Raw genomic sequence first — 230,686 nt, 5'->3', positions numbered from 1 at the left:
CGTTGCGGAAGCCGCCGAGGGTGTTGAGCGACACCTTGAGTCGCGGCGGCGGGGCCTCGCCGGTGACGCCGCTGATCAGGACCCGATCCGGGCCCTGCGGGCGCAGCCGGATGCTGTCCAGCCGGGTGGTGACGTCCGGGCCCGCGTAGCGCGCGCCCTGGATCTCGTACATCAGCTGGGCGGCAACGGTATCGACGGTGACCACACCGCCGGTGCCGGGATGTTTGGTGATCACGGAGCTGCCGTCGGGGTACAGCTCCGCGATCGGGAATCCGGGGCGGCCGAGATCGGCGATCTCGGTGAAGAACGCGAAATTGCCGCCGGTGGCCTGGGTTCCGCACTCGATCACGTGCCCGGCCACCACCGCACCCGCGAGCGCGTCGAAATCCGCACGCCCCCAGCCGAAGTGGGCGGCGGCGGGCCCGACCACCAGTGAGGCGTCGGTGACCCGGCCGGTGACCACGACATCGGCTCCGGCGGTGAGACATTCGGCGATACCCCAGGCGCCGAGGTAGGCGTTGGCGGTGAGCGGGGCGCCGAGGCCGAGTTCCGCGGCCCGCGGCAGCAGATCGTCGCCCTCGACGTGCGCGACCCGCACGTCCAGACCGGCCGCCGCGGCGACCTCGCGGATCCGCTGCGCCAGCCCGGCCGGATTCAGGCCGCCGGCATTGGTCACGATCCGCACGCCGCGCTCGAGCGCCAGCGCCAGGCACTGCTCCAACTGCCGGACGAAGGTCTTCGCGTAGCCGAGCGAGGCGTCCTTCATCCGGTCGCGGCCCAGGATCAGCATGGTCAACTCGGCGAGATAGTCGCCGGTGAGGACGTCCAGCGGGCCGTCGGTGAGCATCTCCCGCATCGCGGCGAAGCGATCGCCGTAGAACCCGGAACAGTTGCCGATCCGGAGCACCTCCCCCGCCGGGGCCGGTACCGCTGCCGGGGGCGATGCCCCTTCGACGGCCGCATCGCTCATCAGCACGCCTCCCTGTCCTGCCCGCACGGCCTGGCCGCCGCACCCGATCAGCCTCACATTCTCCCCCTAAAAAAGCAAGCCTGCGTGATTTTTATTTCGGGAAATGCCTGATCACGGGCCCGAGCGCGGGGCCTGTGCAGCCGGATCCCGGCGCACCGGCACAATGGCCGGGTGTCCCACTCCGTGATCGCCCTGCTGCTCATCGCCCTGGCCGGATTCCTGCTCGGCGGCGCCTACACGCTGTGGAAGACCACCCGCCCGCTCGCCGTCGCCCTCGCGGTCTGCGCGGTACTCGCCGCGGCCGGCGGGATCATCTGGCTGACGTCGTGACGGCGGCGGGCCGCGGCCCGGCGCTACCATCGCGGAGCGGGCCGCGGGCGCCCGCCACCAGCGACGAGCACACGGGCGACGGGATGACTGTGGATCCGGCAACACCACTTCCGGCGGCGACCTCGCAGACGACCCATCAGGGTCTGGTCGAGGCCATCCGCGAGTCGATCCTGCACGGGGAGTTCGTGGCCGATCAGCGGCTGGTCGAGGCGGATCTGTCCGAGCGGTTCGACGCCGGCCGCGCCGCGGTGCGGGCCGCGCTGCTGGAACTCACCAACGAGGGCCTGGTGGAACGCGTCGCCAACCGCGGCGCCCGGGTCCGGGCGGTGTCGCTGGAGGAGGCCGTCGAGATCTACGAGGTGCGGATGGCGCTGGAGTCGCTGTGCGCCGCGAAGGCCGCCGCGCGGATCACCCCGGAACAGGCCGCCGAGCTGCGGGAACTCGGGGAGTCGATGCGGACGGCCGTCGCCGAGGGCGATCTCACCGGGTATTCCGAACTCAACCAGCGGTTGCACCGCCGGATCCGCGAGATCAGCGGGCAGGGCACCGCCGCTCGCGTGCTGGAGCGGCTGCGCGCGCAACTGGTCCGGCACCAGTTCCGGCTCGCCCTGCAACCGGGGCGGCCGTCGGTGTCGCTGCCGGAGCATCTGGCGATCATCGATGCCGTCTGCGGGCACGATCCCGAGGGCGCGCGGCGTGCGGCCTCGGCGCATCTGGTGAGTGTGATCGACGCGCTGCACCGGGTGCAGCGCGGCTGACTACCGATGTCCTTGCCGTACAACGCCTTCCGGGCCGGGCGCAGCTAACGGTCCGCGCGCGGGGCCCCGTCCAGCCGGTAGATGCGCAGATCCTCCGGGACGCCGGACAGCGGGGCCGCGAAAATGCTTCGGCGATAAGGCTTCACGGTGAGGCCCAGCCGTTCCAGGGTGTCCGGTTGCAACTCCTCCAGCGTCGCCGACGACAGCATGGTGTTGCCGTTGCCGCCGGCCTCCATGACCCGGGCCGCGACCGTCACATCGACACCGAGCCAGTCGCCGCCGATCTCGCGGGGGGTGCCGGTGTGCAGGCCCGCCCGCATCTGCGGGCGATAGCCCTGCACGCGCACCTGCGCCAGATTCCGCCGGGCCGCCACGACCGCGTCGACGGCCCGGTCCGGCGAGGCGAACACCGCCATCACACCGTCGCCCATCCGCTTCACCACCTGGCCGCCGCGCTCCACGATGGGCGGTTCGATGGCCTTCGCCACCTCGCGCAGCAGCGTCAGGGTGGTTTCGTCACCGGCGGTCAGCGACCAGCGGGAGAAGGCGACCAGATCGGTGAACAACACGGTGACCCGGCGGCCGCCACGGCCGCGGCCGGTCCGTTCGAGCATGGCCTGCCAGACCTGGAGGGCGCCGAGGCCGATCTCGCGGGCCGCGCTCGGGGTGTCACCGGTGAGCCGATCGGCCGCGCGGGCCACCGCACGCGGGCCGCCGGGGCCGGATACCGACAGCGGATCGCCGAAGGCCGGATCGCCGGGCAGGCTCTCCCGCGCCTTGCGGATGGCGCCGATCACAGTGGGGCGCTGATTGGCCGCGGACAGCTGGGTGGCCGCCGACATCAGCGCGGACAGTTGGCCCGCACCCAGGCGGACCGGGCGTTTCGGGCGGCCGGTGGGTGCTTCCGGGTTGTCGGTGGTCGTTTCCTCGGTCGCCACCGGCTCCTCGCCGACAGTCGCCACCGGCTCCGCGGGGCCCGAAACGTCCTCGGGTAGTTCGGCTTCCGCCTCGGGCTCGGCCGGCGTGAGCGGTATCACGACGTCCGAGGGCGCAGTGTCGTCGGCGGGTGTCTCGCTCACGCCTCGAGGGTAACCCAGCGGTGCGGGCGTAGTCGCCCGGTCGATGGTCGTCATGCCACCACCTCTCTATCGGCCGGAGCGGGCACAGCAGTGGGTCCGCCGATGGACGAGTGTTGGTACCTGTCGACGTTACCGGCGGGCCGATGCCGGATCGAGGCGCGCGGCCAGAGTTAACCGGGAGGTTTCCGCTTCGAGATCACCGCCGTGTCATGCGTCACGCCGCCGGACCACGTACATCGCGGCGGCCCAGACGATTGCGACGAATGCGGCGAAATACAGTAGGCAGCACCACTGATTCCAGTGCCACGGCAGGTCGCCGCCGGTGAAACCGAGGAATCGCAGCGCATTCTCGAACGGCATGAAAACCTCGATCTCGCGGCCCCAGCTGCCGAAGGCCTGAATGATCGGCTCGACCAGCAGCGGCCACACGATCAGCAGCGACAGGGCGCCCGCCGACTGGCGCAGCAGGGTGCCCACGGCGACCGACAGGAATACCACCAGGGCCACGAAGATCGGGACGCCGTAGAAGACCCGCTGGTCGTGGCCGAGTCCGAGGAAGCGCGCGGGCTCGGGGTCCACGATCGCGACCAGGATGCCGAAACTCACGAAGGTCAGTACCGCGGACAGCACCGCGGCGCCGATCGCCACGACGGCTGCCTTCGCGGTCAGCACCAGTGCGCGGTTCGGGGTGGCCAGGAAGGTGGCCTTGATGGTGCCGAAGCGGTATTCGCTGGTCACGGCCAGTGCGGCGACGATCATCACCAGGATGTAGCCGAAGCCCGGGATGATCGGCGGGGCGCCCATGATGCCCAGTGCGGCCGCGTCGTTGTGCAGATACGGCGGATCGGCGTTGATGTGGCCGTGGGTCGCGTTGGTCGTGTAGGTGCGGAAGGCGAAATTCGCCAGCAGGCCGAACAGGGCGGTCAGGGCCAGTGCGGTCACCACCATCAGGACCGCGCACCACAGTGGGGAGCGGGTGGAGGTGAGTTTGATGCGCTCGGAGGTCAGAATGCTTGTCACAGTGCGCCTCCCATGACCTCGGGGAAGCCCGCGGCATGGTATTGGACGGCGCCGCCGGTCATTCGCATGAACGCTTCCTCCAGCGAAGCTCGTTGTGGGGCAAGCTCGTACAGGGTGATGCTGTGTTCGGCGGCGAGTTCGCCGATCGCCTCGCCGGTGGCTCCGGTGACCAGTAGGGCGTTGGATTCCTCGCGCAGTTTGTATTTCGGGGTGAGGAGGTCGCGCAGTTTGTCCAGTTGCGGGCTGCGTACTCGCACAGTGGCTTCCGACGAACGTTCGATGAATTCGGTGGTGCTGGTGTCGGCTATCAGTTTGCCGAGGCCGATGACTATCAGGCGTTCGGCGGTGTGTTCCATCTCCGAGAGGAGGTGGCTGGATACCAGGACCGTGCGGCCTTCCGCGGCCAGGGCCTGCATGAAGCGGCGCATCCAGTGGATACCCTCGGGGTCGAGGCCGTTGAGGGGTTCGTCGAAGAGTAGGACGGGGGGGTTGCCGAGGAGGGCGCCTGCCAGGCCTAGGCGTTGGGACATGCCGAGGGAGAAGCCGCCTGCCGGTTTTCCGGCTACTTCGGTGAGGCCTACGGTGCGGAGGACCTCGTCCACTCGGGTTGCGGGGATGTTGTTGGAGGCTGCCAGCCAGCGGAGGTGGGAGCGGGCGGATCTGTTGGGGTGGACCCATTTCGCGTCCAGGAGGGCGCCTACCGTGGTGAGGGGGTGGGGGAGGTCTTTGTAGGGTTTTCCTTGGATCAGGGCTGTGCCTGCGGTGGGGGTGTCCAGGTCCAGGAGCATGCGCATGGTGGTGGTTTTGCCAGCGCCGTTCGGGCCCAGGAAGCCGGTAACCTGGCCGGGGCGGACGGTGAATGACAGGTTGTCTACCGCGAGTGTCGCGCCGAATCTTTTTGTCAGTCCTGCGACTTCGATCAATGTGATCTCGCCTCCCCTTCGCTCTGGATCTGGTGTCGAGGTTTATCGTTTTGGCGGGAATGTATTTTTGGCCTCCGCTTCGCTCCGGCGGGTTCTCGGCCCTTCGGGCCTCGATTCTTCCCTCCTCCGCTCAGTCGCTGCGCTCCCTCGCTCCGTCAGTCCAGAATCGAGGCGGGCCGAGAACACCTCGGGCATACCCTTTCGCTGCACAGGGATTGCGGGGTTCGCTGGTTGAGCGTTGTTCGGTTCGGGCTGGTCGGTCAGTAGCCTAGGGCTTGCGGGGGTGGGGCGCAGCACACCTTTGAAAAGTTTTGAGGCTGTACATCACTCGTGTTCTCGGGGTCAGCGGGTTGGGGAGCTTGCTTGGGCCCAGAAGCGTTTGGGGATGCGGCCGGCGTGGCGGGCCAGGTGGCCGGCTTCCACTGCTGCGGCCATGGCGGCTGCCATGCGGCGGGGGTCTCGGGCTCTGGTCACCGCTGTTGCCAGTAGGACTGCGGAGCAACCCAATTCCATCGCCAGGGCGGCGTCGCTGGCCGTACCTATGCCGGCGTCCAGAATTACCGGGACGGTGGCGGTGGCCACGATCATTTCGATGTTGTGGGGGTTGCTTATGCCCAGGCCGGTACCTATGGGGGAGCCCAGGGGCATTACTGCGGCGCAGCCTATGTCTTCCAGGCGGCGGGCCAAGGCCGGGTCGTCGGTGGTGTAGGGGAGGACTGTGAAGCCTTCGTCCACCAGTTGTTCTGCGGCGCTTACCAATTCGATGGCGTCGGGGAGGAGGGTGCGGTCGTCCGCTACCACCTCCAGCTTCACCCAGTCGGTTTCGAGGGCCTCTCGGGCCAGTTGCGCGGTCAGGACGGCCTCTTCGGCGGTGCGGCAGCCTGCGGTGTTGGGGAGGGGGGCTATGTGCAGGCGGCGCAGGAGGTCCAGGACGCCGGTGCCGCCTGCGGCGTCCACTCGGCGCATCGCCACCGTGGTCAGTTCGGTGCCGGAGGCCACCAATGCTTCCTCCAGGACGGCCAGGTTCTCCGCGCCGCCGGTGCCCATGATCAGGCGGGAGCCGAAGGTGCGGTCGGCGATGCGCAGGGGTTCGGTCGCCTGTTCGGTACTAACCACCCTGCACCGCCGTGAGCACCTCGATCTCCCAGCCGCGGCCGAGCGGCTCGTCCCAGCGGGACTTCGGGAAGACCGCGCCGTCGACGGCGATCGCGATACCGCGGTCGGGCAGGCCGAGTCGCTCGACCAGTTCACGCACGGTGATCGGCTCGGCGAACATGTGGTCCTCGCCGTTCACGGTCACGCCGACGGGTGTCGGGGTCGCCGTCATCGGGTACCTCCTGATATCTGCGGAAAACGGTGGGGGTCTGCGGCTTTCGCCTCGGGCAGGGTGTCGCCGGCCAGTAGGGCCAGCACGGCGTCGGCGGTGATCGGCATGCCCAGGATGCCGTTGCGGCCGTGGCCTGCGGCGACGATCACGCGGTCGGTGAGTGCGCCGATCAGGGGCAGGTTGTCGGGGGTGCAGGGGCGGGATCCGGCGGCGGCCTCGGCCAATTCGTATTCGCCGATGCCGGGGAGGACCGCTTCGGCGTCGGCGATCAGGTCGCGGACGCCGGCGACGGTGACCGTGGTGTCGAAACCGGCCTCGTATTGGGTTGCGCCGACCACCAGGCCATTTGCGCGGGGGACCAGGTAGAGGCTGCGGCCGTGTACTCGGGCGCGCACCACGTGGCGTGGTGGCGGGGGGGTGCCGGGGCGGTGGTGCAGGCGGAGGATCTCGCCCTTCACCGGGCGGATCGGGAGTTGTGGCCACAATCGGGCTGCGGCGGCACCAGGGGCGAGGACCACTCGATCGTGGTCGAGGTCGTCGAGGGTGGTCACGGTCTCGGGGCGCAGGTGTACGCCTGCTGCTGTGCCTGCTCGGGACAGGGCCTGCAGGAGTAGGCGGTTGTCCGCGGCGGGTTCGGGGGCCAGTAGGCCCGCTCGGACGGTGCGGGCGAGGGTCGATTCCGTGGCCCGCACGCCGGCGCGATCCAGGAGTTGCATGTGGTGGCCCTGGGTGCCGACGAAATCGGCGATCGTGCGCAGGTCGGCGGCGTCGGCGGCGTCCAGGGCGACGGTGAGGGTGGCGGCGGCCACCAGGACATCTATGCCGGTGGCCTGCCGGAGCTCGGCGGCCAGATCGGGCCAGCGGGACAGGGCGGCGGCGCCGAATCGCAGCGCCTCGGTTTCACCGGGCCAGCCCTCCGACAGCGGGGCCAGCATGCCGCCGGCCACCCAGGACGCCCCGGTTCCGGCCGCCGGATCGAAGAGGGTGACCGACCAGCCGGCCGCGGCGGCCCGCCAGGCCACCGCCGAGCCGATGACACCCCCACCCACGACGGCCAGAGTTCGCATAACCTTCCACACCTCGCCTCGGTCCCGCGCCGGTCCACGCGGGCACGATGGCTCTCGCCACCGGCCACGCCGGATTCACGGACAGGGACGTCGGGTACCACCGCGCGGCCGCCATCGCAGCGGGGATACCCACCAAGTTTCGACTCCTTACGGTAGCGCGGTTACGGTCGAGGGCGTGCAGCCGTCCCTCCCCAACCGCGTCCCCACCCCTCGCGAGCGCCTGGCCACGGCCCGGCTCTACCTGTGCACGGATGCCCGTCGCGATACCGGCGACCTGGCCGATTTCGTCGAGGCGGCGCTCGCCGGTGGGGTGGACATCATCCAGCTCCGCGACAAGGGTTCGCGCGGCGAGGCCGAATTCGGACCGCTCGAGGCCCGCGCGGAACTCGGCGCGCTGGCCGAACTGAAGGCGGCCGCCCGCCGGCACGGCGCCCTGTTCGCGGTCAACGATCGTGCCGATATCGCGCTGGCCGCGGGCGCCGATGTGCTGCACCTGGGCCAGGACGATCTGCCGCCCTGGTACGCCCGGCGGATCCTCGGGCCCGAGGTGGTGCTCGGCCGGTCCACCCACGACGGCGAGCAGGCCCGGCTGGCCGCGCGCGAGGAACATATCGACTATTTCTGCACCGGGCCGGTGTGGGCCACGCCCACCAAACCCGGCCGCGCCGCCGCGGGCCTGGATCTGGTCCGGGCCACGGCCGAGACCGGACCCGCCCGGCCGTGGTTCGCCATCGGCGGTATCGACGCCGACAACCTTCCGGAGATCCTCGACGCCGGGGCCACCCGGATCGTCGTGGTTCGCGCGATCACGGCCGCGGCCGATCCGGAGGCCGCCGCCCGCAGCCTGAAGGACCGTCTGCTGGCGCATTCGGGGGGCGAGCGCTGATCGTTCGCGGTCAGTTCGGCGGGGGTGCCAGGAGTTGGTCCAGCGTCAGCAGTAGCTCGTCCGGCGCGGCCGGGCCGGCGGCGGCGATGCGCGCCTGGCGGGCGTCGTCGCCGTCGGTGTGCAACCAGAGGAAACCGCGGTCGGCGAGGTCGATCGTGCGCGGCAGAGCGGCGGCGACCGCGTCGGGATCGGGGAGGCCGGTGAGGTTCAGCCGGGCCGATTCGGCGCGCAGGGACGGCCACGCGGCCGCGAAGCCGGGGTGCAGGGGGCGGTCGGCGACCTCCTCCTCGGGCACCCAGGCCATCTCGGCGCTCTCCATGTTGATAATGGTTGGCAATTGTTCAGCTACATCGGCGACGACGGTGGTGTAGGTCCAGCCGGAGCCTGCGGTCGCGGTCACCCGACTGCCTCGCACCCGAACCGCCGCCGGTGCGATACCTGCCTCCTCTTCAGCCTCGCGAACAGCAGCGTGCACACTGGACTCATGGCTGTCACGGGCTCCACCGGGCAGTGCCCAGGTGCCACCCTGGTGACTCCAGGGCGCGCGATGCTGCAGCAATACCATGGCGCCGCCGCCCATCCGGGGCGCTCGCGGCGCTCTCAGCAACAGCCCAGCAGCCCCGTAGCGGCCCCATTGCCGGCTGCCGTCCGGACTGATCAGGAAACCGTCCCCGTCACCACGCATGCTCGCCTCGTCCCATCCTTGCCACCGGTACCGGCACCCCGCGCGTACCGGCCGGCACCGGTCGGCCGGGCCGTCCGCGGACGATGTCGATACGACCACAATAAGCTGAGCGGCCGCCCGAATTCGGGTCCGCGCGCGATCTTGCGCGCTCGCGGACCCGGTCCGGGGGCCGACCGGTGATGCCGGGGCGCCGGGGCGAGGACCGGTCCGGCCCGGGTGGTCAGCTGCCGGGGTCCGGTTCGTTCCTGGAGGAGGCCGCCGGGGTCCGGCAGCAGTTCGGCGCGATCGACGTGCGCGACCTGCTGCGCTCCTCGCCGGCCAAGTTGATCGCGGCCGGGCTGGTGCTGCTGATGATGTGCCTGACCACCGGGGTCGTGATCGCCACGGCCGTCGACAACCGGCAGCACAGCCTCCAGGACGTGCTCGCCAGCACCGAACCCGACGCCAACTCCGCACAACACCTGTACTCGGCGTTGTCGGTGGCCGACGCCGCAGCCGGCAGCGATTTCATCGCCGGCGGGCTGGAATCCCCGGTGATGCGGGATCGGTACAACCAGTCGATCGGGGAGGCCGCGCTCGAACTGGTGGTGCAGTCCAGCCGGACCCTCGACGCCGGTACCGACGATCCGGATGCCCAGTTGCTCATCGGGATCGCGACCGCGCTGCCGGTGTACACCGGACTCATCGCGACCGCGCGGGCCGACAACCGGCAGGGGCATCCGGTCGGCGCGGCCTATCTGAGCGAGGCCTCGAATCTGATGCAGTCCACGCTGCTGCCGATGGCACAGCAGTTGCAGGAACATCGGTCGGCCGCGATCGCCGAGGCCGACCGGCGGCAGGTGCGGCTGCCGTGGGCGGCGATCGCGCTGCCCGTACTCACCCTCGCGGCGCTGATCGCAGCCCAGGTGTTCCTGGCCCAGCGCACCCGGCGGATCCTCAATCCGGGTCTGCTGCCGGCCTCGATCGTGGTGGTGATCCTGCTGGTGTGGATCGTGGTGGCGGGCACGATCTCGGCGACGACCGCCACCCGGGCCCGCGACGAGGGGGCCGGGCCGACCGAAACCCTCACGATCGGCCACATCCTCGGCCAGCAGGCCCGTTCGGCGGAGACGCTGAAGTTGCTGCGCCGCGACGCCAGCGGCGACTACGACCGGACCTTCGACGAGACGACCACCCGCCTGAGCACCCTGCTGAGCGAATATCCGGACGACGCGCCCGCCGACGCCGAGGTCGCCGCCGCGCGCACGCATCTGCAGCAGTGGCTGGAATCGCATCAACGGATGACCGACGCGCTGGCCCGCGGCGATTTCCCGGGCGCCAGCGCGGTCGCGATCGGCCCGGGACCGGATGAGGCCGCCGCCGAGGTGGACGGGCTGAACGACGCTCTGACCAGCGCCATCGTCGAAACCCGGCATACCCTGCGCTCCGGCATCGCGGGATCCGCGCGCGCGCTGAACCTGTTGTCGGCAGGCGCGGCGGCGCTGACCACCCTGGCCGCGGTGCTGATCGTGCTCGGGCTGTGGCCGCGATTGCGGGAGTACCGGTGAGCCGCCGCCGCGCCGCGCTGCCCGTGCTGCTGGTCGTGGCGGCGCTGGCCGGCGGCTGCCGCGAGGAGGCCGGGGTCATGCCGCCGGGCCGCACCGACAGTTACACCGAACCGCCGCTGCCCGCGCGCGCCCGATCGGAGCAGAGTCACGCACCGGCCCCGCCTCCGGTGCGGTGCGATGACGTCACCGCGAGCCTGCGGCCCAGCTCCGACGCCGCCGGACCGGCACTGACCGCCATCCGCACCCGGGGACGGGTGGTGGTGGGCCTGGACATCGGCAGCAATCTGTTCAGTTTCCGGGATCCGCTCACCGGCACCCTAGCGGGTTTCGACGTCGATATCGCGCGCGAGATCGCCCGCGACCTGTTCGGCAGCCCGGACCGGATCGAGTTCCGGGTGCTCGGGGCCGCCGACCGGGAGAACGCACTGGAACAGCACACCGTGGACATCGTGGTGAAGACGATGACCATCACCTGTGAGCGCCGGCGCAACGTCACCTTCTCGACCACCTATCTGCTGGCCCACCAGCGGATCCTGGCGCTGAAGTCGTCCCGCATCCGCGGTCTGGCCGAGCTGGCGGGTAAGCGGGTCTGCGCGGTGGCGGGCACCACCTCGCTGGACCGGATCCACCGCGACCAGCCCGCCGCCTCGATACTGAGCGTGCCCAGCTGGTCCGACTGCCTCGTGGTGCTGCAACAGGGCCAGGTCGACGCGGTGTCCTCCGACGATGTGCTGCTGGCCGGGCTGGCGGTGCAGGACCCGCACACCCGGACGGTCGGCCCCGCCCTCAGCGATGAACCGTACGGCGTCGGAATCCCCTTGGGTGCGGACGATCTGGTGCGATTCGTGAACCACACCCTGGAACGGATCCGCATCGACGGCACCTGGGAGCGCCTCTACCAGCGCTGGCTCACCTCCCTCGGCCCCTCCCCCGGCCCGCCGATACCGAGCTACCGGGACTGACGCGGATGCCCGAGCAGCAGCCGGCGAACCGGCCCGACCCCGAACCCGACCTGCCCCCCACGCAGGCCGGATACCGCGACCGGGAATCCGCCTCGCCCCCAGCAGAATCCGCCGCTGCGGCACCGGAACCTGCGGCGGACCGATCCGACACCGAACCCGACGTGGCTCCTACTCAGGCCGGATACCGCGAACCGGAATCCGCTTCACCCCCGGCAGAACCCGCCGGGGCGGCACCGGAACCCACACCGCCGAACCGGTCCGACGCCGAACCCGACCTACCTCCCACCCAGGCCGGGCACCGTGAACAGGAATCCATCTCGCCCCCAGCGGAATCCGCCGGGGCGGCACCGGAACCTGCGGCGGCCGCGGCCGGCGATCGGCCCGGCGCCGAGCCGGAGGCCACTCGCGCCGGGTATCGCGAAAGGGAGGAGGACGCGTCCGGACCGGAACCGACGGCGGCCGCGCTGCCGCCGAGCGGGATCGCTGTCCGGCCGGAGCCCGGGGCGGACAGTGCCGGATTGCCCGCGACGCGGGCCGGGTACGGCGAAAGTGGCCGCGGCTCCGGGCATTTCGGTACCGGGCCCGATACTTCGCCGGATCATTCTGCGGCACAGGTCGATTCGGGTGGGCTCGGGTCGGGGCGCAGTTGGGCGACGCGGTCGCGGCCGACGTTGTTGCGGCTGGGTGCGGGGCTGGTGGAGATCCCCGTCGTACCGCCGGTCGATCCACCCAGCGCCGTCCTGACCGAACCGAGCGTGGCCGAGCACCGCCGGTTCTGCTGGCGCTGCGGCAAACCCGTCGGGCGGGGTGCGGACGGTACCGTCGGTGTCTGCGGAACCTGCGGCGCGCCTTACGATTTCCGGCCCTATCTGCGGCCCGGGGATATGGTCGTGAATCAGTACGAGGTGCAGGGCTGCATCGCGCACGGCGGGCTGGGCTGGATCTACCTCGCGATCGACCGCAACGTCGACAACCGGTGGGTGGTGCTGAAGGGCCTGCTGCACAGCGGTGACGCGGCTGCGCAGGCGGTGGCCGCCTCCGAACGCCGGTACCTGGCCGAGCTGGCTCATCCCAGCATCGTCAAGATCTACAACTTCGTCGAGCACCCGAATCCCGAGGGCGCGGTGATCGGCTATCTGGTGATGGAATACGTCGGCGGCCGCTCGCTGCGCGAACTGCTCGACAACTATCGGAAACCGGAGCGGATGCCGGTGGCCCAGGCGATCGCCTATCTGCTGGAGATCATGCCCGCGCTGGAGTACCTGCATTCGCTGGGGCTGGCGTACAACGACCTCAAGCCCGACAACATCATGGTCACCGAGGACCAGGTGAAACTGATCGACCTGGGCGCCACCTCACCGTTCGAATCCTACGGAAATCTGTACGGCACCAGAGGTTTCCAGGCGCCGGAGATCTCGCGGACCGGACCGACGGTGGCGACCGACATCTACACCGCGGGCCGCACGCTGGCGGCGCTGACGGTGAACCTGCCCACCGACAGGGGCCGCTACCTCGAGGGACTGCCCGACCCGGCCGACGAGCCGACGCTGGCCCGGTACGAGTTCTTCCACCGCCTGTTGCTGCGGGCCACCGATCCGGATCCGAAACGCCGTTTCCCCTCCGCGCTCGCGATGGCCGGACAGCTCGAGGGGGTGCTGCGCGAGGTGCTGGCCGCCGACACTGGCATCGAACATCCCCAGTTGTCCACCGTGTTCAGTCCGATGCGCAGCAGTTTCGGCACCCTGGAACTGGTCGGGCAGACCGACTCCTACCGGGACGGTATCGCGCGCGACACCACGCTGGGCCGGCACGAGGTGGCCGCGGCCCTGCCGGTGCCGCTGCTCGACGGTTCGGATCCGTCGGCGGCGCTGTTGTCGGGCACCGCGCATCCGGAGCCGGAACAGGCACTGGACGCGGTGCGGATCGCGCGGCGCCGGGCGGCGGATCTGCCCGGCGGGGTGCCGAGCACCTTCGCCACCGAGAGCACCCTCGCCGAATCCCGCATCGAACTGACCCTGGACCGGCCTATGCTGGCCCGGGAGTTGTTGAGCCGCTTGGATTCCGGCGACTGGCGGGTCGCCTGGTATCTCGGGGTCGCGGAACTGCTGGAACAGAACTACGAGGGGGCCTATGCCCGCTTCGACGAGGTCCTCGGCGCCCTGCCCGGCGAGATCGCCCCGCGTCTCGCGCTCGCCGCGACCGCGGAACTCGTCCTGCGGCACGGGGATCCGGCCGACCCGCAGCGGTGGAGCGCGGCCGCCGAGAAGTACTACGCCACCGTCCGGCGCACCGACCGGGGCATCATCAGCGCGGCCTTCGGCCTGGCCCGGCGGCTGGCCGCGGCCAATCGGGTCGCCGAGGGGGTGGCCGCGCTCGACGAGGTTCCGCTGGCCTCCCGGCACTACACCGAGGCGCGGATGACCGGCGTGCTGATGATGCTCGCCGGGGCGGCCCCGGCCGACCTCGACGAGTACACCCTGCGGGTGGCCGCCGCCCGGATCCGCGCGCTGCCCACCGGCGAACCACGCGCGGGCCAGATGCGGCTGCTGGTGCTCGGCACGGCCCTGGCCTGGCTGCAGGCGGGCCGAACCCCGCGCGAGACCGGCGCCACCCTGTTCGGGGCCCCCTTCACCGAGCGCGGCATCCGGCAGAGCACCGAATCTGGCCTGCGCGAGCTGGCTCGATCCGCACCGATCCGCGCGCACCGCTACGCGCTGGTCGACCTGGCGAATCTGACGCGCGCCAAGTCGTGGTTCTGATTCAGCCCACCAGCGCGGCCGCCGCGCGAGCGATCGCCAGCTCCTCGTCGGTCGGGACCACGAGTACCGCCACGGACCCACCCTCCGGCGAAATAAGCCGGGCCGCACGGCTTTTCGCGGTATTGCGGAGGGAATCCACGGCGATGCCGAAGGTTTCGAGTCCGCGCAGGGCATCCGCGCGCACGGCCGGGCTGTTCTCGCCGACGCCGGCGGTGAAGGTGATGGCGTCCGCGCCGCCCAGTTCGATCAGATAGGCGCCGATATAGCGGCGCAGCCGATGCACGTAGACGTCGTAGGCCAGCCGGGCCCGCCGGTCGCCGGATTCGATCGCGGCCTGCAACGCCCGGAAGTCGTTCATGCCGGACAGTCCCGCCAGGCCCGAATTCCGGTTCAGCATCGTATAACTGGCCTCGACGTCCATATCGGCGGTACGGGCCAGATGGGCGATGATCCCGGGATCGATATCGCCGGACCGGGTGCCCATCACCAGGCCCTCCAGCGGGGTCAGCCCCATGCTGGTGTCCACCGCGCGGCCGCCGCGGATCGCCGAGGCGGAGGCGCCGTTGCCCAGGTGCAGCACGATCTGGCGCAGCGACGCCGGATCCCGGCCGAGCACCTCGGCGACCCGGCCGGAGACGTACTCGTGCGAGGTGCCGTGGAAGCCGTAGCGCCGGATCCCGTGTGCCGCGGCGATATCCGCGTCGATGGCATAGGTCTTGGCGGCGTCCGGCAGGCCGTGGAAGAACGCGGTGTCGAACACCGCCACCTGCGGGACGTCCGGCAGCAGTGCGCGGGCGTACCGGATCCCCGCGACATTCGGCGGATTGTGCAGCGGCGCCAGGGTGGACAGCTCGTCGATGGCCGCGACCACCGCGTCGGTGATCACGGTCGGCCGATAGAAGATCTCCCCGCCGTGCACGACGCGATGGCCGACGGCGCGCAGTCCGGCGGTCGCGAGATCGGTTCCGTCGCGGGCGAACAGCTCGAACGCCAGCCGGAGTCCGGTGCCGTGGTCCGGGATCGGGCCGCGATGTTCCAGAGTGCCTCGCGCGCCGTGGTGTTCGATGGTGACGGCGTCGCCGCCGACCGGCTCGCCGATCCGCGACACCTGACCGGACGCACGCACCTCGGCCGAATCCGGCTCCAGCAGTTGATATTTGATCGAGGACGACCCGGTGTTGAGCACCAGGACACAGTGCGTGGCACTCACCGGGTCACCGTGCGCCGCACTCATACCGGCTGCTCCGATCCGGCCTGGATGGCCGTGATGGCGATGGTGTTCACGATATCGGTGACCAGTGCGCCCCGGGAGAGATCGTTGACAGGTTTGCGCAGCCCCTGCAGTACCGGCCCGACCGCCACCGCCCCGGCGCTGCGCTGCACCGCCTTGTAGGTGTTGTTGCCGGTGTTCAGATCCGGGAAGACGAAGACCGTGGCGTGCCCGGCCACCGCCGAGGCCGGCAGTTTCTGCCGGGCGACGATCGGGTCGATCGCGGCGTCGTACTGGATCGGGCCCTCCACCAGCAGTTCCGGGGCCCGGTCGTGGACCAGCCGGGTCGCGCTGCGCACCCGGTCGACATCGGCGCCGCTGCCGGAATCACCGGTGGAGTAGGACAGCATCGCCACCCGCGGCTCGATCCCGAACCGGGCGGCGGTGTGCGCGGAGGAGATCGCGATATCGGCGAGCTGGGTATCGGTGGGATCCGGCACCACCGCGCAGTCGCCGTAGGCGAGCACCCGATCGGCGAGGCACATGAGGAAGACGCTGGACACCGTCGACACCCCCGGCTGCGTCTTGATGATCTGCAACGCGGGCCGGATGGTGTGCGCCGTGGTGTGCGCGGCCCCGGACACCATGCCGTCGGCCAGGCCGTCCTGCACCATCATGGTGCCGAAGAAGGAGATGTCGGCGACGATCTCGCGCGCCCGGTCCGGGGTCATCCCCTTGTGCTCACGCAGTTTCGTGTACTCCTCGGCGAATCGCTCGCGCAGCTCGGAGGTGCGCGGATCCAGTACCGAGGCGGCCGCGATGTCGACGCCGAGTTCGGCGGCCCGGCTGCGGACGGTGGCCTCGTCGCCGAGGATCAGCAGATCGGCGATGCCGCGCTGCAACACCCGACCGGCCGCGCGCAGGATCCGATCGTCGTCGCCCTCGGGCAGCACGATCCGGCGCCGATCCGCGCGCGCCCACTCGACCAGGCGGTATTCGAACATCTGCGGGGTGGTCACCGCGGACTGCGCGGGAACGGCGATGAGCTCCACCAACTTCCGGCCGTCCACCCGCTGTTCCATCAGCGCCAGCGCGGTGTCGACCTTGCGGACGCTGGACAGCGACACCCGGCCGCGGGTGCGGGCGGCCGCCGCCGCGGTGTCGTAGGTGCCGAGTTCGGTCTCCAGGATCGGCAGCTTCGGTTTCAGGCCCTGGATCAGCCGGGCGATCGCGGGGTCCGGCGCCAGCCCGCCGTTCATGATGATGCCGGACAGCGACGGGAATCCTTCCGCCTCATGGGCGTTCACCAGGGCCAGCAGCGCGTCGGAACGGTCGCCGGGCACGATGACGGCCACCGAATCGGTCAGCCGTTCCAGGATGTGCTCGGCGGTCATGCCGCCGACCATGACGCTCAGCGCCTCCCGTTGCAGCAGTTCGGGATCGCCGGAGTAGAGGGTGCCGTCGATCGCGCGGCACAGCTCGGCCATGGTGGGCGCGGTCAGCAGCGGCACCTCGGGCAGGGTCCAGACCGGGACGCCGAGCGGGGCCACCGCCGCGGCCACCTCGTCGAGCCGCTTCGGATCGCACCGGTTGACCACGATCGCCGACAGCCCGGCGTGCTCGGCGGCGAGTTCGCCCCGGCACAGCTCGGCGACCTGTTCGATCTCCGCCGGATCGCGGCCGGAACCGCGCAGTACCAGCAGTACCGGCGCCCCGAGATTCACCGCGATCCGCGCGTTGTAGCGCAGTTCGCTGGGGGCGGCGACGTCGGTGTAGTCGGTGCCCACCACGACCACCGCGTCGCACTGATCGGCCACCGCGTGGAACCGGGCCACGATCTCGCCGATCGCGGCGTCGGGATCGGCGTGCATCTGCTCGTAGGAGACCCCGACGGCCTGCTCGTATCCGATATCGGCGGTGCAGTACTCGAGCAGCAGTTCGACGATGTAGTCCGGTTCGCGCGCGGAGCGCGTGATGGGCCGGAAAACCCCGACCCGGGGCGTGGTGGCGGACAGCAGCTGCAGAACGCCCAGCGCCACCGTGGATTTGCCGGTGTCGCCCTCGAGTGAGGCGATGTACACAGTGGACGGTGCGCGGTCGGCCATGCGCCCGAGCTTAATGATCATCGCGGGCGGGGCGCAGGATTGCCATCTCGCTTGCACGAACATATTATTCGTACGCATATAAATCGTAGGCAACGAAACCATCTGCGACAGGATTGCAATGGCACCCCTCTCCGGCACTCCGGAAATCGGCACCTTCCTGCCCACCTCGACTCCCGATCCGGACCGGCCCGTCCTGGGCGATATTCCCGCCGCCGCGCGGTACGCCGAGACCGTGGGGCTCGATTCGATCTGGGCCGCGGATCACCTGCTCCCCACCGCTCCGATCCTGGACAGCACCGTGGCGCTGGCCGCGGCCGCCGCGGTCACCGAGCGGATCGGCATCGGGTACGGCGTGCTGCTCGCGGCGCTGCGCCCGGTGGCCTGGGCCGCCAAGCAGGCCGCCGGCCTGCAGCACGTGTCCGGCGACCGGCTGCGACTGGGCGTCGGCACCGGCAATCCCGCGCACGGTGACATCGGCTGGCGGGCCGCGGGAGTCTCCTTCGCCGACCGCGGCGCCCGCACCGACGAGGCGCTGCGACTACTGCCGGACCTGATCGCGGGCCGGACCGCCACCCTGCTCGACGGTACCGCCGCGGCCCTGTCCCCCGGCGCCACCGTGCCGCCGATCCTGATCGCGGGCAACGGAACTCGCGCGCTCCGGCGCACCGCGGCCTACGGCGACGGCTGGATCTCCCTCGGCAACTCCGACGCCGAGCTGGCCACCGCCCGGAACCGGCTGACCGAACTCGCCGCGGAACACGGCCGCCCGGCGCCCGGCCTGACCGTGATGCAGGCACCGCCGGATACCGTCACCGCGCTCGCCGATCGGCTCGCCGCGCTGGCCGAACTCGGCGCCGAGCGCGTCCTGGTTCTGCCTCCGAACGGAAATTGGCGCGCCGCATACGAATTCATCGCCGAGGCGAAGGCCGCCGCCGGACGGTGATGTGAGCCGGGTCCGGACGTCACGCTAGGATCGGCACACATGGCAGGACAATTTCCCGACCGGACCTGGGGCTCGCGAACGAATGTGCTGGCCCGGCTGGCGAGTCCGATCGCGGCGACCAAGGCCGGGTCCGCGGTCGTCAAGGTCCTCACCCCACTCGACCGGAAAGTGTTGGAGCGCAGCGCCGGACGTTACACCCTGCTGGGCCCGATCGGCGCGCCGATCCTGCTGCTCACCACCACCGGCCGGCACTCGGGACAGCAGCACACCACCCCGCTGCTGTTCGTGCACGACGGCGACGTGCTCTACGTGGTCGGCAGCAATTTCGGCGGTGACCGGCATCCGGACTGGACGGCCAATCTGCTGTCCTATCCGATCGCGACCGTCACCATCTCCGGGAACTACCTGGCGGTGCACGCCGATCCCGTCACCGATGTGACCGAGCGCGAGGAGGTCTTCGACCGGTTCATCGAGATCAGCGACGCGTACGACGCCTATCGCGACCGCACCGACCGCACCATGCGGATGTTCGCGCTGCGCCAGTTGTGAATCCGGTGGCCCGGCCGTGCCGGACCACCGGAATCCGCTACAGCGCGCGCAACCGCGGCGCGAGATCGCGGGCGAACAGATCGAGAAAGCGCCGCTGATCCTGACCGGGGGCGTGGAACACCAGGTGATTCAGGCCCGCGTCCACATACGGCTTGATCAACTCGACCGTCCGGTCCGGATCGCTGGCGACGATCCAGCGCTTGGCGATCTGCTCGATCGGCAGCGCGTCGGCGGCGGCCTCCATCTCGATCGGGTCGGTGATGCTGTGCTTCTGCTCGGCGGTCAGCGACAGCGGCGCCCAGAACCGCGTGTTCTCCAGCGCCAGATCGGGATCGGTGTCGTAGGAGATCTTGATCTCGATCATCCGGTCGATATCGGCGAGGGTCCGGCCGGCCTTCGCCGCACCCTCCTCGACGCCGGGCATCAGCTTCTCGGTGTACAGGTCCATACCCTTGCCCGAGGTGCAGATGAATCCGTCGCCGGCCCGACCGGCGTACTTGGCCACCAGCGGACCGCCGGCGGCGACGTAGATCGGGATGCCGTCCTTCGGCACGTCGTAGATGGAGGCGCCGACGGTGTGGTAGTACTCGCCGTCGAAGTCGACCCGGTCGCCGGTCCACAGCGCCCGCATCAGATCCACGGATTCGCGCAGCCGGGCGAACCGCTCCTTGAACTCCGGCCAGTCGCCCTTGTAGCCGGTCGCGATCTCGTTGAGCGCCTCACCGGTGCCCACGCCCAGCATGATGCGCTCCGGGTACAGGCAGCCCATGGTCGCGAACGCCTGCGCGATCACGGCCGGGTTGTACCGGAAGGTCGGGGTGAGCACCGAGGTGCCCAGCTGGATCCGCTGCGTCCGCTCGCCCACCGCCGTCATCCAGGACAGCGAGAAGGGTGCGTGCCCGCCGTTGTGCCGCCACGGCTGGAAGTGATCGCTGACCGTGGCACTGTCCAGACCGTGCTCCTCGGCGGCCACGCCGAGCTCGACGAGCTCGCGGGGGCCGAATTGTTCCGCCGACGCCTTGTAGCCGAGCTTGAGATCAGTCACGCGGGGACTCCTGTCCACTTCGATGTCGTTGCCGCAACCCACCCGTGTGCAGCGTCGCGGTGTCACACCGCATTCCGCCGCGCACGGGATTCACCCTCGACCATAACCAGCGACCTGTCCGTTATGTGCGGATGGTCGGTCGAGGCCACCGACGCTGCGCGTCCGAGACCATCGACGCTGCGCGTCCGAGACCATCCACCCCCGCCCGCGCGCGCTCGCGGCGGCGGGCAGAGAATCGAACGGTGACGGCAGACGACGAACCGATCCTGTCCTACCTGACCGACATGGACGGCGTGCTGGTGCACGAGGACCATCCGATTCCCGGCGCCGACAAGTTCCTGGCGGAACTGCAGGCCAACGGCGTCCCGTTCCTGGTCCTCACCAACAACTCGATTCGCACGCCGCGCGATCTGCAGGCCCGGCTGCGGCACTCCGGCCTCGACATTCCCCAGGAGGCGATCTGGACCTCCGCGCTGGCGACGGCCACCTTCCTCGACGATCAGCGGCCCGGCGGCACCGCATATGTGGTCGGCGAGTCCGGCCTCACCACCGCGCTGCACGAGATCGGCTACGTACTCACCGACAGCGATCCGGACTATGTGGTGCTCGGCGAGACCCGCACGTATTCCTTCGAGGCCATCACCACCGCGATCCGCCTGGTCGACCGCGGCGCCCGCTTCATCGCGACCAATCCGGACGCGACCGGACCGTCGCGCGAGGGCCTGCTGCCCGCGACCGGTTCGGTGGCGGCGCTGATCACCCGGGCCACCGGGCGCGAACCGTACTACGTCGGCAAGCCGAATCCGCTGATGATGCGATCGGCGTTGCGCCGCATCGGCGCTCATTCGCAGTCCACGGTGATGATCGGCGACCGGATGGACACCGATGTGATCGCCGGGCTGGAGGCGGGGATGCGGACGATCCTGGTGATGTCGGGCATCTCCACCCGCGCCTCGTTCGAACAGTTCCCCTACCGCCCCACGGTGGTGCTGGATTCGGTGGCCGATCTGGTCGGCCGCACCTCGAATCCGTTCGCCGGCTGAGGGATTCGGTGGCGTCCGCCGGACGCGAACGCCACCGGTACCGGCTCAGCCCAGCGCGTGATCCAGATCGCCGAGCAGATCGTCGATATCCTCCAGGCCCACCGAGATCCGCAGCACGCCGTCCGTGATCCCCACGGCCGCACGGCCTTCCGCACCCATCGCGCGATGCGTGGTGGTCGCCGGATGGGTGATGAGGGTCTTGGAATCACCGAGGTTGTTCGAGATGTCCACGATGCGAAGGCGATTGAGCACCTCGAAGGCGCGCTTCTTGCCCTCGTCCGGATTGGCCGCCAGTTCGAAGGTGACGACCGTACCGCCGCCGCTCATCTGACTGCGCGCCAGATCGTACTGCGGATGTGACTGCAGGAACGGGTATTTCGTCCAGGACACGGCCGGATGCTGTTCCAGGAACTCCGCGATCCGCAGCGCCGAGGTGGCCGACTGCATCACGCGCAGCGGCATCGTCTCCAGGCCCTTGAGCAGCGTCCACGCGTTGAAGGGGCTCAGCGCCGGACCGGTGTGCCGCATGAGGTTCTTGACCGGGCCGTCGATGTAGTCCTTCGCACCGAGGATGGCCCCGCCGAGCACCCGGCCCTGACCGTCGATGTGCTTGGTGCCGGAGTACACCACCACATCCGCACCCAGCGGCAGGCTGCGCTGCAACAGCGGGGTCGCGAAGACGTTGTCCAGCACCACCTTCGCGCCCGCGGCGTGCGACAGTTCGGTGACCCGGCGCACATCGACCAGGGTCTGCATCGGATTGGACGGGGTCTCGAAGAACACCGCGGTGGTCGGCACCGACAGCGCCTGCTCCCACTGGTCCAGATCCTCACCGTCGACGAAGACGGTCTCCACACCCCAGCGCGGCAGGATCTCGTTGCACACCACGAAACAGGAGCCGAACAGGCTGCGCGCGGCCACCAGCCGATCGCCCGCGGCGAGCAGCGCGGCCAGTGCGGTGAACACCGCCGACATGCCGCTGGCGGTGGCGAAACAGGCCTCGGCGCCCTCGAGCAGGCGCAGCCGCTCCTCGAACATCGCGACCGTCGGATTGCCGTAGCGGGAGTAGACGAAGTGCTCGACGTCGCCGGTGAACGCGGCCTCGGCCGCCTCGGCGCTCTCGTAGACGAATCCGGACGACAGATACAGCGCCTCGGAGGTCTCCTCGAAACCGGAGCGCCGCAGTCCACCCCGGACTCCCAGCGTCGCCGGGCCGACACCCGAGGGCAACGGCTTCTCGAACGCTCCACCCGTGATCATGCCTGTCTCCCTTCGGTTTCCGCCGCGATCACGACTGCCGCCACGGCAGTCCATGCGCCCGCCAGCCGGCGGCGCCACGATGGGCCTGCTCGTCCAGCGCGCCCTCGAAACCCTCGAGCACGTTGTAGGACGGGGCGAAGCCGGCCGCGGTGGCCGCCGTCGCCGCGCCGATCGACCGCTGACCGGAACGGCAGAGGAAGACGACCGGGGCATCGCTGCCCTCGGCGCGCCCGGCGAGCGCCTGCTTCAGCTGATCGACGAAGGCCTCGTTGCGCGCGCCACCGAGATCGACCCATTCGATCAGCGCCGTCGGCCGGTCGATCGAGGCGGTGTCGGGCACCCCGACGAACCGCCACTCGGCCTCGGTGCGCACATCCACCAGCACCGCATCCGGGTTGTCCCGCAACAATTCCCACGCCTGCAGTGGGGTGATATCGCCTGCGTAGCTCATCTGTCGAACCTCCTCGAGAATCCGCACTTGCCGCACCGGGAGCCGGTGCGCGGCCAGGTCGTCACCCGGAGCACCCCGCCGCGAAAGAGGGTTGCCGACCAGCGAGCCGGGGCTTGACGCTGGTACTCATGACCTGCAAAGAGATTGCCCGGTGATCGGGTTGCCTGTCAAACTCCGACGGCCTCAATCGCACACGCGCCAGACCCCGCCGGAGCGGGTCAGCGACCAGGTGCCCGACGACTCCTTCCCGTCCACCGAACCGGTCACGGTCACCTTGCCGTGATCGCCGTCGATACTCGGATCGGCGAGCCGGACGAGATCGACCTTCTTCCCCGCGGCGGCGGCGAGCGGCGAACGCGCCGGATCGAATCCGGCACAGGCCGCCGCGGTCAGCTTCGCGGGATCGGCGGCGTTCCAGGCGTCGGCGTAATCGCGCACCGCGGTGGCCATCTTGTCGGAATCTGTGAGGTTTCTCTCGGCGGGCCGGGTCGCCTCGAGGACCACCACGGCCACGAGCACCACCAGGGCGATCGCGAAGGCCGCCAGGAAAGGCAGGGCGGACCGGGTCTTTTCCCGCTGATCGATGACGACGGGTTCCTCGTCGGGCGTGGTCATGGCATTGATCATCCCTGGTCGCCCGGTGTGTCGGGAGTCACGCCCGGCATTTCCCGCCGGGGGCGGGGGAACGGAGGCGATAGCCGTCACCGATAGAATCTTCGGGAACTGGCGGCCGCCGCGGCGCCAACCGGATCCTTGCAGCAACGATGCAGCATCGATGGGATGTCGGGGACGCCGGGGGGAGCCCGTCCGAGCGTCAACTTAGCCTAAGCTAAGAAAGACGGCTGAGACCAGAGTTTCCAACCAGAGGGTGCGCCTGAGAATGACCGAACACAGCGCCGATCGACAGAGTGCGGATCGCCCGTTGCGCATCGCCATCGTGGGTGCCGGACCGGCGGGCATCTATGCCGCCGACGCCTTGATGAAGTCCGATGCCGAGGTGAGCATCGATCTGTACGAGCGGATGCCCGCACCGTTCGGCCTGATCCGCTACGGCGTCGCGCCGGACCATCCGCGGATCAAGGGCATCGTCACCGCGCTGCACAAGGTTCTCGACAAGCCGCAGGTCCGCCTGCTCGGCAACATCGACTACGGCAGCGACATCACCCTCGAGGATCTGCGCAGGTTCTACGACGCGGTCATCTTCTCCACCGGCGCCAACGCCGACCGCGCCCTCCCGATCCAGGGCATCGATCTGGAGGGCTCCTTCGGCGCCGCGGATTTCGTCTCCTGGTACGACGGCCACCCCGACGTCCCCCGCAGCTGGCCCCTGGAGGCCGAGAAGGTCGCCGTCCTCGGCGTCGGCAACGTCGCCCTCGACGTCGCGCGCGTCCTCGCCAAGACCGGTGACGAACTGCTCCCGACGGAGATCCCGCCGAACGTCTACGCGGGCCTGCGCGCCAACAAGGCCCTCGAGGTCCACGTATTCGGCCGCCGCGGTCCCGCGCAGGCCAAGTTCACCCCGCTCGAGCTGCGGGAACTGGACCACTCTCCCAATATCGAGGTCATCGTCGACCCGGAGGACATCGACTACGACGAGGGTTCGGAAGCCGCGCGCCGGCATTCGAAGCAGGCCGATATGGTCTGCAACACCCTCGAGCAGTGGGCCATCCGCGACGTCGGCGCTCGCCCGCACAAGTTGTTCCTGCACTTCTTCGAGAGCCCCGCGGAGATCCTCGGCGACGAGCACGGCAAGGTCGCGGGCCTGCGCACCGAACGCACCGCGCTCGACGGCACCGGCAACGTGAAGGGCACCGGCGAGTTCAACACCTGGGACGTGCAGGCGGTCTACCGCGCCGTCGGCTACCTGTCGCAGAACATCGCCCAGCTGCCGTTCGACGACCAGGCGGGCACCGTCCCGAACGAGGCCGGCCGGGTGCTGGCCGACGAGCACGCCGACGGCGACGGCCGCTACCTGCCCGGCACCTATGTCACCGGCTGGATCAAGCGCGGCCCGGTCGGCCTGATCGGTCACACCAAGGGCGACGCGAACGAGACCATCGCCTGCCTGCTCGACGACGCCCCGAATTTCACCCCCGCCCCGGAACCGGAACCGGACGCGGTGACCGGCTGGCTGGAGAGCAAGGGCATCCCGTTCACCACCTGGGCCGGTTGGTACCGCCTCGACGCCCACGAACGCGCCCTCGGCGAACCGCAGGGCCGCGAGCGGGTGAAGGTCGTCGAACGAGACGAAATGCTCGCGGCGAGCGAACCGCACAAGCGCTGATCACCGGATATCGATAGTCGTCCGGCATCCCCCCGGCGAGTCGCCCGGATCCCCATCCGTCCCCGTCTCGAGGCATGCTGATCACGTGTTCGATGCCCATTTCCACATCGTCGACCCGCGGTTCCCGTTGGTCGTGAACGAGGGCTACCTGCCGCCGCCCTACACCATCGCCGACTATCGAAAGCGCATGGCGCACTTCGATGTCGACGGTGGTGCGGTGGTCAGCGGTTCGTTCCAGGGCACCGATCAGAGCTTCCTGCGGGCGGCGCTGACCGAGCTCGGGCCGGGCTGGGTCGGGGTGACCAATCTGCACCCCGACACCACCGACGAGCAGATCCTGGAACTGCACCGCCACGGCGTGCGGGCGCTGCGATTCAACCTGAAACGCGCCGCCGGCGATATCGTCACCCTGACCCAGCAGGCGCGCCGCGCCTGGGACCTGGTCCGCTGGCATGTCGAGCTCTACATCGACGGATCCACCCTGGGCTCGCTGCAACCGGTGATCAGCAAGCTGCCCGCGCTGTCGGTGGACCACCTGGGCATGTCCGACGAATGCCTGCCCTACCTGCTGAATCTGGTGGATCGCGGCGCCAAGGTGAAGGCGTCCGGCTTCGGCCGGGTGGCGATGAACGTCCCCCGCGCGCTGCGCCGCATCCACGCGGTCAGCCCGCGGGCGCTGATGTTCGGCACCGACCTGCCCGGCATCCGCACCGGCCGCGCCTTCCGCGACTCCGATATCGGCCTGATCGCCGACACCATCGGCACCGATATGTACCGGGTGCTGGACGACAACGCCCGCGCCTTCTATGGTCTGCCGGTCAAGGCGGTGCCCACCGACCCGGCCACCACCACCCGGCCGCTACCGGCCGTCGGCCCGTCCACCCTCCGCCTGCACCGCGACGAACTGCCCTCCGGTGACGACACCCGGCCGCTGCCGATCATCGAGTAACGTCACGGTCCCGACCGGCGGACCGGCTTGTTGTCCGGATGCCAACAGTCCGTTATGGTCCGGACGTAGGCATCGAGGACGAACCGAGGTAGGTCGTGAGCACTCCATCCACCGCGAAACAGGGACCGCTGGCGGGCATCAGGATTGTCGAACTGGCCGGTATCGGCCCCGGTCCGCACGCGGCGCTGCTGCTGGCCGATCTGGGCGCCGACGTGGTGCGGGTCCAGCGTCCCGGAATGCTGCCGGGCGTCATGGACCGGCCGCAGTGGCGGGGCCGCACCATCGTCGAGGCCAATCTGAAGGATCCGGCCGAGATCGAGAAGGTGCTGACGCTCATCGACAAGGCCGATGTGCTGATCGAGGGCTTCCGCCCCGGCGTCACCGAGCGCATGGGCCTCGGCCCGGAGACGACCCTGGCGCGCAATCCCGGCCTGGTGTACGGCCGGATGACCGGCTGGGGCCAATCCGGCCCGCTGGCCGACCGCGCGGGCCACGACATCAACTACATCTCCCTCACCGGTGTGCTGAATGCCATCGGCCGCAAGGGTGAACGACCGGTGCCGCCGCTGAACATGGTGGGCGACTTCGGCGGTGGGTCGATGTTCCTCGTGATGGGTGTGCTGGCGGCCCTGGTCGAACGGGCGAAGTCCGGCCGCGGCCAGGTGATCGATGCCGCGATGGTCGATGGCGCCCTTGCCCTTTCGCACATGATCTGGGGTATGCGCGGCATGGGCCTGTGGTCCGACGAGCGCGGCACCAACCTGCTCGACACCGGCATGTCGTTCTACGACACCTACGAGACCTCCGACGGCGGCTACATGGCGGTCGGCCCGATCGAGGGCCAGTTCTACGCGGAACTGTTGCGCGGCTTGGAGATCGACCCGGAGGGCCTGCCCCACCAACTCGACCCCGCCTCCCAGGACCAGCTGCGGAAACTGTTCACGGAGAAGTTCAAGAGCCGCACCCGCGACGAATGGACCGCCGTCTTCGCCGGCACCGACGCCTGCGTCACCCCGATCCTCACCTTCACCGAGGCCGAGGAGAACGAACACCTCACCGCCCGCGGCAGCCTGATCGAGATCGAAGGCGTCGTCCAGCACGCACCGGCGCCGCGCTTCTCCCGCACACCGAGCGGCATTCCGACTCCGCCGCCGAGCGCGGGGACTCCGATCGAACAGGTGTGGGTGGACTGAAACCTTTTCCGCTCGCGCACATACATTACCGAGTTGGGTAACATTACCCAGCCGGGCGAATGGCGGGTATGCTGTGCACGTCACCTGGTGACGACGGGCCGAGTGCCGCTGTGAACGACACCCGGCCCGGATGGGTCAGTTCATTCGCTGCACGCGAATGAACGTGTAGATGAGTACGGCGGCCGTTGCAGCGCTTGCAAAGAACTTGGCTGCACGGTTCGCCGGCTCACCTTTCCGGTGTTTACCCACCGTCTTACGGTGTTTTCCGACCATCTCCCATTCACCTCCTTTCCCTGACAGGGACGGCCATGGGTACGGGCCGCCCCCGTTCGGGACGGGAGGCGTCGGTGACTCTACCCTTTCTTTCGGGCAATTTTCCACACGGTGCAATCGGAATGCCTTGCGAATATTCACTTTTCGGTGATTCGTTTCTGTGCCGATTCGAATTTCATTCCACGCCGAGCGATCTCGGCAACACCGGGAATAACCCGAACGGCCGGATGCCCGGACGATCGCGCACATACCGCCAAATCCCTTGCGCGCCCGGACCTCAGCCGCAAATCGGCTCGCCGCCCCACCAAGGGTTGAAGGGAGAAGCGGGGTAGACTCCGCCGTATGGCACCGAAGCTCGACTCGCAGACACCCGAGGAGTCCGATGGTGGCTTCACCTCGGCATCGGCCGCGGAGCAGGGGAGTCTTCCAGCGGACCGCGAACGGGCGCGGCAGCTTCTCCTCAGGTCCGGCGACCTGGCGGATCTGAGTCGACACGACCAGCAGCTGATCGACAGCTTCCTCACGACGCTTCGATAGCGCGGCGGGAAGCACACCGGCCCCCGAACAACCAGAGGGGCCCGGGGGGTGACAAGGTGAAATGGGGTCTCGGCATCATGCCCAATCGCAGAGCCAATCGGATCTACGATGCTCGGATTCATGCCGCGAAACTGGACATCACCATCGGCGTCCTGGGCTTCGAGGCATCGATCGTCATCTGGGAACCCGCGCATCGGGCGGTGATGATCTCGGCGGATCTCCCCGCCCGCGATCGCCGTGAGGGCCTTGCCCACGCGATCGCCCATGCGCAACTGGAACATTCGGATACGGTCCGCCGAGCGCGAATGGGCCGGGAGTCCCGCCTGGCCGCCGAACTGCGGGTGTACGAAGCGGCCTGTCGCAACCTGATCCCGGTCGGGGATCTCAAGGACGCGACCGCCCGGTACACCCGCATCGAGGATGCGGCCGACTGGCTCAACGTGAATCCCGACACAGTCCGGTACCGGCTGCGCAGCCTGTCCCGCACCGAACGCCGCATCCTGCCGGCAGACTCGGTGAATCGGCTCGACTGGTCGACGGCCGGCGACTATCCGCTTCCGATCAGTTGCATCTGGACCCACGCGGATCCGGTCCCGATACGCCGAAAGCTACCGGAAGCGATCCGATCGGCATTGCCGGACATCGTCTCGCACCGTTGAACGATGCATATAATGCGGGATTCATTGCATGCTACGGGAGATCCGCATGCCCATCCGGGCTACCGTAGCTACTCGACAGTAGTTACTTAAGCGCCAGGTAGAAGCCCACTGAGAGCAACCTGAGAGGCCTACAGGGAGTGGGTGTAAATACACGTAATCAGCTAGCCTGGCTGTATGAGCAATCGTCAGAGCGCCCCAGTACCCCAGGAGGTCAGCGAAGCGATCCGGGATGCCCGGCAGGCCAGAGGTCTGTCTCGTGACAGTGCGGCGCGCGCGGCCGGTATCAGCGTCAGCCTCTGGACCCAGGTGGAGTTGGGCACCCAGTACAAGGACGAGAAGAAGATCACGGCCCGGACCACCGCCCGCACACTACAAGCCATGGCGGACGCCGTCGGTATGGATCCCGTTCCCCTGCTTCGGAAAACGGGATTCACCGCGCCGGCTGTCGTCGAATTGCAGCGTCGCGACGCCGGTCCGGTCGTGGACCTGTCGGGCCTGTCCGAGGCGGATCTGAGCAAGGTCGCCGCGTTCATCGCGGGACTGCGCGCACGGTGAGTCACCACACCGCTGCGCGGTCACCGATCATCGATCGGGCATCACGTCAGGCGGCCGGCACGATCGTGTCGGTCGCATAGACGTACTGCCAGTTGCCCCAGGGGTGGATGATACCGAGATCGGTTGCACCGGCCGGAATCTCGCGGTTGGGGCGGCTGCCTCCGATGGTCACCTGATGGACCTCGGCGGCGTTGTCGCCGTTGGCCCGCACATAGACCTCGACCTCGCCCTGGTCGTTCGTCTGATGTATCCCATCGATCGCGACGAGGCCGGGAACGTAGAACTGCATCGTGCCCGGCTGGCCGACGAATACCATCGTCTTGTCGCTGTTCCCGCTCGCCGGAACGGTCCCGATTGTGTAATACAGCTCGTACCAGACGCCACCGTAGGCATGCACGAGACCGAGCAAATTCCATACCGGGAACCCGATTCCCTGTTGTGCCGGTTCGGCACTGGCGAATGTTATCGCCGATACCTGATGCAGATCGGCGTCGTCATAGTTCGCATAGAGTCGCAACGAGCTGAACTCGTTCATGGTACGCATTTCTTCGAATCCCGAGAACCCGGGAATCAACAATTGCTCGTTACCGATGTAGAGCCCGTCGAACGACATGGCGACAGTGTGGTGCACAATTACTCCTTGTTGACCGGAAGAGAAAGGGCCCGTGGCCCGGCGCAGGCCGGGCCACGGGCCCGAAGTTCGATGCTACGAAGCGCTTTCGTGGCGTCTCTTCCTCAGCTCACGAAGACCGAGACGATCAGGCCGGCCGAAATCGCTTGCCCGAGCGCGTTCTGGTGCATCAGCACGTCGAGTACATCGCCCGCCTCGAGAATCGGCTGGACGGCGATCGGAACCGATACCGCTTGTTCGGCGGAAAGCGTTGTGCCCGAACCGAGAACGAGTGTTCCCAGGGTGGACACGACCGCGCCGGCGCGCAATTGGCGGACGCTGAACGTGACGTTGTTCGTCGCCGCGCCGTTCACGGTCGGATATCCGGCGGGTGCGACGATTTGGATATCGGTAACGGTGTCGCCGCTGTAGAAGGCCTGCGAGTACACACCGGCAACGGCCACCGCGTCCGCGCCCGCCGCAACCTGGGCCGGCAGCGTCACTGAGAAGATCATGCAATCCTCGCTCGCTGATCAGGTTATCTTCAATGATGTGGAGCTACCACCGTCGATGGTCGCCTGGTAGAAGCTGCCGTTGTTGCCCGAGCTGTCCTGCACTTCGACCGTGAACCGATCATTGACCGACACCGGTACCACAGCACTCAGCTGCAGCGGACTGCTCGTGGAACCGGTGCCGGTGGCGATCAGCCCAGCGTTCTGCCAGATGCGCACGGCCAGCTTGTTGGGATAGACGTAGGTCGCCGACGCCCAGGTGATGGTGGCGGCCACCGTGGCGCTGGCATTTTGTCCCTGTGCCACAAGTGCATTGGACGATACGGTCGAGCCCGGATAGCTCGTGGTATTTGCCGTCCAGCCGCCGAGCAGATGCCAGGCGGCGTCCATCGGTCCTTGCTGGTTGCTGCCCATGATCATTCCCGAAGGAGCCCACAGGCCGGCCGCCGGAGTCCCGGTGCCGGTGAATGTCGCGTACACACCGGTTACGGCCGACAACGTGCCCATGGTGCTGGCCGCGGCATTGACGCTGGGCGGCAGCGCAAACTGGGTGGTCAGCAATCCCGTACCACCGAAAGTCGCCAGTACGGAGGAGGTTACGCGGTTCACCCCTACGGCGAGCGCGGCCGTGCAACCGTACGCGGCGTCGGTGGCGGTCGCGGTGCCTGCGGCAGTGAACTGTGCGGGGAGCGCCAGTACGACACCGGCACCGTAGATCAGCATATTTCCGGGTGAACCGGTACCGCCGAACGCAGCCGGCACCGACGCGTGTACCACCAGCGCTACGGCCAGGGCGCCGGTCGCGCCGCCTTGTACCGACGCCGGAGCCGACACACTGTACGAGGCGGCCGGCGCACCGATCCCGGCGAAGCTCGCGCGGATGAACGGGGGGATGACCGGCACCCTCGTCCCATCGATGACGATGAGCGGAGCGGCCGGCAGGGGACGGGAAATCGCCGGCGCGCTCGGCACCACGACGATATTGGTGGGCGGCGTGGGCAACGTGGCCACGATCGCCGCGGATGCAGAGCTCAACTGTGCCTCCGATGGTCATTCGTCCGAGCCCGGATACCCGGCCTCGGCGGAGTCGGCCGACGCCTGCCACCTCGCGAATATGTGGTGGCAGGCGTCGCGGCCGACAACTCGTCGATCAGCTGATGGTGAAGCTCGGGGTGACCAGCAGGGTGCTCGCACCGGAGACGGTGGTGCTGGCGATCTGCACGCGATCGACCATGGTGCCGCCGGTGGCCGCGGTCCAGAGACCGGCGTAGGTCCAGGTGCCGGCGGGCACGGTCATGGTCACCTGCTGACCCGAGGCGGTTCCGGTGGTCACCGGATTCCAGTGCACCGCCTGCCGGGCGTAGCCGCTGCCGGTGGCCTCCGTGGCCGGGGTACCGGTCGGCCCCGGATCGGCGTTGTGGATGGAGAGGAAAAGGCCGGTGGCACCGTTGATCTGGGTGTACGAGTTGGCCAGGTAGGCCTGGGTGCTGGGGACGATGACGGACATGGATCGCTCCTTCGTGAAATGGGTGAACTGGTGGCGGCAGTGGGCTACGTACGGATGACGGTGCCCTCGTACCAGGCGTAACTGGCCGATTGCGGGGTCGGATAGGTGACCAGCACGGTGTAGCGGGAGTTCGCCGGAATCGCGTCGCACGTGGCGTTGGGGACGTTCCAGCCGGCCTGAGTGGAGGTCACGGTTGCGGGCCACGACCCCAGCGAGGTACCGCCCGGCGACGTGAGCACGATGGCCACCGTGGTGCCGGTGGGGAAGGTCGCTCCGCCGGACGGCTGGATCGTCTGCACGAAACTGGCGCCGGTGGTCAACTTCAGCGGTTCGACGGTCGGCTGGTACCCGAGAAATCCCGGGTCGATGGGTGTAGTCATGTGGTTCCTTCGGTCGTTTCACCTGCTCGACATGGATGAGCAACGGACGGGAAATGGTCGGGAAGGCCGCGTCAGCCCGCGTTGTGCTCTACTTCGGCCATCAGTTCGCGAGACATGTGCAGATCCGGGATACGGCCGGCGCGGGCCGCCTCGATCACGCCGCGCAGCACCCCGAGCGCCTCGCGGAACAGACCGGTGACACGGCTCAATTCACGTATCGATGCCTCCTGCGCCGCTTCGACCGCATCGAGGCGGACGGTGACGTCGCGCAGTTCGGTGGATACCCGGGACAGCGTCGTCAGCGCCATCTCGTTGACGTCCTTCGCCGCCGCGACCTCGTAGCGCATGTTCTCGGCCGGCTGCAATTTGCGGGCCCGCATCCAGGCGAACAGCGCGGAGATACCGGTGCCGCCGAGGAACAGCGCCGCGGTGAGCGCGGTGTGGATATCGAGTAGTTCCATCAGGCGACCTCGTTGGCCGGAGCACCCGCCAGTTCGTCGGCGGCGGCCTCGAGCACGGATTCGTTGCGGACGATCCACACGTTCACCGTGCGCAGCAGCTCCAGAACGGCCACCAGACCGGCGCCCACGCCCGCGACGTCGGCCGGGGCCAGTTGGAACAATGCTGCCGACACCGCGAGGAGATTGATCACACCACCCAGGAACGAGACCACGGCCTTCGCGTTACGAGCGACGAAAGCTCCTGCGGCAGTGGACTTTTGTGTACCGATGTTGTTCTGCGCACCAGTGGGCACCATGAAAGCTCCTCGTAGATAAGGTCATGCGGCGATCGGGCTGTCATACAGCCGGTTTCGGGTCCTCGGTCGTCGAGGCGGCGGGTGCGGCGGCGGCCCCGGGAGCGGATACGGCCGGAATGGGCCCGCCGGTGGCCGACGCGCCCGAGACGGGCGGCACCGGTACCACGACGGCCGCGGGTGCGATCAACCCGGCGATCTCGCCGGGTAGTTCGGCGACCGCGTCGACGATGGTCCGGTTCTGGCCCTGGGAATTTCTGCCCAGCTGTGGCCAGCCCTGCCCCTGCGGCCCGCGCAACTGCTCCCAGATTTCCTGGACCTTCTCGAACAGATCGGTCTGCTGCGCATCGCTCAGCGCCATGAGTGCTCCCTGGGTTGTGGTCGGTGCCGGGCTCAGCAGGGCCTGCAATCGATCGAACGAACCCGCGAACGCATTCGCGTCGACCGAATGCCCTGCTACCCAGGCCTGATCGGTGAACTGCAGAATGTCGACGGCCCGGCCGCCGAAGCCGTTCCAGAACGTGGTGCCGTCGCCGGGATACAGCGCCGACGCCGGGCCGGAGCCCGCCACATAGCTGGACTGGATCAGTCCCGGCACCCGCGACAGGTCCGGACAGCCGATCTGCTGCCAGTACCAGCGTGGGATGTAGGACAGCGCGATCCGGTGGCCGCACGCGTGCACCGCATCGATGAACGCCCAGAAGGTCTCGATGCCACCGGAATTCGCCTCGAAGTCGACCATCGCGGCGGCATCGCCGAGATGGGTGGTGAACAGCCGGGCCTGATCGGCCGGATCGCTGTCCGCCCGCAGATAGTGGTATCCGGCGACGAGCAGCCCGTTGGCGTGCGCCGCGGCTCGATAGCCCGGCCAGGTGTAATCGATGAATCCGTTGCCCTCCGACACCTTGCCGAAGACGAATCGGAAGCCCTCACGGGCCACTTCGGCCAGATCGATGTCCGGCCCGTTGTTGTTGGAGATGTCGATGCCGAAGATCGTCATCCTCGCCCCCTCGGAAGAAGATCGGCCCGGTCACCGCGTCAGTAGCTGATGAACGCGCCGTCGAAATAGGTGTTGGGCCCGGTGACGGTACTGCTCACCGGACTCGAATAGCCCGGGCAGACAACCGATCCCGCAGCGAGATAGACCACGAAGGTCTCCGCCGCCGCCGAGGCGGCCAGGGGGTAACCCGACTGCAGGATCGACCAGGGTCCCGCCGGACTCGGCGCCCACCAGAGATCGCAACCGAGCGGGCTGTAGACCGTGGCCGGGAATTTGTACGCGACCGACACGGCATACCAGCCCGCCTTGTCGACCTATACTCGGCCGAGGCCCTGGTCGATGATCGTCACATTGCTCGCGGGCAGCCGGAGGGTATCGAAAGTGCCTGCCGGGAAGGGTAGTTCGCCGCTGGGCGCACTGACCGACGCAGACAGGCACTGCAGGCTCCAGCCGGTACCCGACACGACCGGAGCGGCGAGATCGACGACCGTGAAACCGGCGATGTCGAAGGAGAACGACCAGAACAACCCGTTCCAGGCATATGCCGCCCCGAATCCGAAGTGCCGGTTGGCCGTTCCGACCGGACTCGTTCGGCCGGCATCGACCGCCGAGGTCACGGCCGCACCGTTGACCAGCACCTGATAGGTGCTGCCGATACATTCCAGGGTCAGCGTGTCGCCGGTGTGCACGGTGGCCGACACGGTCGTCCAGGTGGTGGTGCGGAAGCCGCTGCCGTCGCGGACAGCGCAGCCGAGCACCACTTGTGTTCGGTTCGCCGACGCCCAGACGAAGGTGGACAGGTCAGCGGCCGCCCGAGCGATGAGGACGGCGTTCGCGAATGTGGAATTGCGGTCGATACCCATGACCGCCGACACCGCTTGGTCGTCGGTGTCGGAGGTCCTCGCCGTGTTCACGGCCAGGACGTACCCGCTGTTCTGATCGCCGTCCTGAGCGAGGCCGACTTCGCCGTCGATGATCACCAGGTCGGCGACCGGACCCACCTTGAAGGTGGTGTAATCGGCGCCCAGGTCGGACCGGTTGAAATTGTCGGTGAACACGCTGCCGCCGTTGGCCTGGGTCTGCTGGGTGGCGAGCAGATCGGCGATCGCAACGGAGTTGGCGGCCGTGGTGTTCTGCGCGGCGGTCGCCGTCGAGCCGGCGGTCCCCGCATTCGTCTGCGCGGCGGTGGCCGCGTTCAGCACGTTCTGGGTGGTGCGGGTCAGGTCGCCACTGCCGCTCGCGGCACCGGCGAAGGCGCTCGAGATATCGGCGATCACCGAAGCCTGCGCCGATTCGAAGGTGACGGATTGCAGAGCCGAGATATTGCCGGCCGCATTCCCGGTGTATGCGCCCGCCGGAACGGATTTGTCGGGCGATGTCATGAAGCCTCCGTCCTAGAGCCAGTTCAGCAGCGCGCCGTCGAAACAGGTGAAGGGACCGACCAGAGCGTTGGAGTTGGTGGTGGTCAGTCCCGGCGCGACGACCGCGCCTTTCGGGAGATAGACGACGAACGAACCACTGGTCGCGTTGCTGTTGGCGACGGAGTTGCCGTTCGAGTCCGTGTCGTAGGGGCTACCGACCGCGCCTGCGCGCAACAGCCCCCAGGTGCCGCCGAGGCTCGGCGCACTCCACAGCTCGGTACGCATCAACACGTCGTAATTGGTGAAATTGAAAGCGGCGGAGATCAAATACCACCCCGCTCGATTCACCTGGACCTGCCCGGCGCCGACGCTCACCACAGTGACGTCGGCGGCCTGCCGCACGGTGTCGTACACACCGGTTACTCGCATGCCCGCACCTGCGGCACTGGCCACACTCACGGTGCTGCCCCGGACCAGACTCCAGCCCGTGCCGGTGGGCACGGCGGCCGATCGGTCGGCCGCGTTCAGCGCCGCGACAGCGAAGGAGAAGTTGCCGCTGTTGTACGAACAGGCGAACCCGATCGAACGTCGGCCGGAGCCGGTCGGGACCGTACCCGTGCTGTCCGAGTAGCCCAGTACCGGATAGTTGTTCACCAGCAGTTGATAGTTGGCCCCGATAGCGGTGAAGGTCACGGTGTCGCCCGAATTGACGGTCACCGAGCCCGAGGTCCAGTCGCTGTAAGCGTTCGTACCGCCGCTACGGGTGCCGGCGCCGATGTGGACCTGGTTCGAATAGATCCAGGCGTAGGCGAACGTCAGGAGATTCGGGTCCGCGCGCAACACGATCCCGGTGGCCGCGGAGGCGGAATTGTTGGCGGCGCCGATCACCAGCGACACCGACTGATCGTCGGTCAGCAATGTCGTGGTATCGAGCGCGACAACCGATCCGGTACCCGAATTGCTGCCGGTGGAATCGAGTTCGACCTGGTTACCGACGATGACCAGGTTCGCCACCGAGCCGGATTTGATCGGATTGTAGGCCGAACCGAGGGTCGTCCTGGCGAAAGTGTCGCTCAGCGTGCTGCCGGGCGTACCCGACGGCGTCGTCGGCGGGAGCAGCGACGCCACGGATGCGGAATTGGCCGCAGCGGTGTTCTGCGCGGCCGATGCCGTCGACTGCGCAGCGCCCGAGCCGGAAACCGCGGCGGATGCCGAGGCCGCGGCGGTGGCATTGGCGCCGTTCAGGATCTGGCCGGCCGTGTTCACGCTCTGGTACGAGGTCAGCAGGTCGGCAATGGTGCCCTGCGCGATGCCGGCCCAGTTCACGGCTTGGAGGTTGGCGACGTTGTTCGGCGCCGACGACCCGACATATGCGCCGGCGGGAACCTTCCGGTCGGGTGAAGTCATCGAAAGTCCTCGAGAGTCAGTAGCTCAGCAGAGCCCCGTCGAAATAGGTGTTGGGCCCGAGGTTGGCGCCGGCCGTCAGGTAGGAGCCCGGCGCCACGACAGACCCGGCCGGCAGGTAGAGCACGAATGTCCCACCCGCAGCGTTATTTCCGTCCAAGGTCGACATCTGTCCCTGGCGGGCGCCTTTCGGCGACAGCCCCGGGCCCGAGGCGGTGTAGACGTCGGCCCGCACCCCGCCGAGGTAACGATCCAACGTGAATTTCACGGTGACGCCGTACCACCCGGCGGTCCGGATTTGGACCCGGCCCGATCCCTGGTCGAGCACGGTGACGTTGTTGGAGGTGGCCGTTCCTGCCAACGTGTTCACCGGCAACGCATTCGTGCCTGCGGACACCGCGACACTGGCACCGGCGGCCGTCTGCAACGACCATCCCGTCCCGACGATCGGCGGCGGCGTCATGTCCACGGCCGTCAAGCCGGCGGCGTTGAACGAGTAGGCGCCGCCGAGCCAGCCGACAGTGTAGGAGAGCCCGAATCCGAACGATCGGTTCGCGGCACCGACCGGCGTCATCTGCGCACCGTCCGGCCATTGCAGGATCTCGATGCCGTTCAGATACAGGGTGTAGGTGGAGTCGATCGCCTCCAACAGCACCGTATCGCCCGGATTCACCTGCGCCGAAGACCATCTGGCCTCGGTGACGACGGTGGACGTTCCCCGGCGGGTGCCGTAACCCAGCGCGACCCGGCCGGAGACGACCTTCGCACAGACGAAGGTGCCGAGGTCCGCGGCCGCGCGGGCGACGAGGAAGGATTCCGGGCTACCCGCGCCACCGCCGCTGCCCAGCACCACGGAGATCGCTTGATCATCGGTCTGGGTGGTGGTGGCCGACAACGCGATCACGGTTCCTGCACCCTGGTTGCCCGTACGCGGCAGCGCACACTGGCCGGCGGTGATCACCGGGCTCGCGATCTGGCCCGTGGTGAAGGTGGTGTAACCGGGCAGCAACGCCGCCCGATCAAAGGTATCGCTGAAAACGGTGCCGCCGTAGGCCAGTCCTTGTTGCGAAGCGGTCAGACCAGCCACCACGGAGGCATTCGACGCCGTCGTGGCCTGTACGTCGACGGCCGTCTGCTGCGCGTTGCCGGCATTCTGGGCGGCGGTATCGGCCACGGCGAGCGCGGAGTGCGCATTGCCGATCAGGTTCGTATTCGCCGTGCCGACACCGGAATACGCGCCCAGCACCTGAGCGACGACCGCGTCACGCGCACCGGCCCAGGTGACGGACTGCAGGTTGGTGATGTTGTTCCCGGACGATGCCGAACCGCCGTAGGCTCCGGACGGTACGTGCCGATCGGGAGAGGTCACGAGGCATCACCCTCGGCATCGGCGTCGCGGTCCGGGGCGGCGGTGCCTTCCGCCGCCGTGTTGCCGGGCAGTTCGGCCGGATCGACCAGATGATCGAGATCGCCGTTGGCACGCAACTGTTCGATGATCAGCGCGCTTTCGTGCGCGGTGAGCTCGGTCAGGTTCGGCGCGGTGGACCGGGCGACCCGCGGGGTACCCGTCGGCAGCCATCGGCCGGCACCCTCGAACCATTGCCCGACGCCGCGGGCCGGCGGGTGGTATTCGTTGGCCTGCAGGTCCGGATAATGCCGGAAGCCGAGTTCCCACAGATGTTTCGACCATTTTCGCAGCACGTCCGGGTGCACGGTGAGCGGGGCGCGCTGCTGGCCCGGCAGGCCCACCAGTGCCCAGAGGAAGGCCTCCTCGGGCTTGTTCGGATCACAGTTCTCGCGCAGAGGGATTGGCATGGAACACTCCGGTCTCGAAAGAAGAAGGGTCGGGCGGCGCTCGGTCACAGACGATTTCGGCATCCACCGGCCGGACGGATCCGGCCGGTGGATCGAAGGTCAGGACCGTCGATTCGGCTCGCCCCCCGCGTCCGCGGGCGACTTCTGCCGATCCACGAGGTGCGCCAGGTGGCCGGAATCACGGAGCTGCCGCACGAGGTGCGCGCGTTCGTCGGCGGTGAGTTCGGTGACGTCCGGGAGGCCGGGCAGGGTCGCCCGCGGCGCACCCTGGGGCAGCCATTGACCGGAACCGTTGAGCCAGTGGCGATGTCCCCGTGCCGGTGGATGGTATTCCTTGGCCTGATCGTCCGGCGCGTGCCGGAAACCGAGGTCCCACAGGTGTTTCGACCATTCGCCGAGAGTGTGGGGATGCACCAGCAGCGGCGAGTTGCGTGGCCCCGGCAGCCCGATGAGCGCCCACACGAACGCCTCCTCCGGCTCGTCCTGATCACAGTGCTCGTGCAGCGGAATAGACATGAACTCTCCGAACCGAAGTGAGCAGCCGCGGAACTCAGGCGGCTGCGGTGTAGGTGACGACTTGCAGGCCCACGGGGTTGTCCGGCGGGGCGGAGGTGTAGGCGTAGAGGACGGTCTGGGCCGGAATGTCCAGCGTCAGCTTCTCGTGCGGCCGGATCGCCAGGCCCGCCGCATACGTCAGCGGCTGGGTGTAGACCCAGACGGTGTAGACGGAGTCGTTGTTGCGCAAGAACACCGACGGTGGGTTGACCGTGATCGACGACACCTGGTTACTGAACGCGAGCAGACCCTCCAACAGCAGCTGCGGCGCTGCGGGTGTGGTCATCGGAATCTCCTTCGGGGTGGGAATGATTGGGACGGACTGTGTTCGGACCGGCGGTCCGCGCTACATCTGCACCGCGAGCGACATGATCTCGTCGACGATGTCGGCCATGATGCGCATCGACTGCGCGAACGGCATGTCGTGGTCCTTGTCGGTGCCGAGCGTGATCTGCCACTGCGGGCTGGCATTTCGCGACCAGGCCAGTTCGAGCTCGGTCACCTGGTCGACGTAGATCTGCCCGACGGGCATGCCCTTGACGGTGGAACCGACCCGGTCACCGAGGAAGAAGTGGCCCTGGCCGGCGTCGCCGATCAGATACGGCTGGCCGTCTGCGACGGTCAGCTTGTGGGTGTGGTGGGTACGGGTCTTCCACATGCCCTCACCCAGTGACAGCAAGGCACCGAGGGTGTATGCGCGGTCGGCACTGGTCTCGAAATGTTCGAAGTAGTGCGACCATCCGGACGCCGCCACCCGGTCGGTGTCCCAGTGCCGCTGCCAGGCCAGCAGCGTGTCGGTGAACAGCGCCATCGCGATGGTGTTCACGATCTCCGTGGCGCCCTCGGCCAGCGCGGCCAGAACCGGCCCGGCATAGGGAACTTCGCCGAGGAAGCCGCCGAGAAGGAAGCCGACGAACTGGATCGCCGACGAAATCGCCTCGTTCACACCGGGAGCCGAGTGACCACCGGTGACGACCTGGACCGCGCTGGCCGGCTGCACGATGAACTGTGAGGTCTGGATGCCGCAATGATCGTTCTGCCGATACACCACCCACGGATTGGACGGCAGGGTGCCCAGATATCCGGGGGTCCGATAGGCGGCCGGCACGTTCGGATCCGGCAACGGCTGCTCGATCTGATCCCAGAAGACGCCGTCGGCGTCCTCCTGATACTGCTCCAGCAGGTGTTGCAGGCCGCCCCAGACGTCGCCGCGCAGCGTGGTGTTCGTGGTGTAACCCGACTTGTCGACGATGTCGACGACCAGACAGCCCGAACGCAGGTTCGCCCCCGGCCAGGGCAGCGGATCGCCCTGCAACCAGCGGCGGGTCTGCACCATCAACTCGGCATCCTGCAGCGTGCCGGTCGCGCAGTCGTGCCAGTTCTTGAACCGTGAGCCGAAGATCGTCCACGTCGAGCCGTCGGTGGCGTACGGGGTCGGTTTCACGGCGATCAGCCAGTTGGACATGTCGAGATCGCCCCAGTGCGCCGAGTCCATCGGATCCACCGGCACCGCCCACGAACTCCCGTGCAGCCTGAGCAGATTCATCATCAGTGCGGTCTTCAGCACCCAGATGCTCGGGCCCGCGAGCACGAACTCGCGCGGGAATTGCACGCTCTCGGGAAGGAAGGGATTCGACCAGCAGACGATGTGCTTGAGCTCCTCGTAGGAGTGCAGGAAGCTCAATTCGACAGTGGTGACGCCCTGTTCGTCGGTGTGCAGGACCGCTTTCTCCAGCCGGCCGTCCCAGCGCGCACCGTCCTTGTCCACCGTGATGTGGATGTTCTGGGTGGTGCGCCCGGTGGTCGGGGAGTTGCCGTAGATGTCCATGGCCCATTCGGCCAGGTAGTAGTCGTACGGCAGCACGAGGACACCGACACCGGTGTCGTTGAGCGTCCAGTGGAAATCCGCGCTGATCTCCGCGCCGCACACCCCGCGCAGCACCCAGTTGCCGTCCCACAGCCGGACCAGCGGCCGGGCGTAGCGCTGCGACTTGCGCTGCGCCTTGACCGCCTGGGCCGCGGAATAGATTGCGGGCAGGTCGGTTACGTAGGTCGTCACTGCAACCCCCACGGCCGCGACCAGTTGCGCGGCTGCGCGACCAGCACCGAGGCGCCCGCCGGCGCGCTGGTCACCGACACCGGCAGCGCGGTCGCCGGGGTGTAGGCCGGTACCGGATACATGAAGCTGACCCCGTTCATCTGCGCCCAGATCGGGGTGCTGTCGGCGGCGACGATCATCTCCTCCATAGGATCGGTGTCGACCGTCAGATCCTGACCGCTCGCGGTCAGCGGCAGGGTGATCGTGCGCGCAGCGAAAGCATCACCGGCCCAGGAGAAGTCGGGCAGCGTCCACTGCCCCGGTGCCGAGCAGACCCAGCGCAGCCACATCGGCTGATCGGTCGGATTCGACACGGTGACCGTCCCGGATTGTGTTCCGCTGGAGCGGGTGTCGGCCGGCGACACCCAGGTCGCCGTCACATCGCTCTCGACCCACCACGGATTGCCCGCGGTACAGGTCATCACGACCCTCGCCCACTGCTTCAGGTGCGGATCCTTCACCGGCTTGAAGTCCGGCTGCTCCGCCATCCGCAGCGACAACGACCGTGCCCCGAAATCGGTGGTGATGCTCAGCACGCTGTCGCGGTCGTACGCCCAGGCCTTGCGCCAGGCGCTGTCCACGGCCTCCCAGGAGCGACCGGCCGCCTCGGCGATGTTCACTCCGAACACCAAGTCGCGCTTGTTGACTCGGTAACCGCCGAAAGACGATCCGGTCTGGAAGGCGGACTGGTTCCAGATCGTCGTGACCGGAGCGTCGTACAGACCGCTGGGAGCCGTGCCGAGCTCGACACCCTCCCGGCCACGCCCGGGGCCGGCGAGAGTCCACGTCGAACCGTCGACTCCCGTCAACGTAATCATGGCAGCGTTGTGCGCCACAGGTTCACCTCTGTTTCTGTAGGAAATTCGCCTGAGATGGGATCGGCCGCAGACCCAGCCGGAGTCTGCTCGGCGGTCCGAAATCGACACGGTGGCAACGTGAATGCCAGTGCCCCGACTCTATCGTGCAGAGCATGACGGACGTGGTTGTGACCAACGCGCCGGATTTTCACCCGGCGCCGACCGGCGAGCTCTGTGTTCGTGGCCGAGAGGCCCTGGCCGAGACCCCTGCAACCGCACCGTCCCTGAAACGGTCGTGGGGTCGTCACTCCCGGCAGCACCGGGCCGGACGGCGCACCGATATCGCAGGCGGTCGCGGGCGCTGGACACCCATTGAAGACGATCCGCATGTACTCGCCGACCACTACCGGCGTAACACAGAGAACGGATCGCCGCAGCTCCCGCCTCCGTGGCCAGCGCGCGGGTCTTCGGGTCGGTGCGTCGCCAGGGTGCGGTCACCGCATCCGCGATCAACCGAGAACGCCGCATCCCTGGCTTGCAGACCCGGTAGCCCCACGACCGGATACCGGCAGGCACAAGTTCCGTTCGGTGTTCGTGCTGTGCGGCTGCGTAGTCGGGGAATTGTCCGCGCAGGGCGGTATCGAATTCGGTGGCACTCTCGAGGGAGTCCCAGCGGTGGAATCGGCCCCGCGCGAGATACCACTGCATGAGCGCGGCGGCCTCCGGCGCCCGGTTGTTTGAGCACGCACAGGACACAGGTACCGCGCAGCAGGGAGGGGTCGGGATTCGTGTCCCACGGTACGCCCGCCGGTTCACGTGCGGTCTCTAGCAATGCCGAGAATGTAGCCCGTTTCGTGAACCATTCCTGTACAGGACCACGGACGTAATCCATGAATTTTGCCACCGCACCGTCGACATCTTCGTCGTATCTCACATCCGTTCCGGCCGGGTCCTCCCTATCGCCGAGCAGTTTGAAAATTTCGTAGTCTACTTTGTTGTCCCGCAGTCCGGTTCCGGTCGATTCGCGCATCACGTTGTGGACGGTCGGCGATACGAACCGAATCGTGCCAGCCAGCTCTACTTTGTCACTGTCGCCACGCTTGAGATCACCGCCGTCACGCTTGATATGAGCGATGACAACGCGGGTCGTGTCGGGGGATCGCCTCGTCGGTGAGAGTGAAGGAAAGTCGTGTCCAGTGGATGGCCCTGCCGGGCCCGGTCAGCGGTGGCGCGGCGGTATAGCCTTCGTCCACCATGGCCGGTGTCAACCGGGCAATGATCTGCTTCGTCCACCGAGCCCGATCCCGCGCACTCACGTTCCAGTCCTTGCCACTGCCTTTTCGGCAGACTCTAGCGGTTTTTTCACCTGCGCAGCAAGGCGCCGGCGTAACCTATGACCCGCATTTTCTCGGCCCGCCGGCCGATTGTCCTCGCCACGGAGATATCGAGCAGCGTTTTCTTGTACACGCGGCGGGTTGAAGTATCCTGTTGCACCTAGGCGCCGGTTGGGAGAACCGGTGACACCATCATTGTGGGCAATACCGGAATAGCGGCATAGATATCGGTGAGCCAATGGAGGCGCGCCGAGGTAGCGGCAGATATTTCAACAACTCGCCCTGTGGGATTTTCGAATCCATTCTCAATAGTTTGTCAAATTGTCCGACGCCAAATTGCTTCGATGATTCCGCACCGGCGAGAAACTCCCGTTCGAGGCCCATCGCGGGATCGATGAACGTCTGATCGACGGTCTGGTTGCCGTTTCCCGGCGGGATGGTATTTTTCACCGGATTGCCGGCGGCGTCGGTCGACCACCAGATATCGCCCTCGTGGTGACTGCTTGCATCTGTTGGAATACCGAGCGGGTCGGACATGTCACTCCATGGTTCTCGGACTGATGTTCCATCAGGTCGGTTGAATGCGAAAACGCGCCCAGCAGAATGCGGGACGCGTTTCGAAGTAGTGCGACAGTGCTCGCACCTGCTATTCAAGAGTATTTCCGCTACGTGGCCACCGTCAGGTGCGGACGTACTCGTGCGGTATGTGCAGAATTATCGAGACGTGCGTTCGGGAATCCAGTCCGGAATTTCCTCTGCGGCTCGGGGAAATGCGTCGAGCTCCTCCTCCAGCCGCTCTTTCGATACCACCTGGTTCACCCAGGGCAGGTCGCTGGTCCGGGAGAAGTCGGCGCGGTAGTCGTCCGGGCCCGCGATGGATATCTGGCCGCTCAGCCAGGTCCCGGTCTGCTCGTCGTAACAAGCCTTCTTGTACTCACCCAGCAGCGTCAGCAGCAGTTCCGATGGTTCGAGGTTCTCCGTCTCCTGCTTCCGGCGATTGCGGATGACTTTGATACCGGCGTCGCCGTCCCGGCCGATCAACCGTACCCACAGCAGCGCGAATTCCCATTTCTTTCCGCACATCCGGGCGGCTTCCTCGACCAATGCCAACTCGATCACCTTCGGCCTGAGTTCCTCCGCAGCGATCGACTCCCACCGGGTACGGATACCTTTGTCGGCGAACTCACGATTCACCGAATGCAACACCTCGCTCACGAACGGCGTCGGTTCGGCGTCGCTGAACAGCACGATGTCGACGCCGTCGAAGTTCGTGATCCCGGATCGGTGGGCGAGATCCCGAACGTGGCCGGATTGGATGCCGTACAGATATGCATTGATCTTCGAGCGGAAGTCGTCGTTCAATGTTGCGGGATCATCGTGGAGATACGTCCGCTCCTCGGTCATGGCCAGCACCAGGCGACCGTCCGGGCCCACCGCCAGCTGATCGATCCGATCATGCTCACTCACCGTCATTCATACCTCCACGTGTGGTGCGCTATCTTGTTGCCGCCCAACAGATGTCGTGAGTCTATCGCTACCCAAGTGTCCGGTCGTCGAGGTGACCAACAATCGGTGGCCGTCCTGCTGAATCGCTCCCCGACACTCGAACGTTGCAGAACCTATCGATGTCGGCGACGGGCCAGGTCCAATCGAATTCGGCAGCCGTTCTGGAAACTCGGGTCACCCTTCAATATCAACGTTCATTCCGACGTACCTTCCTGATAAATCGTGACGATTTCTGTATACTACTGTCGGCGCTATGCGGAAATCGGATCAAAGCTTTACTGACGATCGCCGATACTACAGGGCTGCAGTATGGCATTTTTCACCCCAACCGCGCAAATATGTGACTCTTTCATACGCCTCTTCTGGGCATCGACTCAGGTAGAGATACTGTTGTATTGTATCGACTATCCAGCACGACGCGATTCCTCGTACACCGGAAACTTGCGAATCATAGCCGCATCGAAAGCCCGGGCTTTCTCGCGAGAGTCCGAGTTATTAAAAGTTCCACGACCTATATACTCGGCCATGACTCGAGCCGCATCCGCGCCACGACCCGACAAAACTGCCAGCACAATGGATCCGCGAAGCCTCATCGGATCTGGATTCACCTGGTCGACGACGTTGTTGGGCCTGGCAGTCCCCGACAGCTGGAGAAGCTTTGTAATATCATCTCGATCGGAAAACCAACCCGAGACCGGACCATCAACGAGCCTCATATACTCTCGCACTCCGGCATCGACACCATTTTCGCCCGTAACCCATATATACTGTGACATATCCTGTGGTGTTTCGAAATAGGTGAACGGAATCGAATCCAGCACGCTTCCGCAAAAGTTATCGATGGAGTCGTATGACAACTCGTCGAGTATATCCTCGACGGCAGCAGAAACCAGCAAAGCGTTGCCCGATATCCCGATATTACCCTCGCTCGACCGGCGCAGGTGGGCCATCAGAGCGAAATTAACCTCAGGAATAGGACTACGCAGAGAAAACCAGGATATGCGCCACTCAGGGTGCTTCACGCCGGGCTCGCGGTCCAAGTCGTGGTCCGGGGGACCCGAGGTTTCGTAACCCAATCCAGAGAGACTACGCCCAAGCTTCTGTATGTAAAGATCCATCACGCGCGACGATTCCTTGGCGCCCACCCTACTCACACTCCCGTCCGGCCAGCGGGACAGCCAACCTGTTTATCCGACTTCAATACTATGAGTATACATCCGGGCAACTTCAGCTCTATTACCACACTCGACTACTCCCCGACACTAATCTCCTACCAACGCCCATCCAGCCGAGGAAATGTAAGTTATATTATCTCCATGCTACCTATCTGTAATTAAATCTCCGGCCGACTCCAACCTTGCCGGCCCACCGGCTCGACCTGTCGCCGCAATAAAGATTGACAGTTATCGACTGGTCCACTCGCCGCACCGAAGCTTGAATTTTTCTAATTGAAGGCATCGTAATCTGAACGTTTGCTGCTACCTGTGGGACTGCCGTAGATGCGACAGGATCCGCGTAGGCTGTCATCGAATTACCTGGTACATCATCGCCATTACCCCGCATGACGCTGTCATACCATCGCGCTGATATATCCAGAGCATCCATCAGAACGTTATTCAGCATACCGGAGTTCGGTGGCATCGCCTGAGCCAGTTCCAAAGCCTGGTGCCGAGCCTGGAAGTAGAGCGCAGAATACAGATCTCCAGTGCCCATCGCCTGGATTGACGCCTCCGCATTGATCTCAGAATATGCTGCGAGTGCCGAGTCCCGCCATTCTGCATCATTCTCTCGGAGAAAAGTTCCGAAACCCGGATTTTTTGCCGCCTCTTCCAATACTTGATAGCTCGGAGACCAGCCGTCATTCCAGCGGACCGAAGTAACCCGATCTACCACCACCTTTCCAGGCTCCAGACCATTATCCTTCAAAGCCTGATAGAGCTTACTGTTTTTAGATTGGTCTACCTCGAGGATCCGGCCACCATCCAGATACTGACCGTACCCATAGAACTGCCCGAACTCATAGGATGCATTAGCGTTGAACTTCGACTCGACAAGAACCAGCTTGCCATCTCGATCAACGGCGATGAAATCCGGTTTGAAATATACCGGAGGCCAAGTATCAGGAATCGGAATTCTTGCATCTTCGCCCGCCGCAATGATCGTGTATCCACCGAGCTTCAGTTTGGCCCGAGTAAGGGCATCGCCTATGAAGCCATTTACGTTGGAATCTTTCGTTCGCAGCCCCGAGCCAGTCCAATCGCCGGCAGGGCCTTCAACCATCCCATCACGACTCGGCAGAGTCTCTGATTCCAGCCAATCCTTGTCAGCTTCCGACGGATTGATGCGATTTTTCTTCGGGCCTTGTTCTGCTCTAGGAGATACCGGCTGCTTGCCACCGGGGAGAGCTTTACTGGGCGGCATTGTTCCGCGCTTTGTGCCGCCCTTGGTCCCATCCCAGACCAGCTGGCCATCATCTCGCTTCATCATTCCCGGCGGTATATCGCCACCGTCAGTTTCTGGGCTACCGGTTTGCCGATCCGGCTCGTTCGTGTCAGATTTTCCGGGTTGGTTGCTGTGCTCGTGCTGGTGGGTGAAATCTAGCATGGCACGTTCGCCGGCTTCTTTGGCCTGCGCTTGCGTAGCTCCTTCGGCCAATGCATCCTGGACCGCGCTGCGACCGACTCCCATAACCGCTCGTCCAGCTCTACCCGCGGCATTGACAAACGGGGCGAAGTCGATCGTTGCCATGATGGTGTCGATCGCGCTGGAGTTCGGGTTGGCGAGTACATCGACATCATGTTGTGGGTCGGGCAACAATCCGACGACGGTGTTCTCGATCTGTTGCAATGCTGCGCGGTCCGGATCGTAATAGTCCGGATGACCGCTGTCGTAGTCCGGTTCGGTGTGCAGGATTTGACCGGTTCGACGGTCGAATACTTGCAGTGTCGAGTGCCCGTCAGGGTAATGTGTAACAACAGTTTTTGTGCCGTAACCGTTGTTCTGGGTTTCTTCGATGCTGACGCGGCCGTCTGAGTATTTCGTTTCTGTGTAGGTGTAGGTTCGGCGGTCCCAGGGCACTATCCCAGTCGTGTATTGGCCGGTGACGCTTTCGGACTGCTGCCCGGGGACGGCGGTGTCGATCTGGAAGGTTTTTCCGTCCTGGTGGGCGACGAACCTGCCAGGGATCGTGTTCCCGCTTGAATCGGTGGCCGGTGTATAGGTGCGAGCCACGGCACCGTCGGTGCGATCGGTAATGGCGACGGGCTTGTCGTTCGCGTCGACGGTGATGTCCCGGCTCTTCGAATCGGCGCCGGGGATGTGCACGGTCGACAGGACGTACGGATCCTGGCCGGGTTGGGAAACGATGGTGTCGGTGGTCTGACGTCCGTCGATTCCGATGGGACCGGTGACGGTTCGCAGCGTGATGCCCTGAGGTCCGGTGATACTGAGGCCGTCGCCGTTGACCGTGACACGATCGCCACTGGCGGTGACGAACGACGTGCCAGGGGGTTTCCCTGCGGCCTCTTGCAGATCGCCTGCCAGTAGGGCCATCCCGGCGGGGCCGCCGGCCAGGTCGCCGAAGTGGCGATCGGCCATCGCACTGGCGAAGGCATCACTGCCGAGTCTGTTGACCGGGTTGACGCCCGGCGCAATACCGACGGTGTCCCCGTTGCGAGTGGTGGTGTAGTAGCCGGTGGGCCGTCCCTGATCGTCGAATTGGGTCCCGCTGATCGTGCCGCTGGTGTCGTTCGGGTTCGTGATCTCGGTGCGTTTCACGATTCCGTCGGAGAGATATACCTCGACGTACTCGATCGGTTTCCCGGAAGGATCCTGGAGCACCCATGTCTGGTAGACATTCTTTCCGGTGCCGGCGGTTTCCGTTGCTTCCCAATGGGTGCCTTCAGGATTGGTCACCCAATAGGGATGATCCTGGGTCGGACCGGTCCCCGGAAGAGACGGCAGAATACCGGTCGCCGGGTTTATATTCTCGTGCACTTTCTGGATGGACGGCGGAGTGTTCGCCCCGGTTCCGGTCATCGTGGTCGTGGTCGTGGTGAACCGGCCGTCCGGGGTGGTCTCCTCCTTCGTGTGAATCTCGGTGCCCGGTGGCGCATTCTCGGGATTCCATATGGAATCCCGTGGATTCATGCTCGGATCATGGCGTTGAGGCGGAATGGGCATACTGCTCGAACCTCGGAGATAGAAATGAATGTCGGATCGAATAGGCGGGGATCAGTCGTCCGCCAGGGTGTGTCGTTGTTCCCACAACTTTGCCCGCGAAAATGCTTCGTGCACATCGTAAGTGGAGACGTTGACCGTGACCGACCGATCCGTGTGGTTCCGGCCGAGGGCGGGGGTAGCCCGGACCCGGGTCAGTGCGGCGGCGACGGTGCTCTCGATCTGCCGGAGATACTTCGTCATGTACAGCGGGTCGTCGTTGATCGCCCGGAGCAACGGCCGGTTGGCGTTGGCCGATACCGCATTCACCACGAATTCGCCATCGGACAGAAACGCCGGAATCTTGTCGCCGATGGACGAACCGGGACCCTTGACGTCGCCACCGGCCGCATAAGCCGCCGGCGAATTGTCGTCGACGAAGTGCAACGGTGGCAACTGCGGATGTGCCCAGGGAAGTGGGATGTCGAGTCGCGCCGCCGGGTCCGGCAGACCGGCCGGCGGCGGAACCGGAATCCCTTCGCCTCTTCTGTCAGCCCATGGTGTCATTGGCATCTCGCTTCGAATCTCGTTTGTACAGTTCTGTTCTCGGCTCCTCGCGGCGGTACCGTGGCGTCGTGACGGTGGCCGAGTCGGTCCGGGGATGCTCCATCGCGAGGCGGCCGCCTCGTGCGGGTTGCGCCACCGGCATGCCGCAGCACCACCGACCGTCCGGCGCCCTCGAGACTGTCGAGTTCGTTAGAGTGGACGGGATTCGGCGGCAGAGGAGTCTGGACACATGCGTCGCGCGATATTCGCACCCTTGATCTGCGCCGCAGCCCTTCTGGCCGGGTCGTGCACGAACGGACAACCCGAACCGGCTCCGGTCGGAGCTGACGATGCCCGAAAACATCTGGAGGACGGGCTTATTCGGGTGATAGGCGTTGTCGACCCGGGATTGACGTTGCGGGAGAACAGCGCCGAGACCTCCGGCCTGTTGTGCCATCGAGACCTGCAGGGCGGCCCGGAAACCGGTCAGATCGTGGTGACCATCCGTTACACGGTGGACGACGTGTCACCGGCTATGCGCGATCGGTTCGTCGGTGCGGCCGGAGCCCTGGGCTCGACCTATGTCGTGGATCAGGACATCGTCACGCATACGGCGGACAAATTGTTCGAGATCAGTACCCGGTATCAATACGGCTCCCGATTGTCCATACGGGCGATATCGGCGTGCCTCTGGCCACATAGTGTGCCGGAATCGGAAGGGCCACACTGACGTTGCGGACCCGCTCGGTCAGAACTCGTCGAGAGCGTGACGCTGCTCCCACAGCTTCGCCTGGGCGAATGCCTCGTGCACATCGCGCGCACCGAGATGTACCGTGCTGGATCGGTCCTCGTTACCGGCGCTCCGGTACGGCATCGCACGAATTCGGGTCAAGGCGGTGGTGACCGCCTGTTCGATATTCTTCAGGTACTTCGTCATGTACAAGGGGTCGTTGTTCAATGCCCGCAGCAACGGACGGTTCGAGGCGGCCGATCCGGCGTTCACCACGAACTCGCCATCCGACAGGAAAGCCGGAATCCTGTCGCCTATGGACGATCCCGGTCCGCGGACGTCCCCGGCAGCCGCACGGGATCGATCGTCTGCCACCACGCCGCCCGAAGCATAGCCGCCGGCCTCCGACCTCGGCGCCGAGACACCGTAGTCCCGAAAACTGCGAGCACCACCCTGAGTCTCGAGTTCATGCATTTGTTGCATGACCTGATTCTGCGCAGCATCGCTACCCATGCCCAGATTGTTGTCCTCGTCGTGATAGGTGTAGAAATGACTCACCTCATCACGATATGCGGCGACATAACTGTGCGGCTCGACAGTTATCGAGCCGTCGAGGGTAACGAAGAAATTTCCGATCGCAGCATGCACATCCGGATCGGACAAGCTGTTGGTATACGACCACAGCGGCAGATTCGGATCCATCAACTCATCGATGGTCTGGGGCCGTCCGTAGAGCTCCGGATGTCGGGCGGCATTCTCCTGCGCATGCTGAATCGCACCTTTGACGATTATTTCCCGGCCGTCGCGATCGAGGACGGGTTTACCGTCCTTGTCCCGCAATTTCCCGCCATTCAACCGGAGGTCGTTGATGCTCTGCACCTCACTGGTTCCGACAACCTTGGCCATCTGCCAATCCTGCAGACGGTAATCGTCACCCGTATTGTCCAGAAAGTGTTCCAGCAGGTCGGCGGCGAACGGCCACGGATCATCATGTGGCGGCGCCCCCGCCATCTTCATGATCCGATCCGGAATCTGACCCTCTTTGTCGAAGTAACTGTGTGCAATCAGCTCGCCGTAAGTGCGCAGGTCATCGAGCCGCTCCTGGCTCCAGCCGTCGTGCAGGCGTCCGGGAGCGGGGCGTTCCGAATCCTGTATCCCGGGGATACTCAGCGGCATGAGCGGAAACGGCGCCGATCCATCGCCCGCGGTCGGTGGACGCACGATGGTGATCGGGGCCTGCCCGGGAGCGGTGATCGTTTCCGTGAGATCGCCGGGCGGGCCGGCGTGCACCACGACCCCGCTGGGTAAGGTCTGCGTTCGATCGGGTCCGAGATGCGGCATCTGGCCGTAGAGCGTGCCGTCATCCGCCGGAAAAACCTGTTCGGGCTGTTGATACGACCACAGCGGCGGGTCTTTCACGGGTCCGTGTGCGATCGGTTCAGCGGACCGCAACCTCATCGCTGCGATCCTTCTGTCCCACGGTGACATGATCTCACCACCCACTTCCGGTTCGGTCGTGACAATCGCGGTACGCCTGTGTCATGTCCGGTACCTATCGCGGTCCGGTTGTTCGCCCGAACGCCAGCAGGATGCTGCGATCGGACCTTGCTCCGGCCGATCGGCGGTTCACCTGCGGTGGAGTGATCCTGACGTCGATACGCCGATCGACACTGTTCCGCGCGGCGCCCGGCCAGCCGTGCTCTCCTCGGCGGACTCCGGCGAGCAGGTCATCGGACGGTAGTACTGCCGCCGGCAGCATCGACGACCCGCCGACCGACAGGCTCGGACCGCCTGCTTCACCACCGCCTGCGAACCATTTCTCGATCTCGTTCTTGCGCATGGTCTTGCGACTACCTTTCTTGTTCGATCGGATCACTGCCACCACGAGCTGTCCTCCTCCTCCTCGTCGGCGTCGGCCTCATCGACCAGTTCCGCCGGGGTATCCGGGATCGGCGGTGCCGTGAACAGATCGATCAGGGTCTGCATGGACGTCGCCCGGCGTTCCTCGCGAACGATCTCGACCGCGGACACCGGGCGGGGCAACGGCCGGACCGCGGGTGGGTCGGCGCCCGCCGCCGCGATGATGGTCGCCTGTACACCGTGCAGAGCGTCGATGATCGCCATGAGCATGTAGGTGTCGAGGGTGTAGCCCTCCGGACGGGGGCCGGTGGGCGCCTCGTCGAGGTCGTCGTCGCCGTGCGCGTCCTCGAGATCGAGGCGTTCCTCGGCCAGCTCGAGATCCATGAGCAGGGCACTGCGGAAGTGGCTCCCGGTCGGCAGGCGATCCTTGAACGTCATGATCGTGCGCCAGTCGCGGGTGCGAAAAGTGTTGGGCCCGAAGCAGTCCCGGACATCGATGCCGCGCTCGAGTAGATCGTAGTCGAGCGCGGCACCGAAGCGTTCCCAGAACTCTACGAGCCCGCGGATCCCCCCGGCAGCTCCGCCGCGCCCTGACCGAACAGGTGGGCGTAGAGGTCGCGCTGGAAGGCGTACCAGTCGTCGACCGGACGGTCGGCGAACAGGTTCTCCACGGCGTCGGCGTGCGTGCCGAGCACGATCGCCATCTGTTCGTCGTCGTCGCGGGTGGCGCGTAGCGCCCTCAGTTGGCCGCGGGTGACGGGTGGGATGGCGATATCGGCGGTCAGCCGGTACGGGGCGCGTCGTTGCGGAGCCAGTTCCTGCTGGAGCTCGTGGAACCGCCCCACGCCGTCGGGCGCGGTCGGATGCTGGTCGGATGATGCCACTGTCGTTTTCTCCGGTTGGATCGAAACTGGTGGGAGGTCAGGCGCGCTTGCGCGAATGCGGTTCGGCGGCAGCCTCTTCCATCACGTCGGCACGGCGGTGACCGTTCGCGAAGACCGCGTTGATGTAGGCGGTGGCGTTGGGCACGAGGTACTCGCGCTCGCCGTCGGTCATGGTGACGGGGAAATGGACAGGGATGGCGGACATGATGACCCGCTTTCTTCTCCGGACGAACGACAGGGAAGTGGATGCGTGCCGCGACCGGAGACACGCGGCACGCATCCACGTATGCGGACCGCCGCTACGCGACGGTGATGGTGCCGGTGGTGACCGAGGTGGCGGTCGCGGCGGGCCAGCCGGACGGCGCGGTGAAGGAGACGCTGATGGTGCCGGAACCGGCGGTCGCCGTCGGGGTCACCACACCGGTCGCGTTGTTGACGGTGACCGCGCTGGTCAGGCCGGTGCCCACGGTGTAGGTCAGCAGGCTCGGCGCGATGACACCGCCCAGCTGGTCGGTGACGACCAGCTGCAGCGTCTGGCTGGTGCCCTTGGTCAGCGCCTGCGCGCCGGCCGGCGCGACGTGCAGCGTGGACACGACGTACGGCATGCCGCTCGCGGCGACCAGCTTCTGCCAGCCCGGACCCGCGAAGGAGTGGGCGACGGCGTAACCCGCGACATCGTCCTTGAACGCGACCATGGTCAGCTTCTGGGACATGACGCCGGTCGGGGCCCACTGCTCGCCGCCGAACTTCGACACGGCGACCTTCGGCAGGATCTTGATGACGTAGGTCGGCGCGGAATCGTTGCCGTCCTTGCCGATCACGACGGCCGAGTAGTAGGTGATGTTCTCGGCCGACGGCTGGGCGAACCACACCTCGCCATTGGTGGCGTTCGGCGTCATCGCGCTCAGCGTGGCGCTGGTGGTCAGCTGGAGGTTCAGCGCGGTGGCGCTCTGCTGCGGCTCGAACTCCAAAGCGGTGATGTCGCTGGTGATGTCGTTGCGCACCGCCTGCAGCTCACCGTAGGACTCGATCGGCGCCGCGGTGATGCCGCGCGAGAACGCGACACCGGTCTTCTTGTCGATCAGGCCGACCGACTGGAAGCCCGCGGGCAGGGTCTGCAGGTTGCCCGAGGCGTCGGTGAAACCGCCCAGCGGAGCCTGGGTGCCGTAGGGCGCCAGGAACACGGCGGCATCGAGCGGCTTCAGCAGCAGCGAGCGCTGCGCAGCCTTCAACGCCGTCAGGGTTGTGGCAGTCAATGTGTCTCCATCTCGAAGGCCCGGCGAACCGGGCGGTATTGCGAAGCGGGCACCCGTTACGGGCACCCGGAAACGGCCCCCGGCGAGATGCGCGCGGGGACGACCGATACCCGCCGGAGCAGGATCGGTGAGCGTGCGGTAGCCCGCTGCGGCCCAGAGGATTTCAGTGACGCCCGAAGGCGAGCACGGCGTCGGTACGCCGATCCCGGGTGAACAGTGGATCGTCGGGAGGTAGATCCATCACGATCGAGAACGCCCGCCGCACCTGGGTGTCCGGGCCGAGCGCCCGGGACGGCGCGATGACCGCGGGAGTCGCGAAACTCGTGATCACGCGCCCGGCGTTCTGCAGGGCCGTGCGGGCCAGCTGCCCGAGGTCCGGACTGCTGGTATCCGAATCGCCTTGCGGCTGAATGGTTGTCGTGTTGTCATTGCCGGAGCCGTAGCCGGACCATGCGGCGATCTGCGGGGCGGCAGCGGTGAAAACCTGGTTCCCGACATAGCTTTTCAGCGGGTCCAGGGAGCGGAACAAGGTGCCGGTGCGAGCCGTGGACAACGGACCGTCGTCGCCACCGTAGACGTGCGGATCCAGGTTGGGGCTGTGGCCGTGGATCCGCAGCAACCGGGCCGCGGTGGATCCGATGGTCTGCGGGGTCTTGTCCTCACCGAGGCTCTCGGCCATGGCCGCGCCCGGGTTCTCCAGTGGCGAAACCACCTGCTGGAAGGCATCCCAGACGGCACCGGCCACGGGATCCGCCGCCGCCGCAGCGCGTTCGAGGTTGTGGTAGGCGGTTTTTCCGATCGCACCGGACATGTTGTTCCAGAACGGTGAGCCGGTGACATGGTCCAGCGCGAACATCCCGTTGTAGAGCGATTCACCGGGCTGGGCGGTGGCCTGATCCGAATCCACGTCGCCGCCGGCGGCGTAGGTTCCCATCCGGTCGTGGGCATAGTCCCAGAACGGCAACGCCGGATGTTCGGCCGAGACCGCCGGCATACCGGGATCGGACATGCCGCCGACCGCGTCGGGAAGTTCCCGATAGAGCTGGGAAACCAGGCGACTCGCATCGGCGAAGTGATTTCTCGTGCGATTCGAGTAATCCGCGCCGGCGGGACCCAGATAGCCCTTGCCCACATTGGCCGCGATGGTGCCGGGCCCTACGTTGTAGGCTGCGGCGAGGAATTCGTTCCGGCTGTAGAGATCCATCATGTCGGACGACACCTTGGTTCCGCCCGTGGCATACAGCCTGTCGTAACGCGCCAGGTTGTAGGTCAGCGCCTTGACCGCCAGGTCGTGGTTCGTGGCCAGGTCGGACCAGTTGTCGTCCTTGAACTCGGTCGGGAACGCCGCCTTGACGTCGTCGAAGGTGCCTTCCTTCATATTGGTGATGCCGAGCGACATCCCCTCGGGATTGTCGAACGTCCGCCGACTCCAGTTGGCGACCTCGTTGCCACGCGCGGCGTCCTCGATCGCCTTACCCTCGGCGTACCGTTCGGAGTCCTTGAAGTCGACACCCTCGGTCATCATGACGGCGACGACCAGCCGGGGGTCCACATGGGCCCGGCTTCCGTAGATCGCCGCATCGGTGATCCAGCGATCCGCGAATTTGTTGACCACCGGACCCGAATTCTGCTGCGGCAGTGCCGAGAAAACCGGCGGACCGGAGCCCGTCCAGGTCATGAAGTTGGCCATATTGTCTGTCACGTATTTCGACCTTTCGCATGAGCCGATGCGCTGGAATCGCGACCCCGGCCGAGCTCATGCGCCGGGATTCATTCCCTCGATTCGCTTTCGAAGGACACGGTGACGGGGGGCTGCCCCGGCAGATCACCGCGATGCACCCGGACGCACATGATCCGGCGATCGAGCCACCAGCCGCGGGTGCGGCAGTCGGTCCACACCTCGCCCGCCGCGTCGTAGTGGGGCGACCAGCCGTGGGTAGTCTCCAGCCGGTCCATCACACGGTCGAAAACCTGCCGATCCGCCACGGTGGCCGAACCGGCGATCTCGAAGGTGCGCGAACAATAGGTCGTCGCACCGCCGTCGCACGGCTCGGTCGTGTCACCGGTGACGACGAGCCCGGCCGGCAGCGGCAGTAGCACGTCGTCGGCAGGCACCTCCACGTGCGGCGAGAGGAATGCCGCGACCCCGACCAGCGCTGCCAGCAGGGAGCACAAGGAGCATCCGAAGATCAGCACCGCCCCCGCGATCGCTCGCACGGACCGATCCGGCTCGTCGGAGCTCCAGCCGCACACCAGCAGGACGGCCACCACGATCGCGCAGGCGACGGTGGCCGTGAACCGCTCGTCCGCGAATATCCAGCCGTGCAGCAGGGCCACCTCGGCGCAGGCCGTAACGAGCAGGCCCAGGCCGATACCGATCCGCAGTGCCCGGTCCCGTGCCGCGATGAGCCAGCAGACGACCGGGACGAAGAAGATCAGCCACAGCATGGACCGAGTGTAAGCGCTTCGGGCAGTGGTGATTTCGTGTCTATTGCCGTCGCGCGTCGATGCGGAACGACAGTTCGACCATCTGGTTGAGCGGGTCCAGATCGGGGACCTCCATCAGACCGCGGCTGCGGCGCAGGATGGGGGCGTGGAATTTCGGCTCGTTCGAGGTGATCTCCTCGACGTAGTCGATCACCACACCGTCCGAGATCGTGGCCGCCGGCGCGGCCAGCACCGTGTCCCGCACCTGGATGGCCAGGGTCTGGGCCTGTGCGCGGGTGGTGCCGAAGACCACGGCCTGCACCTGGGCGGTGTAGGTGATGGCGTTCATGTCCAGCGTGCCACCGGTTTTGCGCACCCAGATCAGCGGCAGCGCCGACTGGATCGCGGTCGCGGTCTGCGGCAGGGTGGTCACGGCGGTCGCGATCGGTGTGAGCAGATCGCAGAGGACCTGCTCGAAGTCCGGGAATTCGCCGGGCGTCAGGGTGGTCACTTCGTCTCCTCGTCCGCGTTCGCGACGCGGACCTGGCAGGTCAGTGTGCCTACGGGAGCGGCATCGACGCTCTCGGACGACTCGGCGGAATCGCCGACTGCGGGCACGTCAGGGTGGGACATATCAGCTCCGGTGGGTAATCGGTTGGTGGCGAAGACATGTGCGCGCTGCGGCGAGCCGGGACCCGGCTCGCCGCGGCACGGTCGGCGAATGGGCACCGCAACTCGGGTCAGAGCCCCAGCAGCAGCGGCAGCACCAGCGGGATCAGGTCACCGATCAGTTTGATGAGATCTTCCGCAACGGTGATCACACCGATCACCTCCTTTCTCTGACGAGTCGTCGGTCGGAGGATTCGGGCGCCTCACCCCCGGCGATGGGAGCGCCGGGGGTGAGGCGATACGCCCGCACCGGTGCGAGGCGGCTTCGACCACGCGGCGTGCGGTGGCTGCTGCGGGCCGCGGGGAGCCGGGATCCGGTGCGGGCGTGGGTGCGACGGGCTCGCCCGCCCCGATACCGCTGGGGGAAACGAGGTTTCATCGGGGGCCGGTCGCAGCTTGTGGACGGTCGGTGGTGGACGCCGCTAGTCGTGGGCGTCGATGAGGGCGGCCAAGCGGTCGCAGTGTCCGCCCGTGACATATGCCGTGGTGTGGGCGCCGGTCAGATAGCCGTCGACCAGTGCGGCCGCGCGACTCCACCGGTTCCACGTGCCGACCGGGTCGTGCCACCAGTTCGAGTTCGCCGGCTGCCAGCGAGCTCGCCGGATCCGGTCGGCCAGGTCGGCGGTCCAGCCGCCGAGTTCGGCGAAGCTGAACGCGGACGCGACATCGGCCAGCGTCCGCAACGGAGAATCCGCGGGGCAGGAGGTGATGCCGTCCGCGGGATGGGCGGCCTCCCAGATCGGGAAGTGGTCCGGCCACAGGTCGTGCTGACCGTTGATACCGAAGCCCACCGGATCCGGATCGATCGAATCATCTTGTTGCCGTAGCGGATTGGCTACGGTAGCCGCCCAGGCCGGCTCGCAGTCCCAGAACTCGCCGCGCCCCTTGGCCTCCAGGAATCGGGTGACCACCTCGGCGCCGAGACTGTATCCGAGCACCGCGACCGGTCCCGTCGTCCGGCGGATCGCGGCCGTCAGCGCGACAACTCCGCGGGCGACCGACTGTTCCTCCGAACAACCGGCGAGATTGTGCTGCGGATCGACCGGGCCGATACCTGCGGGGTAGTCGATGTCCGTGACCCTGAATCGGACCGGATCCAGCTGCCGGGTCACCGCGGTCAGCAGGTTGGCCGGGCCGCCGAGCGGTTCACCGGTACCGCGGCAGGTCAAAATCGTGAGCACGGGACACCTTTCGAGCATGCGCCGCAGCCCGGCCGGACATGTCCGGCCGGGAATGCGAAAGTCCGGGAGATGGGCGCCCTGCCCCCGGCCGATTCGCTCGGCCGGGGGCAGGGCAATGACGCCCCCGCTGCTCCACGCCGTCTCGACCGCGGGAGAAGGGGTTACGGGAGACGGGAAGTCACGGGGGCGGTGGTGCAGCGGACCGGATCGGCCCGCTGTCCGGGATTCGGCATCGTGTTCGCCGGTGGCTTCAGCCTATCCGGTGCTTCGAGACGACTGCCGAAACGACCAACATCGTTGGCGGACGCGGTTTTTCGCGTCGCACGTCGGGTCGTCGGTGTGGATCGGGACCCCCCTGATCGTTCATTCGGAAGGGGCCTGTGGCTGCAAGCCTATCCCCCGCCGAGTGACGCCACAGAACCTGACCAACAGGGCGCCGCGCCCTCGGGTTGTGGGGGCCGGTGGCCGGTGGTGGAGGCGGAGGACGTCACCGATGCGGTAGACCGTCCGGCCCCCGATCTCGTACTTGGCCAGCTTGCCGCGTGCCGCCCACTGACGGATCAGCGCAGCCGTGAGCGGCATCTCGGAAACGGACGTAACGAGGCGGGCCAGCTCGGCGGCTGTGCCCAGCCGGCTCTGCGCCTGCGCGAGCAGGGCATTGCGCCGGGCGCGCACGTCGTGGGTCCGGCCGCACCGGCAGTCGACGGTCTCCGCTTCGTCGGCGGCGTGCAACGCGACGCCGCACTCGCAGATCCCCAGGGTGAACCGCTCGGCCGGTCGATCGATCACCCGGCGGGCCCATTCGACGGTCGGTACCAGGACCTGCGCCAACCCGGACAGGACCGGCGAGTCGTCGGTCAGTTCGGGCAACCGCGCGAACAGATGCGCCGCATCCTGTTCCGGCCCGGAGCCCGGGGTGGACCCCGCCTGCACGACGAGTTCGCGTAACACCCGGACGAGTTCGCCGCGGACGTTCGAGGCACCGATATGGTAGGGCAGCGAACGCTCCGGGCCGGGCCGCGACGCCGAGCGGGTATCCGGATCGCCGATCGCGTCGGTTCGGCTGAGCGTCACATCGAGTTCGCCGAGCAGTTCGGGAATGCCGCGCAGCGCCCTCGAGATTCGATCGCGACCGACCAGCACTGTCACGCGCCGACCTCTTCCTGCCCGTACACGGCATACCGCACATGAACCACACCATCGCGCACTTCCGCCTCGAAGCCGGGGCCGAAGGCCGCCGTGAGGCCGGCACGAATCCGATGCTTGGTCGAGTGCGGCGACCGCGTCGGCCACGGATACACCGCCCAGGTGCCCGGTCTGGCCTGCAGTTCCTCCGCAAATCTGCGGTTCTCCCGCTCCCGTGCGCGTGTCTTCGGCGCAGGTAGACATTCGATGTATGCAATGGACATAGAACGATCCTTCAAAGCGGTACCCGGCGAGAGCCCCGCACATGAGGGGGCACGGTGGGAATGTGGGCCCCCGCCAGGTTGTCGAGCGCCGAAGTGGACCTTCAGCGGTGCAACCGGGCAAGTTTTACCCACCCGATCGCACCCCGAAACTACCAACTCGGACTTGTTGTTGCAATCAAGAGTTGCAACACGCTCACCAGAACTACGTGCGTAAATATGCGAAATCGTTGTCGATGCACGTGCATTTTCGACTCATGTTGCATGTACCAAATTGCAACACGTAGGGTCAGCGCCGAGGCGGGCCATCGAATCAGGAGAACCTTCTTGCCCCCGACCGAGCCCGTACCCTGCACCGATCATCCGGGCTTCCTGCAACCCGCCGAGCGCGCCGACTGGCATCTCGATCCGGTTGTGGCGACAGCCCAGCACCGGTGTCGCGTCGAATGCCCACGCGACCGATTTCGCGCCTGCGCCCTCGACGCCCTGACCGCCGGTACCCTCGACGACGACGTGCGACCACGCGTCGCCGACGGCGTCGTGATGGCGGGAGTGATCTGCCGCGGCGACGCGGCCACCGAGCACGAACTACGGGAGATCGTGCGCGGTCATGTCGAATTGCACTGGCGCGCAACGCGTCCGACCCACTGCCTGGGCTGCGGACGGCCCATGACGACCCGGCGACGACGACTGCCCGGTCATGTCGTCCACGAATCCTCCGGTCGCTGCGCCACCTGCACTCGCGCCCGCCACCGTGCCGGGTGAACTCACCGAGCTGCCTTTTCTTGTCGCCACACCCGGAATCCTCTGTGCACATCCACTTTTCACGCGCCCGTTTCACAGCTCCCGCAGAGCATCAGAGTGAATTCACGGCTGGAAGTCGGCCGATGGTCGAACGGGTCGCCGAATCGGTCGCGATTCGCGAAACACTCACGGGTACCGGGATCGTCGGAGTGGTGCCGACCGGGGATGTCGGGGTCGGTAAGACGACGCCGGCGCGGCGGGCCACGGCGGGGGTCGGCGGGAATCCGGTGGGTGGCCGGGACCGAATCGGCGCGCAGTATTCCGCTGGGGGGTTTCGCGCATATGGTGGGCGGATATACGGAGCACGATGCTGCTCTCGGCCGCCGACGCGGCCGCGCAGGCCGCCTCCGCGCACGACCGCGACGGTGATCGGGGCTGGCTGTCGGAATCGGCGGCGGCCGCGAACCGGCTGGCTGCGGCCTGCGGCGGGGCCGTCACCCCGGCGTTGCGGGCAATCGGCGCAACCGCTGCCGCTGACCGTGCGGGAGCGCGAGAATCCTCGTCGCGGCGGGGCTGTCGAATCGGCAGGTCGCCGATCGGCTGACGGTCTCGGTGCGCACGGTCGAGGGTCATCTGTACCGGATCTGCATCGACTCGACCTCGCCGATCGCGAGGCGCTCGGCGAGTTGGTGCACGGTGGGCCCGCTTCCGGCGATACGTGCGCGATCGCCGGAATGCGGCAGGGGGCTGGACAGTGAATGTAATGTGCTGCCGGACAGCGCATTCACCGGATCGCCACCGATCGTTCAGTGATGACTCGTCAATTCGCGCAGCGCCATCCAGAAGGTTCGGAGCAGCGCCAGGAAAACCAGGTAGCCGATCGCCGAGAACAGCAGATCCATTGGGGCAGTGTAGGTAACACCGGAGTTCCGCCGGAGTCGATCGGCCGGATAGCTAGGGGCCTTGGCTGCGGCTACGATGCTGACGGGTGAACCATCGGGCCGCCCACAGGGTCAACACCATATCTCGACAAGGCGGTGTCTCGACGTGGCGCGTCGAATTCGATATGTGAAGGCGGGCGTTCGGGTCGCACTGGCCTCGGTGCCGGTCGTCGTCGGTATCGCCTGCGCCGCCGTGGCGCATTCCGCGCCGGGTCCGGTGCAGCCGGGGGTGACCACCCCCAGCGTTCCCGCCCCCGGGGGTGCGGACACGCCACCGCCGGCGGCGCCGGCGCCCGACTCGGATCAGCCGGTGGAACTGCATCAGGCCCAGCCCCAGACCGAGGCTCCCGCACCGGGATACAGCCGGCCGCGCCCGAGCACGCCGACCCCGGAACCGACGCCCGATCCGGTGCCGCGCACCGTGCGGGTCGGCAACAACGATGTACAGGTGCCCGATGCGGTGCCCGATCAGGTCGTGCAGGGCCTACAGAACGCGCTGAACCCGGGCAGCCAGGGTCAGCAGCCGCAGTAGCGGCCGGTTCAGAACAGCATGGGCTCCCCGAAGCCGGGGGTCTGCTCGATCTCCAGCAGGCGCTGTTTGGTCGCGAGACCGCCGGGAGCCGAGAAGCCGTGCAGCGCATGGTCGGCGGCGAGCACCCGATGGCAGGGCACGATCAGCGGAATCGGGTTGCGGCCCATGGCCTGACCGACCGCCTGCGCTCCGTGCGGGCGGCCGGCGCGCGCGGCGACCTGACCGTAGCCGAGGGTGCGGCCCGGATCGATGGCCCGGGTGACCCGGTACACCTCGCGATGGAATTCGGGAACTCCGGTGTGGTCCAAGGGGATCCAGCGGAAATCGTCGAATCGGCCGGACAGGTGCCGCCGCACCGCCGCGATCACCTCGCGCGCCAGCTCACCGGGCTCGGTTTCGTGCAGCCGCGCGCGGGTGAACCGGGCGCGCATGGTCGCCTCGTCCGGTGTGGACTCCGGTAACCGGAAGCGCACGATCCCCAGCTCGGTCCACGCCAGGGCACAGACCCCGATCGGCGTATCGAACAACACCGCCGCGTGGGCGCCATCGGATTCGGCCATATGACCAGTGTGCCTCGCGGCACCGACATTTCTCACATCTGCAGGTCCAGTTATTCGGAACTGGACTGCTTTTCGCGAGCGTGCAGCGCCCGGAGATCGGCATATTGCCGCATGCGATCGTAATGGTCCGGTGGCATCGACCAGTCCGCCATCGGCGCGTGCGGGCGATAGCGCTCCAGCAGGCTGTGGCCGCGTTCACCCGGTTTGGGGGCACACCGGTAGATGATCCAGGCGTACAGCCCGACCATCGCCACGGCGGCGAGAGAGGAGATCATCGTCTCAGCGTGCGCCGGAACTGGACTTGAACAAAAGATCCACCGGACCGATACTGGACCGTATGGCACATCGGGTGATCAGCGCTGCGACCTTGACCCGCGACCTCGGCCGCTGGCGGTACGACGAGGGCGACTCCGCGCGCCGCCCCTCCCGGCCCGCCTACCTGGCACTGGCGGAGAGCATCCGGCTGCTGATCCACGACGGCCGGGCGCCGCTGGGCGTGGCCCTGCCCAGCGAGCGCGATCTGGCCGCGGCGCTCGAGGTCAGCCGGACCACCGTCACCTCCGCGTACACCCTGCTGCGCGAGCACGGCTATCTGATCAGCCGCCAGGGCTCCCGCAGCACCGTCGCGCTGCCGCCCACCGTGACCCACGACGGCAGCAAGCCGGCCCGCAGCATTCTGGTGTCGATGGATGCGGCCGAACAGCCGGCCATCGACCTCACCTATGCCGCGATGTCCGCGCCGCCGGAGATGGGTGACGCGTATTCGGCCGCGCTGCAGGGACTTCCGATCTTCCTCGGCACGCACGGGATGGATCCGGTGGGCGTGCTGTCGCTGCGCGAGGCGATCGCGCGCCGCTACACCGAACGCGGTCTGCCCACCGATCCGGAGCAGATCCTGGTCACCCTCGGCGCGCAGCACGGCCTGCGGCTGCTGCTCAACGTGCTGACCGCGCCGGCCGAACGGGTGCTCATCGAACATCCCAGTTATCCCAATGCCATCGAGGCGATCCGCGATGTCGGCGCGCGGCCGGTGCCGGTGCCGCTGTGTCCCGAATATCCCGACGCCGCTTGGGATCTGGACGGTATCCGCAGCGCCGCCCGGCAGACCGCGGCGAGCACCGCGTACCTGGTGCCGGATTTCCACAATCCCACCGGCATGTTGATGAATGCCGAGGGCCGCGCCGAACTGGCCGCGATCGCCCGCGAGACCCGGATGACGATGATCATCGACGAATCCATGGTCGATCAGCAGCTGGACGGCGGCGCGCAGCCGCCGGTCGCCGCCTTCGCCCGGGGTTCGGAGATCGTGACGATCGGCTCTGCGTCCAAATCGTTCTGGGGTGGCCTGCGGGTCGGCTGGGTCCGGGCCGGTCAGGCGCTGATCACCAAGCTGCTGGGCACCCGCTCGACGGTCGATCTGGGCACCCCGGTGATGGATCAGCTGGCCACCGCATATCTGCTGGAACGCGCCGATGTCATCCGCGCCCGGCGGTGCGATCAGCTGCGCAGTCGCCGCGACGCGCTGCTGGCGGTGCTCGCCGAGGAACTGCCGGACTGGCGGGTGGTGTCCGGTGCGGGCGGCATGTCGCTGTGGGTACAGCTGCCGGCGCCGGTCTCCACCGCGCTGGCGGCGACCGCGCCGAATCACGGGGTACTGCTGGCGGCCGGGCCGCGGTTCGGGGTGCAGGGCGCCTTCGAACGCTTCGTCCGGCTCCCGTACACCCAGGAGGAACCGGATCTGCTCGTGGCGGTGAAGGGTATCGCCGCCGCCTACGCCGCGCTCACCCCGCACGCCACCGAACCGCTGGCTCCGGCGACCTGCTACTGAACGGTGGCGTGCATCAGGTAGACGTTGTAGTCGCTCCAGGTGCTGATGGTGAACCAGAGATCCGGGCCGCTGGACCACGGGTGGATGAAACCGCCGTAGAGCTCCGGGAAGTCGGCGACCGTCACCGTCGGCGTGCCCGCCGACCATTCCCCTTGCGGGGCATCGGATTCGCGGACCACGATCGCCGCCTGCGCGGTGTCCAGATAGCTCATCTGCCAGACGTCGCGCGAGGCGTCGAAGCGCACCGACAGCTCACCGGCGGGTGCGTCCACGATCGGGGTGGCCGCGGCCGCGCCGCCGACCGGGGTCCAGTCGCCGTTGCTCCAGTACTGGTAGGCGGTCGGGTTCAGCACCTGATCGGCGGGCACCCGGGCCAGGCCCACCGCGCCCAGCCGGGTGTTGGGGGTGCCGAACAGGTAGACGTAGTCGCCGTGCGGAACCATCGCGCCCACTTGGAAATTCGCGAGCCCGAAGATGTTGTCCCAGTGCGCGTACGGATCCTTGGTCCAGGTCTCGCCGTGGTCGTCGGAGTAGGCGATACCGCCGTAGTTGGTGTAGAAGGTGCCCGGGATGCTGTTCCAGGTGCGGATCGACATGTAGCTCAGGTATTGCCGATTCCCCAGTGCGAAGCCGGAAGTCGGGATGGTGGTGATCTCGATGTTGTCGGCCTTGCGGCTGTCGAGCACTTCGGCTGCGTGACAACGGGTATCGGTGACCATGCGGTCGATCACCATGCCGCGCTGGAGATCCCGGTTGCTGGAGAAGGCGATCAGATTGCTGCGCCAGTCGCCGCCCATCCCGCCGGGCGGGTGGAATCCGCGGCCGACGGTGTCGCCGAAGGCCATCGCGATCTCGCCGGGGGCGCTCTCCCACATGATGCCCAGATCGGTGCCGTACACCTGCCAGCGCTTGTCGGTGCGATTGATCGAATCGGCGCCGGTCTCCTTGGCCACCTCGTGCACATCGCCGATCCGCGGTGCGGGCCGGGCGGCCACCCGTGGCGCGGCGTCGGTCGGCGGCCGGAGATTCGGCGGCGCCGGTTGCGCCGGCGCCGGCGGCGGGCCACCGGGTATCGCGAAATAGAACGGCTGCGGGTTGATCCGCAGTTCGGGCAGGCCCAGCCGACTCAGCAGGCTCTCCGGCTCGGGGACGTCGGTGAGATCGGGGCAGGGGTTCGTGCACGGGTCGGCCGGTAGGTCCATCCGGATCCGTTGCGGCGCAGTCGGTTTCGGCGGGCCGGGGTCGATCGTCGGCACCGGGTAGGGCACCGGCACCTCCAGCGTCTTCGGTACCAGCGACTGGTGCACCGGCGCGGGATCGGCGGCGCACGGGCCGATACCCGCTACCGAAGCGCCCGGAGTCGTTGCCGCGGAATCGTTCTCGCTGTCGGCCGTGGCCGGCACGGCGGTGACGGCGACCCAGGTGAGCGCGGCCGCGCCGGTGACGGCCAGCAGCCGGGCGGGCGAGTTCGCACTCCGCGCAGCGACGCTCGTCCGCACCTTGCCGGGCCGCGCGGTCGACGGGACCTCGACGAGGTCCGGCGGTGACACCCCCGCGAGTCGCGCGATCGGCGTGACGAGACCCGTGACGAGCCGCGCAATGAGCACTGAACCAACCCCTCGAGGAATGCGTATTCCGGGTGTGGCCGGAAATCCGTGCGCCACACCGTTTCGCCGAACGCCGACTCTACTGGGATGAACAGCACAATCGGGCCATCCCACGCCGCACGGCCGAAACGACCTACAGTGGATGGGAACCTCCGAACAGGATTGTCATCGTGAAGATTTCACTCGTCAGTGCATTACTCCCCGCGGTCGCGGCCGCCACTCTGCTCATCGGTGGCGCCGCGACGGCCACCGCCGCCCCGGCCGCCTCCGGCAACTCCGGAGCCGACGGCTCGAATCTGGTCGTCGGGCCACGTGGTCAGCTGGTACCGGGGCCGAGCAAGAGCAGCGACAAGAACAAGAAGGACTACCTGAACTGCGAACAGGTCTGGGCCGACGGTCGCGGTCCGATCTTTCCGGGTCAGCCCGGGTACAGCGTGCTGCTGGATCCCAAGGGCACCGGCGTCGCCTGCGCGCACTGAGTCCGCGCGCATCGAATTCTCGTCCACCGCGGGTCCGCACCCCGCGGCGATCTCAGGACTGCGCCTCGAAGCGCAGGACGGTTCCACCGATCAGCACTTCGTCGCCGTCGGCGAGTACACCGGCCTCATCGATCGGTTCGTCGTTGACGTAGACGCCGTTGGCCGAATGCAGATCGCGGATCACCAGGCCGGTGCGTGCGGTCTGGATCTGCGCGTGGTACCGGCTGACCTTCGGATCCTCCAGCACCAGATCGTTGTCGGTCATCCGGCCGATCTTGAGGCCGCCGGATTCGATCGCCACGGTGGATCCGTCGGGTAGGTGCAACCGGCCGCCGCGGGCCCGCGGTCGTTCGGTCACGGTCTCGGTCATCGCCTTCGCCATGCGTTCGGCGCGGGCGATGGCCTCGGTGTCCAGCGGCTGCTGACGCAGCACGCGCTGTTCCAGTTCCAGCAGGGCCGGGCCCGGATCGATACCCAGCTCGTCGGCCAGTACCGTCCGCACCCGGCGGCACGCCTCCAGCGCGTCGGCCTGCCGGCCGGACAGGTACAGCGCGCTGATCAGCTGCACCCACAACGGTTCCCGCAGTGGATGAGCGGTGGTCATCGTGACCAGTTCGCCGACCACGGCCGGCGCCCGGCCGCAGGCGATATCGGCGTCGATGCGGGCCGAGGTGACCAGCAACCGCTCCTCGTCCATCGCGACGGCGAAGCGTTCGGCGAACACCAGACCGGGCAGATCGTCGACAGCGGCGCCGCTCCACTGGGCCAGCGCGTCGGCGAACAGGCGGGCCGCGCGTTCGGACCGGCCCGCCTCCGCGGCCGCGGCCCCGGCTCGCCGGGCGGCCTCGAACCGGCCCAGATCACAGTTCTCGTCGGCGATCTCCAGCCGGTAGCCGGCGGATTCGGTGCGCAGCACGGCCGCCGGATCGACGCCCGCGGTGCGCAGGGCCTTGCGGATATTCGAGACGAACACCTGCAGGCTGGCCTGATAGGCGTCCGGCGGCTGTTCGTTCCACACCATGTCGCCGAGCGCCTGCGAATTCACCGCGCGCCGCCGGTTCACCGTGAGCGCGGCCAGCAACGCCCGCGGCTTCGGGCCGCCGACGGGCAGCGGCACGCCGTCGATCAGCAGCCGGACGGGACCGAGGACCCGCACATCGACCGACGGATGGTGATCCGCCTCGCCGTGTTCTTGGCCGTACACGTTGACGCCTCATCAAGTCGATCTCGGAGCCGCTCGGGCGAGAGTTCCCGGGGAGCCGGCCGGTACGCGCGGACCGGCGACACGCCCGGCCGGTTCCCCGCGGCCCGGCCGGGCGCCGTGCGAACCGCTACGCGCTGACCGACTTCCCGGCCGAGCGCAGGTCGTTGCATGCCTCGATGACGCGCTGCGCCATGGCGGTCTCGGCCTTCTTCAGATAGCTGCGCGGGTCGTAGAACTTCTTGTTGCCGACCTCGCCGTCGATCTTCAGCACACCGTCGTAGTTGGCGAGCATGTGGCCCGCGATCGGGCGGGTGAAGGCGTACTGGGTGTCGGTGTCGACGTTCATCTTCACCACGCCGTACCGCAGCGACTCGTCGATCTCGGACTTCAGCGAGCCCGAACCGCCGTGGAACACGAAGTCGAACGGCTTCGAGCCCTCCGGCAGGGCGAGCTTGGCGGTGGCGACCCGCTGACCCTCGGCCAGCACCTCGGGCTTGAGCACCACGTTGCCCGGCTTGTACACGCCGTGCACGTTGCCGAAGGTGGCGGCCAGCAGGTACTTGCCGTTCTCACCGGCGCCGAGCGCGTCGATGGTCTTCGCGAAATCGTCCGAGGAGGTGTACAGCTTCTCGTTGATCTCGGCCTCGACGCCGTCCTCCTCGCCGCCGACGACGCCGATCTCCACCTCGAGGATGATGTTCGCGGCGGCGGCCTGCTTCAGCAGTTCCTTGGCGATGTCGAGGTTCTCGTCGATCGGCACCGCGGAACCGTCCCACATGTGGGACTGGAACAGCGGGGGCCGCCCGGACCGCACTCGCTCCTGCGAGATGGCCAGCAGCGGCCGGACGAAGGTGTCCAGCTTGTCCTTGGGGCAGTGATCGGTGTGCAGCGCGATCGTGACGCCGTACCGAGCCGCGATCACGTGCGCGAACTCCGCCAGCGCGACCGCGCCGACGACCATGTCCTTCACACCCTGGCCCGAGCCGAACTCGGCACCGCCGGTGGAGAACTGGATGATGCCGTCACTGCCCGCCTCGGCGAAACCGCGGATCGCGGCGTTGATCGTCTCCGACGACGTGCAGTTGATCGCGGGGAAGGCGAAGGAGTTCTCTTTGGCCCGACCGAGCATTTCGGCGTAGACCTCCGGAGTCGCGATGGGCATCTCGAGTGACCTCCGTCTGTGCGGCCGCCGGATGCGGCGCGGAAAATCTGTCGACACACAGATTAAGATCCCGTGTGATTCCGGCGAAACCCGCCCCGCACCGGAGAACCCGATTCGGGGGCCCTGTGAGGTTGCCGAGACGTTCGGTGCTATTCGGGTTCGACCGGTACTGTGGGGGCCGTGACCTTGCTGGCAGTTTCCGACGTCCTCGCCAGCAGCTCCGGTGTCAAGGGGCTGCTGGATCCGATGCATCTGCTGACGGAGACCTGGCTGAAGAATGCGGTACTGCCGGCGATCCTGATCATGGTCTTCATCGAGACCGGTCTGCTGTTCCCGATCCTGCCGGGCGATTCGCTGCTGTTCACCGGCGGCCTGCTCGCGGCGACGGTCCATCCGCCGGTCTCCATCTGGGTGCTCGTGCCCGCGGTCGCGATCGTCGCCTTCCTGGGTGATCAGAGCGGGTACTGGATCGGCCGGTCGATCGGTCCCGCCCTGTTCCAGAGGCAGGACGGGCGTTTCTTCAAACAGAGCTATGTGACCGAGACGCACGAGTTCTTCGAGAAGCACGGGCCCAAGACGATCATCCTGGGCCGATTCGTCCCGATCGTCCGGACCTTCATGCCGGTGCTGGCCGGCGTGTCGAAGATGGACTACCGCACCTTCGTCACCTTCGACATCGTCGGTGGCGTGCTGTGGGGTGGCGGCGTCACCATCCTCGGATATTTCCTGGGCAACGTCGCGTTCATCCGCGACCACGTCGAGGCGATCTTCCTGCTCATCGTGCTGATCTCGGTGCTTCCGGGCATCATCTCGATCGGGAAGCGGCTGCTGAACCGCGCCCCCGCTCCCGCCACCGCCCGCACCGACGTTCACGTCAACGAGCCCACCCGCTGAGACGCCTTGCCCACCCCGCTATCGCACGCGCTGGTCGGCACGGGCGCCCTGCACTCCGCCGGGCCGGCGCTCGTCTGGACCGTCGTCCTGGTCTTCGTCTTCCTGGAGTGCGCGTTCATCATCGGCCTGTTCCTGCCCGGTGATTCGATGCTGCTCACCGCGGGTGTGGTGCTGGCCTCGCACGAATCCGGCCACATCCAGGTCTGGGGGCTGGTGATCGGCACCATGGTGTCGGCGATCGGCGGCAATCAGGTCGGCTACCTGGTCGGGCATCGCACCGGACATCGCCTGGTGGCGCGCAAGAACGGCCGCTATATCAACGCCCGCAATCTGGGCCGGGTGACGGATCTGCTGCATCGGCACGGCTTCCTCGCGGTGCTGGTCGCGCGCTGGGTGCCGTGGGTGCGGACGCTGTGCCCGCTGGTCGCCGGCGCGGCGCGGATGAACCACCGCCGCTATACCGTCGCCAGCACGATCGGCGCGGTGCTGTGGGCGCCGGTGCTGCTGCTGGTGGGCTTCTACGCGGGCGGTTTCCTGGATCGGGTGCCGTGGTTGATGCCGGTCGTGACCGGGACGCTGGTGGCCGGACTGGTACTGGGCACCGCGGTCGGAATCCGGCAGTACCGGATCGAGATGACCCGTCCGACAGTGGATTTCGATATCGACGAGTCGGCGCACGACGACGCGGCCATGGATACCATGCCGCTGCCGCGGGGCACCGAGCCCGCCTACTATCGGCCGGCCCCGGATACCGTGCCCCTGCCGCGGATCGCCGAACCCACCTACTATCGGCCGCCGGTGTCGCTGCCCGGTCGCGCCGTCGGCAATCGGCCCAGGCGGGCCACCGAGATCTGAGTCGCAGGTCCGAAAGCCGCACTCGCGGTTCAGAATCCGGCGGCGGTGACCAGGTGCGCGGCCTCCATGAGCAGCCAGCCGGACAGTTGCACCGACAGGTCGCGCTCGGGACTGCGGGACGCCACCACCGATCCGCCCGCGCCGACGTAACCCGCGCCGAAGGTGCCGGTGGGCATCCGGGCCGGTCGCGACCAGTCGTGGCCGAACAACGGCTCGCCCTCCACCTCCAGGCGGTGATCCCACGCCGCCCGCGCCGAACGGGTGACGATCCGCGCCGCGGTCCGCCGCGCGGCGACCTGGGCGGCGCCCTCACCGGGCAGCGCCACCGCGACCAGCGCCAGGTAGCGGGCCAGGATGCCGTTGAACAGGCCACCGTCACCGCCACCGCCGCCGGTGACGATCGAATCGGTGGTGAGCTGCTCCTCGACCGCCCGCAGCAACTGCTGCACCCGCTCGACATGCTCGAATTCGCCGGTGTGGACGGCCAATTCGGTTTCCAGGCCGAGCACCGTGCCCTGGCAGTAGGTGAAGATCGGCTGCTCCAGCTCACCGGAGGGCAGGTGGATACCGTCGAGGATCAGGCCGGTCTCCGGATCGCGCAGCGTCCGGTGCAGCCAGTCGGCGATCTCCCGCGCTCGGGCGTGTCGGCCCAGGCGGACCAGCAGGATGCCGACCGGACCGTTGGCCGGGGCGTTGAAATAGTCCGCACCCTTGCGCCACGGCATCGCGCCGGCCTGCGGCTCCCAGCCCTCGACGATCTCCTTCTCCAGGGCGGTCAGCCCGCCGCGCAGTTCGGCGGCGCCGCGGGTACGGTCGGCACGTTCCAGCGCCAGGGCCAGCCAGGCCATATCGTCGTAGTAGTCGTTGGTCCAGCCGGTGATGTTGCGGACCCGGATGCCGTGGGCGATCGCCGCGATGTGCCGGGTGCGCACCGGGGTGGCCTCCCGATTCGCGGCATCGATCGCACAGTCCAGCAGATGGGCCTGCCACCAGTAGTCCCAGGTCGCGAAGACCCGTTCGCGACGGGTGGCGGGCCAGCCCACCACGGCCAGCTCGGCCCCCGGAATTCCCCACAGCACCCGCAGGTGCCGGGACAGCACCGCGGATTCGGCCATGTTCGCTCGCTCCGCCCACACTGCTGCGGTCGGCTCGATCGCGCGGTCGGCGGGTGGCCGGGCGCGCCGCGGCTGCGGATGCGACGCCGGCGCATCCTCGCTCCGCGAAGTCATGGCTCCATGGTGCCAGGCCGGTCCGACATTTCGCGCCTGAATTGTTACCTCGGCGCGGTTCGCGTCATGCCCGCCGTCACGCCAGGACGTCGTGCCGGACGATGGTCTGATCGCGGCCCGGGCCGACGCCGATGCAGGAGATCCGCGCGCCGGACAGCTCCTCCAGCCGCAGCACGTAGGCGCGGGCGGCGGCGGGCAGATCCTCGAAGGTCCGCGCCCCGGAGATGTCCTCCCACCAGCCCGGCATCTCCTCGTAGATCGGCTTGGCGTGGTGGAATTCGGTCTGCGTGGTCGGCATCTGCTCGACCCGCTCGCCGTCGATCTCGTAGGCGACGCAGATCGGCACCCGATCCAGACTCGACAGCACGTCCAGCTTGGTGAGGAAGTAGTCGGTGATGCCGTTGACCCGGGTGGCGTAGCGCGCGATGACCGCGTCGAACCAGCCGGTGCGGCGGGCGCGGCCGGTGGTGACGCCGACCTCGCCGCCGGTCTTGGCGAGATAGGTGCCCGACTCGTCGAACAGTTCGGTCGGGAACGGGCCGGAACCGACCCGGGTGGTGTACGCCTTCAGGATGCCGAGCACCGTGCCGATCCGGTTCGGGCCGATGCCCGAACCCACCGCGGCGCCGCCGGCGGTCGGATTCGAGGAGGTCACGTACGGGTAGGTGCCGTGGTCGACGTCGAGCAGGGTGCCCTGCGAACCCTCCAGCAGGATGGTCTCGTCGCGTTCCAGCGCCTGGTTGAGCAGCAGGCGGGTATCGCTGATCCGATGTGCGAAGCCCTCGGCCTTGGTCAGCACCTCGTCGACCACCTGCTGCGGATCCAGCGCGCGGCGGTTGTAGATCTTCACCAGCACCTGGTTCTTGAATTCCAGGGCGGCCTCGACCTTCTGGGTGAGGATCTTCTCGTCCAGCAGATCGGCGACCCGCACGCCCACGCGGGCCACCTTGTCCTGGTAGCAGGGACCGATACCGCGGCCGGTGGTGCCGATCTTCTTGTTGCCGAGGAAACGCTCGGTGACCTTATCAATGGCCACGTGATACGGCATGATCAGGTGCGCGTCCGCGGACAGCAGCAGTTTGCCGGTGTCGACGCCGCGCTGCTCCAGACCGGACAGTTCGGCCAGCAGCACACCCGGATCCACGACCACGCCGTTGCCGATGACATTGGTCACCGAGGGGGTGAGGATGCCGGAGGGGATCAGATGCAGCGCGAAATTGTCACCGTTGGGCAGCACCACCGTATGCCCGGCATTGTTGCCGCCCTGGTAGCGGACCACCCACTGGACCCGCCCGCCGAGCAGGTCGGTAGCCTTGCCCTTACCCTCGTCGCCCCATTGGGCGCCGATCAGGACGATTGCCGGCATGTGGAGTCTCCTACGGTTAGACGCGCAACATCGCGGATGTTGCAGCTACCTGCCGTTTCCGAGGCGGTGGCCGGGTGGACAGTCTAATGGATGGCCGAAACCGGCCCGGTCGTGCACCGCACAGCACCCGCCACGGGCCGAAAGGACACAGCCCGGCTCGTCGTTTCACAGCAGCGAATCCGGGACGTCGCGGCTATGGTGACTGCGAACGGCGGACCGCTCGGGGTCCGCCCGGCGCAGCGAGGGCGATGGTGTTGTCAGGTCCGTTGAGGATGGACGACCGGGTGCCGGTCGGCGATGGGACGTATCGCTGTTGAGTACTCACGTTCTCCGCTGCAACGGAGCTCCGGTGCCGATCACGCTGGCGCCATTACCGATCACGCAGACCTCCGCGATCCCGGACACCTCCGATCTCGACGAACTGCTGCCCATCCTCGGCGCGGACGGCAGCCAGCCCCGGTTGATCGTGCTCGGCGAGGACGCCGGACTGGCCGCGGTGCTCACGCATCTGCTGCGGCTGGAACGGCTGAGCCTCGAGATCGGCTACGTGCCGGTGGATCGCACCTACGGCTCCCGCGCGTATCAGACCGGCACCGGATCCGCGGCGGCCAAACGGGCGGTCGAGGGTAAGGCCGCGCCGACCCCGCTGATCCGCGACGACACCGGCACGGTCCTGGTCGGCCGGGCCGCGGTGACCGGCACCGGCGGTGCCAAACTGACCGGTGAGGCCTATGTCGACGACGTCCGGCTGTTCACCGGTAAGGTCGCGGCGCTGCACATCTCGCCCACCCTCGAACTGCCCGGCGTGCGGGCCGCGGTGCAGCGGGGATTCCGCAAGCGGCGCTGGATCGCCGGCCGCGCGGTGCAACTGGGCACACCCGGCGCCCTGGTGGTGCGGGACGGCATCGTCGCCGAACGAACCGTGCCACGCTCGGTGTTCTACCGGCACAATGAGCCGTGGCTGCTGGTTCGATGACGCGGCCGCCGCCGGTTCGATGAGTCACAGAGGGGGTCCGAGCAAGTGAGCAGTACTTTCGGGGCCAGGCGCGCCACGGGCGCGGTGCGGCCCAGTCCGATCTTCCTGCTGCTGGTGGCGCTGACCGCCGCCGGTGGCGTGGTCGCCTGGAATGCCGAACTGACCTCCAATCTGGCCAAGCTCGGCGTATTCGTCCTCGTGGTCTTCGGCTGGATCGTGAGCGTGTGCCTGCACGAGTTCGGGCACGCCTACACCGCGTGGCGGGCCGGCGACCGGGAAGTGGAGATGCGCGGGTACCTCACGCTGAACCCGTTGCGCTACAGCCATCCGCTGTTGTCGATCGGGCTGCCCATCCTGTTCATCGCCCTCGGCGGGTTCGCGCTGCCCGGCGGTGCGGTCTACCTGCAGTCCGGCAACTTCTCCGATCGCACCAAACGGCTGATCAGCGCGGCCGGGCCGGCCTCCAACGCGGTGCTGGCCGTGGTGCTGCTGGTGATCGTGCGGCTGTTCGGCTCCACCCACAGCCATCCGGCCTTCTGGTTCGGGCTCAGCTTCCTGGCCTTCCTGCAGGTGACCGCCACCCTGTTGAATCTGCTGCCGGTACCGGGCACCGACGGGTACGGGATCCTCGAACCGTCGCTGAGCTATCAGACCCGGCGATCGCTGGATCAGATCAAGCCGTACGGGTTGCTGCTGTTGCTGGCGATCCTGTGGATCCCGCAGCTGAACTCGGTGTTCTTCGGCATCGTGGACCACCTGTTCGAGCTGTCCGGGGTGCCGTCGCTGTGGGCCGCCTACGGCGACTACCTGGTCCGCTTCTGGCGCTGAGCCCGGTCCGCTTCCGGCGCCGAGCCGGATGTCTGTCCGCGCCGGGGTGGCCGCCGGACCGGTGCCCGCCGCCACACCCTGCGAATCGCTGCCCCGGGCCGGCCTGCCCCTCCCATGGCGTGGCGGCCCGGCGTCGGCGGATTCGCGCCTCCGGCCGACCTGGCGATCCACCACCGGTGCGAACTCCGTGACCGCGCCACCCCTCGTGGACGCGGTCACACCATGAACGGTATTGGGCCGGTACGCCGGTCACACGAGTAGCGCACTACCCGAAAAGTGGCCGGAATCAGTCCACGGGCTCCACGTACGGCCGGTTCACCGTCGGCGGCAGCAGCGCGAGCGCGGACAGCCGGCGCACCCCGCAGACCTGCATCAGATCCACCACGACCGAGCGGATCTGGGCGAACACCACGTGCGCGGACAGTCCCGCGTCGTCGATCAGATCCTTCGTGGCGCCCTTGGCGACCCGGCGCAGGATCCGGGTGGTCTCCGCGGCGTCCGGTTGTTCGCGCGGGCCCACCAGCATGAAACGACGGACCACATCGGTGGCCGCGCCGAGCTGCTCGACCTCGTCGACCAGTCGCGGGTTCAGGATCTCGTCGTCCAGGACCAGGCTGAGCGCGCGGCGCAACAGCACGCGGGTGTTGCGGACCGCGTTGTCGAGCGGGTCCGCGGTCGCGCGCAGGGCGTCGAGCCGGGTGCGAGCGTTCCAGTACAGCGGGGACACCCGGCTCAGCTCGCGACCGCCCTCCAGGATGCTGCGCAGGCTGTCGATCTGCGGCTGGGTGCCGCGCACCGAATCCAGGGCGGTACGGATCTTCTCCGGATCCTGTTCGTGCAGTCCGTCGGCGCAGCGGACCAGTGCGGCGCTCATCACGCCCAGGATGTCCGCGGCCTGGCGGCGGGCCCGGCGCACCGGATGCAGCGGGATGACCGCCACCACGACCACGCCGACCAGGCCACCGATCAGGGCGTCGATCATGCGCAGGCCGCTGCCGCCGGTGTGCGGCGGCATCAGCGTCGCGACCAGCACCGCCGAACCGGCCGCCTGCATCGGGATGATGGCGCCGCCGTCGAGGAAGATCGCGATCGACATGGCCACCGCGACCACCAGCGCGATCTGCCACGGTCCGGTCCCGACCCGGGAGATGAAGAAATCCCCGATGCCGATTCCGACGGTGACGCCGGCCACCAACTCCACCGACCGCCGCAACCGCGCGCCGAACGAGACGCCGATCGAGACGACGGCGGCGGTCGGCGCGAAGAACGGCTGGGGATGGCCGATCACCCGATGCGCGATGAACCAGGACAGCGCCGCACCGACCGCGCACTGCAGGATCGGCAGCGCCGACCGGCGCAGTCGCTGCCAGCCGTTGTGCAGACGCTGCCGACTCGTGTCACGGACAGCGTCGAACGAGGTTCCGTTGGTCAATTGCCGCTGGTACCGGCCGTCAGCTCAGGCCGAGTTCGGCGGCGGCGCGGGGATCGCAGTCCTCGAGCAGGTCGAGGCAGCGCGCGTACTCCTCGGTCTCGCCGATCGCGCGGGCGGCCTTGGCCAGCGCACCGACGCTGCGCAGGAAGCCGCGGTTGGGCTCGTGGCTCCACGGCACCGGGCCGAAACCCTTCCAGCCGTTGCGGCGCAGCAGATCCAGGCCGCGGTGGTAACCGGTCCGTGCGAAGGCGTAGGCGGCGACGGTATCGAGGCCGATCTCCGTCCCGGCGGCGTCGGCCCGGTCGAGGGCATCCTCGGCGAGCTGTGCCCAGGCCACGGAGGCGGCCGGATGCGCGGCCGCGACCTGCACCGGATCCTCTTTGCCGAGCAGCGCGTCCTCCGCATCGGAGATTTCGGGCAGTAGTACCGGTTGGGGTCCGAGCAGATCACCGAACGAGGTCATGCGCTTCATTGTGCACCGGCGCCCGAATTGCTCGTTAGGCTGACCGACGGTACATCCCTGTAGAACGATTGACCGCCGATGCCGAGCGAGGGGTAGCAAGTGTCCGACCTGAACGACGACCAGAAGCCGCAACCGGGTTCGGGTGCCGAGCAGCGTCCGTCCCGCACCCCGTCATCCGGCTCCGGTGACGCGCCCGAAACGGCGCAGACCCAGCGCATCGCCCGCGCGCCTGGCCCGAGCGCACCCACCGAACCGCTGGCGTCCCCGTCGGCGCGCACCCAGGTGTTCCGCCGCACACCGTCCGCCAAGACGGCGAAACCGGCCGCGGACCAGTCCGGCGCCGACGCGACCACCCCGGTGCCGACCGGCTCGGCCGGGGACCGGGCAGGGAAGTCCCCCGATCGGGGCAGTGGTGGCGCGGATCGGGCGGATGCGGCGAACTCGGGTGCTCGTGGTTCCGATGCATCGCGGCGGCCCAGTGGTGATGTCGACATGTTCGGGCGGTCGACCGATGCGTCCCGTCCTGCGGAAGGATCCGGTGGGGCCGGTTCCGGTGACGCGTCGAAGGGGTCGAGCGGTGGATCCGGTGACGCGGCCGCGGCGTCCGGCGGCTCGGCGGGAACGTCCAGTCGCTCGCCTGCATCCGGCGGTTCCGTTCCCGGGCGGTCCGACGCTCAGGGTGGCACATCGTCCCGGGTGCCCGGTCGATTCGGCTCGACAGAGGCGGCGTCCGGCTCGGCATCCGCTGCGGCCGGACAGTCCGGCGGAGGGCTCCGCGGTTCGGCAGCTTCGGGCGGGCGGCCCGATGGTGGGGGTCTCGGTGCGTCTGCGGCATCGGGCCGGTCATCCGGTAGTGCGGGGGACTCTGCGGTCAGCGGCAACGCCGCGAGCGGCCGTCCGGGTGGTTCCGCCGACAGTGTCTCCGGTAGGACGCCGGGTGGATCGGCAGCCGGTGGCGGCTCCCCCTCATCCGGGCGGCCGGGTGACGATTCCGGCAGCTCGGTGGACATGTTCGGCCGCCCTGCCGACGACAAGCGTGACACGGGGAATGCCCCGGACCGCCCTGCGGACAGATCCAGTTCGGTGAACATGTTCGGCCGCATGGTCGATGACAAGCGCGGTACGGAAGACACTGCGGGAGGCCCGGGGACCCCTTCCAGCAGCTCCGTGAGCATGTTCGGTCAGCCGGTTGACGACACCCGCGGCGCTGGTAATCAGTCGAGTGCGGCAGGCGGCTCCGGCGACGAGACTCGGAACTACGGCGCGAGCCGCCCCACATCCGGGCCGGGCCGCCCCGCTGACGACACTCGGGACACCGGCGCGAACCGCTCCCCCGGCAGACCGGGTGGCTCCGCAGACGACTCTCGAAACGTCGGCTCGAACCGTTCCCCGGGCGGATCGGGTAGTCCCGCCGACATCCGAAACACCGGCTCGGACCGCTCCCAGGGAGGACCGGGCAGTTCCACCGAGGACGCTCGGAGTACCGGCGCGAACCGCTCGACAGGTGGGCTGGGTAATCCCGCCGACGACACTCGAGGCACCGGCGCTACCCGCCCCCCGGGTGGGATGGGTGGTCCCGCTGATGACGCGCGGGGTACCGGCGCAACTCGCTCACCAGGCGGACCGGGCAGTCCTGCCGACGACACCCGAGACACCGGCACGAATCGCTCACCAGGCGGACCGGGTAATCCTGCCGACGACACCCGAGGCACCGGCGCTACTCGCCGCCAGAGTGGGCTGGGCAGCTTCGCTGACAGCGCTCGGAATATCGGCGCTACTCGCTCACCAGGCGGGCCGGGCAGTCCTGCCGATGACACTCGAGGTACCGGCGCGACTCGCTCGCCCGGCGGACCAGGGAGTGCCGCTGACGACAGTCGGGGTACCGGCGCGAACCGCTCGCCCGGCGGACCAGGGAGTGCCACTGACGACAGTCGGGGTACCGGCGCGAACCGCTCGCCCGGCGGACCGGGCAGTCCCGCCGACGACAGTCGGGGTACCGGCGCTACTCGCCGTCCGGGTGGGTTGGGTGGTCCTGCTGACGTCCGAAACGCCGGCTCGGACCGCTCGCCGGGCGGATCGGGCGACGACTCTCGGGGTTCCGGTGCGGATCGCCGTCCGGGTGGGCCCGGAGGCGTCGCTGACGACCCTCGAAATGTCGGCTCGAATCGCCCCCCCGGTGGGCCAGGTAGTTCGGTTGGCGACACTCGGAGCGCCGGTGGGCCGGGACGTCCCGCGGGCGATACGTCCCGAGACGCGGACAGGCAAGCCGGTGGTGGGGTGCCCGGGTCCGGCGGAACAGCGGGTGGTGCCGGTGCGGTATCTCGTGGTTCCACGCGGGCACCGGGTGGTCCGGCAGGCTCCGGTGGGACCGGGGCGGCTCCGGGTTCGGGTGCGCCGGGTGGACCGGGGAATGCGCAGGGCGGTGCTGCGGGTGGTTTCGGTCGCGGCGTGAATTCGCCGGGGCGGCCCGGTGGCGCGTCCAGTGGTTCCGGTGGTGGTTCGGCAGTTTCCGGTGGGGCGGCCGCGAGTGCTTCCGGTGGTTCCGCCGGGGCGCCGGGTGGGTCCGGTAGTTCGCAGGGGCCCAAGGGGTTCGGTGAATCGGGCCGGGGGCCGGGGAGCTCTGCCGCCGCGGGTTCCGGGAGTGCGCCGGGTGGGTCCGGGCGTGGGTCGGGTGACTCGCGAAATGTTCAGGGCAACAACGTATTCGGTAGCGGTTCCGCGGGAGCGGCGGGTGGGCCGGGCTCCGCGTCGGGTGGGGTCGTCGATCGGCCGGGTGTCGTCGCGCCGGGGAGCGGTGGTCCGGGTGGCCCGGCCCGGTCCGGCGGTCCGGGGCGGCCCGGGGCGCCGGGTGGATCCGGTGTGCCGGGCGGTATTCCGGGAGCGGCGGCCGACGGCGACGAAGAGACCGTGCGGTTCGGGAATTCGCCTGCGGGACAGGGCAAGCCGGGGACGCGGCCGGAACGGCCCGGTGCGGCAGGGCAATCGGGGGCGCCTGCGCAGGATCGGCCCGCGGCGCAGCAGGGGGCCGGGAACGTTGCCGGTGGAAGGTCCGGTGCGGGTTCGGGTTCCGGTTCGGGTACGGCGGAAGACGATGCGTCCGAGGCGAAGACGATGGCGATTCCCCGGGCCACCGTCGATGCGGTGCGGGCCGCGATGGAGCAGTCCTCGGTCGAGGATCCGAAGACCGTCGCGATTCCGAAGGTGTCCGACCCGTCCAACGACCGGACCACGATTCTGCCGGTGCAGCGCCCGGATCCGGGCGCCACGGAGAAGTTGCGTACCGGTCCGGCGGCCGGTACCGATCGGATCGTGTCGGCGCCCGGTGGCGCCGCGCCGGTCGGCAAGCCGCCGGTCACGCCGCGGCCGGGTGCGGGGCCGAAGAATGCGGGGCCGCAGGGTCCGTCGGCGCCCGCGCAGAATGCCGCGCCCCCGCGGCCGGGTATCGCGCCGTCGCCGGCCGATGCGCAGCCCACGGTCGCCGCGCCGCAGGTGGTGTCCCCGAAACCGGGCATCGGGCCCCGGCCGATGGCGGCGCCGCAGCAGGTACCGCCGGCCGCCGCGGCCACGGGAACCACCGGTGGGCTCCGGCGTCCGCTGATCCTCGGCGCGGCGGCGGTGGTCGCGGTGCTGGTGGTACTCGGCGTGGTCATCGGGGTGGTGCAGCACGCCACCAGCAATTCGCCGGAAGCGCAGGTGCGCAAGGCCATCGGGTCCTACACCTCGGCGCTGTCGGACGGTGATCTCGGCAAGTTGCGCGATACGACCTGCGGTCCGCTGCACGACTTCTACCAGAACATCGCGGCCGATCAGTTCGACGGCGTGCACAAACTGTCGGCCGATCAGAAGAAGATCCCGAAGGTGTCGAGTATCGAATCCGTCCAGATCACCGGGGACAAGGCGGTCGCGCAGGCGGGCGTCTACACCGATGCCGCGCCGGACAAGCCGGTCGCGCGCACCTTCGATCTGCAGCACCTCGACGGCAACTGGAAGGTCTGCGATCCGCCCGCTAACCGCTGACGACGCGCCGCGGTGACGCACCGGAGCCACCGCGGCAAGGCACGCCGATATCGGGGATTCGCGGCATTTTCCTGCGTGTCGTACGCGTGTTACGGCGTCATTGTGACATTGTCGCCGCGTCGCGCGATGAACATCACAGACAACTGGAAGCCAGTCCACAGACGCCGTAGCATTGCCCGGATTCTGGCGTGCGGTTGCGTCAGATTATGCGAATCGGAATCAGGAGCACAGGACCATGCCCGAGTCGGCGTCCGACGCACCGGTTGCCACGGAACTGGCCGGTCGGCACTACCGAGTCAGCGACCACTACGACATCGGGCGGGAGAAGGTCCGGGAGTTCGCGCGCGCGGTGCGCAACAGTCATCCCGCCCACCGATACGAGACCGATGCCGGCAAGCTCGGCTACGACACCCTCGTCGCCCCGCCGACCTTCTCGTCGGTGATCGGCATGACCACCACCAAGGCCCTGCTCAACACGGTGCTCTCGCACTACGACCTGTCGCAGATCCTGCAGACCGATCAGGTCTTCGAACTGCACCGGCCGCTGCTGGCCGGGGATCGGGTGGACTGCGAGACGGAGATCGAGTCGATCCGGCGGGTGCGCGGCAACGACTTCGTCGCGGTCCGCGCCACCATGATCGACCAGCACGGCGAGGTGGTGCAGACCGGCGTCGCGACCATCGTGGTCCGGCTCGGCGAGCAGGTCGACCCCGATATCGTGCGGCTGGTCGAGGATGTGGTGATGCGCGACACCGAGGCCGAGTGCGCGACCCCGACCCTGTCGGATCTGCCGCTCGAGCAGGCGCACGTCGCGCCGGATCTGGCCGTGAGCCGTAGCGCGCTGACCGTGCACACGCTGCCGAAGTTCGAGGATCTCACCGTCGGCGCGGAACTGCCCGCGGCCAGCATCCGCCTCTCCCGCGGCGATCTGGTGAACTACGCGGGCGTCTCGGGCGACACCAATCCGATCCACTTCAGCGACCGGGCCGCCGAACTGGCCGGGCTGCCGACGGTCGTGGCGCACGGCCTGCTCACCATGGGCCTGGGTGCGGACTTCCTGACCGAGTGGCTCGGCGATCCGACCGCGATCGAGAGCTACAGCGTGCGGTTCGCGGGCTACGTGCCGGTGTACCCGTTCGAGACCACCGCGGTCGACTTCACCGGCAGGATCAAGTCGCTGGACCCGGAGCGCCGGACCGCGACCGTCCTGATGGGCGCCACCTCGGCCGGGAAGAAGCTGTTCGGCCGGGCCATCGCGCAGGTGCAGCTCAGCTGAGGGTCACCACGCCGCGCTCAGGTCGGCGTGCTGACGGATCCAGCCGTGCATCGCGATACCCGCGGCGACGCCCGCGTTGATGCTGCGGGTCGAGCCGAACTGCGCGATGGACACCGTCATCGTGGCGGCGTCCCGCGCGGCGTCGGTGACCCCGGGGCCTTCCTGACCGAACAGCAGCAGGCAGTCCCGGGGTAGTACGGCCGTCTCCAGCGGCACCGAACCGGGCACGTTGTCCACCGCGACCACGGTCAGCCCCGCGGCCGCCGCGAATTCCAGCAGTTCGCCGACCGACGCGTGGTGCATCAGGTGCTGGTAGCGGTCGGTCACCATGGCACCCCGGCGATTCCAGCGGCGCCGGCCCACGATGTGCACCGCGGCCGCGGCGAACGCGTTGGCGGTGCGGACCACGGTCCCGATATTGGCGTCGTGCCCGAAATTCTCGATGGCGACGTGGAACGGGTGCCGGCGGCGGTCGATATCCGCGACGATCTCCTCGCGACGCCAGTACCGGTAGGCGTCCACCACGTTGCGCCGATCACCGTGGGCGAGCAGTTCCGGATCCAGCCGCGGATCGTCGGGCGCCGACGTCCCGAATTCGGTCACCCACGGCCCGACGCCGTGCGGATGTTCCCCCCACTCGGTGGGGCCCGGAACCGATTCGTCCGCCGCGGGGCCGGAGAGTCGCTCGTCGTCGGATGGCGGGGCCTGGTTCACCAGCGTCATCGTAGTGGCCGCCGACCGGGGGTCCGTACGGGCCGATGCCGCCCGGGAACGGGTCCGCCGGACCTATCCTGGAGTTGTCGCAGCGGTGGTGGAGGTCGGATGGACCACGCACGCATTCTTCGCACCGTGCTCGGCGTGACCGCCGGGTACCTGATGATCCTCGGTCTGTGGCTGGGCTGGGTCGTGCGGCACACCCCGCCGGGGACGCTGCCGTATCAGATCATGGCGCTGGTGGGCGCGTTCGGCTCGTGTGTGGGCCTCGGGATGTTGTGGGCCCAGGTGCCCTCGCGGGCGGACCGGCGGCTGCGGCGGCACGGGCTGGAGGGCTGGGCGACGGTGGCGGGCGTGCATCCGCTCACCCGCACCGACCACCACACCGAACTCACCCAGCTCGATCTGGAGCTGACCGTACCGGGCTCCGAAAGTTACCGCGGCACGATCGTTTTCGATGTCGCGCCGATCGACCAGCCGAAAATCGCTGTCGGCGAGACGATTTCGATTCGGGTGGACCCGGCGGACCGGGACCGGATCATGTTGTGCCTGTGAGTGATCCGGCCACCGGCCCGCTCAGACGGTGAAGCTCGGCTCCGCCGGAGCCGGCGGCAGGGTGACCACCTGACCGGCGTAGCTCAGCCCGGCGCCGAAGCCGAGCAGCAGCGCCAGCTGGCCGCCCTTCGCCTTACCGGTCACGAGCATCTCCTCGATGGCCAGCGGAATCGAGGCCGCGGAGGTGTTACCCGTGTTCTCGATGTCGTTGGCCATGGGGATCTCCTCGGCCAGGCCCAGATTCTTCTTCATCAACTCGTTGATGCGGGCGTTGGCCTGGTGCGGCACGAAGACCTCGATGTCCTCCTTGGCCACCCCGGACAGATCCAGCGCGGTGGACAGCGCGCGCGGCAGCGTCACCGCCGCCCAGCGGAACACCGACTGGCCCGCCATCCGCAGCGACATCCGGCCGATCCGCTCCACACCCGGATCGGTGCCCTGCAGGCGCTGCGCCCGGTGCATGTACTCCAGGAAGTCGACGTCCTGCATGATCGAACCGGCGTGCTCGCCGTCGCTGCCCCACACCGTCGGGGAGATGCCGTTGTCCTCGCTGGGCCCGACCACCACCGCACCGGCGCCGTCGCCGAAGATCATCGCGGTGCCCCGGTCGGTCGGGTCGAGGCCGACCGTCATGGTCTCCGCGCCGATCACCAGCACGTACTCCGAGGAGCCGGCGCGGATGAGGTCGGCCGCGACACCGAGGCCGTAGCCGAATCCGCCGCAGCCGGAGGTCAGGTCGAAGGCGGGAATGCCGTTGATACCCAGATCGAAAGCCACGGTGGGCGCCCCGTGCGGGGTCAGGGTCAGCCAGCTGGAGGTGGCCAGGATCAGCGTGCCGATCTTCGACCGATCGATACCGCTGTTGACGATCGCCCGCTCGCCGGCGGCGACCGCCATCGAGCGCAGCGTCTCGTCGCCGCTGATCCAGCGCCGGTTCCGGATACCGGTGCGCTCGAAGATCCACTCCGGTGACGAGTCCAGAACCTCGCACACCTCGGCATTGCTCACGATCCGTCGTGGCCGATAGGCGCCGATGCCCAGCATCGCGACGTTCGCGCGACCCTCGTTGATTGCAATGCTCACCACGGGCGACTCACACGACCCTTCACCGTTACTCGCAGTTCTCGAAATCGGACTCCAGGCTAACCCACCGGACGGTCATCCCAATGCCAGATCCTTCAGGCCGAGGATGGACCGGTACTCGAGCCCCTCGGCGGCGATCACCCGGTCGGCGCCGGTCTCCCGGTCGACCACGGTCGCGACGCCCACCACCGTAGCGCCGGCCTCCCGCAACGCCCGCACCGCGGTGAGCGGCGAGTTGCCGGTCGTGGTGGTGTCCTCCACCACCAGCACCCGTTTGCCCACGATGTCCGGGCCCTCGATCTGCCGTTGCATGCCATGGGTCTTGGCGGCCTTGCGCACCACGAACGCGTCCAGCGGGCGGCCCGGCGTGTGCAGCATCGCCAGCGCCACCGGATCCGCTCCCATCGTCAGGCCGCCGACGGCGTCGAACTCCCAGTCGGCGACCAGCTCGCGTAGCAGTGCGCCGATCAACGGCCCGGCCTGATGATGCAGGGTGGCCCGGCGTAGGTCGACGTAGTAGTCGGCCTCCTTGCCGGACGACAGCGTCACCCGGCCGTGCACCACGGCGAGCTCGCGCACGAGCTCGGCCAATCTGTCCCGATCGGCGGTCGATTCGATCATCTTTACCGGTTACGTCCTTCCGCGTGCGTTGAACAAGCCTCGATTCAGGCGGCCCACCACCGGGCGCGGAATCATACCGGCGACCGTGGTGAGCAGCTTGTACTGCGCCCCGGGCACGCTGATCACCCGGTCCTTGTCCAGATCGTGCAGGGAGCCGGCCACGACCCGGTCGACGTCCAGCCACATCCGTTTCGGCAGCGATTGCATCGCGATGCCGGCCCGCTCGTGGAATTCGGTGCGTACGAAACCGGGGCACAGTGCCTGCACCCGAACACCGGTTCCGACCAGTCCCCCGGCCAGTCCCTCGGTAAAGGATATGACGTACGCCTTCGAGGCCGAATACGTCGATCCGCGACCGGGCACCAGACCGGCCACACTGGCCACGTTGACCACGGTGCCCCGGGCCGCCGCGATCATCGGCGGCAGCGCGGCGCGGGTCAGCCGGAGCACCGCGGTGACGTTGACGTCCAGCTGCGCCTGCAGGCGGTCCGGGTCGACGCTCCAGAATTCGCCGTCGAGCCCGAATCCGGCGTTGTTCACCAGGAATTGGACGCCGGCGCCGGCTCGTTCGGCCACCCGGTCGCGGTCGGCGGCGACGGCCAGATCGGCGGGCAGCACCTCGGATCGGGTGCCGAACCGGGTGCGCACCTCGTCGGCGAGGGCCTGTAATCGGGGCTCGTCGCGGGCGACCAGCACCAGGTCGTAGCCGAGCGCGGCCAGCCGCACGGCGTAGCCCCGGCCGATACCGGAGGTGGGTCCGGTGACCAGGGCTACGGGGCGGGTCGCGCCGGGCAGGCGGACGACCTCGTCGGCGCCCGGCGAATCGGAGGAATCGGTCATGCTCGGATCCTTTCGCGCACGACCGGGATGTCGCATGGTCGTGGCGCGCTGCCGCCTCCGCGCCCGCCGGTCGTGCGGGTCGTCATCCCGTACCCGTCAGCGGGGTGCGGGGCCTTGATAGGGCCGGAACCCGGGATGGAACGGACCACCCGGGCGTTCGGACGAATCCAACTCGTCCTCGTCGCCGGATCGAGCCGGCTCGGCGTCCCCGGGCCGGTCCTCGTCGGCGGACCAGGTGCGCCGGACCCGATCGCGCGGATCCGGGACGATGGCCAGCGCCGGCCGACGCGACGGCCGCGCCTCGGATTCGCCCGCGATGTCGTCGAGCAGCGGGGCGTAGTCGCCGTCGCGGTCGAACCGAGCGGCCGGTTCGGCGTCGTCCCGGTCGTCGTACTCGTCGCGCTCGAACTCGTCGTCCTCGGCGGCGTAGCGAACGGACTCGCGGGGATCGGATTCGTAGTCGTCGCCGTCGAAGTCGTCGCGCTCGTAATCGTCGCGGTCGAAGTCGTCACGGTCGTCCGAGTCGTAGTCCTCTTCCTCGGGCGATCGGCCGCGATCCACCACCGGCGGCAGCACGTGCAGCAGGCCGGACAGGCGCAGCACCGCGTCGATGGCGGTCTCCCAATCGCGCGGGCCGCTGCCGACCGGCAGCATGCCCAGCGTCCAGTTGCCCTCACTCCACAACTGCTGCACGGTATCCGGCAGACTCTCGATGAATGCGACCATGCGCTGATCGACCGCGTGCCGGGCGACATCCGGGTTGGTGGCGAACACCACCCGGTCGCCGATCGCGCCGAGCAACTCCAGATCGTGGTCCTTCGGCGGAGCCGCCGTCTTGGAGCGCAGGTCGATATCGATGTCCGACCCGATCTGCCGCCGCACCGCGACCATGGTCGCGGAATCCTCCAGATCGAACAGGACGAACTTCTCGCCCTTGCGATTTCCGGAGACCACGTCCACCGCGGACAGATAGCCGAGTTTCGTCATCGCCCCGCGGTGCCAGTTCGCCGCCAGCGAGGGTTCGACCGACACATACGTATAGCCTTGGGATTTCGCCCAGACCTGCCGTACATGACCGGTCCGCTGCCGCTGGACCCGGTCGAAATACAGCAGCACGATCGCACCCACGAGTGCGACCGCCGCGAGCCCGAACCAGATTGCTGCCGTCATCGTCCGCAAGTCTAGTTCCCCACCCGTGACGGTGTTGATGGCGACCGCTTCCGACGGCGTGTTCTGGTGTCGCGCACATCCACCGCTGTCTCGGAACACAACGCCGATCATTCGGTTGTCCCGGACCGGAGCGCAGCGGACGCCGATTACCTGGCCAGGGCGGCGCCGATGATCAGTTTGGCCTGGATGGTGCCGTCGGGAGACTTGTCGCCCTGGACCACGACCATGTCGCCGGCGTGCAGGTCGGTGAGTTTGCCGCCGCCGAGGGCGATCACCTGGGTCTTGTCGTCGGTGTGCACGGTGACCATCGCGCCGCCGAGGGATTGCAGGGTGAGGGTGGCGCCGTCGTTGGTATCGATCGTGCCCATCGTGGCGCCGAGGCTGTCCAGGTCGCCGCCGAGTCCGGGTAGCGGGGGCAGGCCGGGTAGCGGTTCGCCGGAGGTACCGGGTAGCGGCTCGGCGGTGGGTACCTGGTGGGTGGTTCCGCCGGAGGCGCTGGGGGTGGAATTGTCCCGGCCGGCCAGTAGCAGGCCGGCGGCGATGCCGCCCAGTACCACCAGGACGAACACCGCCAGGCCGATACCGAACCACAGGCCGGTGCGGCGCTTGCGGGGGTGGCGCAGGAGGCCGGTGGGGCCGTAGGGGCCGGGGTGCTGCGGATCCCCCTGCCACGGTTGGCCGTAGGCGTAGGGATCCTGGCCGTATTGCGGCGGGGTGGTGTATTCGGTTGTGCCCCATTGGTTGTCGTAGTGGGGCAGTTCCCGGGTCGCGCCGGGCCCGGGGGGCTCGTCGAAATACCGGTAGGACGTCGTCGGATCCGAACCCTGGCCGTAGGCCGCCGCGAACTCCGACGTGTGCAGCTCGCGCGGCCGGGACGACTCCGGCGCCCCGACCCGTTCGGTCGGGGCGCCGGAGGAATCCGGCCGCTGCCACGGATCACGCGGACTGGTCATGCCACCCAGCGTAAGCGCACCGCGCGCGGTGACGGTCCGGGTCGGCGCAACCGTGGCCCGTTCGCGGCCGGATCAGGCGCGTCCGACCAGCAGTCCGTCGCCGTCGGGGGTGACATTGACCTTCACCACATCCCCGTCGGTGACCTCGCCGGCCAGCAGTTCCTTCGCCAGCGAATCGCCGATCGCCTGCTGGATCAGACGGCGCAACGGCCGGGCCCCGTAGACGGGGTCGTATCCACGGACCGCCAGCCAGAACCGCGCCGCGTCGGTAACATCCAGCTTCAGCCGGCGCTGGGACAGCCGCTTCTGCAACTGCGCCAGCTGGATGTCGACGATGTGTTCCAGCTGTTCCTCGTTCAGCAGGTGGAACATGACCACATCGTCGAGGCGGTTGAGGAATTCCGGCTTGAAGGCCGAGCGGACCGCGTTGAGCACATGCTCCTTGTCACCACCGGCGCCCAGGTTGGACGTCAGGATGAGGATCGCGTTGCGGAAGTCGACCGTGCGGCCCTGGCCGTCGGTCAACCGGCCCTCGTCGAGCACCTGCAGCAGGATGTCGAACACGTCCGGGTGCGCCTTCTCGATCTCGTCGAACAGCACCACCGTGTACGGCCGCCGCCGCACCGCCTCGGTCAGCTGACCGCCCTGGTCGTAGCCGACATATCCGGGCGGGGCGCCGACCAGGCGGGCCACCGAATGCTTCTCGGAGTACTCGCTCATATCGATCCGGATCATCGCCCGCTCGTCGTCGAACAGGAAGTCCGCCAACGCCTTCGCGAGTTCGGTCTTACCGACGCCGGTGGGGCCGACGAACATGAACGAGCCGGTGGGCCGGTTCGGATCGGCGACGCCCGCGCGGGCCCGGCGGACCGCGTCGGAGACGGCGGTGACCGCCTCGGTCTGGCCGACCACGCGCTTGCCGAGTTCCTCCTCCATACGCAGCAGTTTGCGGGTCTCACCCTCGAGCATCCGGCCGACCGGGATGCCGGTCCACGCCGCCACCACCTCGGCGATGTCGTTGGGGCCGACCTCCTCCTGCAGCATCATCTCGGCGTCGGCGGAACCACCGGCGGTACCGGCCTTCCGCTCGGCCTCGGCCAACTGCTTCTCCAGCTGCGGGATGCGGCCGTAGCGTAATTCGGCGGCCTTGCCCAGATCGCCGTCGCGCTCGGCGCGTTCGGATTCGCCCTTCAGCGCCTCCAGTTGCTCCTTGATACCGCGCACCGCGTCGATGGCCTGCTTCTCGTTCTGCCAGCGGGCCATCAGCTGGTTCAGCTTCTCGCGATCGTCGGCCAGTTCCTGGCGCAACTTCTCGAGCCGCTGTTTGGAGGCCGCGTCGGTCTCCTTCTCGAGGGCCATCTCCTCGATCTCCAGGCGCCGCACCGCGCGTTCGACCTGGTCGATCTCGACCGGACGGGAGTCGATCTCCATGCGCAGCCGCGAGGCGGACTCGTCGACGAGGTCGATGGCCTTGTCCGGCAGGAATCGCGAGGTGATGTAGCGGTCGGACAGCGTGGCCGCCGCCACCAGCGCGGAGTCGGTGATCCGGACGCCGTGGTGCACCTCGTAGCGCTCCTTGAGGCCGCGCAGGATGCCGATGGTGTCCTCCACCGACGGCTCGCCGACCAGCACCTGCTGGAACCGCCGCTCCAGCGCCGGATCCTTCTCGATGTGCTGCCGGTACTCGTCCAGCGTGGTCGCGCCGACCAGGCGTAGCTCGCCACGGGCCAGCATCGGCTTGATCATGTTGCCCGCGTCCATCGCGGATTCGCCGGTGGCGCCGGCGCCGACGATGGTGTGCAACTCGTCGATGAAGGTGACGATCTGCCCGGCGCTGGACTTGATCTCCTCCAGCACCGCCTTCAGCCGCTCCTCGAATTCGCCGCGGTACTTCGCACCGGCGACCATCGCGCCGAGATCCAGCGAGATCAGGCGCTTGCCGCGCAGCGATTCCGGCACATCGCCCGCGATGATGCGCTGGGCCAGGCCCTCCACGATGGCGGTCTTGCCGACACCGGGCTCGCCGATCAGCACCGGATTGTTCTTGGTGCGCCGGGACAGCACCTGCACCACGCGCCGGATCTCGGTGTCGCGGCCGATGACCGGATCGAGTTTGCCCTCGCGGGCGGCCTCGGTGAGATCGGTGGAGTACTTCTCCAGCGCCTGGTAGCTGCCCTCCGGATCCGGCGAGGTGACGCGGGCATTGCCGCGCACGGTGGTGAACGCCTCGCGCAGCGCGTCGGCGGTGGCGCCGTACTTCAGCAGCAACTGGGAGACGTCGGAGTCGCCGGCGGCCAGGCCGACCACCAGATGTTCGGTGGAGACGTAGTCGTCACCGAGTTCGGTGGCCAGTCGCTGCGCGGCCGTGACCGCGGCCAGCGATTCGCGGCCGAGTTGCGGGGCGGTGGTGGCGCCGCTGGCGCGGGGCAGCCGTTCCACGATGTCCTGGGCCTCGCGGCGCACCGTTGCCGGATCCACCGCGACGGCCTTCAACAGGGGGGCGGCGATGCCGTCGGTCTGATCCAGCAACGCCACCAGCAAGTGCGCCGGCCGGATCTCCGGATTGCCGGCCGCCGAGGCGGCCTGCAATGCGGCGGTCAACGCCGCCTGGGTCTTGGTGGTGGGATTGAACGAGTCCACGGGCACCTTCCTGTGAGTGATGAGACTTCAGGTTCTGGACAGTTCAACGCGCGACTAGTTGAGTCTGTTCCGCTCAAGTTTGGTCTATTTCCGGCGCTCACCGCAAGGTTCCGGCGTCCACGCTACGCGCCACGAACCGCCTCGAACGCCGCGATTGCGTAGTTGTGCGTGGTGGCGCGCCTACGATGACCCGAAACCGCTCGTGTGAACTTCCTGTGGATGTGCGTCACCCCGTTGGCCCCAGCACCGCCCGGACGAATGGAGCACGCCAGATGCGCGCGATGGTGGTACAGGAATTCGGTGGCACCCCCGAACCCGCCGAGATGCCGGTCCCGGCGGCCGGGCCGGGCCGGATCCAGATCCACCTCGAAGCCGCCGGCGTGAATCCCTACGATCGCAAGCTCGTCGACGGCCTGCTGCGCGGCCGGATGCCCTTCGATTTCCCGATGATCCCCGGCACCGACGGCGCCGGCATCGTCACCGCCGTCGGCGAGGGCGTCACCGATTTCGCGGTCGGCGATCGGGTGGTGGGCAAGGCCGTCGCCGCGCCGCTGGGCCACGGCACCTTCGCGGAGTACATCGCCATCCCCGCCGACAGCACCGTCGCGAAACTGCCGGACACCGTCGGCAGCATCCAGGCCGCCGCGCTGCCGACCGCCGGGCTCGCCGCCCAGGATCTGCTGGACGCCGCCGCGCTGGTGCCGAGCCAGGTGGTGCTGATCAACGGGGCCTCCGGCGGGGTCGGTTCCTTCCTGGTCCAGCTGGCCGCCGCCGCCGAGGTGCAGGTGATCGTCACCGCGCGGCCCGACGACGCCGACCGGATGATCCGGCTCGGCGCCGACGAGGTGATCGATTACACCCGCGGCCCGGTGGCCGAGCAGGTGCGCGCGGGCCGTCCCGACGGCGTCGACGTGCTGTTCGACCTCATCTCCGCGCCGCCTGCCTTCGCCGCGCTGATCCCGCTGGTGCGACCGGGCGGCACCGCCTACAGCACCACCTTCGCCACCGACGAGGCGGCGCTGCACGACCACGGCCTCAAGGGCGGAAATCTCACCTCCACCGGCGCGGCGCCGGAACTACGCCGACTACTCCGGCGGGTCGCCGAAGGAGATCTCGTCGTGCCGATCGACGCGACCCGCCCCCTCACCGATGCCGCACAGGCGCTGACCGCGACCGGAGCGCGCGGCAAGACCGTACTCGTCATCTGAGGCAATCAGACACAGCTTCGGGGATACTTGACCGCGAAGGACGCCGTGACCCATGGCGGTCCCCCGAGGAGATACAGCAAGAAAGGGAGCTCGACGTCGTGGATGCGCGTTCGGCAGCGCTGGTCCGCGCCAACTTCCGGTCGATAGTCGAGGCAGAGCACGGGCCCGAGCGGTTGATCAGCGCGTTCTACGGTCACCTGTTCGCTGAGAACCCTCGCCTGCGCGATCTCTTCGCGCCGACGATGGATATGCAGGCCAAGCGGCTCACCGCCGCGATCCAGTTCGTGATCGATCATCTCGAGGACTGGGATCGTGCCCAGCGTTTCCTCGAGCAATTGGCGCGCGACCATCGGAAGTACGGTGTCCAGGCCGCGCACTACGATGCCGCCGGTCGCGCCATGCTCGCCGCGTTCCGCACCTACCACGGCCCGGAGTACTGGCACCGCGGGCTGGAGGAGGGCTGGCGCGACGTCTGCATCCTGATCTCCGCCTCGATGGCGATCGGCGCCAACTCCGACAAGTCGCAGCCCTATTGGGAGGCGACGGTGGTCGGCCACCGCCGGGTACTCGACGATCTGGCCATCGTGCGGTTGCAGTCCGAGACGCCGATCCCCTATCAGGCCGGACAGTATGTGCCGGTGTCGATCCCGCAGCGGCCGAAGATGTGGCGCTACCTGTCCCCGGCGATTCCCACGAATCCCTACGGGGAGATCGAATTCCACGTCCGGAAGGTGCGCACCGGCTGGGTGAGCCCGGCGGTCGTGAACGAGACCGAGGTCGGCGACAAGTGGCTGATCGCGGGTCCGCTGGGCGGCCTGCACGTCGATCGGGACAGCGGCCGGGACGTGCTGATGATCGGCTCCGGCACCGGAATCGCCCCGCTGCGTGCGCAATTGATCGAGATGGGCCGGCGCGGGATGAATCCGCGCGTGCACTTCTTCATCGGCGGCCGCTATCCGTGCGATCTGTACGACGTGGAGAACATGTGGCAGCTGTCGCTGAGCAACCCGTGGCTGACCGTGATCCCGGTGTGCGAGAACGAATCCAACCCGTGGTGGCATCCCTATCCCCCGGTCGACCCGCCGTTCGGTATGCACCGCAGGCTGATCGGTAATCTGGGTGCCGTGGTCGCGAGCTTCGGTGCCTGGGCGGATCGGCAGATCCAGATCTCCGGCTCCGCCCGCATGATCGCCGATACCCGGCGCGCCCTGATGGCGGTCGGCACCCCGGATCGCGCGATCAGCGCCGACCCGGTGTGAGTGGTGCGACGGACGTTTCGAGGGTGAGGACGCAGCAGTGACGATCGGCCCGGACCAGACCGGCGAATTCCCGGTTCACGCCGCCTCCGAGTGGACGGCGACGGTGGTCGGGCACCACCGGGTGCGGCACGATCTGGCGGTGATCCGGCTGATCGGCGAGTACGTGCCGTTCATCGCCGGGCAGTCGGTCGAGGTCACCATGCCGCAGCATCCCGGGTTGCGGCGGCGGTTGTCACCCGCGCTGCCACCCTCGCTGGACGGCAAGCTCGAATTCCATGTGCGGACCGTACCGGGCGGCTGGTGCAGCGGGACGATGGTCGCCGATACCCGGCCGGGTGACCAGTGGCGGATCGCGGCGCCGGACGGATGGCTGTCGGTCGAGCCGGAGGCCACCGATGTGGTGATGATCGCGGGCGGTACCGGGCTGGCGCCGCTGCGCTCGCTGCTGCTGGACCTGTCCCGCCGGCCACAGCCGCCGCGCACCCATCTGTTCGTCGGTGGCCGGTCGCCGCGCGATCTGTACGCCTCCGACATGTTGTACCTGCTGGCCGGCGAACTGCCCTGGCTGACGGTGATTCCGGTGGTGGAGAGCGCCTACGACCCGTCGTGGGTCGACGAATGGTACGAGAGTTGCCGCGTCGACATCGGATTCGACGTGAACGAGATGCTGGAGGGGACGCTCGCCGACGTGGTCGGCGATATGGGCCCGCTGCTGCACCACCGGGTGCTGGTGTGCGGATCGCGCGCGATGGTCCAGGCCACCGTGGAGAGCCTGGTCGCGGGTGGGACCCCGCCGGGGGCCATCCGGTACGAGGGCGCCTGAGCCGGATCGGCGCGGTGCGGCCGGAGTCGGCGGTCGTGGTCGCGGCGGACTCAGAAGAGGGGGTCGTGCCGGATGTTGCGGGTCGGGACGCCCGCGGCCATCAGGCGGAATTTGGTGGTCTGCACCATCGGTGGGGCGCCCACGATCTGGACGTCGTGATCGGCCCACTCCCCCGCGGCGGCCACCACTTTGCCGATCTGCCCCACCTGTCTTCGTTCCAGTCCGGGCAGTTCCGGCGCGGACTCGGCCGAATCGGCGTACCACCAAGGGTTTTCGGTGCTCTCGACGACCGGCGTGACGGTCAGCCACTTGTGCGCGGCGGCGAGTGCGCTCAGCGTCTCCAGATCGTAGAGATCGCACGGGTGATGCCCGCCGACGAACAGGTGCACCCGCGGATTGGATCGGCGCTGCGTCATCGCCAGCAACTGCGCGCGCAGCGGGGCGATGCCGGTGCCGCACCCGACCATGAGCATCTTGCGCCGGGTGTTGCGCAGCACGCCGAGACCGCCGAGCGGCGAGCCCAGCAGCCAGCGGTCGCCGACCGCGGTGTGCCCGACGACGGCGGGACTGACCCAGCCGCCGGTGACGCTGCGGATGTGGAATTCGATCTCCCCCTGGGGATTCGGGGGGACCGCGGCGGACAGGTAACGCCACATCCGCGGGCGGGACGGGATCTGCACGCTCATGTACTGACCGGCCGCGTAGGTCATCGGATGGTCCAGCCGCAGCCGCACGATCGACAGATTGCGCAGTACCGCACGGTGTTCGACGACGGTACCGGTCCACACCGGCGGTGCGGTCTCCTGGTCCGCGGCGGTCATCATGGTGGCGGTGATGAGGTCGAGGCCCTCCTCCCAGGCCCGTTCCACCTCGTCGGTCCACAGCTCGGTGCCGGCGTAGCCGCTGAGTGCGAGCCGCAGCGATCTGCCCACTGCCGCATAGTGATCCGCGGTCACGCCGTATTTGCGATGATCGCGGCCCAGCTGCGCCAGGAAGGGCAGCAGCCGGTCGGGCTCCTCCAGCCGCTCGACGGTGTAGCCGATGGCCTTGATCAGCCGATCGCGCTGCAGTCCGAGGGCGGCGGGGAACAGGTCCCGGATGTGCGGGTATTCGGTGAAGAGGATGGCGTAGAACGACCGGGCGAGCTTCTCCGGTCCCCCCTCCTCCGCAGCAACCGCCTTGAAAGTCGTTCTGATCAATGCGACGGTCCGCGAATCCATAAGTCTCACAACCCCATTTCGCACTCGAACACTGACCGCACCCGGAGTGGAATGCCGCGAGCCACTCGTCAGCAGCCGATGTTCTTCGAGTCTAGGGGAGGTTTGCCAGCAACGGAACGGCCTTCCCGAACAACAGGAGTGAAATTCCGACGGAGCAGGGCGGAAGCGTGCCAAGCCCCCTGGAAACATACCGAAAGCGCAGCAAATTCGGATCATTTCGATCGCCGATAGGAACCGACCGGCCCGCTACCTGACTGTGAGTAGCATTTGCTGAAGCAGTGCTGACCGTTCCAACGAGCGCGAAAATCGGTGTCGCGCGGCATTTGAGGCGATTCCGGCAACGATCCCGCCACCGCCGCTGGGGATTACGCCAAAACATCCCGTGAAGGCGCTGGGGCACAACGAAAAACAGCGCCTCCGTCACCGGAGGCGCTGTCACAGAATCCAGGCCGGACTATCGCCGCTTGTTGCGGGGCTGCCACACCACCAGCGCGGTGCTGCGGGGAGGCGGGGTGAGATCGGGGCGGTAGGCCGCGCGCAGCCGTTCCACCTCGGCCATCAGCTCGCCGAGCCGCTGCTGCAACTCCTCGACCTGGTTGGTGAGTTCGATGATCCGCTTGATACCGGCCAGGTTGACGCCCTCGTCCTGGGACAGGCGCTGCACCTCGCGCAGCAACTCCACGTCCCGGCTCGAATAGCGCCGTCCCCCACCGGAGGTCCGCTGCGGGGTCACCAGTCCCAGCCGGTCATAGGTGCGCAGGGTCTGCGCATGCATACCGGCCAGCTGGGCGGCCACCGAGATCATGAAGTACTCGGTGGACGCACTCATCTTCTTCGGTTCGTCCATCACGCACCTGCCCATCCGGCACGCGGATCGAACCCGCCCGCCTTCTCCGCGTCGGCGTAGAGCCGCAATGCCTCGGTGGCATTGTCGTCCAGCTTCTGCGGCACCGCGACCTTCACGGTGACGAGCAGGTCGCCCGAGGTGCCGTCGCGCTTGGGTACGCCACGTCCGCGCACCCGCAGGGTGCGGCCGTCGGCGGTGCCCGCGGGCACCTTGACGCCGACCCGGCCGTCCAGCGTCGGCACCGACACCGTGGTGCCCAGTACCAGTTCGCTGTAGCTGACCGGCAGCACCAGGGTCAGGTCGTCGCCGGTGCGGCCGAAGACCTTGTCGTTGCTGACGTGCACGGTGACGAACAGATCGCCGGCCGGCGCGCCGCGTAGGCCCGCCTCACCCTGACCGGCCAGCCGGATGCGCTGACCGTCGCGCACCCCCGGGGGCACCCGCACGGTGATGGTGCGGGTCCGGTTCTGGATGCCGGTGCCGTGGCAGTCGGTACACGGGTCGTCGATGATCGACCCGGTGCCGCGGCAGTCCTCGCACGGCTCGCTGAATCCGAACGCACCCTGGTTGCGGCTGATCACGCCGGTTCCGTTGCAGTGCGGGCAGACCCGCGGGCTGGTGCCGGGCTTGGCACCGCTGCCGTGGCAGGTGGTACACGGCGACGGACTGGTCATCCGCAATGGCACGGTGACGCCCTGGGCCGCCTCCCGGAAGCCGAGGGTCGTCTCGGTCTCCACATCGCTGCCGCGCCGCGGGCGGGTGGAGGCCCGGCCGCCACCACGGTTGAACAACCCGCCGAGCAGATCACCCAGACCCCCGTCGCCACCGCCGGCGGCAGTACCGCCGAAGATGTCGCCGAGGTTGAACTCGCCGCTGAATCCACCGCCGCCGGGTGCGTATCCACCGCCCGGCGCGAACCCGCCACGACCGAAGGCGCCGCTGGCGAACAGCCGCCGCGCCTCGTCGTACTCCTTGCGCTTCTCCGTATCCGACAGCACGGCATGCGCCTCGCTGACGGCCTTGAACCGCTCCTCGGCCCCGGCGTCACCCGGATTCTTGTCCGGATGCAGGTCGCGGGCCAGTTTGCGGTAGGCCTTCTTGATGTCGTCCGCGGAGGCGCTGGAGGAGACACCCAGCTCCTTGTAGAAGTCTTTCTCGAGCCACTCCCGATTCACCGAGCATCTCCTCCTTTCACACTGTCACTCGTCGGCACTGCCGTCGCCGGCGTTCGTCGTCTCCGGTGTCACCGGATCCGCCGCGCCGCCGTCCGCCTCCGGCTCCACGCCGGAGTCGGCGGCCAGGGCGGCGTCGGTGACGCCGACCAGCGCGTGCCGCAGCACGCGATCGCCGAAGCGGTAACCCTTGCGCATCACCACGCCGATGACCGGATCGTGGCCGTCGCCCTCGTGCTGCACGGCCTCGTGCAGGGTCGGATCGAAGGGCTCACCCTCCGTGCCGAATTCGTCGAGACCCTGCTTGCGCAGCGCGTCGGCCAGCTTGTCCGCCACCGACTTCAGCGGTCCGGACTCCAGATCACCGTGGGCGCGAGCCCGATCGAGATCGTCGAGCACCCCGAGCAGTTCGGTGACCACCGAGGCCTTCGCCGCGTCGATGGTGGCCTTGCGGTCACGATCGACCCGCCGCCGGTAGTTGGCGTACTCGGCGGTCAGCCGCTGCAGATCGGCGGTGCGTTCGGCCAGCTCGGCGCCGACCGAGTCGGCGCTCACCGGAGCCGCCTCGCCGTTACCCGCCTCACCGTTGCCCACCGCCGCGGCAGTTGCCGCCGCGGCGTCGGGCCCGGCCTCCGGAGTGGGCGCCGCAGTGGCGTCGGCCGCCGGCTCCCGGACCTCACCGGTCTCGGGATCGACCTTGCGGTTGTCGACGATGGTGATCGGCTCCTGTTCCGGATTCTGGCTCACTTCTTCTCCGGTTCTTCCACGACCTCCGCATCGACGACGGTGTCGTCGGCGGCGGGCCCGGCGCCGTTGGCAGAGCTCGCCCCCGCGTCGGCATTCGCGGACGCCTCGTAGATCGCCTGACCCAGTGCCTGCGACTCGGTCGCGAGCTTCTCCACCGCGGTCTTGATGGTCGAGATGTCGTCGCTCTTCAGCGCCTCGTTCGCCTCGGCGATCGCGGCCTCGACCTTCGTCTTGATCTCCGCGGGGACCTTGTCCTCGTTCTCGTCGATGAACTTCTGGGTCTGGTGCACCAGCGACTCGGCCTGGTTGCGGGTCTCCGCCTCCTCGCGCCGCTGCTTGTCCTCGGCGGCATGCGCCTCGGCGTCACGCACCATCCGGTCGATCTCCTCCTTGGACAGGCCGGACCCGTCCTGGATCTTGATCGTGTTCTCCTTGCCGGTGCCCTTGTCCTTCGCGGTCACGTGCACGATGCCGTTGGCGTCGATGTCGAAGGTGACCTCGATCTGCGGCACGCCACGGGGGGCCGGCGGGATGCCGGTCAGCTCGAAGGAGCCGAGCAGCTTGTTGTGCGAGGCGATCTCGCGCTCACCCTGGTAGACCTGGATCTGCACGGACGGCTGGTTGTCGTCGGCCGTGGTGAAGGTCTCCGACCGCTTGGTCGGGATGGTGGTGTTGCGCTCGATCAGCTTGGTCATCACGCCGCCCTTGGTCTCGATACCCAGCGACAGCGGGGTGACATCGAGCAGCAGGACGTCCTTGACCTCACCCTTGAGCACACCGGCCTGCAGGGCGGCGCCGACGGCGACGACCTCGTCCGGGTTCACGCCCTTGTTGGGCTCCTTGCCGCCGGTCAGCTCGCGCACCAGATCGGTGACGGCGGGCATACGGGTGGAACCGCCGACCAGCACGACGTGGTCGATGTCCTTGACCGAGATGCCGGCGTCCTTGATGACCTGCTGGAACGGCTGACGGGTGCGGTCCAGCAGATCCGAGGTGATCTTCTGGAACTCGGCCCGGGTCAGCTGCTCGTCCAGGAACAGCGGGTTCTTGTCCGCGTCGACGGTGATGTAGGGCAGGTTGATCGAGGTGCCCTGCGAGGAGCTCAGCTCGATCTTGGCCTTCTCCGCGGCCTCACGCAGCCGCTGCATGGCCATCTTGTCCTTGGTCAGGTCGATGCCCGACGAACCCTTGAACTTGTCGACCAGCCAGCTCACGACGCGGTTGTCCCAGTCGTCGCCACCGAGGTGGTTGTCACCGGCGGTCGCGCGGACCTCGACGACGCCCTCGCCGATTTCCAGCAGCGAGACGTCGAAGGTGCCGCCACCGAGGTCGAAGACCAGGATGGTCTGTTCCTTCTCGCCCTTGTCCAGGCCGTAGGCCAGGGCCGCGGCGGTGGGTTCGTTGACGATGCGGAGCACGTTCAGGCCCGCGATCTGGCCGGCCTCCTTGGTGGCCTGCCGCTGCGCGTCCTCGAAGTACGCGGGCACCGTGATGACGGCGTCGGTGATCTCCTCACCGAGGTACTCCTCCGCGTCCCGCTTGAGCTTCATCAGCACACGCGCGCTGATCTCCTGCGGGGTGTACTTCTTCCCGTCGATGTCCACACTCCAGCCGGCGTCGCCCATATGGCGCTTGACCGAGCGGATGGTGCGGTCGACGTTGGTCACGGCCTGGTTCTTCGCCGGCTGACCGACCAGCACCTCGCCGTTCTTGGCGAACGCGACGATCGAGGGCGTGGTCCGCGCGCCCTCCGAATTGGCGATGACCTTCGGCTCGCCGCCTTCGAGCACAGCGATGACCGAGTTGGTGGTCCCGAGGTCGATACCGACCGCACGAGCCATTGTGGTTCCTCCTAAGTGACGTACCTGTGTGTCGTACAGGGCAAGGTGCCTGTCGCCGGTCCCGGCGATGCGCTCGTGGCGCATGCGACCGGGCCGCGGGACCTCACCCCGAACACCGCGTGGAGCACGGTCCCAGCAACGCTGAGCGTGGTCGGCTCAATACTGCCCCCGGTATCTACCCGAGTCAACTACATTCTTGAGCCGACTGCACTCAATGTTGTTGACCAGCTCAACGAGCGACTCCCCGGGTTGATTCCCGGATCGCGGAAATTTTTCGGATGCGATCGGCGGCATACCCACCCGAGCCCGGCACGCACCGGACCGGCCGGTGGTGAGCGTCACGAAGGCGCTCGCACCCGGACATGCGGATATCTCCCGGTAACCCACCGGCACCCATACTCGCCGGTCCGTGACGTATCCGGACGCCTCCGAGCAGGCGACGTCCAGATATCCGAGCGCGCGCGATCAGCCGGTGCCGAGCACCGCCGGCGCCAGGTCCCGCTCGATGGTCACCCGCACCAGGGCCGCGGCCAATTCCGCGTCGTGACCGGTGTGGCCGAGTGCGTCGAGGGCCTGTGGATCGGTCGGCAGGTGCAGTCGCCGCGCGCCGCGGCGGGCCCGGTCGTCGAAACGCGGCCGCACCCAGGTCCAGGTGTCCTGGACCTCACGCAGGAAGATGTCCGCCGCGACCGGACCCAGACCCTCGAACTGCTGCAACAACTCCGCGCACCGCTGCGGATCGTGTCCGGCCTCGGCTGCCAGGCGGCGCAGGTCGCCGTGATAGCGGTCCAGCAGCAGGGCCGCGTTCTCGCGCAGCCGCGTGGCCGTCGACTCGTCGTAGCGCACGTAGTGGCCGCGACCGAGCGCGTCCACGAGTTCCTGCCAGTCGGCGCCCGCGACCCGTTGCGGGGTCCGGTAGCCGGAGTGGAACAGCTCGCGGGCGGCCCCGACCGCGAGGTGCGCGGAGATCCTGGCACTCATCAACTGGGCGAGCACGAGCAACTGGAACAGCGGCGCCGGCCGGTCGGCCAGGCTGATCCCGGCCTCGGCGGCATAGGTGCGGCCCGCCTGCTCGAGCAGCGCGTTCACGGTCTGTCGATCGTTCACAAGACACCTGCTTCCCGCTCGGTACCCCCGTTTTCCAGGACACTCCCGCCCCGGCCGGGCGTCAAGTCACCACCGTCGAGCAGCGGGAAGCGGCCCGACCGCAGCAGACCGGCGATGGCGGCCGTGCGGGCCTGCGGCGCGGCATAGTCCGGATGTGAGCGCAGCACCGCCGCCGCATCGTGCAACCGGACCATCTGCTGCTCGGCGGCCGCGACGGTCCGGCCGCCCGGCGTGACGGGATGGGTCGCGAGGACCGGATGCGCCGGGTCCAGGCGGCCCATCGCGACGGCCTTGTCGATGCGCCGGGCACACCGGCAGAACGCCGCCGGATTCGCCAGTCCGCAGGTGGCGCCGAGGAAGTTGCCGAGCCGCCGTTTCGCCCGCTCGAGCCGCTTCCGGTACGCCGCCGGAGTGCTGCCGGTGATCCACGCCGCCTCCGCCGAGCCGAGCTCGAACACCTCGCTCAGCACGAAGGCGACGCGCTCGTCGCGAACCAGGCACTGCAACATGGCCTGGCTACAGGACAACCGCATCTCGTGGGTGAGGAGTTCCGCCTCCGGGCCGCGATAGTCGGCATCGGCCAGCCCGTCGCGCAGCCCCTCGCCGAAGGCGTCCAGGGACAGGTGCATGCGTTCCAGCGGAGTGCGGCGCGCGAGGTTGAGCAGATAGTTGACGCCGATACGATAGGCCCAGGTGAGCAGCCTTGCCTCGCCACGCCAGGTGCCGAGATTGCCGATCACCCGCAGCAGGATCTCCTGGGTGGCGTCCTCGGCATCCGCCGGACGGGCGAGCATCCGCAGGGCCAGCCGATACAGCGGATCCTGGAGCAGTCGGACCGCTTCCGTGACGGCCGCACGATCGCCGGCGACCGCTCGCCGGACCAGCGCCGTCTCCGCTCCGGCCTCCCCGTCCGCCGGATCGGCCTCGGCCGCAACACCGTATCCGTCCGGGATGGTCGCACCTCCTCCGCTCGCGGAATGTTCCCCCGCCGAGTGCACGCCAACTGTCATGTCCCGCTCGGCGATGGCGGGTTGCCGGGTCATGTCGCCCTCGACGACCACGGATTGCCGGGCCGCGCCCCCCTCGACGACCATGGGTTCCCGGGTCGCACCCCGCGCGGCGTCCACGGATTGCGGGGCCGTGTCCCCCTCGGCGGCCGCGAGTTGCCGGGCCGATGCGGACTCGGTGCTCACCGCCCGATCGCCGGTCGACAATCGTTGTCCCCCAGCATGTTCCGTGCCACCGCCGGTCGCCGTATCTCCCGCTGCTGCCGTCATGATTCCATCGTTCGCCGACCGTGGACGACCCGCAAGGGTGCGCCGCCGGTCGCACCCCGTGCCGGTTCCCGCACCGGCTACAGCGGTACCGGGAACCGGCCACGACGGTTCAGCCGAGCAGTGCGTGCTTGTCCAGCCAATCCGAGATCGCGGTACCGATGGCATCGGGACGGTCCTCGGGAGCGCGATGTCCGGCAGGCCCGATACCGACGGACTCGGCGGCGGCGAACGTCGACACGGCCCAGTCGATCACCTCCGGGGAGCCGAGCCCGACGCCGTTCTCCACAGCCATCACCAGCTTGGGGATCTCCGGCGACCCGGCCATCCACCGGTCGTAGTTCTCCACGATCGCCACGACGTCCGCGGGTTCGCCGTCCAGCGGGAACTCGCGCGGCCACACCAGCATCGGGCGGCGGGATTCCGGCGTCGGATACGGCGCCCGGTACACGTCTAGGTCGGCGGGGGTGAGGGATTTCGCGCCGAACGGCAGGTTGAATTCGATGAACGAGTTCTCCACCAGAATCGCCTGCTCACCCTCCGGCGATCGGAATCGACGGAACATCTCCGCGCCGCGCGGCGGCATCTCGCTCCAGGTCAGTGGACGCAGGAAGGTCTCCAGTACCGCGATTCCCAGAACTCGGTCGGGATGCCTTGCCGCCCAATCCATTCCGAGTGCGCCACCCCAGTCGTGGCCGACCAGGACCACCCGGTCCAGACCCAGCGCGTCGAACCAGGCGTCGAGGTAACGGGCATGATCGGTGAAGCGGTAACCGATCTCCGGCTTACCGGATTCGCCCATGCCGATCAGATCCGGCGCCAGCGCGCGGGTCCGGTCGCTCACGTACGGAATCACGTTGCGCCACAGATACGACGAGGTCGGATTGCCATGCAGGAATACGACCGGAACCGCGCCGGCGCCGACGTCGGTGTAGTTGAGATACGAATCGAGAACGTCGATGACGGGCATCGCCGGTGTCCTTCCGTCGAGGTGCTGACATCCGGTTGGACACATCCCCGGACCACCCTGTGACCGCCCTGGAATGTGACCTGCATCACCCCTGGAACTCTCGAACCATCCCCGCGCCGAAGGCCTGCGCCACATCCACACTCGACCAGGCGCCCGCCACGCCCTCGAACATCCCGTGATCGGCCGGACCGCACACCGGAACCGCGGGTGACCCGGAGCGAACCGATCTCCGGTCCGCCGGGCCACCAGCGAATCCCGGCGAACCATGACCGAGCCCGCCCTCATCCGACCGGCTCAGCACCTCCGAGACATCCCAGCCGGAGTCCGGCCACGCTGCCGCACCGGCCCCGGACGCGTCGCCGCCGAACCTTCCCTCATCCGAAAGGCTCGGCGCACCTGCGCCGTCGGGGCCGTCGAGCGCGTCGCCGGACCGGTCGGTTCCCTGTGCGATCCCGTCCCCGCCCGGATGCGCCGACCTCGCATGTCCGGGCGGGCACCCTAGCTCCGCGGCCGGATCGACCGGGTCGTACCGCGGCTCGAATCCTGCTGGATCGCTGTGGAAAACGCCTGGCAATCGGACGCTGCCGCTACCATCGAGATCGACGGTGAGCTCACCGGTGGATGCGGAACCATCGGTGGAACAACCGAATCCACTCGATTCCGAACCGTTCGGCGCGGAGATATTTCCGAGCCCGATTCCCGCAATGGCACCATCCGCGCGAGCACCGAGATCCGTGATGACTTCTACACCGAACATGCTCTCCGACCCGCCGGTCACATCCGCCGATTCGCTGCCGATCGGCGCGCAGCCGTGCGGCCGGACAACGGGACTCGCCGCGAGCGGATCGCGCGCGTTCTCCCCGGACCGCGCCGGCGGGTCGCCGGACGGACCGATTCCGGCGAACATGCCGGGAACGCGGCCGATTCCGGCGAACGTGGATCCGAGACCACCGGGCGCGACACCTCCGGTGATGCAATCCCGCAGGCTCGCGGCCAATTCCGAATCGAGTACGGCGAATCCACCGCCCGGCACAGCACGGGGAGTTTCCGGCGCACCCGCACGGCGTCCGTTCGACCCGACGCCACCGGTGAGCAGATCGTTCCCGTTCGCCCGGCCCGCGAGACCGCGCCCGTTCGCGCCGGAGCCGGGGTATCCGGTGGAATCGGCACTCCGCTCGCCGGATTCGCGAACTTCGGCGACAGCCGGTTCGAACGCCGCCATGACCGTCGCGAGCCGGGAACCATCGGTGATCAACACTGATTCCGCCACCATCGGAACCACCGCGGCGATGTCCTCCGGTGTCACCCCGGCCAACCCGGCGGCAGACAGGGCCGCGGCCGGGTCCGCGCAGTATCCGGCGGCGGCCTCGTGATCGCGCAGCAGTCCGAGGATGAACTCGAGGATCACGTTGGGACTCATCGAACTCCCTCTCCGGATCGGCGGCCGGCCGAGCGGTCCGCGGTGAATTGCTTTCACGCTAGGAAGATCACGGAGCCTTCCGAATCGGGGCCGCACCCCCCGAAATCCGGAGCGTCCATGTTGGGGGCGAACCGCGGATTAGGGGAATATCCCCGAATTTTCCCGAAGTCGGTAACGCAACCCGCTCAGCAACCGACAGGCGGGTAGATCGCAGTGACCGTACGGCTAGTCAACCGGCACGTGACGCACATGCACGCGTTTCGAACGACAGGGGTTCTCGAATGACTCAGGGCCTGGCGCTCGGCATCACCGTCGGCGCGGCGAACACCGTCGCCGTGACGACCTCCGGGGCACACCGGGGCGCCACGCAGATTCGACCCAGCGCGCCGATTCCGGCGCCCGAATTGTCGCAAAACCTATTGTCCCGGGTCGGTGATTCCGCCGACATCCTCAGCGAGAACGGGGTGTCGGTGCGGGCCGCCGACCTGGTGGCGGCGCTGATCGGCCGCGTGATCGACGATTACGCGCCCGCCACCACGGTGGTCGGCTGCCCCGCGTGGTGGTCACGGCAGACCATGGCGGCGCAGCGCACGGCACTGGACTGGGCTGGCCGCCGCGACGTCGCGCTGGTGCCGGAGCCGACCGCGGCCCTGCGCTGGCTGGAGCACGAATACGGGGTCGGGACCGATGTCGTGGTGGTGTACGACCTCGGCGCCACCGGAGTGACGGTCTCGGCGGTGCGCGGCGGACCGCGCGGCGGGCTGCTCGGCGTGCCGATGCGCGGTACCGAGGTGGGTGGCGCCGAATTCGACCTGCTCATCATGCGTTACGTCCTGGCAAACGTACTGCGCGACGTCGAACTGGACCCCTTGGATCCGGACGTCGAAAGGGAATTGGCGGTACTGCGACGCCGCTGTCAAATTGCGAAAGAAGACCTTTCCGGAAATTCCGCCACGATCGTTCCGATCCGGCTGCCCGGAGTGATGCGAGATATCCGATTGGTCCGGGACGAGGTGGAGGATCTCTACCGCGAATCGCTGCTCGACACACTGGGTCTGGTCCGGACCACCCTCCGCCGCGCCGAGGTCGTGCCGAAGGGACTGGGCGGATTCCTGCTGACCGGCGGCTGCGCCTCGATTCCCCTGGTGGCGGAACTGCTTTCGACCGAATTCGGCCTGCCGGTGATGTCCGCGAGCGATCCCGCCCGGACCGCGGCCCGCGGCGCCGCGCTGCTGGCGGTGGATCTGCTGCAGACGTCCACGGAATCCGTTGCCACGATGGTGGTTTCGGCCGCGATCACCGAACCGATCCCGGCCGCGCCGACCATCACCGTGACACCGGCGGCGGTACCCCCGATTCCGCCGGTGCCCCCCGTACCACCGATCGCGGCCACCGCACCGCCCGAACCGGATTCGCGGCCCGGCCGGGACACCCCGGACCTACCCCGGCCTCGGGACCACGGTCCGGCCCGCCGGCGACTGGCGATGTTCGGCGGCGCGCTGGTCGCGGTCGCGATGCTGGCCACCGGCATCGTGGGGCTGGGCACGTCCCGGCAGACGTCGGATCCGATGAGTGGTTCCGTCAGCGCGACCCGGCCGACGGCCGCGCCGGGGATCGCCTCCCCGGTGGTGCCCACCACGACCGTCGCGGCGACCGGACCGGATTCGAACTCGAACGGCCTACCGCCACAGTCCGATCCGACTCTCGCACCGGAGGATTCGGAACTGTCACCGGGCCGGGTCGACGATCCGGGCACGGTATCGGATTCGAGCGGAACGGGTTCGGTCCCGCAGGCGGCCGGGCCGATACTCTCCCGCGTGGATGGATGAGGTGACCGTGTCCCCGACCATCGCGTTCGCCTCACTGCCGGGCGCACGAGAGATCCTGCGGGAGTTCGACACCGCGTCCTCGCGTCCGCTCATCCATCTGGTCCGCGGCCGTTGCGGAACCGGTAAATCCACCCTGCTGGCGGCGATCCGGGACCGGTTGCACGCCCGCGGGATCGCGTCCCGCGCCGATGTGCCGCCGGACGACGGACCCGATATCGGCCGCGACGCCGCACCGGCGGCGCTGATCATCGACGATGCCCACACGCTGGAACCGGCGGCGCTGGAACGACTTCGCGCCGTCGTGGAGTCCGGTAACCGGACGATCGTCGTCGCCACCCGCCCGCGGCCGCACGACCTCGGGCTGCGCGCGCTCGCCGAGACCGTGTCGCGCCGCGGCCGGGTACTCGAACTGCGTGCCCTGGGCAGCGCCGATATCGCCCCGTTCGCCCGTGAACTGGGGATGACCGTGCCGCGATCGGTGACCCAGCACATCCACCGCCAGACCGGCGGTATCCACGGCGGCGTGGTCACGGCGCTCACCGCCGCCTGCGCCGCCCGCTTGGACGCCGGGATCGCCGCCGTCGACGCGGCCGTGACGAATTGGGCTCGGGCACTGCTGGATCGGACGGAACCCGACCTGCTGGAGGTACTGGTCGTCGCCGCCACCGGCGCGGGGCTGGATCCCGGCGAACTGACCGAGGTACTCGGCGTCGACCACGCCACCGCCTGGGATCTCATCGACCGGGCCCGAGCCGGCGCGCTGGTGACCGATGCCGATCTGCTCCCCGCGCCGGCGGTCGCACCCCTGCGCACCCTGGTCGGCGACCGCCGTTACCTGACGGTGCAGCGACGGCTGCTGGAGGCCCGTCTCGACGCGGGACTGCTGCGCGATCACACCGCCCTGCTGCTCGCGGAGTCCGGCGTCCGGGAACCCCGGCTGGCCGAATACCTCTGCGCGGCAGCCGAGAAGACCGACGACGCCGTGCGCTACTACACCGCGGCGGTGGCGGCGGGCGCCGATCCGCAGGCGGTCGCGGTGCGCTGGGCCGAGGCCGCCGCGCAGGCCGGCGACGGCGACACCGCGTTGCGGCTGGCCGAACCGGTACTGGGCCGCACCGACGTCTCGGACGCGGATCTGGCTGCGGCCGTGCGCATCTGCGCGGGCGTGTGGACCCGCCGCGGGCTGGTGCAACGCGCCGCCCAGTTGTACTCGTGGCTGGGAGCGCACCGGGTGGGCGCGGACTGGGCCGTCGGCGCGACGGTGCAGTACCTGGCCGGTGAGGTGGAGGCCGCGGCCGCACTGTCCGCCACCGCGGACCGCTGGCCGCCGACCGACGCGACCGCGCGCGCCGCCCTGATCGTCGCGGCCCTGGGCCGTTCCGTCGGCGCGACGGACCCGTCCGCCGATACCGCACATCCGTCCACAACCGCGGTCACCACAGCGGCGGACGGCGCGACGGATCCGTTCCCGATCGAGCAGACCACCCCGCTCGTGCACGGCACGAGTCCGTCCCCGATCAACGGGACCACCGCCGCAGCACCCACCTATCTGCCGACCACCGGCGCGACGACACCACCGATCCCCGCCACCGGCCTCACCTACCTTCCCTCGGTCGGCGAACCGACATCGGTATCGTCCACCGGCCCCACCCATCTGCCCACTGTCGGCGAGTCGACATCGGTGCCGTCCACCACCTATCTCCCCGCAATCGATGAGTCGACATCCGTGCCGCCGTCCACCGGTCCCACCCACCTTCCCAGGATCGGCGCAGCGGTATCGATGCCGTCTACCAGCGCCACATACCTGCCCGCGATCGACGAGACGACATCCGTACCGTCCACCGGCCTCACCCACCTTCCCGGGATCGGCGCGGCGGCATCAGTGCCGTCGACCGGCGCCACGTACCTGCCCGCGATCGACAGCACCGCGGCGGCCGCCCCGCAGACGATCGCGGCAGCTCACGGTGGGAATGCGGTTACGTCGAGTCCGAACGGAACCGGCACCAGCACAACAACTTCCGGGCCGACCGACGCGACACCGCGCGGTGGGCTCGCGGGTTCGGTCACCTCGACCGGAACCATCACCAGCACAACAACTTCCGGGTCGGTCTATGCGGCACCGCGCGGTGGGCCGGCGGGTTCGTCCACTCCGAACGGAACCATCACCGAGGCAACAACTCCCGGGTCGGCAAGCGCGATGGGGGTGGACCCGGCGCTGGGTGAATCCCGATCCACGGTCACCCCTGCCGCATCGGCGCTGATCCAGGCCGCGCGCGCCGAGGTCGCGCCGGGTGGCGCCTCGAACCGCTTCCTGCCCTGTACCGCGGCGTCGATCGCGACCCTGCTGTGCCTCAGCATGGGCGAACCGCGCCGCGCCGCCGACGCGCTGCGCGGCGGGTCCGAGCAGGATCCGCAGCTGCTGGTGCTCACCGCCTGGACGGCAATGCTCGGTGGCGACGAACAGGGCGCCGCAGATATCGTCACCGCGCTGGATCTCGCCGCACTCCAGGCCCGTGACCGGCTGCTCGCGCACGGAGTGACCGTCGGCCTGGCCCGCCGCAGTGGTGATCACGCCGCGCTGACCCGGGCCTGGGAGGCCGCCCGTCCGCTGTTCGACGACGTGACGGCGGATCTGCTGGCGCTGTTGCCGATCGGTGAGCTCTGGCTCGCGGCCATCCGGCTGCGCGACGAGGGCCGGGTGGCGACGCTGGTCGACGCGGCCGCGGAGCTGCTGCAACGGCTCGGATATCCCCCGGCCTGGGCGAACGCTTTCCACTGGTACGCCATCCAGGCCTCGATCGCCCGGGAGCGCCCGGACGAGCTGGTACCCCCCGCACAACGCCTGAAGGCCGCCGCGCAGGCCGGCGATATCCACGCCGCGGTCCTCGCCGACGCCGGTCGCACCTGGGTGCTGGCACTGCGCGGTGAGGTCGATCACGACGGCGTGGCCGCCGCGGTCCGGCGGCTCGCCGGGATCGGGATGATCTGGGACGCCGGTCGGCTGGCCTCCGACGCCGCGCTGGCGGCGCCGGATCCGGCGGTGGCGACGGCGCTGCTCAAGCTGGCCCGGACGGTTCGCGCCGAGGCCAGGCCGCAGCAGCGCGCGGCACGATCCGAGGCCGCGATGCCGCCGCCCACGGCGCCGGCGCCCGCGCCCGGCACCATTCTCAGCGAACGGGAACGCGAGGTCGCGGAGCTGGTGCTGCTCGGTCTGACCTACCGGGAAATAGGCGCTCGACTGTACATCTCGGCGAAGACGGTGGAGCATCATGTCGCACGGATCCGACGTCGCATCGGAGCCGGTTCCAGGTCGGAGTTATTGTCTATGCTCCGCGCCATGGGACACGGCTCGCTGCTGGTGTGACACCCCGCCCGGTGTGATACTGCGGACGGCCGTGCACGATGGCGCACCGTACATCGAAGCGAGGTAAGGGAGATGGCGACAGGGGTCGGCCTGCGGATCGCCGAGGACGTGAGCGTTGCCGCGATCGTCGCCGGCGTCGGCAGTCCGGGTGCCGGTGCGCCCGAACCCCATTACGTCCTCCGCGAGTCGGTACTGCACATGGCCGACGACGGCGATACCGAACTCGGTGGTCAGCCGCTGCCGGGGCACAGCCACTCGATCCGGAACTTCGTCTCCGCCATCGGCGATCCGGCGGGTGTCTCGGTGGATTCGGGCCCCGCGTACCGGCCGGAGGATCTGCTCGCCACCGCACTGTTCTGCCTGATCAACCTCGTCGCGGAACATCTGGTCGGGCCCGCGGAGTTCTACGCCACCTATCCGCCGGGCTGGCCGGAGGAGGATGTGCGCTCGGTGCGGGACGCGCTGGACTATCTCGGCCTGCGCGCGGTGGTGCTGGTCAGCGAGGGCGATCTGGTGGTGGAACCCGGAGCCTCCGGATACGCCGTCGCCCACGCCGCCGCGCAGGCCGCGCTGTCGGCGGTGCTGTCGACCCCGGCGGGCACCACCCCGCCCGACCCGACGCACAGCGAGACCTCGCTGCAGGTCACCGATGTCCTGCCCGCACTGAACGAGCCGCGGGTGGCACAGGCCTATTCGGCGGCGATGCCGCTGGCCGAACCGATCGGCCCGGAGGACGCGACGGCCGTCGCCGAGAACGTCGCACCGCCGACGGCCCTGGCCACCACCGCGACCCGGTTACCGCGACGGACGCGCCGGACCACGGCGCTGGTCGCGGCGGCGGCGTTCCTGGGCCTGCTGCTCGGCGCCGTGGTGGTGGGACTGGCGTGGCGCGCGAACATGTCCCCCGCAGCCCCGAACGCGCGCACCACACCGACGCCCACCACGGCCGCCGCGCCACCCGTACCCGCCCCCACCCAGTCCGAATCGGCCCCGACCAGTGTGGAACCGGCCGACACCCAGGAGACGCCGGAGACCACCGAGGCCGCCCCGGAACCGACCACCACCGACACTCCGCCGCCGCCCACCACGACACCCACGCCGACCTCGCCGCCGCGCACCACCGGGCGCGCACCACGCAGCTCGACGACCCGCACCCCGACGTACCCGTATCCCTACCCCTACCCGTACGGTGATCCCTACGGGTCGTCGCCGGACATTCCCCGGCTGCCCACGCTCCAGATACCTCAGTAACCGAGACCCGGTGTGATCGTTCGTAGCGAAACCTTCGCGAAAGTGCCCTAGAGTGGGGCGCTGACCGATCCTTACCGAGAACCTACCGGCCGATCGGTCTCGTGCGGACGAGGGTTGTTGCCGCGCAACGGCTTACAACCCGCAGAACGACCTGGTCAACCCAGGTGCCTGACGAAGGGACTTCATGCGCAAGTTGGCGGCGCGGCGCGCCACGGTCAGAGCAGTCACCACCGCGATTGCCTCTACCGTACTTCTCAGTCCCGTATTCGTCTCCGGTGCCGCGCAGGCGGATCCCGCCCCGGCGGCCGACGCCCCGGCCGATCAGTTGCCGCCCGAACTCGTCCAGGCGGTCGGCCGCGATCTGAAGATGACCGCGGCGGAATATCTCGACCGCGCGACCCGCGCGCAGCAGTTGCGCGATTACGCCCGCGAGTTCCGCTCCGAGCGTCCCGACGAATTCGCCGGTGCCTGGCTCAATCCCGACGGTAAGCCGGTCATGGCGGTCACCTCGCTCGACGCCGCCCGGATCGCCGCCTCCGACGGTTATCAGACCCGGCTCGCGCCGATCTCCGCGGACAATCTGGAGGGGTCGCTGGATCAGCTGACCTCCTGGATCGGCGGACTGCCGCGGGAGATCTCCTCCGCGATCAACTCGGTCGCCATCGACTTCCTCAACAGCCAGATCGTGCTGCAGGTCGCCAACACCCCGGCCGGTCACCTGTTGAACCTGCCGACCCTGATCGCCAACGTGAAGGTGGTGCTGTCGCCGAACAGCGGCGGCCCGATCGAGCACAAGCCGATGGCGGGCGACACCTACATCAGCACCAAGACCTCCCTCGACGATCCGTCGCTGACCAGCGTGGACGTCTGCTCGTTCGGTTTCAACGCCGTCGACGGAGCCGGTAACGCGCTGAATATCAGTGCGGGACACTGCGATCCGAACCTCGGCAGCGGCGACCAGGCGGCCGGCGTGTACGTGCCGAACGTCCGCGACCTGAAGTCCAGTGTGCAGGTCGGCAATTTCGTCCAGGCCAAGCTGGGCGGGCGCACCGGCCTCGACTACTCGGTGATCCAGCTGAACGACCGGGCCGTCCGGGCCGGAATGGATCAGCCGCGGATGCGCGGCGCCAACGGCACCACGCTCACCATCACCGGCACCGCCGATCCGGTGGTCGGCGCGCCGATCTGCAAATCCGGCCAATCGTCCACGTTCACTTGTGGTTTCGTGGTGGCGGACCGGGTCGAGACCGAGCTGTACACGTCCGAGGGCGACACCAAGACCGTCCGCGGCTTCGCCAGCACCGCCTGCACCCTGGGCGGCGATTCCGGCGGCGCGATCGTGTCCGGCACGATGGCGCTGGGAATCACCAGTGGTTCCAATGCCGCCGACGCACCGAACTGCCGTGAGGCGAATATCGATCTCGCTCAATACGGCGGCACCGCATCGCTGGGTATCCCGATTCGGGCGATTCTGGACGACATCGATGCCAATTCCGGTGGCGGAGTCGGTTCCGGTATCAGCGTCCGGACCAGCCCGAACCTCGGGTGAATTCGGAGCAAATCCCGAGAACCCACCGCGCGATAAGTAGGCATTACCGTCTCGACCCCATATAGTCGGCACATGCTCCTGCCACGCATCCGTCTCTCGTCCGTTACCGGGCGAAACACGCACCCACACTTGCGCAAAGCAGTCGTCGCCGCGTCCGCCGCGGCCCTGGTCCTCGGCCCGCTCGCGGTGACCGCGTCGGCCGATCCGGCCCCCGCGCCGAGCCCGGCGCCGGCCTCTCCGGCCCTCCCGGCCGATCTGGCCGCGGCAGTGCAGCGGGACCTGAAACTGTCCGCCGACGAGTATCTGCGCCGGGCCGGCCTCGCCCAGCAGGTGGCGGCCTTCTCGACCAATGCGCAGCAGCAGTATCCGGACGTCTTCGGCGGTGCGTGGCTGGACAACGCCGGTAAGGCGGTCGTAGCGCTGGTACCCGGACCGGGGCAGGACGCCGTCCGGAAGGCCGCGCAGGCCGTCGGTTTCGAGGTCAAGGACGTCGCCAAGACGCAGACCGCGCTGCGCGACGAGAAGAACTCCTTCCAGCAGTGGCTGACCGGCCAGCCGCAGGACGTGGCCAAGTCGGTGCGCGGCGCGGTGATCGACGTCGTCAACAACACGGTCGCGGTCCGCGTCGATCAGGCCGGGCTGCCGATGCCCGGATTCGTCGACCCGGCCCGCGTGATCGTGATGGCCGCCCCGCCGCGGGGCCCGGAGCCGTTGCAGGCCACCGCGGTCGCGGGTGAGGGCGGCGGTCCGGCGGCGGCGGGCGACGCGTACGCCTCGCAGGCCGGCCACCTCTCGCTGCGCTGCTCGCTGGGCTTCAACGGTATCGACGGCGGCGGCAACGTCGTGAACATCACCGCGGGCCACTGCGATCCGAACATCCCGGCCGCCGGCACCGGCGACGCCCCCGGCGTATTCGACCTGCTGCCGGGCGATCACCTGGGTGCGCAGGTCGGTTCGTTCGAGAAGTCGGTACTGGGTGCGCAGGACTACTCCATCGTGGGTATCAACGACGCGAACCAGGGCCGGTTCAGCAACAACCTCGTCCGGGCGGGCCAGGGCCCGATCCCGGTCACCGGCGTCGCGACCCCGGTCGTGGGTGCCCCGGTCTGCAAGTCCGGTGCCCGCACCGGCTTCAGCTGCGGTGTCATCAACGCCGTCGATCAGACCGTCGAGGTCGGCGATCACGATCTGACGCAGAGCTTCTCGGCCAACATCTGCGCGCTGCCCGGCGACAGCGGCGGCCCGGTGGTGAGCGGCACCCTGGCGCTGGGTATCTCCAGCGCTTCCACGGTGGCCGACTTCCCGGTCTGCGAGATCCCGGAGCTGCTGGGCGTCCTGACCGGTAACGGACCGCAGCTGTTCGTCCAGCCGGTGGATCTGGTACTCGCCGACAACCCGGGGCTGCAGGTACGCACCAACTGAGAGACATTCGGGCACAAGCACAAAAGGGCCGGTGGCGAAATCACGCCACCGGCCCTTTTGGCAACTTCGGGGCAATTGTGTGAATCGGGACGATTCCGAAACGGCGGCAGCGTGCCGAACGGCGAATTCCGAGGCAGCGCTGCGGTAGTGGCAATATCTCGTCCACCGCGAAATCGGTGCCCCGGACCGTTCACCGGCCCGCGACCGCGACTCGGTAGGTGTGCGGGTCACCGGCCCGCGGCCGCGACACAGTATCTGTGCGGGGGCAGGTGCGGCAGCGACGGATTGCCCTGCTGCCGAGCGCTGTCCCGCCGGTGAGCTTCGCTGCGCTGTACGGGTACCCGGAAACGGACCGGCCCGCCCCGGGAGTCGGGGCGGGCCGGTCCGTGTTGCGTCGGGTGGGATCAGTTGGGCTGGGTCCCGGCGACGGGCTGCTGCGTGCTGACCGCCTGGCTCTTGCTCGCGGCATCCGCCCACTGGGTGGTGCCGTCGGGCGCCTGCATGGTGCCGACCAGATCGAGGCCGGCCGCGAGCAGGGTCGGGCCACCGGCGGCGATGGTGCCGACGATGCCGCCGACGCCGGCGCCGGTCACCAGACCGGGGACGCAGGCCGCGACGATGGTGACCACACAGCCGATCACCGCGCCGATGGCGGTGCCGACGAAGCCGCCGACCGCGGTGGCGAGGCCGAACTTGGTGGTGAAGTCGTTCATGGCCCGCTGGTTCTCCGTCGCCGAGGCGACGTCCTTGGCCTGCGGGAGCGGCTTGTCACCGGGGGCCGGGGTGACCGGCTTGTCGGCGGGGGCCACGACGGGGGCGTCCGGTACGGGCGCGTCGACCGGACGGGCGACCGCGACCAGCGGCTGCGACCCGATGGCCACTCCGGCCGGCCGATCCGGGGTCAGCTCGAGGACGGTGCCGTCCTCCTTCAGGACCGGCTTCAGCGGGATCTGCACACCGGCGATCCGGAAGTCCAGCGGCATCTCCATGGCGATGTTGCCGGCTTTGTCCTTGATGTCGACGACCTGCTGCTTCTGGTCGGGCGTCGCACCGGGTGTGGTGACCGCCTTGTCGACCAGCGCGAAGGTTCCCCCCTTGAGCTTGGTCACAACGGTCTTGTCCACCAGTTTGGCGGAATAGTCGATAGCGGGTTGCGCGGAATCGGGGGCGGGCTCGGCATGTGCCGTGCCCAGCGCGATGGTCATTGCACCGATGACCATTCCCGCCGCCGCAGTTCCTCTGCGGATTCTCATTCGGTTTTTTCCAATCCTTCGAACCAGGTGAAGTCGTGCACCGTCCGTATCCCACCCTGAGAGCCTCTGCATCCCTCGGGTGACAAACCCGCAGACCCTCCCCGATCGGTGTGAAGATACGCACAGCAAGCAGGACTTCGTGAGCCTAGTCCAACGAAGCGTGCGAAGCGAGATCGGACTTTTCCGTCAGCGGTAAGACCATCCCGCGTGGCTCGTCCGGATTGCCGGGATTTACCGTGAAGATCGAAGTCGAGTGGGCGTCCGGGCGTGAAACGAGTCACAGAACGGGTACGTCCAGCCCCGACAAGCTGGGGCCCCGGCCGGGGCGACCCCGGGGTGGCGGGTTAAGTTACCGATGGGTAACTTGGCGGTCGTTACGATACGTGCAATCCCGGCGGCACCAGCCCTGCCACCGGATGCTCGTTGAACCGAAGGAAGGTCGCGACATGAATGCCCTGACAGTGACGCTGGGCACGATTGGGGTGGTGTTCAGCCTGGTGGCTTGGGCATCATTCTTCGGCGGCGTCGGCAAGATGGTCCGCGCCATCATGATCGGCCAATCCGCGCCCGATCGCTGGCGGCCGTTCCTGCCCCGCCTGAAAACGATGATCGTCGAGTTCCTGGCCCATACCCGGATGAACAAATTCCGGACCGTCGGCTGGGCGCACTGGCTGGTGATGATCGGCTTCCTCGCCGGATTCATCCTGTACTTCGAGGCGTACGGCCAGACCTTCGATCCGACGTTCCATTGGCCCGGATTCGGCAACTGGCACATCTATCACCTGATGGACGAGGTGCTCGGCATCGCGACCGTGATCGGCATCCTGGTGCTGATCACCATCCGCCAGCTCAACCACCCGCGCGTCCCCGCCCGGCTGTCCCGATTCACCGGTTCCCGGTTCGTCCCGGCGTACATCATCGAGAGCATCGTGCTCATCGAGGGTCTGGGCATGGTGCTGGTGAAGGCCGGCAAGATCGCGACCTATCACGAGTCCACCGCCTGGACCGACTTCTTCACCATGCAGGTGGCCAAGCTGCTGCCGGACAGCGTCGCCCTGGTCGCCGTGTTCGCATTCGTGAAGATGGTGTCCGGCAGCACCTTCCTGCTGCTGGTCGGCCGCAACATCAACTGGGGTGTGGCCTGGCACCGGTTCGCCGCGTTCTTCAACATCTACTTCAAGCGCGAGCAGGACGGCGGGGTCGCGCTGGGCGCGGCCAAGCCGATGATGTCGCAGGGCAAGCCGATCGATATGGAGACCGCCGATCCGGACACCGACACGTTCGGCGCGGGCCGCATCGAGGACTTCTCCTGGAAGGGCTGGCTGGACTTCACCACCTGCACCGAATGCGGTCGCTGCCAGTCGCAGTGCCCGGCCTGGAACACCGGTAAGCCGCTGTCGCCCAAGCTGATGATCATGTCGCTGCGCGACCACGGCCAGGCCAAGGCGCCGTATCTGCTGGCCGGTGGCCGCCGCGACGCCGCGGGCGACGAGGTCGGCCTGGTCGACGCCGACGGCAAGCCGGACGAGCACAAGCTGGCCGGCATCCCCGCCGCCGCCCGCGCCGAGGCCGAACGGCCGCTGATCGGCGACGCCGAGGCCGGCGGCATCTTCGATCCCGAGGCGCTGTGGAGCTGCACCACCTGCGGTGCGTGCGTCGAGCAGTGCCCGGTCGACATCGAGCACGTCGACCACATCATCGATATGCGCCGCTACCAGGTGCTGATCGAATCGGAGTTCCCCTCCGAGCTGGCCGGCCTGTTCAAGAACCTGGAGAACAAGGGCAACCCCTGGGGTCAGAACGCCAAGGACCGGCTCAACTGGATCTCCGAGCTCGACTTCGAGATCCCGGTCTTCGGCCAGGACGCCGACAGCTTCGACGGCTACGAGTACCTGTTCTGGGTGGGCTGCGCCGGCGCCTACGAGGACCGCGCGAAGAAGACCACCAAGGCGGTCGCCGAACTGCTCGCCACCGCCGGGACGAAATTCATGGTGCTCGGCGCGGAGGAGACCTGCACCGGCGACTCCGCGCGCCGCGCCGGTAACGAATTCCTGTTCCAGCAGCTGGCCATGCAGAACATCGAACTGCTGAATTCGGTGTTCGAGGGCGTCGCCGACAACCGGAAGAAGATCGTGGTCACCTGCGCGCACTGCTTCAACGCGCTCAGCAATGAATACCCGCAGGTCGGCGGCGTGTACGAGGTCGTCCACCACACCCAGCTGCTGAACCGCCTCGTGCGGCAGAAGAAGCTGGTCCCGGTCGCCTCGGTCTCGCAGCAGGTCACCTATCACGACCCCTGCTACCTGGGCCGGCACAACAAGATCTACAACGCGCCGCGCGAGCTGATCGAGGGCGCGGGCGCGACCCTCACCGAGATGCCCCGGCACGGCGAGCGGTCCATGTGCTGCGGCGCCGGTGGCGCCCGCATGTGGATGGAGGAACAACTCGGCAAGCGGGTCAACCTGGACCGCACCGACGAGGCCCTGTCCACCCTGGACGGCGGCAACACTCCGTCCCTCATCGCGACCGGCTGCCCGTTCTGCCGCGTGATGCTCACCGACGGCGTGACCGCGCGCAAGGATTCCGGTGAGGTCGGCCAGGAGACCGAGGTCGTCGACGTCTCTCAGCTGATGCTGAACTCGATCTCCCGAGTCGAACCGGAAACCCTGTCGGCCAACCTGAAGGTCGTCCAGGAGCCGAAGGCCGAACCCGAACCGGCCGCTCCGACTCCCGTCGCGACCGCCACCACGCCCGAGGCCGCTCCGGCCGCGGACAAGGGCGCCACCCCGGCCGCGGACAAGGGTGCCGCTCCGGCGGCGGGCAAGGGCCTGGCCATGAAGGGCGGTAAGGCACCCGGCGGCGGACTCGGCATGAAGGGCGCGGCGAAGGCGCCGGGCGGTGCCACCGCCGCGGCTCCGGCGACCGAAGCCGAGGCGGCCCCGGAGGCCGAGGCACCCGCGGCCCCGGCCGCGAAGTCCGGTGGACTGGGCATGAAGGGCGGTGCGAAGGCACCCGGCGGCGGGCTCGGTATGAAGGGCGCCGCCAAGGCACCGGGCGCAAAGGCACCCGGCGCGAAGGCTCCGGCGGGGTCGGCTGCGGCAGCGTCGGCTCCGGCCGAGGCACCCGCGGCGGAATCAGCACCGGCCGAGGCACCAGCGGCCGAGGCAGCCGCAGCACCGGCCGCCAAACCGGGCGGACTCGCCATGAAGCGCGCGGCGAAAGCACCCGGCGCGAAAGCACCGGGCGCCAAGCCGACCGCCGCGGCACCGGCCGCAGAGAGCGCAGCTGCCGAAGCTCCGGCAGCCGAAACCGCTACCGAAACGCCTGCGGCACCGGCCACTCCCACGGCCAAACCGGGCGGGCTCGCAATGAAGCGTGCAGCCAAGGCACCGGGCGCGAAGGCACCCGGTACCAAGCCCGCTGCGGGCGCTCCCACCGCTGCGGCCACTCCCGCCGAGGCTTCCACCGGGGACGCCGCTGCTGAAGCATCGGCCGACGCGACCGCCTCCGCTGCCGCCGAGTCCACCACCCCGGCGGCAGAGTCCGCGGCAGACGCCCCGGCAGCCCCTTCGGCTTCCGCGACGGAAACGAAGCCGACGGTTCCCGCCAAGGGGCTGGCCATGAAGTCCGGGTTCAAGCGCCCCGGACCCAAGGCCCCCGGTGCCGCAAAAACCGCAGCTTCGGACGCCGAATCGACTGCCACGGAATCGGCAGCTCCGGCATCCGAACCTGCGGCTCCCGCAGCATCGTCCGCGACTCCGGCAGCGGAATCGGCGGCGGTCACGGAATCGGCGGCGGCCGAGAAATCGGCTCCAGCCACGGAATCCGCAGCTCCGGCCGAGAAATCGGCCCCGGCTACGGCATCCGCAACTCCCGCCGAGAAACCGGCAGCGGAATCAGCTGAGGCGACACCGGCACCGGCCGGTGATTCCGAGTCGAAGGCAGCCGTCGCGACGGGCGAGGCTGCCGCACCGGCAGAGGAGGAAGCGGCCACCGCCACGTCCGAGCCCACGGATACCGCCGAACCGGCCGAGGCCGAGAGCACGTCGGAGTCCGGTTCCACGGCGACCACGTCGAACGGCAACGGATCGACCGCACTGCCGACCGCCAAGCCGGGCGGACTCGGTTTCAAGTCGGGCGCGAAGGCACCGGGCCGCAAGAACTGACGATCGGCGTCCGGCCACGACGCCGGATCGTCCGAACCCTCGGGTGAGCTGCACCAGCAGCTCACCCGAGGTCGTTTTCGGCACACCACCGGCCATACCCGGCAGCGGTCCGCGACCCCAGGCGATTGCCGGTCCCCGACCCATGCCGTTCGCCATTGCCGGTCCCGACCAACACGGTTCTCCACCACGATCCCGGCCGACAGCGTTCACCGTCATCGGCCCCAGCACACATGGCTCTCCGCCACGGTCCCCAGCCGACACGGTTCTCCACCACGGTCCCGGCCGACAGCGTTCACCGTCGCCGACCCCGGCCCACACGATTCGCCGTCACCGACCCCCGACCCACACGATTCGCCGTCACCGACCCCCGACCCACACGATTCACTGTCACCGACCCCGACCCACGCGATTCACTGTCACCGGTCCCCGACCCACGCGATTCACTGTCACCGGTCCCCGACCCACGCGATTCGCCGTTACCGGTCCCAGCCCACGCGATTCGCCGTCACCGGTCCCCGACCGACGCAACTCTTCTCCGTCATCGGGTCCCCGCTCGGCCCACGTGGTTCTCGGTTGGCCGCCGACAAGCCCAGCCTGTGGAGGGCTGGGGAGAAAGCGATCGGTCGCACTGCTTCCGGCCGGAGTGGTTCGCGGGGTGTGGGTCGAGATGGGTGTGTTACCGAAAATGATCTCTACGGTGTTCCGAACTTCGGAATATTGCCAGGTCGGAGGGGGCTTATGGCATCGTGATCCGGCTGTCGCCGAAATCGGCCGGTTGGCTGGATACGCTCGGTTCTTTCCCGGCTTCGACTCTTCACCCGCCCGGAAGGAGCACCTCCCATGGCCCGGCTGAACATCGGACTCGGCGCCGTCGCGGCGACCGCGGCAGCCTGCCTGATCGCCGGCGGAATCATCCAGACCGCGCACGCGGACCCCGCGATGGGGCAACCGTGCAATCCGGCGACCGATCGTCCGTTCACCAATCCGGACGGTGTCTGGATGAACTGTTCGGAATTCCCCAATGTCGGCACCGTGTGGGCCGAGACCCACATTATGAATCTGCCGACCGTCTCCCAGGGCACCCGATGCGTCGTCGGTGAGGACCTGACGCTCGCGCTCGACCGGGCCCGGGACCAGGTGATGACCTGCGTGGACATCGACGGTGACGGCCGCTCGACCTGGCAGCCGGCCGAGCAGTGAGGTTGGCGCTCGTCGCGCTGACGGCGAGCATCTCGGCCGTGGTCTCGATCGGGTCGGCCGCATCGGCCGGCGCCCAGGTCGAGCCGGGGATGCCCTGCGATCCCGCAGCCGGGGGCATCTTCGTCACGCCGTCGGGCGACATTCTGGTGTGCCGGCCGCAGCCGGGCACCGGTCTTCGCGACAATCGCCCGCAGCAGGGTTCACCGGATTCGAGTACGAAAACGCCCCGGCCTCGGTGAGGCCGGGGCGTTTCTCCGGTGAACGGTGGATCTGCGACGACGCCGTTCACCGTTCGACGACCCCCCGGTCGCCGGATCGGATGTGGAACCGGTCCGGCGATGGGCCGCGATTTCTACTTGTCGGTTCCGGTGGTGCCCTTCGAGGAAGCAGCGCTACCGCTCGCCAGGATGTTCACCAGGCCCTGGGTCAGAGTGGCGGAGCCGGTCGACGTAGTCGTGGGGGTGCTGCTGTCGTCCACCGGCTGCGCCGCGCCGTTGTCGGCCGCGGCCACACCGGCACCACCGAGCAGCAGACCTGCGGCAACCGCCGCCGTACCCACGATACGCATCTTCTTCATCGAAATTTCCCCTCGAATCCGTTTCCCTCGACCGGTCGCCGACCGTACGGCCGCCGACCGGGTAGTCGGTGATCACACCGACCGGCGAATTTCTACCACAGGCCCGGTGCGTTTCCGCCGGTCGTATCGGAAACGCGATATCAGACCGATCGGCTCCAATTTGCCGACTATTAACCATGTGGATAGATCCGGGAATGGTTGCGGCGCAATTCAGCGTGAATGTGAAAAACAGCGACTTCACAGCTATCCGGTGCGCGCGGGTGCGCGGTATACGCATACCTATACACATACCGATCCACGAATCGTGCCGGGTATTTGAAATTTCGCCTATTCACAAGCGATCTCCGGACCACGCGCGGGCGCGGGCTGCCCGGCTAACCTGTGGATTCGCTCCGCGCTGTGGATAACCCCGAGCCGAGGTCGACAAACATCAGACTTTTCCGGTCGCGCACACCCAATTTCGCGAACACCTGGGAGAGATGGTGACCGACCGTGCGGGGGCTGATGGCCAGCTCACCGGCGATCGCCCGGTTGGTCAGCCCGGCCACCGCCAGCTCCGCGATCCGCAACTCCTGGCCGGTCAACAGGGTGTCGCTGCCCCGGCGGCCACCCGACGGCGCGTCGGTCAGCTCCAATTCCCGGGCCGCGCGTTTCATCCACAGGCCGGCCTCGATGCGCTGGAAACCCTCGTACGCCAGACGCAACTGTTCGGCCGCATCGGCACGGCGGCGCGCGCGGCGCAGCCATTCACCGTACAGCAGTCCGGTGCGTGCTCGATGGAACGTGTTCCGAGGCATCCCGCGTACCTCCAGCGCACGCCGGAAATAACGCTCCGCTACGAAACCCTCGGATTGCAAGGCCAATACCCGATATGTCGATGCGACGGCCCACGGCGCCCGGGAACGCAACGCCCAGGCCCGCAACAATTCGCTGTGGGTCGTCGCCGCCTCGAAATTCCCGGAACGCCAGGCCGATTCGACGATATCGGCGGCGGCCAGCCGAGCGATCGTCGGATGCGCGGACTCGTGTTCCGGCAGGCTCAGCGTGCGCAGCAATTCGTAGGCCGCCTCCGGATTGCCGATACTCAACTCGTGCACGCCCCGATGCCAGTACGCACCGGCGATCAGCACCCGCATCCGCCGCGGCCGGGCGAGCGCCAGCGCCTGTTCGACATGGAATTCGACCGCCGCCGAATCACCGCGGAACGACGCCAGTTTCGCGGCCAGATTGTGGCAGGCGGCCTGCGTGTTCTCCCAATCGCCGGCCTCGGCCAGCCGGGTCGCCTCGCGCAGGGTGACCCCGGCCTCCGCCCACTGATCGGTGGCGATCTGCACGGCCACCAGCTGCGGCAGGAGATAGGCCAGGCCCGCGATATCGCCCGAATCCCGCAGTCGCGCCGCGACTTCCGTATACGGTCCGAGCGCTCGCCCGGCCAGGCCCCAGGCCAGCACCAACGCCGCCGGCGGCAGCAGCCGGGCCGCGACCCCGGGTGGCGAGGCAGCGGTGACCTCGTCGAGCCGGTCGAGCAGCGGTGCGATATCGGGCTCGGGCTCGGACCGGCCCGCCGCCCATTCGGCGCGCTCGGCCACCCGCCGCAGATCCCCGGCCATCGGTTCGCGCACCAGTGCGGCGTCGCGGGCGAGCATCTCGCCGGCGCGGGCGGGCGATCCGGTGGCCATCTCCAGCAGTCCCGCCAGACCCGCGGTGCTCGCGGCCATCCGATCGGCCGGCAGCGCGCCACCGGCCCGATCCAGCAGGGCGCGAGCGGATTCCACATCGCCGGCCTCCCAGGCCGCGCGCGCCGCCCAGGCCAGCCAGCGGCCGGCGCGGTCCGCGTCGGTGCACATCTCGGCGGCGCGGCGCAGCACCATCGCGCCGGTCAGCCGGCCGGATCGCTCGGCGCGCCGCCGGGCCGAATTCGCCAGGGCGCGAGCGAGTTCGTCGTCCGGTCCGGCGGTGGCCGCCGCCCGGTGCCACAGCGCCAGATCCGGCTCGCCGGCCGCCACCAGCGCCTCCGCCAGCGCGCGGTGCACCCACCCCCGCTGCTCTGCCGCGGCGACCTCGTAGGCCAGGGCGCAGAGCAGCGGATTCCCGACCACGATCCGGCCGTCCCCGATCCGGACCAGTCCGGCCGCGCCGGCCTGTGACCAGATCAATTCGCCCACACCGGATTCCGTCGCCACCCGGCTCACGATCGCGAGATCGCCGAGATCCTCCGCGGCGACCACGACGAGCAGCGTGCGCAGCGGACCGGACAGGGCGGCCAGCCGCTGCGCGAACACCTGCCGCACCCGCGACCCCACCGGCGCCGGCCGGCTCGCCGTACCCTCGTATTCCGGTGCGGTGACCGGTAATTCGCACAGGGCCAGCGGATTGCCGCCGCTGACGGCGAGGACCCGGCCGCTGCGGAAGGCACTCAATGTGCCGTGCCGCTGCCGCAGCAGTGCCCGAGCGTCGGGTTCCGCGAGCGGGCCGAGCCATCGCGCGGGCAGCGAATTCCATTGTGTCCCGGCCGGATCGCCGTCGCAGGCGGCCAGCAGCCCGATCGGCACCGCGGTGGTGCGGCGGAGCACGAACCGCAGGGTCCGAGCCGTGGCCTCGTCGAGCCATTGCAGATCGTCGATCGACAGCAGCACCGGAGCGGTCGCCGCCAGCCGTGACAACAGCGTGACCACCGCGGTGGCGACATGGAATTCACCGGCCACACCCGCGCCGAGGCCCAGGGCGACCCGCAGCGCCGCGGCCTGCGGACCGGGCAGATCCGCGATCCGGTCGGCGACCGGCCACAGCAGTTGATGTAAGGCCGCGAAGGTCAGCGGCGATTCGGCCGCCACCCCGGAACACGCCAGAATCCGGCAATCCGGGGCACTTTCGGCCGCGTACCGCAGCATCGCGGTCTTACCCGTACCCGGATCGCCCCACCACAGCAGTGCCGAACCGCGGCCCTCCCGGAGTGCGGCGAGGGTGTCGTCCACCGCGGCCCGCTCCCGTTCCCGGCCACAGATCCCCTCGATCGTGCGCACGACCCAACGTAGCTCCGGCCGGATCACCCGACGAAGCCCGGGTCCGCCCCGTCGACTGCCGGAAAGGGGCGGACCCGGCCTCCCTACGGCGAGGACCGGTCTGCGGTCAGTCCTCGCCGCCGGATCCCACCGCCAGCGCGGTCGTGATGACCATGGACAGGGGTGGGAGTTCGGCGCCGGGCCCCGGCGGTACCACCCAGTGGCAGCCTTCCCGGGTCCAGCGCCCCAGGCCGGTGGGCAGCATGACCGCGCTGCCCGCCACCGGAATTCCGATATCGAGCCGGTTCAGTACCTCCAGCACCTGGGCACCCGGCCGGCCGTCCGGTGTCACGAGGAAACTCCAGCGGATCTGGCGGGCCAGCACGGGCCCGGCGATGCCCTGCCGGGTCAGTGAATCCCGCACCCGCTCCGCCCGCACGACGGGCAGATGGACCACGCCGAGCCGAGCCGTCATGGGCAACATGACGAAACCGCCGCGTTCCGCGACCGGCAATGTCATCTCCTGCCGGTAGAACGTCACCCATTCCGCGACTGTGTGGAGTTTCTCGACGTTCACGGGCGCTCTCCTCGATTCCTAATCAGGGTCGCGCGGGAGGGCCGAAACCGGAACGCCCGGTCACCCGCTCACCACTGCCCTTTCGCTGCCCCTCACCGGGAATTGGGCGAATTGCCCCCTCCCGGCTCCAATTCGACTGTGGCCGAGATCACCGACCACTCGTACCCTGGACAGCACCGGTTCGTTCGGGAAGGAATGACGTCGTGGTACGGCAGTGGTCAGGCAGGGAGGCCCGGGCTCTCCGCGATGCCAAGCGGATGAGTATTCGGGAGTTCGCTGCTCATCTCGGAGTTCACGAACGGCTGGTTTCGAAATGGGAGGCCGGCGGAGCCCGGGTGCATCCGCGCCCGGTGAATCAGGCTGCGCTGGACACCTCCCTGGCCAGGTCCGACGAAGTCGTGCGGGCACGGTTCGCGGCGTTGATCGACGAGGCCTCGATCGATCATGTCGAGCCAGAAAACGATGCGCAGCAACCGGATTCGGTGCGCGCCCACTATTCCTCCGACGCGGAACTTTTGGACCTCGTGGACGCGGGTGCGATGAGAGCCGATGCGTTGGCGGTAATTTCGGAGAGGGATCTGATCATGGCGGCTGCCCACGAAGCAAGCGAGCACGCGGGCCGGGCCGAGGCCTCCAATTTAGGGCCGACCGTCCTGGAACAACTCGACAGCGACGTACTCCGCATCGCCAACGACTATGTTCATGTACCGCCCGCGCCGATGATGGTGGAGATGTTGCGGGTCCGGCGACGGGTGTATCGATTGCTGGAGGGTCGCCAAAAGCCTTCGGACACAAGTCATCTGTATCTGATAGCCGGAATTCTGTCCGGCCTGCTCGCCAATGCCAGTACCGATCTCGGCTATCACGACGCCGCCGGCGAACAGGCCCGCGCGGCCTGGGCGTACGCGGAACTGTGCGGGCACAACGGACTTCGCGCCTGGACCCGTGGCATGCAGGCGCTCATCGAGTACTGGTCCGAGCGGCCGCGGCGCGCGGTGCTGCTGGCCCAGGGCGGGCAGCAGTACGCACAGTCGGCCACCGCGCAGGTGCGATTGCACAACATCGAGGCCCGCGTCTGGTCGAAACTGGGCAGCACGATCGATGCCGAACGCTGCATCCGGGCGGCCGACACCGCGCGCGGCGGCACCGGAACCGACACCCTGCACGACGAGATCGGCGGCGTCTTCGGCTTCAACGAGCCGAAGAGTCAGTACTACGCCGGGGCCACCTACATCCACCTCGGGCAGGCCGAGCCGGCGCTGGCCGCCACCCAGCGGGCCATCGAGTTGTACGCGGCCGGGCCGCAACAGCAACGGTCCTACGGCGCGGAGGCGCTGGCCCGGGTCGACAGCGCGGCCGCCCATCTGATCAACGGAAGCCTCGACGGCGCGACCGAATCCCTGCAACCGGTACTGCAACTCGACGAGGACAAGCGCATCGCCCAGTTGGAGGAGCGGATGACCGGGCTGCGGCGGCACATCGCGAGCCCGCGGTTCCGGGACGCGGGCGAGGCCCGCCGACTGGACGAACGGCTCGAGGAATTCTGCGGTACCACGGCGGCGCGGGGGATGCTGCCGGGTAGCCCCACATCCTGAATCATCGTTCATAACATTCCGACGCTGTGGAAAAACGCCTTGCCGGACAGTGGCACCATTGATCGGGTGAGTCCTACCAGCCAGTCACATCATCGGCCCCCGCGCATCCTGGAGCAGTCGACCAAGCTCCAGAACGTCGTCTACGAGATCCGGGGGCCGGTGCACGCACACGCGGCACGACTGGAGGCCGAGGGCCATCGCATCCTGAAACTCAACATCGGCAATCCCGCACCGTTCGGCTTCGACGCGCCGGATGTGATCATGCGGGACATCATCGCCGCGCTGCCCTACGCGCAGGGTTATTCCGAATCCAAGGGCATCCTGTCGGCGCGGCGGGCGATCGTGACCCGCTACCAGTTGGTGGCGGGTTTCCCGGAATTCGACGTGAACGACGTCTACCTGGGCAACGGTGTCTCCGAACTGATCACCATCACCATGCAGGCGCTGCTGGACTCCGGTGACGAGGTGCTGATCCCCGCGCCGGACTATCCGCTGTGGACCGCGATGACCAGTCTGGCCGGCGGTACACCCGTGCACTACCGCTGCGACGAGTCCAACGGCTGGCAGCCCGACATCGCCGATCTGGAATCGAAGATCACCGACCGCACCAAGGCGCTGCTGGTGATCAATCCGAACAACCCCACGGGCGCGGTGTATTCGACGGAGGTGCTGCAGCAGCTGGTCGACCTCGCCCGCAAACATCAACTGCTGCTGCTCGCCGACGAGATCTACGACAAGATCCTCTACGACGACGCCAAGCACATCTCGCTGGCGACATTGGCGCCCGACCTCCTGTGTCTGACCTTCAACGGCCTGTCCAAGACGTACCGGGTGGCGGGTTACCGCTCCGGCTGGGTGGTGATCACCGGCCCGCGCGAGCACGCCGCCGGATTCCTGGAGGGGATCGATCTGCTCGCCTCGTCCCGGCTCTGCCCGAATGTGCCCGCGCAGCACGCGATTCAGGTGGCGCTGGGCGGATATCAGAGTATCGAGGATCTGATCCTGCCCGGCGGACGGTTGCTGGAACAACGCGACGTGGCGTGGGAGCGACTCAATACGATCCCCGGTGTCTCGTGTGTGAAGCCGAAGGGGGCGCTGTACGCCTTCCCGCGGCTGGATCCGGAGGTGCACGAGATCCACGACGACGGCAAGCTGGTCCTGGACCTGTTGTTGCAGGAGAAGATCCTGATGGTGCAGGGTACCGGCTTCAACTGGCCGCATCACGATCATCTGCGGATCGTGACGCTGCCGTGGGCGCGGGATCTCGCCGTGGCGATCGAGAGGTTCGGTAACTTCCTGGCCGGGTACCGGCAATAGGGCCACAAAACCAACCCTGAGTTCGGAAACTTTCGGTTTTTGACGACTGGCTGGTGCAAACCGCGACGTTTTGTGTACAGTAGGCCTCGGCACTTCGAGTGCCCGGCCGAGCCGCCTACCCCCCCTGGGCCGCTCGGCCCTGGATTCGGCAGCGCCTACCCCCCTGGGCCGCCGGATCCCCCGGGCGGCGGAGACATCCCCCTGCTCTCCGCCGCCCCTCCCACTTTCCGCGGTACCCGTATCGGGTATCCGGCTGTCCCGCCACAGTGGTTGCCACCGGGATGCGGGCCGGTCGGGCCGATGATCGTCCCACAATGGCGTGCTCCACTCTCGAGAAGTTGCCAAGGTGAATCATTTAGGCTCGCTTCGGTCAGGCACACGACGACAGGCAGGGACTCGGTGAGCGACCACCATCACCACCATCACTCCGGTCCGCTCGAGATCGGAACGACCGCCAAGCGGGTGGTGATCGGGCTGCTCACGGGCATCGGCGTGCTCGTGCTGATCGGCGCGGTCTGGATGTGGCCCAGCCACCAGCACGTCGACATCCCGCTGCCGATGCAGAACGGCGTCGGCGGGGCGATGCAGACCGAATCCGGCACCGTGGTGATGCAGGACATCGGAGCGTGCGGCAGCCTGTCCAACGGCAAGGTCTTCGACGACACCCCCGCCGCGCCGCGGCCCAACTCCTACAACTGCCAGCGCAGCACCGTCTCGATCGACTCCGGGCCGCATCAGGGCAAGAAGACGCTGCTCGAAATCGCCCCGGGCCCAGGACAACCCGACCTGCACGCCGGTGACCACATCCGGCTGGTGCGGCAGAACGATCCGAGCGGCGTACCCGTCTACTCGTTCGACGACTATTCCCGCGGCATACCGCTGACGCTGATCCTGATCTGCTTCGTGGTGGTGATCGTCGTGGTCGCGCGGTGGCGCGGGCTGCGGGCCGTACTGGGCCTCGGACTGGCGTTCGGGGTGCTCGTGGTGTTCCTGCTACCCGCGCTGCTGGACGGGAAGCCCGCGCTGCCGGTCGCGCTGATCGCCGGGGCGGTGATCCTCTACGTGGTGCTGTATCTCGCGCACGGGGTGAATCTGCGCACCAGTTCGGCCCTGCTGGGCACGCTCAGCGCGATGGTGCTGGCGGCCGTGCTGTCCTGGGTGACGCTGAAGCTCACCCATGTGACGGGGCTGTCCGAGGAGCAGAACACCAACGTCGCAACGTATCTGCAGCACGTCAGCATCACCGGACTGCTGCTGGCCGGCTTCATCATCGGCTCGCTCGGCGTGCTCAACGACGTCACGATCACCCAGGCGTCGGCGGCGTTCGAGCTGGCCACCCTCGACAAGGCCGCCTCGCGGCGGGAGGTCTTCGCGGCCGCCATGCGGGTGGGCCGCGACCACATCGCCAGCACGGTGTACACCCTGGTGCTGGCGTACGCGGGCGGGGCGCTGCCGCTGCTGCTGCTGTTCTCGGTGGCCGGCCGCTCGATCACCGATGTGCTCACCGGCGACGCGGTCGCGATCGAGATCGCCCGATCCGCCGTGGGTGGTATCTGCCTGGCGCTGTCGGTGCCGTTGACCACGGCCATCGCGGTCCTGCTGGCCCGGCCCTTCGGTGCGGCCGAACCTGTTCCGGCCCGGCGCGGTGCGGCCCGGCGGCCGCGCCCCGACGGTGAGGACGAGCCGCCCCGCACCCGCACCCGGCGCCCCGAACAGCCCGCCCGCCGACGCGACCGGGAGCCGATCACCGGCGAGCACGGGGCCGAGCAGCACGAGCACGAGGACGACGATCTCGACCGCTACTACGCCGACCTGCACGACCGATCCGGTTCCGGCCGCGGGCGGCGGCCGGACGACGATGCGGCCCGGCCCGCCGACGCCGGTCGCCGCGCGGCCACCCCACCCGGCCGGGCTCCCCGCGCGGCGGGTGATCCGTACCGGCCGGAGGACCCGGCCGCGGGCCGCAGAGCGCCGGCCGACCCCTACCGATCCGGTGAACAACCCGCCGTGCGCCGACCGGCCGCCGATCCCTACCGGTCGGGGGAATATCCGGCCCGGTCCGGCGAACAACCGGCGGTCCGCAAGCCACCCGCCGACCCCTATCGATCCGGCGAGTATCCGGCGCGCACCGCCGATCCGTACCGGTCCGGCGAGTTCCCGGTCCGGTCCGGCGGCCGTCCGGCCGAGCCGCCCCGGCCCGGCGAACCGGCCACCGGCCGCCCGGCCGACCCGTACCGATCGGCTGCGCAGCCGGCCGCGACGCCGCGGCCCGCACAGCCGAACGCTCCGTACGGATCCGGCGAATTCGCCGCCGTACCACCGAATCCCGCCGGCCGATCGGCGTCGAACCGCACCGGATACGGGTGGGGCGAATCGGATCCGTACTCCGACAGCGCCGGGCACCGTTTTCCGGCGCAGGGGTCCGGCGCCGGTCGTGCGCAGCCGGAAACCGGTGCACCGGAAGGCTTCTCGGCCTGGGACTCGGACCACGACGCGGGGGCGGGTGCCGGCGGATTCTCGGCCTGGGATGCCGCCGGCCGGTCCGGGCACGGGCCGAATCCCCATGATTCGGGCGAGTTCCGGGCCGCGACGCCGCCGCGCCTGGGCAACTTCGATCCGCACACCGGCGAATTCGCCCAGCCGTATCCCGGTACCCGTTCCGGCACAACGAATTACAGCCCGAACTCCGGGGAATGGCAGACCGGTCCGGAGGCGCCCGGCGGGCGGCGCGGCCGGCATTCGTCCTCGGACGAATACTGAGGATCGGCCGGGCCCGTGGGCCGGACCGGAAATCAGCGCTGGCGGTGCTGCTGATTCTGCGGTTGACCGTTCGGCAGCAACTGCGGCAGGACCACCGGCGGGAGGGTCGGCACCACGATCGGCGGCAGGCCGGGCACCACGACGATGGTGTTCGGGCCCGGCGTGACCGAGGGGGGCTCGGTCGTGGTGGGCGAATACTGCGGCGGGGGCGCCGCGATCGAGGCATTGGTCGGGTCGTCCGGCGACCGGGTCCCCGAGGGGATGGGCGGCGGCGGCAGGGTCGTGGGCGTGGCGGAACTCGGTTGCGCATTGCTGTGCTGCGAATCGCCTTGCAGCACTTGCGGACCCCAGCCCAGCGCCGAGCCGAGCGCGGCGATCACCACCAGCGCACCGACGGCAACACCCGCCACGCTCAGTTCCCGGCGGCGGCTCGCGGCCGGTTCCCGGCGGCCCGTCCCCGTGTCCGGCTCGCCCGTCTCACCCGACTTCGACTTCGCGACCGGGGATTTGGCGGCTTTGGGCGCGGTGGCCACCATGGGCACCGGGCGGGTCGGCGCGGCGAGCACCGACGGCCGGGCCAGCAGCGACGCGCCCCGCGCCACCACCGTCTCCGGCTGGGCCGGCACCACGACCGGCATACCGGTCCACCGGCCGACCGTCCGCGACACCAACGGGATCCGCGCGCAGCCGCCGATCGCGACCACCGCCTGCACCGCCTGCTCGGACCGCGTGATCACCTCACGGGTCAGCCGCGCGGAGGATTCGACGGCCAGCTGGATCAGCGCCTCGAAATTCTCCTGGGAGATCAGCACCAGGCCGTATTCCGACGGCAGCGCCACCGCGGTGTTCCCGCTCAGCTGCTCCTTCGCCCGCCGGCACAGCGCGTCGAGGGCGGTGAGGCCGTCGGGGTCGGCGGGGTGCGCGATGCGGCCGGAGGCGATCTGCTGCTCCCGGATCAGCGTGTCCAGATAGTCGCCGCCGATATCGCTGGTGCGCTCGCTGTAGTGCACATGGCGGGTGGCCAGATCGACCACGCTGACGGTCAGTCCGGAGCTGCCGAGATCGTAGAGGGCGATGGTGGAATAACCCTGCAGCTCACCGGTGGCGAGCAGGAACTCCACGGCCGCCAGGACTTCCGGCACGAGTTCGTAGTTGACCAGCTGCCGCCGGGCCAGGGCGGCCCGTAATGCCCGGCCGTGCTGGTCGTCCCGGTAACCGACCGCGGTGGCTTCGAGATCCGGTGTGTCGAGGTGGATTCCGCTGATGATCTCCGCGGCGAGATCCTCGGGACGCACGCCCTCGACCGGATGATTCTGCACGTCGAACCGATCCGCGGTGAACCATTCGGCGGTGTTACCGGCGTGCGGCCGCGCCACACGAACGGCGCCGGCCCCCACCGAAACTCCCAGTACCGAACTCATGTGCCGCCCATCTCGTTTCACGCTCCACGACGTGCGCGCGGCGGTGACCCCCTGCAGATGGCCGACGTCGCATCACACTGCGGTGTGGGCAACTGTACCTTGTCGGCCGGACACTACGGCGTGCCGAGTCCCGCGTAGGTCCAGCCGGCCGCGCGCCAGCGGGCCCGGTCCAGGCAGTTGCGGCCGTCGATCACCGTGCGCCGCCGCACCACCGGATTCAGCTGCTCCGGCAACAACGCGGTGAATTCGTTCCATTCGGTGAGGACCAGGACCACATCGGCGCGGTCGCAGGCCTCCACGACCGAGGTGGCGTAGTTCAGGGTCGGGAAGACCTGCCGCGAATTCTCCAGGGCCTTCGGGTCGTAGACGGTGACCACGGCGCCGTGCAGCTGGATCATGCCCGCCACGTTCAGCGCCGGGGAATCGCGCACATCGTCGGATTCCGGCTTGAACGCCGCGCCGAGTACGGCCACGTTCGCGCCGAGCAGCGTTCCGCCGCAAGCCTTCGCGGCCATGTCGACCACCTTGGTCCGGCGGCGCATGTTGATGTTGTCCACCTCGCGCAGGAAGGCCAGCGCGTGATCGGCGCCGAGTTCACCGGCGCGGGCCATGAACGCGCGGATGTCCTTCGGCAGGCAGCCGCCGCCGAAACCCAGTCCGGCATTGAGGAATCGGCGGCCGATGCGCGCATCGTGACCGAGCGCGTCGGCCAGCACGGTGACGTCGGCGCCGGTCGCCTCGCACACCTCCGAAACCGCGTTGATGAACGAGATCTTCGTCGCCAGAAAGGCATTGGCGGAGACCTTCACCAATTCCGCGGTGGCCAGATCGGTGGTGAGGAACGGCACCTCGGCCGCCAGCAGTTCCGCGTAGATCTCGCGCACCAGCTCCTCGACCCGGGCCGAACCGGCGCGGGCGCGATCGGTGCCCAGCACCAGCCGATCCGGGCGCAGGGTGTCCTGGACCGCGAAACCCTCCCGGAGGAATTCCGGATTCCACGCCACCTCGACGTCGACCGAGGCGACGGCGCGGGCCCGCGCGCCGAGTTCGGCGGCGGTACCGACCGGCACCGTGGATTTGCCGATGATGACGCCGGGCCGCTCCATCAGCGGCACCAGCGTATCCACCATCGAGTGCACGTATTTGAGGTCGGCGGCGTACTCACCCTTCTTCTGCGGGGTACCCACGCCGAGGAAGTGCACGTCCGCATGCGCGGCCGCCTCCGGATACGAGGTGGTGAACCGCAGCCGACCGGCATCGAGGTTGCGGCGCAGCACCGCCTCCAGCCCGGGCTCGTAGAACGGCACCACCCCGTCGGCGAGCTTGGCCACCTTCCCCGGGTCGACATCGACGCCGATCACCTCGTGGCCCAGCTCAGCCATGCATGCGGCATGGGTGGCTCCCAGATACCCGGTCCCGAACACCGTGAGACGCATATTCGAGTGATATCCAGCCGCGATGGCCGCACTGCGTCATCGAGGCGAGGCAGCGGGCAACAGCAGATGTACAACCGGGTCAGGGCCGGGAAACCGGGAAATTCAGATAGGCCCGCGACGGCGTCGGCCCCCGCTGCCCCTGATACTTCGACCCCGCTGCCGCACTGCCGTAGGGATTCTCGGCCGGGCTGGTCAACCGGAACAGGCACAGCTGCCCGATCTTCATCCCCGGCCACAACGTGATCGGCAGATTCGCCACATTGGACAGCTCCAGCGTGATGTGCCCGCTGAATCCCGGATCGATGAATCCGGCCGTCGAATGGGTGAGCAGTCCCAGCCGCCCCAGACTCGACTTACCCTCCAGCCGCCCGGCGAGATCGTCCGGCAGCGTGCACACCTCGAGCGTCGACCCGAGTACGAACTCACCGGGATGCAACACGAACGGCTCCTCCGGTGCGGGCTCCACCAGAGTGGTCAGCTCGTCCTGCCGCTGCGCCGGATCGATATGGGTGTACCGGGTGTTGTTGAACACCCGGAACAACCCGTCCAAACGCACATCGATACTCGACGGCTGGACCAGCAACGTATCGAACGGCTCCACTCCGAGCCGTCCACTGGCCAGCTCGGCACGAATGTCACGATCCGAAAGCAGCACGCCGACGAGCGTAGTGCCCGGGAATTCGCAGGTTACCCCGGGTGGTCCTCGGGACCACCCCGGCGGACTTGCCTCGGGCCGCCTCCGGTCTGGTAGAGTCGCCGACGCGTCTCGTACCGATCGGGTACCGATCGCCGGTGTAGTTTAGTGGTAGAACATCAGCTTCCCAAGCTGAGAGTGCGGGTTCGATTCCCGTCACCGGCTCTTCGACTTTCGAATGCTATTTCCGCGCAGGTACGCCATGCCTTCATGAGGCCGGTCGGTAACTCCGCGAATCCGACCGAAACCGCTCGGGTCCAACCACCGTGCCACACACGTGCCATTCACTGCCGCCGGTCGCCTTCCCGGTACCGCCGCGCCATCTCCGAGAGGTCATCGGCGATCCGGCGTTCCGCGTCGTCGGTGGCCCGCTGGTAGATCAGGGCCGCGCGCATATCGTCGTGGCCCATCCGCGCCATGAGATCCTTGGTCGACATTCCAGACTTCGAGGCCCACAGGTTGCCGGCGTGGCGCAGGTCGTGGAAGTGCGTCCCGGTCAGCCCGATTCGCGCCGTGACCTTCGACCACCCGCACAGCTGGGCGAAGTTGGAGCGCCGCAAGGGATTTCCACGCTGGCCGGTGAACACGTACGCCGCCGGATCGGTCCCGACGTACGTCTCCAGGTGAGCGAGCACATCAGCGCGAAGGGCTTCCGGCACGGTCAGGGTGCGGATGCCGGCGCGGGACTTCGGGGACGACACCACCAGACCCTTGCCGGGCAGCTCCACGAACGCCTTCGCGATTCGCACCGTCTCCGCACCCTCGGAGAAGTCGGCGCGGGTCAGCGCGGACACCTCACCCCAGCGCAGAGAATCGAACGCGGTCAACAGGATCAGCACCCGATACCGGTCCGGCACCGCGGCAGCGAGCGCGAAGACCTGGGCCACGGTGAGCACCGGCCGCTCCGGACTGTTCTCCTTGTCGGCGCCACGGACCTTGCACGGGTTGCGCGAGATCAGCTTGTCCTCGTCCACCGCCGTCGACATAGCCGCACGGAGCAGCCGATACGCCTTCGCGAGGACGAGTTCGGAGACCCCCACAGCGATCCGGTCGGCACGCCATTGCCGAATCATCGGCGTGGTCAGCCGGCCGACCTGGACACCGCCGAGCGAGGTCGACGCGATGTGCTTGCCGAGCAGCCACCGATACAACTCCTGTGTCTTCGGCCGCAGGCCCGGACGCTGGTCGATCCACGTAGCGACGTAGTCACGCACGAGTACGCGGCTGCGCTCCGGGTCGATCCAGTCACCGTGCAGGATCTGCACTTCGGTGGTCGACAGCCACTGTTCGGCGGCCCGCTTGGTGGCGAATGTCCGTGGTGCCGGTCGCATCTGGCCGTCCGGGCCACGGTAGCGAGCCTGCCAGCGCCCCGAGGGCAGTTGGCGAGCGTTGCCGAAGCCGCGTTTGCCCATCAGCCGACCCTCCGATAGCACGGCGCGATCTCCATCCGACCGGCCTGTGCGTAGGCGTCCAGGTCCGCGAGCTTGAACCGCACATGCCCGCCGACCTTGTAGAACACCACCCGCCGTTCGGCGACCAGCCGGCGGATGAACCGCACCCCGGTACCCAGGTACACGGCAGCACCTTCCACGCCCACATACCCCGGTTCGATATCCACGATTCCTCCTACACCTTGTCCGGACGATCCGAAACCTGTTGTGTGCCTTGTTGTTCCAGTATCGCGAGGGCTTCGCTGTAGTTGTTGTGCCACAGCGACCGGTCCGCGATCGCGTCGAAGATCAGTTGTTCCTGGGTCGGGATGTCCGGGTCGGACGGGTCGGTCAGGCGGACGATCCAGGCGTCGGACTGCTCCTGCTTGGCCTTCCCGACCGCGGCGAGGACTTGCCGAACGAATTCCATCCGGTCCGCCTTGTGATCGGGCAGGGTCTTGTTGCTCCACCGCCGCGATACCAGCACCCGGCGTCCACGCAACCCGAGGGTGTCGCGCCGGTGCGCCTTGCCCTTGCAGCAACCGGGTTGGGTCTTCGGTTTCGCGTTCCGCGGTGAGATGCCGTATCGCAGCCACACCGCGCACGACGGAGAGCACGGGGTCCGCTGGAATTCCTCGTGCAATCGTTCGTAGTGCCGGCGGGTCCGTTCGTTCGGTGCGTCGAGGACCTGGCCGATGGATTTGGTGAGGTACTTCGTCAGGTAGCCGACGAGCCGGTTCGCGTCCTTCGTACCGCCGAGGATGCCCTTGGCCTTGTTCGGCCGCACCGGACCACGCTCGCCCTCCGCATCGAGATCTGTTCCGTCGCTGTCGATGTCGACGGTTTTCGACTGGACACCCCACCGGATCACGTGCGCGGGATCCACATCGTCCACCTGGTCCATCACCGCGCGCGCGTCATCGAAGGACGGCAGGATGTAGCCGGTGTCCGGATCGGTGAACGCTTTCGCCTGGTAGTCCCAGACCGGTATCCGATCGGTGTAGACCTCGTGATCGAAGTGCGGCCACCACACCGACTGATACGACGCGGCCAGAATCTGAGTGATCAGCTCGTGCGGATCGGTCCCCCGGACCGCGATATGCGCGTGGGGGGCACCACGGCGTTGCGGTTCCACGGTCGCGAAGTACTGCACATCCCGCCCCGCCGCGCGCCGCCAATTCTGGATCGTGCGGTCGAACAGCTGGGGGAAGAAGATCGCATCACGGGCCGCCCGCCGATAGTCGTAGCTGTCCGGATCCACCGGTGAACCGTCACCGCACGGCTTTCCCTGCTTGTCGGTCGCGCCGGTGGAGTGGCAAGGCCCGTACGACGGCAGGGTCACGGTCAGGAACGTCGACGGCTGGTACTTGCCGGCGAACTTCCGGCCGGTGGTCTGCTTGGAGACCTTCTTGCGCGGCAAGTTCGGGATGTCCTGCCGGTGCCGGGTCGACTTCACCGAGCGAGGCTTCGACACCGCGTCGATGCCCTGGATCCGGCCGCGCAACCCCGACTCCCGCAGCTCCCGATCCAGATCCGCGATGACCTCCCGGAACCCCTCCGCGGTCTGATCATCATCAGCTGCCCGCGCTGCCTTGTAGCCGGCGAGCAGATCCGCGCGAGCGGTCACCAGAGCTTGCTGATGCTCGGTCGGGGGCCGGTGGGAGTCATCCGGTTCGTCCGGCATGTGCCAGCCCTCGTGACACTGGGTCACCCGCAACGCCTTCGCCCGTTTCGCGCACGTCGGGCAATCCGACTCGCGGGTCGACTTGCACGCCGCGGCAACGTATTTGAACTCACCGGTACCGGGGTTGAACGCCCGCATCGGGATAGGGTGCCGGCACACCCCGAACTTGTCCGCCACCGCTTCCGCGACCTCGTGCAGGGACGGACGCGCCCGCCGATCCGCCGCAGTCTCCCGCTTCGGTCCCTGGTCTACCGAGCCGGCCGAAACGGCCCCACCAGTGGTATCGGTGGAGCCGCTCAGGTCGACGGCAGTGTTCTCGCCGTTCACGCCACATCCTCTCTGTCAGTGCGGGTTTCGTGGTGTCTGGTCACCGGTCACGCTCCACACCGCGGGCACGTTCCTGCTCGCGTTCGGCCCTGCGCTGCTGGCGGTAGTTGCGTTCCGCATCGCGTTTCGCGTACTCGGTGGCGACGCCGAGAATCGCCGTCATGTGCTGCGCTTCGCCGGCGGTCAACGTGATGACCGTTTCGCCGTTGCGGTCGCGGACACCGAGCTTCACCTGCTCGCCCTCCACCAGCACCAGCGCGTGACGATCGGTGTCGTCATCGCTGACACCGTCCCACTCGTCGCCCCACTCCTCCTCGTCGTTCTCCCGCTCGTCGTAGTCCGGTTCGATCATCACGAATCTCCTTGTCTGCGTTGGGTTTTATCCGATGGTCGTCTGGTCACCAGATGCCGCGTTCCAGGGCGCGTTCGCGGTCGCGTTCGAGCTGCATCCGCCGGCGGTGCCACTGCTCCGCGTCGCGTTGTGCGCGGTCGGCCGCGACACCGAGAAGCCGGGTCAACTCCCGCGCTTCCGGGATCGACATCGTGACCACGGTTTCGATGGCCGCGTCACGCACGGCGATCTTCACCTTGTCGCCCTCGAACCGGACCATCGCGTGCCGCTCCTCCTCCTCACTGCCGATCCCCTCCCAATCACTGCCCCGGTCCTCCTCCTCGTCGTCCCGGTCGTCCCAATCCGGTGCCATCACGAATCTCCTTGTCTGAGTTGGGTTTCGGTCACGCCACCACGGGCGGGTGAGCGGGAGTGAACAGGCCGGCGGCGTGCGCGGCATCGAGATCGGTCGGCAGCGGGCGCAACAAGGTCTTGTGACCGGTAGCGCAGTACTTGAACGGCCCCGACACGCTCAACAGCGCCGACATGTGCGGTTCACAGTCCCCAAGCCACCAGCCACTCACCCGCACCGCCGTCGTCGCCAGTTCGCGGGTCTTCCACAGCAGCGTCAGCCGTTCGACGGCTTCGGGGTGGCACCACCACTGCCGGCACCACACCGTGTCGATCGTGTCGGTAACCTGCCGCGCATACACCACCGACAGGTAACCGGTCACGAACTCCCCCAGCGACGACCACGACCGGCGAGGAAGTTCCCCATCCTCCCGGATCGGGCTGAACCGCAACGACTTCCGGGCCTGCAACTCAGTCATTCGGTCACCTCCGAGGGATCGAACAGCGACAGCTGATCGCGGCAGGTCCACCGCGGCAGCTCCTTCGCTTTCCGCTTCGCCGGCCGGTTCTTCGACCGCTGCACCTGATCGGCCGCCGCCTGCACCATCGGATTCACCTGTCGTGCAGCCGGTTTCGGAGACTGACTGTCGTCGGTCATGCCGCCGGCACCTCCACATCCGGGTCGAGGTGGCGCAGCAGGTGTGCGCCGAGGAACTGGGTGTAGGCCGGTGGGATCGCTTCGGCCAGCGACCGGCGGTTGCTGGTCCAGTCGATCCCCATCGCGGCCTGCCAGTCGGAGACCGAGCCTTTGCCGCCCCCTGAGCCGTACACCGCGACGTACGGACCGTCGAACCGGTCCCCGTGCCGGTAACCGGCCACCCGACCCCGGTGCCGAAGATGCAACGGTTGCGCAGCAGTCCAACCACCGAGTTCGAACACCCGATGCCGGATCACATTGAGCCCGAACATCTCCCCGCACAACACCACATCGCGGCGCAGCTTCGCCCCCTGCACGTTCTCCATCACCCACGGCCGACCCGACCCGATCAACGCCGCCCGGGTAGCCGGGATCAACTGCGGGTAGCGGCCGGCGAGCGCCTGATTCGTGCCCGCGGTGAGCGCCGAGGACGCCTGACACGGAGGCGACGCATGGACCGCCGCGAACTCGTGACCATGGGTGGTCAGGTAGTCGAGCGCGTCCCCGCGGTGGAACTCGAACGGGTAATCCGGCTGATCACAGATGTCGACGCCGACCACCTCGAAACCGGCCCTGTGATACCCGACCGCAGCACCACCAGACGCGCAATACAGATCCAGCAGCCGGGGCCGGCCCGAGTGCCCCACCGAGCACCCGAACCAGTCCAACACTTCCTGCACACCCACCACCGCGGTCATGCCACAGCCTCCGCATCATCGGGGGACTGCACGCCGCACAGGCCCCGATGTTCGGCGAACTCCCGCAACCAGATCCGGTCATCGAGCGCCGTGTCGAGCTCGTCGTAGCGGTTCATGCCGCCACCGCCACACCGGTTTCGCCCTCGTCGCCCTCGTCGCGGGCCGTGTCATCGGCGTCGATGACCAGCGGGCGAGGCTGCGGAGCGTACGCCTGCACGATCGCGTCGATATCGTCATCGGTGACCAGGAACGACCGGACCCGCAGAATGTCCGAGGAGCCCTCCTGTTCCACGTAGGCGACACCGGGTGTCGAGTCGGGAATCTCCGTGCAGCGAGCACCGCGCTCCACCGCGCCCGGTCCGAAGATCATGGCGACCTGGGTCGGTTCCGACAACTTCAACCCGATCCGGTACGGGAACAACTGACGTTGCGGCACAGTGTCCTTCGACGGATCGATCACCGTCTCGATCACCGAGAACCCCGGTGCGCGGCCCTTCGACAGCAACAGCCCGTGCAGCTCCTCGAACTGCTCACGCTGCTTGCGGTTCGCGAACGCCGACAACGTGGCCGCCTCATCGATGAACACCACCACCAACGGGTCCTCGACAGTCGGGACCAGCTTGCGCAGACCCGCCGCTTTCAACCGGGCCTGCCGCTCGTCCAACTCGTGCACCGCCTCAGCGAGCAGCGCCAATATGTCCTCGATCGTGGCGAAGGCGAACCGGGTGAACAGTTTCTCCCCGCGGCCGAACTCCATCCCGCCCTTCGGGTCGATCACCCACAGATCCACCAGACCCGCCCGGATCGCCGGAGCCAGGCCGGCGAACAAGGCTTGCACCACCCCCGACTTGCCCGAACCGGTCTTCCCGGACAACAGCAGGTGGGTATACAGGACCGGGATCGACCAGACATCCCCGTTCTCGGTCACACCCAGGGGCACCGCTTCCAGGTCCGGGACCGCCCCGAAGCCCACACCGTTGTGGACCGCGACCGGCAACGCTGCCGGTACGGCGAGCGTGTCGAACACGCGCACTTCGAGACGGACGAACCCCGGATCCGGTCGCGTCGCCGTGACCTCCCGGGCGCCCAAGGAATCCGACAGCGCCGCCAACGTGGCCCGATCGGTCCAATCATTGATCGACTGCCCCGGCAACATGTGGAACTGGGCCGTCAACCCGTGCCGGCTGTAGTCCCACCACTCCAACGTCGGATAACCGATCTTCGGCGACGCCAGACCGACCGACGCCAACATGTAGTTCGTCATCAACGGTTCCGCGAACGTCAACACCGCCGCACGCAACGCCACCGGAGCCGCACCCGCGATCTCCGCCGACGACACCTCTTGCGCGGGAACCGATTTCGACCAGAACGCCATCCGGGCCGCCAGCAGCAACGCCGAACCACCCGAGATCAGCACCGGAGCCAACTCCGCGGCACTCACCGGGCACCGCCTTCGGGCAGCCGGGGAAGGTCGCAGAACAGCTGGCAGCCGGAAGCATCCGCCGGCGGCAACGAAGGCTCGTCGCAGAACATCCAGCACGACGGGGCACCGATCGGAGCCGGACCCGGGATCGAGGCCACTGCCGGAGCGGGAACGACGGTGGGCGTGACCGTGGTGGTCGAGGCTTCGGTGGTGACCGGAGCCGGAGCCGACGAATGGGCGGTGGGGTGGATCAGGGCCAGGCCGAGGCCGGCGACGATCACCACCACCCCGGCACCGGCCACGATCTTCGGCACCAAGCCGGGACCGGACGAAGACATGGAGACAGACATCACCCCTCCTCAGGGCGGAACAGGTTGGAAGACTTCGAGATTCGAGACCACCCCGGAGGAGCGATCGAACAGGGATCAGGCCGGCGTCGGGAACAACGCTTCCTGACCCAACGGCCACGCGGACCGTGAAGACTTACGGACAGGCCCCGGCTCGACAGCCGCAGGCAATTCGGGAACCGGCGACACCGGCCCCTCCTCAGGTGCCCGCACCTCTTCCACCACCGCAGCCGAAACCGGTAGCGGGGCAGCCTGGGCAGCCCGGAACAGGACCGCCAGACCATGCGTATCGACCAGGAGACTGATCGGGGCGACCGCAGCCACCACCGCGCACACCCAGGACGGGAGTTCGTGGCCGTTGGCGACCGCATGAAGGCTGTTGCCCGCCACCGACACCACCGCGCCGGCGACCAGAACCCGAATGAAGAACCGACGCTCCGGCGACTTCGCCAGCACCAGCGCCCCCGCGGTGGCTTGCACGATCGTGCCGTCGATGATCAACGGGAACAACCACGCATCCGACCGCGGGACATGCGCCAATCCAGCCAGATCCCGCAGGGTAGAGAACGAGAGGCGGAATGCGGCGGCACCGACGCCGATGATCACCAGGACCGCGAACACCCGTGCCCACCGCATTGCGCTCTGATTCATGACCTCACGCCACCTTCGGCGACTGCTCGGACACGTCGACCGCCATCTCGGAGGCCAGGTGCTCCACCGAGTCGTGCAGCATCAGAATCCGGGTCAGCTGACCCGCCAACTCGCGAGCGTCCTCGATCAGCAAGCCCAACGAGGCGTCACGGGTACCGGTGAACTTGACCCACACGAACGCCGGAACCTGCGTCCCATAATCGGTGCCGTGCGAAGGCGTGTACTCCGCCTCCACACCCTCATAGGCGTTGGCCTGGATGGACATCCACGACATGACGATCACGCTGCCTTCTCGCCGGCCGGACGCTTCGCCCCCGAGTTGTCGCCCTTGATGCCCGTCGCGAAGTACGAGTAGGTCAGCTTCGAGAAGTCCCCGACCTTCGTCACCCGCGGCTGGACCATCAGGCCCTCCAACTCGATATCCCGGATCCGGCGACCCTCCGGCGGGATCGGCTGTACCGGCGACAGGAACACCAGATCGATACCGGTATCACTGCCCCGCACGTCATCCGAGTAATCCACCAGCCGCGCCTTCCACTTCAACAGGCCCGTCTCGGTATCCACGTCCTGATCGGTCGTGTACTGCCGACGACGCTCATTGAACGTGAACACCTTCTCGATCTCCCCGATCAGACCCGCACCCTCCGGGAACGCCACGTCGAACGGAACCAGGAAACGCTGACCCTTCTTCACTGCCATCTCTTCTATCCCTTTCAGTAGGGGTAATCTTGACCTGAAATAAAGGTAAGCCCGATCCAGAAGGGCGACCCGGAATATTTTTCCGGGTATGCTGCGGAGGACAGCTTGACCAGGTAGAATGGAGTCATGCGGGGAATGACTGACTCCATGACCATCGGCGAACGCGTCGGATGGTATCGCCGGCGCAGGGGAATGTCCCAGAAGGTTCTTGCCAACCTCATTGGACGAACTGAGGATTGGCTTAACAAGATCGAGAATAATCGCATACAGCTCGATCGAATATCTGTAATTCAAAGTCTCGCAAAAGAACTCGATATCAGCATCGGTGACCTCATGGCCGAGCCGACTCTGATGGATGCAAATCAATCCGCCGGAAAGCCGACTGTTCCTGCACTGCGGGAAGCCCTTCTGAGCTACGCCCAGCTGATGCCTTTCACAATGGCAGCCGGCAGGGAGATACCTCCCATGGCGCAGCTCGACGGACGGTTGAAAGCCGTGTGGGATGCATATCAGGCGACCCGGTTTGCATATGTGAGTGCCACTCTGCCGGAGCTCATTTCCGATCTCGACTATGCGTCACGAAACCTGGAAACGCAAGACGTTCAACGCGCAAATTTGATGTTGGCAACTGCATATCATGCGGCGGCGACTGTGTTGACCAAGGTCGGTGAGGTCGATCTTGCCTGGGTAGCGGCACAGAAGGGTTTCGATATCGCTCAGAATATCGGCGAACCTGTGGTATGGCTTTCGCTCGCCAGATCGGTTACTCATGTCACTATGTCCACGGGGCGGCACAAAGATGCGGCCAAGCTGGTTCAGCAGGTGGCTTCGCACACTGGGCCAATACCAAACGATGCCTCACCCGAATATCTCTCCGTATACGGAACGTTGTTTCTTGCCGGCGCTATGGCTGCTGCACGATCCAACGATCGTAGTTTAACTACGGATTATCTGAATGAGGCAGACGCGATCGCGACCAGGTTGGGTCGGGATGCTAATTATTTCTGGACAGCATTTGGCCCCACAAACGTGGACATCCATCGTGTTTCCACCGCGATGGAACTCGATGATGTCGAGACTGCCTTGAGCCTTGGCCCCGGAGTCGATACCTCTCCGCTGCCCACTGAGCGGCAGGTGAGGCACTCGCTTGAGATTGCACGCGCCCACAACGCGCGGGGACGGAAAGACCAGGCACTAGATATCCTCCTGTCAGCCGAAGCGAGAGCGCCGGAACAGGTTCGCCATCACGGCCTTTGCCGCGATCTAGTAGTGGGCTGGGTACGTACCAGCAAGACCCGCCCCGGACCAGCACTATCGGGGCTGGCCGAGCGTATGAAGCTCGTTTGAGTTCGTCGTCAACTAGCATGGCCGCCATGAACAACACCGAACAGGCTCCACCGATGGCAACACCACGAGTCGCGGCAGGTGTCCTGATTCTGCAAGGTGAATCACTACTCATGGTCCGGCCATCGTACAAGGACTACTGGGATATTCCGGGTGGGTATGTAGAGCCGGGAGAATCTCCCATGTCTGCCTGCCGGCGGGAAATCCAAGAAGAAATCGGGATAGCAGCGAATAAGCTGGAATTTGCTGCTGTCGATTGGGCACCCAATGGCAACGAAGGCGACAAGATGCTGTTCTTGTTCACCGACTCGGAATTGCATGGTCTCGACGCATCCGGACTCCAGTTTCCGGATCGAGAATTGGTCGAAGCCCGCTACGTCAAGCTGGAAGAGTTAAGCGAATTTACGATCACCCGCTTGGCGAAGCGACTCGAAGGAACGGCGAGAGCTATCCTCAGCGGCACTTCCCCTCTCTACCTGGAGCACGGCGACGCGCCACGATGAACTTCTGACGGTTCGTCGCACCAATCTGCCTGTCTCGCAGTCGAACCGGCCGGTTCCGATCTGCTCTTGCCTCACGACTCGACCGTCCCTGTCTACGAGTTGTTGCCGAATTTCGCTGTATAGGTTCAAGAGCGGCAGCGGCCCTGCGGGCCGCCGCCGCCACGCTGCGGCTCTCCGCTCGTCCCTCGCTGCGCGCCGGCGCGTCGGCGGCAACCCTCCAGGCCGAACCGCCAGAACCCCAGATAGCCCACTTCTTAACGACTCCGCGACCTCCGGCCGCGCGACGACTCCACCCAGTCGCCAGGCGCGGCGCACACTCCTCCGGTCGACCTGGACACAGCCCTACCGCACAACCAGGGCACGGCGAAGGACAAGCCGCTACGCGGTGCCTATGGCATCCTTCACCGCACCCTGAACATGCGGTACCCCTACGGGCAGGCCGACCGGAGGAGCACACACCACAGCCCCCACCGAACCGGCGGATTTCATTCGAATGCCTGCCACCTCCGGCGGCACACGGGGCCTTGCCCCGGAACCCCACTCCTCGCCGGAGAGGCAGGTCTCCCAGAGGGGCACAAGATCAATTCGAACATACGTTCGACAAGTGAAATTTGCGGATAGACAACCTATCCGGCCGGCGCAGACGTGCCACACATGTGCCACACGCCGAGGTCAACACCGGTGAATCATGGCCAACCCCGCGCAACGAGCACGCCAGGTCAGCCGCAGGTTCCCGACCGATCCCCTGATTCCCAAGCTGAGAGTGCGGGTTCGATTCCCGTCACCGGCTCTTCGATTCCGCAATATCTCCCCGCGAGTCATTCACACCGCGTTCCACGTCGCAGACTTCTGCTTCCGAAAATCGTTCCGATGTCGCCGAATGCAATTCGGCTCCCGCCGATGCCACTGCCGGGCTTGAAGCCGCGAGCGGCATCGTATAGAACTGGACAGTTGCCATTTCGCAACGTGAAACATCCTGCCCCGCAGCCGAGTTCGGCGCGGGGTAGCGGTCGGGAGGAAGAAACATCATGCGTCGAACCATGGGTAATTTCGGGCGTAAGGCTCTCGTCGCGGCAATGCCGCTGGCCGTAGTCGCGGCGGCGTTCGCGAGTGCGGGGGCCGCCTCCGCCGAAGCCCCCACGCAGGCACAGATCGTCGCGCAGGCTGTTCCGGCCGCACAGGCGGTCGCGGCACCGGTAGCGCCGGTGGCGCCGGCCCCGGTCGCGCCCGCCGCGCCGGAGTCCGCGCAGCCGGTGGCAGCCGCGGGTGCACAGGACATCGCCACCAATCCCGATGCGGCCAACCATGATCCGGTGGCCAACGGTGCGGCGGCGGGTGCGATCGGCGGGGCCATCTTCGGGGCCGTCATCTGCGCCGCCACGATCATCGGCATTCCACTGATCCCCGCCTGCATCCTCGGCCCGGCGCTGCAGGGTGCGGTGATCGGCCTGCTGGTCGGCGCGATCGCGCCGAATTCCGTGCCGCAGGTCCTGCCCTGATCCTCGGGACCGGACCCGTTCGCTTCTCGCCGGCCGAATCGAATTCGGTCGGCGAGAAGCCGTTTCACGCCTCGTCCGGGCCACCGGATCGGGCACCCGGCGCGGCGTGTGACGGCGGTCCCGGTCGCGCTACTTGCTGATGCAGTCGGTGACGATCTTCTGCGTTGCGGCACGGGCCTTGTCGGCGTCGTCCTTGCTCAGGCCCATCGAATCCGGGTCGGAGGCTTGGGCATTGGTGCCGGGCTTGGTCATCGCGCGCAGGCCGTCCTGCGAGATGCCCTGGTCCACATAGGCTTTCGCGGCGCAGTCGGCAAGCTTCTGATCCTTCAGGCCGCTGTCCACCAGGGCCTTCGAGAGGTCGGCCTGCGTGATGGTGGGCTGGGCGGCGGCCTTGTGGTCCGAAGACCCGGAGTTACCGGAACCGCAGGCCGCCAGCAGCGGGAGTGCGACGAACGTGGCGGCGATCAGCGAAATCCTCAACAGTTTCCTCGTTTCCGACGATGACGAATCGGGCATTCGGGCGGAGAAAACCGCCGTGGTGATCCTGCACCATTCGGGCGCGGGAGAACAGCCGGGCCGCAGATTCACAGGTCCATCGCGGCACGCAGCGCGGTATCGATCCGCTCGACGACGTCGGGGTCGACGGCGCCCAGGCGCTCGGCCAGCCAGCCGCGATAGATGCGGCCGAGGTTGCCGGCGTGCATCCAGCCGTGGCCGGGCAGCGTCACGGCGAGGATGTCCTGCGGATCCTCGTCGAGCACCTCGGCGGCGATCAGCCAGGGACGGGGGGATTCGTTGATGCCGTCACTGGAGATGAGCACGATGTTGCGCCGCCGAGTCGAACCATGTGGGTTGTAGCTCCACAGTTCACCCCTGTGCACGCAAATCCTCTTCTGCGGCAGTGAATTCCGCTTCGTCGGTAGCGGCCGCGTCGGCCGCGGTGTCGAGTGTGCCCGCGGCGGGCTCGGGGGCGCAACAGCGCACCGCCTCCCGGCGCGCGGCCCGGGCTATCCACGCCGAGGGTGACATTCCCACGCGGGCCGCGGCCTGCTCGGCGTACGACCAGGCCGCCTCGTCCAGGGACAGCGTCACCTTCCGAGTCGCCATGACGCCATGGTACCGCCGTGGGAGGCTGTTGGCGGATGGTCAATTACTGTTACGGTGACCGGGTCGGCAGTGCTCGTGAGGGGAGACGGCGGGTGCATCACCATCGAGTCGGCCACGGTGAGCCGCTGGCCCTGGTGCACGGGGTCGGCAGCCGGTGGCAGGTGTGGGAGCCGCTGTTGCCGCTGCTGGCCGAATCGTTCGAGGTCTTCGCCGTCGACCTGCCCGGCTTCGGCGACTCGGATCCGTTGCCGCACACCACCGTCGACGATCTCACCGACGCGCTCGCGGCCTTCGTGACCGAGCAGGGATTGGACCGGCCGCACCTGGCCGGCAATTCCATGGGCGGACTGATCGCGTTGAATCTGGCCGCGCGCATCCGGGCCCGCTCGGTGACCGCGTACTCGCCCATCGGATTCTGGTCGGGGCCCGGGGTGTGGTGGTGCCGGCGCTCGCTCGGCGCCTCCAAGACCCTGGGATCGCGACTGCGGCCCCTGCTGCCCGCGATCCTGGGTTCCGCCGCCGGGCGCACCGCCTTCCTCGGACTGATCTTCGGGAAACCGTGGGCCGTCGGCGCCCGGATCGCCCTCGACACCGCCACGGGCGGATTGGACGCGCCCGGATTCGACGCCGCGCTCGCCTCCTTTCCCGCCGCGCGGCTGCGCGACGGCGGCCGGCTGGAACACATTCCGGTCACGATCGCGTGGGGCGATCGCGATCTGCTGCTGACCTACGCCACGCAGAGCCGCCGCGCCCGGACCTGGCTGCCACATGCCCGGCACGTCACGCTGCCCGGCAGCGGGCATACGCCGTTCTACGACGACCCGCGGCGCTGCGCGGACCTGCTGCTGCGGCAACCGGATCCCGCCACGGCCGGCTGACCTCTGGCACGCGCCGCCGACATCCGTTACGCTCCACCGAGTTCGGACTTTTCCGTGATGGAGGTCAAGCACGGCCTGATTCCCGAAGTGACGGGTGCAGCGACGCTGTCGCGCCGTTCGGCGCCGATCGTGCACTGCTTGTCGACGATGACCGCCGGCCTCCGGATACCGCACATCACCGTATGATCGCGATCCCGGGCCGGCCACGGAGAAACCGGCCGACCGGGTCGCGGCACGATCTCCGGATTCGGTGGCGCGACGCCATCGGAGTCCGCTCGCTCCGCATGCAACACCCCGAGTTCCCGAAACAATGACGCGAATTGTCGCCGTTCGCTGTTAGCATTTCTTGCAATTTGCCAGCCAGTCGAATGATTGTGCACGGCCGCACAGTGTGCGTTCGGGGAGGGCCGTGTCGTCTCGACCGAACGGGAAGGCCCATCGACTTTGACCAAGACCGCCAATATCCTGCTGTCCGTGATGGCGGGTGCCTCGGCCTTGCTCTTGACCGCGACCACGCCTGCCGCCGCAAACCCGAACGCGATCAACCCGATTCCGGTGCTCAACGGCACGGCAGGCCTCCCTCATCTGCTCGGCCGCACCCGGGCGGTATTCCAGGTGACCGGTATGGCGAGCCCGAACAGCACCCAGAACTACAATGTTCTGGGCACCGACCTGGGCATCATGTGGGACAACGGAAACGGTGAAATGCTCACCGCATTCGGCGACACCGCCGGCGTCGGATTTCCCAATCTGCTGGCCGGTAGCCTGTGGTCCTGGCGCAGCAACATTCTCGTGCGCAGCCATAACCAGGACCCGGACAACGGCATCTTTTTCGACAGCGTCGTCCACGACATCTTCGGCCAGGCCCGCGATCTGGTCGCCAGTCCGAAAATTCCGCTGATCGAGATCAGCCGTATCCCCACCGCGGGCATTTCCGTGAACGGCGTCCAGTACATGAGCCTGATGTCGGTGAAGAGCTGGGACGACGTCGGCCAGTGGACCACGAACTACTCCGGCCTCGCCGCCTCCGGTGACGACGGCGAGTCCTGGGCCGACCTGGGTTTCACGCACCGTCCCAACGAGGGTGGCAACGCGAACTTCCAGATGAACGCGTTCACCAAGAACGGTGGCTGGGTGTACGAGTACGGCACCCGTTCCGGCCGTAACAATCCGGCCTACGTCGCCAGGGTGCGCGAGGAGGACATCGCCAACCTCGGTGAGTACGAGTACTGGGACGGCGGCAAGTGGAAGAAGGGCGATGTGGACGCGGCCGCCCCGATCGCCGACAACGTCGCCGAACTGTCGGTGATGTGGAACGACTACCTCGGCCAGTACGTCATGCTGACCACCGATCCGTTCAATTCGGTGGTGATGCGCAAGGCGTCCTCGCCGGAGGGCCCGTGGAGCGATCCGGAGGTCCTGATCGACACCCGGGAACTACCGACCGCCTACGCCCCGTCGATTTTCCCGTACCAGACCGGTCGTGACCTGTACTTTCTCACCACCGTGCACAACCAGTACAACGTGGTGCTGATGCGCACCTCGCTCTGAGCATCGCAGTAACGGGACCCCGGCTCGCCGTCGAGCCGGGGTCCCGTTCCGTATCCGGCCTTCCCTAGACTCGAGCCATGGACGCCGCCGACTGGGACGCGCGGTACACGCGCAGCGAGTTGGTCCGGGACACACCGCCCGACGCGGTCGTGGCCGAACACGCGACCGCCCTCCAGCGGTCGCTGGCCCAGACCCACACCGGCGAACCACCGCGGGCGCTCGATCTCGGCTGCGGGGAGGGTCGCCACGCACTGTGGCTGGCCACCCACGGCTGGCAAGTGGTCGCCGTGGATTTCTCCCAGGCCGGAATCGATAAGGGACGCACCCTGGCCGCCCGGCTGTCCCGCTCGGCCCGCGGCCGGATCGCCTGGCACTGCGCGGATGTCACCGACTCCGCGGCCCTGCCCGACTACCATGTGGATCTGGTCCTCCTGACCGACCTTCCACTGCCACCACCTCAGCGCCGTATGGTCCTCCTGTGGGCGGCTGAGGTCCTGAACCCCGAGGGCGCCCTGCTGGTCCTGGCTCACGACGATGCGCCCGGCCACGATCCGGACACCCTGTTCACGCCCGAGGACATTTTGCACGACCTGGCGCCGATCGCCGGCCGACTCCGGGTGCGGGTGGCCGAGCGGATACCCCAGGAGCAGACCGAGATTCAGGGCACTCTGGTGGTGATGACCCGGATCGCTCCCGGCGAGCACGGCACAATTGCGCTCTGAACCGCAGCTTCGGTAGGGCACGGGGCACAATGCGGGGTTGGGCCTGCTTGGTGGTGACAGGCTGTGTTTTTGGCCTCCGCTTCGCTCCGGCGGGTTCGCGGCCCTCCGGGCCCGATCCTTCCCTCCTCCGGCTCCTCCGCTTCGCTCCCCCGCCTCCGTCAGTCCAGGATCGGGCCGGGCCGCGAACAGGCGTGTGGAGCCTGCGGATTGGTGACCGGGAACAGGGGGTCGGGGCACAAACAGGCGTGTTGGGCCTGCGTATTGGTGACCGTATTCAGGTGAGCGGAGGTGTGCCTGCGGATCGGTGACCGGAGCCGGACCGGGTCGGCGGTCACCAATTCGCATGGCCCAGCACGCCTGTTCGCGGCCCGTCTCGGTCCTGGACTGACGGAGGGAGGGAGCGCAGCGACTGACCGGAGGAGGGAAGGACCGAGACAAAGGGGGCCGCGAACCCGCCGGAGCGAAGCGGAGGCCGAAAATACAGCCCGTCACGCAGCCCAACGGCTCAACCACGGATCCACCGTCGCACCGATCAGTTCGAAGCCCGCGCGAAAGGAGTGTGGCTGTCCTGGAACGATTTTCACCTCGGCAGCGTCACCCGCATCAGGGATACCGAACGGGTCACGCTCCCCGTTGATCACCACGACATCGACCGCAGCCGAAGCCGCCAGCAACTCCTCCCGCCGACTCTTCTCCGGCTTCCCCGGCGGATGCAACGGAAAAGACAGCGCAAGTACACCGCCGGCCCCCGCCGCAACCGCCGTACGGCAAGCCACCCGAGCACCGTTACTCCGCCCGCCCTGGACCAGCGGCACATCCGGAAACCGTTCCCGCACCTGCGAAACGACCTCGAGCCAAGCCGCATCCTGAGTAGCGACCGACCCCGGCGCCCGCCGCCCGGCCACCCGATACGGCTGAACCACCCGAGCGACCACCGCCCCGGCCGCCGATGCGCGATCCCGCACGACGAGAAGGTCTTTCGCGTCCACCCCACCCCCCGAACCGTGGGTCAGCAACAGCAACAACCGCGGCCGATCGGCTACGTCCAACTCGATCTCGGCAGGTCCGGCACTGGTCTCGAGGCGCACCGCCCCACCGTAACCGCGCACCCCCGAATCACCCCGCCGGATCGCCCGGCGAGCCCACGGCAACGCACCGATACCCATCGAAACGTGTTTTACATCACAGTGTTTTCCGGGTCACATCCGCAGGTGAGGCCCTGGATCGATGCGTTACCCGCGAGTAATATACAGTGTAAGTTACCCGCTGGTAGCAACCTCGCCGATCAACCGACGGCACAACGCCAGGGGCGAGGGATTCGGTGGACAACGGGCGGGAACGGCAGAAGGAACCGACCGCACCTAACTCAACGGAGAGAACAAAAATGGGTCACTACAAGAGCAACGTCCGGGACCTGGAGTTCAACCTCTTCGAGGTGCTCGGCCTGGGATCGATCCTCGAGTCCGGCGCGTTCGGCGATCTCGACGCGGAGACCGTCAAGGACATGCTGACCGAGGTACGCCGGCTGGCCGAGGGCCCGCTCGGTGAATCGTTCGCCGACGCCGATCGCAATCCTCCGATCTTCGACCCCGAGACGCACAGCGTGAAGCTCCCGGAGTCGTTCAAGAAGAGCTACCGCACCCTGTCCGAGGGCGGCTGGGACAAGCTGGGCATCGCCGAGGAGCTCGGCGGTATCCCGTTCCCGCGCACCGCCTACTGGGCCATCGCGGAGTTGGTCCTCGGCTCGCAGCCGGCCGCGTTCATGTACGCCGCGGGCGCGGGCTTCGCGAACATCTTCTACGACAACGGCACCGACGAGCAGAAGCAGTGGGCCAAGCTCGCCGTCGAGCAGGGCTGGGGCGCCACCATGGTGCTCACCGAGCCGGATGCCGGCTCCGACGTGGGCGCGGGCCGCACCAAGGCCGTCAAGCAGGAGGACGGCTCCTGGCACATCGAGGGCGTCAAGCGGTTCATCACCTCCGCCGACTCCGACGACCTGTTCCCGAACATCATGCATCTGGTGCTGGCCCGCCCCGAGGGCGCCGGACCGGGCACCAAGGGCCTGTCGCTGTTCTTCGTCCCGAAGTTCCACTTCGATCCGGAGACCGGTGAGAAGGGCGAGCGCAACGGCGTCTTCGTCACCAACGTCGAGCACAAGATGGGCCTGAAGGTCTCCACGACCTGCGAGGTCACCTTCGGCGGGCACGGCGTGCCGGCCAAGGGCTGGCTGGTCGGCGATGTGCACAACGGCATCGCGCAGATGTTCCAGGTCATCGAGCACGCGCGGATGATGGTGGGCACCAAGGCCATCGGCACCCTGTCCACCGGCTACCTGACCGCGCTGGACTACGCCAAGCAGCGGGTGCAGGGTGCCGACCTGACCAAGATGTCGGACAAGGCCGCCCCGCGCGTCACCATCACCCACCACCCCGACGTGCGCCGCAGCCTGGCGATGCAGAAGGCGTACGCCGAGGGCCTGCGCGCGGTGTACCTGTACACCGCCGCCCATCAGGACGTGGTCGTGGCCGAGCACGTGTCCGGCGCGGACGCCGAACTGGCCGCGCGGGTCAACGATCTGCTGCTGCCGATCGTGAAGGGCGTCGGCTCGGAGCGGGCCTACCGGTACCTGACCGAATCGCTGCAGACCCTGGGCGGTTCCGGCTTCCTGCAGGACTATCCGATCGAGCAGTACATCCGCGATTCGAAGATCGACTCGCTGTACGAGGGCACCACCGCGATCCAGGCGCAGGACTTCTTCTTCCGCAAGATCGCCCGCGACCGCGGCGTGGCCCTGGGTCACGTGGCCGGTCAGGTGCAGAAGTTCATCGACCGTGAGGGCGGCAACGGCCGGCTGAAGGCCGAGCGCACGCTGCTCGCCACCGCGCTCGAGGATGTGCAGGCCATGGCCGCCACGCTGACCGGGCATCTGCTCGGCGCCGGCGAGGAGTCCAGCGAGCTGTACAAGGTCGGTCTGGGTTCGGTGCGGTTCCTGCTGTCGGTCGGCGATCTGCTGATCGGCTGGCAGCTGTTGCAGCAGGCCGAGATCGCGATCAAGGCCCTCGACAACGGGGCAACGGGTGCGGATGTGAACTTCTACACCGGCAAAATCGCGGTCGCACAGTTCTTCGCACGCAATCAGTTGCCCGCGCTGACGGCCATCCGCACCGTGCTGGCCAACCTCGACAACGACATCATGGAGCTCGACGAAGCCGCGTTCTGACGTCGGCAGATATCGGCCCCGCACCCGGAATCCGAGTCCGGCTGCGGGGCCGTTATCGTTCTACAGCAATCGATTCGCAACCGTGACGTAGGTAACCTGAGCGCAAAAATTCGGCTGTGCAAGGCTCACATCGCGAGCGCGGAAGAGGCAGAATAACCGGCGGCCGACGACGAAGGAGCGCTGACTGATGACCAGACGACTGTCCGCACTTGCCGGGGTCAGCGCGGCGGTCGTATTCCTGGCAGGCGGCCTCGGTGCGGCACACGCGAACCCCAACGACATCAACCCCATTCCGGTGCTCAACGGCACCGTGGGCCTGCCGCAGCTGCACGGGGCGACCCAGGCGATCTACCAGGCCACCGGGATGAACAGTCCGAACCACACCGACCAGTCCAACGTGATCGGCACCGACCTCGGCATCATGTGGGACGACGGGCGCGGGCAGATGCTCACCGTCTACGGCGACACGGCCGGACTCGGCGTGCCGAATCTGCTCGCCGGCAGCCTGTGGGCCTGGCGGTCGAACGTGATCTTCCGCAGCGCGCCCGGCGATCCGGGCGCGGGTGTCCACTACTCGAGTTTCGTCGACAATCCCCTGCCCAGCCCGAAGATCCCGGGTATCGAGGTCAGCTTCATCCCGACCGCCGGGGTCTCGGTGAACGGCGTGCAGTACCTGAGCCTGATGTCGGTGCACGAATGGCAGGCCGACGGGCACTGGACCACGAACTTCGCCACCCTCGCGGTCTCCGGCGACGACGGGCAGACCTGGGCGCAGTTGCCCACCACCCGCCGCGCCAACGAGGACGGCTTCGAGAACTTCCAGCAGAACGCCTTCCTGAAGGCCGGTGGCTACGTCTACCGCTACGGCACCCCCTCCGGGCGCGGTAATCCGGGTTTCGTCTCCCGGGCCAAGGAGGCCGACGTCGCGAATATGGACGCCTACGAGTACTGGGACGGCAAGAACTGGAAGCCGGGCGACGCCAAGGTCGCCGCACCCATCGTCGGCGATGTGGCCGAACTGTCCGTGCAATGGAACGACTACCTGCACCAGTACGTCATGATGACCACCGACGGCGCGAATTCGGTCGTGCTGCGCACCGCCCCCAACCCGGAGGGCCCGTGGAGCGAGCCGCGGCAACTGATCGACTCCCGTGATCTGCCCACCCAGTACGCGCCGATGATCTACCCGTATCAAACCGGGCGCGACCTGTATTTCCTGCTCACGATCCACAATCAGTACAACGTGGTGCTGATGCGAACGCCGCTGTAGGGCCGGAGTACGAGGCCCGTGCGGTTGCCGGGTCGGGGGTCTGGCAACCGCACGGTACCGATCTGGATATCGGGCCCCGACGGCGAGCCGTTACATCGCCGCGCGCCGGTGACGCCGGACGAGGAAGAATCGAGGCGGGTTGCCGCAGGCGGCGGTCCGGATCGTTGCCGGACCGCCACGGTGAGCTCGGACCGCAGTTCGGACGACTCGAGGAGATGAGAAGTTTATGCAGCTGGGAATGATCGGGCTCGGACGAATGGGCGCGAACATCGTGCGCCGCATCGTGAAGGACGGGCACAACGCCGTCGGCTACGCCCGTCGCGAGGACCAGATCGCGGAGTTCGCGGCGGAACTCGGCGACGGCTTCCGGGGCGCGACCGACTACCAGGGATTCGTCGCACTGCTGGAGAAACCGCGCATCGTGTGGGTGATGATCCCCGCGGGTGCGACCGGCGCCGTGATCGACCAGGTCGCGGAGTTGCTGGAGCCCGGCGACATCATCATCGACGGCGGCAACAGCCGGTACCATGAGGACATCCGCCGCGCGGAAGAGTTGCAGCCCAAGGGCATTCACTACCTGGACATCGGCACCTCCGGCGGCGTGTGGGGCCTGGAACGCGGCTACTGCCTGATGGTCGGCGGCGAGGCCGACACCGTGCGGCACATCGAACCGCTGCTGCGGTCGATCGCCCCCGGCGTCGGCGCCGCGGAGCGCACCCCCGGCCGCACCGGCGATCCGTCCCCCGCCGAGCAGGGCTATCTGCACTGCGGTCCCGCGGGTGCCGGACACTTCGTCAAGATGGTGCACAACGGCATCGAGTACGGGGCGATGCAGGCCTATGCCGAGGGGATGAACATCCTGCACAAGGCCGGTATCGGAAAGGTGCTGTCCGACAAGCACTCCGCGGAGGAGACGCCGCTGGATCATCCGGAGCACTACCGGTACGACATCGACGTCCCCGAGGTCACCGAACTGTGGCGGCGCGGCTCGGTGGTCGCATCCTGGTTGCTCGACCTGACCGCGGAGGCGCTGCACGCCGATCCGTCCCTGGAATCCTTCGGCGGCCGCGTCTCCGACTCCGGTGAGGGCCGCTGGACCCTCCACGCCGCCGTCGACGAGGGCGTCCCCGTCCCCGTCCTGTCCGCCGCCCTCTACCAGCGCTTCTCCTCGCGCGGCGAATCCCTGTACGCCGACAAGGTGCTCTCCGCGATGCGCAAGGCCTTCGGCGGGCACAACGAGCTGCCCTCCGGATAACCCGCGGTGCGGACGGTACGGCAGGATCGGCCGGGTGGGTGATCACCGGAGCGGGACCGACGAGCAATGGGACGACACGGCGCCGGTGATCCTGGCCGGGACGCCGGGAACCTTCGCGCGCAGCGTATTCCACGATCGGCACCCCACGCTGATCGAGCGGGTGCTCGAGGCGCATCCGTACGGTGCGCCGGAGCGGACGGCCCTGCGCGAGCTGCTCGCGGAGACGCTGCACGGCACCGTGCGGCCGTTGCGGACCGCGGCCGCCGACGCGCCCTCGTGGGATCGGTGGGGTGCGCCGTGGTGGGGGCGGCCGTGGGGTGAGCTGCCGTTCCTGTGGGCCGAGAGCTATTTCTATCGGCGGTTGCTGGAGGCGGTGGGCTATTTCCGGCCCGGGGTCTGGCAGGGGATCGACCCGTTCGGGCCCACCAAGGACGCGGAACTCGCCGGCGCCGAGGTCACGGCCGAACTCGCGGCGCTGGACGAACTGGCCTCGGCCGCCGGACCGGTGCAACGGGACGCGCTGCTGATGTCGGCGCTCTGGGGTAATCAGGCCGATCTGGGATTCCGGCTGGTCGCCGGGTCGACGGGACGATCGGACGGGCTCCTGGCCGACGATCGGGAGGAGTTGTGGGCGGCGCTCGCCGCGGCGCCGGCGGGCCGGTTGCACCTGATCGCCGACAACGCGGGACGGGAGCTGCTGCCGGATCTCGCCCTGCTGGACCATCTCCTGGTCACCGGGACCGTCGCGACCGCGACCCTCTGGCTGAAGCCGCAACCGTATTTCACCTCCGACGCCACCATGACCGATCTGCTCGGCGCGCTGCGGCGGTTGCGTGCGGCCGGGGCCGGCACCGCGGCCGGGCAACTGGGCGATCGGCTGTGGCAGGCGTCGGGCACCGGCGCACTGTCGGTGCGCACACACGAATTCTTCTGTGCCCCGGCGGGTTTCGACGAGATGCCGGACGATCTGCGGGCCGCGTTCGACGGCGCCGCGCTCACCGTGTGCAAGGGTGACCTGAACTACCGGCGGCTGGTCGGTGACCGATATCTGCCGCCGACCACTCCGTTCGCGGCGCGCGCCGGGTATTTCCCGACGCCGGTGGCGGCGCTGCGCACGCTGAAATCGGACGTGATCACCGGCCTGACCGCCGACCGCGTCGCCGCGCTGGACGCCACCGGCCGGCCGTGGCGCAGCAACGGCGAGCACGCCCTGATCCAGTGCGCCCGTTGAGGTGTGCGCGATGCCGCCGCGTCCGCGACACGGCATCCGCTACCGGCCGACACGCGGTGCGCAACGGTGTCGCAGTAGGCGGACGCGCGCGGGCCGACTACGGTCGGGAATTATGCGCAAAATTCCCGGGATCGTGGTCACTGTGCTCGCGCTGGGCCTGAGCGCCTGCTCGCACGGCGGCGGCGGTACCGCGACCACACCGGCCGGCGGCACCAGCAGTGCGCCGGCCGCTGCGGGCACGGCGGACGCCGCACCGGCCACGGCCCAACCCGATTGCGCCGCAGGCTATCTCGCCCAGTTCAACCAGCGGCAGAAGTTGGCGCAGCTGCTCACCGTGGGTGTCACCAACACCGCCGACGCACAGACCGTGGTCCGCAACGAGCAGGTCGGCGGGATCTTCGTCGGCGGCTGGACCGATCAGGCGATGGTCTCGAACAAGCAGATGGATCAGGTCACCTCGCTGGCCCGGGTGCCGCTGATGGTGACCATCGACGAGGAGGGCGGCCGGGTCTCCCGGGTCGGCAACCTGATCGGGGAGGCGCCCTCGGCGCGGGTGGCCGCGCAGACCATGTCCGCGGACGACTACTACCAGGCGACCCTCACCCGGTCCCGCGCGCTGCGGGATCTCGGCATCACCGTCGATTTCGCGCCGGATGTCGACGTCAGCGATCAGCCCGACGACAGCGTCATCGGCGACCGCTCCTATTCCACCGATCCGGATGTGGTGACCACCTTCGCCGACGCGATGATCCGGGCGCTGCACGATGCCGGGCTCGGCGCGGTGATGAAGCATTTCCCCGGCCACGGCCACGGCTCGGGCGATTCGCACAAGGGCGCGGTGCAGACGCCGCCGCTGGATCGGTTGCAGCAGGTCGATCTGGTGCCGTTCCGCAATCTGGTCGGCTCCGGCGCGGGTGTCATGGTCGGCCATCTGGATGTGCCCGGCCTCACCGATTCGGGTGTTCCGGCGAGTATCAGCCCGCGCGCGATGGCGCTGTTGCGGCAGGGCACCGGGTACGGCGCCGCGCCGTTCGAGGGGCCGATCTTCACCGACGACCTCAGCGGGATGGCCGCGATCACCAATCGGATGGATATCGAGGACGCCGTGGCCACGGCGCTGGAGGCCGGCGCCGACAGCGCGCTGTGGATCAGCACGAATGCGGTGTCGAAGGTGCTGGACCACCTCGAGGACGAGGTCAAGTCCGGCAAGCTGCCCGCCGCCCAGGTGGATGCCTCGGTGCTGCGACTGGCCCGTTTCAAGGGCGTTCCGCTGCACTGCTGAGCCCGTATCCGCCGCCAGGACCCGATCGGCCGGCAGTCGCGACTGTGGTGAATGATCACAAGCCTGCGACTGTCCGGCAAAGCCCGGCACACAAAACTTACCCTGGAGTAAGATAAGGGTTTCGATCATGTCCTAGGAGAGTGAATGGCAGGCGGAACGAAGCGGCTTCCCCGAGCGGTTCGTGAGCAGCAGATGCTGGATGCCGCCGTCGAGGTGTTCTCCCGCAAGGGCTATCACGATACGTCGATGGACGCCATCGCCGCCGAGGCGAAGATCTCCAAGCCGATGCTCTATCTCTACTACGGATCCAAGGACGAACTCTTCCGGGCCTGTATCCAGCGCGAGAGCATCCGATTCATCGAGGCGGTCGCGGTCGCGGGCAATCCGAAGCTGACACCGCACGAACAACTCCGCGCCGGACTCGAGGCGTTCCTGTCCTATGTGGACCAGAATCGGCTGTCCTGGCAGGTGCTCTACCGGCAGGCGCTGGGGCAGCAACCGTTCGCCTCCGAGATCGCCAACAGCCGGGAACGGGTCATCGAACTGACCGGGAAACTGCTGGAATCCAATGCGAAATACGCCGAGCCGGGCACCAATTTCGACATCGTCTCGGTGGCGGTGATCGGGGCCGGTGAGGCCATCGCCGACCGCATCGCCAGCGGCGAGGTCGCCGTCGCGGACGCGGTGGATCTGCTCGACGATCTGGCCTGGCGAGGCCTGGCCGGCCGCAAGAAGCCCGAATAGGTCGGGCCACACACCTTTTCGGCGGCGCATCGGATCCCCCATGCGATCCGATGGGCGGCCGAGAAGGTGTGCGACCCGCTCACCCCGGCCCACCGGGGTCCGATCCCCCCGGCGGGCCGAAGCTTCAGCGCAGCGTAGCCGTCAGATGTGGATAACCCTTCTTCGGGTGCTTCAGCGACAGATCCCAGCCGGTGCCGGCGCGCTCGGCGTAGGCGTTCACCGTGGCGGGCAACAGGATCGGCTTGCCGAACTTCACCGAATAGGTGGTCGCCGCCGCCACCCGGCCCTCGATCACGCCGAGAATCGCTGCGGCCGACCACATTCCGTGCGCGATCGCGCGCGAGAAGCCGAAGGCCCGCGCGCTCAGCCCCGACATGTGGATCGGATTGCGATCGCCGGAGGCCGCGGCGTAGCGGTGGATCAGCGCCTGGTCGACCCGCAGGGTGCGCAGCGGCGGCGGGGGCACCTCGTCCGGCTTCGGTTCCGGCCGTGGACCACCCGACAGCGAGGTCTTCTGCTGATGCAGGAAGGTGGTCACCTGCCGCCACACCCGCTCCCGGCCGACGCTGATCTCGCTGATCGCGTCGACCAGCAGACCGCGCGGATGTTCCCGCAGATTCTCCACATGCGCGCGGATGTCCAGCGGCTGGCTCACCGAGATGTCCCGACCGCGCTCGATGAGGTTCTCCGCGTGCACCGCGCCGACGGCGGCGAACGGGAAGTCGCGCGCGACCACCAGCGACATCACCAGCGGGAAGGTCAGCACGAACGGATAGGTCAGCGGCAGCGCGTCCCCGAACCGGAGGCCGGTGGCGTGACAGTAGGCCGCCAGCTGATCGGGATCGACTCGCACGCCGGACAATTCGACGGCCCGGTCCGGAATCTCGGACCGGCGCGCCGACAGCAGCGGAACCGCACCGAGCGCCGCCTTCAGATACAGATTGCCGGTCTTCGGCGGTTCCGACAGCGAGATCGTGGTGTCGCCGGAGCTCATCATGCTCCGATCATGGCCTGGCCACACACGCGAACGACGTTGCCGCTCACCGCATTCGAGGCCGGGCTGGCGAAGTAGGCGATGGTCTCGGCGACGTCGACGGTCTGCCCGCCCTGCAACAGCGAGGACAGCAGCCGGCCCGCCTCGCGGGTGCCGAGCGGAATCGCCGCGGTCATCGCGGTCTCGATGAAGCCCGGGGCGACCGCGTTGATGGTGACGCCGTGCTCCGCCAGCTTCGGCGCCTCGGCGTTCACCATGCCGATGACGCCGGCCTTGGAGGCGCCGTAGTTGGTCTGGCCGCGGTTGCCCGCGATACCGGCGATCGAGGAGACGTCGACGACCCGGCCGCCGGACTTCAGCGCGCCCTTCTCGACCAGGCCCGCGGTGATCCGGTGCGGCGCGGCGAGATTCACCTCGAGCACCGAATTCCAGCGGCCCTCGTCCATGTTCGCGAGCAGTTTGTCGCGGGTGATGCCCGCGTTGTGCACGATGATGTCGAGGCCGCCGAACCGCTCGGTGGCGAATTCGGCGATCCGGTCCGCGGCGTCCGGCGCGGTGACGTCGAGCGCGAGCGCGGTGCCGCCGACCTTGTTGGCCGTCTGCGACAGCGGCTCGCCCGCCGCGGGGATGTCGGCCACGATCACGGTGGCGCCGTCGCGGGCGAAGACCTCGGCGATGGTGGCGCCGATCCCGCGCGCGGCGCCGGTGACCACGGCCACCTTGCCGGCCAGCGGCCGATCCCAGTCGATCTCGGGGGCGGCGGAATCGTCACGGCCGACCCGGAACACCTGGCCGTCGACGAACGCCGACTTCGCCGACAGTACGAAGCGCAGCGTGGAGGCCAGGCCCGTCGCGGCCGCGGCGGCCTCGGGGTGCAGGTAGACCAGGTTCGAGGTGGCGCCGCGCAGCAGCTCCTTGCCGACGCTGCGGGTGAAACCCTCCAGCGCGCGCTGCGCGATCTGCGCCTCGACGCTCGCGGCCAGCTCCGGGGTGGTGCCGACGACGAGCACGCGGCCCGAGGGCGCGAGGCTGCGCATGGCCGGCTGGTAGAAGGTGAACAGCTGCTCCAGTTCGGCCACCGAACCGACCGCGGTGGCGTCGAACACCAGCGCGCCGAATTTCACGCCCGGGGTCAGCGCATCGACGAAGGTGTAGTCCGGCAACAGGTTTCGCACCGCGTCGGCCGTACGGCCCTTACCGCCCAGCAGTACCGGACCGGGCAGCGGCGGCTCGCCCGCGCGGTAGCGGCGCAGCGTCTCCGGTTTGGGCAGCCCCAGCTTGCTCGCCAGGAACGCGCCGGGGGCCGAGTGCACGAACGATCCGTAGAGGTTGGGGGCGCCCTTGCTCTTGCTCGCTGCCACTGTTCCTACCTTTTCCTCGATTTCGCGGGTCCGATGTCGGTGGTGACCGGCCGGGCCGGACGAATCGGCCGGTGTCGACAATGAACTTACTCCGGAGTAAGTTTAAAGTAAACCGATGGCATGGGGGCGCGGACCGCGACGACCGCCCCGAACCCGGACATTCCCGACGAGACAGTGGAGACTCGAGTGACAACCAAGGCCCGCACGGCTTCCACCAGCAAAGCTCGCACGGCGGCCACCGGCACCGATGCGCGCACCCGGCAGACCCGTCCCGTGGCGATCCTCGGCGGCAACCGGATCCCGTTCGCCCGCTCCGACGGCAAGTACGCGCACGCCTCCAACCAGGACATGTTCACCGCGGCGCTGAACGGGCTGGTCGCCCGCTTCGGTCTCCAGGGCGAACGGCTGGGCATGGTCACCGGCGGCGCGGTGCTGAAACGACTCGGCGAGCACAGCCTGATCCGCGAGAGCGTGCTCGGCAGCGAATTGTCCCCCTACACCCCGGCCCACGATCTCCAGCTGGCCTGCGGCACCGGCCTGCAGTCGGTCGTCACGGTCGGCGACGCGATCGCGCTCGGCCGCATCGAGGCCGGCGTCGGCGGCGGCACCGACACCACCTCGGACGCGCCGATCGGCGTCAGCGAGGCGGCCCGGGACTGGATGCTCGACGCCAACCGCGCCAAGCGCAACATCGACTACGTGAAGCTGGTCGGCCGGCTGCGGCCGAGCATGGTCGGCATCGAGATCCCGCGCAACGCCGAACCCCGCACCGGCCTGTCGATGGGTGAACACGCCGCGATCACCGCCAAGGAATTCGGCATCGCCCGCGAGGCGCAGGACGAGCTGGCCTATCTGTCGCACCGCAATATGGCCGCCGCCTACGACCGCGGCTTCTTCGACGATCTGATCACCCCGTTCCTGGGCCTGACCCGCGACGACAACCTGCGTCCCGGTTCCACGCTGGAGAAGCTCGCCACCCTGAAGCCGGTGTTCGGCGTCAAGGCCGGGGACGCCACCATGACCGCCGGCAACTCCACCCCGCTCACCGACGGCGCCTCCGCGGTCCTGCTCGGCAGCGAGGAATGGGCCGCCGAGCGCAACCTGTCCCCGCTGGCCTATCTGGTCGACAGCGAGGTCGCCGCGGTCGACTACGTCTGGGGCCCGGACGGCCTGCTGATGGCGCCGACCTACGCGGTGCCGCGGCTGCTGGCCCGCAACGGCCTCACGCTGCAGGATTTCGACTTCTACGAGATCCACGAGGCCTTCGCCTCGGTGGTGCTGGCGACCCTGCAGGCGTGGGAGTCCGACCAGTACTGCAAGGAGCGGCTCGGCCTCGACGGCGCGCTCGGCGCCATCGACCGGAGCAAGCTCAACGTCAACGGTTCCTCGCTGGCCGCGGGTCACCCGTTCGCCGCCACCGGCGGCCGGATCGTGGCCCAGACCGCCAAGCAACTGGCCGAGAAGGGCTCCGGACGTGCGCTGATCTCCATCTGCGCGGCGGGCGGCCTGGGCGTGGTCGCGATCGTGGAACGCTGATCGAGAAACCTTTCCGCGCGGAAACGCGATAGAAAGGATGGTGGTACCCGGGTCCAGGGGCGACGGGCCCGGGTACCACCTCTTTCGCGGCCCGATGCGCCCGATGAGCACCCGACCGGTTTTCGCGGGACGATCATGTGGTGAAACGCGACGTGTCCACCAGTCTGGACATCGAGATCCAGGCTCCCAGCATCCTCGAATTCCAGATCACGGTCGCTCGGCAGGAGGGACTCGACGTGACCGAGTCCTTGTCGTTCGAACTCGACGGCAGGACCGTCGGCCCGCAGGAGATCCTCGGGCCGCACGGCACTCGCATCCACAAGATCGATTGCGACAGTGGCAATCTGCGGGTCCGGTACGACGCGACCGTACGGAACAACGCATTCGTCGTGCCCACTTCCGATTACGATCTGTCGGTCTATCTACGGCCGAGCCGCTACGCCGAATCGGACAAGTTCCTCGGTTTCGCGGCCACCGAATTCGGCTACGTCGCCAGCGCGGATCTGCCGGTGGCGGTGTCGAACTGGGTCGGGTCCCGGATCAGCTACGTGGCGGGCAGCAGTGATCCCATCGACGGCGCCGCCGAGACCCTGCTCTCCGGTGCGGGCGTGTGCCGCGATTTCGCGCACCTGGTCGTCGCACTGCTGCGGGCACTGAACGTCCCGGCCCGCCTGGTGGCCGTCTACGCGCCGGAATGCGTCCCGATGGACTTCCACGCCGTCGCCGAGGTCTACCACGAGGGCGGCTGGCGCATCGTCGATGCCACCGGGCTGGCCCCGCGGCTGACCATGGTCCGGATCGCCACCGGCCGCGACGCGTCCGACGTCGCGTTCCTCGACAACCACGGCGGCGACATCGTCCTCACCGGCATGTCCGTGACGGCGACGGCCGACGAACCACCGCCGCCGGACAACGGCACCGACCGGATCTCGATGTGGTGACGCCGGCGCTCAACGGGCGGGTACGGGGGCCTCGTCGGCGGCCGTAGCGGCGTTCGCGGGTGTCGCGACGCGGCCGGGGAGGATGAGGGCGATCAGCACGCCGGCGGCGGTGAATCCGATGGCCCACCAGAAGGACTGCCGGAAGGCGGCGGTGAGTTCCGTGGCCGAGCCGGCGGTCGTCATCGCGCCGGTGAGGATCACCGCGAGCACCGCGGTGCCGAACGACCCGCCGACCTGCTGCGCGATCCGGGTGACGATGCTCGCGTCGGGCACCTCGTGCCGGTCCAGACCGCGGAAGCCCAGTGCCATCAGCGGTATGGTCGCGACGCCGAGGCCGATTCCGCGCACGAGCAGCCCGGCCGTCAGCAGCCATTCGCCGGTGTGCGCGCCGGCGAGGGCGAACGGCAGGGTGCCGGCCAGCACGATCGAGAATCCACCGGCCGTGAGCAGGCGGGGGCTCACGGTGTCGAAGAGCCGGCCGGCCAACGAGCGGGAGACGAAGGTGCCGACCCCCTGCGGGATGAGCAGCAGGCCCGCCTGCAGCGCGGTCGCGCCGCGCAGATCCTGGAAGTACAGCGGCATCAGCAGCATCGCGCCGTAGAGGGTGATGCCCGACAGGAACAGCAGCAGCGACGCCGAGGCCAGCGACCAGTGCCGCAGCAGGAGCAGATCGACCAGGGCGCGGTCGCCGCGGGCCAGCGCCCAGGCGGCGAAGACGGCGAGCAGCACCAGGCCCGCGAGCAGCGGAGCGAGGGCGTCGGCCCGGGAGAAGGCGCCCGGCTTACCGGTGTTCGACAGCCCCCAGAGCACGGCGACCAGGCCGGGACCCATGAGCAGGAAGCCGACGAGGTCGAACGGCACCCGGCGCATCGGACCGTCCGCCGGCAGGAAGACCGCCGCGAGGATCAGGCCCGCGATACAGAACGGCACGTTCACCCAGAACATCCACGACCAGTGCAGATGTTGCAGGATGAGGCCGCCGAGCACCGGGCCGAGGATCGGGCCGAGCACCGCGGGCAGCCCGACCACCGACATGATCCGGCCGAGGCCGCGACCGCCGGCGGCCTGCATGACCATCGTCGACATCAGCGGCATCAGGATGCCGCCGCCGACACCCTGCACGACCCGGAAGGCGATCAGGCTGGCCGCACTCCATGCCAGACTCGACAGCACCGAACCGGCCAGGAACAGCACGAGGGCGATCATCCACAGTCGTTTGGCGCCCAGCACCCGCTGCGCCCAGCCCGCGATCGGGATCGTCATCGCCATCGCGAGCAGATATCCGGTGGTGACCCACTGGATCGTCGCGACGGAGGTGTGCAACTCGCCGGCCAGGGTGTGCAGGGCGACGGCGACGATCGTCGTGTCGAACAGCACCGCCATCCCGCCGACGAGCACGGTCCACACCGTGCGCCACACCGCGGGGTCGACCTCCGTGGTTCCGGCCTGCGGATCGGACATGCGCACCTCCGTTAGAAACGCTCTGTATCTTGAGAGTAGGACGCGGGAGTAAGAAACACAATGACTCTTAACGAGGAGGCTCGGCCCCCACGGCGACGGCGCGGCGCGGCGCTGGAGAACTCGCTGCTGGACGCCGCCTGGGACGAGCTCGCCGCGGTCGGCTATGCCGGATTCACCATCGAATCGGTGGCCGACCGGGCCAGGACCAGCCGCGCGGTGCTCTACCGGCGCTGGGCCACGAAACCCGAACTCGTGCGGGCCGCGGTGCTCCACGTCGGCGGGAAGGAGCGCGTCGCGATCCCGGACACCGGCTCACTGCGCGACGATCTGGTCGAACTGCTGCGGCGCGCGAATCGCTCGCGCGCGCAGATGGGCATCATGATGGCGCTGCAACTGTCGGGCTACTTCGCTGAGACCGGCACCAGCCTGGCCGAACTGCGCGAGATGTTCCTCGCCGGTCGCGGGCACGCGGTCGACACCCTGCTCGCCCGCGCCCTCGAACGGCGCGAGGTCGATCCCGCGAAACTCAGTCCGCGCGTGATCGGGGTGCCCTTCGACCTGTACCGCCAGGAGTTGCTGATGACCCTCGCACCCGTACCCGACGCGGTGATCGAGTCGATCGTCGACGAGGTCTTCATGCCGCTGGTGCGGCCGTAGACCCGGCGTCAGCGGCCGAGTACGTGCAGGCGGGACAGGTCGAAGGTGCGGCGGGCCAGATCGGAGATCCGGACACCGTCGTATCCGGCGACCGCGCTGCGCAGGCGGTCGTCCAGCGGCCGGGTCCAGTGCGGGGGAATCGCCGCGGCGCCCAGCAGCACTCCGCAGACCGAGCCCGCGGTGGCCCCGGTCGTGCCGGCGGCGCCGCCGGCCTGCACCGTGAGTCCGATCGTCTGGGTGAAATCGCCTGCGCCCCACAGTATTCCGATGGCCGCCAGGCAGGCGTTCGGGATCGCGTGGCTCCACGGGTAGTGGTCGTGGCGGGCGTGGACGGTGGCCGTCGCCCGGTCCCAGCCGATGCCGCGGCGGTGGTCGTCGAGTACCTGCGACAGCGCGACGGCCAGCCGGGAGTGTTCCGGGATCACCGCCAGCGCGGTGGTCATCGCGTCGCGGGCGTCGGTGGCGGTGAACGCGGCGGCGACCAGCGCGGCCGCCCACATCGCCGCCCAGACACCGTTACCCGTGTGCGACAGCCGCGCGTCGCGGGCCGCCAGCCGCGATGCGGCGCCGGGGTCGCCGGGGTAGACGTAGCCGTAGATGTCGGCGCGGGACATCGCCCCGGTCCACTCCCGGTACGGGTTGCGCCGCCGCGCGGTGTCGGGCGGTTGCAGGCCGTCGATGAGATTGCGGTACGCGACCCGTTCGGCGTAGGCGGTCTGCAGGAACGGCAGCCGCTGCAACCATTCGCCGGCCAGTTCCTCGGCGGTGAAGTCGATGCCGAGTTGTTCCAGGACGTGCAGTCCCAGCACCGGGTAGTCCAGATCGTCGTCGCGCGGGCAGCCGTCGATCCGGTCGAGCGTGGATTCCGGCCAGCCCCAACGCAGTTCGTAACCCTCCGGCATCGGCGCGAGCACCGGCACGTAGTCGGTCAGCGGGTACGCGTCGGCCCGTTCGAGATAGGCGCGGATCCGCTGCGGCGGCCAGCGCAGGCCGTTGTGCAGCGGCTTGCCGAGGGTGCTGCCGGCGCAGCGGCCCAGCCAGCCGCCGAGGATCCGGTCGTAGAACCGGGCCGGCGGCGCACCCGGGGGCGACGATTCCGCCACCGCCGCATCGGAATCCGTACTCTGCGGATCGTCGGCGGGGTCCTCGTCGTAGGGCCAGTTCGGATCGCGCGGCGCCGATTCCATCCGGGCGAGCAGCCGCCAGCAGTCCGCGGCCCGCGGCGGCTCGGCCCGCGCCAGATCGCGCACCTCCTCGGCGAAATCGTCCACGGCACAACCCGATTCCCGGCGCTGCAACCACTCGAAGTAGAGCAGCGCTCGCGGATCGGCCTCGGGATGCGTGAACCCCGCCGGGTCGATCGGATCCATGGCGTTCACGCGACGGTCGTCACCGCCGCCACGACTTCCGACAACAACGGTAGCGATTCGTCGCGCTGCGGGGCTCGCGCCCACCACCGCCCTTCATGGGTGTGCCGGCCGAACCCGGTCGGCAGGATGACATTGCTGCGATGCGGTCCGATATCCACGCCGTAACGCTCCAGTCGCACAGTGCATTCCTGTTCAGGGTACCCGTCGAAGGCGGCCAGGAAGGTGCGTCGGGGCGGATTCTCCCGCACCAGAACGGGTCCGGGAATCCCGCGCACCGTCAATTCACCGAGAATCAACGCGCCCAGCGGTTCCGGCGTGTTCACCGCGGCCACGGAGTCGACGAGGGGAAGCACGACGTAGCCCGGTCCGGTGACATGGACCCGCGGCAGTCCGAACAGCGAACGATAGGCCGCCGCCCAATCATGTGGTGTTGCAAGCTCTTCCAACCGCAAGAACCGACCTCCCCGATGCCACCCGAGCCGTCGCCGGCGTCCGGTATCGAACGCCGAATCCCTGTGTAAACCCAATTGACCGGGACCGCGCGGGTTTTCGGTAAACCCTATGAGAATTGTCCTGAACGTTATTGTCCCGCTGGGGATACGGGGCATGCCTCCCAACGCTGGTGATACCACAGATGCCGACCGGGTGCATAATGGACGGTCGTCCCAGATTTTCCGGGTGCTTCGAATCCGGGTATCCACTTTCGATACGCTCGAAATGGCCGGGCCCGGATACCGGCGCATTCCCGCTGTTTTTCCGATCATCCGCGGGCCCGGCGGAAACAATCCCAGAATTCCGATGTCGCAGCACGCTCCGGTTGCGACCGCCGCCGAGTTACGCTCTGGGCGAGACCGGACTCCCACCCGAGGAGGCACGTCATGCCGTGCGATCTCGTACTCATCGCCTACGACGGGTCCGACGACGCCCGGCGCGCCGTCGAATACGCCGGCCGATTCCTGTCGGCGACCGCCACCGTGGTGGTGACCGCCTGGGAACCGATGGTCCGGCAGACCGGCCGGCTGTCGGGCCTGTCCGGACTCGCCCAGCAGGAATGGCTGGCCGACGACGAACTCGACGACGTCGCCCGGGTCGACGCGGGACATGTCAACGCCGAGGGGGTGCGGCTGGCCGAACTGGCCGGGATGCGGCCGCGCGGCCGCACCGTCGAATGCACCACCACCGTCTGGAGCGCCATCGTCGCGGTCGCCGACGAGCTGAACGCCGACATCATCGTGGCCGGTACCCGGGGCAACACCGGACTGCGCGCGCTGCTGCGCTCCAGCGTGGCCGACGCGGTGCTCAAACATTGCCACCGGCCCATCCTGCTGGTGCCACCGGCCCGCTCACCGGGCGCCCGGATGCGCGCGTAATACCTGCCACAGTGAGAGATCGGTCGCTGTCGCGGCCCGCACGGCCCCGCCCGGAGCTATGGTCGGGACACTATGGACGGATTCCTGCTCGCCCAGCCGGGTGCGGTACTGCGGACCACGGGCACCCGGCACGCGTTCGACGACGCGGAGCGAGCGGCCGCGGCGCTGCGCGACGGCACGGCGGAGCTGGTGGTCGGGGCCCTGGCGTTCGATCCCCGGGAGCCCGCGGCGCTGACCGTGCCCGAGCGGGCCGAGCACACCGCCGGACCGTGGCGTCCCGCGGCCCTGCCCGAACTGCCGCCGGTGCGGATCGTCGCCGAGATCCCCGCACCCGCCGAGCACATCGCCCGGGTGACCGAACTGGTCGAGCTCCTGTCGGATCCGGCGCAACCGCTGCGCAAGGTGGTCGCCGCGCGGTCGCTGTGCGCCGAGGCCGGCGCGCCGCTGGATCCGGTGGTGCTGGCCGGGCACCTGCTGACCCGCCATCCGCGCGCGAACATCTTCGCCGTCGATCTGACCCCGGCCGGGCGGCCCGGCGCCACCCTGGTCGGCGCCACGCCCGAGGTGCTGGTCGCGCGCTACGGCGACGCCGTGACCCTGCATCCGCTGGCCGGTACCGCGCCCCGGCATCCGGACCCCGAGCACGATGCCGCCCGCGGCCGCGAGCTGCTCGCCAGCGCCAAGAACCGGGCCGAGCACGCGTACGTCATCGACTGGATCCGGGAACGGCTCGGGCCGGTGTGCCGGGAACTGAGCGTGCCCGGCGAGCCGGAACTGGTTCGCACCGCACAGGTCTGGCATCTGGCCACCCCGATCCGGGGACGGCTGCGCGATCCGCGGATCACCGCGCTCGATCTCGCGGTACTGCTGCATCCCACCCCGGCGGTCTGCGGCACCCCGACCGAACTGGCGCTGACGGCCATCGCGACCGGCGAGGAGCCGCGCGGCTTCTACGGCGGCGCGGCCGGATGGTGCGATGCGGCCGGCGACGGCGAATGGGTGGTCGCGATCCGCTGCGCGGAACTGTCCGCCGACGGCCGCGCGCTGCGGGCCTGGGCCGGCGGCGGCATCGTCGCGGGTTCGGATCCGGACACCGAACTCGACGAGACCACCGCCAAACTGCGCACCCTGCTCGGCGCGCTGGACTGTGCGGTCCCCGACCGCGTCGACTCCCGCCCCTGACGCCGGTGGCCGCGTCGGCGGCCGGATCTCCGGGCGATGTTGTAGGTTGGCCGATGACATTTGTCGGTCTGCGTCACATGCGTCCACATCGCATGCATCGAGCCTCATTAGGGAGTCCGCGATGAATTTTGCCGTTCCGGGCGCTGTCAGCGCCGTCGTCGGAGCGTTGGTCGGCGCGATCGCGGTGCTCATCGTCACGACGGCCGCCCAGCAGAGCCACCGGCCCGAGGTCGACCGCAGCGGGGCCGCCGGGTCGTCGCTGCTCAACAATGTCGAATACGGCAGTCGCTGACCGGATGTCGCGCCTCGTCGAGGTTCGCGCCGCACACCCGCGCGACGAGGTGGCGGCCGCCCGCCCGTCGGCGTGACCACGGCGACCGTCGCTGAACGCGAACGCGCCACGCCACCGCCGGCCCCGCCCGCCGGTGGCGGCGGGCCGCGCCGCGACGATCCGCCGCCGAATGCCGAACCGCTGGGGCGACGCTGGTTCTTCGGCACCGTCGTCCTCACCTTCGCGCTGACCTTCGTCCAGTCACCGGGTCTCAGCGTCGCGGACACCAAATACGATCTGACCCAGAATCCGCTCGGGCTGCTGGCGCGCTCGGCGCATCTGTGGAGCAGTCAATCCCCGATGGGTCAGGTGCAGAACCAGGCCTACGGCTATTTCTTCCCGCAGGGCGCCTTCTTCTCGCTCGGGCACGTCCTCGGCCTGCCGGGCTGGGCGACCCAGCGCATCTGGTGGGCGCTGCTGATCCTCACCGGATTCTGGGGCATCGTCCGGCTGTGCGAACTGCTCGGCATCGGCAGCCGCGGGTCCCGGGTGATCGCGGGTCTGGCGTTCGCGCTGTCGCCGCGCGTGCTGACCACCCTCGGCTCGATCTCGTCGGAGACGCTGCCGATGATGCTGGCCCCCTGGGTGCTGCTGGCTCCGGCCGCGCTCGCGATGGCGCGGCGCTCGCGCGGCGACCGGGCCGGCGGCGCCACCTCACCGGCGGCCAGTGCGCTGGCCCTGGCCCTGATGGGTTCGGTGAACGCCGCCGCGACCGCGGCCGGATTCCTGCCGGCGGTGCTGTGGTGGGGGTCGTATCGGCCGGATCGGCGCTGGTTGCGGTTCACCGCCGCGTGGATTCCGTTGCTGGTCGCGGCGGTCGTGTGGTGGCTGGTGCCGCTGGTGCTGCTCGGCAAGGTGAGCCCGCCGTTCCTGGACTACATCGAATCCTCCGGCGTCACCACCGAATGGGCCACCCTCGGCGAGGTGCTGCGCGGCACCGACAGCTGGACCCCGTTCGTCTCCCCCGAGCGCATCGCGGGCGCGGTGCTGGTCACCCAGCCGGCTGCGGTGCTCGCGACCGGACTGCTCGCCGCCGCCGGAATCGCCGGGCTGGCGTCGCGGTCGATGCCGCACCGGGGCCGGTTCGCGCTGATCCTGATCGTCGGCCTGATCGGCATCTGCGCCGGATATCAGGGGCAACTCGGCGGGCCGTTCGCCGAGACCGTACGGATCTTCCTGGATTCCACCGGGGCGCCGATGCGCAACGTGCACAAGCTGGAACCGCTGATCCGGATGCCGCTGGTGATCGGCCTCGCCCATCTGCTGCGGCGGGTGCCGCTGCCCGCCTCGGTGCCGTTCACGCGCTGGCGGCAGGCGTTCGCGCATCCTGAGCGCGATCGCATGGTGGCCGTGACGATGCTGGTGCTGACCGCGCTGATGCTGTCCACCTCGCTGGCCTGGACCAGTAAGCTCGCCCCGCGCGGCGCCTACGACCGGGTACCGGCCTACTGGCAGCAGACCGCGGATTGGCTGGCGCACAACGCTTCCGACACCCGCGCGCTGGTGGTGCCCGGCGCGCCGTTCGGCAGTCAGATCTGGGGCCTCACCCGCGACGAACCGCTGCAGGCGCTGGCCGGCACCGAATGGGCGGTGCGCGACGCGATTCCGCTGGTGCCGCCGGGGGCGATCCGGGCCATGGATTCGATCCAGCGACTGATCGCCGACGGCCGGCCCTCGGCGGGCCTGGCGCCGGCGCTGATCGATCAAGGCATCGGAATCCTGGTGCTGCGCAACGATCTCGACCCCGACACCTCCCGGTCGACCCGGCCGCTGCTGGCGCATCAGGCCATCGAACATTCACCGGGGCTGACCCGGGTGGCGGAATTCGGTGGGCTGCAATCGATCGGGCATCCGGACGACATCGTGGTCGACGGCGACCTGCGGCCGCCCTATCCGGCGATCGAGATCTTCCGGGTCGACGCGCCGCGACCGGGCACACCGGCGGATCTGCGCAGCGGGCCGGGGGCGCCGAGCGGCTTCCCCGGCGCCTACACCGTTCCCCTGGATTCCGTGCCGGTCGTACAGGGCGGGCCCGAGGTGCTGGAACGGCTGCGCCGCGATCCCGCCGCGGCCCGGGGGCCGATGCTGCTGACCGCCGATGCCGCGCGGGCCGGGCTGACAGGTACTTCCCTTGCCGGGCAGCCGGATACCGGCGCGACCACCACGATCACCGATACGCCGATGAACCGCGAGACCGACTTCGGTCGCGTCGACAATCACAGCTCCGCGCTGCGGGCCCCGACCGATCCCCGGCGCACCCACAATCTGGTGCCCGACTATCCGGTGCCGGACGAACCGCTGGTGCAGGGTGAATGGTCCGGGGCGACGGTCACCGCCTCCAGCTCCGCGGGCGATGCCACCCAGCTCGGCGCCGCGTCCCCGGCCAATTCGACCGCCGCCGCGGTGGACGGCAGCCCCGCGACCGCCTGGCTGAGCAACAGCGCGCAGACCGCGCTCGGCCAGTGGCTGCGGCTCGACCTGCACCATCCGGTCACCGCCGGGGTGCTGCACGTGACCACCACCGCCGCGGCCGCGGGCGATCCGGTGAAGTGGATCGAGGTCCGCACCGCGAACGGCACCGTCGCCGCGCGGATCAGCGCACCCGGTGTGCCGGTACAGGTCTCGCTGCCGGTCGGCCGCACCGACTGGATCACCGTGACCGCGACCCGCACCGAGAGTGGCACGCCCGGTGGGCAATTCGGCGTCAGCGAGTTGAGCCTGGACGACTACAGCGACCGGGACGCGCCGGTGACCGTCGACATCCGGCACCGCACCGTACTGCCCGCGCCACCGCCGGGCACCCGGGTCCAGGGCTGGGATCTCGGACAGGAATTCCCCGGCCGCAACGGATGTTTCGACACTCCGGGCCGGGTGCGTTGCAGCAAGGGCCTGGCCCTGTCGCCGGAGGAACCGGGCACCTTCGAACGCACCCTGCAGGTGCCCGCGGCCACCGACGTGACCCCGCGACTGACCGTCCGCACCCGGCAGGGCCCGGCGCTGGCGGCCCTGCTCACCGATCGCGACCGGCCGGTCGCCCGCGGTCGCGCCGACGTCGGCGACGTGCGCGGTGCGGCCTTCGCCGCCACCGACGACAACAACGCCACCAGCTGGATCGCGCCCGAGGAGACGGTTCGCGACCGCACCGGCGCGAAACCGACCCTCACCGTGGAGCTGCCGCACCCGTCGCTGGTGACCGGTCTGATGGTGACACCGCCGATCGGCGACGTCCCCGCCCGGCCCACCTCGGTCACGGTGAACCTCGGCGACGGCCCGCAGGTGCAGGAGCTGAATCCCGATGTGCCGGGCGGCTTCCCGATCTGGCTGGACCTGCATCCGCACGTGACCGACCGCATCCAGATCAGCATCGATGCCTGGCGGACACTGCTCGACCGCAACGGCCTCGGCTTCGCGCAGCAGCCGCCGCCGGGCCTGGCCGAGGTGACGGTCCTCGGGCCCGACTACCCGCCGCCGGTCCCGGGCGACCGACCCGTCACCGTCGACTGCGCGCACGGGCCGGTCATCAGCCTCGCGGGCCGGACCGTGCACACCACGGTCACCGGCACTCTCGACGAATTGCGCACCGGCGCACCGGTTCCCGCCCGGGTCTGCGATCCGGGGGCGGACGCCGGCGCGACCACCCCACCCGTGACGTCTCCCGGGACCGACGAAAACGCCACGGACCCTTCCGATTCCGACGACACATCCGCCGCGGTACCGGACCGGGTCGACGGTCCGGCCCGAATCGGCATGGCGGCGAACGGTTCCGGGCCCGCACCCGGATGCTCCGGCGACGCGACCCTGGTCTCCGGCCCGGACGGCGGCGACTGCACCCCCGGAGGTCAACGGCCCGAGGCGATTCCGCTGCCGGCCGGACGGGTCGACGTCACCGTCGCACCCTCGGAACTGTTCACCGTCGACCGGCTGACACTGGACGACACCGACATCGCGCCGCACCCGGTGACCACCGACCCGGGCACTCGGCTGCTGGTACTGCCGGTCAGCACCAACGTGGACTGGCACGCGCGGACCGCCGACGGCCACGCGCTGGCGCCGGTGGTGGTGGACGGCTGGGAGCAGGGCTGGGTCGTGCCCGCCGACGCCCACGGTCCGATCACCGTCGATTTCCCCGCCGACAAGTGGTACCGCACCGCGATCCGCGACGGTCTGGCCCTGCTGATCCCGTTGGCGCTGTTGACGATTCCGCGCCGCCGCCGCTTCTTCGGGCCCGCGACGGCCGAGGACGATCCGGTGCGCGCCCAGCGCAGCCGCCTGTTCGGCGCACTCGGCCTGACCGCCGCCATGCTGGTGGTCGCCGGACCGTTCGCGATGGCCGCCACCCTCGCCGGGCTGATCGTCCAGCACGTCGCGCCGCGCTACACGCGCGCGCTGCCACTGATCGCCGGGCTCGGGGTCTGTCTCGCCGAGGCGGCGCTGTCCACCGGCACCTGGCGGTCCCCGGGCGGTTACCTGGGCGGCTCACTGTGGGTACAGCTCCCCGCGATACTCGGGGTGATCGCAGTCGGCCTGGCCGCCCTCCCACCCCGTCGCCGCGACCGCCCCTGATCGCCCGCCACACGAACTGTCCCGAGCAGCGGTCATGGTCCGCCACTGCCCGGTCACGGGTAACTGCCAGCTGTGGCACGGCGTGCGGTGTGGCTGCCGGGCCGGCGGTGTGATCGGTCGGCCGTCCGCGCTGCCGTGACCGGAGGGACGACGAATGCCGGCAATGCTCGGCTGCCGACCTGTCGCGCTCCGGCGGGCGATTCAGCCGAAGCGGCGGCGGACCCAGCGGCGGGCTGGTTCTTCGACGAGGGCGTAGCTGACGGCGGCGAGGGGGAGGGTGAAGCAGACGGTCAGGGCCAGTACGTGCAGGAAGCCGCCGGAGAAGGGCAGGAAGCCGAACATCGGGAACATCATCGTCAGCACCGCCAGATGCCAGATGAAGATGCCGTAGGACCAGCGGCCGACGGCGGCCGCGATCCGGCCGCCGAGCCAGCGGTGCCGGCCGGTGCCGAGTACCAGCGGCGCCAACAGGCCGAATCCGACGACGGCGCCCAGGGCCATCTTCGTCGCGTACTGTCCCGGCGCGGCCCGCTGCAGTCCTGGCGGGCCCGCGATGACGGTCGCGGACAGCAGGAATGCGGTCGACGCCGCCGCCCACATCGGCCACCGGTTGCCCAGCAGGCGCTGCCAGCGCGGGGGTTCGGTCGCGCGGTGTGCGATGTCGACCAGTTCCGCCAGCAGCATTCCGGCGGCGAACCAGGGCAGGTAGGCGGGCAGCCAGTTGTCGGCGTAGGTGCCCGCGGGGGTGGGGACGGGCAGGAAATTCCAGATCAGGCTCACCAGTGCGAGGGTGAGCAGGATCGGCGCCCGCCACCGGGCCGCCGGGCCGCGCAGTCGTCGCAGGGCGAGGGCCAGCACCGGCAGGACCAGGTAGAACGCCGCCTCGACCGACAGACTCCACATCTGGGTCAAGCCGTCGGTGAGGGTGAGCGGCACGTACACCTGCAACAGGGCCAGGTTGGCCAGCCACAGTTTGACGCTGCCGGGGTGGACGGCGGTCGGCAGCAGAATCAGGACCGCGCACACCACCACCCAGTACGCGGGCAGGATCCGGGCCGCGCGATGCAGCAGGTACCGGCGGGCCCCGGGCGCGGTGTCGCCGCCGCGCGCCGCCGCAGCGTGCGGCCGCCACAACAGGAAGCCCGACAACGCGAAGAACACCGCGACCGCCATCCCGAAGCGGTCCCAGATCCGGCCCAGCACCGGCGTGCCGGTGGCCCCGGTCTCGAACGCCACGTGGGTGATCACGACCCCGAGCGCGGCCAGCCCGCGCATACCCTCCAGGGCGGCCACGAATCCGCGCGGTGCGCCGGATTCCCCGCTCGGGTCACGGAATCCGGTCGTATCCGGCGTGGCCGCCCCGACCGGAACCGGGATCGTCGACAGCGCCGATACCGGGTCGGCCTGCGGTGTCACGGTTGTGGTCATCGGGTTTCAGTCTGCCGTATACCGCGCCGAGTGGCATTTGTGGCGGGTTTGTCGGCGTTTCCGGCCGCGCACCTGGCGTGTTTGCGGAGCCGGGCTGTTAGTGTCGGGGCTCACGCGTGCCGTACCGAGGGCCGTAGGGTTCACCCGGGACAACCTGTTCGACGACGAGGAGATTTCGCATGGCACTCAGTGCCGGTACCAGGAGGACGCTGGCCTGCCTGCTCGTAGGAATCGGCGCGCTGCTGATCGTCGCAGCCATTCTGATCCCTACGTTCACCGTCTCACGGGTGGCGAAAACTCCTCTCGACCTCGAGATCACCACCGTCGGCAAGAATCCGGCGGATGTGACCAGCGAGGTCCTGGACGCGAAATCACTGACTTCCGGTACCGGACCGGCCAAGGTCGACACCAAGGTGCCGCTGATCTCGCAGCGCTTCCTCACCGTCGAGGATCCCTCGGACAAGAACAAGATGACCATCCAGAACGGTCAGACTCTGCGCCGCATCGACAAACAGGGTGATACCGGCCTGCTCTCCGCGATCGTCGACCGGGTCACCATCGACCGCAAGACCGGTATGCCGGTGGACACGGACCCCAACGGTTCGATCGCCGCGAACGTCGACGCCAAGGGCAACAGCATCGCCGACCCGGTGCAGCACACCGGTCTGGAATACCGGTTCCCGATCGGCACCGAGAAGAAGACCTACCCGTACTTCGACAGCAACACTCGCAAGTCGTACGACATGGAGTTCGTCGAGGAATCGGAGATCAACAACACCAAGGTCTACCACTTCCACCAGCAGGTTCCGGCGACCGATCTGTCCAAGGTCGTGAACTCGCCGACCAACAAGCTGACCCTGCCGGCGGCGAAGTGGGGCCTGGACGAAGAGGGCGACATCACGATGAGCCGCTTCTACACCAACGTCCGTGAGGTGTGGGTGGAGCCGCAGACCGGCACCATCATCGACGGCTCCGAGGCCCTCAACTTCTTCTACGCCCGCAGCGCCGACAAGCCCGAGGTCACCGCGCTGAAGTCGACCCTGAAGTTCGACGACAACACCATCGACTCGCAGATCAAGATCGCCAAGGACAACATCGACAAGCTGTCCCTGTACAGCCGGATCCTGCCGATCATCTTCGGCATCCTCGGCGCACTGGCCCTCATCGCGGGCCTGGCACTGGGCCTGCTCGGCGACCGCGGCGGACGCACCGCCCCGGTGGGCGGCCGCCACGCCCCCCGCCCCGCTCCCGGCGACGCATACTCCGACGCCCCCACCCAGCAGATCGACCTGCGCGAACAGCGCTGACCCCAGCACTTCCGAACTTTCCAGCGGCCCCCGGGACTCCCGGGGGCCGCTGCGTTTCGTCTCGACCGGACTCGTGCGCTGCCCGGCATCGAACAGCGCACATATATATAAGGAGAAGCACCACCCGCACTTATCCACAGAGTCGTGTACCTGGCAGCAGCGCAGCGGACTTTTCTCCACAGGGCGGCGTCTCCACAGGGCGGCGTCTCCACAGGGCGGCGTCTCCACAGGGCGGCGTCTCCACAGGGCGGCGTGCCTCGCTACGCGGGCACTTCGATTCGGCGCGCCGAGCGCAGGACCACGATGACGATGACGGCAGTGACGGCGGCGGCCACGCTGGTCGCGATGCCGATCAGGGCCGAGGGGGATCGGGCGGCGATCAGCTGGACCGAGACCTCCACGATCAGGCCGATCCAGGTGGCCGTGGCGAGGGCGGTGCGGTCGACGGCGATGGCCGACAGCAGCGCGCCTTGCAACAGGGCGAGCAGCGCGCCGTCGAGTGCGAACAGCCACAGCAGGTCGACGATCGGAGCGTAGTCGTGGCCGGCCAGCACCGGTGCCAGCGGTGCCAGGGCCGCCGCGCCGACCACCGCCACCGCGCCGACCGCGGACAGCACGCCGAGTGCGTCACGGATCGCGCGGGCGGACGAATGTGGCTGTGCCATGCGGGGATACAGCACCACGCCGATCGCCTGCGGCAACCAGAACGCGATCTTGGCGGCGATCGAGCCCAGCGCGTATCGCCCGGCGTCCGAACTGTCGAGCACCACCCTCGCGATGATGAGATCCGCAGAGGACAGGGCCATCAGCGCCGCCTGGACCTGCGCGGCGCGCAGCACGGTGCCGACACCGAATCCCGTGGTGCGCGGCGTGCGATCGCGGAGGGATTCGCGCAGGCTCGCCAGTGACCGGGTCGGTTGACCGGCGGCGCAGGCGCCGACAGCGGCGATTCCGTATCCGGCCGCGGTGGCCCAGAGGGCGGCAGCGGCTCCGAAACCGGCGGCCAGCGCGAACACCGCAGGCACGACGCGGGCAATCCCGGTGCCCGCCAGCACGAATGCCAGCGCCCTGAACCGGTCCCCGCCTTGCAGGACCCCTTGGCCGCCGGAGATGACCACCAACAACGGCGCCGCCCCCAGCGCACCCGCCGCAGCGGCAACTCCGACCTGCAACAACCAGGTCACGACCGGCACCAACACCACTGCGGCCAGCGCGACCAGCGCCGCGCATCGCCACACCAGTCGCCACAGCGCCGCGGCCGAAGCGCCCCGGACGAGTTCCCGCGCCACCACGTTCTGCAACGCCAAGGCCGGTACGGCACACATCAACTGGACCGCCAGCAGGCTCGCGAACTCGCCGTAGCCGGTCACCCCCAACCAGCGGCCGGCCAGCAGTTGCAGCAGGTAACCGGCGGCATTGGCCGTCATCGCACCCGCGGTCACCAACGTCACGTCCGCGATGACGGGGAGGCGACTGGTGACGGACACCCCGCCCATGCTGCCACCCGTTCGCCCCGGCGAGAACACACCACTCGGACCGACGCCGCCCGACATCTCCGCGAGGCTCGTTTGGTCGACACCGATCACGCCCGACAGCGACCGCCACGGCACCCACCACCGAACGGCCGTCGACAGGCACGCGCGATTGCACGTCACCGACGACCGGGCCGACTTATCCACACCTTTCGGCCGATGCCGCCCGACATCTCTGTGCTGTCCACGGTCTATGCGCGCGGCCTGGCGGTGGGGAGTCTCGAGGGGTTGGACGGCCGCCGAGCTCCGTTCCGGCGCGCCGAGCAGAGGCCGCCACAGCGCCTCGACACCGAACAGCCATTGGCATGCATGCCCAGACGCATTTCACCGACAGGCCGGAGGCCGATCTATCCACAGCTTTCTAACCGACGCCTCCTGACATCTGTACAACACGTGTTCCGGTCACCTCGGCCGCGATCGGACGCAGCATCCGGACACCGAACGGCCGTCGGCATGCACCCTCGGCGACAGACCGGATGCCGTCTATCCACACCTTCTGACTCACTACTCCCGGCATCTCAGTGGTATTTGTTCCGTCGCGCCGACCGCGCTGTCGCCCAGCGAGTTCCGGAAGGAGGGCGGCGCTCGGCAGAGGCCCGTCACGACCTCGAACGGGCTGCTCACCATCCACATCGGACCACATTTCATGCACAGGGCCGGAGGGTGTCTGTCCACAGCTTTCGATGAAGCCACTCGCAACTTGTGCACAACTACGCAACATGTGCACAAATGCGCCAGGCAACAATTTCCGCACAGCTTGCACTGGACTCGGCAGCACATGTGGGCGTCGTGCGTTTCACGTCAGAGGTCCCGACGATTCTCCTGGCTGGGCTCGGCACGAGACGCGACGCACGGTGAGACAGCGTGGGCGCCGGACCGAGCGGCATATCCGCACTCGCAGTGCTGTTGGCGGCGAATCGAATTGCGGGTTCGGGTGAGCGGTGCGCGGCGCGACCCGTGTGCGCGATGCGCCGGGCGGGCGGCCCGAACCCGTAGGGTGGCAGATCGTGACTGGCGGCGGACGGCGGGAGATCGAGTGGGTGCGGCCGGTTCCCGCTCTCTACAGCCTGGTGGTGGCGCTGGTCATCGTGGGTCCGTTACTGGGCCGGGGGTATCTGCTGTTCCGCGATGCGGTGAGTACGCCGCGGTCTCATCTCACCGATACGGCGCTCGGGCTCGGCGACGCGGCGCCGCGGGCGGTGCCGCAGGATGCGCTGCTGGCGGCGGTGTCGGCGGTGGCCGACGGCGGGGTGGCGGTCAAGGTGATCCTGGTGATGGCGCTGTGGGCGGCCGGTTGGGGTGCGGCGGCGCTGGCGCGGGAGTTGCTGGCGGCCACGCTCGGCCCGCAATTGGTGGCGGCGACCGTGGCGTTGTGGAATCCGTTCGTGGCGGAGCGGTTGTTGCAGGGGCATTGGAGTCTGCTGACCGGATATGCCGCGTTGCCGTGGACTGCGTTGGCGGCGCGGCGGATTCGCCGGGCCGATCGGGTGGCCGGACCATCGGCGTCGCGCTGGGCGATGCTGGGTGGGTGCCTGGCGGCCGCGGGGCTGACGCCGACCGGTGCGCTGTTGTCGGGGATCGTGGCGCTCGCGCTGGTCGGGCGGCGCGTGGTGGGTGTGCTGGTGTTGTGGTGTCTCGGCGCGCTGCCGTGGCTGGCGGCCAGTGCGCTGGCCGGGACGGGGTCCGACACCTCGGATCCGGCGGGGGTCGCGGCCTTCGCGGCGCGGGCCGAACCGGGTCTGGGGACGCTGGGTAGTCTCGCGGGGCTCGGCGGGATATGGAATTCTGCGGCGGTACCAGGTTCTCGCACAACGCTTTTCGCGTTGGCCGGCACGCTCGCGCTGCTGGTGATGGTGGCGGCGGGGCTCCGGTGGGTGGCCACCGGCGGGGATCGGGACACGCTGCGGGATCGGCGGACACTGCTGGTGCTGGCGGCGGTGGCGATCGCGGGGCCCGCGCTGGGTGCGACCGGATGGGGGATCCAGGCCGGGGAATTCCTGGTCGAGCATGTGCCGGGGGCGGGGCTGCTCCGGGATACCCAGAAGTATGTGGCGCTGGCGATGCCCGCTTACGCGCTGTGCGCGGCGAGTGGCTGCCGGCTGATCCCGGTGCTCGGCGCGCCGGATGAGCACGGGGACAACGAACTTCCCTCGGCGGAACCTCGAGCTCCCGCTGTGCTGCGTGGATCACCTTTGGCCGCAATACTTTTCATCATCCTGCTGCTGGCCACCCTGCCGGATCTGGCCTGGGGCGCCGGTGGTGAGTTGCGTCCGGTGCACTATCCGGCGGGCTGGCAGCGGGTCGCCGCCCTGATCGACGGTCCGGGCGATGTCGCGGTGCTGCCGGGCGGGATGTTCCGGCAGTTCCCGTTCAGCGGATCGGTGCCGGTGCTGGACCCGGCGCCGCGACTGCTGCCCAGCGATGTCCTGCAAACCGGCGAACTTCCGGTGCGCGGCCGGGTGGTGGCCGGGGAGAGCAGCCGGGCGCGGGAGGTGGAACAGGCGCTGTTGCACGGGGATCCACCCGCGCGGCTGGCGGAACGGGGAGTGGGCTGGGTGCTGGTGGAGCGCACCTCGCCGGGGCCCGACGGTGACTCGGCCGACACACTGGCACAACTGGATTCGGTCTTCACCGACGGGGATCTGGCGTTGTATCGGGTGCCGGGTCCGGTCCTCGCGGCGGCGACACCGACTGCGCTGCACCGGGACAGCGCCATCGCGGCGCATCTGTTGTGGGCGCTGCTGGTGCTGGCCGGGGCGGCGGCCGCGGCCGGGAGTGCGATCCGCCGGCGGTGACCCGTCAGGATTCGCCGGTGCGACCGGCGACCAGGCCGGTGACGTATTCGCCGCGCATCGCCGCGGCCAGTACCCGGTGCACGCCGTATCCGGTGTGCGCCCAAGAGAATTCCTGCGCGCGGGCCCGTGCCTTCTCCCCCATCACCGCGCGCACGCCGTGTTCGGTGAGCAGTTCGCCGACCGCTTCGGTGAGCCCGTCGACATCGTCGACCAGCATGCCGGTGACCCCGTCGACGACGGAATCGGTGAGGCCGCGCGAGTGGCGGTAGCCGACGGTCGCGACGCCGTGCTGGGCGGCCTCCACCACCGCCAGGCCCCAACCCTCCTTGCGCGAGGGCAGGACGTGCACCCAGGCGCGGGACAGCAGTTCGTGTTTGCGGGCCTCGTCGACGTGGCCGTGGAAGGTGACGGCATCGGCGATACCGAGTTGCCGCGCATGGTTTCTCAGGTTGCCGGCCCACCAGCCGTCGCCGATGACGTCCAGTTCCAGTTCGGGGATGTGCGCGCGCAGGGCCGCGGTCACGGCGAAGGCGTCCTCGATCTGCTTGTGCGGCACCAGCCGGGACAGTACGACCAGGCGCGGCGTCGCGGTCCGGGTCGGCGCGCCGCCGATCGGCGCGGGGTCCGGCACCGGATCGATACCGTTGCGCACCACCGCGATTCGGGAGCGCTCGACGCCGAGTACGGCCAGTTCCTCCGCCGACGGCAGCGATACGGTCAGATACTGGCTGCGGCGGTGCACCCGTGGCGACAGCCGCGATTCGATCCACCAGCCGATCCGGCCCACGAGCCGACCGGCCACCGGCCACTGTTCGCGATGGCCGTGATGCACCAGCACCACGACGGGTGCGGCGGTGGCGATCCGGGCGAAGAAGGGGATGCCGTTCTGCGTGTCGATCACGGCGTCCGGTCGCAGTCCGCGCAGTGGGCCGACGCCGAGGCGACCGGCCACGATCGCCGCCAGTGCCCGCGGGTAGACCGTGAATCGGCCGCCGGCCCGGCTGATCTCCAGCCCGCCGGCGCGTTCCCGCTTCGCCGCGCCGGGATATCGTGCGGTACGCAAGGTCACGCGCACACCGCGCTCGGCCAGCTGCTCCCCGACCCGCTCGAGGTACCGTTCACTACCGCCGCCCTGGGGATGCCCGGAATCGCGCCAGCACAGCAGTAGTACTTCACGCACGGCAAGCATCTCCCGATTGCGCTCGGACGGACAGCGGACGACAGTTCGGTAAACCCTAACCGCAAACCCTAACCGCCGACCCTCGCGATCCGGTCACCGCCACCGCGTGTGTCCGCCGCACTACAACGCGTGTGCCCGCCGCACCACAGCTCGTGTGTCCGCCGCACCACAGCGACGATCCAGCGACGCGGCGGCGATCCAACCCGGTACCGCTGTGTAAAACTGGTTCGCCATGCTTCGAGCCGCCGCCACACCACCCGCCCCGAGTTTCGCGCGCCGGGCCACCCTCACCCGATCGCTGCGCCTGCTGGGCAGTTTCCGCTTCGAGCAGACCGATCCGGCCCGGTTCTACGGCGGTATCGCCGCGGACACCGCGGATCTGGTCGCCGATTTCCACCGGGATCGCACCGGCCGGGACCTCACCGGTGTCACGGTGCTCGACGTCGGCGGCGGGCCCGGCTATTTCGCCGACGAATTCGGGGCGCGGGGCGCGCGTTATCTGCCGGTGGAGCCGGATCCGGCCGAGATGCACGCCGCCGGACGGGTGGTCGCGGGCACGGTGCGCGGTTCCGGGATGGCCCTGCCGTTCCGCGACGACGCGGTGGACGTGTGCGTGTCCTCGAATGTGGCCGAGCACGTTCCGGATCCGTGGCTGATGGCCGAGGAGATGTTGCGGGTCACCAAACCCGGTGGGCTGGTTGTCTTTTCGTACACGGTATGGCTGGGGCCGTTCGGCGGGCACGAGACCGGCCCGTGGCACTACCTGGGCGGGGAATTCGCCGCCCGGCGGTATCGCCGGCGCCACGGCCGGGAACCGAAGAATCGCTTCGGCGTCTCGCTGTTCCCGGTCCGGGCCGCCGACGGGCTGCGCTGGGCCGGACGGGTGCGGCCGCGAGCGCGTGTGCTCGCGACCTTCCCGCGGTATCACCCGCACTGGGCGTGGTGGCTGGTCCGGATTCCGGTGGTGCGCGAACTGCTGGTCAGCAACCTGGTCGTGGTCGTCGCCAAGCGGCACCCGGCCGGATAGTCGCGACGGCTTCCCCGCTGCCGCGACCGTTCGTCACCGTTCCAACCGGCCCCGCCGCCAGAACCGTTGCCCACCCAGCCGGGCCGGTTCGCTCCACGGTGGCTCCTGCATGGCCAGGCCGATGGTTTCGAGCGGGGTCAGGCCCACCCGATCGGCCAGCGCCCGCACCGCGGACACCGCCTCGGCCGCCTGCAATGCCGCGGTGGCCTGTTCCAGGGTCAATGTGCGGCCGGGCAGATACGAGACCACCCAGCCACCACCGCCCACGCACCGGGCCTGATGTGGAGTTTGATCACTGGTCATCAACGATCGATCGACCACTTGCACCGCCATGCGACTGCCGCCTCCCCTGCAATTGCATTTGAAATAACGGGAGCTGAAGGTTGCTACCAGCATGCTCCGGTTCGGCGCGAAACGCAATAGTGCGTTTGTCGAAAAGCGAACCGGCAGGTAGGGTTTCGCATTCGCGTGATACCCGAGATCAACTCGGCGTCATGAAGCAGTGGGGCGATTTCCCGGCATCCGCACCCGCAGAATCGGTTGCGGCGCCGCGTCGCGGGATTTCGCACTGTCGACCACGTCGACCCGCCAGCCCGGCGGCAGTACGGCCTGCAGCCGGCCGGCGGCCCGGTGCAGCGGTGTACTCGTCGTCGAATGCCCCGAATCGGCCGCCACGGGGGTTGTCCGTGCACCGAACGTCGTATCGGTCATGCCACCTCCCACACATCGGGCCCGACCGGCCGCGGGTGAGACGAAGGCGCGAACGGCGGCGAGGCTCTCGGTCCAGTCGACCAGCTAATTGCTTGCAATCGAACTGTGGAGTCATGAGACGGTAGAACACCCCCACAATAAAGCACCACCCCGCAAACATCGCGCATCGCGGGTGGTCACATCCGGACCCGCAATAGTGAGCCGGACATTCGGCGCGAAACAAACCGACCGGAAAATAAGAATTGCCCGCATCGGAACACGCTCCGATGCGGGCAATCCGGAGAAGCCGGATACTTATACGAGCCGCTGCTTCAGCGCCTCGAATTCGTCACGCACGCCCGAAGGCAGCTTGTCGCCGATGAATTCGAACCACTCCTCGATCAGCGGGATCTCCTTGCGCCACTCGTCGGCGTCGACGTTCAGCGCCTCGTCGACATCGGCGAGCGCGACATCGAGGCCGTCGAGGTCGAGATCGCCGGCGGTGGGCACGTGGCCGACCGGGGTCCGGACGGCCTGCGCGCTGCCCTCGATGCGGTTGACGATCCACTCCAGCACGCGCGAGTTCTCGCCGAAGCCGGGCCACAGGAAGCGGCCGTCGGCGCCGCGGCGGAACCAGTTGACGTAGAAGATCTTCGGCAGCTTCTGCGCGTCGGCGTTCTTGCCGAGGTTGATCCAGTGGCCCAGGTAGTCACCGACGTGGTAGCCCATGAAGGGCAGCATCGCCATCGGGTCGCGGCGCACGGAACCGACCTTGCCCTCGGCCGCGGCGGTCTGCTCCGAGGACAGCGTGGCGCCCATGAACACGCCGTGCTGCCAGTCGAACGACTCGGTCACCAGCGGCACCGTGGTCTTGCGCCGGCCGCCGAACAGGATCGCCGAGATCGGCACGCCCTGCGGATCGTCCCATTCGGGGGCCAGGGTCGGGCACTGCGACATCGGGGTGCAGTACCGCGAATTCGGGTGCGCGGCCAGGGTCTCCGTCTCGCGGAGGAACCAGTCGTTGCCCTTCCAGTCGATCAGGTGATCGGGCTCGCCCTCCATGCCCTCCCACCACACGTCGCCGTCGTCGGTCTTGGCGACGTTGGTGTAGACGGTGTTACCGGCCTCGACGGTCGCCATGGCGTTCGGATTGGACTTGTGGTTGGTGCCCGGCGCGACGCCGAAGAAGCCGAACTCCGGATTCACCGCGTACAGGCGGCCGTCCTTGCCGAACCGCATCCAGGCGATGTCGTCGCCCAGGGTCTCGGCGCGCCAGCCCGGCACGGTCGGCTGGATCATCGCGAGGTTGGTCTTGCCGCAGGCGCTCGGGAAGGCGGCGGCGATGTAGTGGTTCTTGCCCTCGGGCGAGATGAGCTTGAGGATCAGCATGTGCTCGGCCAGCCAGCCCTCGTCGTGGGCCATGGCGGAGGCGATCCGCAGCGAGTAGCACTTCTTGCCCAGCAGCGCGTTGCCGCCGTAGCCGGAGCCGTAGCTCCAGATCTCCCGGTCCTCCGGGAAGTGGGTGATGTACTTGGTGTCGTTGCACGGCCACGGCACGTCGGCCTGGCCCTTGGCCAGCGGGGCGCCGACGGAATGCAGCGCCTTCACGAACGGCTTGTCCTTGCCCAGCTTGTCCAGCGCGGCGGTGCCCATCCGGGTCATCACGCGCATGGAGACCACGACGTACTCCGAATCGGTGAGCTCCACACCCAGTTTCGGATCCTCGGCGCCGAGCGGGCCCATACAGAAGGGCACCACGTACATCGTGCGGCCCTTCATCGAGCCGCGGTACAGCTCGGTCATGGTGGCGCGCATCTCGGCCGGATCGATCCAGTTGTTGGTGGGGCCGGCGTCGGCCTGCTCGCGGGAGCAGATGTAGGTGCGCGACTCGACCCGGGCCACATCGGAGGGATCGGAGAGCGCCAGGAAGGAATTGGGCTTCTTCGTCTCGTTGAGCCGCTGGAACGTGCCGGCCGCCACCAGCTGTTCGGTCAGGCGGTCCCACTCCTCGTCGGAGCCGTCGGCCCAGACCACCCGGTCGGGCTGGGTGAGCTCTGCGACCTCCTGCACCCACGCGAGCAGCCCGGTGTGCTCGGTAGGGGCGGTGCCATCGGATCCCTGAAGACCTGAAATGGTCGCTGAGGTCATAAAACTCTCCCTAGAAGGGCAGCACCCCGGCGGCTCGCGACACCGGGCTGCCACCGTTGGCGACGGACGTCCGGCTCGAAGGTCAGCAGCTCGCCCTGGCTCGGGCAGCATACAGATACGAAACGGACGACCAGGTTCCTTGAGTAAAAAGGTTAACGCCATGTGACCCCTGGTACGGCATGGGGTATCTCACTCGGTATTCGGTCGAGACCTGCACCATCGATCCCCCGGGATGTGTTACATCAACAGGGCGAGATCCCGGTCACAGGCGGCCAGCCGGGCCGGTGACTCGGTGGCGAGGCGGCGCAACTGTGCCGCGATCTCGGCGGCGCGGCGGTCCGCCTCGACCGCCCGCGCGGTGCCCACCCGCACCACCTGGTCGGTGAGTTCGGATTCGGCTTCGACCAGCGCCGTCGCGACCCGCTGCTCCAGCTGAGCCCGCACGTTCACCAGGGCGTCCGCAATCCATTGGCGCATGTGCGCCCGGTCGGCCACCTGCCCGCGCGCTCGCACGACCCAGTAGGCGACCGCGCCACCGAGCAGCAGGGTCACGGGCACCGAGGCGTAGTGGAGAGCGGGCAGCGCTGTCAATGGCGCTACCACCCACCGGCCCAGGCCGAATCCGGCCGACGCGCCGAGCGCCACCATCAGGTGGTCCTCGACACCTCGATGCCGCGGTTCGGGATCCGGGCCGAGCACGGGCGGTGGATCCGGACGCGGCGGCGCGGTGGGCGGCGGACCGGAATCGGGTTCGGTCAGTGCGGTCAGTTGCCGATCGAGTTCGGCGAGTCGGGCCGCGACCACCGTGTCCAGTTCGGCGGTGAGCCGGTCGACGGCCTGTTGCAGCCGGTCCGGGCAGCCGGGCACGCCGTGCCGGTCGAGTTCGGTGCGCGCGGCGGCGTGCAGGGTGCGCACCCGGGCGCCGGCCTCGTGCAGTAATTCGACCCGGGCCAGCTGCAGGCGATTGCGGAGCGTGGCCATGGCCCGGGTGCGGCCGCCGTCGCGATCCGCGGTCAGCGCGGCTCGTTCCGCGCGCAGCCGGGCCTCCTCGGCTCCCGAGGTCAGGACGGCCATCTGATCCCGGATGCGCTGCCGGGTCTCGGCCAGCACCCGGTCCACGGCGGTGTGCGAACGGCCGCCGCCGGTCGCGGCGAGCAACCGGCCGTGCAACGCGGCCAGTCCGGACCGGTCCAGCAGCGCGGGGTCCGCGGCGGATCGGGCGGCGACGGCCAGCCGTGGGGACACCGGGACCAGGTCCGGCGGGGCACCCAGCACCGGCGTGAGCAGTTCACGGTCGCGATCGGCCACCGCCGGCCATTCCGGATGGGCGTGGGTGCCGTCGAGGACGAACAGCATTCGCGATCCGGCGGTGTGCAGTTCCTCGACCAGGGCGAGGGTGCCCGCACCGAGCGGACTTCCGGCGTCGAGCACCACCACCGCGACCACCGCGGCGGACGCCCGCGCCGGGTCGGCGACCGGACCGTCGAGTTCAACCCGCGGCTCGAGCCGGGCGAGTTCGGTGCGCAGCAGCAGGGTGTTGGCATCGTCGGCGCCGATCAGAAGTGCGGCGGCGCAGGCGCTCTCGTCCGCGACGGCACGTAGCAGCGCGCTGCCCTGCGGATTCCAGCGCGCCACGACGGCGGCCCACGGCGCGTCCGGATCGGGATCCGGTAGTGCATGCTCGTCCGGATCGGAATCCGGCAGTGCACGCTCGTCCGAATCGGGATCCGGCAATGCGTGCTCGTCCCGATCGAGCTCCGGCACTGCCCGCTCGTCCCGACGGGAATCCGGCAGCGCGTAATCGTCCCGACCGGAATCCAGCAGCGCGTAATCGTCTCGACCGGAATCGGGCAGCGCGTGGTCGTCTCGACCGTGCTCCGGCAGCGCGTGGTCGTCCCGATCGAGCTCCGATACTGCGCCGGCCCGAGTTTCGCGGGGCAGGGCATGCGGGGCGGACCGATTCGCCTCGGTGCCGGGATCCACCTCAGAGGCCGGCATGGGTCAGCTGCTCCCAGAGCCGGACATATCCGTGATGGACCCGGAGGGCGGCGCGGCGGGCCGAGGCGGGTAGGTCACCGCAGGCGACGGCCCGCCAGCGTTGCGCTCGGGCGAGGGCCTCGTCCGGATCGTCCGGCGCGATGGCCGCGTAGCCGGTGGCGAGGTGTGCGATGCCGGGATGTGCCTGGCCGGCGCGCACGCCGAGCCGGGCCGCCTCGGGACCCGTCAGATAGTCCTCGATGCGGTCGCGGGAGCCGTCGGCGGTGCGCACGGCCCGGGCGGCCAGCCTGGTCAGCTCGTCGAGCAGTTCGCCGCCGCGGCGATCGGCCAGCCGTTCGTAGCGGCGGTGCAGGTGCAGGTGTACCGCGTCGATACCCGAGGCGGCGTGCAGCAGTTGCAGCAGCGATCGCGGGTTCAGGTCCGGCTCGTGCCGCAGGGCGATCGAGGCGACGGCCACGCCGTGCAGGCCCCAGCGTTCCAGGACGGCGGCCCGCTCCGCGGTGTCCGGACCGGCGGTCGCGGAGGTGAACAGCTCCGGGGACAGGGTGAAGGCCGTGCCCGCGCGGTCGCGGTGCCGCCGGAGGGTGCGCAGGTCGTCGTCGGAGGGGATGCCCCCGCGGGTGTGCGCGGCCAGTTCCGCCGTGACCGGCAGCACCGGGACTCGCAGGTCGTGGCTGTACTGTTCGGCCGCGGCGACGGCGTCGGACCAGCGGGTGCCGATCGCGTCCGCTTTGTTGAGCACGGCCAGGACGCGTTCCGGCGGGAGTGCCGCCAGGATTCGGCGGTCGGCCGGTTGCGGGGTGCCGGTGAGTACATAGAGGACGAGATCCCCGCCGAGGTCCGGATCCGGCGCGCCGGGTTCGTCGACGGGTGCGGTCTCCTCGGCCGACATCAGGGCCAGTGCCCGGATCAGCGTGCTCTTTCCGGTTCGGGCCCGGCCGGTGACCCGGATACGCGGCGGCCGGCGCCAGATGGCGATCGCCTTCGTCGCGGCCGCGGCGATCGAGGGTTCCGCGCTCACTCGCAGGTCCGCCGCCAGACTGTCGAGTTCCGGTGCGACACCGCCCTGACCGGGTGCGATACCACCTTGCCCAGGTGCGATATCGCCTCGGCCCGGCGCCATACCGCCTCGGCCGGGCGCGACACGGCCCTGCTCGGGCGCGCCATCACCTCGGCCGGGTACGACACGATCCTGCCCGGGTACAACCCCGCCTCGGCCGGATACGACACCGGCGGCGCGATAGGTCTCGCCGTCCTCGGTACGCCTGGCCATCCGCACCACCCCCTTCCGCCGGGCATTCTCCCATCGGCACGGCCTTCCCGGAGGCGGCGTGCGCACACGAGCCCGGTTCGCACTCGATCCGCCGGATCGGCCCGGAGCAGAAGTCGCCGCCGGTGAGCACCGTCACCCGGTCGCCGGGCGTGCGCTCGATCTCGGTCGCCTCGGCGGCGGCCCGAGGCCGGGTCCCCGTGCGCTCGTCACGCACACGCTCCCGGTCGTCCACAGGTGTCCTCGAGGACGGTCGTGGCGGCGGGATCACCGCTGCTCGGAGGGGCTTGTGGTATGTGCAATCGATCACAATTCCAGGGGGATCGACGATACCTGTTAACCATGTCACATCAATCGCGATAATCGATCATGCAGGTCGACGGGATGGAATTTGCATCGGGGAAAAGGCCGCCGGAGTCCGACTCGCACTGTGCGGCGCCACAGCGCGGCGGTCGTACTCTTCCCGGACAAACGTCCAGGACCCTATCCTGGTCCGAATCGACAGCATCGACACCGGCCGGTGGGAACGGATCACGTTCGGTCGTCCGGGAGTGTGCCATCGGCGGGCCCGCGGCGGCCCGCCGGGCACCGACCGGGAAGACCGAGGAGGAAGCGATGACCGTCAACGTCGACGTCATCGGCCGAATAGGAGCCGCCGGCGCGTTACTCGCGCCCGGTGCGACCATGCCCCGACCACCGTCGGAGGATCCGTTCTATTACCCGCCGTCCGGCCTGGACGGATATGCCCCCGGCACCGTCCTGCGCAGCCGGTCGATCGAGGTGGCCCTGTTCGGCGTCGTACCGCAGCAGGTCTCGGCCTGGCAGTTGCTGTACCGCAGCAACGATCTGCACGGCCGGGCCGAGGCCGTGGTCACCACGGTGCTGCTGCCGGCCCCCGGCGACGACGGCCCCGAGCCTGTCGATCGGCCGCTGCTGGCCTTCCAGTCGGCGATCGATTCGGTGACCGATCGTTGCGCGCCCTCGTACGCGCTGCGCCGCGGCGCGTGGGCGCCCGGATCCATCACCCAGTTGGAATGGCTGCTGGTCGCGAATGCGCTGCGCCGCGGCTGGGCGGTGAGCATCGCCGATCACGGCGGCTCGCACGGGAACTTCGGCGCTCCCCGCGAACCCGGATACCGCGCGCTCGACGGCGTCCGCGCCGCACTGCATTTCACGCCGCTGGGCCTGGGTCCCGATACCCCGGTCGCGGCCTGGGGGTATTCCGGCGGCGGGATGGCCAGTTCCTGGATGGTCGAGATGGCGCCGACCTACGCCCCGGAGATCAACCTGACCGGCGCGGTCCTCGGCGCGCCGGTGGGCGATCCGGGCCGGGTCTTCGCAAGGCTGAACGGGGGCTGCTATTCCGGCTTCCCCGCGCTCGTGATCGCGGCGCTGGCCCGGTCGTATCCGGCGCTGGCCCGGGTGATGGACGCGGATCTGACCGACGACGGCCGCCGCCGGCTGGCGATGGCCACCCGGTCGGCGCCGCTGGCCGTGCTGGTGCGCATGGCGTTCCACAGCATCGACGAACATCTGTCGCGGCCGCTGACCGAGGTGCTGGCCGAGCCGGGTATGCAGGCGATGCTCGACGACCTGCGGTTGGGCGATTCGACACCGGCCTGCCCGCTGCTGGTCGTCCAGCCGGTGCACGACCAGGTCATCCACGCCGACGGGGTGGACGATCAGGTGGCGCGCTACCGCCGCGGCGGCGCCTCGGTGACCTACATCCGCGATCGGCTCAGCGAACACTTCTCACTGCTGCCGCTGGCCACCCCGCTGGCGCTGGATTGGCTGGCGGACCGGATCGCCGGCCTGCCCGTTCCCGAACAGGAGGAAACCCGGACGGTCTGGTCCGTGGCGGCCGCCCCGGCGCGCTGGCGCGGACTGCTCGACATGGCCACCACCGCCGCCCGCATCGTGCTCGGGCAGCCACTGCGTCAGGAGTCCGAGCCCCCGGTGCCGGCCGTGCCCACCCTGGCGGCGTGAACCGGGCGCCCGATCGGCACGACCGGTCGGTTACTTGGGCTCATCATCGAATATGGACAATGGAGCCCGTGAACGACGCCGCACACCCCGCCACAGAGTCTGTTCCCGGGCGGCGGCCGACCACGTCCGCCCCCGGTTCGGGGCCGACCACGTCCGCCTCGGGTCCGGGCAAGCGGACGGGCTCCCGTCTGTATCCCCGGGTCACCAGTTTCCGATCCCGCCGGGTCGCGCTCACGCCGACCCAGCAACAGTCCTGGGAGCGGATGTGGCCGCGCATCGGCCGTGAGGTGTCCGACGACCGGCTCGACGCCGCCGTCTGGTTCGGCCGCACCGCTCCCCTGATCGTCGAGATCGGCTGCGGTACCGGTACCGCCACCGCCGCGATGGCCCGGGACGAGCCGCAGTTCGACCTGCTCGGGATCGAGGTCTACCAGCCGGGTCTGGCCCAGCTGGTGCAGCGCATCGAGCGCGAGGACATCGGCAATATCCGGCTGCTGCGCGGGGATGCGGTCGACGTACTCGAACACATGATTGCCAAGAATTCGCTGACTGGTGTGCGGGTCTTCTTCCCGGACCCCTGGCCGAAGGCCCGGCATCACAAGCGGCGGTTGCTGCAGGCGCCCACCATGAGCCTGATCGCGAGTCGGCTGATCCCCGGCGGCGTGTTGCACGTCGCCACCGACCATGCCGAGTACGCGGAGCACATCGCGGCCGTCGGTGCGGAAGAACCCCAGTTCATCGGCATGAACGAGGCCACCGGCGGCGATCCGGAGCAGTTCCGCCGCGACGCGCCGATCGGCTTCGAACGCCCGGTGACCAAGTTCGAAAGCAAGGCACATCGCGCCGGTAGCGCGATCACGGAGCTCATTTGGGGGAAGATCAATCCATGAGCGTCAGTGAGATGGCCACCGTGGCCGTGGATGTTGCCGAAATAATGCGCGGCACCGGCGACGAACCGCACGGCGGTTCCGCCGCGGCCCCGACACCCGGCAGCGCCGCACCCGGTCACGGTGACGTGTCTTCCCCGCTGCCCGCCGGCACCACGGATGTCCGGCGGGTGCTGCTGGTCTGGGACGCACCCAATCTGGACATGGGCCTCGGCGCCATCCTCGGCGGCCGGCCCACCGCCGCCTACCGCCCGCGCTTCGACGCGCTCGGCCGATGGTTGCTGGCCCGTTCCGCCGAACTCTCGGTCGGCAGTGTGCACCGGGTGGAGGCGGAGGCCACGGTCTTCACCAATATCGCCCCGGGCACCGCCGACGTGGTGCGGCCCTGGGTCGAGGCGCTGCGCAACGTCGGCTACGCCGTCTTCGCCAAGCCCAAGATCGACGAGGATTCGGACGTCGACAGCGATATGCTCGCGCACATCGAGTTACGGCGCCGCGGTGCCGGGCTCGCGGGCATCATGGTCGCCTCCGCGGACGGCCAGGCGTTCCGGGAACCGCTCGAGGAGATCGCAGCCGCCGGGGTTCCGGTGCAGGTGCTGGGATTCCGCGAGCACGCCAGTTGGGCGGTGACGTCCGATATCCTCGAGTTCATCGATCTCGAGGACATTCCCGGCGTGTTCCGCGAACCGTTGCCGCGGGTCAGCCTCGACTCGCTGCCCGAAGAAGGAGCCTGGCTGCAGCCGTTCCGGCCGCTGTCCGCCCTGCTCACTTCCCGCCCCGCTCAAGGAGTCGCTTAAGTGTTCACCCGCTGGGGCGATCTGGTCTATCGACTGCGCTACACCGTGCTCGGTGTGGTGGTGGCGGCGCTGCTCGCATTGGGCGGCTACGGGTTCGGTCTCGAGGATCATCTCAGCTCCAGCGGGTGGGACGACCCGAATTCGGAGTCCTCGCAGGCGGCGCAGATGCTGGATCGCATCTACGGGCGCGACCACACCAGTGACGTCATCGTCCTGTACACCGCGCCGGACGGCAGCACCGTCGACGATCCGGCCTTCGCCGACAAGATCACGTCGAGCCTCGCCGGGCTCACCCAGTATCCCGAGATCACCGGGCTGAACTACTCGTACTGGCGGGTCGGCAACACCGCGCCGACGGCGGCGCTGGCCACCAAGGACAAGAAGTCGGCGTTCGTGTCGGTGGCCATCAAGGGCGACAACGACACCGACGAGGTGAAGAACTACCGCAAGGTGAAGGACGCCTTCACCATTCCGGGGGTGAAGGTCCAGGTCGCCGGCCTGCAGACGGTGTCGGGCACCCTCAACGACACCATGTCCGCCGACCAGCGCCGGATGGAGATCATCGCGATCCCGGCGGTGGCGGTGCTGCTGTTCTTCATCTTCGGTGGTGTGGTCGCGGCCGCGTTGCCGCTGATCGTCGGTGGTCTGACCGTCGTCGGCGCCAACGGCATCGTGCGGATCATCACCAATTTCACGGATGTGAACTCGTTCGTGTCGCCGGTGGTATCGATGATCGGCCTGGGCCTGGCGATCGACTACGGCCTGTTCATCGTGAGCCGGTTCCGCGAGGAGATGGCCGAGGGTTACGACACCGGGGTGGCGGTGCGGCGGTCGGTCATGACCGCCGGCCGGACCGTGCTGTTCTCGGCCACCATGATCATCGCGGCCAGTGCGGGCATGTTGCTGTTCCCACAGGGCTTCCTGAAATCGGTGGCGTACGGCACCATCGCGACGGTGCTGCTCGCGGCGGTCAGCGCCGTCACGGTCCTGCCGGCGATGCTCAGCATTCTCGGCCCGCGCGTCGACATGCTCGGGCTGAAGTGGTTCCGCAAGAACAAGACCGCCGAGGAGATCGAGAGCGGCTTCTGGGGCCGCCTGCCGCAGTGGGTGATGAAACATCCGCTGAAGGTGGCGATCCCGCTGTGCATCATCCTGCTGCTGCTGATCATCCCGGTGAAGAATCTGAAATTCGGCGGGATCAGCGAGACCTATCTGCCGCCGGACAATCCGACGCGCGTGGCGCAGGCCGACTTCGACAAGTTGTTCCCGCTGCGGAAGTCGAATCCGATCCAGCTGGTGCTCGTCACCGACAACACCGCGGAGATCGGCGCCGTCGTCAAGAAGGCGAGCCAGGCCCCCGGGCTGACGAGCGCCTTCTCCACACCGGGTAAACCGCCGAACGGGTCGAACGTCTGGCAGACGTCGAGCACGCTGAAGGACGGAGATACCGACACCGCCGACGCCACCATCGACTATCTGCGTTCGATGAATGTCCCGAACGATGTGCAGGTATATGTCGGCGGCCAGCCCGCGATCCAGAAGGACAGTATCGACGCGCTGCTGTCGCGGATGCCGTTGATGATCTTGCTGGGCGTCCTGGTCACCACGATCCTGATGTTCCTGACCTTCGGTTCGCTGGTGCTGCCGATCAAGGCCGCGTTGATGAGCGCGCTCGGCCTGGGTTCGACGCTGGGCATCCTGACCTGGATATTCGTCGACGGTCACGGCGCCGGACTGCTCAACTTCACGCCACAGCCGATCATGTCACCGGTTCTGGTGCTGATAATCGCGGTGATCTACGGTCTGTCCACGGACTACGAGGTGTTCCTGCTCTCCCGGATGGTCGAGGCCCGAAGTACGGGGGCCAGTACCACCGAGGCGGTCCGGATCGGTACCGCGCAGACCGGCCGCATCATCACCGCCGCCGCGCTGATCCTGCTCGTGGTGACCGGCGCGTTCGCCTTCTCCGATCTGGTGATGATGCAGTACATCGCGTACGGCATGATCGCGGCGCTGTTCATCGACGCCACCGTGCTGCGCATGCTGCTGGTGCCGGCGATCATGAAGCTGCTCGGCGACGACTGCTGGTGGGCGCCACGCTGGATGAAGAAGATCCAGCAGCGCGTCGGCCTCGGCGAGCCGGGACTGCACGACGAGCGCCCGCGCAAGGGCGAGGTCGTGGACCTGGTGAAGGCCACGCCGGTCACGGATCCGGTCACCATGCAGATTCCGATGCTGGCCGACGGCACGCCCGCCAAACCGGCGCGGAAACCGCGCCGGGCGCGCTTCATCGGCGGTGTGGACGGTGACGCGCCGACCGAGCGGATCGGCCCGCGATTCATGAGCCGCTGGGGTACCAAACCGGCCGAGCCGCCCGCGAACGAGGCCCCGGCCGCCGAACCCCCGGCCGCCCGGCCGGAGCCGCCTGCCGCACCGACCCCGCCGGCCACGCCCTTCCCCGTGGTGACCAGCACGGTCACGCCGCAGGCCCCGCTGCCCGGCGTACCGCCGCGCACGGTGACCCAGCCCGGCGCCGATACCCCGGACGCCACCCCGGTGGCCCCGGTCGGCGCCACCCCGCGCGTGCTGCCGCCGCAGCCGGCCGGGCCGTCGAAGGTGCCACCGCATCCGGCGGTGCGGGCCCAGCTGTATCAGCCGAACGAGGCGGATCCGGCCGATCTCGGTGCGGCGGAGGCCGAATCCGCACTCGTGAAGTCGGTCCCTTCGGCCTCCGGTCCGGCGCACGCCGCCCCGGCGGAACACGGCGAATCGCTGGACGCCCCGACCACGCCGGTCCCGGCGCGGCCCGCGGCCCCGGAGGAGGCGGCCCCCGCCGCCCCCGGGAATCACGACCGGGACAACATCGAACAGTGGATGGCCGACCTGCGCTCGTCGCGGCCCGGCCCGGGTGACGCCGCGAAAACCCCCGGCACGGGCCGGACGGTCAGCGTCAACGAACTGCTGCGCCGCCGCAACAACGACAACTGACGGATCCCGGGCCGGCCACAGGGCCGCGCCCGGGAACCGGAGCGTAGTACGGGCGGGTACCGGGGATACGCCGGTCGACGGCTCGGCTCAGGCGCCGGACACCAGCCGGCGCCACTGCACGCCGAACGGATATTTGGCGGTCACGGACCCGAAGCGCAACTTGCCGTGGACCACCAGATGCAGTGCGCCGATCGCGGTGCCGCCACCGCGGACCTTGTTGGTGATGCTGGATCCGGTGAGTTCCAGGCCGTCCAGGTCGACGGTGGCCTCGCCGGGCACGATCAGGGTCAGCGAGGAGCAGAAATCATCCATGCGCAGCTCGACGACCTGGGTGGACATGATCGCCTCGGTGAAATCGAGGGTCACGCTCGACATGTGGTTGCTCAGATACAGCGACGCCGGCACCTGCCAGCGGCCGCGCCGGGTCACCGAGGACAGCCGCGAGCGGATCACATTGCCGGCCGGGGCGGGGGTCGCCTGCGGCCGGCCGTAGTGGGCCGGGGCCGGTCGCGGCTGCCCGTTCAGCCGCATACCCGGCAGGTCGACGAGTACGGCGTTCAATTCGCCGCGGGTCTTGGCCGCCAGCGCCGTATCCATCCGCTCGGTGAATTCACCCAGCGACAGCATCCCCAGGCCGACGGCCCGCTGCAGCAGCATTCCGACGTGTTCACGTTCGGCGTCCGATACTCGAAGGTCCCGGTCACCCACCGCACCCCCGGCCGCCGTCGGGCGCGTTCCGGAGGTGGACATTGCCTCACCCATGCTGTCCAAGGCTACCGACGGGGCGGGTCCCGCACATCAGGGCAAACCCCGAATCGGTATCGGTCAGCCCTCGGTGACCAAGTCGGGTCCGGTCCCGGGTACGTCGTACCGGCCCGGGGTCGGGTTGTCCGGATCGGCGTGGAACATCGGTTCGCCGGGCCGTCCGCTGGTCAGTTCCTCGTAGAGGACGGTGGGACTGCTGGCCAGCAGTGACCGCACGGCGGTGTTCATCACCGCGACGAACGGCACCGCCAGCAGGCCGCCGGCGATACCGGCGAGCACCACACCCGCGGTGATCGCGAGGATCACGGCCAGCGGGTGGATCCGCACCGCACGGCCCAGCAGCAACGGTTGCAGCACATGGCTTTCCAGCTGCATGACCGCGATCGTGATACCCAGCACGATCAGGGCCGTGACCATGCCCTTCGTCATCAGGGCGAGGAATACCGCGATGGTCCCGGCCAGCAGCGACCCGATGATCGGGATGAACGCGCCGATGAACACCAGCGAGGCCAGCGGCAGCGCCAGCGGAACGTTGAGAATCGCCAGGCCCGAACCGATTCCGATCGCGTCCACGCCGGCCACCACGACCGTCGCCCGCACGAAGCCGATCAGCGTGCCGAAACCGAGCCGCCCGGCGACGCGAACCCGGTCCCGATGCGGGGTCGGGACGATCCGGGTGACGAAATGCCAGATCTGGTCGCCGCCGTAGAGGAAGAAGATGGTGATGAACAGCGTGAGGAAGGTTCCGGTGAGGAACTCCCCGATCACCGTCGCCGTGGTCAGCGCGCCGCTGGTCAGCGACTGCTGATTCGATTCGAGGGTCTTGATGATCGTGTTGCCCGCGTTGCGGATCTGATCGTTGCTCATGTGCAGCGGACCGTTGATCAGCCAGTCCTGCACGCTCTGGATGCTCGTCTTGAATTCGTCGGTCAGCTGCGGCACACCCGTGATGAACTGCTCGATCACGAAGGTGAAGATGCCGGCCAGCAGGCCGAGCGAACCGACCAGCGCCACGAAAACCCCGATGCCGCGCGGTAATCCGACCCGTTGTAACAGGTCCACCAGCGGCGACAGCAGCGCCGCGGCCAGCAGGGCGATGGCCAGCGGAATCACGACCGTGGTCAGCCGATGCGCCAGATAGGCCACCACCAGCACCGAGATCAGGATGACCAGCACCCGCCAGCACCATTCCGCGGTCTGCCGCACCAGCGGGTGCACCGCGTCCGCGGGATCGGGGTAGACGGGCCGACCGGACGCCCGCCGCCCGATGGCCGCCACGCCGTCCGTGACCACGGTCTCGTCGCCCCCCACTGCCGCCTCCGGCCCCGCACCGCTCATGCTGTCGCCATGGGGCATGCTCGGAGGGCCTTCGTGGTGATGCTCCGCTGCCGCCTCCGGCCCCTCACCGCTCATGCTGTCTCCATCGGGCATGCTCGGGGGGCCTTCGTGGTGATGCTTCGCTGCCGCCTCCGGCCCCTCACCGCTCATGCCCGCGAGCCTAACCGGAATCGGGCTGGGTGGTCGGTTGCTCCTGCCGGAATGTGGTGCGGTCGGCCGCGCGCACCCTTCCGGGAGCGCCACCTGTCCGGAATCGCCCGGAACGCTAGATTGGTGATCGTGCCGCCGCCCTCCGAAGCAAGACCGGACACCGTACCTACATGACCGGATCCACATCGCTGGAAGCGGTCAAACAGACCATGCACACCCGTTGGCCGCTGTATCTCGCCTCGATGCTGGCGGCCAACGCATTCGGCGCGGTTCTGGTCTGGGCCTTCATCCAGTACGGGCTGCCCGCGCCCGAGGGCGCGCCGAGCGGGGTGCGCCGGGCGGGACTGCTGGTCCCCGTTCTCGTCTTCGTGATCGGCGGGGTGCTCAGCGTCACAGCCGCCGCGCTGATGCTGCGTCCGGTGATGCGCTGGCAGGTGCGCGGCGGGCCGCCCAGCCGGCAGGAACAGATGGCCGCCCTGCACGCGCCGCTGCGCCAGGCGATCGTGCATCTGGGGCTGTGGCTGATCGGCGGCGCCGTCCTGGCGGTGACCGTCGTCGACACCCCGCGGCTGGCCGGCGCGGTCGTCGTCACCGAGATCATGGCGGCCACCATCGTCTTCGGCTTCACCTACATGCTCGGCGAGCGGATCCTGCGCCCGGTGGCCGCCCAGGCGCTGACCACCGGCACGTTCGACCACCACCTGACCCCCGGCGTCGGCACCCGGATGGCGATGACCTGGGGTATGGGCACTTTCGCGCCGACCATCGCCATCGTGCTGCTCTGCGTCACCGAGATCACCTCGCAGGTGAAGTTCTCGGCGCAGTCGATGGCGGTGGCGATCCTGCTGCTGTGCGGGGTGGTGATCCTGCAGGCGCTGGCGCTGTCCATGCTGACCGGTTCCAGCATCTCCGATCCGGTGCGGCAGCTGTCGCGGGCGATCGCGCGGGTGCAGGAGGGCGCCCGCGACGTCCAGGTGGAGGTGTTCGACGGCAGTGAGATCGGCCTGCTGCAGGTCGGTTTCAACCGGATGATGGAGGAGGCCGCGCAGCGCCGCGAACTGCAGGAGCTGTTCGGCCAGCACGTCGGCGAGGAGGTCGCCCGCCGGGCCCTGGAATACGGCACCGAACTCGGCGGCGAGACCCGGTTCGTGGCGGTGCTGTTCGTCGATATGGTCGGCTCCACCGCGACCGCCGCCGAACGGCCACCGACCGAGGTGGTGGCGCTGCTCAACGAGTTCTTCCGGATCGTCGTCGACGTCGTCGACCGGCACAACGGCCTGATCAACAAATTCGTCGGCGATGCCGCGCTGGCCATCTTCGGTGCGCCGCTGGATCGCCCGGACGCCCCGACCGCCGCGCTGGCCGCGGCCCGGGACCTGCGCGGGGCGCTGCGCGCGCTGCCGGATCTGGACGTCGGCATCGGGGTCTCGGCGGGGCTGGCGGTGGCCGGCAACATCGGCGCCGCGAATCGCTTCGAGTACACGGTGATCGGCGATCCCGTCAACGAGGCTTCCCGGCTGACCGAATTGGCCAAGGAATATCCGGGCCGGGTGCTCACCTCCGGCAGTGCGCTGTACTTCGCGGACGAACAGGAACAGCAGTGCTGGGAATCCGGCGACGAGGTGCAGTTGCGGGGCCGGCGCCGCAAGACCCGGCTGGCATGGCCGCGGATCGATCCCGGGGCCGCCCGCCCGCTCCCGACGGAAGCGGCGCAACCGGCTCCGGATTCGTTACTCTGACGGAGTGACGGCCCGAGGTGAATCCGCCGGTGTGTCGGCACCGCTGCCGCAGCCGAGCGGCAAGGGGCGGTTCCGCTGGGTGAAGTGGGTGCTCGGCGCCCTGCTGTCCGCACTCCTCGTGACCGAGGGCATCTATCTGTGGCCGCGCCTGCACGAGTCCTGGAAGAACCTCACCGAGGTGCACTGGGGCTGGGTCGCCGCCTGCGTTCTGATGCAGGCGGTGTCGATGAGCGGTTTCGGCCGGATCCAGAAACAGTTGCTGCACGCCGGTGGCGTCGAGGTGAGTCAGCGCAGTTCGCTGGCCGTGGTGTTCGGCGCGACCGCGATGTCGGTGACGCTGCCCGCCGGTCAGGTGTTCTCGACCGCGTTCACCTATCGGCACACCCGGCGCTGGGGCGCCAGCGCGATCGTCGCCTCCTGGCAGCTGGTGATGTCCGGGGTGGTCGCCGCCGCCGGCATGGTGTTGCTCGGGGTCGGCGGCGCGGTCCTGGTCGGTGACCGGATCGGGCCGTGGCAGCTGATCCTCTCGCTGGGGGCGGTGGTGCTGCTGATCGCCGGCGGCAACTACGTATCCGCCAATCCCGGCTCGATCCAGGCGATCCTGCGGCGACTGCTCCGCCTGGTCAATCGGATCCGCCGGATGTGGGACAAGAACCGCCCGCTCGACGACGGTCGCGACAAGGTCGACGAGCTGATCCACCAGCTGGAATCGGTGGATCTGGGCCGCCGCGACGGCGCCCTGGTCGCGCTGTGGGCGCTGATGCACCGGCTCGGCGACGTGGCCTGCCTGGGCGCGGCCTGTTACGCGGTCGGCGGCGAACCGCGGCTGGCCGGGCTGATGATCGCGTTCAGCGTCGGCAAGGCGGTCGGGACCATCCCGTTCGCGCCGGGCGGCATCGTCTACGTGGACGCCACCCTCATCTACAGCCTCACCGCCGCCGCGGGACTGCCGGCCGCGCAGGCGGTGGCCGCGGCCTTCGTCTACCGGCTGGTCAGCTTCATCCTGGTGGCGGTGGTCGGCTGGATCGTGTTCGCCTTCCTGTTCCGCACGCCGCAGGCCGGGGACGCCGAATACGAGCAGGAGTTCGAGCGGCGCTCGGCGATCCTGGCCGAGCAGCGGCTGCTCGGCGAGGACCGGCCGCTGTCCGAGTCGTCCGGGCCGGAGGCCGCCGACAGCGCACCGGCCGAATGACCGGCGCGTCGGGTTCGGGACCGGGCCGGCCGGATTCCCCGTTAACCTGAGCGGCGTGAAGAGACTGGTGCCGTTGGTGATCGACGTCGTGCTGGTGGTCCTGTTCTGCCTGATCGGCCGGCGCAGCCATCACGAGGCGGTATTCCCCGGCCTGTTGCGCACCTTCTGGCCGTTCGGCGTCGGTCTGCTGCTCGGCTGGGCGGTGGCGGCGTGGCTGCGCGCGGACGGCGAATTCGGCTCCGCGATACGCCGTTTCGACGCGCGGCCGCTGTGGCCGACAGGTGTCGTCATCTGGTTCTGCACCGTCGCGGGCGGCATGGTGCTGCGGGTGATCAGCGGCCAGGGCACCGAACCCAGCTTCATCGTCGTCGCGGCCACGGTGCTGGCGCTGTTCCTGCTCGGCTGGCGCGCGGCCTGGAAAGCCCTGCGCTGACCGCAATCCGGCGGCCGGGCCGACGATCGCCCGGTGGCCGAGCCGGCAGTCGCGCGGCGGCCGGACGACCGATCGCTGCCGCGTCCGGCGGCTCCGGCCCTACTTGCTGTCGGGTGACGCGAGCGATTGCAGCAGCCGGGCCGCCATTCGCGCGGTGGCATCGCCGGAGTCCACATCGTCGATGTGCACCGCGAACGCCAGATCGCCCATGGTGGCGAGCAACCAGCCGCCGGTGCCGCCCTTCGCCGCGAAGGCGGTGACCCCCGCGTAGTGGCGCAGGGTCGCCAGATCCGGGCCGCCGACGGCCTCGTCGTGCAGCATCGCGCGCAACCGGTCCACCGCCTCACCGGGCAGCGGGTTGATCTGGGCGTCGGTGGTCGCGGGCCGGCCGATCTCGATCATCGGCGGGATCAGTCCGCCGTGCGCGATGGCCGCCGCCGCGATCGCCATCCCGAACGGGCTGGCCAGGATCGGATCGCCGCTGCCCTTGTTCACCTGCTCGACACCCTTGCCGGACAGCGGTACCCGGCCGGTGATCTGGTCGAGTCCGGCCACCCGGTACCCGACCCCGATCCCGAGCATGGCCGCCGCCTCGGCGGTGTCCTGCAACGAGACGTCCTGCGGCGCCTTCTTCTTCACCACCGCGGCGACGGCCTTGAACAGATCGGCGGCCCCGCCGACCGGATACGCGGCGGTGAACGCCGGTGAACCCTGTTCGCTGGCATAGGTGTTCTGCGCGGTGGCGACCACCGCGCCGGTGGACGGCTGGATGGCCACGATCGAGGCCGCGGTGCCGGCGCTGACCACCGCGTCCTCGGCGGCGCGCTGCAACCGCGGATCCAGCGTGGAGGCGACGTCGGGCGCGGGCGGTCCCGGCTGCCCGGCGAGCTGGTAGACCAGGTGGCCGTTGGGGTCGAGCAGTTGCACACCCCATCCGGCGTGCTGGTCGCGATCCTCCTGCCACACGTTGCGCAGCGCGTCCAGCAGCGGTGACCACACCCGGCGGTCGGTCGCGATCACCTTGGGCGACTGTTCCAGCACCACACCCGGAATCGGCGCCAGGCGCGGCTGGAGCACGGCGAAATCGTCGTCGCGCAGCGTCACCGCGGTGATCGGCTTGCCCTGTGCCGCCGAGAGGTCCTGCATCAGCGAACCGCCGGTGATCAAAGGCGCCACCGGCTTGATTGCGTCGGCGAGGGCGTTGGTGGACGCCACCGGGTCGGAAGTCCTGGTCGGATCCAGTTTCACCACATTGATGGTCTGCTGGGTCATCAGCGCCTCGCCCGCGTTGTCGTTGACCTTCGGCGGCGGGGTCGGGTCGGTGCGGACGTATTTCACGCTGTGCTGACTGTCCAGCGCGGGCATCACGACACCCGGATCCCACGAGATTCGCCAGCCGATAGCCAGTTTCCGGATACTGCCCTGGAGGTCGTAGCTCCAGTCCTTACCGGCCCCGAAATTCCAGTCGGCCTTGAGGTTGAACATGCCGGAATCGGCGTCGAGGTTGATGTACTGCGCCAGTTGATAATCGGGCTTGGCGTCGCCGAGACCGTCGAACATCTGCTTCAACGTGGCCTCGGCGCCACTGGGATACGAGGTCAGCTGTGCCGCGGAGGTGGCGTCGCGTTTGTCGAGCAACTGGGTGAAGTGCTCGACCACACCCTCGGGACCGCTGGGTTTGCTGTGCAGCGCACAGGATCCGGTCGCGACGGCCACGAGGGCCGCACTCAGCACTGCCAGTGCGCCGCGTACCCGAATGCGGCGGGATCCCCACACATTCATATCGGCCCCACTCTTCACCCTCGTCACTCCGGCAACAGCCCAACGGTACCCGAGGCAGCGTCCGCGATTTCGCCGCACCGTCCGGCGAGAACGGGGCGCGCCGACCCGCATTCTGAATGTTCAGCGCCATACTCGAGCACCACCATAGTGCCCGGATCGCAACTTTCGCCGGATCGTTCGCGGAATCGTTAGTTAGCCGTGGTCACCACTTCCGTACCGCCGGAACCGTTCTCCGACGGCGTAATTCCGTACCGCCGTTCCCGCGTAATCTTGTAATCACAGTTACAACGTATCGCTCGGAACTCAGTGAGGTGCAGAGATGAGACACGGACATCGAGGGCGCGGATTCGGCCGCCCGGGCGGCTGGCAGCAGGCGGATCTTCCGGATCCGCAGGATGCGCCGGACTGGTTCGCCGGGCGGTTGCCCGCCGAATGGTTCCTCGGCGCGCCCGTCATCGAGATCGACCGGGACGAGATCGTGGTGATCGGCCGCCTGCCGCTGTCCGCCACCGGCGAACCGCTCGACGCCGAGACCCCCGCCGAGGCCGAACCACCGGCCGACGCGACCGCGGATGCCGAGGTCCCGGCGGCGACCCGGGAGGGTCTGGTGTCGCGGTTCCGGGAGGGCACCCGCCCGGCCCGGATGCAGATCGCCCAGGAGGCGCAGGCGCGGTACGGCCGCAGCGTGGCCTGGGGCGTCACGATCGGCGCGCCGCCCACGGCGACCGCCGAGCGAATCATGTTCACCCATCTGGCCGTTCCGGTGATGACCCGGCTGCGCCAGCCGGAACGCAAGGTGCTCGACACCCTCGTCGACGCCGGTGTCGCCCGCTCCCGCGCCGACGCCCTGGCGTGGACCGTACGGCTGGCCGGTAAGCATGCGGAGGAATGGCTCGAGGAGTTGCGCACGGCCATGACGAAGGTCGACGACCTGCGCGCCGAGGGTCCGAAGGGGCTCTGAACTCCCCTCCGCCGCCACCTCGCCCGGCCCCGCTAGGGTGTCCGGCATGTCACCGATCCTCGTGCTCAACGGCCCGAATCTGAACATGCTGGGCATCCGGCAGCCCGAGGTGTACGGCTCGGACACCCTCGACGACATCGTGGCGCTGGCCGAGCGGACGGCCGCCCGCTTCGACCGCGAGGTCGCCGCGTTCCAGTCGAATTCCGAAGGGGCGCTGATCGATCGGATCCACGCCGGCCACGGCGCGGTCTCCGGCATCGTGATCAACCCGGGCGGCCTCACCCACACGTCGGTGGCGCTGCGCGACGCGCTGGTGATCCCGGAGGTGCCGATCGTCGAGGTGCACATCTCGAATGTGCATGCGCGCGAGGAATTCCGGCACCACTCCTACATCTCCCCGATCGCCACCGCGGTGATCGCGGGCATGGGAATCCAGGGCTACGCCGCGGCCGTCGAATTCCTCTGCACCCGAGCCTGATCCGGCGCCGCGACGAATTCGCGGAACAGGCCGTCCTCGAATCGTTTCCGCGCGGGAGTCAGTGCGGTTCCGATGCCGGGGAGATCAGATGGCCGGTGGCGATCCGCGCCCCCAGCTCCGACAACAGTTGTGCCGCACCGGCCATGGAGCGGGCCGGATCCGGTTCGAGGTCGGTCAGTGGATAGCAGGCCGTGAATCCGGCGGCCCGGAGCCGATCGGCGTCGAGCAGGCAGCGACCGGCCACCGCCACGACCGGTACCCCGGCTGCGCGCGCGGCGGCGCAGACGCCGATCGGCGCCTTGCCGTGCAGGCTCTGTTCGTCCAGTGAGCCCTCACCGGTGATCACCAGCGCGGCATCCCGCACCAGGGTGCGGAAGTCGACGAGGTCGAGCACCACCTCGATCCCGGAACGCGCCACCGCGCCGAGCACCGCCATGGCCCCGAATCCGGTGCCGCCGGCCGCGCCCGCCCCGGGCCGGTCGGCGCGGTCCGGGCCGATCAGTTCGGCCCAGCGCGCCAATCCCGTTTCCAGCAGCGCGATCTGGGCACGATCGGCGCCCTTCTGCGGCCCGAAGATCGCTGCCGCGCCCCGGCTTCCGAGCAACGGGTTGTCCACATCCGAGGCGAGCGTGACGGTGGTCTCGGCGAGCGCCGGGTGCAGACCCGACTTGTCCACCCGCACCGCATCGACGAGAGCCGCACCGCCCGAAGGTATTTCGCGACCGTCCGCAGCCAGGATGCGCAGGCCCAGGGCCTGCAGCAGACCGGCGCCGCCGTCGGTGGAGGCGCTGCCGCCCAGTCCCAGCACGATCGAACGGATGCCGTGGTCGAGCGCGTGCCGGACCGCGAGGCCCAGTCCGCGGGTACCGGCCCGCAACGGATCGGGCCGGCCACCGGGCAGCCGCTCCAGCCCGGCGACGGTGGCCAACTCGATGACGGCGGTACCGTCGTGCACGGCATAGGAGGTGGTCACCGGCGCACCGGTCGGACCGACCGCGTCCAGCGGCACCGCTGTCCAGCCCGCCGCCACGAACGCGTCGACGGTCCCGTCGCCGCCGTCGGCGACCGGCAGCGGGCGGATGTCCGCGGCGGGTAGCACGCGACGGATGCCGGCGGCGAGCGCCGCCGCCACCCCGGGTGCGGACAGCGAACCCTTGAACTTGTCCGGCGCCAGCACCACCACGCCCGGATTCCCGTGCACCATCCCGATATTGTGCACAGCACATGTGCGCCACCGGAACTCGGTGCGCGGAGTTGTCCACAGGTGTGCATAGGACGAGAAACAGACATGATCATGTTTCGATCGGCGGCCACGGGCGGCAGGCCATAGGCTCGTCGGGTGACCAGGCAGACCGATCTCGACATCGCGGACGCTCCAACCGTGCGCAACAACCCCGCCGCGAGCCGTTTCGAACTGTATGTCGGCGGTGAACTCGCGGGCACCGCCGAATATCAGGAGACCGCCGCCGAACGGGCCTTCGTGCACACCGAGATCGATGCCCGCTGGTCCGGCCGGGGCCACGAGGCGCTGCTGGTACGGACCGCGCTGGACGACACCCGCCTCGACGGCGCCCAAATTCTGCCGATGTGCGCGGTGGTGCGACATTTCATCGAAACCAATCCGGAATACGGCGCACTGGTACCGCACTGGGCCCGGGAATCATTCGGGCTCCAGTAGCGGTCCGGTAACAATTGCCCGATTCGAAAGTAGGAATGCCTGCATTTCGGACCTGATTCGCCCAGTGCGAACATTCCAACTCGACGCTTGGCACCACACGGTTTCGCTCGCGGTGCGATGATGACTGCGTGGCACGCGCAGAGGAACACGGTGACCGCTCCAGACGCGAATCCCGGCACGACGAGCAGGCAGTACGACCGGGAACGCTGCTGGTCTCGGCGACCGACCTGGTGGAGCCCTCGTTCCGGCGCACGGTGGTGTACATCGTGGAGCACAACGACGCCGGCAGCCTGGGCGTGGTGCTGAACCGCCCCAGCGACACCGCCCTGCAGGACGTGCTGCCCCGCTGGTCCGAGCTCGCCGCCGCGCCGCGCGCGCTGTATCTGGGCGGACCGGTCAAGCGTGACGCCGCGCTGTGCCTGGCCACGGTCAAGGCCGGTACCGCCATCGAACAGGTGCGCGGACTGCGCCGGGTCGACGGCCGGGTGGCGCTGCTGGATCTCGATTCGGATCCCGAGGACATCGGCCCGCTGGTCGAGGGCATCCGGATCTTCGCCGGATATGCCGGTTGGACCTTCGGTCAGCTGGCCGGCGAACTGGAACGCGGCGATTGGATCGTACTGTCGGCCCTGCCGACGGACCCGATCGCCGGCCGCACCGACCTCTGGGCCCAGGTGTTGCGCCGGCAACCGCTGCCGCTGTCGTTGTTGGCCACACATCCGATCGAACTAGAACGCAATTGAAATCGTATACGCCTAGTGTGGCCACGAACTGTGTCGAAGCGGCGTCCCCGGACCTGCCGACGGTGATCCCCGCCGTCGTGCGCGAGCCCCTCGGGCTCCCAGCTCGCCGATCGACACGGTGAGATGGGCGTCCCGACCCATTCCCCCGGCGACCGGGCCACCCACACGGCAGGCGTCTTCCGAGATCCCCGGACCCCACCGGAGACCGGCGCCTCGCCGGAGCAGGCACGGCTGTTGCGGGCACTGTACGACGAACACGCGACCCCGCTGTGGCGCTACACCTACAGCCTGGTCGGAGACGCGGGACGAGCCGAGGACATCGTGCAGGAGACCCTGCTGCGCGCCTGGCAGCGCCCGCACGTGCTGGACCAGTCCACCTCCTCGGCGCGGGCCTGGTTGTTCACCGTGGCGCGCAACCTGGCCGTGGACGAGCACCGCAGCGCCCGGCACCGGCGCGAATACCGGATGGACAACCCCCCGGAACAGTCGGAACCGGATCAGGCGGACCGGGCCGTCGACGGCTGGCTCATCGCGGACGCGCTGGCGCGATTGAGCGGCGATCACCGCGCGGTGATCGTGCGGGCCTACTACCGCGGTCTGTCCACCCAGCAGATCGCGACCGAGTTGGCCATCCCCGAGGGCACCGTGAAGTCACGCATGCATTACGGTATGCGGGCCCTGCGCTCGATACTACAGGAGATGGGGGTGACGAAGTGACCGAGACCGCGCCTGCCGCGGATCCGGAGTCGGGCGACCGCTATGCGACGTGGGACGGCCCGTACCTGCTCGGCGCCCTCGGCCGTACGGATCGGCTCGAGTACGAGGAGCATCTGGTCGGCTGTCCGGAGTGCCGTGCGGCGGTGGCCGAGCTGTCGGGTCTGCCCGGCCTGCTGGGCCGCGTCGATGCCGATGTGGCCCTGGCGCTGCTCGATCCCCTCCCGGAGATCGAGCCGGGCGCCGTGGATCCGGCACCGGTTGTCCCGCTGTCCACCGTCGCGCACCGCGCGGCCACGCGTCGTTCGCCCGCGCACCGCTCGCCGGCGACCCGCCCGCCGCGGCGCCGGTCGCTCGCGGTGGCCGGTGCGGTCGCCGCCGCGGCCGCCGCCGTGGCGATCGCGGTGCCGATCACGGCCACGCTGACCGAGCGGTCCGCACCTCCCGTCGCCGCCCAGGTGGTCGCCGAGCGCCAGATGAACCCGGTGGTGTCGACCCCGGTCTCGGCGAGCTTCAAGGTGATCGACTCGCACGGCAAGGCGACCGTGGAGATGTCGTGCAACTACGCCGCCGGTGGCGCCCCCTATCAGGCCGCCTTCGAACTGTGGCTGAACGAGCAGGCCGGGCCGCCACAACGGCTCGCGGGCTGGTGGGCCGGCCCCGGCGATGCCTTGACCCTGTCCCGGACCACGGACCTCGATCCGCAGCACGTCCGCAGCGTGGAGATCCGCGCGGCGGGTGGTCAGACCATCCTGGTCGGCACGCTGTAGGGCCCACGGCAGTAGGCCCTGCAGGACCCACCCACCACGACGAATACGGGGCCCACCGGAAGCAATCCGGTGGGCCCCGTTCGTGTTCCGGCGTCAGCGCGACAGACTGGGCTCGCAGTCGACGGTCCGGGCCCACATGTTCGTATCGTCCGGCAGGATCTGCGGGATCGCCGGGCCGCGGCGAACCGGCAGCGGCGCCGCCGGGAATCCCAGCGCGCTCAGCACCGCGGCGCCCGCGGCGGGATCGCCGACGGTGATGCGGGCGCTGCCGTCCGGATACGCCTTGGCGGCGATTCCGGCGCGGGCCAGGGTCTCGGCGGTCCCCGGTCCGGGCAGATACAGGAAGTTGGCCCGGCTGCGGGGCACCCGGATACCGCGGGTCCGCAACATCGTGCGCAGCAGTTCCCGTTCGGTGCCGATGCGGGCGATGCGCTCGGTCAGTTCGGCGCCGGCCGCATAGCAGGCGACGACCGCCGCCACCGCGGATTCCGGTGTGCCGAACGGCAATTGCAGCCGGCGGACCCGGCGGACCAGCTCCGGCTGCCCGAAGGCGTAGCCGATGCGCAGTCCGGCGAGACCGTACGCCTTCGAGAAGGTGCGCAGCACCAGCAGATTCGGATACCGGTCCGTCAACTGCACCGCGTCCAGCGAATCCCCGTCGCCGAGGAATTCGACGTACGCCTCGTCCAGGATCACCGGAATGTGCCGGGGCACACCGAAGAGGAACGCCTTCAGCTCGCTGGCCGGGACCACGGTGCCGGTCGGATTGTGCGGACGGCACACCGCGATCAGCCCGGTGCACTCGTCGACGGCCCGCGCCATCGCCCACAGGTCCTGCCGGCCGGACGAATCCAGGCCCACGCCAACGGTTTCCAGGCCGACCATCCCCGCCATGATCGGATAGCCGTCGAAGGTCGGCGCCGCGTACACCATGCGCTGCCCGGGTACCGTGAGCGCCTGCATGATCTGCAGCACCACCCCGGTACCGCCGGCCCCGACCACGACCCGATCGGCATCGATGCCCAGATGCGCCGAGATCACCTGCGGCAGCCGGTGCGGCAGGAACTCCGGATACCGATTCGCCTCCGCCAGAGTGTGTTCCAGCGCGGACACCACGGAAGGTAAAGGCGGGAACGGATTCTCGCTGAGCGTGAGATCGAAGCGGGCGCCCTCCGGACGGTGCCGGAAGGTCGCGGTGCGGGTGGTCATCGTCCGGCCCCCCAGCGCACCGCCGCGGCCGCCGCGAAATCGCCCGCGTGCGCGAAGGCGGCCATCAGCACCACCGAACCGTTGTCCAGCCGCCCGGCCCGGTTCTCGGTGTCGAGGGTGACGGGAATGCCTGCGGCGAAAAGGTTTCCGCACCGGTCGAAGGTGTCCGGATGCCGCTCGGCCGGCATCTCCAGCGCGTCGTGCCAGTTGCGCAGGAACAGCCGGTTCGGCTGGTTGGTGACGAAGGTGTCGATATCGCGCCCCTTCACCCCGATCCGGTCGCACACCGTCAGCGCCACCTCCGGCACCAGCCGGTTGCCGCGCGCGAACACCTTGGTGACCTTGGATTCGGTGAAGCTGACGCAGCCCTGCCCCTCGCCCGGCTCCCAGTACTTGCGGTCGGATCCGCTGCTGAAGTCCATGTCACCGGCGAATTCGGGATAGCTGCGGCATTCGATGTCCAGGATCGGCGCGTCGTCGTTCTTCACCAGCAGCCCGACGCCGCAGCCGTCGCCGGGCACCGGGGCCTGGGCGAGTTTGCGGATATCGGTCTGGGTGAAGACCTGACCGGCGGTGTTCTGGGTCGCGGCGATCAGCGCGGTCTTGGCGTCGGTGGTCTGCATGATCATCCGGGCCAGCGCCATCATGTGCACGAAGGCCGCGCACCCGCTGTTGTGCACATCGAAAACCCAGCCGGGACGCATGTCCAGCCGCCGGGCCACCTCCGGCCCGCAGCCCATCACCGGATTGTCCGGCAGCTGGGTGTGGGTGATCAGGATGTCGATATCGCGGAACAGATCGGTGCCGTGCCGCTCGCGCAGCGGCGCCGCCGCCTGTTCGACCATGTCCACCGCCGTCTGGTCCCGCGAGACGTGATGGCGGGCGCGCGGCGCGCGGAACATGACATTCTTCGCCATCCGATCGGAGCGGGCGAACTGCGTGAAATATTCGGTGCCGACCGGGTCGCCGGGCAGATAACTCGACACGTCGACGAGACTCACCGGCGCATGCGTCGGCGCGACGGAATCCGTGAATTCCATGGGTGTTACCGTCCTCACTTCATCCAGTCGGGCTTGATGGGGAGGCCGTGCGCTGCCCGATATTCACAGATGGCCTTCAGGTTGTCCATTTCCAGCTGATGTCCGGCGGAGAACATGTCCCAGAAATCGCCGACCCACACCGGTCGTCCCGGCGGCGCCGCTTCCGGATAGGGATTCTCGTCGTAGAACGGATGGTGACAGTTGACCCAGATCACCACCGAACCCGGCTTGTTGAATACCAATTGCGCATCGATCACGCGCATCAGGTAGATCATCCACAGATGCGAACCCTGATCCCAGGCGCAGTGGTAGTCCACCGTCATGGCGTCGGCGTGCGCGACCGTGCGAGTGTAGATCTCGGTCTCCTTGCCCAGCCGGTCGTAGGCGAGCCAGAGCCCGGGCTCCTCGGTCTCGACGAATCCGCGCAGGCTGTAGGTCCATTCCTCCAGGCACCGGGTGTCGGCCAGATAGTCGAACACCTCCTGCGGCGGTGCGGCGATGTAGGCCTGGACCGGGCAGAACTCACCGAAGATCTGATCGTGCGGATACACCGAGCGCAGCATGTCGACGATGATCGGCGTGGTGGCCTCGCGATCGGAGTTCTCGATGCGCAGGACGCCGGGCAACACCTCGGGAATATCGCTGAGCGCGGGTAGGGCACTGGTGGTCACGGATGCCTCCTGGGAACCGACAGAAAGGGAACGAACGGGGGAATTTCGTCGGGATCGCAATCGATACAGACGAACGAGGGGCCCGGGTGGTCCAGGCACAGGCGCAGAACGGCGGCCAATTCCTCGATGCTTCGCGGAGACCAGGCCGGCAGTTCCGGGAACATTGCCGCCACACCGGCGCCGATGTCGGTGGGCCGGAAGCGATTGAAGCTGTATCTGTCCCCATAATACAGTTGCTCCCGAGTGATGCACATGGCGTGTGCATTGTTGTTGCACACCACGAATGTGATCGGCAGTGCGTATTCGATCGCAGTGTGAATCTCCATACCGTGCATGAAGAATGCGCCGTCCCCCGCGACGACGAATGTCCGGCGCTCGCCGCCGTCGGGCTGCCACCGGCGGGCGAATGCCGAGCCGATACCCGCCCCGAAGGCGTATCCCATACCGCCCATGCCGAGGGCCACGACGAACCGGCCGTCGTGCGGCAACCGCAGGTGGTGTACCACCGCGGCGCCGGTGTTACCCGCGTCGGCGAATACGTCCGTGCCGGATTCGATTGCGCCGTTGAGGGTTTCGACGATATCGCGGTAGCGCAGGCCGGGCCCGCCGGCCTCCGGCACCGACAGTGGCGTGAGCTCCTTCATCCGGCGCTGCGGCTCCGCCGAAGTCACCGCCGCGGCGCCGTCCTCCGGCGCGGCGAGCAGGGCCAGCGTGGCGGCCAGATCCGTGCTGGTGAAGTGGAGTGCGGGCAGATACGGCTCCTCGGCGCCGACACTGACCACCGGCACCGTGCCCAGCGGCTCGTCCAGTCCGGTGCGCGCGGTGACCGGCAACCGGGTGCCGACCAGGACACACAGGGCGGCGCCGCGCACGGCGTCGACGAGTTCCGCGTGGCCCATGCTGCCGGCCACTCCGCAGAATCCGGGCAGATCGTGGTCGTAGACATCCTTGGCATCCGGTGCCACTCCCACCGCGGCATCCAGTGCCGTGGCCAATCGCTGCAATTCGGCGCGCGCGTCGTCGCGCGCCACCTGATCGCCGGCGATGACCACCACCTTGCCGGTGGACCGGGCGGTCCACAGCGCGGTGCGGACCGACTCCACGCCGGCCGCATCCGCCGTGCCCGCCGGCGCCGGCACCCGGAAGGGTTCGACCTCGCCCATGTCCGCTTGTTGCACATCCTTGGGCAACAACAACACCGCGGGCCCGCCGCGCCGGGTCGCCACCACCGCCCGCGCCAGGTGGGCCGGCAGTTCGGCCGCACTGTTCACCCGGGCGCAGTAGTAGCTGATCGGCTCGTAAAGCCTTGCGGCATCGAAGGTTCCGGCAAGTCCGCTGGTGTCCTGAAAGGCCCCTTTGCCTTCCAGTACGGTCGGAGCCTGTCCGACCAGCGCCAGCACCGGAACCCGGGAGGCGAACGATTCCGCCAGTCCGGCAACCAGATTCATCGACCCGCCGCCGGAGGTGGCGACCACGACCCCGAGTCCGGCAGTGGAACGGGCGTAGCCGTCGGCCATGGTGGCCGCCGAGAATTCGTGTTTGGCCACCACACCGGTGACATCACAGTCCGTGTCGAACACGGCATCGTAGAAATCCTCGATATTCGCGCCGTCGACCCCGAAGACGTGATGTACGTCCAGGGCCGCGACCGCTTGCACCAGATAGTCCACCGCCCGCGTCGGCATGGGCACTCCTTCCTGTGCACGCACACCTCGACGTTCGCGCACATCCGGGTCGCTCGTACAACCCGTCCACGAGCCACGCCGATCTTCGGTTCAGTACGGGCCGGATTTTCCGGCTCCGAGTTCGGAACCGACCCGTATACGCAGGTCGCCGCCCTCCTTGCCTTATACGTATACATATACGTATATTGGAGGCATGCCCAACAAGACGGTCTACGTGAAAGACGAGGACCTGCCGCTGTTCGATCGCGCGCAGGAGCTCGTGGGGGGCAATCTGTCCGGCGCGATCCTCGCGGCGCTGCGCCGATTCATCGAACTGGAGGAGGGCCGCATGGCCGGCTTCGAAGAAGTGGTGCTCCGGGTCGGGCACGACGGCGTCCGGCAGATCCGGTTCTCCGGCCGGCTGCTGGCCGAGTTGCGCGACCTGAACGGCGCGAAGCTCGAGCAGTACCGCGTATTCCGCACGCGGAAGGGCAAATTGGCGCTGCACACCCAGCACTCGGATTGGAAGGACTACCCCACCGACGCCAACTGGCTCAAGGATCTGACCAACTGGCGCAAGATGCTCGGCATCGCCCCGATGGAGGAGTGGGGCGATTTCGACATGCAGGTGTTCGATTCGCTCGACGACCTCCGTGACCACATCCCGGCGAAGTTGTACCGCCGGGTGGCCGACCTCGAATCGCATCCGCACATCGAGGATCTCGACATCTGATCGACCGCCGGGCCCCGCGCCCGGCCACAACCGCACACCGTCCACCTCGGCCGTCCCCATGGTCGCGGCGTACCCGACCCATGCATTCATAACGATTCATTTATCAATTTCGAACGAAGAGGAATCATGTCCGATATCCCGCGAACCCCCGCCATCTCGGCCGCCGGCCTGCGGAAATCCTTCGGCGATCAGGTCGTGCTGGACGGTATCGACCTCACCGTCCCGGCCGGCACGATCTACGCCATGCTCGGGCCCAACGGCGCCGGCAAGACCACCACCGTGCACATCCTGTCGACCCTGCTGCGCGCCGACGGGGGCGATATCCGCGTCGGCGGGCACGACGTCACCGTCGATCCGGGCCCGGTGCGCGAACTGATCGGCGTGACCGGCCAGTTCTCGGCGGTCGACGAACTGCTCACCGGCCGGGAGAACCTGCTGCTGATGGGCGATCTGCGGCATCTGCCCCGCCGCGAGCGCACCCGGCGCGCCGACGAGCTGCTGGCCCGGTTCGATCTGGCCGAGGCCGCGAACAAGGTGGCGAGCACCTACTCCGGCGGTATGCAGCGCCGCCTGGACCTGGCGATGACGCTGGTCGGCGAACCCCGGATCATCTTCCTGGACGAGCCCACCGTCGGCCTGGACCCCCGCAGCCGCCGGGCCATGTGGGACGTCATCCGCGAGCTGGTCGCCGGCGGCGTCACCATCTTCCTCACCACGCAGTATCTGGAGGAGGCCGACGCGCTGGCGCATCGGATCGCGGTCCTCGACCACGGTCGCATCGTCGCCGAGGGCACCCCGGATCAGCTGAAACGGCTGGTCCCCGGCGGCCACATCCGGCTGGACTTCGACAACCGCGCCGAACTGGACACGGCCGCCGACCTGCTCGGCGGCGTGGCCCGGCCCGAGGATCTGACCCTCGCGGTGCCCAGCGACGGCGCCGTGGCCACCCTGCGCGCGGTACTCGACCGCCTCGACGGCGCCGGCCTGGAACCCGCGGGCCTGTCCGTGCACACCCCGGACCTCGACGACGTCTTCCTCACCCTCACCGGCGACCCGGACCGGACCCCCGCCGGCCGATGACCACCACCTACCAGAGAGCGGATCGACCCATGAGCACGACCACCGCCCCGGTGACCGACACGGTCACCATGCTGCGCCGGAACCTGGTGCACGCCAAGCGGTATCCCGGCATGACCATCGGCGTGATCGTCATGCCGGTGCTGTTGCTGCTGTTGTTCGACTACATCTTCGGCGGCGCGCTGGGCCGGGCCATGTCGGGTGTGCGCTACATCGACTACGTGGTGCCCGGAATGATGCTGATGATTCCGGCGTACCTGGTCGCCGGGGTGGCGGTGGGGGTGGCCTCGGATATGACGAAGGGCATCGTCGACCGCTTCCGGACCATGCCCATGTCCCATGCGGCGATCCTCACCGGTCAGGTGCTGGGCACGCTGATCCAGGGGCTGCTGGGGGTGATCCTGATGGTCGTCGTCGGTGTCCTGATCGGATTCCGCTCCGGGGCGAATCCGCTGGCCTGGCTGGCGGCCTTCGGCCTGGTCGGACTGGTGATCTTCGGACTGGCCTGGCTCGGTGTCGGTTTCGGACTGTCCGCGTCGACGCCGGAGAGCGCCAGCAACCTCCCGGCCCCGATCCTGTTCCTGCCCTTCCTGGGCAGCGGGCTGGTGCCGACGGACACCATGCCCGGCGGGGTCCGGCAGTTCGCCGAATATCAGCCCTTCACACCGATGACCGAGACCCTGCGCGGACTGCTGTCGGGCACCCCGATCGGCCACAACGGGATCGTCGCGGTCGCCTGGTGCGTGGGCTTCGCAGTGGTGGGCTACTGGTGGTCACGGACGCAGTTCCGCCGCAAGACCCGCTGAGCGACGGCCGGGGCGATCAGTTCGCCGACTCGCAGGCGCCGCGCAGGGAGCAGGCTCCACAGGAGCTGCCGCAGGACTCCCGGACCGGCACCAGCGCGGCGACGGCCGCCTCGGCCGCGTTCACGCCCGCGCCGAGGGTGAACAGCGCGATCACCATGGCCACCGCGGCGGCCGCGAGCCCGGCGAGCGGTCCGGCGGTCAGCGCGATCGCGCCGCCGACGGCCAGCAGCAGGCCGGCTCCGAAACCGGTCGGGGCCGCCACCCGGTTGGCGACGCGGAAGGTTTCCTCGGTACTGAGGGCATCGTCGGTGTGCACACCGACGAAACGATTGCGGGGCAGCGTCCCGGTGAACCCGAGCACCCCGGTGACGACGGAGACCGCCGCGAGCATGAACAGGACCAGCGCTACCACGAACACGAGGTCCACGCTACCCCGCGACGGGCGGCCACGGCACGGGACCTGCCGATGACGCCGGTCACCGCCCCGGCGGCGGACGGCACCCTTTTTGGGTCCCGGGACCACCAGGTTCTACCCTGATGGGCGACGTCAATCCGGGGAACTGGGCCAACGAGAAGGCAGGACCGTGCAGGACACTCGCGCAACCGATGCCACCGTCGCAGTCGGCGACGATGTGCCCGCGCACCGCTACAACGCCGAACTGGCCGGCCGGATCGAGAGTAAGTGGCAGCAGGCGTGGGCCGACCGCGGCACCTTCTTCGCGCCGAATCCGACCGGACCGCTGCACGGCGACATCCCGGCCGACAAGCTGTTCATCCAGGACATGTTCCCCTACCCGTCGGGCGCCGGACTGCACGTCGGACATCCGCTGGGTTATATCGCCACCGACGTGTTCGCCCGCTATCACCGGATGCGCGGCCGCAACGTCCTGCACGCACTGGGCTACGACGCCTTCGGCCTGCCGGCCGAGCAGTACGCGGTGCAGACCGGCGCGCACCCGCGGGTGACCACCGAGGCGAACATCAAGAACATGCGCCGCCAGCTGGACCGGCTGGGCCTGGGCCACGATCGGCGGCGTTCGTTCGCCACCACCGATCCCGAGTTCTACAAGTGGACGCAGTGGATCTTCCTGCGCATCTACAACGCCTGGTACGACGAATCGGCGCAGCGGGCCCGGCCGATCGCCGAACTGGAGGCCGAATTCGCTTCCGGCGCACGGCCGATCGACGACGGCCGGGCCTGGTCCGTGCTGAGCGCCGCCGAGCGTGGGGCCGTCCTGGACTCGTATCGCCTGGTGTACCAGTCGGAATCGATCGTCAACTGGTGCCCCGGGCTGGGTACGGTACTGGCCAACGAGGAAGTCACCGCCGACGGCCGCAGCGAGCGCGGCAACTTCCCGGTCTTCCGGAAGCGCTTGCGGCAGTGGATGATGCGTATCACCGCCTACTCCGATCGGCTGATCGACGATCTGGAGCGGCTGGACTGGCCGGACAACGTGAAGGCCATGCAGCGCAACTGGATCGGCCGTTCGCGCGGCGCCCGGGTGAAATTCCCTGCGGTGGGCGCGGATTCGGCCGGCCCGGTCGCGACCGTCGAGGTGTTCACCACCCGGCCCGACACCCTGTTCGGCGCGACCTACGTGGTGCTGGCCCCCGAACACGAACTGGTGGACCGCCTGGTGGCGGCGCAGTGGCCCGCCGGGGTGGATCCGCGCTGGACCTCCGGCGCCGCCACCCCTACGGAAGCCGTTGCGGCATACCGGCGTTCGATCGCCGCGAAATCCGACCTGGAGCGCCAGGAGAACAAGGTGAAGACCGGCGTCTTCACCGGTGCGTACGCCGTCGACCCGGTCAACGACGCGCGGCTGCCCATCTTCGTCGCCGACTACGTGCTGATCGGCTACGGCACCGGCGCGATCATGGCCGTCCCGGGCCACGACCAGCGCGACTGGGAGTTCGCGACCGCCTTCGGACTGCCGATCGTGGAGGTCATCTCCGGCGGTGACATCACGGAGTCGGCCTGGTCCGGCGACGGCGTCCTGGTCAACTCCGACTATCTGGACGGCCTGGACGTCGAGGCCGCCAAGGCGAAGGTCGTCGAGCGGCTGGCGGCCGACGGGCACGGCATCGGCACCGTGCAGTTCAAGCTGCGCGACTGGCTGTTCGCGCGGCAGCGGTACTGGGGCGAGCCCTTCCCGATCGTCTACGACGAGGAGGGTGTCGCGCATCCGCTGCCGACGGAACTGCTGCCGGTGCAGCTGCCGGAGGTGAAGGATTTCGCCCCGGTCACCTTCGACGCCGACGACGCCGACTCCGAGCCCTCGCCGCCGCTGGCGAAGGCCACCGACTGGGTCACCGTCGAACTGGATCTGGGCGACGGCCCGAAGACCTACCGCCGCGACACCAATGTGATGCCGCAGTGGGCCGGCAGCTCCTGGTACCAGCTGCGCTACACCGATCCGACCAACACCGAGACCCTGGCCGATCCGGCGAACGAGCGGTACTGGCTGGGCCCGCGGCCCGCCGAGCACGGCCCGGACGATCCCGGCGGCGTCGACCTGTACGTCGGCGGCGTCGAGCACGCGGTACTGCATCTGCTGTACGCGCGGTTCTGGCAGAAGGTGCTGTTCGATCTGGGCGACGTGTCCGGCCCCGAGCCGTACCGCCGGCTGTTCAACCAGGGCTACATCCAGGCCTACGCCTATACCGACAAGCGCGGCGCCTACGTGCCCGCGGCCGAGGTCCAGGAGCGGCTGGACAAGTTCTTCTGGACCGACGGCGCCGGTATCGAGCACGAGGTGTTCCAGGAGTACGGCAAGATCGGCAAGTCGCTGAAGAACGCCGTCTCCCCCGACGAGATGTACGACCTGTACGGCGCGGACACCTTCCGCTTCTACGAGATGTCGATGGGCCCGCTGGACACCTCGCGCCCCTGGTCGACCAAGGATGTCGTCGGCGCGCACCGCTTCCTGCAGCGGGTGTGGCGGCTGGTCGTGGACGAGGAGTCGGGCGAGGTCCGGGTCACCGAGGCCGACCCCGCCGACGCCACCCTGCGCCTGCTGCACCGCACGATCGACGGCGTCGACGGCGACTACGCCGCGCTGCGCGACAACACCGCCGGCGCCAAACTGATCGAGCTGACCAACCACCTGACCAAGCAGTATCCGCAGGGTGCGCCGCGCGCGGTGGTGGAACCGCTGGTCCTGATGCTGGCGCCGATGGCCCCGCACATCACCGAGGAACTGTGGGAACGCCTGGGGCACACCGCGGCCCTGGCCCACGGCCCGTTCCCGGTCGCGGATCCCGCTCTGCTGGTGGCGGATTCGGTCGAGTACCCGATCCAGGTCAACGGCAAGGTCCGCAGCCGGATCAGCGTCGCGGCCGACGCCGACGCGAAGGCCATCGAGGCGGTCGCCCTGGCCGACGGCAAACTGCGAGAGTTCCTGGGCGACAAGGAACCCCGCAAGATCATCGTCGTCCCCGGCCGCCTGGTGAACGTCGTTCTGTGAGCTCGGCCCGCTAGGCGATGCCGCCGGGGGGTTGCAGGACGTCGTTCAGGGTCACCATGGACAGTTTGCGGGCGCGGATGACGTCGACCAGCTGGCCGTAGACGTGGGTCACCGGGGGGTGGTTGGCGTGGCCGATCACGATCGCCTGGTTGTTGAACCACTGGTCGGCCATCTGGACGATGTAGTCCTCGGTGACCAGGCCCGCATCCGACAGGGAGCCGTACCACATGACCGGCACGGTGTACCCGCAGTCGGCGGCGACCCGGTCGACCGTCGCGTTGTGGTAGCCGTACGGCGGCCGGAAGTAGGGTGCGCCGTCGACCCCGAAGGTGTCGTGCAGGAACTGTCTGGTGCGGTTCAGCTGCTCGGCGACGCCGCCCGCGGACAGGCGGGTCAGTGACGGGTGATCCCAGGTGTGGTTGGCGAGCTGGATCTGACCGGACTCCACCAGCGGACGCAGCGCGTCGCGATTGATCGTCCACGAGTCGTAACAGCCGGTGACGAAGAAGGTGAACCGAGCGCCGGTGTCGCGGGCGAACTGGATGTAGGCGCCGACCACATCCGGATTGACACCGTCGTCGACGGTGAGGGCGAGACTGGTGCCGTCACCGGGCAGACCGGTGATGGTCTCGGCCGCGATCGGCGTGCGCGGGCCACGCGGCGGGGGCGGCAGCATCGGCGGCCGCGGCGCGGCGGACGACCCGCCGCCACCGACGCCGACGCCGGCGGCACCGAGTCTGGGGGAATCGCTCACGGCCGGCTTCGCCGCGGAACAGGCGGCGGTCAGGCTTGCCACGGTGCCGGCGGCCAGCAGCATCAGCCACTGCCGCCGGGTCGGATCGGTTCTCATGTCGCACCTACCGTGTCGGCGGGTCGAACCTGTCGCTCGCGAACCTATCGCAGGAAACGGGTGATTCGGACGTGAAACGGTATTGCTTCGGTCCGCTCGGCGGTTCGCGAACGGCCGGGACGACGTGGCCGGTTCAGCGCGGGACGGGGCGCAGCACGATCTCGACCGGGTGGGCGTCGCGCGGGGTCCGCACGGCGTGTCCGACCGCCTGCGCCACCGTGTCGGCGGTGAGGAAGTCCTCGGGCCGATAGTCGCGGTGCTCGCCGGCGACGATGGCCTGCTGCATGTCGGTATCGATGCGACCGGGGTGGATCGAGGTCACCCGCAGGTCGAGTTCCTCCTGGCGCAGCGAGTCGCCGAAGGCGCGCAGGGCGAACTTGCTCGCCGCATAGGCGCCCCAGCCCGCGGCGGCACGGATACCGGCACCCGAATTGATCAGCACCACATGACCTTTCGCGGCGCGGAGGGCGGGCAGCAACAACCGGGTCAGTTCGGCGACCGCGATGAGGTTGGCCTCCATGACATTTCGCCACAGTTCCACGGAAGATTCTGCCACCGTGCCCAATTCGGCGATTCCGGCGTTGTGGACCAGGACGTCCAGCCGGTCGATCGCGGCGGCGGCCCGGGCCACCTCGTCGTAGTCGGTGAGGTCCACCGGCCAGGGCTGCGCCTGCGGCAGTTCGGCGAGTATCCCGGTCAGCGCGGCGGGTGTGCGGGCGCCGAGCAGCAGCCGGTGGGTTCCCGACAGTTCGCGGGCGATCGCCGCTCCCAGGCCACGGCTGGCGCCGGTGATCAAGGCGAGCGGTTCGGAGCTGGTCACCATGCGATCACGGTAACCGGAAAGCGACCTCCGGCGATGCACGGATGACCACATCTCGTATCACGAAGCGAGGGCGAGCACAGGTGAGCACTACCGAGAGGCTGCCGGCGCCACGCCGGGCGGAGGGTGTGGAATTCACGCAGCGCGCGTACTTGCGCGTGTCATCGCACAATGGGGGGATGAACGGGCCCGGATTCACGCCGACCCAGCTGGCGGCCCGCGCCGCGTACCTGCTGCGCGGCAACGACCTGGGGACCATGACCACGGCGGCGCCGAAATTGTATCCACACATGTGGAGCTGGGATGCGGCTTTCGTCGCGGTCGGCCTGGCGCCGCTCAGTGTGGAACGCGCGGTGACCGAACTCGACACCCTGTTGTCCGCGCAGTGGCGCAACGGGATGATCCCGCACATCGTCTTCGCCAACGGCGTGGACGGCTACTTCCCCGGACCGGCGCGCTGGGAATGCCGCCGGTTGGCCACCAACGCGCCGGACGGCCCGGACACCTCCGGTATCACCCAGCCGCCGGTGCACGCCATCGCGGTGCAGCGGATTCTCGACCATTCCCGCCGGCACGGGCGCAGTACCCGGGCCGTCGCTGAGGAATTCCTGGACCGGCGCTGGCCGGATCTGATGCGCTGGCATCGCTGGCTGGCCAACGCTCGCGACACGAAGCACAACGGCCGGATCACGCTGTATCACGGGTGGGAGTCCGGGATGGACAACTCGCCGCGCTGGGACCGCGCCTACGAAAACGTCGTACCCGGCGATCTGCTGGCCTACGAGCGCGCCGACATCCAGTTGGTGGATCCCACCGAACGGCCCAGCGATCGCGAGTACGACCGCTACCTGTGGCTGGTCGAGCAGATGCGCCGATGTGGATACGACGATTTCCAACTGGCCTCGACGATGTCCTTCGCTGTGGAGGACGTCTTCGTCACCGCCATCTTCGCGCTGGCCAACGAGGTGCTGGCCGGGATCGGCGAGGACTACCGGATGCCGCACGCCGATGTGCGGGAACTGTACGAATGGGCCGACTACTTCCGGGCCGGGGTGATCGCCACCACCGATCCGCGCACCGGCGCCGCGCGCGATTTCGACGTCCGGCTGGGCCGGTGGATCAGTACCGAGACGCTGGCGATGTTCGCGCCGCTGCTGTGCGGTGGACTGCCGCGCGACGGGGAGCGCAGCCTGCTGCGGCTGTTCGAGGGCCCGCGATTCTGCGGACATCCCGATCTGCGGTACGCGCTGCCGCCGTCCACCTCGCCGGTCTCGAAGGATTTCCGGTCGCGCGAATACTGGCGCGGACCGGTGTGGCCGGTGATGAGCTGGCTGTTCTCCTGGGTGTTCGCCCGCCGCGGCTGGGCCGAGCGCTCGTTCATGCTGCGGGCCGAGGGCCTGCGGCAGGCCAGCGACGGCAGCTTCGCCGAGTACTACGAGCCCTTCACCGGTGAGCCGCTGGGCAGTATGCAGCAGTCCTGGACGGCGGCCTCGGTTCTCGACTGGCTGGGGTGACCGTATCTTGACCGAATCGACAGCAATTTTTTAGTAACACATCACAGTGCCGCTGGTGGTCACCGGTTTGTCTTTCGAATACCCTGTTGATCATGCGTAAGCTTCCCGTGACCAGCCCGAAACTTCGCCGCGCCCTTGTAGCCCTGCTCGCAATCTCGGTCTCCGGCGTATTTTCGGCAACCGGTACGGCGGCAGCCGACCCGACCGGACCGGACGTCTCGTCCTGGCAGCACGTCGACGGCCGGATGATCAACTGGGGTGATGTGCGCTCTGCGGGGCACAACTTCGCCATGTTGAAGGCCACCGAGGGTGTGACCTATCTCAACCCCTATTTCGTCGCCGACAGCGTGCTGATGCGCAACGCCGGAATCGCCCGGGGCACGTACCACTACGCCCATCCGAACCAGTCGCCGGAGCAGCAGGCCGCCCTGTACGCGGCGGTGGTGCTCGGGCAGAACGGCCCGCTGGACCTGCCGCCGGTGCTCGACCTCGAGGAGTCCGACGGGCTGGCCCCCGCCGCCCTGATCGACTGGACGCACCGGTACCTGAACACGGTGCAGGCGCTGACCGGCCGGTTGCCGATCGTCTACACCTATCCGAACTTCTGGAAGTCGGCAATGGCGAACTCCACCGAGTTCACCCGCTACCCGCTGTGGATCGCCGACTATCGCGGCAACGAGCAGCCGGAGGTCCCCGGCGGCTGGCCCGCCTGGACCTTCTGGCAGACCACCGACTCCGGATTCATCCCCGGGATCAGCGGGAAGACCGATATGAACGTCTACAGCGGCGCGCAGGGCACCTTCGCCCGCTTCGCCAATATGTGACACGACATGCGGCCGCCGGCCTCGATTCCGAGGCCGGCGGCCGTGTCCGTATCGGTGGATCAGGTGTTCACCGGCAGGGCCAGCACCACTTCCCGCTCGTTCTCGGCGAGATAGCGGACCTGCACGATCCGGCCGACCTGCACCTGCCCGATATTGCGCTGCGGGACGAACTTCTGCACCGCGGCGGTGAAGGTGCTGCCGTCCGGACGGGTGATCAGCAGGTGCAGGTCCACCTTGGTGCTGTCGTCGCGGGTCTCGCCCGGCACCGACAGCGTCTGCACCACCGCCTGCGCGGCCACCCCGCGTTCGGCCACGTCGAGGGCGGCGCGAGTGGTCAAGCCCTTGCGGATCATCGTCTCGTTCATGGCTCGCTGCACCGCCGAGCGATCGCCGGAGTGGTCGATCTCGACCCGATCGGTGCGGCCCGGCAGATATCGCACCGGCAGGACCACACCCGGTCGCAGCAGCGCCAGTTCGGCCAGCGGCACGACCATCTTCGCGTGGGACCGGAAGTTCTCGCCCCCGGCGCCCTCCACCTGCATCTCGATGCGCAGCTGCGGCTGTTCGTTGACGTAGAGCCCGGTCTGCCGGAACGACTCCACGGTGCCGATGCCCAGCTGCCCGTCCCGGAACCGGGGGCTGTTGCCCCCGGTCACGGCGGTGCTGGTGAGCACGAAGGCCACCGGCACCACCGACAACGCGACGATCGGCAGGGCCATCTGCCAGCCCACCCAGCCGAACACGGCGCCGCCGAAGGCATCCGTGGCCCGGTAGGTGAGGCCGTGCCAGAGGTACCAGCCCACCGCCACGACGAAGAACGTCGCGGCGGCGGCCCGGATCGCGGTCCGCATCGCCGATCACCCGCCCACGATGGTCGAGCAGGAGAAGGTGATGTCGAACTTCGAGGTCTTCGGGCCGGCCGTGGGGTTGGTCATATCCGGCGCGCCGACACCCTCACCGGTGACGTGGAAGGTGTTGCCGCTCTTGGTGGACTGGGCCGAACCGCCGGGCTGGCCCTTGCCGAAGCCGACCGCGTAGGGCAGGCCGCTGGAGCCGCCCTTGCTGCCGGTGATGCCGACCGCCTGCACGGTCCCGGTGCCGGTGACCGTGGCGGCCACCGCGAGGGTGCCGTAGGTGCCGTTCGCATTGTCGGTCAGGGCCAGCGCGAGCACGTCGCCCTGCTTGGCGCAGGTGGTGTCGAACGAGCCGGCCAGCGCGGTGCCGTCGACGCTGACGGTCGACTTGCCGGACAGCGCGGCCGGTCCGGCCGGTCCCGCCGGAGCGGACGAGCCCGGCGCCGGGGTGGCCGGCGCGGCGGCGGGCTTGCTGTCGCCACAGCCGGTGAGGACCAGGGCCAGCGCGGCGGACGCGGCGACGGCGGCGGTGCAGAGACGAATGGTTGCAGTGCTCATCGGAATTCCTCGATGTCGGGAGCGTTGCCGCTCGCTTCGGTACTTCCGGCTCCGTGGTGGAACCGATGTCATGAAGGTAGGAATCGTTCGCGCCCTACCGATCCCAGGTTTTCCCCTGGCCGATCCGGGCACGGGTTGGTTAACCTGGTCGAATGCGACGGCCGCGCGCGATGGTGCTGGACGAGGTTTGGCGCCGGATCGAGGGCGTCGAGCCGCTGTCCGGTCCCCAGGGCGGCCCACTGAGCCGCACCGTCAAGCTGATCCTCGATCCCCTGGTGCTGCGCCCGGTGCAGCATCCGCAGTGCGCGGGCCCGATCCTCACCGCCGAGGGCGCGATCGAGGTGACGGTCCGGCTCACCGCCGCCGCCGAGGTTCTGCGCGCCACCGCCGCCTGGTTCACCGTCTGCAAGCAGGTGCGGCGCGCGCTGCGGATCACCGAGGGCAATCCACAGGATCTGTACTTCCAGCGCTGTTTCGAACTGGCGAGCACCGTCGGCGCACCGGATCCGGTGCGCGGCACGGCGATCGCCGAGTCCGCGGTGCGCGAACTGCACGAGTTCACCGCCGGCCGGACCACCCGGGCGCTGAAGGACCACCTCACCGACCCGGTCCGCGCGCGCGTCCTGTCCGAACTGATCGACCTGGCCTGGCAACGACGGCCCAGCAGCGGCGGCCCGCGCAATTCGCACACCGCGGAAATCGGTGCGCTGCTGGAGATCTGCGCGACCAGCCGGTTGCGCCGCACACCCGCCGACGGCCACGCCATCTTCACCACCCTGCTGAACGCCCGCGCCGGAACGCATTTCGGCATCCGGCTCTGGTCCGCCGAAACCCCGCCCACCGCAAGACATCTCGGCCTGACCGTGCATCCGGCCCCGCGCCGACCGGAACTCGGCACGAGCGCCGCCAAGGCCACCCTGGCCCGCCCCTTCGACCGCACCGTCCACGAGCGGGTGTTCACCGTGTTGCAGGCCGCGGCCGAACGCGCCGACCTGCCCGAGATCCCGGAACTGGTCGACGCCGAGATCGCGCGCAGCTGCGCGCCGTGGGCCCTGCTCGACGAATCGCTGCGGGTCGCCGCGACCGCCGGCGCCGAACTGGCCCTCGGCCTGCGGCCCACCACCACCGGCGCCGAACCGGAAACCGCCGCGCAGCAGGTGATCAACGGCCGCTGGCGACGCGAGGCCTACGTCCTGCAGGCCCGGCGGATGTCCGTCCATCCGGACCCGGCGGCCACCGGCCCGCTGGCCGCCGTGGCCGCCGAACTCCAGGCCCCCTGGCAGCCGTACCTGCGCCGCCTGTGGGTCCGCCTGCACGGCCGGGACGTGCGCGAACTACCGATGACCGCCACCGACGAACTGTGGGACGTCCTCGACGGGGTCGCCCGCTCGGTCGTCCTCGACCACCGAATGCGGGTGAAACAGGCCCTCGGCGCCCTCGCGACCGAACCCGATACGGTCCCGGCCGAATCGAGGGCGAGCTGATGAATCCCGAAATCCCTTTCGACAGCGGTGAAGTCGAGGTGCGCGGCGGCCCCGACGGCACGGTGCTCGTCGCCCCGCCCGCGACCGCCACCCTCGCCGAGGCGGCGACCGGTCCGGACACCCTCGTGCTGACCGCCGCCGGCGCCCAGCTGACCTGGAACCTGTTCTCCGGCAATCGTATTCCGGCCGCGGTACTCGACGATCCGGATCTCGCCCAGCAGTGGATCTGGGCCGTGTACGGCGAGGAGGTCGCGCTGGCGGTCGCCGACTTCGACGGCGCGCCACGGCAGGCAACGGCCCGGCCCGGCCTACCCGCCCTGGCGGCCGCCGCCCGGCGCCTCGGCTACGCGCACTGGGCGGCCCGCTGGTGGCCCGCCTCGGCCATCGATGCCATCGCGGCGCTGGACGATCGGCTGCTCACCGCCGAGATCGCCACGCTGACCGGCGAATGCGAGGCGCTGGTGGACGGCGCCGACGCATTCGGCGAACCGGATCCGGACGACGACTTCGGCACGATCCGCACGCCCGCCGAGGAATTCGGCACCGTACCGTCCTCCGGCCGCGCCGACGACTACGCCCTCGCCGCCGGAGCCGCGGATGCCGCGACGCGCGATGCGACGGTCCTGGCCCGCGGCGTCACCGGCTGGGACTGGTACCGCTGCCCGCCGGGCATCCTCGATGCCTCGGAACGTGCCGTCTCCTGGGAGGTCGTGCGCGCCGACGGCGCCACCAACGTCCGGGTCCGGGCCGTCGCGGCCCCCGGACTGCGCCGCCTCGTACCGGAACACCTGCGGCCCACCGCATTCGCGGCCGCCATCGCACCGACCCCGCTGACCCTCACCGGCGACTACTGGTACGGACTCGCACCACTGCTCGATCCGGGCGCCCCGGTGACGGTGACCGTCCGGGTCCCCGGGATGGGCCCGGCCGAATCCGTTCCGGCGGAGCAACTCCGGCAACGCATCCGAGACTTCGCCACCACCCGGCTGCGTCGCGCGGCCCTCGCCGGCGACGACCCGTACGAGGCCCCGCTGCTCGCCGAGATAGCGGCTACGGAGACGGATTTCTGAGATGTGGACAGCGCTCGGGGCATACTGTGCCGGATCTCGATGGCACGGTGAGCATGCAGGTCCCCGGCAGGGTGACCGCGAATCCGGCCGGGTGGTCGTTCGACCTGCGGCAGGGAGAAGCGCCGATGCCGTCGGGATCGTCTGCGGCACCACCGCTCTGGCGGTCGCCGCGACCACCTACCGCACCAGCACTCCGGGGGTCGTCGGGATCAGCTGCCGCGCTGCCGCGCCGAGGGCCGCCGAGATCAACTGCTGCACTGCCACAGCAAGGGTCGCGGCGACCGCCTACTGCACCACCGCTCCAAGGGTCGCCGCGACCGCCTGCCACACCACGGCTCCGAGAGTTGTCGGGATCGCCTGCGGCACTGGCGCTTCAAAGGTCGCCGGGATAGCCTGCCGCACCATTGCCCCGAGAGTCGCCGGAATCACCTGCGGCACCGGCGCTTCGAGGGCAGGTGGCTCCCGGAACGGTGACGTACCGCTGCGGCCGGTGCGGAAGGTGGGCGGATGAGCGAGGCGGGCACGGACGACTGGGCACCGCTACACGAGGCGGCGGCTGTTTATCAGACCGGTGACGTGGCGCAGGCGCGGCGGATGTTCGAGGCGGCGGTGGATACGGCCGGGGGCCGGGTTCGGTTGGCGGCCATGGTCAATGCGGCCTCCATGTGTGATCTGCTCGGTGAGCACGCCGCGGCGCTGGACTGGTATCGCACCGCACTGCCGGACATCCCCGATGACGCGATCCGGATGCGGGCCACCGCGCTGGTCGACATGTCCCAGGCGTTGCAGCATCTCGGTGATCTCGAGGCGGCGCAGGCCGCGCTCACCGAGGCGCGTGACCTGCTCGGCGACGATCCGGAGTTCGGTGGTCTGCGGGTCGCCTGCCTGTTGTCGATCACCGCGGTGGCGATCCACGGCCGGCGCTGGTCGGACGCATTGGCGAACGCCACCGAATCCCTCGACGCCGCCATGCTTTTCGCCCCGGAACTGCTCGGCCATCCGCTGATGAATCTGGCCGCGGTCTACTTCGAGACCGGCCGGGACACGCTGGCCATCGATTTCGCGCGCCAGGCGCTGGACGCCTTCACCGAGGCCGGTGACCGCAACGGAATCGCCGAGACCCAGCAGAATCTCGCGATGATGCACCTGCGGGCCGGGGAATTCGACGAATCCCGGCCGCTGCTCGACGCGAGCCAGGAGTGGTTCGAGGGGAACGGGCTCGGCCCGCGCGCCGCGATCGGCTGGAAGTTGCGGGGTTTCCTCGCCGACGGCACCGGCGACCCGGTCGCGGCGCGGCAGTGGTATCGGCGCAGTTCGGACCACTTCCGCGCCTCCGGTGCGGTGTTGGAGGCCGCCGAGGTTCAGCTCCGGACGGCCGTGGCGGAGGCCCGATCCGGCCGTCCCGACGCGGCGGAACGCCTACTGTCCGAGGCATTCGACACCTACGCCCGGCACGGCCGCGGCCTCGACTGCGCACACATCGACTTCTGGCGCGCGACCCTGCTCGCCGAACACCCGACCGGCGACGATCCGGCCCGCAACGGCTTGGACCTGGCGGTACCGGCCGCACTCACCATCGATGCCGTCCGCCACACCTTCGCCGACGGCTACCACCGGCAACAGTGGCACACCCGCCTCGCCGAACCCGCCGTACGCCTGGCATTCCGCTTCGCCACCGCCGCCCGCGATGCCCGAGTGATCGCAGACCTGGTCGAAACCTGTTGTGCGGGAGCAATACCGGCCCCCGACCGCCAACCCGCGGAACGAGCCACGACCATCCCGCTCACCATTCCGGAAGCCCCACCCGAATCACCCACGGCCCCTACGATTTCGGCGGCAGCCACCCTGGGCACCGCCCTGTCCGACCTGG

General features: G+C 68.6%; 206 protein-coding genes, 1 tRNA gene, 3 pseudogenes and 1 riboswitch (2 of these 211 cut by a window edge). Of the genes and pseudogenes, 86 read left to right on the top strand and 124 right to left on the bottom strand.

Annotated elements, in window-relative coordinates; genetic code table 11:
• On the bottom strand, nucleotides 1-970 hold the 5' portion of the coding sequence (locus tag G361_RS0138025; protein WP_081635786.1) for an acyclic terpene utilization AtuA family protein. 800 nt of this gene lie to the left of the window's left edge; 970 of the gene's 1,770 nt are visible here — the first part of the coding sequence; the start codon lies at nucleotides 968-970; its stop codon lies beyond the left edge, outside the window.
• Between the two features lie 171 nt (nucleotides 971-1,141).
• Between G361_RS0138025 and G361_RS50595 the strand changes: the two genes are divergently transcribed.
• Together G361_RS50595 and G361_RS0138015 are read left to right on the top strand one after the other, a co-directional pair.
• On the top strand, nucleotides 1,142-1,300 hold the full coding sequence (locus G361_RS50595; RefSeq protein WP_196814727.1) for a hypothetical protein: 159 nt from the start codon (nucleotides 1,142-1,144) through the stop codon (nucleotides 1,298-1,300).
• A gap of 83 nt (nucleotides 1,301-1,383) precedes the next feature.
• On the top strand, nucleotides 1,384-2,058 hold the full coding sequence (locus G361_RS0138015) for a GntR family transcriptional regulator (RefSeq protein ID WP_052172956.1): 675 nt from the start codon (nucleotides 1,384-1,386) through the stop codon (nucleotides 2,056-2,058).
• Between the two features lie 44 nt (nucleotides 2,059-2,102).
• Here G361_RS0138015 and G361_RS0138010 read toward each other — a convergent pair whose 3' ends face one another.
• The 6 genes from G361_RS0138010 to thiO form a co-directional block, all read right to left on the bottom strand.
• Nucleotides 2,103-3,137 (bottom strand): adenylate/guanylate cyclase domain-containing protein, encoded by a 1,035-nt coding sequence (locus G361_RS0138010; RefSeq protein WP_019932390.1) that lies wholly within the window; start codon nucleotides 3,135-3,137, stop codon nucleotides 2,103-2,105.
• A 207-nt stretch (nucleotides 3,138-3,344) separates the two neighbouring features.
• Complete coding sequence (locus G361_RS0138005) at nucleotides 3,345-4,157, bottom strand: ABC transporter permease (RefSeq protein WP_019932389.1); 813 nt, start codon at nucleotides 4,155-4,157, stop codon at nucleotides 3,345-3,347.
• The gene (locus G361_RS0138000; protein ID WP_026344004.1) at nucleotides 4,154-5,080 is read right to left on the bottom strand and encodes an ATP-binding cassette domain-containing protein; all 927 of its coding nucleotides are present in this window, start codon (nucleotides 5,078-5,080) and stop codon (nucleotides 4,154-4,156) included. The genes G361_RS0138005 and G361_RS0138000 overlap by 4 nt, the downstream gene beginning before the upstream one ends.
• A 342-nt stretch (nucleotides 5,081-5,422) precedes the next feature.
• A complete protein-coding gene (locus G361_RS0137995) occupies nucleotides 5,423-6,196 on the bottom strand; it encodes a thiazole synthase (protein ID WP_019932387.1) in 774 nt (257 codons plus the stop codon).
• Nucleotides 6,189-6,407, bottom strand: coding sequence for a sulfur carrier protein ThiS (thiS, locus tag G361_RS0137990; RefSeq protein ID WP_019932386.1), 219 nt, complete (start codon nucleotides 6,405-6,407; stop codon nucleotides 6,189-6,191). Before thiS ends, G361_RS0137995 begins: the two co-directional genes overlap by 8 nt.
• On the bottom strand, nucleotides 6,404-7,474 hold the full coding sequence (thiO, locus tag G361_RS0137985; RefSeq protein WP_019932385.1) for a glycine oxidase ThiO: 1,071 nt from the start codon (nucleotides 7,472-7,474) through the stop codon (nucleotides 6,404-6,406). The genes thiS and thiO overlap by 4 nt, the downstream gene beginning before the upstream one ends.
• 175 nt (nucleotides 7,475-7,649) lie before the next feature.
• Here thiO and thiE point away from each other — a divergent pair, with 175 nt between their 5' ends.
• Nucleotides 7,650-8,360 (top strand): thiamine phosphate synthase, encoded by a 711-nt coding sequence (thiE, locus tag G361_RS0137980; RefSeq protein ID WP_019932384.1) that lies wholly within the window; start codon nucleotides 7,650-7,652, stop codon nucleotides 8,358-8,360.
• A gap of 10 nt (nucleotides 8,361-8,370) precedes the next feature.
• Here the strand turns inward: thiE and G361_RS0137975 are convergent, their stop codons facing one another.
• Entirely contained in the window at nucleotides 8,371-9,045 is a 675-nt protein-coding gene (locus tag G361_RS0137975; protein ID WP_026344003.1) for an NUDIX domain-containing protein, read from the bottom strand.
• A 179-nt stretch (nucleotides 9,046-9,224) separates the two neighbouring features.
• On the opposite strand from G361_RS0137975, the gene G361_RS0137970 reads away from it, so the two are divergent.
• Genes G361_RS0137970 through G361_RS0137960 form a run of 3 tightly spaced genes read left to right on the top strand, consistent with a single transcriptional unit; the run spans nucleotide 9,225 to nucleotide 14,313 of the window.
• Nucleotides 9,225-10,592 (top strand): hypothetical protein, encoded by a 1,368-nt coding sequence (locus tag G361_RS0137970; RefSeq protein ID WP_019932382.1) that lies wholly within the window; start codon nucleotides 9,225-9,227, stop codon nucleotides 10,590-10,592.
• Nucleotides 10,589-11,554 (top strand): glutamate ABC transporter substrate-binding protein, encoded by a 966-nt coding sequence (locus G361_RS0137965; RefSeq protein WP_019932381.1) that lies wholly within the window; start codon nucleotides 10,589-10,591, stop codon nucleotides 11,552-11,554. The genes G361_RS0137970 and G361_RS0137965 overlap by 4 nt, the downstream gene beginning before the upstream one ends.
• Nucleotides 11,555-11,559: 5 nt before the next feature.
• Nucleotides 11,560-14,313, top strand: a complete 2,754-nt coding sequence (locus G361_RS0137960) for a tetratricopeptide repeat protein (protein WP_019932380.1) — start codon at nucleotides 11,560-11,562, stop codon at nucleotides 14,311-14,313.
• A gap of 1 nt (nucleotide 14,314) precedes the next feature.
• Here the strand turns inward: G361_RS0137960 and G361_RS0137955 are convergent, their stop codons facing one another.
• Entirely contained in the window at nucleotides 14,315-15,547 is a 1,233-nt protein-coding gene (locus G361_RS0137955; protein ID WP_019932379.1) for an acetate kinase, read from the bottom strand.
• The gene (gene pta / locus G361_RS0137950) at nucleotides 15,544-17,628 is read right to left on the bottom strand and encodes a phosphate acetyltransferase (RefSeq protein ID WP_019932378.1); all 2,085 of its coding nucleotides are present in this window, start codon (nucleotides 17,626-17,628) and stop codon (nucleotides 15,544-15,546) included. The genes G361_RS0137955 and pta overlap by 4 nt, the downstream gene beginning before the upstream one ends.
• A gap of 118 nt (nucleotides 17,629-17,746) precedes the next feature.
• Between pta and G361_RS0137945 the strand changes: the two genes are divergently transcribed.
• Nucleotides 17,747-18,571: an LLM class flavin-dependent oxidoreductase gene (locus G361_RS0137945; protein WP_019932377.1), complete on the top strand. Its 825-nt coding sequence runs from the start codon at nucleotides 17,747-17,749 to the stop codon at nucleotides 18,569-18,571.
• 39 nt (nucleotides 18,572-18,610) lie between these two features.
• Nucleotides 18,611-19,120, top strand: coding sequence for a nitroreductase/quinone reductase family protein (locus G361_RS0137940; protein WP_026344001.1), 510 nt, complete (start codon nucleotides 18,611-18,613; stop codon nucleotides 19,118-19,120).
• A gap of 37 nt (nucleotides 19,121-19,157) precedes the next feature.
• Here the strand turns inward: G361_RS0137940 and fgd are convergent, their stop codons facing one another.
• Entirely contained in the window at nucleotides 19,158-20,165 is a 1,008-nt protein-coding gene (fgd, locus tag G361_RS0137935; RefSeq protein WP_019932375.1) for a glucose-6-phosphate dehydrogenase (coenzyme-F420), read from the bottom strand.
• Between the two features lie 284 nt (nucleotides 20,166-20,449).
• On the opposite strand from fgd, the gene G361_RS0137930 reads away from it, so the two are divergent.
• A complete protein-coding gene (locus tag G361_RS0137930; RefSeq protein WP_052173001.1) occupies nucleotides 20,450-21,208 on the top strand; it encodes an HAD-IIA family hydrolase in 759 nt (252 codons plus the stop codon).
• A 45-nt stretch (nucleotides 21,209-21,253) separates the two neighbouring features.
• Here G361_RS0137930 and G361_RS0137925 read toward each other — a convergent pair whose 3' ends face one another.
• From G361_RS0137925 to G361_RS47580, 3 genes are all read right to left on the bottom strand, one after another.
• Complete coding sequence (locus tag G361_RS0137925; protein ID WP_019932373.1) at nucleotides 21,254-22,468, bottom strand: O-succinylhomoserine sulfhydrylase; 1,215 nt, start codon at nucleotides 22,466-22,468, stop codon at nucleotides 21,254-21,256.
• A gap of 28 nt (nucleotides 22,469-22,496) precedes the next feature.
• Nucleotides 22,497-22,919 carry a rhodanese-like domain-containing protein gene (locus G361_RS0137920; protein WP_019932372.1) on the bottom strand — a complete coding sequence of 141 codons (423 nt, stop codon included), beginning with the start codon at nucleotides 22,917-22,919 and terminating at the stop codon, nucleotides 22,497-22,499.
• 18 nt (nucleotides 22,920-22,937) lie between these two features.
• Nucleotides 22,938-23,053, bottom strand: a riboswitch (SAM riboswitch).
• Between the two features lie 49 nt (nucleotides 23,054-23,102).
• On the bottom strand, nucleotides 23,103-23,534 hold the full coding sequence (locus G361_RS47580; RefSeq protein ID WP_155981987.1) for a hypothetical protein: 432 nt from the start codon (nucleotides 23,532-23,534) through the stop codon (nucleotides 23,103-23,105).
• A 265-nt stretch (nucleotides 23,535-23,799) separates the two neighbouring features.
• Here G361_RS47580 and G361_RS0137910 point away from each other — a divergent pair, with 265 nt between their 5' ends.
• The 6 genes from G361_RS0137910 to G361_RS0137885 all read left to right on the top strand — a co-directional run bounded on the left by G361_RS0137910 (nucleotide 23,800) and on the right by G361_RS0137885 (nucleotide 29,369).
• On the top strand, nucleotides 23,800-25,203 hold the full coding sequence (locus tag G361_RS0137910) for an FAD-dependent oxidoreductase (protein ID WP_019932370.1): 1,404 nt from the start codon (nucleotides 23,800-23,802) through the stop codon (nucleotides 25,201-25,203).
• Nucleotides 25,204-25,288: 85 nt separating this feature from the next.
• Nucleotides 25,289-26,152 carry an amidohydrolase gene (locus G361_RS0137905; protein WP_019932369.1) on the top strand — a complete coding sequence of 288 codons (864 nt, stop codon included), beginning with the start codon at nucleotides 25,289-25,291 and terminating at the stop codon, nucleotides 26,150-26,152.
• Between the two features lie 95 nt (nucleotides 26,153-26,247).
• Entirely contained in the window at nucleotides 26,248-27,345 is a 1,098-nt protein-coding gene (locus tag G361_RS0137900) for a CaiB/BaiF CoA-transferase family protein (RefSeq protein WP_019932368.1), read from the top strand.
• A gap of 615 nt (nucleotides 27,346-27,960) precedes the next feature.
• Entirely contained in the window at nucleotides 27,961-28,155 is a 195-nt protein-coding gene (locus G361_RS0137895) for a hypothetical protein (protein WP_019932367.1), read from the top strand.
• Between the two features lie 77 nt (nucleotides 28,156-28,232).
• On the top strand, nucleotides 28,233-28,814 hold the full coding sequence (locus G361_RS0137890) for an ImmA/IrrE family metallo-endopeptidase (protein ID WP_155981986.1): 582 nt from the start codon (nucleotides 28,233-28,235) through the stop codon (nucleotides 28,812-28,814).
• 174 nt (nucleotides 28,815-28,988) lie between these two features.
• Complete coding sequence (locus G361_RS0137885) at nucleotides 28,989-29,369, top strand: RodZ family helix-turn-helix domain-containing protein (protein WP_081635751.1); 381 nt, start codon at nucleotides 28,989-28,991, stop codon at nucleotides 29,367-29,369.
• Between the two features lie 46 nt (nucleotides 29,370-29,415).
• Here G361_RS0137885 and G361_RS0137880 read toward each other — a convergent pair whose 3' ends face one another.
• The 22 genes from G361_RS0137880 to G361_RS0137765 form a co-directional block, all read right to left on the bottom strand.
• Entirely contained in the window at nucleotides 29,416-29,982 is a 567-nt protein-coding gene (locus G361_RS0137880; protein WP_019932364.1) for a hypothetical protein, read from the bottom strand.
• 122 nt (nucleotides 29,983-30,104) lie between these two features.
• Entirely contained in the window at nucleotides 30,105-30,494 is a 390-nt protein-coding gene (locus tag G361_RS0137875; RefSeq protein ID WP_019932363.1) for a hypothetical protein, read from the bottom strand.
• An 18-nt stretch (nucleotides 30,495-30,512) separates the two neighbouring features.
• Nucleotides 30,513-31,526 (bottom strand): hypothetical protein, encoded by a 1,014-nt coding sequence (locus tag G361_RS0137870; RefSeq protein WP_155981985.1) that lies wholly within the window; start codon nucleotides 31,524-31,526, stop codon nucleotides 30,513-30,515.
• Nucleotides 31,527-31,641: 115 nt separating this feature from the next.
• Nucleotides 31,642-31,998: a hypothetical protein gene (locus tag G361_RS0137865; protein ID WP_019932361.1), complete on the bottom strand. Its 357-nt coding sequence runs from the start codon at nucleotides 31,996-31,998 to the stop codon at nucleotides 31,642-31,644.
• A gap of 44 nt (nucleotides 31,999-32,042) precedes the next feature.
• Complete coding sequence (locus tag G361_RS0137860) at nucleotides 32,043-32,378, bottom strand: hypothetical protein (RefSeq protein ID WP_019932360.1); 336 nt, start codon at nucleotides 32,376-32,378, stop codon at nucleotides 32,043-32,045.
• 71 nt (nucleotides 32,379-32,449) lie between these two features.
• Nucleotides 32,450-32,839: a hypothetical protein gene (locus tag G361_RS0137855; RefSeq protein ID WP_019932359.1), complete on the bottom strand. Its 390-nt coding sequence runs from the start codon at nucleotides 32,837-32,839 to the stop codon at nucleotides 32,450-32,452.
• On the bottom strand, nucleotides 32,839-33,135 hold the full coding sequence (locus G361_RS0137850) for a hypothetical protein (RefSeq protein WP_155981984.1): 297 nt from the start codon (nucleotides 33,133-33,135) through the stop codon (nucleotides 32,839-32,841). The genes G361_RS0137855 and G361_RS0137850 overlap by 1 nt, the downstream gene beginning before the upstream one ends.
• Before the next feature lie 40 nt (nucleotides 33,136-33,175).
• Nucleotides 33,176-34,132, bottom strand: a complete 957-nt coding sequence (locus G361_RS47575; protein WP_019932357.1) for a glycoside hydrolase family 25 protein — start codon at nucleotides 34,130-34,132, stop codon at nucleotides 33,176-33,178.
• A 38-nt stretch (nucleotides 34,133-34,170) separates the two neighbouring features.
• Complete coding sequence (locus tag G361_RS0137840; RefSeq protein ID WP_019932356.1) at nucleotides 34,171-34,422, bottom strand: hypothetical protein; 252 nt, start codon at nucleotides 34,420-34,422, stop codon at nucleotides 34,171-34,173.
• A gap of 24 nt (nucleotides 34,423-34,446) precedes the next feature.
• Complete coding sequence (locus tag G361_RS0137835; protein WP_019932355.1) at nucleotides 34,447-35,514, bottom strand: hypothetical protein; 1,068 nt, start codon at nucleotides 35,512-35,514, stop codon at nucleotides 34,447-34,449.
• Nucleotides 35,515-35,526: 12 nt separating this feature from the next.
• Nucleotides 35,527-36,900 (bottom strand): hypothetical protein, encoded by a 1,374-nt coding sequence (locus G361_RS0137830; RefSeq protein WP_155981983.1) that lies wholly within the window; start codon nucleotides 36,898-36,900, stop codon nucleotides 35,527-35,529.
• A 16-nt stretch (nucleotides 36,901-36,916) separates the two neighbouring features.
• Entirely contained in the window at nucleotides 36,917-38,266 is a 1,350-nt protein-coding gene (locus tag G361_RS0137825) for a hypothetical protein (protein ID WP_019932354.1), read from the bottom strand.
• Nucleotides 38,263-38,712: a DUF2744 domain-containing protein gene (locus G361_RS46135; RefSeq protein WP_019932353.1), complete on the bottom strand. Its 450-nt coding sequence runs from the start codon at nucleotides 38,710-38,712 to the stop codon at nucleotides 38,263-38,265. Before G361_RS46135 ends, G361_RS0137825 begins: the two co-directional genes overlap by 4 nt.
• Nucleotides 38,713-38,811: 99 nt before the next feature.
• A complete protein-coding gene (locus G361_RS46130; protein WP_019932352.1) occupies nucleotides 38,812-39,228 on the bottom strand; it encodes a DUF2744 domain-containing protein in 417 nt (138 codons plus the stop codon).
• A 34-nt stretch (nucleotides 39,229-39,262) separates the two neighbouring features.
• Entirely contained in the window at nucleotides 39,263-39,553 is a 291-nt protein-coding gene (locus G361_RS0137810) for a hypothetical protein (protein ID WP_019932351.1), read from the bottom strand.
• A 60-nt stretch (nucleotides 39,554-39,613) separates the two neighbouring features.
• Nucleotides 39,614-41,326, bottom strand: coding sequence for a hypothetical protein (locus G361_RS46125; protein ID WP_019932350.1), 1,713 nt, complete (start codon nucleotides 41,324-41,326; stop codon nucleotides 39,614-39,616).
• Nucleotides 41,323-42,183, bottom strand: a complete 861-nt coding sequence (locus G361_RS0137800; protein ID WP_019932349.1) for a hypothetical protein — start codon at nucleotides 42,181-42,183, stop codon at nucleotides 41,323-41,325. Before G361_RS0137800 ends, G361_RS46125 begins: the two co-directional genes overlap by 4 nt.
• Before the next feature lie 1,505 nt (nucleotides 42,184-43,688).
• Nucleotides 43,689-44,033 carry a hypothetical protein gene (locus tag G361_RS50000; protein WP_155981982.1) on the bottom strand — a complete coding sequence of 115 codons (345 nt, stop codon included), beginning with the start codon at nucleotides 44,031-44,033 and terminating at the stop codon, nucleotides 43,689-43,691.
• Between the two features lie 177 nt (nucleotides 44,034-44,210).
• Complete coding sequence (locus G361_RS0137790; RefSeq protein ID WP_019932347.1) at nucleotides 44,211-44,969, bottom strand: hypothetical protein; 759 nt, start codon at nucleotides 44,967-44,969, stop codon at nucleotides 44,211-44,213.
• A gap of 437 nt (nucleotides 44,970-45,406) precedes the next feature.
• Nucleotides 45,407-46,147 carry a hypothetical protein gene (locus G361_RS49995; protein ID WP_155981981.1) on the bottom strand — a complete coding sequence of 247 codons (741 nt, stop codon included), beginning with the start codon at nucleotides 46,145-46,147 and terminating at the stop codon, nucleotides 45,407-45,409.
• 178 nt (nucleotides 46,148-46,325) lie between these two features.
• Nucleotides 46,326-49,151: a hypothetical protein gene (locus tag G361_RS49990; RefSeq protein WP_155981980.1), complete on the bottom strand. Its 2,826-nt coding sequence runs from the start codon at nucleotides 49,149-49,151 to the stop codon at nucleotides 46,326-46,328.
• An 84-nt stretch (nucleotides 49,152-49,235) separates the two neighbouring features.
• A complete protein-coding gene (locus tag G361_RS0137765; RefSeq protein WP_155981979.1) occupies nucleotides 49,236-49,727 on the bottom strand; it encodes a hypothetical protein in 492 nt (163 codons plus the stop codon).
• A 364-nt stretch (nucleotides 49,728-50,091) separates the two neighbouring features.
• Between G361_RS0137765 and G361_RS0137760 the strand changes: the two genes are divergently transcribed.
• Entirely contained in the window at nucleotides 50,092-50,436 is a 345-nt protein-coding gene (locus G361_RS0137760; protein WP_155981978.1) for a hypothetical protein, read from the top strand.
• Between the two features lie 18 nt (nucleotides 50,437-50,454).
• Here G361_RS0137760 and G361_RS0137755 read toward each other — a convergent pair whose 3' ends face one another.
• From G361_RS0137755 to G361_RS50590, 12 genes are all read right to left on the bottom strand, one after another.
• Nucleotides 50,455-51,894: a hypothetical protein gene (locus G361_RS0137755; protein ID WP_155981977.1), complete on the bottom strand. Its 1,440-nt coding sequence runs from the start codon at nucleotides 51,892-51,894 to the stop codon at nucleotides 50,455-50,457.
• A gap of 414 nt (nucleotides 51,895-52,308) precedes the next feature.
• Complete coding sequence (locus G361_RS0137745) at nucleotides 52,309-52,734, bottom strand: hypothetical protein (protein WP_019932340.1); 426 nt, start codon at nucleotides 52,732-52,734, stop codon at nucleotides 52,309-52,311.
• 113 nt (nucleotides 52,735-52,847) lie between these two features.
• A complete protein-coding gene (locus G361_RS0137740) occupies nucleotides 52,848-53,180 on the bottom strand; it encodes a hypothetical protein (protein WP_019932339.1) in 333 nt (110 codons plus the stop codon).
• Nucleotides 53,181-53,217: 37 nt separating this feature from the next.
• On the bottom strand, nucleotides 53,218-53,385 hold the full coding sequence (locus tag G361_RS49985; RefSeq protein ID WP_019932338.1) for a hypothetical protein: 168 nt from the start codon (nucleotides 53,383-53,385) through the stop codon (nucleotides 53,218-53,220).
• Between the two features lie 94 nt (nucleotides 53,386-53,479).
• Entirely contained in the window at nucleotides 53,480-54,436 is a 957-nt protein-coding gene (locus G361_RS0137730; RefSeq protein ID WP_026343995.1) for a hypothetical protein, read from the bottom strand.
• A 163-nt stretch (nucleotides 54,437-54,599) separates the two neighbouring features.
• Nucleotides 54,600-56,138 carry a hypothetical protein gene (locus G361_RS0137725; protein ID WP_155981976.1) on the bottom strand — a complete coding sequence of 513 codons (1,539 nt, stop codon included), beginning with the start codon at nucleotides 56,136-56,138 and terminating at the stop codon, nucleotides 54,600-54,602.
• A gap of 68 nt (nucleotides 56,139-56,206) precedes the next feature.
• Nucleotides 56,207-56,884 (bottom strand): hypothetical protein, encoded by a 678-nt coding sequence (locus G361_RS0137720; RefSeq protein ID WP_019932335.1) that lies wholly within the window; start codon nucleotides 56,882-56,884, stop codon nucleotides 56,207-56,209.
• A gap of 40 nt (nucleotides 56,885-56,924) precedes the next feature.
• Complete coding sequence (locus G361_RS0137715; RefSeq protein WP_019932334.1) at nucleotides 56,925-57,374, bottom strand: hypothetical protein; 450 nt, start codon at nucleotides 57,372-57,374, stop codon at nucleotides 56,925-56,927.
• Nucleotides 57,371-57,496, bottom strand: coding sequence for a hypothetical protein (locus G361_RS51555; RefSeq protein WP_019932333.1), 126 nt, complete (start codon nucleotides 57,494-57,496; stop codon nucleotides 57,371-57,373). The genes G361_RS0137715 and G361_RS51555 overlap by 4 nt, the downstream gene beginning before the upstream one ends.
• Nucleotides 57,497-57,954: 458 nt before the next feature.
• A complete protein-coding gene (locus G361_RS0137700; protein WP_019932331.1) occupies nucleotides 57,955-58,713 on the bottom strand; it encodes a PE-PPE domain-containing protein in 759 nt (252 codons plus the stop codon).
• A 363-nt stretch (nucleotides 58,714-59,076) separates the two neighbouring features.
• The gene (locus G361_RS0137695) at nucleotides 59,077-59,862 is read right to left on the bottom strand and encodes a DUF1922 domain-containing protein (RefSeq protein WP_019932330.1); all 786 of its coding nucleotides are present in this window, start codon (nucleotides 59,860-59,862) and stop codon (nucleotides 59,077-59,079) included.
• The gene (locus tag G361_RS50590) at nucleotides 59,859-60,122 is read right to left on the bottom strand and encodes a hypothetical protein (protein ID WP_196814726.1); all 264 of its coding nucleotides are present in this window, start codon (nucleotides 60,120-60,122) and stop codon (nucleotides 59,859-59,861) included. Before G361_RS50590 ends, G361_RS0137695 begins: the two co-directional genes overlap by 4 nt.
• 324 nt (nucleotides 60,123-60,446) lie before the next feature.
• Between G361_RS50590 and G361_RS0137685 the strand changes: the two genes are divergently transcribed.
• The 3 genes and pseudogenes from G361_RS0137685 (at nucleotide 60,447) to G361_RS0137665 (ending at nucleotide 62,336) form a co-directional block, all read left to right on the top strand.
• Nucleotides 60,447-60,884: a hypothetical protein gene (locus G361_RS0137685; protein WP_019932328.1), complete on the top strand. Its 438-nt coding sequence runs from the start codon at nucleotides 60,447-60,449 to the stop codon at nucleotides 60,882-60,884.
• Nucleotides 60,885-61,233: 349 nt separating this feature from the next.
• Nucleotides 61,234-61,621: pseudogene (locus G361_RS48905) on the top strand (helix-turn-helix transcriptional regulator); the annotation flags it as partial.
• Between the two features lie 310 nt (nucleotides 61,622-61,931).
• On the top strand, nucleotides 61,932-62,336 hold the full coding sequence (locus tag G361_RS0137665; RefSeq protein WP_019932325.1) for a hypothetical protein: 405 nt from the start codon (nucleotides 61,932-61,934) through the stop codon (nucleotides 62,334-62,336).
• 8 nt (nucleotides 62,337-62,344) lie between these two features.
• Here G361_RS0137665 and G361_RS0137660 read toward each other — a convergent pair whose 3' ends face one another.
• Together G361_RS0137660 and G361_RS0137655 are read right to left on the bottom strand one after the other, a co-directional pair.
• Nucleotides 62,345-62,896: a methylated-DNA--[protein]-cysteine S-methyltransferase gene (locus tag G361_RS0137660; protein ID WP_019932324.1), complete on the bottom strand. Its 552-nt coding sequence runs from the start codon at nucleotides 62,894-62,896 to the stop codon at nucleotides 62,345-62,347.
• 50 nt (nucleotides 62,897-62,946) lie between these two features.
• Nucleotides 62,947-63,171: a hypothetical protein gene (locus G361_RS0137655; protein ID WP_019932323.1), complete on the bottom strand. Its 225-nt coding sequence runs from the start codon at nucleotides 63,169-63,171 to the stop codon at nucleotides 62,947-62,949.
• Between the two features lie 62 nt (nucleotides 63,172-63,233).
• On the opposite strand from G361_RS0137655, the gene G361_RS0137650 reads away from it, so the two are divergent.
• Nucleotides 63,234-64,724 (top strand): PLP-dependent aminotransferase family protein, encoded by a 1,491-nt coding sequence (locus G361_RS0137650; RefSeq protein WP_019932322.1) that lies wholly within the window; start codon nucleotides 63,234-63,236, stop codon nucleotides 64,722-64,724.
• Here G361_RS0137650 and G361_RS0137645 read toward each other — a convergent pair.
• On the bottom strand, nucleotides 64,718-66,175 hold the full coding sequence (locus G361_RS0137645; protein WP_369798037.1) for a DUF4185 domain-containing protein: 1,458 nt from the start codon (nucleotides 66,173-66,175) through the stop codon (nucleotides 64,718-64,720). The genes G361_RS0137650 and G361_RS0137645 overlap by 7 nt on opposite strands.
• A gap of 326 nt (nucleotides 66,176-66,501) precedes the next feature.
• On the opposite strand from G361_RS0137645, the gene G361_RS0137640 reads away from it, so the two are divergent.
• Entirely contained in the window at nucleotides 66,502-66,810 is a 309-nt protein-coding gene (locus G361_RS0137640; protein ID WP_019932320.1) for an excalibur calcium-binding domain-containing protein, read from the top strand.
• A gap of 52 nt (nucleotides 66,811-66,862) precedes the next feature.
• On the opposite strand, the gene G361_RS0137635 is transcribed toward G361_RS0137640, so the two are convergent.
• Nucleotides 66,863-68,014 carry a BTAD domain-containing putative transcriptional regulator gene (locus G361_RS0137635; RefSeq protein WP_019932319.1) on the bottom strand — a complete coding sequence of 384 codons (1,152 nt, stop codon included), beginning with the start codon at nucleotides 68,012-68,014 and terminating at the stop codon, nucleotides 66,863-66,865.
• 127 nt (nucleotides 68,015-68,141) lie between these two features.
• The gene (gene fbaA / locus G361_RS0137630; protein ID WP_019932318.1) at nucleotides 68,142-69,176 is read right to left on the bottom strand and encodes a class II fructose-bisphosphate aldolase; all 1,035 of its coding nucleotides are present in this window, start codon (nucleotides 69,174-69,176) and stop codon (nucleotides 68,142-68,144) included.
• A gap of 246 nt (nucleotides 69,177-69,422) precedes the next feature.
• Here fbaA and G361_RS0137625 point away from each other — a divergent pair, with 246 nt between their 5' ends.
• Together G361_RS0137625 and G361_RS0137620 are read left to right on the top strand one after the other, a co-directional pair.
• On the top strand, nucleotides 69,423-70,070 hold the full coding sequence (locus tag G361_RS0137625; RefSeq protein WP_052173000.1) for a DedA family protein: 648 nt from the start codon (nucleotides 69,423-69,425) through the stop codon (nucleotides 70,068-70,070).
• 30 nt (nucleotides 70,071-70,100) lie between these two features.
• Nucleotides 70,101-70,736 (top strand): annotated as a pseudogene (locus tag G361_RS0137620) (DedA family protein); the annotation flags it as partial.
• Between the two features lie 218 nt (nucleotides 70,737-70,954).
• Here the strand turns inward: G361_RS0137620 and G361_RS0137615 are convergent.
• Both G361_RS0137615 and G361_RS0137610 read right to left on the bottom strand, forming a co-directional pair.
• Entirely contained in the window at nucleotides 70,955-72,040 is a 1,086-nt protein-coding gene (locus tag G361_RS0137615) for a glycoside hydrolase family 76 protein (protein WP_026343990.1), read from the bottom strand.
• A 190-nt stretch (nucleotides 72,041-72,230) separates the two neighbouring features.
• The gene (locus G361_RS0137610) at nucleotides 72,231-73,520 is read right to left on the bottom strand and encodes an adenylosuccinate synthase (RefSeq protein WP_019932314.1); all 1,290 of its coding nucleotides are present in this window, start codon (nucleotides 73,518-73,520) and stop codon (nucleotides 72,231-72,233) included.
• A gap of 349 nt (nucleotides 73,521-73,869) precedes the next feature.
• On the opposite strand from G361_RS0137610, the gene G361_RS0137605 reads away from it, so the two are divergent.
• Together G361_RS0137605 and G361_RS0137600 are read left to right on the top strand one after the other, a co-directional pair.
• Nucleotides 73,870-74,496, top strand: coding sequence for a hypothetical protein (locus G361_RS0137605; protein ID WP_019932313.1), 627 nt, complete (start codon nucleotides 73,870-73,872; stop codon nucleotides 74,494-74,496).
• A gap of 45 nt (nucleotides 74,497-74,541) precedes the next feature.
• Nucleotides 74,542-75,324: a site-2 protease family protein gene (locus tag G361_RS0137600; protein WP_026343988.1), complete on the top strand. Its 783-nt coding sequence runs from the start codon at nucleotides 74,542-74,544 to the stop codon at nucleotides 75,322-75,324.
• Between the two features lie 286 nt (nucleotides 75,325-75,610).
• Here the strand turns inward: G361_RS0137600 and G361_RS0137595 are convergent, their stop codons facing one another.
• Together G361_RS0137595 and G361_RS0137590 are read right to left on the bottom strand one after the other, a co-directional pair.
• Nucleotides 75,611-76,756: an FUSC family protein gene (locus G361_RS0137595; RefSeq protein WP_019932311.1), complete on the bottom strand. Its 1,146-nt coding sequence runs from the start codon at nucleotides 76,754-76,756 to the stop codon at nucleotides 75,611-75,613.
• Nucleotides 76,757-76,775: 19 nt separating this feature from the next.
• Entirely contained in the window at nucleotides 76,776-77,219 is a 444-nt protein-coding gene (locus tag G361_RS0137590; RefSeq protein ID WP_026343987.1) for a DUF3151 domain-containing protein, read from the bottom strand.
• Between the two features lie 3,111 nt (nucleotides 77,220-80,330).
• Here G361_RS0137590 and G361_RS0137575 point away from each other — a divergent pair.
• Both G361_RS0137575 and G361_RS0137570 read left to right on the top strand, forming a co-directional pair.
• Complete coding sequence (locus G361_RS0137575; protein WP_019932307.1) at nucleotides 80,331-81,236, top strand: hypothetical protein; 906 nt, start codon at nucleotides 80,331-80,333, stop codon at nucleotides 81,234-81,236.
• 235 nt (nucleotides 81,237-81,471) lie between these two features.
• Nucleotides 81,472-82,512 (top strand): fused (3R)-hydroxyacyl-ACP dehydratase subunits HadA/HadB, encoded by a 1,041-nt coding sequence (locus tag G361_RS0137570; protein ID WP_019932306.1) that lies wholly within the window; start codon nucleotides 81,472-81,474, stop codon nucleotides 82,510-82,512.
• 3 nt (nucleotides 82,513-82,515) lie between these two features.
• Here the strand turns inward: G361_RS0137570 and G361_RS0137565 are convergent, their stop codons facing one another.
• Nucleotides 82,516-83,235 (bottom strand): TrmH family RNA methyltransferase, encoded by a 720-nt coding sequence (locus G361_RS0137565; protein WP_019932305.1) that lies wholly within the window; start codon nucleotides 83,233-83,235, stop codon nucleotides 82,516-82,518.
• Between the two features lie 99 nt (nucleotides 83,236-83,334).
• On the opposite strand from G361_RS0137565, the gene G361_RS0137560 reads away from it, so the two are divergent.
• The gene (locus tag G361_RS0137560) at nucleotides 83,335-83,781 is read left to right on the top strand and encodes a hypothetical protein (protein WP_019932304.1); all 447 of its coding nucleotides are present in this window, start codon (nucleotides 83,335-83,337) and stop codon (nucleotides 83,779-83,781) included.
• 21 nt (nucleotides 83,782-83,802) lie between these two features.
• Here G361_RS0137560 and G361_RS0137555 read toward each other — a convergent pair whose 3' ends face one another.
• The 6 genes from G361_RS0137555 to clpB all read right to left on the bottom strand — a co-directional run bounded on the left by G361_RS0137555 (nucleotide 83,803) and on the right by clpB (nucleotide 91,088).
• Nucleotides 83,803-84,867 (bottom strand): beta-ketoacyl-ACP synthase 3, encoded by a 1,065-nt coding sequence (locus G361_RS0137555; protein WP_019932303.1) that lies wholly within the window; start codon nucleotides 84,865-84,867, stop codon nucleotides 83,803-83,805.
• A gap of 72 nt (nucleotides 84,868-84,939) precedes the next feature.
• Entirely contained in the window at nucleotides 84,940-85,485 is a 546-nt protein-coding gene (pyrE, locus tag G361_RS0137550) for an orotate phosphoribosyltransferase (RefSeq protein WP_019932302.1), read from the bottom strand.
• 9 nt (nucleotides 85,486-85,494) lie between these two features.
• Nucleotides 85,495-86,325: an SDR family oxidoreductase gene (locus G361_RS0137545; protein WP_019932301.1), complete on the bottom strand. Its 831-nt coding sequence runs from the start codon at nucleotides 86,323-86,325 to the stop codon at nucleotides 85,495-85,497.
• Between the two features lie 96 nt (nucleotides 86,326-86,421).
• On the bottom strand, nucleotides 86,422-87,495 hold the full coding sequence (locus G361_RS0137540; RefSeq protein WP_231387208.1) for a hypothetical protein: 1,074 nt from the start codon (nucleotides 87,493-87,495) through the stop codon (nucleotides 86,422-86,424).
• A 146-nt stretch (nucleotides 87,496-87,641) separates the two neighbouring features.
• The gene (locus G361_RS0137535) at nucleotides 87,642-88,448 is read right to left on the bottom strand and encodes a DUF5666 domain-containing protein (RefSeq protein ID WP_019932299.1); all 807 of its coding nucleotides are present in this window, start codon (nucleotides 88,446-88,448) and stop codon (nucleotides 87,642-87,644) included.
• A gap of 72 nt (nucleotides 88,449-88,520) precedes the next feature.
• Complete coding sequence (gene clpB, locus G361_RS0137530; protein ID WP_019932298.1) at nucleotides 88,521-91,088, bottom strand: ATP-dependent chaperone ClpB; 2,568 nt, start codon at nucleotides 91,086-91,088, stop codon at nucleotides 88,521-88,523.
• A gap of 272 nt (nucleotides 91,089-91,360) precedes the next feature.
• Between clpB and G361_RS0137525 the strand changes: the two genes are divergently transcribed.
• From G361_RS0137525 to G361_RS0137515, 3 genes are all read left to right on the top strand, one after another.
• Nucleotides 91,361-92,296 carry an NADP-dependent oxidoreductase gene (locus tag G361_RS0137525; RefSeq protein ID WP_019932297.1) on the top strand — a complete coding sequence of 312 codons (936 nt, stop codon included), beginning with the start codon at nucleotides 91,361-91,363 and terminating at the stop codon, nucleotides 92,294-92,296.
• 98 nt (nucleotides 92,297-92,394) lie between these two features.
• Nucleotides 92,395-93,555: an FAD-binding oxidoreductase gene (locus G361_RS0137520; protein ID WP_019932296.1), complete on the top strand. Its 1,161-nt coding sequence runs from the start codon at nucleotides 92,395-92,397 to the stop codon at nucleotides 93,553-93,555.
• A gap of 37 nt (nucleotides 93,556-93,592) precedes the next feature.
• Nucleotides 93,593-94,378, top strand: a complete 786-nt coding sequence (locus G361_RS0137515) for an FAD-binding oxidoreductase (protein WP_019932295.1) — start codon at nucleotides 93,593-93,595, stop codon at nucleotides 94,376-94,378.
• Between the two features lie 50 nt (nucleotides 94,379-94,428).
• On the opposite strand, the gene G361_RS0137510 is transcribed toward G361_RS0137515, so the two are convergent.
• From G361_RS0137510 to G361_RS0137470, 9 genes are all read right to left on the bottom strand, one after another.
• Nucleotides 94,429-95,598 carry a globin domain-containing protein gene (locus G361_RS0137510; RefSeq protein ID WP_019932294.1) on the bottom strand — a complete coding sequence of 390 codons (1,170 nt, stop codon included), beginning with the start codon at nucleotides 95,596-95,598 and terminating at the stop codon, nucleotides 94,429-94,431.
• 454 nt (nucleotides 95,599-96,052) lie between these two features.
• Nucleotides 96,053-96,445 carry a heat shock protein transcriptional repressor HspR gene (locus tag G361_RS0137505; protein WP_019932293.1) on the bottom strand — a complete coding sequence of 131 codons (393 nt, stop codon included), beginning with the start codon at nucleotides 96,443-96,445 and terminating at the stop codon, nucleotides 96,053-96,055.
• Complete coding sequence (dnaJ, locus tag G361_RS0137500) at nucleotides 96,445-97,620, bottom strand: molecular chaperone DnaJ (protein ID WP_019932292.1); 1,176 nt, start codon at nucleotides 97,618-97,620, stop codon at nucleotides 96,445-96,447. Before dnaJ ends, G361_RS0137505 begins: the two co-directional genes overlap by 1 nt.
• Nucleotides 97,621-97,644: 24 nt before the next feature.
• On the bottom strand, nucleotides 97,645-98,364 hold the full coding sequence (gene grpE, locus G361_RS46120; RefSeq protein ID WP_019932291.1) for a nucleotide exchange factor GrpE: 720 nt from the start codon (nucleotides 98,362-98,364) through the stop codon (nucleotides 97,645-97,647).
• Complete coding sequence (gene dnaK, locus G361_RS0137490; RefSeq protein ID WP_019932290.1) at nucleotides 98,361-100,205, bottom strand: molecular chaperone DnaK; 1,845 nt, start codon at nucleotides 100,203-100,205, stop codon at nucleotides 98,361-98,363. Before dnaK ends, grpE begins: the two co-directional genes overlap by 4 nt.
• A gap of 465 nt (nucleotides 100,206-100,670) precedes the next feature.
• Complete coding sequence (locus G361_RS0137485; RefSeq protein WP_019932289.1) at nucleotides 100,671-101,312, bottom strand: hypothetical protein; 642 nt, start codon at nucleotides 101,310-101,312, stop codon at nucleotides 100,671-100,673.
• Nucleotides 101,309-102,589, bottom strand: a complete 1,281-nt coding sequence (locus tag G361_RS46115; RefSeq protein ID WP_231387207.1) for an RNA polymerase sigma factor — start codon at nucleotides 102,587-102,589, stop codon at nucleotides 101,309-101,311. Before G361_RS46115 ends, G361_RS0137485 begins: the two co-directional genes overlap by 4 nt.
• 109 nt (nucleotides 102,590-102,698) lie before the next feature.
• Nucleotides 102,699-103,556, bottom strand: coding sequence for a haloalkane dehalogenase (locus G361_RS0137475; RefSeq protein ID WP_019932287.1), 858 nt, complete (start codon nucleotides 103,554-103,556; stop codon nucleotides 102,699-102,701).
• An 85-nt stretch (nucleotides 103,557-103,641) separates the two neighbouring features.
• On the bottom strand, nucleotides 103,642-105,072 hold the full coding sequence (locus G361_RS0137470) for an IniB N-terminal domain-containing protein (RefSeq protein ID WP_155981972.1): 1,431 nt from the start codon (nucleotides 105,070-105,072) through the stop codon (nucleotides 103,642-103,644).
• A 185-nt stretch (nucleotides 105,073-105,257) separates the two neighbouring features.
• On the opposite strand from G361_RS0137470, the gene G361_RS47570 reads away from it, so the two are divergent.
• From G361_RS47570 to G361_RS0137445, 5 genes are all read left to right on the top strand, one after another.
• A complete protein-coding gene (locus G361_RS47570) occupies nucleotides 105,258-106,805 on the top strand; it encodes an Hsp70 family protein (RefSeq protein ID WP_019932285.1) in 1,548 nt (515 codons plus the stop codon).
• Nucleotides 106,798-110,169: a LuxR C-terminal-related transcriptional regulator gene (locus G361_RS51325; protein WP_019932284.1), complete on the top strand. Its 3,372-nt coding sequence runs from the start codon at nucleotides 106,798-106,800 to the stop codon at nucleotides 110,167-110,169. Before G361_RS47570 ends, G361_RS51325 begins: the two co-directional genes overlap by 8 nt.
• Before the next feature lie 72 nt (nucleotides 110,170-110,241).
• Nucleotides 110,242-111,420 (top strand): hypothetical protein, encoded by a 1,179-nt coding sequence (locus tag G361_RS0137455; RefSeq protein WP_019932283.1) that lies wholly within the window; start codon nucleotides 110,242-110,244, stop codon nucleotides 111,418-111,420.
• 184 nt (nucleotides 111,421-111,604) lie between these two features.
• Nucleotides 111,605-112,969, top strand: coding sequence for a S1 family peptidase (locus tag G361_RS0137450; protein ID WP_019932282.1), 1,365 nt, complete (start codon nucleotides 111,605-111,607; stop codon nucleotides 112,967-112,969).
• Nucleotides 112,970-113,098: 129 nt separating this feature from the next.
• Nucleotides 113,099-114,391, top strand: coding sequence for a S1 family peptidase (locus G361_RS0137445; RefSeq protein ID WP_019932281.1), 1,293 nt, complete (start codon nucleotides 113,099-113,101; stop codon nucleotides 114,389-114,391).
• 404 nt (nucleotides 114,392-114,795) lie between these two features.
• On the opposite strand, the gene G361_RS46105 is transcribed toward G361_RS0137445, so the two are convergent.
• On the bottom strand, nucleotides 114,796-115,611 hold the full coding sequence (locus G361_RS46105; RefSeq protein ID WP_019932280.1) for a hypothetical protein: 816 nt from the start codon (nucleotides 115,609-115,611) through the stop codon (nucleotides 114,796-114,798).
• Between the two features lie 479 nt (nucleotides 115,612-116,090).
• Here G361_RS46105 and G361_RS0137435 point away from each other — a divergent pair, with 479 nt between their 5' ends.
• A complete protein-coding gene (locus tag G361_RS0137435) occupies nucleotides 116,091-119,810 on the top strand; it encodes a heterodisulfide reductase-related iron-sulfur binding cluster (RefSeq protein ID WP_019932279.1) in 3,720 nt (1,239 codons plus the stop codon).
• A gap of 840 nt (nucleotides 119,811-120,650) precedes the next feature.
• Nucleotides 120,651-121,010 carry a hypothetical protein gene (locus G361_RS0137430; protein WP_019932278.1) on the top strand — a complete coding sequence of 120 codons (360 nt, stop codon included), beginning with the start codon at nucleotides 120,651-120,653 and terminating at the stop codon, nucleotides 121,008-121,010.
• Between the two features lie 352 nt (nucleotides 121,011-121,362).
• Here G361_RS0137430 and G361_RS0137420 read toward each other — a convergent pair whose 3' ends face one another.
• The 3 genes from G361_RS0137420 to G361_RS0137410 all read right to left on the bottom strand — a co-directional run bounded on the left by G361_RS0137420 (nucleotide 121,363) and on the right by G361_RS0137410 (nucleotide 125,166).
• A complete protein-coding gene (locus tag G361_RS0137420) occupies nucleotides 121,363-121,587 on the bottom strand; it encodes a hypothetical protein (RefSeq protein ID WP_019932276.1) in 225 nt (74 codons plus the stop codon).
• 374 nt (nucleotides 121,588-121,961) lie between these two features.
• Nucleotides 121,962-124,610: a LuxR family transcriptional regulator gene (locus G361_RS46100; protein ID WP_196814724.1), complete on the bottom strand. Its 2,649-nt coding sequence runs from the start codon at nucleotides 124,608-124,610 to the stop codon at nucleotides 121,962-121,964.
• A gap of 106 nt (nucleotides 124,611-124,716) precedes the next feature.
• A complete protein-coding gene (locus tag G361_RS0137410) occupies nucleotides 124,717-125,166 on the bottom strand; it encodes a hypothetical protein (protein ID WP_019932274.1) in 450 nt (149 codons plus the stop codon).
• A 257-nt stretch (nucleotides 125,167-125,423) separates the two neighbouring features.
• Here G361_RS0137410 and G361_RS0137405 point away from each other — a divergent pair, with 257 nt between their 5' ends.
• The 3 genes and pseudogenes from G361_RS0137405 to G361_RS46095 form a co-directional block, all read left to right on the top strand.
• On the top strand, nucleotides 125,424-126,761 hold the full coding sequence (locus G361_RS0137405) for a DNA-binding transcriptional regulator (protein WP_026343981.1): 1,338 nt from the start codon (nucleotides 125,424-125,426) through the stop codon (nucleotides 126,759-126,761).
• Nucleotides 126,762-126,818: 57 nt separating this feature from the next.
• Nucleotides 126,819-128,078: a pyridoxal phosphate-dependent aminotransferase gene (locus G361_RS0137400; protein WP_304412521.1), complete on the top strand. Its 1,260-nt coding sequence runs from the start codon at nucleotides 126,819-126,821 to the stop codon at nucleotides 128,076-128,078.
• A 399-nt stretch (nucleotides 128,079-128,477) separates the two neighbouring features.
• Nucleotides 128,478-129,737, top strand: a pseudogene (locus G361_RS46095) (YibE/F family protein); the annotation flags it as partial.
• Between the two features lie 1,133 nt (nucleotides 129,738-130,870).
• On the opposite strand, the gene G361_RS46090 reads toward G361_RS46095, so the two are convergent.
• The 3 genes from G361_RS46090 to dcd form a co-directional block, all read right to left on the bottom strand.
• Nucleotides 130,871-132,259, bottom strand: coding sequence for an Hsp70 family protein (locus G361_RS46090; RefSeq protein WP_063711928.1), 1,389 nt, complete (start codon nucleotides 132,257-132,259; stop codon nucleotides 130,871-130,873).
• Nucleotides 132,260-132,372: 113 nt separating this feature from the next.
• On the bottom strand, nucleotides 132,373-133,695 hold the full coding sequence (locus G361_RS0137385) for a UDP-glucose/GDP-mannose dehydrogenase family protein (protein ID WP_019932269.1): 1,323 nt from the start codon (nucleotides 133,693-133,695) through the stop codon (nucleotides 132,373-132,375).
• A 79-nt stretch (nucleotides 133,696-133,774) separates the two neighbouring features.
• Complete coding sequence (gene dcd / locus G361_RS0137380; RefSeq protein ID WP_026343980.1) at nucleotides 133,775-134,350, bottom strand: dCTP deaminase; 576 nt, start codon at nucleotides 134,348-134,350, stop codon at nucleotides 133,775-133,777.
• 133 nt (nucleotides 134,351-134,483) lie between these two features.
• Here dcd and G361_RS0137375 point away from each other — a divergent pair.
• Nucleotides 134,484-134,554, top strand: a tRNA-Gly gene (locus tag G361_RS0137375).
• Between the two features lie 119 nt (nucleotides 134,555-134,673).
• Here the strand turns inward: G361_RS0137375 and G361_RS0137370 are convergent.
• From G361_RS0137370 to G361_RS0137305, 13 genes are all read right to left on the bottom strand, one after another.
• Nucleotides 134,674-135,801 carry a tyrosine-type recombinase/integrase gene (locus G361_RS0137370; protein ID WP_019932267.1) on the bottom strand — a complete coding sequence of 376 codons (1,128 nt, stop codon included), beginning with the start codon at nucleotides 135,799-135,801 and terminating at the stop codon, nucleotides 134,674-134,676.
• Nucleotides 135,801-136,007 carry an excisionase family DNA-binding protein gene (locus tag G361_RS0137365; RefSeq protein ID WP_019932266.1) on the bottom strand — a complete coding sequence of 69 codons (207 nt, stop codon included), beginning with the start codon at nucleotides 136,005-136,007 and terminating at the stop codon, nucleotides 135,801-135,803. Before G361_RS0137365 ends, G361_RS0137370 begins: the two co-directional genes overlap by 1 nt.
• Before the next feature lie 8 nt (nucleotides 136,008-136,015).
• Nucleotides 136,016-137,680: a replication initiator gene (locus G361_RS0137360; protein ID WP_369798036.1), complete on the bottom strand. Its 1,665-nt coding sequence runs from the start codon at nucleotides 137,678-137,680 to the stop codon at nucleotides 136,016-136,018.
• 190 nt (nucleotides 137,681-137,870) lie between these two features.
• On the bottom strand, nucleotides 137,871-138,182 hold the full coding sequence (locus G361_RS0137355; RefSeq protein WP_019932264.1) for a hypothetical protein: 312 nt from the start codon (nucleotides 138,180-138,182) through the stop codon (nucleotides 137,871-137,873).
• Between the two features lie 46 nt (nucleotides 138,183-138,228).
• Nucleotides 138,229-138,534: a hypothetical protein gene (locus tag G361_RS0137350; RefSeq protein WP_019932263.1), complete on the bottom strand. Its 306-nt coding sequence runs from the start codon at nucleotides 138,532-138,534 to the stop codon at nucleotides 138,229-138,231.
• A gap of 31 nt (nucleotides 138,535-138,565) precedes the next feature.
• Nucleotides 138,566-138,991: a DUF4913 domain-containing protein gene (locus G361_RS46085; RefSeq protein ID WP_019932262.1), complete on the bottom strand. Its 426-nt coding sequence runs from the start codon at nucleotides 138,989-138,991 to the stop codon at nucleotides 138,566-138,568.
• Complete coding sequence (locus G361_RS48900) at nucleotides 138,988-139,170, bottom strand: hypothetical protein (RefSeq protein WP_081635750.1); 183 nt, start codon at nucleotides 139,168-139,170, stop codon at nucleotides 138,988-138,990. Before G361_RS48900 ends, G361_RS46085 begins: the two co-directional genes overlap by 4 nt.
• Nucleotides 139,167-139,907 carry a hypothetical protein gene (locus tag G361_RS0137335; RefSeq protein WP_019932260.1) on the bottom strand — a complete coding sequence of 247 codons (741 nt, stop codon included), beginning with the start codon at nucleotides 139,905-139,907 and terminating at the stop codon, nucleotides 139,167-139,169. The genes G361_RS48900 and G361_RS0137335 overlap by 4 nt, the downstream gene beginning before the upstream one ends.
• 112 nt (nucleotides 139,908-140,019) lie before the next feature.
• Entirely contained in the window at nucleotides 140,020-141,348 is a 1,329-nt protein-coding gene (locus tag G361_RS46080) for an FtsK/SpoIIIE domain-containing protein (RefSeq protein ID WP_019932258.1), read from the bottom strand.
• Nucleotides 141,345-141,680 carry a hypothetical protein gene (locus G361_RS0137320; RefSeq protein WP_155981971.1) on the bottom strand — a complete coding sequence of 112 codons (336 nt, stop codon included), beginning with the start codon at nucleotides 141,678-141,680 and terminating at the stop codon, nucleotides 141,345-141,347. The genes G361_RS46080 and G361_RS0137320 overlap by 4 nt, the downstream gene beginning before the upstream one ends.
• A 75-nt stretch (nucleotides 141,681-141,755) precedes the next feature.
• Nucleotides 141,756-142,298, bottom strand: coding sequence for a DUF2637 domain-containing protein (locus G361_RS46075; RefSeq protein WP_231387205.1), 543 nt, complete (start codon nucleotides 142,296-142,298; stop codon nucleotides 141,756-141,758).
• A 34-nt stretch (nucleotides 142,299-142,332) separates the two neighbouring features.
• Nucleotides 142,333-142,602, bottom strand: coding sequence for a hypothetical protein (locus tag G361_RS0137310; RefSeq protein ID WP_231387204.1), 270 nt, complete (start codon nucleotides 142,600-142,602; stop codon nucleotides 142,333-142,335).
• 5 nt (nucleotides 142,603-142,607) lie between these two features.
• Entirely contained in the window at nucleotides 142,608-143,027 is a 420-nt protein-coding gene (locus tag G361_RS0137305) for a hypothetical protein (RefSeq protein ID WP_019932255.1), read from the bottom strand.
• Nucleotides 143,028-143,174: 147 nt separating this feature from the next.
• On the opposite strand from G361_RS0137305, the gene G361_RS48895 reads away from it, so the two are divergent.
• On the top strand, nucleotides 143,175-144,374 hold the full coding sequence (locus G361_RS48895) for a helix-turn-helix domain-containing protein (RefSeq protein ID WP_196814723.1): 1,200 nt from the start codon (nucleotides 143,175-143,177) through the stop codon (nucleotides 144,372-144,374).
• A 26-nt stretch (nucleotides 144,375-144,400) separates the two neighbouring features.
• Complete coding sequence (locus tag G361_RS48890; RefSeq protein WP_036496505.1) at nucleotides 144,401-144,874, top strand: NUDIX hydrolase; 474 nt, start codon at nucleotides 144,401-144,403, stop codon at nucleotides 144,872-144,874.
• A gap of 781 nt (nucleotides 144,875-145,655) precedes the next feature.
• Here the strand turns inward: G361_RS48890 and G361_RS50585 are convergent.
• Nucleotides 145,656-145,904 (bottom strand): hypothetical protein, encoded by a 249-nt coding sequence (locus tag G361_RS50585; RefSeq protein ID WP_196814722.1) that lies wholly within the window; start codon nucleotides 145,902-145,904, stop codon nucleotides 145,656-145,658.
• On the opposite strand from G361_RS50585, the gene G361_RS0137295 reads away from it, so the two are divergent.
• Nucleotides 145,903-146,373 carry a hypothetical protein gene (locus G361_RS0137295; protein WP_155981970.1) on the top strand — a complete coding sequence of 157 codons (471 nt, stop codon included), beginning with the start codon at nucleotides 145,903-145,905 and terminating at the stop codon, nucleotides 146,371-146,373. The two genes, G361_RS50585 and G361_RS0137295, sit on opposite strands and share 2 nt — an antisense overlap.
• 129 nt (nucleotides 146,374-146,502) lie before the next feature.
• Here G361_RS0137295 and G361_RS0137290 read toward each other — a convergent pair whose 3' ends face one another.
• The 3 genes from G361_RS0137290 to G361_RS0137280 form a co-directional block, all read right to left on the bottom strand.
• Entirely contained in the window at nucleotides 146,503-146,853 is a 351-nt protein-coding gene (locus G361_RS0137290; RefSeq protein WP_026343975.1) for a hypothetical protein, read from the bottom strand.
• 104 nt (nucleotides 146,854-146,957) lie between these two features.
• On the bottom strand, nucleotides 146,958-147,254 hold the full coding sequence (locus G361_RS0137285; protein WP_026343974.1) for a hypothetical protein: 297 nt from the start codon (nucleotides 147,252-147,254) through the stop codon (nucleotides 146,958-146,960).
• Nucleotides 147,241-147,480 (bottom strand): hypothetical protein, encoded by a 240-nt coding sequence (locus tag G361_RS0137280; protein ID WP_019932251.1) that lies wholly within the window; start codon nucleotides 147,478-147,480, stop codon nucleotides 147,241-147,243. The genes G361_RS0137285 and G361_RS0137280 overlap by 14 nt, the downstream gene beginning before the upstream one ends.
• 92 nt (nucleotides 147,481-147,572) lie before the next feature.
• Between G361_RS0137280 and G361_RS0137275 the strand changes: the two genes are divergently transcribed.
• From G361_RS0137275 to G361_RS0137260, 3 genes are all read left to right on the top strand, one after another.
• The gene (locus G361_RS0137275; RefSeq protein ID WP_019932250.1) at nucleotides 147,573-148,358 is read left to right on the top strand and encodes an alpha/beta fold hydrolase; all 786 of its coding nucleotides are present in this window, start codon (nucleotides 147,573-147,575) and stop codon (nucleotides 148,356-148,358) included.
• 477 nt (nucleotides 148,359-148,835) lie between these two features.
• A complete protein-coding gene (locus G361_RS0137265) occupies nucleotides 148,836-149,909 on the top strand; it encodes a DUF4185 domain-containing protein (protein ID WP_155982044.1) in 1,074 nt (357 codons plus the stop codon).
• 77 nt (nucleotides 149,910-149,986) lie between these two features.
• Nucleotides 149,987-150,631, top strand: a complete 645-nt coding sequence (locus G361_RS0137260) for a bifunctional 2-polyprenyl-6-hydroxyphenol methylase/3-demethylubiquinol 3-O-methyltransferase UbiG (protein ID WP_019932247.1) — start codon at nucleotides 149,987-149,989, stop codon at nucleotides 150,629-150,631.
• 488 nt (nucleotides 150,632-151,119) lie between these two features.
• Here G361_RS0137260 and G361_RS0137255 read toward each other — a convergent pair whose 3' ends face one another.
• Nucleotides 151,120-151,719 carry an alpha/beta family hydrolase gene (locus tag G361_RS0137255; RefSeq protein ID WP_019932246.1) on the bottom strand — a complete coding sequence of 200 codons (600 nt, stop codon included), beginning with the start codon at nucleotides 151,717-151,719 and terminating at the stop codon, nucleotides 151,120-151,122.
• A 296-nt stretch (nucleotides 151,720-152,015) separates the two neighbouring features.
• Between G361_RS0137255 and G361_RS0137250 the strand changes: the two genes are divergently transcribed.
• The 6 genes from G361_RS0137250 (at nucleotide 152,016) to G361_RS0137225 (ending at nucleotide 159,633) form a co-directional block, all read left to right on the top strand.
• On the top strand, nucleotides 152,016-153,851 hold the full coding sequence (locus tag G361_RS0137250; protein WP_019932245.1) for an acyl-CoA dehydrogenase: 1,836 nt from the start codon (nucleotides 152,016-152,018) through the stop codon (nucleotides 153,849-153,851).
• A gap of 187 nt (nucleotides 153,852-154,038) precedes the next feature.
• Entirely contained in the window at nucleotides 154,039-155,121 is a 1,083-nt protein-coding gene (locus G361_RS0137245; RefSeq protein WP_019932244.1) for a DUF4185 domain-containing protein, read from the top strand.
• A 226-nt stretch (nucleotides 155,122-155,347) separates the two neighbouring features.
• On the top strand, nucleotides 155,348-156,376 hold the full coding sequence (gnd, locus tag G361_RS0137240) for a phosphogluconate dehydrogenase (NAD(+)-dependent, decarboxylating) (RefSeq protein WP_019932243.1): 1,029 nt from the start codon (nucleotides 155,348-155,350) through the stop codon (nucleotides 156,374-156,376).
• Nucleotides 156,377-156,410: 34 nt separating this feature from the next.
• Nucleotides 156,411-157,607 (top strand): damage-control phosphatase ARMT1 family protein, encoded by a 1,197-nt coding sequence (locus G361_RS0137235; protein WP_019932242.1) that lies wholly within the window; start codon nucleotides 156,411-156,413, stop codon nucleotides 157,605-157,607.
• A 112-nt stretch (nucleotides 157,608-157,719) separates the two neighbouring features.
• Nucleotides 157,720-158,889 (top strand): glycoside hydrolase family 3 N-terminal domain-containing protein, encoded by a 1,170-nt coding sequence (locus tag G361_RS0137230; protein ID WP_019932241.1) that lies wholly within the window; start codon nucleotides 157,720-157,722, stop codon nucleotides 158,887-158,889.
• A gap of 144 nt (nucleotides 158,890-159,033) precedes the next feature.
• Nucleotides 159,034-159,633, top strand: a complete 600-nt coding sequence (locus G361_RS0137225) for a TetR/AcrR family transcriptional regulator (RefSeq protein WP_026343972.1) — start codon at nucleotides 159,034-159,036, stop codon at nucleotides 159,631-159,633.
• 124 nt (nucleotides 159,634-159,757) lie between these two features.
• Here G361_RS0137225 and G361_RS0137220 read toward each other — a convergent pair whose 3' ends face one another.
• On the bottom strand, nucleotides 159,758-160,627 hold the full coding sequence (locus G361_RS0137220) for a MaoC/PaaZ C-terminal domain-containing protein (protein WP_019932239.1): 870 nt from the start codon (nucleotides 160,625-160,627) through the stop codon (nucleotides 159,758-159,760).
• On the bottom strand, nucleotides 160,627-161,988 hold the full coding sequence (locus tag G361_RS0137215; RefSeq protein ID WP_019932238.1) for a 3-oxoacyl-ACP reductase: 1,362 nt from the start codon (nucleotides 161,986-161,988) through the stop codon (nucleotides 160,627-160,629). Before G361_RS0137215 ends, G361_RS0137220 begins: the two co-directional genes overlap by 1 nt.
• 186 nt (nucleotides 161,989-162,174) lie before the next feature.
• Here G361_RS0137215 and G361_RS0137210 point away from each other — a divergent pair, with 186 nt between their 5' ends.
• Complete coding sequence (locus G361_RS0137210) at nucleotides 162,175-163,524, top strand: acetyl-CoA C-acetyltransferase (protein WP_026343970.1); 1,350 nt, start codon at nucleotides 162,175-162,177, stop codon at nucleotides 163,522-163,524.
• A 140-nt stretch (nucleotides 163,525-163,664) separates the two neighbouring features.
• Entirely contained in the window at nucleotides 163,665-164,465 is an 801-nt protein-coding gene (locus G361_RS0137205; protein ID WP_026343969.1) for a transglutaminase family protein, read from the top strand.
• Between the two features lie 9 nt (nucleotides 164,466-164,474).
• Here G361_RS0137205 and G361_RS46065 read toward each other — a convergent pair whose 3' ends face one another.
• Complete coding sequence (locus tag G361_RS46065) at nucleotides 164,475-165,926, bottom strand: MDR family MFS transporter (protein WP_019932235.1); 1,452 nt, start codon at nucleotides 165,924-165,926, stop codon at nucleotides 164,475-164,477.
• 60 nt (nucleotides 165,927-165,986) lie between these two features.
• Between G361_RS46065 and G361_RS0137195 the strand changes: the two genes are divergently transcribed.
• Nucleotides 165,987-166,583: a TetR/AcrR family transcriptional regulator gene (locus G361_RS0137195; protein WP_019932234.1), complete on the top strand. Its 597-nt coding sequence runs from the start codon at nucleotides 165,987-165,989 to the stop codon at nucleotides 166,581-166,583.
• An 8-nt stretch (nucleotides 166,584-166,591) separates the two neighbouring features.
• Here G361_RS0137195 and G361_RS0137190 read toward each other — a convergent pair whose 3' ends face one another.
• Nucleotides 166,592-167,953 carry an ADP-ribosylglycohydrolase family protein gene (locus tag G361_RS0137190; RefSeq protein ID WP_196814721.1) on the bottom strand — a complete coding sequence of 454 codons (1,362 nt, stop codon included), beginning with the start codon at nucleotides 167,951-167,953 and terminating at the stop codon, nucleotides 166,592-166,594.
• 5 nt (nucleotides 167,954-167,958) lie between these two features.
• Nucleotides 167,959-168,405: a hypothetical protein gene (locus tag G361_RS49975; RefSeq protein WP_196814720.1), complete on the bottom strand. Its 447-nt coding sequence runs from the start codon at nucleotides 168,403-168,405 to the stop codon at nucleotides 167,959-167,961.
• 426 nt (nucleotides 168,406-168,831) lie between these two features.
• Here G361_RS49975 and G361_RS0137180 point away from each other — a divergent pair, with 426 nt between their 5' ends.
• The 4 genes from G361_RS0137180 (at nucleotide 168,832) to G361_RS0137165 (ending at nucleotide 175,399) form a co-directional block, all read left to right on the top strand.
• On the top strand, nucleotides 168,832-169,323 hold the full coding sequence (locus G361_RS0137180) for a universal stress protein (protein WP_019932231.1): 492 nt from the start codon (nucleotides 168,832-168,834) through the stop codon (nucleotides 169,321-169,323).
• Between the two features lie 72 nt (nucleotides 169,324-169,395).
• Nucleotides 169,396-170,505, top strand: coding sequence for an isochorismate synthase MenF (locus G361_RS0137175; RefSeq protein WP_019932230.1), 1,110 nt, complete (start codon nucleotides 169,396-169,398; stop codon nucleotides 170,503-170,505).
• 121 nt (nucleotides 170,506-170,626) lie between these two features.
• The gene (locus G361_RS48885; RefSeq protein WP_019932229.1) at nucleotides 170,627-170,797 is read left to right on the top strand and encodes a DUF2613 domain-containing protein; all 171 of its coding nucleotides are present in this window, start codon (nucleotides 170,627-170,629) and stop codon (nucleotides 170,795-170,797) included.
• Nucleotides 170,798-170,977: 180 nt separating this feature from the next.
• The gene (locus G361_RS0137165; RefSeq protein ID WP_155982043.1) at nucleotides 170,978-175,399 is read left to right on the top strand and encodes an alpha-(1->3)-arabinofuranosyltransferase; all 4,422 of its coding nucleotides are present in this window, start codon (nucleotides 170,978-170,980) and stop codon (nucleotides 175,397-175,399) included.
• A gap of 201 nt (nucleotides 175,400-175,600) precedes the next feature.
• On the opposite strand, the gene G361_RS0137160 is transcribed toward G361_RS0137165, so the two are convergent.
• Nucleotides 175,601-176,827: an acyltransferase gene (locus G361_RS0137160; protein ID WP_019932227.1), complete on the bottom strand. Its 1,227-nt coding sequence runs from the start codon at nucleotides 176,825-176,827 to the stop codon at nucleotides 175,601-175,603.
• A 179-nt stretch (nucleotides 176,828-177,006) separates the two neighbouring features.
• Here G361_RS0137160 and G361_RS0137155 point away from each other — a divergent pair, with 179 nt between their 5' ends.
• Entirely contained in the window at nucleotides 177,007-178,134 is a 1,128-nt protein-coding gene (locus G361_RS0137155; RefSeq protein WP_019932226.1) for a DUF3068 domain-containing protein, read from the top strand.
• 260 nt (nucleotides 178,135-178,394) lie between these two features.
• On the opposite strand, the gene G361_RS0137150 is transcribed toward G361_RS0137155, so the two are convergent.
• Nucleotides 178,395-179,630, bottom strand: coding sequence for a polysaccharide biosynthesis protein (locus G361_RS0137150; RefSeq protein WP_026343967.1), 1,236 nt, complete (start codon nucleotides 179,628-179,630; stop codon nucleotides 178,395-178,397).
• A 1,043-nt stretch (nucleotides 179,631-180,673) separates the two neighbouring features.
• On the opposite strand from G361_RS0137150, the gene G361_RS46060 reads away from it, so the two are divergent.
• Nucleotides 180,674-182,461: a hypothetical protein gene (locus G361_RS46060; protein WP_231387202.1), complete on the top strand. Its 1,788-nt coding sequence runs from the start codon at nucleotides 180,674-180,676 to the stop codon at nucleotides 182,459-182,461.
• A 4-nt stretch (nucleotides 182,462-182,465) separates the two neighbouring features.
• On the opposite strand, the gene G361_RS0137140 is transcribed toward G361_RS46060, so the two are convergent.
• Nucleotides 182,466-183,641 carry a glycosyltransferase family 4 protein gene (locus G361_RS0137140; protein ID WP_019932223.1) on the bottom strand — a complete coding sequence of 392 codons (1,176 nt, stop codon included), beginning with the start codon at nucleotides 183,639-183,641 and terminating at the stop codon, nucleotides 182,466-182,468.
• A 232-nt stretch (nucleotides 183,642-183,873) separates the two neighbouring features.
• Between G361_RS0137140 and G361_RS0137135 the strand changes: the two genes are divergently transcribed.
• Nucleotides 183,874-184,668, top strand: a complete 795-nt coding sequence (locus G361_RS0137135) for a class I SAM-dependent methyltransferase (protein ID WP_019932222.1) — start codon at nucleotides 183,874-183,876, stop codon at nucleotides 184,666-184,668.
• 33 nt (nucleotides 184,669-184,701) lie between these two features.
• Here G361_RS0137135 and G361_RS0137130 read toward each other — a convergent pair whose 3' ends face one another.
• The 5 genes from G361_RS0137130 to G361_RS0137110 all read right to left on the bottom strand — a co-directional run bounded on the left by G361_RS0137130 (nucleotide 184,702) and on the right by G361_RS0137110 (nucleotide 190,525).
• The gene (locus tag G361_RS0137130; RefSeq protein ID WP_019932221.1) at nucleotides 184,702-185,001 is read right to left on the bottom strand and encodes a hypothetical protein; all 300 of its coding nucleotides are present in this window, start codon (nucleotides 184,999-185,001) and stop codon (nucleotides 184,702-184,704) included.
• Between the two features lie 159 nt (nucleotides 185,002-185,160).
• Nucleotides 185,161-185,379 carry a hypothetical protein gene (locus tag G361_RS0137125; RefSeq protein ID WP_155981968.1) on the bottom strand — a complete coding sequence of 73 codons (219 nt, stop codon included), beginning with the start codon at nucleotides 185,377-185,379 and terminating at the stop codon, nucleotides 185,161-185,163.
• Nucleotides 185,380-185,673: 294 nt separating this feature from the next.
• Nucleotides 185,674-187,506 (bottom strand): phosphoenolpyruvate carboxykinase (GTP), encoded by a 1,833-nt coding sequence (locus G361_RS0137120; RefSeq protein ID WP_026343966.1) that lies wholly within the window; start codon nucleotides 187,504-187,506, stop codon nucleotides 185,674-185,676.
• A gap of 237 nt (nucleotides 187,507-187,743) precedes the next feature.
• Entirely contained in the window at nucleotides 187,744-189,504 is a 1,761-nt protein-coding gene (locus tag G361_RS0137115) for a hypothetical protein (protein ID WP_019932218.1), read from the bottom strand.
• Nucleotides 189,491-190,525, bottom strand: coding sequence for a hypothetical protein (locus G361_RS0137110; protein WP_019932217.1), 1,035 nt, complete (start codon nucleotides 190,523-190,525; stop codon nucleotides 189,491-189,493). Before G361_RS0137110 ends, G361_RS0137115 begins: the two co-directional genes overlap by 14 nt.
• Before the next feature lie 933 nt (nucleotides 190,526-191,458).
• On the opposite strand from G361_RS0137110, the gene G361_RS0137100 reads away from it, so the two are divergent.
• Genes G361_RS0137100 through G361_RS0137085 form a run of 4 tightly spaced genes read left to right on the top strand, consistent with a single transcriptional unit; the run spans nucleotide 191,459 to nucleotide 197,432 of the window.
• Nucleotides 191,459-192,760 carry a lipase family protein gene (locus G361_RS0137100; protein ID WP_369798035.1) on the top strand — a complete coding sequence of 434 codons (1,302 nt, stop codon included), beginning with the start codon at nucleotides 191,459-191,461 and terminating at the stop codon, nucleotides 192,758-192,760.
• Between the two features lie 59 nt (nucleotides 192,761-192,819).
• Entirely contained in the window at nucleotides 192,820-193,650 is an 831-nt protein-coding gene (trmB, locus tag G361_RS0137095; protein ID WP_019932214.1) for a tRNA (guanosine(46)-N7)-methyltransferase TrmB, read from the top strand.
• 44 nt (nucleotides 193,651-193,694) lie between these two features.
• Nucleotides 193,695-194,444: an NYN domain-containing protein gene (locus G361_RS0137090; RefSeq protein WP_019932213.1), complete on the top strand. Its 750-nt coding sequence runs from the start codon at nucleotides 193,695-193,697 to the stop codon at nucleotides 194,442-194,444.
• Nucleotides 194,445-197,432, top strand: a complete 2,988-nt coding sequence (locus G361_RS0137085; protein WP_019932212.1) for an MMPL family transporter — start codon at nucleotides 194,445-194,447, stop codon at nucleotides 197,430-197,432.
• 87 nt (nucleotides 197,433-197,519) lie between these two features.
• Here G361_RS0137085 and G361_RS0137080 read toward each other — a convergent pair whose 3' ends face one another.
• Entirely contained in the window at nucleotides 197,520-198,182 is a 663-nt protein-coding gene (locus G361_RS0137080; RefSeq protein ID WP_052172953.1) for a DUF1707 domain-containing protein, read from the bottom strand.
• 75 nt (nucleotides 198,183-198,257) lie between these two features.
• A complete protein-coding gene (locus G361_RS0137075; protein ID WP_081635748.1) occupies nucleotides 198,258-199,535 on the bottom strand; it encodes an AI-2E family transporter in 1,278 nt (425 codons plus the stop codon).
• A 320-nt stretch (nucleotides 199,536-199,855) separates the two neighbouring features.
• On the opposite strand from G361_RS0137075, the gene G361_RS0137070 reads away from it, so the two are divergent.
• From G361_RS0137070 to G361_RS0137060, 3 genes are read left to right on the top strand one after another with little or no spacing between them, the layout of a single operon-like run.
• Entirely contained in the window at nucleotides 199,856-201,424 is a 1,569-nt protein-coding gene (locus tag G361_RS0137070; protein ID WP_019932209.1) for an adenylate/guanylate cyclase domain-containing protein, read from the top strand.
• Between the two features lie 4 nt (nucleotides 201,425-201,428).
• Nucleotides 201,429-202,616 (top strand): YbhN family protein, encoded by a 1,188-nt coding sequence (locus G361_RS0137065; protein WP_019932208.1) that lies wholly within the window; start codon nucleotides 201,429-201,431, stop codon nucleotides 202,614-202,616.
• A gap of 55 nt (nucleotides 202,617-202,671) precedes the next feature.
• Complete coding sequence (locus G361_RS0137060; RefSeq protein ID WP_019932207.1) at nucleotides 202,672-203,049, top strand: DUF3054 domain-containing protein; 378 nt, start codon at nucleotides 202,672-202,674, stop codon at nucleotides 203,047-203,049.
• A gap of 99 nt (nucleotides 203,050-203,148) precedes the next feature.
• On the opposite strand, the gene G361_RS0137055 is transcribed toward G361_RS0137060, so the two are convergent.
• On the bottom strand, nucleotides 203,149-204,831 hold the full coding sequence (locus tag G361_RS0137055) for an NTF2-like N-terminal transpeptidase domain-containing protein (RefSeq protein WP_019932206.1): 1,683 nt from the start codon (nucleotides 204,829-204,831) through the stop codon (nucleotides 203,149-203,151).
• A 319-nt stretch (nucleotides 204,832-205,150) separates the two neighbouring features.
• Here G361_RS0137055 and G361_RS0137050 point away from each other — a divergent pair, with 319 nt between their 5' ends.
• Together G361_RS0137050 and aroQ are read left to right on the top strand one after the other, a co-directional pair.
• Nucleotides 205,151-205,792, top strand: coding sequence for a hypothetical protein (locus G361_RS0137050; RefSeq protein WP_019932205.1), 642 nt, complete (start codon nucleotides 205,151-205,153; stop codon nucleotides 205,790-205,792).
• Nucleotides 205,793-205,838: 46 nt separating this feature from the next.
• Complete coding sequence (gene aroQ / locus G361_RS0137045; RefSeq protein WP_019932204.1) at nucleotides 205,839-206,270, top strand: type II 3-dehydroquinate dehydratase; 432 nt, start codon at nucleotides 205,839-205,841, stop codon at nucleotides 206,268-206,270.
• Nucleotides 206,271-206,328: 58 nt separating this feature from the next.
• On the opposite strand, the gene G361_RS0137040 is transcribed toward aroQ, so the two are convergent.
• A complete protein-coding gene (locus tag G361_RS0137040; RefSeq protein ID WP_036496492.1) occupies nucleotides 206,329-207,474 on the bottom strand; it encodes a glycerate kinase in 1,146 nt (381 codons plus the stop codon).
• Between the two features lie 135 nt (nucleotides 207,475-207,609).
• Between G361_RS0137040 and G361_RS0137035 the strand changes: the two genes are divergently transcribed.
• The 4 genes from G361_RS0137035 to G361_RS46055 all read left to right on the top strand — a co-directional run bounded on the left by G361_RS0137035 (nucleotide 207,610) and on the right by G361_RS46055 (nucleotide 210,175).
• Nucleotides 207,610-207,948 (top strand): GNAT family N-acetyltransferase, encoded by a 339-nt coding sequence (locus tag G361_RS0137035; RefSeq protein WP_019932202.1) that lies wholly within the window; start codon nucleotides 207,610-207,612, stop codon nucleotides 207,946-207,948.
• Nucleotides 207,949-208,076: 128 nt separating this feature from the next.
• Nucleotides 208,077-208,691 carry a YqgE/AlgH family protein gene (locus G361_RS0137030; RefSeq protein WP_019932201.1) on the top strand — a complete coding sequence of 205 codons (615 nt, stop codon included), beginning with the start codon at nucleotides 208,077-208,079 and terminating at the stop codon, nucleotides 208,689-208,691.
• Between the two features lie 123 nt (nucleotides 208,692-208,814).
• The gene (locus tag G361_RS0137025; protein WP_019932200.1) at nucleotides 208,815-209,408 is read left to right on the top strand and encodes a sigma-70 family RNA polymerase sigma factor; all 594 of its coding nucleotides are present in this window, start codon (nucleotides 208,815-208,817) and stop codon (nucleotides 209,406-209,408) included.
• Entirely contained in the window at nucleotides 209,405-210,175 is a 771-nt protein-coding gene (locus G361_RS46055) for an anti-sigma factor (protein ID WP_019932199.1), read from the top strand. Before G361_RS0137025 ends, G361_RS46055 begins: the two co-directional genes overlap by 4 nt.
• 93 nt (nucleotides 210,176-210,268) lie before the next feature.
• On the opposite strand, the gene G361_RS0137015 is transcribed toward G361_RS46055, so the two are convergent.
• Genes G361_RS0137015 through G361_RS0137000 form a run of 4 tightly spaced genes read right to left on the bottom strand, consistent with a single transcriptional unit; the run spans nucleotide 210,269 to nucleotide 214,780 of the window.
• Entirely contained in the window at nucleotides 210,269-211,384 is a 1,116-nt protein-coding gene (locus G361_RS0137015; RefSeq protein WP_019932198.1) for an aminotransferase class I/II-fold pyridoxal phosphate-dependent enzyme, read from the bottom strand.
• A complete protein-coding gene (locus G361_RS0137010; protein ID WP_019932197.1) occupies nucleotides 211,381-212,424 on the bottom strand; it encodes a 3-oxoacyl-ACP synthase III family protein in 1,044 nt (347 codons plus the stop codon). Before G361_RS0137010 ends, G361_RS0137015 begins: the two co-directional genes overlap by 4 nt.
• Nucleotides 212,425-212,438: 14 nt before the next feature.
• Nucleotides 212,439-213,095 carry a hypothetical protein gene (locus G361_RS0137005; protein WP_019932196.1) on the bottom strand — a complete coding sequence of 219 codons (657 nt, stop codon included), beginning with the start codon at nucleotides 213,093-213,095 and terminating at the stop codon, nucleotides 212,439-212,441.
• Nucleotides 213,092-214,780, bottom strand: a complete 1,689-nt coding sequence (locus G361_RS0137000) for a thiamine pyrophosphate-binding protein (RefSeq protein ID WP_019932195.1) — start codon at nucleotides 214,778-214,780, stop codon at nucleotides 213,092-213,094. The genes G361_RS0137005 and G361_RS0137000 overlap by 4 nt, the downstream gene beginning before the upstream one ends.
• Before the next feature lie 193 nt (nucleotides 214,781-214,973).
• Here G361_RS0137000 and G361_RS0136995 point away from each other — a divergent pair, with 193 nt between their 5' ends.
• The 3 genes from G361_RS0136995 to G361_RS0136985 all read left to right on the top strand — a co-directional run bounded on the left by G361_RS0136995 (nucleotide 214,974) and on the right by G361_RS0136985 (nucleotide 217,375).
• The gene (locus tag G361_RS0136995) at nucleotides 214,974-215,492 is read left to right on the top strand and encodes an EXLDI protein (protein ID WP_019932194.1); all 519 of its coding nucleotides are present in this window, start codon (nucleotides 214,974-214,976) and stop codon (nucleotides 215,490-215,492) included.
• 126 nt (nucleotides 215,493-215,618) lie between these two features.
• Entirely contained in the window at nucleotides 215,619-216,572 is a 954-nt protein-coding gene (locus G361_RS0136990) for a daunorubicin resistance protein DrrA family ABC transporter ATP-binding protein (RefSeq protein ID WP_019932193.1), read from the top strand.
• Nucleotides 216,573-216,601: 29 nt separating this feature from the next.
• Nucleotides 216,602-217,375, top strand: a complete 774-nt coding sequence (locus G361_RS0136985; RefSeq protein ID WP_026343959.1) for an ABC transporter permease — start codon at nucleotides 216,602-216,604, stop codon at nucleotides 217,373-217,375.
• Between the two features lie 16 nt (nucleotides 217,376-217,391).
• Here the strand turns inward: G361_RS0136985 and G361_RS0136980 are convergent, their stop codons facing one another.
• Entirely contained in the window at nucleotides 217,392-217,793 is a 402-nt protein-coding gene (locus G361_RS0136980; protein ID WP_026343958.1) for an SdpI family protein, read from the bottom strand.
• A 166-nt stretch (nucleotides 217,794-217,959) separates the two neighbouring features.
• Here G361_RS0136980 and leuS point away from each other — a divergent pair, with 166 nt between their 5' ends.
• The gene (gene leuS / locus G361_RS0136975) at nucleotides 217,960-220,842 is read left to right on the top strand and encodes a leucine--tRNA ligase (RefSeq protein WP_019932190.1); all 2,883 of its coding nucleotides are present in this window, start codon (nucleotides 217,960-217,962) and stop codon (nucleotides 220,840-220,842) included.
• 10 nt (nucleotides 220,843-220,852) lie between these two features.
• On the opposite strand, the gene G361_RS0136970 is transcribed toward leuS, so the two are convergent.
• Together G361_RS0136970 and G361_RS0136965 are read right to left on the bottom strand one after the other, a co-directional pair.
• Entirely contained in the window at nucleotides 220,853-221,692 is an 840-nt protein-coding gene (locus G361_RS0136970) for a polysaccharide deacetylase family protein (RefSeq protein WP_019932189.1), read from the bottom strand.
• Nucleotides 221,693-221,825: 133 nt separating this feature from the next.
• Nucleotides 221,826-222,515: an SDR family oxidoreductase gene (locus G361_RS0136965; protein WP_019932188.1), complete on the bottom strand. Its 690-nt coding sequence runs from the start codon at nucleotides 222,513-222,515 to the stop codon at nucleotides 221,826-221,828.
• 176 nt (nucleotides 222,516-222,691) lie between these two features.
• Between G361_RS0136965 and G361_RS0136960 the strand changes: the two genes are divergently transcribed.
• Together G361_RS0136960 and G361_RS0136955 are read left to right on the top strand one after the other, a co-directional pair.
• Complete coding sequence (locus tag G361_RS0136960; protein WP_019932187.1) at nucleotides 222,692-224,026, top strand: MGH1-like glycoside hydrolase domain-containing protein; 1,335 nt, start codon at nucleotides 222,692-222,694, stop codon at nucleotides 224,024-224,026.
• Nucleotides 224,027-224,118: 92 nt separating this feature from the next.
• Nucleotides 224,119-224,850: a glycoside hydrolase family 25 protein gene (locus G361_RS0136955; RefSeq protein ID WP_036496212.1), complete on the top strand. Its 732-nt coding sequence runs from the start codon at nucleotides 224,119-224,121 to the stop codon at nucleotides 224,848-224,850.
• A 59-nt stretch (nucleotides 224,851-224,909) separates the two neighbouring features.
• On the opposite strand, the gene G361_RS0136950 is transcribed toward G361_RS0136955, so the two are convergent.
• Nucleotides 224,910-225,701 (bottom strand): hypothetical protein, encoded by a 792-nt coding sequence (locus G361_RS0136950; RefSeq protein ID WP_019932185.1) that lies wholly within the window; start codon nucleotides 225,699-225,701, stop codon nucleotides 224,910-224,912.
• A gap of 6 nt (nucleotides 225,702-225,707) precedes the next feature.
• A complete protein-coding gene (locus G361_RS0136945; RefSeq protein WP_019932184.1) occupies nucleotides 225,708-226,262 on the bottom strand; it encodes a lipoprotein LpqH in 555 nt (184 codons plus the stop codon).
• Between the two features lie 170 nt (nucleotides 226,263-226,432).
• Between G361_RS0136945 and G361_RS0136940 the strand changes: the two genes are divergently transcribed.
• From G361_RS0136940 to G361_RS51995, 3 genes are all read left to right on the top strand, one after another.
• Nucleotides 226,433-227,746, top strand: a complete 1,314-nt coding sequence (locus G361_RS0136940; protein WP_019932183.1) for a hypothetical protein — start codon at nucleotides 226,433-226,435, stop codon at nucleotides 227,744-227,746.
• Nucleotides 227,746-228,816 carry a hypothetical protein gene (locus G361_RS0136935; protein WP_019932182.1) on the top strand — a complete coding sequence of 357 codons (1,071 nt, stop codon included), beginning with the start codon at nucleotides 227,746-227,748 and terminating at the stop codon, nucleotides 228,814-228,816. The genes G361_RS0136940 and G361_RS0136935 overlap by 1 nt, the downstream gene beginning before the upstream one ends.
• Nucleotides 228,817-229,323: 507 nt before the next feature.
• A protein-coding gene (locus tag G361_RS51995; RefSeq protein ID WP_019932181.1) for a tetratricopeptide repeat protein crosses the window boundary here: on the top strand, nucleotides 229,324-230,686 show its beginning. 1,856 nt of this gene lie beyond the right edge of the window; the window shows 1,363 of its 3,219 coding nt (coding positions 1-1,363); it begins with the start codon at nucleotides 229,324-229,326; the stop codon falls past the right edge of the window.

Source organism: Nocardia sp. BMG111209 (assembly GCF_000381925.1).
In the GTDB taxonomy this organism is placed as follows: Bacteria; Actinomycetota; Actinomycetes; order Mycobacteriales; family Mycobacteriaceae; genus Nocardia.
The sequence above is the reverse complement of the archived record's forward strand: the minus strand, read 5'-3'. Positions and strand labels throughout refer to the sequence as shown.

What these genes read in the sequence shown, in the direction of transcription:
- G361_RS0137885 (WP_081635751.1), top strand. Translation starts at nt 28,989, where the DNA reads ATGAGCAATCGTCAGAGCGCCCCAGTACCCCAGGAGGTCAGCGAAGCG.
- G361_RS0137890 (WP_155981986.1), top strand. Translation starts at nt 28,233, where the DNA reads ATGCCCAATCGCAGAGCCAATCGGATCTACGATGCTCGGATTCATGCC.
- G361_RS0137810 (WP_019932351.1), bottom strand. Translation starts at nt 39,553, where the DNA reads ATGACCACACCCGCAGCGCCGCAGCTGCTGTTGGAGGGTCTGCTCGCG.
- G361_RS0137875 (WP_019932363.1), bottom strand. Translation starts at nt 30,494, where the DNA reads ATGATCTTCTCAGTGACGCTGCCGGCCCAGGTTGCGGCGGGCGCGGAC.
- G361_RS49990 (WP_155981980.1), bottom strand. Translation starts at nt 49,151, where the DNA reads ATGAATCCACGGGATTCCATATGGAATCCCGAGAATGCGCCACCGGGC.
- G361_RS0137450 (WP_019932282.1), top strand. Translation starts at nt 111,605, where the DNA reads ATGCGCAAGTTGGCGGCGCGGCGCGCCACGGTCAGAGCAGTCACCACC.
- G361_RS48885 (WP_019932229.1), top strand. Translation starts at nt 170,627, where the DNA reads ATGAATTTTGCCGTTCCGGGCGCTGTCAGCGCCGTCGTCGGAGCGTTG.
- G361_RS0137310 (WP_231387204.1), bottom strand. Translation starts at nt 142,602, where the DNA reads ATGTCGTGGATGTCCATCCAGGCCAACGCCTATGAGGGTGTGGAGGCG.
- G361_RS0137305 (WP_019932255.1), bottom strand. Translation starts at nt 143,027, where the DNA reads ATGGCAGTGAAGAAGGGTCAGCGTTTCCTGGTTCCGTTCGACGTGGCG.
- G361_RS0137180 (WP_019932231.1), top strand. Translation starts at nt 168,832, where the DNA reads ATGCCGTGCGATCTCGTACTCATCGCCTACGACGGGTCCGACGACGCC.
- G361_RS0137800 (WP_019932349.1), bottom strand. Translation starts at nt 42,183, where the DNA reads ATGATTACGTTGACGGGAGTCGACGGTTCGACGTGGACTCTCGCCGGC.
- G361_RS0136945 (WP_019932184.1), bottom strand. Translation starts at nt 226,262, where the DNA reads ATGAGCACTGCAACCATTCGTCTCTGCACCGCCGCCGTCGCCGCGTCC.
- G361_RS0137280 (WP_019932251.1), bottom strand. Translation starts at nt 147,480, where the DNA reads ATGGCGACTCGGAAGGTGACGCTGTCCCTGGACGAGGCGGCCTGGTCG.
- G361_RS0137080 (WP_052172953.1), bottom strand. Translation starts at nt 198,182, where the DNA reads ATGTCCACCTCCGGAACGCGCCCGACGGCGGCCGGGGGTGCGGTGGGT.
- G361_RS0137175 (WP_019932230.1), top strand. Translation starts at nt 169,396, where the DNA reads ATGGACGGATTCCTGCTCGCCCAGCCGGGTGCGGTACTGCGGACCACG.
- G361_RS0137940 (WP_026344001.1), top strand. Translation starts at nt 18,611, where the DNA reads ATGGCAGGACAATTTCCCGACCGGACCTGGGGCTCGCGAACGAATGTG.
- G361_RS0137575 (WP_019932307.1), top strand. Translation starts at nt 80,331, where the DNA reads ATGGCGATTCCCCGGGCCACCGTCGATGCGGTGCGGGCCGCGATGGAG.
- G361_RS0137385 (WP_019932269.1), bottom strand. Translation starts at nt 133,695, where the DNA reads ATGCGTCTCACGGTGTTCGGGACCGGGTATCTGGGAGCCACCCATGCC.
- G361_RS46135 (WP_019932353.1), bottom strand. Translation starts at nt 38,712, where the DNA reads ATGCCAATCCCTCTGCGCGAGAACTGTGATCCGAACAAGCCCGAGGAG.
- G361_RS0138015 (WP_052172956.1), top strand. Translation starts at nt 1,384, where the DNA reads ATGACTGTGGATCCGGCAACACCACTTCCGGCGGCGACCTCGCAGACG.
- G361_RS0136970 (WP_019932189.1), bottom strand. Translation starts at nt 221,692, where the DNA reads ATGAGAACCGATCCGACCCGGCGGCAGTGGCTGATGCTGCTGGCCGCC.
- G361_RS49985 (WP_019932338.1), bottom strand. Translation starts at nt 53,385, where the DNA reads ATGTCCGCCATCCCTGTCCATTTCCCCGTCACCATGACCGACGGCGAG.
- G361_RS0137220 (WP_019932239.1), bottom strand. Translation starts at nt 160,627, where the DNA reads ATGAGCTCCGGCGACACCACGATCTCGCTGTCGGAACCGCCGAAGACC.
- G361_RS0137655 (WP_019932323.1), bottom strand. Translation starts at nt 63,171, where the DNA reads ATGATCTCCTCTCTCGCCGCCGTGGCGATGGTCGGGCTGTACGCCTGG.
- G361_RS0137055 (WP_019932206.1), bottom strand. Translation starts at nt 204,831, where the DNA reads ATGAATGTGTGGGGATCCCGCCGCATTCGGGTACGCGGCGCACTGGCA.
- G361_RS0136940 (WP_019932183.1), top strand. Translation starts at nt 226,433, where the DNA reads ATGGTGCTGGACGAGGTTTGGCGCCGGATCGAGGGCGTCGAGCCGCTG.
- G361_RS0136965 (WP_019932188.1), bottom strand. Translation starts at nt 222,515, where the DNA reads ATGGTGACCAGCTCCGAACCGCTCGCCTTGATCACCGGCGCCAGCCGT.
- G361_RS0137250 (WP_019932245.1), top strand. Translation starts at nt 152,016, where the DNA reads ATGGGTCACTACAAGAGCAACGTCCGGGACCTGGAGTTCAACCTCTTC.
- G361_RS0137925 (WP_019932373.1), bottom strand. Translation starts at nt 22,468, where the DNA reads ATGATCACGGGTGGAGCGTTCGAGAAGCCGTTGCCCTCGGGTGTCGGC.
- G361_RS0137610 (WP_019932314.1), bottom strand. Translation starts at nt 73,520, where the DNA reads ATGCCGGCAATCGTCCTGATCGGCGCCCAATGGGGCGACGAGGGTAAG.
- G361_RS0137295 (WP_155981970.1), top strand. Translation starts at nt 145,903, where the DNA reads ATGCGTCGAACCATGGGTAATTTCGGGCGTAAGGCTCTCGTCGCGGCA.
- G361_RS0136960 (WP_019932187.1), top strand. Translation starts at nt 222,692, where the DNA reads ATGAACGGGCCCGGATTCACGCCGACCCAGCTGGCGGCCCGCGCCGCG.
- G361_RS46065 (WP_019932235.1), bottom strand. Translation starts at nt 165,926, where the DNA reads ATGTCCGATCCGCAGGCCGGAACCACGGAGGTCGACCCCGCGGTGTGG.
- G361_RS0137320 (WP_155981971.1), bottom strand. Translation starts at nt 141,680, where the DNA reads ATGTCTGTCTCCATGTCTTCGTCCGGTCCCGGCTTGGTGCCGAAGATC.
- G361_RS0137790 (WP_019932347.1), bottom strand. Translation starts at nt 44,969, where the DNA reads ATGACGGTGAGTGAGCATGATCGGATCGATCAGCTGGCGGTGGGCCCG.
- G361_RS0136985 (WP_026343959.1), top strand. Translation starts at nt 216,602, where the DNA reads ATGAGCACGACCACCGCCCCGGTGACCGACACGGTCACCATGCTGCGC.
- gnd (WP_019932243.1), top strand. Translation starts at nt 155,348, where the DNA reads ATGCAGCTGGGAATGATCGGGCTCGGACGAATGGGCGCGAACATCGTG.
- G361_RS51325 (WP_019932284.1), top strand. Translation starts at nt 106,798, where the DNA reads ATGGATGAGGTGACCGTGTCCCCGACCATCGCGTTCGCCTCACTGCCG.
- pta (WP_019932378.1), bottom strand. Translation starts at nt 17,628, where the DNA reads ATGGCCGACCGCGCACCGTCCACTGTGTACATCGCCTCACTCGAGGGC.
- G361_RS0137455 (WP_019932283.1), top strand. Translation starts at nt 110,242, where the DNA reads ATGGCGACAGGGGTCGGCCTGCGGATCGCCGAGGACGTGAGCGTTGCC.
- G361_RS0137120 (WP_026343966.1), bottom strand. Translation starts at nt 187,506, where the DNA reads ATGACCTCAGCGACCATTTCAGGTCTTCAGGGATCCGATGGCACCGCC.
- G361_RS0137895 (WP_019932367.1), top strand. Translation starts at nt 27,961, where the DNA reads ATGGCACCGAAGCTCGACTCGCAGACACCCGAGGAGTCCGATGGTGGC.
- G361_RS0137230 (WP_019932241.1), top strand. Translation starts at nt 157,720, where the DNA reads ATGCGCAAAATTCCCGGGATCGTGGTCACTGTGCTCGCGCTGGGCCTG.
- G361_RS0137155 (WP_019932226.1), top strand. Translation starts at nt 177,007, where the DNA reads ATGGCACTCAGTGCCGGTACCAGGAGGACGCTGGCCTGCCTGCTCGTA.
- G361_RS0137955 (WP_019932379.1), bottom strand. Translation starts at nt 15,547, where the DNA reads ATGAGTGCGGCGCACGGTGACCCGGTGAGTGCCACGCACTGTGTCCTG.
- G361_RS0137855 (WP_019932359.1), bottom strand. Translation starts at nt 32,839, where the DNA reads ATGGAACTACTCGATATCCACACCGCGCTCACCGCGGCGCTGTTCCTC.
- G361_RS0137505 (WP_019932293.1), bottom strand. Translation starts at nt 96,445, where the DNA reads ATGGACGAACCGAAGAAGATGAGTGCGTCCACCGAGTACTTCATGATC.
- G361_RS0137975 (WP_026344003.1), bottom strand. Translation starts at nt 9,045, where the DNA reads ATGCGTGGTGACGGGGACGGTTTCCTGATCAGTCCGGACGGCAGCCGG.
- G361_RS0136935 (WP_019932182.1), top strand. Translation starts at nt 227,746, where the DNA reads ATGAATCCCGAAATCCCTTTCGACAGCGGTGAAGTCGAGGTGCGCGGC.
- G361_RS0137090 (WP_019932213.1), top strand. Translation starts at nt 193,695, where the DNA reads ATGCGCGGCACCGGCGACGAACCGCACGGCGGTTCCGCCGCGGCCCCG.
- G361_RS0137040 (WP_036496492.1), bottom strand. Translation starts at nt 207,474, where the DNA reads ATGGTGCACGGGAATCCGGGCGTGGTGGTGCTGGCGCCGGACAAGTTC.
- G361_RS0137150 (WP_026343967.1), bottom strand. Translation starts at nt 179,630, where the DNA reads ATGGGCGGGGTGTCCGTCACCAGTCGCCTCCCCGTCATCGCGGACGTG.
- G361_RS0137405 (WP_026343981.1), top strand. Translation starts at nt 125,424, where the DNA reads ATGAGTATTCGGGAGTTCGCTGCTCATCTCGGAGTTCACGAACGGCTG.
- G361_RS47575 (WP_019932357.1), bottom strand. Translation starts at nt 34,132, where the DNA reads ATGACGATCTTCGGCATCGACATCTCCAACAACAACGGGCCGGACATC.
- G361_RS0137015 (WP_019932198.1), bottom strand. Translation starts at nt 211,384, where the DNA reads ATGACCACCCGCACCGCGACCTTCCGGCACCGTCCGGAGGGCGCCCGC.
- G361_RS47570 (WP_019932285.1), top strand. Translation starts at nt 105,258, where the DNA reads ATGACTCAGGGCCTGGCGCTCGGCATCACCGTCGGCGCGGCGAACACC.
- G361_RS0137920 (WP_019932372.1), bottom strand. Translation starts at nt 22,919, where the DNA reads ATGAGCTACGCAGGCGATATCACCCCACTGCAGGCGTGGGAATTGTTG.
- G361_RS0136990 (WP_019932193.1), top strand. Translation starts at nt 215,619, where the DNA reads ATGTCCGATATCCCGCGAACCCCCGCCATCTCGGCCGCCGGCCTGCGG.
- G361_RS0137125 (WP_155981968.1), bottom strand. Translation starts at nt 185,379, where the DNA reads ATGACCGATACGACGTTCGGTGCACGGACAACCCCCGTGGCGGCCGAT.
- G361_RS0137830 (WP_155981983.1), bottom strand. Translation starts at nt 36,900, where the DNA reads ATGACTTCACCCGACCGGAAGGTTCCCGCCGGCGCATATGTCGGGTCG.
- G361_RS0137650 (WP_019932322.1), top strand. Translation starts at nt 63,234, where the DNA reads ATGGCACATCGGGTGATCAGCGCTGCGACCTTGACCCGCGACCTCGGC.
- G361_RS0137350 (WP_019932263.1), bottom strand. Translation starts at nt 138,534, where the DNA reads ATGGCACCGGATTGGGACGACCGGGACGACGAGGAGGAGGACCGGGGC.
- thiS (WP_019932386.1), bottom strand. Translation starts at nt 6,407, where the DNA reads ATGACGGCGACCCCGACACCCGTCGGCGTGACCGTGAACGGCGAGGAC.
- G361_RS0137910 (WP_019932370.1), top strand. Translation starts at nt 23,800, where the DNA reads ATGACCGAACACAGCGCCGATCGACAGAGTGCGGATCGCCCGTTGCGC.
- G361_RS0137070 (WP_019932209.1), top strand. Translation starts at nt 199,856, where the DNA reads ATGACCGGATCCACATCGCTGGAAGCGGTCAAACAGACCATGCACACC.
- G361_RS0137260 (WP_019932247.1), top strand. Translation starts at nt 149,987, where the DNA reads ATGGACGCCGCCGACTGGGACGCGCGGTACACGCGCAGCGAGTTGGTC.
- G361_RS0137475 (WP_019932287.1), bottom strand. Translation starts at nt 103,556, where the DNA reads ATGCCCGTCATCGACGTTCTCGATTCGTATCTCAACTACACCGACGTC.
- G361_RS0137615 (WP_026343990.1), bottom strand. Translation starts at nt 72,040, where the DNA reads ATGGCCGAATCCGCGGTGCTGTCCCGGCACCTGCGGGTGCTGTGGGGA.
- G361_RS0136995 (WP_019932194.1), top strand. Translation starts at nt 214,974, where the DNA reads ATGCCCAACAAGACGGTCTACGTGAAAGACGAGGACCTGCCGCTGTTC.
- G361_RS51555 (WP_019932333.1), bottom strand. Translation starts at nt 57,496, where the DNA reads ATGTCCCACCCTGACGTGCCCGCAGTCGGCGATTCCGCCGAGTCGTCC.
- G361_RS0137660 (WP_019932324.1), bottom strand. Translation starts at nt 62,896, where the DNA reads ATGGCCGAATCCGATGGCGCCCACGCGGCGGTGTTGTTCGATACGCCG.
- fbaA (WP_019932318.1), bottom strand. Translation starts at nt 69,176, where the DNA reads ATGCCCATCGCGACTCCGGAGGTCTACGCCGAAATGCTCGGTCGGGCC.
- G361_RS0137755 (WP_155981977.1), bottom strand. Translation starts at nt 51,894, where the DNA reads ATGAGGTTGCGGTCCGCTGAACCGATCGCACACGGACCCGTGAAAGAC.
- G361_RS0136950 (WP_019932185.1), bottom strand. Translation starts at nt 225,701, where the DNA reads ATGCGGACCGCGATCCGGGCCGCCGCCGCGACGTTCTTCGTCGTGGCG.
- G361_RS50585 (WP_196814722.1), bottom strand. Translation starts at nt 145,904, where the DNA reads ATGATGTTTCTTCCTCCCGACCGCTACCCCGCGCCGAACTCGGCTGCG.
- G361_RS0137010 (WP_019932197.1), bottom strand. Translation starts at nt 212,424, where the DNA reads ATGGAATTCACGGATTCCGTCGCGCCGACGCATGCGCCGGTGAGTCTC.
- G361_RS0137880 (WP_019932364.1), bottom strand. Translation starts at nt 29,982, where the DNA reads ATGTCGTTCGACGGGCTCTACATCGGTAACGAGCAATTGTTGATTCCC.
- trmB (WP_019932214.1), top strand. Translation starts at nt 192,820, where the DNA reads ATGGAGCCCGTGAACGACGCCGCACACCCCGCCACAGAGTCTGTTCCC.
- G361_RS0137765 (WP_155981979.1), bottom strand. Translation starts at nt 49,727, where the DNA reads ATGACACCATGGGCTGACAGAAGAGGCGAAGGGATTCCGGTTCCGCCG.
- G361_RS0137115 (WP_019932218.1), bottom strand. Translation starts at nt 189,504, where the DNA reads ATGCCGGCCTCTGAGGTGGATCCCGGCACCGAGGCGAATCGGTCCGCC.
- pyrE (WP_019932302.1), bottom strand. Translation starts at nt 85,485, where the DNA reads ATGATCGAATCGACCGCCGATCGGGACAGATTGGCCGAGCTCGTGCGC.
- G361_RS0137435 (WP_019932279.1), top strand. Translation starts at nt 116,091, where the DNA reads ATGAATGCCCTGACAGTGACGCTGGGCACGATTGGGGTGGTGTTCAGC.
- G361_RS0137075 (WP_081635748.1), bottom strand. Translation starts at nt 199,535, where the DNA reads ATGAGCGGTGCGGGGCCGGAGGCGGCAGTGGGGGGCGACGAGACCGTG.
- G361_RS0137565 (WP_019932305.1), bottom strand. Translation starts at nt 83,235, where the DNA reads ATGACGCTGGTGAACCAGGCCCCGCCATCCGACGACGAGCGACTCTCC.
- G361_RS46085 (WP_019932262.1), bottom strand. Translation starts at nt 138,991, where the DNA reads ATGACTGAGTTGCAGGCCCGGAAGTCGTTGCGGTTCAGCCCGATCCGG.
- G361_RS0137850 (WP_155981984.1), bottom strand. Translation starts at nt 33,135, where the DNA reads ATGGTGCCCACTGGTGCGCAGAACAACATCGGTACACAAAAGTCCACT.
- G361_RS46105 (WP_019932280.1), bottom strand. Translation starts at nt 115,611, where the DNA reads ATGGTCATCGGTGCAATGACCATCGCGCTGGGCACGGCACATGCCGAG.
- G361_RS0137100 (WP_369798035.1), top strand. Translation starts at nt 191,459, where the DNA reads ATGCCCCGACCACCGTCGGAGGATCCGTTCTATTACCCGCCGTCCGGC.
- G361_RS0137930 (WP_052173001.1), top strand. Translation starts at nt 20,450, where the DNA reads ATGGACGGCGTGCTGGTGCACGAGGACCATCCGATTCCCGGCGCCGAC.
- G361_RS0137745 (WP_019932340.1), bottom strand. Translation starts at nt 52,734, where the DNA reads ATGACGTTCAAGGATCGCCTGCCGACCGGGAGCCACTTCCGCAGTGCC.
- G361_RS0137420 (WP_019932276.1), bottom strand. Translation starts at nt 121,587, where the DNA reads ATGAAGAAGATGCGTATCGTGGGTACGGCGGCGGTTGCCGCAGGTCTG.
- G361_RS0137225 (WP_026343972.1), top strand. Translation starts at nt 159,034, where the DNA reads ATGGCAGGCGGAACGAAGCGGCTTCCCCGAGCGGTTCGTGAGCAGCAG.
- G361_RS0137540 (WP_231387208.1), bottom strand. Translation starts at nt 87,495, where the DNA reads ATGACGGCAGCAATCTGGTTCGGGCTCGCGGCGGTCGCACTCGTGGGT.
- G361_RS0137865 (WP_019932361.1), bottom strand. Translation starts at nt 31,998, where the DNA reads ATGTCCGTCATCGTCCCCAGCACCCAGGCCTACCTGGCCAACTCGTAC.
- G361_RS46115 (WP_231387207.1), bottom strand. Translation starts at nt 102,589, where the DNA reads ATGACGGCAGCAGCGGGAGATACGGCGACCGGCGGTGGCACGGAACAT.
- G361_RS0137190 (WP_196814721.1), bottom strand. Translation starts at nt 167,953, where the DNA reads ATGGATCCGATCGACCCGGCGGGGTTCACGCATCCCGAGGCCGATCCG.
- G361_RS0137510 (WP_019932294.1), bottom strand. Translation starts at nt 95,598, where the DNA reads ATGGATTCGCGGACCGTCGCATTGATCAGAACGACTTTCAAGGCGGTT.
- G361_RS0137570 (WP_019932306.1), top strand. Translation starts at nt 81,472, where the DNA reads ATGCCCGAGTCGGCGTCCGACGCACCGGTTGCCACGGAACTGGCCGGT.
- G361_RS48895 (WP_196814723.1), top strand. Translation starts at nt 143,175, where the DNA reads ATGACCATCGGCGAACGCGTCGGATGGTATCGCCGGCGCAGGGGAATG.
- G361_RS0137050 (WP_019932205.1), top strand. Translation starts at nt 205,151, where the DNA reads ATGAGACACGGACATCGAGGGCGCGGATTCGGCCGCCCGGGCGGCTGG.
- G361_RS0137160 (WP_019932227.1), bottom strand. Translation starts at nt 176,827, where the DNA reads ATGACCACAACCGTGACACCGCAGGCCGACCCGGTATCGGCGCTGTCG.
- G361_RS0137860 (WP_019932360.1), bottom strand. Translation starts at nt 32,378, where the DNA reads ATGACTACACCCATCGACCCGGGATTTCTCGGGTACCAGCCGACCGTC.
- G361_RS0137960 (WP_019932380.1), top strand. Translation starts at nt 11,560, where the DNA reads ATGCCCGAGCAGCAGCCGGCGAACCGGCCCGACCCCGAACCCGACCTG.
- G361_RS47580 (WP_155981987.1), bottom strand. Translation starts at nt 23,534, where the DNA reads ATGACCACGCCCGACGAGGAACCCGTCGTCATCGATCAGCGGGAAAAG.
- G361_RS0137000 (WP_019932195.1), bottom strand. Translation starts at nt 214,780, where the DNA reads ATGCCGACGCGGGCGGTGGACTATCTGGTGCAAGCGGTCGCGGCCCTG.
- G361_RS0137625 (WP_052173000.1), top strand. Translation starts at nt 69,423, where the DNA reads ATGCATCTGCTGACGGAGACCTGGCTGAAGAATGCGGTACTGCCGGCG.
- G361_RS0137835 (WP_019932355.1), bottom strand. Translation starts at nt 35,514, where the DNA reads ATGACATCGCCCGACAAATCCGTTCCGGCGGGCGCATACACCGGGAAT.
- G361_RS0137560 (WP_019932304.1), top strand. Translation starts at nt 83,335, where the DNA reads ATGGACCACGCACGCATTCTTCGCACCGTGCTCGGCGTGACCGCCGGG.
- G361_RS46090 (WP_063711928.1), bottom strand. Translation starts at nt 132,259, where the DNA reads ATGAGTTCGGTACTGGGAGTTTCGGTGGGGGCCGGCGCCGTTCGTGTG.
- G361_RS0137525 (WP_019932297.1), top strand. Translation starts at nt 91,361, where the DNA reads ATGCGCGCGATGGTGGTACAGGAATTCGGTGGCACCCCCGAACCCGCC.
- G361_RS0137545 (WP_019932301.1), bottom strand. Translation starts at nt 86,325, where the DNA reads ATGACCGATTCCTCCGATTCGCCGGGCGCCGACGAGGTCGTCCGCCTG.
- G361_RS0137265 (WP_155982044.1), top strand. Translation starts at nt 148,836, where the DNA reads ATGGCGGGTGCCTCGGCCTTGCTCTTGACCGCGACCACGCCTGCCGCC.
- G361_RS48890 (WP_036496505.1), top strand. Translation starts at nt 144,401, where the DNA reads ATGAACAACACCGAACAGGCTCCACCGATGGCAACACCACGAGTCGCG.
- G361_RS0137590 (WP_026343987.1), bottom strand. Translation starts at nt 77,219, where the DNA reads ATGACCTCGTTCGGTGATCTGCTCGGACCCCAACCGGTACTACTGCCC.
- G361_RS0137720 (WP_019932335.1), bottom strand. Translation starts at nt 56,884, where the DNA reads ATGCTGTGGCTGATCTTCTTCGTCCCGGTCGTCTGCTGGCTCATCGCG.
- G361_RS46130 (WP_019932352.1), bottom strand. Translation starts at nt 39,228, where the DNA reads ATGTCTATTCCGCTGCACGAGCACTGTGATCAGGACGAGCCGGAGGAG.
- G361_RS0137535 (WP_019932299.1), bottom strand. Translation starts at nt 88,448, where the DNA reads ATGACCAGTCCGCGTGATCCGTGGCAGCGGCCGGATTCCTCCGGCGCC.
- G361_RS0137370 (WP_019932267.1), bottom strand. Translation starts at nt 135,801, where the DNA reads ATGGGCAAACGCGGCTTCGGCAACGCTCGCCAACTGCCCTCGGGGCGC.
- G361_RS50590 (WP_196814726.1), bottom strand. Translation starts at nt 60,122, where the DNA reads ATGTCCATTGCATACATCGAATGTCTACCTGCGCCGAAGACACGCGCA.
- G361_RS0137195 (WP_019932234.1), top strand. Translation starts at nt 165,987, where the DNA reads ATGACTCTTAACGAGGAGGCTCGGCCCCCACGGCGACGGCGCGGCGCG.
- G361_RS0137135 (WP_019932222.1), top strand. Translation starts at nt 183,874, where the DNA reads ATGCTTCGAGCCGCCGCCACACCACCCGCCCCGAGTTTCGCGCGCCGG.
- G361_RS0137970 (WP_019932382.1), top strand. Translation starts at nt 9,225, where the DNA reads ATGCCGGGGCGCCGGGGCGAGGACCGGTCCGGCCCGGGTGGTCAGCTG.
- dnaK (WP_019932290.1), bottom strand. Translation starts at nt 100,205, where the DNA reads ATGGCTCGTGCGGTCGGTATCGACCTCGGGACCACCAACTCGGTCATC.
- G361_RS0137945 (WP_019932377.1), top strand. Translation starts at nt 17,747, where the DNA reads ATGGCACCCCTCTCCGGCACTCCGGAAATCGGCACCTTCCTGCCCACC.
- G361_RS0137355 (WP_019932264.1), bottom strand. Translation starts at nt 138,182, where the DNA reads ATGATCGAACCGGACTACGACGAGCGGGAGAACGACGAGGAGGAGTGG.
- G361_RS0137245 (WP_019932244.1), top strand. Translation starts at nt 154,039, where the DNA reads ATGACCAGACGACTGTCCGCACTTGCCGGGGTCAGCGCGGCGGTCGTA.
- G361_RS0137430 (WP_019932278.1), top strand. Translation starts at nt 120,651, where the DNA reads ATGGCCCGGCTGAACATCGGACTCGGCGCCGTCGCGGCGACCGCGGCA.
- thiO (WP_019932385.1), bottom strand. Translation starts at nt 7,474, where the DNA reads ATGCGAACTCTGGCCGTCGTGGGTGGGGGTGTCATCGGCTCGGCGGTG.
- G361_RS0137335 (WP_019932260.1), bottom strand. Translation starts at nt 139,907, where the DNA reads ATGACCGCGGTGGTGGGTGTGCAGGAAGTGTTGGACTGGTTCGGGTGC.
- aroQ (WP_019932204.1), top strand. Translation starts at nt 205,839, where the DNA reads ATGTCACCGATCCTCGTGCTCAACGGCCCGAATCTGAACATGCTGGGC.
- G361_RS0137130 (WP_019932221.1), bottom strand. Translation starts at nt 185,001, where the DNA reads ATGGCGGTGCAAGTGGTCGATCGATCGTTGATGACCAGTGATCAAACT.
- G361_RS50000 (WP_155981982.1), bottom strand. Translation starts at nt 44,033, where the DNA reads ATGTCCGACCCGCTCGGTATTCCAACAGATGCAAGCAGTCACCACGAG.
- G361_RS0137025 (WP_019932200.1), top strand. Translation starts at nt 208,815, where the DNA reads ATGGGCGTCCCGACCCATTCCCCCGGCGACCGGGCCACCCACACGGCA.
- G361_RS48900 (WP_081635750.1), bottom strand. Translation starts at nt 139,170, where the DNA reads ATGACCGACGACAGTCAGTCTCCGAAACCGGCTGCACGACAGGTGAAT.
- G361_RS0136955 (WP_036496212.1), top strand. Translation starts at nt 224,119, where the DNA reads ATGCGTAAGCTTCCCGTGACCAGCCCGAAACTTCGCCGCGCCCTTGTA.